The following is a 230,686-nucleotide window of genomic DNA, read 5'->3' on the forward strand; positions in this document are numbered from 1 at the left end:
GGGCGGTTGCCGGAGTACATGGTTCCGGCGGCGGTGCTGGAGCTGGAGTCGTTGCCGTTGACGGTGAACGGCAAGGTCGACCGCGCGGCGCTGCCTGCTCCGGACTTCGCGGGCCTGGCGGGCGGCAGAGCACCGGCCACTCCGGTGGAGGAGGTGCTGTGCGGTCTGTTCGCCGAAGTGCTCGGGCTCGACCGGGTCGGCGCGGACGACAACTTCTTCACCCTCGGCGGCGACTCGATCATGTCGATGCAGCTGGTGTCACGGGCGCGCCGCGCGGGGCTGGTGTTCACCGCCCGGCAGGTGTTCGAGCATCGCTCCCCGGCGGGGGTGGCGGCCGTGGCCGTCCCCGTAGCCGATGACGAAGGTGCCGCGAACGAGGTCGAGGCGACGGGACGGCTGCCGCTGCTGCCGGTGATGCGGGAGGCGATCGAACGGTCGAGCGGCGAGGCGTTCTACCAGTCGATGCTGCTGTCGGTCCCGGCCGGGCTCGACTTCGAGCGTCTTGCCCGCGCGGTCGGGACCGTCCTGGACCGCCATGACGTGCTGCGCGCCCGGCTCGACGGCACCGAGCTGGTCATTCCGGAACGCGAAGAGTCGGTGAACCCGCCGCTGCTTCGTGTGCCGGCTGCCGAGCCGGTGAACGAGCAACTCCGCGCGGCTGAGTCCCGGCTCGATCCGGCGGCCGGGGTGATGACCCAGCTCGTCTGGTTCGACGCGGGCCCCGACGCCGAAGGCACGCTTCTGTGGCTCGTCCATCACCTCGTGGTGGACGGCGTCTCGTGGCGGATTCTGTTGCCTGACCTCGCCGGCGCCTACGACGCGCCGGACGACGAGCTGGAACCGGTGCCGGTTCCGTTCAGGCGCTGGGCCCTCGAACTCGAAGCCCAGGCGACCGGCCCCGAACGCGTCGCTGAACTACCGGCCTGGAAGGCGGTGCTGGAAGGCCCCGACCCGCGGATCGGCAAGCGCCCGTTGGACCCGGCCCGCGACGTGGTGGCGCGGATGCGGCGGTTCGACGTGTCGGTGTCCTCCGAGGTGACCGAGGCGCTGCTCACCAGGGTTCCGGCGGCATTCCATGCGGGTGTGGACGATGTCCTGCTCGCCGGGCTGACGGCGGCTGTCGCCGACTGGCGGCGGCACAGCGGCGGCGTACTGATCGACGTCGAAGGCCACGGCCGCTCGTCGGAGACGCTCGACCTGTCGCGGACCGTCGGCTGGTTCACCGACGTCCATCCGGTCCGACTCGACCCCGGAACGATCGATCTCGCCGACGTGCGGGCCGGCGGCGCCGACGCGGGCCGGCTGCTCAAGCGGATCAAGGAACAACTGCGCGCGATCCCCTCCGACGGCCTCGGCTACGGACTGCTCCGCCACCTCAACCCGGACACCGCCGCCGAACTGGCGGCCCTGCCCACACCGCAGATCGCCTTCAACTACCTCGGCCGCTTCACCGCGACCGCCGACGCGCGGCAGCCCCGCCCGTGGCAGCCGCTCGGGGGACTGGACGGCGGAGTCGATCCCGGCATGGCCGCCACGCACACGCTGGAGATCTCGGGCGTCGTCCAGGACCTGGCGGACGGTCCCGTCCTCGCCCTGACCCTGTCCTGGCCGGAAGAACTGCTGGACGCCGAGGCGGTCGAGGAACTGGCCGGGACATGGGCGGCCATGCTGTCCGGACTGGTCGCGCACACCGACGGCGGCGACGCCGGAGGTCACACCCCGTCCGACTTCCCCCTGACGGATATCTCCCAGCACGAACTCGACGAATTCGAAATGACGGCGAAGAAGATGGCGCGGAAGGGGCCGAAGTGAGCGAGTCCATGTTGGAGGAAGTGTGGCCGCTGTCGCCCTTGCAGGAGGGGCTGCTGTTCCACGCCGTCTACGACGAGGACGCCCCGGACGTGTACGTCGGGCAGCGGGTGCTCGACCTTGACGGCCCCCTGGACACCGAGGTCCTCAGAAGGTCGTGGCAGGCGCTGCTCGACCGGCACGCGAGCCTGCGCGCCGGCTTCCGGCAGCGCGCCACGGGCGCGCCCGTCCAGGTGATCTTCCGGGGCGTGCGGGTTCCGTGGCGGGAGGTCGACCTGTCCGGCCGGGCGCCGGGCGCCGCGTCGGCGGAGGCCGTCCGCCTCGCCGCCGAGGAGCATCGCCGCCGCTTCGACCTCGCGGTCCCGCCCCTGCTCCGGCTGCTCCTGCTGAAACTGGCGCCGGAGCGGCACCGGCTGGTCATCACCACCCACCACATCGTCCTGGACGGCTGGTCCCTGCCGGTCCTGATGAACGAACTGTGGGCCGTCTACACCGCGGGAGGCGTCACCACCGGCCTGCCTCGGGCGACCTCCTACCGGGCATACCTCGCGTGGCTGGCCCGCCAGGACAAGGACCGCGCGCGGGCCGTCTGGCGCGAGGCTCTCGCCGGAGTCGAGGAGCCGACGCTCGTCGCCCCCGCGAGCGACGTCCCGGTGGCGCCGTCCAGCCTGACCGTCCAGGCGGGTGAACGACTCGCAGACGGTCTGCGCGACCTGGCCCGCGGTGTCGGGGTGACGCTGAACACGGTCGTGCAGGCGGGGTGGGCGTTGCTCGTCGGCAAGCTGACGGGGCGTCGTGACGTGGTGTTCGGCGCGACCGTCGCGGGCCGTCCACTGGATCTGCCCGGCGTGGAACAGATGCTCGGCCTGTTCATCAACACCGTCCCCGTGCGAGTGGCGCTGGAGCCTGGTGAGACGGTGGCGGCGCTGCTGGGGGGTGTGCAGGCGGAGCAGTCGGTGTTGCTCGACCACCAGTACCTGGGTCTGGCGGAGATCCAGCGGCTCGCGGGCTCCGGCGCCACCTTCGACACGCTGCTGGTGTTCGAGAACTACCCCATGGACCAGCAGGGCCCGCCGGACCTCGGCGGCCTGCGCTTCACCGGAGGCGACGTCCAGGAGACCACCCACTACCCGCTGTCGCTGGTGGTGGGGCCGGGGGACGGGCTCGAACTGAAGCTGGACTACCGCCCCGACGTGTTCGATGAGCCCTTGGCGCGGACGTTGGCCGAGCGGTTGGTGCGGCTGCTGGAGCAGATGGCGGCTGATCCCGGGCTGCTGGTGGGGCGTTTGGAGGCGTTGGGCGCTGACGAACGCAAGGTCGTGGTGTCGGGTTGGAACGACACCGCGCGTGGGGTGGCGTCGGCGTCGTTGGTGGAGTTGTTCGCCGACCAGGCGGCCCGGACGCCGGATGCGTTGGCAGTGGCGGACGAGCGGGTGCGTTGGTCCTATGCCGAGCTGGACGCGGCCAGTGATCGGGTGGCGGGGGAGTTGGCGGCACGTGGCGTCGGCCGGGGCGACCTGGTGGGGGTGGTGGTCGACCGCTCCGTCGAGCTGGAAGCGGTGCTGCTGGGCGTGCTGAAAGCGGGCGCCGGTTACGTGCCGGTCGACCCGGGCTATCCGGCGGCGCGAATCGAGTTCATGCTCGCCGACGCCCGTCCGGCCGTCGTCGTCTGCACGGACGCGACCCGCGACGCCGTGCCCGAGGGCTTCGACGTCTTCGTGGTGGACGCCCTGTCGGCTGCCAACACCCCGAAGCCTCCAGCGGTGCGACTTGGCGCGGACGACGTCGCGTATGTGATTTACACGTCGGGTTCGACGGGGCGTCCGAAGGGTGTGGCGGTCTCGCACGGGGCGATCGTGAATCGTCTGCTGTGGATGCAGGACCAGTACGGGCTGGCCGGCTCGGATCGGGTGCTGCAGAAGACGCCGTCGGGGTTCGATGTGTCGGTGTGGGAGTTCTTCTGGCCGCTCATCACGGGTGCCGGGTTGGTGATGGCGCGTCCGGGCGGTCACCAGGACCCGGCGTATCTGGTGGAGGTGATCGAGCGGGAGCAGATCACCACGGTGCATTTCGTGCCGTCGATGCTGGGTGCGTTCCTGCCTGAGGTGGCGCCGGGGCGGTGCGGGAGTCTGCGGCGGGTGGTGTGCAGCGGTGAGGCGCTGCCGGCCGAGCTGGTGGCCGAGTTCCACCGGCGGCTGCCGGTGGAGCTGCACAACCTGTACGGCCCGACAGAGACCGCCGTTGATGTGACGTTCCGGGCCTGCCCGCCCGACGAGGACGCGACCGTCATCCCGATCGGTCGTCCGGTGTGGAACACCCGGATGCTGGTACTCGATGACTTCCTGCAGCCGGTACCCGTCGGCGCCGCTGGAGAGCTGTACGTGGCCGGTGTGCAACTGGCCCGGGGTTATCTGGGGCGCCAAGGCTTGACCGCTGAGCGGTTCGTGGCCTGCCCGTTCGGCACCGGTGAGCGGATGTATCGAACCGGTGACCTGGCCCGATGGACCTCCGATGGTGAGCTGGAGTTCTTGGGCAGGGCCGATCACCAGGTGAAGATCCGCGGGTTCCGGATCGAGCTGGGCGAGATCGAGGCGGCGCTTGCCGCGCACGCGTCCGTGGGCCAGGTCGCGGTGGTGGTGCGCGAGGACCAGCCCGGCACCAAACGCCTCGTCGCCTACATCGTCCCGGCCGACGGTTCAGTCGACACCGGAGCGCTGCGAGAGCACGCGGCCGACCGGTTACCGGAGTACATGGTCCCGGCGGCGTTCGTGGTGCTGGAGGCGTTACCGACCACCCCGAACGGCAAGCTCGACCGGGCTGCCCTGCCCGCCCCGGACTTTGGTGGCCGGTCGGGCGGGCGTGGTCCGGCGAACGCGACCGAAGAGGTGTTGTGCGGCCTGTTCGCCGAAGTCCTCGGCCTCGACCAGGTGGGCGCGGAGCACTCCTTCTTCGAACTCGGCGGTGATTCCCTTCTCGCCATGCGGCTCGTCACTCGCCTGCGGGCGGTGTTCGAGGTCGAGGTCGGGATCAGGGCGTTGTTCGCCGAGCCCACGGTCGCCGGGGTCGCCAGGGCCGTCACCGCGAGCGCGAGCCAGGCCCGGCCGCCGTTGGAGGCCCGGCCCCGCCCGGACGTGGTGCCGCTGTCGTACGGGCAGCAGCGCATGTGGTTCCTCAACCGACTGGAGGAGGCCGGCGAGGGCGCGGCCTACACCCTGCCGCTGGTACTGCGGATCTCCGGCGAGCTGGACGTCGCCGCGCTGGAAGCGGCCCTCGCCGACGTCGCCGACCGGCACGAAAGCCTGCGCACGACCTTTCCTGAGATCGACGGGGAACCGCACCAGCGGGTGCTGACGGGTCGCGCCGGTCATCCCCGGCTGGAGGTCACCCGGCCCGACGAGGACGTTGACCGCAGTTTCGATCTCCGGAAGGACCTGCCCTGGCGGGCCCGGCTGGTGGAGCTGGGCCGGCACGAACACGTCCTGGAGATCGTGGCGCATCACATCGCCGTGGACGGCTGGTCGCTGGGGGTACTGGCACGTGATCTCGGTGTCGCGTACGCGGCTCGCCGGGAGGGGCGGGCGCCAGCCTGGGCGCCGCTGCCGGTCCAGTACGCCGACTACGCGGTGTGGCAACGCGAGGTGCTGGGCGATCCGGACGACCCGGACAGCGTGATCAGTGGCCAGCTCGGCTACTGGCGCGAAGCCCTGCGCGATCTGCCGGAGGAACTGACGCTCCCGACCGACCGGCCGAGGCCCGCCTCGCCGTCCTTCCGGGGCCGTTCCGTACCGGTGACCTTGGGACCGGATGCTCACGCGGGCCTGGTCCGGGTGGCGCAGCGGGGCGGCGCGACAGTGTTCATGGTGGTGCAGACGGCGCTGGCGGCGTTGCTGGCCCGGCTCGGGGCGGGCACCGACATCCCGCTCGGCACGCCTGTCGCGGGCCGGGGTGACGCCGCGCTGGACGGGCTGGCGGGGTTCTTCGTCAACACGCTGGTGTTGCGCACGGACGTGAGCGGGGATCCGTCGTTCCTGGAACTCCTGGCGCGCGTTCGCGAAACCGATCTGGCCGCCTATGCGCATCAGGATCTGCCCTTCGAACGGCTGGTGGACGAACTCAGTCCCACCCGGTCGCTGGATCGGCACCCGTTGTTCCAGGTGATGTTCACCCTCCAGAGCGCTACGGGCGACCGGCAGGGGCAGTGGGAGCTGCCGGGGCTCCGGGTGGAGCCGATGCCGCCCGGCGAGGAGGCCGAGACCGCCCGGTTCGACCTGTCGATCACCCTGTCGGAGCGCCGCGACGAGGACGGCGTCCCCGTGGGCATCGGCGGAGAGGTCCTCTACGCCACCGATCTGTTCGATACCGCGACCGCCCAGGCCCTGTCCGACCGCCTCGTCCGGGTCCTCGAACAGCTCGCCGCCGACCCGGAACTGCGCGTCAGCCAGGTCGAGGTTCTGGACGAGGCCGAGCGGCGTGCCGTGGTGGCGGACTGGAACGCCACGCAGGCGCCGGTCGCCGATGTCCTGATCCCCGAGCAGATCCGGGCGTGGGCGCAGCGCACGCCGGACGCGGTGGCGTTGCGGTGCGGTGATGCGGCGCTGACGTATGCCGAGCTTGAGGAGCGGTCGAACCGGCTGGCGCGGTATCTGCGGGATTCCGGGGTCGGCCGTGAGTCGGTCGTGGGTCTGTGCCTGCCGCGCGGGATCGATGTAGTGGTCGCCATGGTCGCCGTCTGGAAGGCGGGCGCCGCCTACGTGCCGCTCGACCCCGAATATCCCGGCGACCGGCTGGAGTTCATGCTCACCGACAGCGGCGCCTCCCTGCGGATCGACTCCCTCGATGACCTGATCGCCGAGCAGTCCGCCGAGCCGCTGGGGATCGAGGTGGACGCGGCGAGCTTGGCGTATGTCATCTACACGTCCGGCTCCACGGGTCGTCCCAAGGGTGTGATGGGGCACCACGGCGGCATGGTCAACCTGGTCGAATCGCTGAGGCCTGTGCTGGGCGCGGCACCAGGTAAGGCGATCCTGCAGTTCGCCTCGTTCAGCTTCGACGCCTCGGTGCTCGATATCGCTGTGGCGTTGTCGTCGGGGGCCACCCTCGTCATCGCGACCGCGCACGAGCGCGCCGAGTCGGCGGCGCTCACCCGAATGATCAATGAGCGGGGCGTTGATGCGGCGAGCATCGTGCCGTCCCTGCTGAGCGTGCTCGATCCGGCCCAGGTCGAGGGCGTGGATCGGTGGGTCTTGGGTGCCGAGCGGCTGTCGGCGGACCTGGCCGCGCGCTGGGCAGGCGGCGACCGGTTGTGGAACACCTATGGTCCGACGGAGACGACCGTCATGGCGACGGTCGGCATCGTCGATGCTCCGGGTACGCCACCGATCGGTCGTCCGATTGGCAACACCAAGGCGTTCGTGCTGGATGAGTTTCTCCAGCCGGTTCCGGCAGGGGTGACCGGCGAACTCTACGTCGCCGGCGCAGGCGTGACGCGCGGGTACGTCAACCGTCCGATGCTGACCGCTGAGCGGTTCGTGGCCTGCCCGTTCGCCGATGGGCGGATGTACCGCACCGGCGACCTGGCCCGCTGGACGAACGACGGCGAGCTGGAGTTCGTCGGGCGTGCCGACGAGCAGGTCAAGATTCGCGGGTTCCGCGTGGAGCCGGGCGAGGTCGAAGCCGTGCTGACGAAGCACGAGAGCATCGACCGCGCCGTGGTGACGGTGCACGACGGCCGCTTGGTCTCCTACGTCGTCCCGGCGAACGGTGCTGTGGACGCTGGCGCCTTACGTGAGCACCTGTCGGGAACCCTGCCCGAGTACATGGTTCCGGCCGCGTTCGTGCAGTTGGAGGCGCTGCCGCTGACCGTCAACGGCAAGCTCGACCGGGCGGCCCTCCCCGCGCCCGACTTCGCGGGTCGGTCGGTCAGCCGGGCGCCCGTCACCCAGACCGAGGAGATCCTCTGCGGCCTGTTCGCCGAGGTTCTCGGGTTGGAGCGGGTCGGAGCCGAAGACTCGTTCTTCGATCTGGGTGGGGACTCGCTGCTGGCCATGCGGCTGCTCGCCCGGATACGGGCGGTCTTCGACACCGAGATCGGCATCCGGGCCCTGTTCGCCGAACCGACCGTCGCGGCCGTGGCCAGGGCGGTCACGGAAGGCTCGGCCGTGGCCCGGCCGGCGTTGACTCCGCGCACTCGCCCGCACATCCTGCCGCTGTCCTACGGGCAGCAGCGCATGTGGTTCCTCAACCGGCTCGAAGAGGAAGGGTCCGGCGCCGCCTACAACGTGCCTCTGGCGCTGCGGCTCTCGGGGGAGCTGGACCCGGACGTCCTGGAGGCGGCCCTGGCGGACGTCGCCGACCGGCACGAGACCCTCCGCACCGTCTACCCGGAGACCGCGGCGCTGCCGCAGCAGAAGATCCTCACTGGTCCGGCCGCGCACCCGGCGCTGACCGTCACCCGCCTCACCGGGGCCGAGCAGTCCGAGCCGTCCGCGGTGATCGCCGAGGTGATCGGACGTGGCTTCGACGTCGGCGCCGAGCTGCCGTGGCGGGCCGAACTGCTCGTGCTCGGCGACGGGGAGTACATCCTCGTCGTGACCGCCCATCACATCGCGGTGGACGGCTGGTCGATGGGCGTCCTGGCCCGCGACCTGGGCGTCGCCTACGCCGCCCGGCTGGAAGGCCGGGAACCGGACTGGGAGCCGCTGCCCGTCCAGTACGCCGACTACGCGCTGTGGCAGCGGGATGTGCTCGGCGAGCTGGACGATCCGGACAGCGCGATCAGCTCCCAGCTCGGCTACTGGCGGGACGCGCTCGCCGGGCTGCCCGAAGAGCTGGCGCTGCCGACCGACCGGCCCCGCCCGCCCGTCCCGTCGTTCCGGGGAGCCGTGGTTCCCCTCGCGGTTCCGGCGGCCGCGCACGCCCGGCTGGTGGAGCTGGCGCAGCGCACCGGCTCGACGGTGTTCATGGTGGTGCAGTCGGCGCTGGCCGTCCTGCTCTCCCGGCTCGGCGCGGGCACCGACATCCCGGTGGGCACCACCGTGGCGGGGCGGGGTGACGCGGCGCTGGAAGACCTGGTGGGGTACTTCCTCAACACGCTGGTGCTGCGTACCGACGTCAGCGGGAACCCGACGTTCACCGAACTGGTCCGGCGCGTCCGGGAGACCGACCTGGCCGCCCTGGCCCACCAGGACGTGCCGTTCGAACGGCTCGTGGACGACCTCAGCCCGTCCCGCTCGCTGTCGCGTCACCCGCTGTTCCAGGTGACCCTGTCGATCGAGAACCTGCCGCCCGCCCGGTGGGAGCTGCCCGGGGTGAGCGTGCGGCCGGTGCGGCCGGACACCGAGGCCGCCCGGTTCGACCTGTCGGTCAGCCTCACCGAGAGCCGGGCCGCCGACGGGGCGCCGGCCGGGTTGCAGGGCGGGCTGCTGTACGCCACCGACCTGTTCGACGAGGCCACCGCCCGCCGGATCGCCGAACGGCTGGTCCGCGTGCTGGAACAGGTCGCCGCCGACCCGGACGTCGACGTGGCCGGCGTCGAGCTGCTGGACGACGCCGAGCGGCGGGCCACGCTCACCGACTGGAACAGCACCGCGCGGCCCGTCCCCGAGACGACGCTGCCGGAGATCATCAGCGGCTGGGCGGAGCGGACGCCCGACGCGGTCGCGCTGCGGTTCGGCGACGCCGCCCTCACCTACGCCGGGTTGGAGGAGCGGTCGAACCGGCTCGCCCGCCACCTGCTGGACGCCGGGATCGGCGGGGAGGCCGTGGTCGGCCTGCGCCTGCCGCGCGGGATCGACGCGGTGGTCGCGATGGTGGGGGTGTGGAAGGCGGGCGCGGCGTACGTTCCGCTCGACCCCGAATACCCCGCCGACCGGCTGGAGTTCATCCTCGCCGACAGCGGCGCGGCCCTGGTGATCGAGTCGCTGGACGAGCTGGTCGCGGGCCGGTCCGCGGAACCCGTCGGCACGCGGGCGCACCCGGACGGCCTGGCCTACGTCATCTACACGTCGGGCACGACGGGACGGCCGAAGGGCGTGCTGGCCCGGCACGGCGGGATGGTGAACCTCGCGGAGGCGTTCCGTCCCGTGCTGGGGGTGGCGCCCGGCGTGGCCATGCTGCAGTTCGCGTCGTTCAGCTTCGACGCGTCGGTGCTGGACGTGGCGGTGGCGCTGGCGTCGGGCGCGACGCTGGTGATCGCCTCGGACGAGGAGCGGGCCGACCCGGAGCTGCTGACCCGGATGGTGAACGAGCGGGGCGTCGGCGCGGTGAGCCTCGTTCCGTCCCTGGTGCGGGAGCTGGACCCGGACCGGTTCTGCGGCGTGGCCCGCTGGGTCGTGGGGTCCGAGCGGATGCCGGAGGAGCTGGCGCGGCGCTGGGGCCGGGGCGAGCGGCTGTGGAACGCCTACGGCCCGACCGAGATCACCGTCATCTGCACCACCGGACCCGTCGGGGAGGACGGCGGCGGCTGGGTCGGCGGGGTGCCGTCGATCGGGCGGCCGATCCTCAACACCCGGGTGTTCGTACTGGACGAGTACCTGCGGCCGGTGCCGCCGGGGGTGACCGGTGAGCTGTACGTGGCGGGCGCGGGACTGGCGCGCGGCTATCTGAACCGGCGCGGGCTGACGGCCGGACGGTTCGTGGCGTGCCCGTTCTGGCCGGGGCGGCGCATGTACCGGACCGGTGACCTCGCCGCATGGAGCCCCGACGGGCTGCTGGTGTTCGCGGGCCGCGCCGACGAGCAGGTGAAGATTCGCGGTTTCCGGATCGAGCCCGGCGAGGTCGAACACGTCCTGGCCGGGCACGACGCCGTGGAGCGGGTGGCGGTGGTCGCCCGGGACGACCGGCTCGTCGCCTACGTCGTCCCGGTCGCCGGCGGCTCGGTCGACACGGCCGCGCTCCAGGAGTTCGCGGCGGGCCTGCTGCCCGCCTACATGGTGCCGGGCGCGGTCGTCGAACTGGAGGCGCTGCCGCTGAACGCCAACGGCAAGCTGGACCGGGCCGCCCTGCCCGCCCCGGACTTCGCCGGCATGGTCGGCGGCCGCGCCCCCGCCACCCCGGCGGAGGAGACGCTGTGCGGGCTGTTCGCCGAGGTGCTCGGGCTGGAACAGGTCGGCGCGGACGACGGCTTCTTCACCCTGGGCGGCGACTCGATCCTGTCGATGCTCGTGGTGGCGGGCGCGCGCCGCGCCGGGCTGGCGATCACGGCGCGGCAGGTGTTCGAGCACCAGACCCCGGCGGGGCTGGCGGCGGTGGCGGTCCCCATCGAGGACGACGAGGACGGCGGCGTCGCGGCGACCGGCCCGGTCCCGTGGACGCCGGTGATCCACCTGGCCGCGGAACGGTCGGGGGATGCGGCCCTGACGGGCGGGTTCTACCAGTCGATGCTGCTGTCGGTGCCCGCCGGAGTGGACCACGACCGTCTCACCGGCGCGGTCCAGGCCGTGCTCGACCGGCACGAGCTGCTCAGCGCCCGGCTGGAGCCCGGCGAGCATCGGCTCGTGGTCCCCGAGCGGCCGGTCGCGGCCGCCGACGTGCTGCGCAGGCTGGAGGCCGGCGACGACCTGGAACGCGTCGTCGCCGAGCAGGCCCGCGAGGAGGCGTCGCGGCTGGACCCGGCGGCCGGGGTGATGACCCGGCTGGTGTGGTTCGACGCGGGCCCGGACGCGGACGGCCTGCTGCTGTGGCTGATCCACCATCTCGTGGTGGACGGGGTGTCCTGGCGGATCCTCCTGCCGGACCTCACCGCCGCCTACGAGGCGCCGGACGCGGAACTGGCGCCCGTGCCCGTCCCCTACCGGCAGTGGGCCCTGGACCTCGCCGAGCAGGCGACCGGCCCGGAGCGGACGGCCGAGCTGCCGGTCTGGAAGGCGATGCTGGACGGCCCCGACCCGCTGCTGGGCGCACGCCACCTCGACCCGTCCCGCGACCTGGTGAGCGCGATGCGCCGGGTGGACGCCTCCGTGCCCGCCGACGTCACCGACGCGCTGCTGACGCGGGTGCCCGCCGCGTTCCACGCGGGCGTCGACGACGTCCTGCTCGCGGCGCTGGCCGCCGCGCTCGTCGAGTGGCGGCGCGGCCACGGCGGCGGCACGGACGGCGGCGTGCTCATCGACGTCGAAGGCCACGGCCGCACGTCCGACACGCTGGACCTGTCGCGGACGGTCGGCTGGTTCACCAGCGTCCACCCCGTCCGCCTCGACCCCGGGACGCTGGACCTCGCGGACGTGCGGGCCGGCGGACCCGCCGTCGACCGCCTGGTGAAACGCGTCAAGGAACAGCTGCGCGCGGTGCCGTCCGACGGCCTCGGCTACGGGCTGCTGCGGCACCTCAACCCCGACACCGTCGCCGAGCTGGCGGCGCTGCCCGCGCCGCAGATCGCGTTCAACTACCTGGGGCGGTTCGCCGCGGCCGCCGACGACACGAACCGCCCGTGGCAGCCCGTCGGCCGCACCGGGCTGGGCGGCGGCGCCGATCCCCGCATGGCCGCCGGGCACGTGCTGGAGGTCTCCGGCGTCGTCCACGATCTGCCGGACGGCCCGGCCCTTGCCTTGACACTGGCCTGGCCCGAAGACTTGCTGCCCGAGGCGGCGGTCTCCGGTCTGGCCGCGGGGTGGGCGGCGATGCTGACGGGGCTGGCCGCGTACGCCGACCGCGCGGACGCGGGCGGCCACACCCCGTCCGACTTTCCGCTGGTGACGCTGGCGCAGGGCCAGATCGACGAGCTCGAATCCGAACTTGAAGGGGGCGCATGGTGACGCAGAGGCGAGTTGAGGACGTCTGGCCGCTGTCTCCGTTACAGGAGGGCCTGCTCTTCCACGCCCTCTTCGACGACGACGCCCTCGACGTCTATGTCGGCCAGGAGGTCGTCGACCTGGAAGGCCCCCTGGACGCCGCCGTGCTGCGCCGCTCGTGGGAGGCGCTGCTGGCCCGGCACGCGGGGCTGCGCGTGGGTTTCCGCCGCCCCGCCGGGGCCGAACAGCTCGTCCAGGTCGTGATGCGCAGCGTCGGCCTGCCGTGGCGCGAGGTCGACCTGTCCGGCCTGGACAGCGGCGCCGGCATGCAGGAGGCCGACCGGCTCGTCACCGAGGAGCGGCTGCGCAGGTTCGACCTGTCCGCCCCGCCGCTGTTCCGGCTGCTGCTGGTGAAGCTCGGACCCGGCCGCCACCGGCTGGTGATCACCCTGCACCACATCGTGCTGGACGGCTGGTCGCTGCCGATCCTGATGGGCGAGCTGTGGGCGGTCTACGGTGCGGGCGGCCGCGCCGGCGGCCTGCCGCCCGTCACCCCCTACCGCGAGTACCTGGCGTGGCTGGCCCGCCAGGACAAGGACCGGGCGCGCGCGGCGTGGGGCGCGGCGCTGGCGGGCCTGGACGAGCCGACGCTGGTCGCCCCCGCCGCGGGCAACGGCGTGCCGGTGCTGCCGGAGACCGTCGTCGCCCGGGCCGGGAGCCGCCTCACCGAGACGCTGCGCGAACTGGCCCGCGGCCGCGGCCTGACGCTGAACACCGTCACCCAGGCCGCCTGGGGGATCCTGCTGGGCGGCCTGGCCGGACGCGACGACGTGGTGTTCGGCGCGACCGTCGCGGGCCGTCCCGCCGAGATCCCCGGCGTGGAGCGCATGCTGGGACTGCTGCTCAACACCGTCCCCGTCCGGGTGCGTCTCGACCCGGCCCTGACCGTCGCCGACGTGCTCGCCCGCCTCCAGGAGCAGCAGTCCGCGCTGCTCGACCACCAGTACCTGGGCCTGGCCGAGATCCGGCGGGTCGCCGGGCCCGGCGCCGGCTTCGACACCCTCATGGCGTTCGAGAGCTACCCGGCCGGTGAGGGCCGCGCGCCCGACCTCGGCGGGCTGCGGCTCGCCATGACCGGCGGCCGGGACGCCGCCCACTACCCGCTGACCGTCGCCGTCGCCCCCGGCGACGACCTGGACTTCCGGATCAGCTACCGGCCCGACGTGTTCGCCGAACGGGACGTGCAGGCGCTCGCCGACCGGCTGGTGCGGATCCTCGGGCAGATCGCCGCCCACCCCGATCTTCCGCTCGGCAGGCTCGACCTGCTGGACCCCGCCGAACGCGACGCAGTCCTGGACACCTGGAACGACACGTCCGCCTCCGTCCCCGAGGCCACCGCGCCCGCCCTCATCCGGGCCCGCGCCGAGGCCGCCCCCGACGCCCTCGCCGTGCTGTGCGGGGAGGAGTCGCTGACCTACGCCGGGCTGGAGGAACGGTCGAACCGCCTGGCCCGGTACCTGCGCGACCGCGGCGCGGACGCCGAGACCGTCGTCGGGCTGTGCCTGCCGCGCGGCGTCGACCTGATCGTCGCGATGCTCGCGGTGTGGAAGGCGGGCGCGGCGTACGTGCCGCTCGACCCGGAGTACCCGGCGGACCGGCTCGGGTTCATGCTCGCCGACAGCGGCGCGTCCCTGCTGGTCACCACCGCCGGGACGGGCACGGACGTGCCCGCCGCCGGGGTCCGGCCCGTGCCGCTCGACGACCCCGGAGTGCGCGCGGCCGTGGCCGCCCGGTCCCCGGAACCGCCCGCGGCGGAGCCGCACCCGGCGGGCCTCGCCTACGTCATCTACACCTCCGGCTCCACCGGACGGCCCAAGGGCGTGATGGCCCAGCACGGCGGCCTGCGCAACCTGGCCGAGGCGTTACGTCCCGTGCTGGGCGCCGCGCCCGGCGTGACGGTCCTGCAGTTCGCGTCCTTCAGCTTCGACGCGTCCGTCCTGGACGTCGTGGTCACGCTGGCGTCCGGCGCGACCCTGGCGATCGCGACCGCCGGGGAACGCGCGGAACCGGCGGCCCTCACCCGCATGATGAACGAGCGGGGCGTCGGCGCCGCCAGCATCGTCCCGTCGCTGCTCGGCATGCTCGACCCGGCCGACCTCGGCGGCGTGGAACGCTGGGTGCTGGGCGCCGAACGGCTCCCCGCCGACCTGGCCGCCCGCTGGACCCGCGGCGAACGCCTGTGGAACACCTACGGGCCCACCGAGACCACGGTCATCGCCACCGCCGGGCCGGTCCACCCGCGGGGCCACGGCCGCGGATGGGCCGACGGCCTGCCCGCGATCGGCCGCCCCGTCGCCAACACCCGCGTGTACGTCCTCGACCGGTCCCTGCGGCCGGTGCCGCCCGGCGTCACCGGCGAGCTGTACCTGGCGGGCGCGGGCCTGACCCGCGGCTACCTCGGCCGCGCCGGGCTGACCGCGGAACGGTTCGTCGCCTGCCCGTTCGCCGCCGGCGAGCGGATGTACCGGACCGGCGACCTCGGCCGCTGGACGCCGGACGGCGAGCTGGCGTTCGTCGGCCGCGCCGACCAGCAGGTCAAGATCCGCGGCTTCCGGATCGAGCCCGGCGAGATCGAGCACGTCCTGGCCGGGCACGACGGCGTCGACCGGGTCGCGGTCGTGGCGCGCGAGGACCGCCCCGGCGACCGCCGCCTGGTCGCCTATGTCGTCCCGGCCGACGGCGCCGCGCTCGACGGCGCGGCGCTGCGCGAGTTCGCCGCGCGCCTGCTGCCCGAGCACATGGTGCCCTCCGCCGTGGTGCTCCTGGACGCGCTGCCGCTCACGGTGAACGGCAAGCTCGACCGCGCCGCGCTGCCCGCCCCCGACCTCGGCGGCGGCAGCGGGGGACGCGGCCCCGCCACCGTCACCGAGGAGGTCCTGTGCGGCCTGTTCACCGAGGTGCTGGGCGTGGCGCGGGTGGGCGCCGAGGACTCCTTCTTCGACCTCGGCGGCGACTCGCTGCTGGCGATGCGGCTGATCGCCCGGGTGCGGGCCGTCCTGGAGGCCGAGATCGGCATCCGGGACCTGTTCGCCGCGCCGTCCGTGGCGGGCCTGGCCCGCCTCATCGACGACCTCGGCGGCGAGGGCGTCCGCCCGGCGCTGACCGCCGGTCCCCGCCCCGAGACGCTGCCTTTGTCGTTCGGCCAGCAGCGGATGTGGTTCCTCAACCGGCTGGAGAAGTCGGGCGAGGGCGCCGGGTACAACGTGCCGATGGTGCTGAGCCTGTCCGGCGCGCTCGACACGGCGGCGCTGCGGGCGGCCGTCGCCGACGTCGCCGACCGGCACGAGAGCCTGCGGACGATCTTCCCCGAGACCGACGGCGCCCCCGGCCAGCGCATCCTCACCGCACACCCCGCCCTGGACGTCACCCCGGTGGACGCCGCCGACGTCGAAGCCGTGGTGCGCGAGGAGTCGGCCCGCGGCTTCGACGTCGAACGCGACCTGCCCTGGCGGGTCCGGCTGCTCCGCCTCGGCGCCGGCGAACACCTCCTGCTGGTCGTCGCCCACCACATCGCGGTGGACGGCTGGTCGATGGGCGTGCTCGCCCGCGACCTCGGCGCCGCCTACACCGCCAGGAAACGCGGCGAGGCGCCCGGCTGGGCGCCGCTGCCCGTCCAGTACGCCGACTACGCGCTGTGGCAGCGCCAGGTGCTCGGCGAACTCGACGACCCCGCCAGCGCGATCACCGCCCAGCTCGGCCACTGGCGCAAGGCCCTGGAGGGGCTGCCCGAGGAGCTGACACTGCCGGCGGACCGCCCCCGCCCCGCCACCCCGTCGTTCGCCGGCGGGTCGGTGCCGCTGCGCGTCCCGGCGGCGGCGCACGCCCGTCTCGTGCGGCTCGCCCAGCAGAAACGCGCGACGATGTTCATGGTCGTGCAGGCGTCGCTGGCCGCCCTGCTCGCCCGGCTCGGCGCGGGCACCGACATCCCGCTCGGCACCGCCGTGGCGGGCCGCGGCGACGCCGCCCTCGACGACCTCGCCGGATTCTTCGTCAACACCCTCGTGCTGCGCACCGACGTCGGCGGCGACCCCACGTTCGCCGACCTGGTCGCCCGCGTCCGCGAGGCCGACCTGGCCGCCTACGCCCACCAGGACCTGCCGTTCGAACGGCTCGTGGACGACCTCAGCCCGACCCGCTCGCTGTCCCGGCATCCGCTGTTCCAGGTCGCGATGAGCGTGCAGAGCATGCCGGAGCCCGACGCCGAGACCGGCGGCTGGGAGCAGTCCGGGCTGACGGTGCGGCAGGCGATGTCCCGCGCCGAAGCCGCCCGCTTCGACCTGTCCCTCAGCCTGTCCGAGCACCGCGACGCCGCGGGCGCCCCCGCCGGCATGGGCGGCGGCCTCCTCTACGCCGCCGACCTGTTCGACGAGACGACCGCGCGGACCCTCGCCGACCGGCTGGTGCGCGTGCTCGACCAGGTCGCCGCCGACCCCGGGCTGCGCGTCAGCCAGATCCAGGTGCTCGACCCGGCGGAACGGCACGTCCTGCTCGCCGAACGCAACGACACCGCCGCCGGGACGCCCGCGCCGACCCTGGTGGAACTGCTCGCCGCGCAGACCGCCCGCACTCCTGACGCGGTGGCCGTCGTCGGCGCCGGCCGCTCCTGGACCTACACCGACCTGGACCGGCACGCCGCCCGGATCGCCGCCGGCCTGGCCGCGCGCGGAGTCCGCCGCGGCGACCTGGTCGGCGTCGCGATGGAACGCTCACCCGACCTGCTCGCGGTCCTGCTCGGCATCCTCAGGTCCGGCGCCGCCTACGTGCCGGCGGACCCGTCGTGGCCCGCCGCCCGCACCCGCCACGTCCTCGCCGGACTCGACGTGGTCGTCGCCGACGGCGGGCTCGCCCGGCAGCTCGTCGCCGACGAGGTGATCGCCGCCGGGACGGTCGTCACCGTCGAGGACCTGCCGTCCGACGCGGCCCCGCCCGCCGTCGCCCTCGCACCGGCCGACCTCGCCTACGTCATGTACACGTCGGGGTCGACCGGCGTGCCGAAGGGCGTCACCGCCACCCACGGCGCGGTCGCCGCCCTCGCCACCGACCCGTGCTGGGGCCCCGGCGCCCGCGGCCGCGTCCTGCTGCACGCGCCGCACGCCTTCGACGCCTCCACCTTCGAGATCTGGGTTCCGCTCGCCCACGGCGGCGCCGTCGTCGTGGCACCGCCCGGCAAGGTGGACGCGGCGACGCTCACCCGCTTCGTCCGCGACCACGAGCTGACCGCCGTGCACCTGACCGCCGGCCTGTTCGGCGTGCTCGCCGAGGAATCCCCCGAAGCCCTCACCGGCGTCCAGGAGGTCCTGACCGGCGGCGACGTGGTCCCGCCCGGCGCCGCCGCGAAGATCATGGCGGCCTGCCCGGACGTCACCCTCCGGCACCTGTACGGGCCGACCGAGGTGACGCTGTGCGCCACCACCCACGAGGTCCTCTCCGACCCGCCCGCGGTGCTGCCGATCGGCCGCCCGCGCGGCAACACCCGCGTCTACGTGCTGGACGAGTTCCTCCAGCCCGTGCCCGACGGCGTCACCGGCGAACTGTACGTCGCGGGCGACGGCCTGGCCCGCGGCTATCTGGACCGGCCCACCCTCACCGCCGAACGGTTCACCGCCTGCCCGTTCGCCCCGGGCACCCGCATGTACCGCACCGGTGACCTCGCGCGCTGGCACGACGGCCGGCTGATGTTCGCAGGCCGCGCCGACGAGCAGGTGAAGATCCGCGGCTACCGGGTCGAGCCCGGCGAGATCGAGGCGCTGCTGGCCGCCTGCGACGACGTCGCGCGCGTCGCCGTCGTCGTCCGCGAGGACACCCGCGGCGACAAGCGCCTGGTCGCCTACGTCGTCCCCGCCGGCGACGACCGCGGCATCACCGCGCGGCTGCGCGACCTCGCCGCCGCCCGCCTGCCCGAGTACATGGTCCCGGCCGCGTTCACGGTGCTGGAGTCGCTGCCCCTGACGTCCAACGGCAAGCTCGACCGGCGCGCCCTGCCCGCACCGGACTTCGGCGGCCTCACCGGCGGACGCGCCCCGGCGACCCCCGTCGAGGAGCTGCTGTGCGGCCTGTACGCCGAGCTGCTCGGGCTGGACGAGGTCGGCGCGGACGACTCCTTCTTCGACCTCGGCGGCGACTCGCTGCTCGGCATGCGGCTGCTCGCCCGCATCCGCGCCGTCCTCGGCGCCGAGATCAGCATCGGCGACCTGTTCGCCGGCCCGTCCCCCGCCGACGTGGCCCGGCTGGTCGACACCACCGGCGGCACCGCCCGGCCCGCCCTGACGCCCCGGCCCCGGCCCGACGCGGTCCCGCTCTCCTACGGCCAGCAGCGCATGTGGTTCCTCAACCGGCTGGAGAAGGCGGGCGCCGGCGCGGGCTACAACGTCCCCCTGGCCGTCCGGCTGCGCGGCGAACTCGACACGGCGGCCCTGGAAGCGGCCCTCGCGGACGTCGCCGACCGGCACGAGACCCTCCGCACGATCTACCCCGACCAGGACGGCACCCCCCGCCAGGAGATCCTGACCGGCCCCGCCGGACACCCGCGCCTCACCGTCGGCAACCCCGGCGAGGATCTCGGCGACGTCCTGCGCGCCGAGGCGGTCCACCGCTTCGACGTCGCCCGCGACCTGCCCTGGCGGGTCCGGCTGGTGCCCCTCGGCGAGGACGAGCACGTGCTGAGCGTCGTCGCCCACCACATCGCCGTCGACGGCTGGTCCATGGGCGTCCTGCTGCGCGACCTCGCCGCCGCCTACACCGCGCGGCGCCAGGGCACCGCCCCCGCCTGGGCGCCGCCGCCCGTCCAGTACGCCGACTACGCGCTGTGGCAGCGCGAGGTGCTCGGCGAACTCGACGACCCCGCCAGCGCGATCAGTGCCCAGCTCCGCCATTGGCGCGAGGCGCTCGCCGGACTCCCCGAGGAACTGGCGCTGCCGGCGGACCGTCCCCGGCCGTCGATGCCCACGTTCCAGGGCGCGGCCGTGCCGGTGCACGTCCCCGCCGCCGTGCACGCCCGTCTCGTGCGGATCGCCCAGCAGAGCGGCGCGACCGTCTTCATGGTCGTCCAGGCCGGCCTGGCGGTGCTGCTGTCCCGGCTCGGCGCGGGCGACGACATCCCCCTCGGCACCGCCGTGGCGGGCCGCGGCGACGCCGCCCTCGACGACGTCACCGGCTTCTTCGTCAACACCCTGGTGCTGCGCACCGACGTCAGCGGAAACCCGTCGTTCGCCGACCTGGTCGCCCGCGTCCGCGAGGCCGACCTGGCCGCCTACGCCCACCAGGACATCCCGTTCGAACGGCTCGTGGACGACCTCAGCCCGTCCCGCTCCCTGTCCCGGCACCCGCTGTTCCAGGTCGAGTACACCCTGCAGAACCTGCCCCGCTGGCAGGAACGCACCGCCCTTCCCGGGCTGGCGTTCGAAGCGCTCCCGCCCGAGGACGGAACCCAGGCGGCACGCTTCGACCTGTCGGTGACGCTCGCCGAACACCGCGACGACGAGGGCACCCCGGGCGGCATCGGCGGCGTCATCCAGTACGCCACCGACCTGTTCGACGAACACACCGTCGCGGAAATGGCCGACCGTCTCGTCCGCGTCCTCGAACAGGTCGCCGCCGACCCGGCCGTCCGGGTGAACCGGGTGGAGGTCCTCGACTCCGCCGAACGCGACGTCGTGGTGTCGGGTTGGAACGACACCGGGCGTGGGGTGGCGTCGGGGTCGTTGGTGGGTTTGTTCGCTGAGCAGGTGGGGCGGACGCCGGGTGCGTTGGCGGTGGCGGATGAGCGGGTGCGTTGGTCGTATGCCGAGTTGGACGCGGCCAGTGATCGGGTGGCGGGGGAGTTGGTGGCGCGTGGTGTGGGTCGGGGTGACTTGGTGGGGGTGGTGGTCGACCGTTCTGTTGAGTTGGTGGCGGTGTTGGTGGGGGTGTTGAAGGCGGGTGCGGGTTATGTGCCGGTGGATTCGGGTTATCCGGCGGCGCGGATCGAGTTCATGCTCGCCGACGCCCGCCCGGCCGTCGTGGTGTGCGCGGAGGCGACCCGGGATGTCGTGCCCGAGGGCACTGACGTCCTCGTGGTGGACGACGGCCTGGTCGGCGGCGACGGTCCGACGCCCTCTGAGGTGCCGGTGGGCGGGGACGACGTCGCGTATGTGATTTACACGTCGGGTTCGACGGGGCGTCCGAAGGGTGTGGCGGTCTCGCACGGGGCGATTGTGAATCGTCTGTTGTGGATGCAGGACCAGTACGGGCTGGCCGGCTCGGATCGGGTGCTGCAGAAGACGCCGTCGGGGTTCGATGTGTCGGTGTGGGAGTTCTTCTGGCCCCTGATCACCGGTGCCGGTTTGGTGATGGCGCGTCCGGGGGGTCATCAGGATCCGGCGTATCTGGTGGAGGTGATCGAGCGGGAGCAGATCACCACGGTGCATTTCGTGCCGTCGATGCTGGGTGCGTTCCTGCCTGAGGTGGCGCCGGGGCGGTGCGGGAGTCTGCGGCGGGTGGTGTGCAGCGGTGAGGCGCTGCCGGCCGAGCTGGTGGCCGAGTTCCACCGGCGGCTGCCGGTGGAGCTGCACAACCTGTACGGCCCGACAGAGACCGCCGTTGATGTGACGTTCCGGGCCTGCCCGCCCGACGAGGACGCTTCGGTGATCCCGATCGGTCGTCCGGTGTGGAACACCCGCGCCTACGTCCTCGACTCGTCCCTGCGACCGGTCCCCGTGGGCGTCGCGGGGGAGTTGTATGTGGCCGGTGTGCAGTTGGCCCGGGGTTATCTGGGGCGCCATGGCTTGACGGCGGAGCGGTTCGTGGCGTGTCCGTTCGGGTCGGGTGAGCGGATGTATCGGACCGGTGACCTGGCCCGATGGTCCGCTGATGGTGAGCTGGTGTATCTGGGGCGGGTCGATGACCAGGTGAAGATCCGGGGGTTCCGGATCGAGCTGGGCGAGATCGAGGCGGCGCTTGCCGCGCACGCCTCCGTGGGCCAGGTCGCGGTGGTGGTGCGCGAGGATCAGCCCGGCACCAAGCGCCTCGTCGCCTACCTTGTTCCCGCCGAGGGTGCCGGGGTGGATGAGGCCGTGTTGCGGGAGTTCGCAGCCGAGCGGTTACCGGAGTACATGGTTCCGGCGGCGTTCGTGGTGTTGGAGGCGTTGCCGACCACGCCGAACGGGAAGCTGGACCGCGCTGCTTTGCCCGCCCCTGACTTTGGTGGTCGGTTGGGTGGGCGTGGTCCGGCGAACGCGACCGAAGAGGTGTTGTGCGGCCTGTTCGCCGAAGTCCTCGGCCTCGACCAAGTCGGCGCGGAGGACTCCTTCTTCGAACTCGGCGGTGACTCACTGCTGGCGATGCGGCTGATCGCCAGGATCCGGGCGGTGTTCGAGGTCGAGGTGGAGATCAGGGCGCTGTTCGCGACGCCGACCGTCGCGAGCGTCGCCCGGATCGTCTCGGCGGAGGGCCGGGGCACCACCCGCAGGGCGCTGACGGCCCGGCCCCGCCCGGACGTGGTGCCGCTGTCGTACGGGCAGCAGCGCATGTGGTTCCTCAACAGGCTCGAAGGAGAAGGGGTCGGCGCCGCCTACAACCTGCCGCTGGCCCTGCGCATCTCCGGCGAACTGGACGTGACCGCGCTGGAAACGGCCCTCGCGGATGTCGCCGACCGGCACGAAAGCCTGCGCACGATCTTCCCTGAGACGGGCGGCGTCCCACGCCAGCACATCCTGACGGGCCGCGCCGGTCACCCCCGGCTGAACGTCACGCCCGTCCAGGCGGCCGATGTGGACCGGGTGCTCGCCGAGGAGAGCGGGGCGGGCATCGACGTGGAGCGCGAACTGCCGTGGCGAGTCCGGTTGCTGGTTCTCGGGGACGATGAGCACATCCTGGTGATCACCGCGCATCACATCGCGGTGGACGGCTGGTCGCTCAGTGTTCTGGCCCGGGAGGTGGGCATCGCGTATGCCGCCCGGCTGGAGGGCTCGGCGCCGGACTGGGCGCCGCTGCCGGTCCAGTACGCCGACTACGCGCTGTGGCAGCGTGAGGTTCTCGGTGACCTGGACGATCCGGACAGCGTGATCAGTGGTCAGCTCGGCTACTGGCGTGAGGCTCTGCGTGACCTGCCGGAGGAGTTGGTCCTGCCGACGGACCGGCCGCGTCCCGCCGTCCCGTCGTTCGAGGGCGCGATGACGCCCATGGGCGTGTCCGCCGAGGTCCACGCGGGCCTGGCCGAGGTGGCGCAGCGGCAGGGCGCGAGCGTCTTCATGGTCGTGCAGGCCGCGCTGGCGGTGCTGCTGGCCCGGCTCGGGGCGGGCACCGACATCCCCCTCGGCACCGCGACGGCCGGCCGGGACGAGGCGGTGCTCGACGGCCTCGCCGGGTTCTTCGTCAACACCCTCGTGCTGCGCACCGATGTCGGCGGCGACCCGTCGTTCGCCGATCTGGTGAAGCGTGTCCGCGATGCCGACCTGGCGGCCTACGCCCACCAGGACCTGCCGTTCGAACGGCTGGTGGACGACCTCAACCCCGTCAGGTCGCTGTCGCGTCAGCCGCTGTTCCAGGTGATGTACTCGCTCCAGAGCGCCGCGGGCGACCGGCAGGGCCGGTGGGAACTGCCGGGGCTCCAGGTCGATCTGCTGCCGCCCCGCGAGGGTTCCGAGGCGGCCCGGTTCGATCTGTCGGTCAGCCTGTCGGAGCGGCGCGGCGAGGACGGTGCGCCGGCGGGAATCGGCGGCGGGATCCAGTACGCCACCGATCTGTTCGACGAGTCCACCGCTTGTTCCATCGCCGACCGCTTCGTGCGGGTGCTGGAGCAGGTCGCGGCCGACCCGGAGTTGAGGGTCAGCCAGATCGGGGTTCTGGAGGACGCCGAACGGCGCGCGGTGCTGGCGGACTGGAACGCCACCGCGCGGCCTGTCCCGGCGGTGACGGTGCCGGGCCTGGTCCAGGAGTGGGCGGAGCGCACGCCGGACGCGGTGGCGTTGCGGTGTGGCGCTGCGGCCCTGACGTATGCCGAGCTGGAGGAGCGGTCGAATCGGCTGGCCCGGTATCTGCTGGGCGCCGGGGTCGGTCGTGAGTCGGTAGTGGGTCTGTGCCTGCCGCGTGGTGTGGACGCTGTGGTGGCGATGGTCGGGGTTTGGAAGGCGGGTGCGGCTTACGTGCCGCTCGACCCGGAGTATCCGGCTGACCGGCTGGAGTTCATGCTGGCTGACAGTGGCGCGTCCCTGCGGATCGACTCGCTCGATGACCTGATCGCCGAGCAGTCCGCCGAGCCGTTGGGTATCGAGGTGGACGCGGCGGCCCTGGCGTATGTCATCTACACGTCCGGCTCCACGGGCCGTCCCAAGGGCGTGATGGGCCACCACGGCGGCATGGTCAACCTGGTGGAGTCCCTTCGTCCTGTGCTGGGTGCGGCGCCGGGTAAGGCGATCTTGCAGTTTGCGTCGTTCAGCTTCGACGCGTCGGTGCTGGATGTTGCGGTGGCCTTGTCGTCGGGTGCGACGCTCGCCATCGCCACTGCGCAGGAGCGCGCGGAACCGGCGGCGCTTACCCGGATGTTGAACGAGCAGGCGGTCAGTGCGGCGAGCATCGTGCCGTCGCTGCTGAGCGTGCTCGACCCGGCCCAGGTGGAGAGCGTGGATCGCTGGGTGCTGGGCGCCGAGCGGCTGTCGGCGGACTTGGCCGCACGCTGGGCAGGCGGAGACCGGCTGTGGAACACCTACGGCCCCACCGAGACGACCGTCATGGCCACAGTCGGCGTCGTGGACGGCCCGGGGACGCCGCCGATCGGCAGCCCGATCGGCAACACCAGCGTGTTCGTACTGGACGAGTTCCTGCAGCCGGTGCCGGTGGGAGTGACCGGCGAACTCTATGTCGCCGGCGCAGGCGTGACGCGCGGGTACGTCAACCGCCCCACCATGACCGCCGAACGGTTCGTGGCCTGCCCCTTCGCCGACGGGCGGATGTACCGGACCGGTGACCTGGTCCGCTGGGCGCCTGAAGGCGTGTTGGAGTTCGTCGGACGGGCCGACGAGCAAGTCAAGATTCGCGGATTCCGCGTGGAACCGGGCGAGGTCGAAGCCGTCCTGTCCGGGCACGAGAGCGTCGACCGCGCGGTGGTGCTGGTTCGGGATGACCGTCTCGTCGCCTACGTCGTCCCGGCGGACGGCGCCGTGGACGCCGCCGTTCTCCGTGAGCATCTGTCGGTGAGCCTGCCCGAGTACATGGTCCCGGCCGCGTTCGTGCAGTTGGAGGCGCTGCCGCTGACGGTCAACGGCAAGCTCGATCGGGCCGCGCTGCCCGCCCCTGACTTCGCGGGCCGGTCGGCGAGCCGGGGACCGGCCACCCAGACCGAGGAGATCGTGTGCGGTCTGTTCGCCGAGATCCTCGGGTTGGAGCGGGTCGGGGCGGAGGACTCGTTCTTCGAACTGGGCGGGGACTCGCTGCTGGCCATGCGGCTGCTCGCCCGCGTGCGGGCGGTCTTCGAGGCCGAGATCGGCATCCGGACGCTCTTCGCCGACCCCACCGTCGCCGGAGTCGCCAAGGCCGTCGTGGCGGGCACGGACCAGGCCCGTCCGCAACTGACGGCCCGCCCCCGCCCGGACAGGCTGCCGCTGTCGTACGGGCAGCAGCGCATGTGGTTCCTCAACCGGCTCGAAGGGGAGGGCTCCGGCGCCGCCTACAACGTCCCGCTGACGCTGCGGCTCTCCGGCGCCCTGGACGTGACGGTGTTGGAGGCCGCGCTCGCAGATGTCGCGGAACGCCACGAGACCCTGCGCACGATCTTCCCCGAGGTCGATGGCGCGCCCTCCCAGCGCATCCTGACCGGCGAGGCGGGACGTCCCCCGCTGACGATCAGCCAGGTCCCCGAGGCGGAACTCGCCGAGCTTGTCGAAGCCGAGGTGGCCCGGGGATTCGACGTCGGCACGGAGCCGCCGTGGCGGGTTCGGCTGGTGATCCTCGATGAGGACGAACACGCCCTGGTGGTCACCGCGCATCACATCGCGGTGGACGGCTGGTCGGTCGGCGTCCTGGCCCGCGACCTGGGCGTCGCCTACGCCGCCCGGCTGGAGGGCACGGAGCCGGACTGGGCGCCGCTGCCGGTCCAGTACGCCGACTACGCGCTGTGGCAGCGCGAGGTTCTCGGTGAACTGGACGATCCGGACAGCGTGATCAGTGACCAGCTCGACTACTGGCGTGAGGCTCTGCGCGATCTGCCGGAGGAACTGGTCCTGCCGACGGACCGGCCGCGTCCCGCCGTCCCCTCGTTCAGGGGCGCGTCCGTGCCGGTCGGGATCTCCGCCGAAGCCCACGGTCGGCTGGTGGAACTCGCCCAGCACAGCGGTTCGACGGTGTTCATGGTGGTGCAGGCAGGGCTCGCGGTGCTGCTGTCCCGGCTCGGCGCCGGAAGCGACATCCCGCTCGGCACCGTCACCGCCGGCCGGGGGGACACCGACCTCGACGGCCTCGTCGGGTTCTTCGTCAACACGCTGGTGCTGCGAACCGACGTCAGCGGCAACCCCTCGTTCGCCGACCTCGTGGAGCGTGTCCGCGAGACCGACCTGGCCGCCTACGCCCACCAGGACGTCCCGTTCGAACGGCTGGTGGACGAACTCAACCCCGTCAGGTCGCTGTCCCGCCAGCCGCTGTTCCAGGTTTCGTACGCCCTGCAGAGCGTGCCCGTCGCGCAGGGCCGGTGGGACCTGCCCGGCCTGCAGGTCGAGCCGATGCCGCCCGGCGACGAGGCCGAGACCGCCCGGTTCGACCTGTCGATCAGCCTCGCCGAGCACCGCGGCCGCGAAGGGGAGCCCGCCGGCATCGTCGGCGCGATCCAGTACGCCACCGACCTGTTCGACGAGCCCACCGCTGAGGCGTTGGCAACCCGGCTGCAGCGGGTTCTCGAACAGGTGGCGTTCGACCCCGGCCTCAAGGTCGGCCAGATCGAGGTTCTGGACGACGACGAACGGCACACGGCGCTGGCGGACTGGAACGCCACCGCGCGTTCCGTCCCGGCGGTGACGCTGCCGGGCCTGGTCCAGGAGTGGGCGGAGCGCACGCCGGACGCGGTGGCGTTGCGGTGCGGCGACGCCGCCCTGACCTACGCCGAACTGGAGGAGCGGTCGAACCGGCTGGCCCGGTATCTGCTGGGCGCCGGGGTCGGTCGTGAGTCGGTAGTGGGTCTGTGCCTGCCGCGTGGTGTGGACGCTGTGGTGGCGATGGTCGGGGTTTGGAAGGCGGGTGCGGCCTATGTGCCGCTCGACCCGGAGTATCCGGCTGACCGGCTGGAGTTCATGCTGGCTGACAGTGGCGCGTCCCTGCGGATCGACTCGCTCGATGACCTGATCGCCGAGCAGTCCGCCGAGCCGTTGGGTATCGAGGTGGACGCGGCGAGCTTGGCGTATGTCATCTACACGTCCGGATCCACGGGTCGTCCCAAGGGTGTGATGGGCCACCACGGCGGCATGGTCAACCTGGTCGAGTCCTTGCGCCCGGTCCTGGGTGCGGCACCAGGTAAGGCGATCCTGCAGTTCGCCTCGTTCAGCTTCGACGCCTCAGTGCTGGATGTTGCGGTGGCGTTGTCGTCGGGGGCGACGTTGGTGATCGCCACGCCGCAGGAGCGCGCGGAACCGGCGGCGCTCACTCGAATGCTCAACGCGCAGGGTGTTGACGCGGCGAGCATCGTGCCGTCCCTGCTGAGCGTGCTCGATCCGGCCCAGGTCGAAAGCGTGGATCGCTGGGTGCTGGGTGCCGAGCGGTTGTCGGCGGACCTGGCGGCCCGGTGGGCAGGCGGGGATCGGCTGTGGAACACCTACGGCCCGACCGAGACGACCGTCATGGCGACGGTCGGCGTGGTGGACCGCCCCGGAACACCGCCCATCGGCCGCCCAATCGGCAACACGCAAGCGTTCGTCCTGGACGAATTCCTCCAGCCTGTCCCGGCCGGAGTGACCGGCGAACTCTACGTCGCCGGCGCAGGTGTGACGCGCGGGTACGTCAACCGTCCGACGCTGACCGCTGAGCGGTTCGTGGCCTGCCCGTTCGCCGCCGGGCGGATGTATCGCACTGGTGACCTGGCCCGTTGGACGGACGACGGGGAGTTGGAGTTCGTCGGCCGGGCCGACGAGCAGGTGAAGATTCGCGGGTTCCGTGTGGAGCCGGGTGAGGTCGAAGCCGTGCTGGCGAAGCACGAGAGCGTCGACCGGGCAGTGGTGCTGGTCCGCGATGAACGCCTGGTCTCCTACGTCGTCCCATCAAACGGTGCCGTGGACGCCACCGTTCTCCGCGAGCATCTGTCGGTGAGCCTGCCCGAGTACATGGTCCCGGCGGCGTTCGTGCAGTTGGAGGCGCTTCCCCTCACCGTCAACGGCAAGCTCGACCGGGCGGCCCTCCCCGCGCTCGACTTCGCGGGCCGGTCGGTCAGCCGGGCACCCGCCACCCAGACCGAGGAGATCCTCTGCGGCCTGTTCGCCGAGCTAGTGGGGCTGGAGCGCGTCGGAGCCGAAGACACGTTCTTTGAACTGGGCGGGGACTCGCTGCTGGCCATGCGGCTGCTCGCCCGGGTGCGAGCGGTGTTCGGCGTGGAAATCGGGATCAGGGCGTTGTTCGCCGAACCCACGGTCGCCGGCGTCGCGAAGGCTGTCACGGCGGGCACGGACCAGGGCCGTCCACCGCTGACGGCCCGGCCCCGCCCGGAAAGGCTGCCTCTGTCGTACGGGCAGCAGCGCATGTGGTTCCTCAACCGGCTGGAAGAGGAGGGCTCCGGCGCCGCCTACAACCTGCCGCTCACTCTTGAGCTCTCCGGAGACCTGGACGTGGACGCCCTGGGGGCCGCGCTCACCGACCTCGCCGAGCGGCACGAAACCCTCCGCACGATCTTCCCCCAGATCGACGGCACGCCCTACCAGCAGATACTCACCGTCGCAGAGGCCGGTTCACCGCTGGAAGTGATCCAGGTGGAGGACGACGAGTTCGACCAGATCCTCGCCATTCAGGTCACCCAGGGATTCGACATCGAGCGGGAGGTCCCCTGGCGGGTTCGGCTGCTCGATCGCGGCGACGGCCGCTATGTGCTGGTCATCGTGGCGCACCACATCGCGGTGGACGGCTGGACCATGGGCCTGCTCGCACGTGACCTGCGCGCTGCCTACACGGCGCGGCGCCAGGGCGGCGCACCCGAGTGGGCCGCCCAACCCGTCCAGTACGCCGACTACGCGTTGTGGCAGCGGGAGGTGCTGGGCGACCCGGACGATCCGGACAGTGTGATCAGTGGTCAGCTCGGCTACTGGCGTGAGGCTCTGCGTGACCTGCCGGAGGAACTGGTTCTACCGACGGACCGGCCGCGTCCCGCCGTCCCCTCGTTCAGGGGCGCGTCCGTGCCGGTCGGGATCTCCGCCGAGGCACATGGCCGACTGGTCGAGTATGCCCAGCGCAGCGGGTCCACCGTGTTCATGGTGGCCCAGGCCGCCTTGGCGGTGCTGCTGTCGCGGCTCGGCGCCGGCACCGACATTCCCCTCGGCACCGCGATCGCCGGACGCGGGGATGTGGCGCTCGACGACGTCGCCGGATTCTTCGCCAACACCCTCGTGCTGCGCACCGACGTCGGCGGCGACCCCTCGTTCGCCGACCTGGTGAAGCGCGTCCGCGACACCGACCTGGCCGCCTACGGTCACCAGGACATCCCGTTCGAACGGCTCGTGGACGACATCAACCCTGCCAGGTCGCTGTCCCGCCAGCCGCTGTTCCAGGTGATGTTCGCCCTCCAGAACCTGCCCCAGGTCCGCGGTGGCTGGGACCTGCCCGGCCTACAGGTCGAGCCGTTACCACCGCAGGACGTCACCGAGGTCGCCCGGTTCGACCTGTCGGTCAGCCTGACGGAGCATCGGGACGAGAACGGCGCGCCGATGGGGATCGGCGGCGGGATCCAGTACGCCACCGATCTGTTCGATGAGTCCACCGCTCAGGCCCTTGCCGACCGTTTCGCACGGGTGCTGGAGCAAGTCGCGGCCGACCCGGAACTGCGCGTCAGCCAGGTCGAGGTTCTGGACGAGGCCGAGCGGCGTGCCGTGGTGGCGGACTGGAACGCCACGCGGGCGCCGGTCGCCGATGTCCTGATCCCCGAGCAGATCCGGGCGTGGGCGCAGCGCACACCGGACGCGGTGGCGTTGCGGTGCGGTGACGCGGCCCTGACCTATGCCGAGCTGGAGGAGCGGTCGAACCGGCTGGCGCGGTATCTGCGGGATTCCGGGGTCGGCCGTGAGTCGGTCGTGGGTCTGTGCCTGCCGCGCGGGATCGACGCTGTGGTCGCCATGGTCGCCGTCTGGAAGGCGGGCGCCGCCTACGTGCCGCTCGACCCCGAATATCCCGGCGACCGGCTGGAGTTCATGCTCACCGACAGCGGCGCCTCCCTGCGGATCGACTCCCTCGATGACCTGATCGCCGAGCAGTCCGCCGAGCCGCTGGGGATCGAGGTGGACGCGGCGGGCTTGGCGTATGTCATCTACACGTCCGGCTCCACGGGTCGTCCCAAGGGTGTGATGGGGCACCACGGCGGCATGGTCAACCTGGTCGAATCGCTGAGGCCTGTGCTGGGCGCGGCACCAGGTAAGGCGATCCTGCAGTTCGCCTCGTTTAGCTTCGACGCCTCGGTGCTCGATATCGCTGTGGCGTTGTCGTCGGGGGCCACCCTCGTCATCGCGACCGCGCACGAGCGCGCCGAGTCGGCGGCGCTCACCCGAATGATCAATGAGCGGGGCGTTGATGCGGCGAGCATCGTGCCGTCCCTGCTGAGCGTGCTCGATCCGGCCCAGGTCGAGGGCGTGGATCGGTGGGTCTTGGGTGCCGAGCGGTTGTCGGCGGACCTGGCCGCGCGCTGGGCAGGCGGCGACCGGTTGTGGAACACCTATGGTCCGACGGAGACGACCGTCATGGCGACGGTCGGCATCGTCGATGCTCCGGGTACGCCACCGATCGGTCGTCCGATTGGCAACACCAAGGCGTTCGTGCTGGATGAGTTTCTCCAGCCGGTTCCGGCAGGGGTGACCGGCGAACTGTACGTCGCCGGCGCAGGCGTGACGCGCGGGTATGTCAACCGTCCGATGCTGACCGCTGAGCGGTTCGTGGCCTGCCCGTTCGCCGATGGGCGGATGTACCGCACCGGCGACCTGGCCCGCTGGACGAACGATGGCGAGCTGGAGTTCGTCGGGCGTGCCGACGAGCAGGTCAAGATTCGCGGGTTCCGCGTGGAGCCGGGCGAGGTCGAAGCCGTGCTGACGAAGCACGAGAGCATCGACCGCGCCGTGGTGACGGTGCACGACGGCCGCTTGGTCTCCTACGTCGTCCCGGCGAACGGTGCTGTGGACGCTGGCGCCTTACGTGAGCACCTGTCGGGAACCCTGCCCGAGTACATGGTTCCGGCCGCGTTCGTGCAGTTGGAGGCGCTGCCGCTGACCGTCAACGGCAAGCTCGACCGGGCAGCCCTCCCCGCGCCCGACTTCGCGGGTCGGTCGGTCAGCCGGGCGCCCGTCACCCAGACCGAGGAGATCCTCTGCGGCCTGTTCGCCGAGGTTCTCGGGTTGGAGCGGGTCGGAGCCGAAGACTCGTTCTTCGAGCTGGGCGGAGATTCGCTGCTGGCGATGCGGCTGCTCGCCCGGATACGGGCGGTCTTCGACACCGAGATCGGCATCCGGGCCCTGTTCGCCGAACCCACCGCCGCGGCCGTCGCCAGGGCGGTCAGCGCGGCCGGGCCGGGCGGTGTCCGACCGGCGCTCACGTCCCGGCCACGGCCGCAGGTGCTGCCACTGTCCTATGGGCAGCAGCGCATGTGGTTCCTGAACCGGCTGGAAGAGGCCGGCGCGGGCGCCGGTTACGTCCTGCCGATGGCGCTGCGCCTTTCGGGTCGGCTGGACCCGGCCGTCCTGGAAGCGGCCCTGGGCGACCTCGCCGACCGGCACGAGACTCTCCGCACCATCTACCCCGAGACCGGCGGGACCCCCGTCCAGCGGATCCTGACCGGACCGGCCGGACGCCCGCCGCTGGTCGTCACCGAGGTCACGCAGGACGAGCTGGGCGAGGTGCTGGCGGCCGAGGCCGGCCGGGGCTTCGACGTCGGCAGGGAGCTGCCCTGGCGGATCCGGCTGATGGCGCTGGGAGACGACGAGTACCTGCTCCTGATCGTCGCCCATCACATCGCGGTGGACGGCTGGTCGATGGGCGTCCTGGCCCGCGACCTGGGTGTCGCCTACGCCGCCCGGCTGGAAGGCCGGGAACCGGACTGGAACCCGCTGCCCGTCCAGTACGCCGACTACGCGCTGTGGCAGCGCGAGGTTCTCGGCGACCTGGACGATCCGGGCAGCATGATCAGCTCCCAGCTCGGCTACTGGCGGGACGCGCTCGCAGGACTGCCCGAAGAGCTCGCGCTGCCCACCGACCGGCCGCGTCCCGCCGTCCCGTCGTTCGAGGGCGCGTCCGTGCCCCTCCGGCTCGACCCGGAGGTCCACGCCGGCCTCCTGGAGGTCGCCCGGCACGGCGGCGCGACCGTCTTCATGGTCGCGCAGGCCGCGCTGGCCGCCCTGCTCGCCCGGCTCGGCGCCGGTACCGACATCCCGTTCGGCACCGCCATCGCGGGACGGGGCGAGGCCGCACTGGAGGACCTGGCCGGGTTCTTCGTCAACACCCTCGTGCTGCGCACCGACGTCAGCGGCGACCCCACGTTCGGTGAGCTGCTCGACCGGGTCCGCGAGGCCGACCTGGCCGCCTACGCCCACCAGGATGTGCCGTTCGAACGGCTCGTGGACGACCTCAGCTCGTCCCGCTCGCTGTCCCGGCACCCGCTGTTCCAGGTGATGCTCGCCGTCCAGAACACTCCGCGCGCCGAGGGCGAGTGGGAGCTGCCGGGCCTGAGCGTGCAGCCGATGCCGCCGCTGGAGGGCACGGAGGCGGCCAGGTTCGACCTGTCGGTCACGCTGGTCGAACAGCGCGACCCCGACGGCGCGCCCGCCGGGATCGGGGGCGACATCCAGTACGCCACCGATCTGTTCGACGAGCCCACCGTCCGCCGGATCGCCGAACGGCTGGTCCACGTGCTGGCACAGGTCGCCGCCGACGCCGACACCCGCGTCAGCCGGATCGAGATCCTCGGCGAGGGGGAGCGCGACGCGCTGCTCACCGGCTGGAACGACACGGCCGCGGCGCTCCCCGAAACCACGATCCCCGACCGGATCCAGGAGTGGGCGGAACGCACGCCGGACGCCGACGCGCTGCGGTGCGGTGACGCCGCCCTGACCTACGCCGAACTGGAAGAACGGTCGAACCGGCTGGCCCGATACCTCCAAAACGCCGGAGTCGGCCCAGAGTCGATCGTGGGCCTGTGCCTGCCGCGCGGGATCGACGCTGTGGTGGCGATGGTCGGGGTTTGGAAGGCGGGCGCGGCTTACGTTCCGCTCGACCCCGAATATCCGGCTGACCGGCTGGAGTTCATGCTGGCCGACAGTGGCGCGACCCTACGGATCGACTCGCTCGATGACCTGATCACCGACCAGTCCGCCGAGCCGTTGGGTATCCAGGTGGACGCGGCGAGCCTGGCGTACGTCATCTACACCTCCGGCTCCACGGGGCGTCCCAAGGGCGTGATGGGCCACCACGGCGGCATGGTCAACCTGGTGGAGTCCTTGCGCCCGGTCCTGGGCGCGGCTCCGGGTAAGGCGATCCTGCAGTTCGCCTCGTTCAGCTTCGACGCGTCCGTCCTGGACATCGCGGTGGCGCTGTCGTCCGGTGCGACGCTGGTGATCGCCACGCCGCAGGAGCGAGCGGAACCGGCGGCGCTCACCCGAATGCTCAACGAGCAGGAGGTCAGTGCGGCGAGCATCGTGCCGTCGCTGCTGAGCGTGCTCGACCCGACCCAGGTCCAGGGCGTGAACCGGTGGGTGCTGGGTGCCGAGCGGCTGTCAGCCGAGCTGGCGGCCCGGTGGGCAAGCGACGACAGGCTGTGGAACACCTACGGCCCCACCGAGACGACCGTCATGGCCACAGTCGGCGTGGTGGACAGTCCCGGAACACCGCCCATCGGCCGCCCAATCGGCAACACGCAAATGTTCGTCCTGGATGAGTTCCTCCAGCCTGTCCCGGCTGGAGTGACCGGCGAACTGTACGTCGCCGGCGCAGGCGTCACACGCGGATACGTCAACCGCCCCAGCCTCACCGCCGAACGGTTCGTGGCCTGCCCGTTCACCACCGGACGCATGTACCGCACCGGCGACCTGGCCCGCTGGACGAACGACGGCGAGCTGGAGTTCGTCGGACGAGCCGACGAGCAGGTCAAGATCCGTGGATTCCGCGTGGAGCCGGGCGAGATCGAAGCCGTCCTGTCCGGTCACCGGAGCGTCGACCGGGTGGCGGTCGTCGCCCGTGAGGACCGGCCCGGGGACAGGCGCCTGGTCGCCTACGTCGTGCCCGCGACCAGCGGCACCGACGCCGCCGACCTGCGCGAGCACCTGGCGGCGGTCCTGCCCGACTACATGGTCCCGTCCGCGTTCCTGATGCTGGAGGCGCTGCCGCTGACGGTCAACGGCAAGCTCGACCGGGCCGCACTGCCCGCCCCCGGCGCCGTCGGCGCCGCCTCCGGTCGCGAGCCGGAGACGGCGGTGGAGGAGGTGCTGTGCGGCCTGTTCGCCGAGGTGCTCGGGCTGCCAAGGGTCGGCGCGGATGTCAGCTTCTTCGATCTCGGCGGTGACTCGCTGCTGGCCATGAAGCTCATCGCGCAGATCCGCGGCAGGCTCGACACGGAACTGAGCGTCCAGACGCTGTTCCTCACCCCGACCGTCGAGGCCCTGGCCGCGGCGCTGAACGAGGGGGGAGAGTCCTACGACTTCGACCCGGTGCTGCCGTTGCGGGCGGCCGAAGGCGACGAGCGGCCGGTGTTCTGCGTCCACGCGGGGCACGGGCTGAGCTGGTGCTACACCGAGCTCATCCGCCACCTGCCCGGCCGGTATCCGGTGTACGGGCTGCAGGCCCGCGGCCTGGACGGCGAGGAGCCGCTGCCGGAGACCGTGGAGGAGATGGCGGCGGACTACTTCCAGCGGATGCGGGCCATCCAGCCCGAAGGGCCGTACCGGGTGCTCGGCTGGTCGTTCGGCGGCCTGGTCGCGCACGCCCTCGCCACCCACATCCAGGAGTGCGGCGAGCAGGTGGAACTACTGGCGATCCTGGACTCCTACCCCTTCCAGGTGGTGGACCGCCGGGACGAGCTCCCCGGCACGGCCGAACCCGGCGAACAGGCCGGGGAGCAGGCCGGGGAGCAGGCCGGGGAACCGGTGACGGAGTGGTTCGACAACCGTCCGGAGCGGGACGCCGAGGAGGGGGCCGACGAGACGCTCGCGGCGATCGACCGGATCGACGCCAACAACGAGGCCCTGATGAAGGGGTTCACCCCGGCGGTCTTCCACGGCGACCTGCTGCTGTTCGTCGCGGCTCTCGATCGTCCGGAGTTCTCCCCGGCCGAGCAGGCCCCGGAGATCTGGACGCCGTACGTCCGGGGCGGCGTGGTGAGCCACCGGGTCGAGTCGGCTCACCGCGACATGGTCAAACCCCGGTCGATGGCCGAGGTCGGCCGGGTGGTGTCCGACTGGCTGGAGGCCTGATGGGGCGGCGGGAAGGTCACCGTGATGGCCAGCCCGCCCTCCGGGCGGGGCACGGCGTCGAGCGCGGCGCCGTGCGCCGTCACGATCGCCTGCACGATGGACAGGCCGAGCCCGAGGCCGCCGTCGCCGCGGCCGCCGCCCCGGCCGGTGCGTTCGGTGCGGTTGAGGCGCTGGAACGGCTGGAACAGCCGTTCCATGTCGCCGTCGGCGACGACCGGACCGGTGTTGGTCACGGACAGCACGGCCTGCCCGGCGCGGTACGCCACGGCGACGTCCACCATGCCGCCCGGGACGTTGTAGCGCAGCGCGTTGTCGACGAGGTTGACCGCGAGGCGTTCGACCAGGTCGGCCTTGCCCGCCGCCCGCGCCGGCGCCAGCCGCGCGCTCAGCCGGACGCCGCGGCTCTCGGCGTCGGCGTGCCGGGAGGCCACCACCTGCCGTACCACCTCGGCCAGGTCGAAGGGTTTGCGGACGTCCAGCCCGGCCTGGCCCCTGGCGAGGGTGAGCAGGGCGGCGATCAGCCGTTCCTGCTGCTCGCCGGAGACGAGCACCCGCTCGTGGGCGGCGCGCAAGGACTCGACCGTGGCGTCGGGATCCGACAGCGCGACCTGGACGATGACCCGCTGCCGGGCCAGCGGGGTGCGCAGCTCGTGCGAGGCGTTGGCGATGAACCGGCGCTGCGCCTGGAACGCCGACTCCAGCCGGGCCAGCAGGTCGTCGATGGTGTCGCCGAGTTCCTTCAGCTCGTCGACCGGGCCCTCCAGGGCGAGCCGTTCGTGCAGGTTGTTCGCCGAGATCTCGCGGGCGGTCGTGGTGATGGTGCGGACCCGGCGCAGCACTCGGCCCGCGACGATCCAGCCGAGCAGGATCGACAGGAAGGCCATGATGCACAGCGCGACGCCGGACTGCACGAGCAGCTCGCGCAGCTGGTCGGCGCGCTGCTGCTCGGCCTGCGCCTCCAGCAGCCGGGACTGCTCCATCAGCTGCTCCTGGGTGAGGCCCCGGGCGCTCACCACCACGTTCCCCGGTCCGGGTTCGAGGTGCTTGCCCTCGACCCTGGTGCTCGCGCCGCCCGGCGCGGTGTAGGTGTACCCGTGGTCGGTGGCGTTGCTGACCAGCACGTACGTGATGCCGAGCAGCGCCGCGCCGGAGAGCAGGAACAGCACCCCGTAGAGCAGCGTCAGCCGTAGCCGGACGGTCTGCCGGGGCAGCCGGAACTTTCCGGGCAGGCGAAGCGGCACGCGCATCATCGGTCCCTTCGGGGCGGCGGTCATGACCACATTTCCAGATCAAGGGTTTCCGTCTGGTTTCACCGTACATCGCCGCAATTGGCCGGGCGGTCCGGTGATACCCCCGCGAAACCGTGATTCCCATAGAACAGTGTCGAAGCAAGGTCCGTGCGAAGGAGAACGAAAATGCGCAAGAATGCCGGTGTCGTGATCGCCGCGGTGGCGGCCCTGCCGCTGTTCCTGGCGGCCTGCGGCGGCGGGGACGATTCCTCCGGAAGCGCCGCGCCGTCCAAGCCGGGCACGCAGGGCACCACGCCCGCCACGCCGGGCGGCCAGATGGTGACGCAGACCAACCAGCCGTCCGGGCCGCCGCAGAAGCCGGCGGGCAAGATCGACCGGGCGAAGGTGCTCGAGTACGCCAAGTGCATGCGCGCCAACGGCCTGAAGAACTTCCCCGACCCGGACGCGGCGGGCGCTCTTCAGATGAACGGCGACCTGGTCGACCCGGCCTCGCCGGAATTCCAGAAGGCGCAGCAGAAGTGCGGCAGCCTCATGCCCGGCGGCGGCGCCCCGACCTCGATCTCGACCCGCGGTCCGGAGAGCGGATCCTGACGGTCCGGCCGGGACGATACGGGCCCGAAACCATTACCCCGGTACCAATGTCTCAGGCAATCCCTCCAGAAGGAAATGAAATGAAGCAACGTCACGGCGGGTCCGCCGTCAAGGTGGCGGGCGGCCTGCTGCTCCTGCTGATGTTCACCGGGGCCTGTTCCGGCGACTCCGAGGGGCCCGGCGTCGCCAACGTGGGCACGCAGAGCAGCGCCTCCTCCGGAAACGGCGGCAAGGCGGGATCGGGCGACCCGGTCGCCTACGCCAAGTGCATGCGCTCGCACGGGCTGCCGAACTTCCCCGACCCCGACGCCAACGGCGCCATCCGCATCACCGGCGGTCCGGGCAACGAGCTGAGCCCCGACTCCGCCCAGTTCAAGGCGGCGCAGCAGGCGTGCAAGGCCTACCAGCCCACGGCGGGCGCCGGCGCCCCGAAGACCGACCGCAACGCCGCCGTCGAGTACGCCAAGTGCATGCGCGAGCAGGGCGTCACCAAGTTCCCCGACCCCGACCCGCAGGGCGGGATCAAGCTCAACGCCAACGAGGTCGACCAGAACTCGCCGCAGTTCAAGAAGGCGGCGGACGCCTGCGCCAAGCACCAGCCGGGCGGGCCCGGCGCCAACAGGTCCACCACCGGGAACGGAAATGCGGGAGGATGACGTGAGCACCACGCAGCCCGTGCACAGCGCACCTTCCGGCGACTCCGAGCCCACCCCCGGGCGCACCGCCGGCCTGGCCGCCGACCCGGCCGGGCAGGCCACCGAACCCCGGCTGAAGCCGCGTCGTCCGCGCCGCCGGCGCCGCCGCATCGTGGCCGCCGGTGCCGCGGTCGCCGTCGTGGGGGCGGCGGGGATCGGCTACGCGGTCTCCACGTCCGGCTCGTCCGGCGAGAAGAACAAGAACTGGACCAACACCTCGCCGACCGCGTTGGCCGCGGTCACCCAGGGCCGCCTGTCGTCGCGCATCCCGGTCAGCGGCACGCTCGGCTACGCCGGCAGCTACAAGATCGTCAACAAGGCGAGCGGCACCTTCACCAAGCTGCCCAGGGTCGGCCAGACGATCAAGTCGGGCCAGGTCATGTACCGGGTGGACGGCAAGCCGGTCATCTTCCTCAAGGGCGGCACGCCGGTCTACCGTGACCTCAAGCGCGGCCTCAAGGGCGCCGACGTGCGGGCGCTCAACACCGCGCTGGTCGCCCTCGGCTACGCCGACCGCAGCGACCTCAACCCCAAGTCCACGTACTACGGCTGGGCAACCGAGGACGCCGTCGAGGAGCTCCAGGACAAGCTGGGGCTCGACGAGACCGGCGAGGTCGGCACCGACCTGGTCGTGTTCCTGCCCCGCGACCAGCTGCGGGTCACCGAGGTCAGCGCCACCAACGGCACCAAGGCCGGCAGCGACATGACCGTGTTCTCCGCCAGCTCCACCGACCGGCAGATCTCGGTCGACCTGGAGGCCAGCAACCAGGGCCAGGTCAAGCCCGGCGACAAGGTGACCATCACGCTGCCCAACCTCAAGACCACCCAGGGCGTCGTGACGGCCGTGGGCGCCGTCGCCAAGAAGTCCGACGAGGGCACGCTCACCGTCGGTGTCACGATCCGGCCGCTCGACAAGAAGGCGACCGGCACCCTCGACAAGGCACCGGTGCAGGTCTCCATCGTCACCGAGACCGAGAACAGCGTCCTGTCGGTGCCGGTGAACTCGCTGCTGGCCCTCGCGGGCGGCGGCTACGCCGTCGAGGTCGTCGGCACCGGTGGCGCGCGCACCCTGGTGCCCGTCACCCTCGGGATCTTCGACAACGAGGCGGGCAAGGTCGCGGTCACCGGCAACGGCCTGACCGCCGGGCAGAAAGTCGTGGTGCCCGCGTCATGACCGGTGACTTCGCGGCGCCGGGAACCGCCGTGGCGCTCCAGGAGGGCCGCGGCGGCCTCCCGGTCCTCCAACTGGACGAGGTGAGCAAGGTCTACCCGGGTGAGTCGCCGGTGCTCGCGCTCGACCAGGTCAGTTTCACCGTCCGGCAGGGCGAGCTGCTGGCGATCGTCGGGCCGTCCGGGTCGGGCAAGTCGACCCTGCTGCACCTGATGGGCACCCTCGACCGTCCCACCACCGGCACGATCCGGCTGCTCGGCGAGGACGTGGCCGAGCTCAGCGACGGAGAGCTCGCCGGACTGCGGGCCACCACCATCGGGTTCGTGTTCCAGCAGTTCTTCCTCGCCGAGTACTCCTCGGTGCTGGAGAACGTCGCCGACGGGCTGCTCTACGCGGGCGTGCCGCGCGGCAAGCGGCGCGCCCTGGCCGCCGAGGCGCTGGAACGGGTGGGCCTGTCGCACCGCGCGTCGTTCAAGCCCGGCAAGCTGTCGGGCGGCGAGCGCCAGCGCGTGGCCATCGCGCGGGCCCTCGTCGGCCGCCCGGCGATCCTGCTGGCCGACGAGCCCACCGGCAACCTCGACAGCAACACCGGCAACGACATCTTCCAGCTGCTCAAGGACCTGCACGCCGAGGGCGCCACCATCGCGATCATCACGCACGACCGCGATCTGGCGAACCGGCTGCCGCGCCGCATCGAGGTCCTCGACGGCCACATCATCGCCGACACCACCGAGGAAGGGCGGCTGTCATGAGCGTCGCCGCGCCAATGCGGATGCAGCCCGCCGACCTCACCAGGACGGCCAGCGTCGGACTGCGCACCAGGAAGCTGCGCGCCGCGCTGTCGGCGCTCGGCATCGCGATCGGCGTGGCGTCGATCGTGGCCGTCCTGGGGCTGTCGGCGTCCTCCCAGGCGGGCCTGCTCGCGCAGATCGACCAGCTCGGCACCAACCTGCTGACCGTCACCAACGGCAAGGACCTGGCGGGCGAGGAGACCAAGCTGCCCAAGGAGGCGCCCGGGATGATCCGCCGGATCGGTCCCGTGCAGCAGGTGCAGTACACCGGCGTCATCGACGCCAAGGTGTACCGCAGCCCGCTGATCCCGAAGGTGAACACCAACGCGATCACGGTGGCCGCCACCAGCCTGGGCCTGCCGGACGCGGTCCGCACCTCGGTCGCCCAGGGCCGCTTCCTCAACGCGGCCACGGCCGAGCAGGCCGTCGCCGTGCTCGGCTCCACCGCCGCCAAGCGGCTCGGCATCGACCGCATCAACCAGGGGCAGCGGATCTCGGTGGGCGGCGAGTGGTTCTACATCGCCGGCATCCTGAAGTCCGCGACGCTGGCACCGGAGGTCGACTCCTCGATCCTCATCGGGTTCCCCGCGGCGCAGCGGTTCCTCGGCTTCGACGGCCACCCGTCCACCATCTACGTCCGCTCCGCCACCGACCAGGTGGAGAACGTCCACGGGGTGCTGGCCGCCACGGCGAACCCGCAGAACCCGACCCAGGTCGAGGTCAGCCGCCCGTCGGCCGCGCTGGTCGCCAGGGCGGCGGCCAAGTCCGCGCTGAACGGGCTGTTCCTGGCCCTCGGCGCGGTGGGACTGCTGGTCGGCGGTGTCGGCGTCGCCAACACGATGATCATCTCGGTGCTGGAGCGCCGCTCCGAGATCGGGCTGCGCCGGGCGCTCGGCGCCACCCGGGGCCATATCCGGACCCAGTTCCTGTCGGAGGCGATCCTGCTGACCATGCTCGGCGGTGTCATCGGCGTGGTCGCCGGGGCGGCGGCGGTCGCGGTCTACGCCGTCGTCCAGGACTGGGAGATCGTCATCCCGCCGCTGGCCTGGGGCGGCGGCCTGGGGGCGGCGGTGGCGATCGGGGCGGTGGCGGGCCTGCTCCCGGCGATCCGGGCGGCCCGGATGTCCCCGACGGAGGCGCTGCGCACGGTGTGACCACCCCGCTCCTGGACGCTTCCCGAGCATGCACCGCCCCGCGATACTGAGGCGGAAGTGCGCGGAGATCACGTCTCCGAAAGGGAGCGGAAATGAGATCAGTAAAAATGCGGCGGCCGTTCTTGGCGACGGCCGCCGCATTGGTCACGGGGGGCGTCACCGTCCTTTCGGGCCCGGCCGGCGCGCTGGCGGCCCCCGCCGACGTGCAGAGCCTGGACGGCAGCGGCAACAACCTGAGACACCCCCGCTGGGGCGTCGCGGGCTCGAACTATTCGCGGCTGGCTCCCGCCCGGTACGGCGACGGCCTCAACGCGATGTGGAACGGGCCGAACAGCCGTTACGTCTCCAACCGGTTATTCAGCGACCAGGGCCGCGACGCCGACGGCAGGCTCAACTCCGTGAACATCTTCTCGGAGAACCAGGTCTCCCAATGGGGCTGGGTCTGGGGCCAGTTCATCGACCACACCATCGGCCTGGCCCTGGGACGGCAACAAGGCGACCCGCATGGCGAGAAGGCGAACATCCCCCTCAATCCCGAGGACCCGCTGGAGAACATGAAGTTCCCCGCCGAGGTCCCGTTCACCCGCTCCGCGCCCGCCACCGGCACCGGTGTCACCTCACCGCGCCAGCAGGTCAACACGGCGAGTTCCTACATCGACGCGTTCAACGTGTACGGGGGGACCAAACAGCGGCTCGACTGGATGCGTGAGGGCACCGTCGACGGCGATCCCGCCAACAACGACGCGAGGCTGCTGCTGCCGGACGGCTTCCTGCCGCGCCGCGACGCCAGGGGCGACGCCGCGAACGCCCCGGCGATGGAACTGGGCGGCAGGCTCCTGTCCGACCCCGCGAGCGCCGTCGTGGCGGGCGACATGCGGGCCAACGAGAACATCCTGATCACCGCGGTGCAGACCCTTTTCGCGCGCGAGCACAACCGGATCGTGGGGCTGCTGCCGAAGTCGATGCCGGCCGAGCAGAAGTTCCAGATCGCCCGCCGCGTCGTCATCGCGGAGATGCAGTACATCACCTACAACGAGTTCCTCCCCGCCATGGGCGTCCGCCTGGCCCCCTACACCGGGTACGACCCGCGGATCGACGCCACCCTCAGCACCGAGTTCGCCACCGTCGGGTTCCGCGTGCACAGCATGATCCACGGTGACGTCGTCCTGGAGACCGACGTGAGCCGCTACAGCCAGGCCGACCTCGACGCGTTCCGCGACGAGGGGCTCATGCCGACCCCGAGCGCCGACGGCAAGAGGATCACGCTGACCGTCGTGCTCAACCGGGCGATGCACAACCCCGCGCTGATGAAGCGGCTCCAGCTCGGCCCGATGCTGCAGGGGATCGGCGGCAAGCCGCAGTACCGCAACGACGAGCTGGTCGAGGAGCTGGTCCGCAACGTGGTGTGCGCCGACCCGCCCACCTGCGTGTCCGACCTCGCCGCCACCGACCTGTCCCGGTCCCGCGACCACGGCATCCCCGGCTACAACCAGCTGCGCAAGGCCTACGGGCTGGCGCCGAAGACGTCGTTCAAGGCGATCACCGGCGAGTCCTCCGACGCGTTCCCCGCCGATCCGAAGCTCACCCCCGGCGACGAGATCAACGATCCCGACAGCATCGACTTCACCCGCCTGACCAACCTGTTCGGCACCGACCTGGACATGCGGGAGGAGGCGGCGCTGACCGACCCGGTCGCCTTCACCCGCCGCACCCCGCTGGCCGCGCGCATGAAGGCCGTCTACGGTTCGGTCGACAACGTCGAGGCGTACTCGGGCATGCTCGCCGAACCGCACGCTCCCGGACAGGAGCTCGGCGAGCTGGAGAAGGCGATCTGGACCAAGGAGTTCCAGCGGCTGCGCGACGGCGACCGGTTCTTCTACGGCAACCAGACCCGCACGCTGGCCGCCATCAAGAAGGCCTACGGCATCGACTTCCGCAAGAACCTCGGCGACCTCATCGCCGACAACACCGACCTGGAGCGGTCCGAGCTGCCCGGCAACGTCTTCTACGTCGGCGGCCAGATCCCGCCCGAACGCTGCCACGCCGCCTACCGGGTCACCGGGCAGGAGGGCACCGGCTCCGGCACCTTCACCGCCCGAGTGAAGATCACCAACACCGGGCGGCGCCCCATCGGCGAATGGGCGCTGCGCTTCCGCTACCTGAACGGGCAGAAGGTCACGGGGGCGCGGGGCGGCACCGCCGCGCAGAAGGGCACCGACGTCACCGTCACCGGCATCACCGGCACCGCGATCCCGCCCGGCCGCAGCCGCGAGGTCGGCATCACGGCCACCTGGAACGGCCGCAACCCGGCCCCGGACCGGTTCACCCTCAACACCACCACCTGCTCATGACGGCGTGACGCTGTGACGCTGTGACGGCGTGAACGGCGAGGCCCGGCCGCGGAGGTGATCCGCGGCCGGGCCTCGCCGCCGCAAGCGGCCGTCCCGGGGTGCGCGTCAGATGCGGTAGCCGCGCCTGGCGACCGTCTCGATGATCGGCGGATCGCCGAGCTTGGCGCGCAGCCTGCTGATCGTCACCTTCACCGCGTGGGTGAACGGGTCGGCGGTCTCGTCCCACACCCGTTCCAGCAGCTCCTCGGCCGACACCGCCCGGCCCTTGGAGGCCAGCAGCAGCTCCAGCACCCCGAACTCCTTGGGCGTCAGGTCGAGCCGGCGGTCGCCCCGGCTGGCGTTGCGCCGCGCGGTGTCCACCACCAGGTCGCCGTGCCGCAGCACCGGCGGCACCACCGGATGGGCCCGGCGGGCCAGCGCCGTGATCCGCGCCACCAGCACCGGGAAGTCGAACGGCTTGGGCAGGTAGTCGTCGGCGCCCAGGCCCAGCCCGTCCACCAGGTCGTCCGTGGACGACGCCGCGGTGAGCATGAGGATCCGGCCGCGGGTCTCCGACGACACCAGCGCGCCGCACACCTCGTCGCCGTGGGTGCCGGGCAGGTCCCGGTCGAGGACGATGACGTCGTAGTCGTTGGTCAGCGCGCGTTCCAGGCCGTCGGTGCCGTCGAACGCGACGTCGACGGCCATCCGCATGCGACGCAACCCCGAGGCCACCGCGTTGGCCATCTCCTCGTCGTCCTCGACCACCAGAACGCGCATCCACGCCCCCAGAAACCGGTGTCCAACCTCACCCTTGCGACTCCTCAGAATGCCCCACGGCCGGTTTCGGCGCGGTATCCCCGCGCGCCACAGGCGCGTGTCCAACCGCCCGGGTCTCCCGGTTGGACGGCCGCCCGCGCACCCTTGTTGGGGGCGTCGGCGCCGTTCACGTTCGGACGCCCCGGACAGCCCACCCGTCGTGCGGTCCCGTCCCGCACCGGTCGTCTGAGAGAGGACAGGGAACATGCCAGCCGAGCACATCAAGCCGCTGCTGCGGAGCAAGCCGCGCAGATGGGGGTGGATCTACCGATGACGATCAGCCTGGAAGCCCCGCACGAGTTACCCGCGGTCCCGGCCGTCGCGCTGCCGGAGCTGACGCGGGTCGCGGGCGTGGGCACCGCGGTGTCGGGCGAGCCCGTCACCCAGCCCGAACTGCTCGACCTGCTCGACATCGCCGACCCCCGCATCCGTTCGGTGTTCCTCAACAGCGCGATCCACCGCCGCCACCTCAGCCTTCCCGAACCCGACGAGCACGGCAGGCGGGCCAGCGAACCCCAGGGCGACCTGCTGGACAAGCACAAGCGGCTGGCCGTGGAGATGGGCGCCAGGGCCCTGGAGGCCTGCCTGAAGGACGCCGGGGCGACCCTCGCCGACCTGCGGCACCTGTGCTGCGTCACCTCCACCGGGTTCCTCACCCCCGGCCTCAGCGCCCTCATCATCCGCGAACTGGGCATCGACCCCCACTGCAGCCGCTCCGACATCGTCGGCATGGGCTGCAACGCCGGGCTGAACGCGCTCAACCTCGTCGCCGGCTGGTCCGCCGCGCACCCCGGCGAACTGGCCGTCGTGCTGTGCACCGAGGCGTGCTCGGCGGCCTACGCGCTGGACGGCACGATGCGCACGGCCGTGGTCAACAGCCTCTTCGGCGACGGCGCCGCCGCCCTCGCCCTCGTCGCGGGCGCCGCCGACGAGCCCGTCACCGAGCCGACGCGCCCGCGCGTGCTGAAGTTCTCCAGCTTCATCATCACCGACGCGATCGAGGCGATGCGCTACGACTGGGACCGGGACCAGGACCGGTTCAGCTTCTTCCTCGACCCGCAGATCCCCTACGTGGTCGGCGCGCACGCCGAGATCGCGGTGGGCCGCCTGCTCGCCGGGACGGGCCTGCGCCGCAGCGACATCGACCACTGGCTGGTGCACTCGGGCGGCAAGAAGGTCATCGACGCCGTCGTGGTCAACCTCGGGCTGAGCCGCCACGACGTCCGGCACACCATCAGCGTGCTGCGCGACTACGGGAACGTCTCCAGCGGATCGTTCCTGTTCTCCTACGAGCGCCTCCAGGAGGAGAACGTGGCGCGACCCGGCGAGTACGGCGTGCTCATGACCATGGGGCCCGGCTCCACCATCGAGACGGCGCTGGTCCAGTGGTGACGGCGATGGGCGACGAACTCGTGCTCCAGGTCGACGGCTCCCGGCCCGTCACGGCGGCGTCCGTCGACGCGGTCCAGGCGCTGTGCGACGCCGCCGAGGACCACACCGGCCCCGGCGTCGTGACCCTGCACGTCTCGGGCGTCCCCGAGGGCGACTGGACCGCCGGCCTCGCCGTGGGCCTGGTCTCCAAGTGGGAACGCGCCGTGCGCCGGCTCGAACGGCTCGGCAGGCTGACGGTCGCGGTGGCGTCCGGGGACGTCGGCGGCACCGCCCTCGACGTGCTGCTGGCCGCCGACCTGCGGATCGCCGACCCCGGCACGCGGCTGCTGGTCGCGCGGGACGGCGAGGCGACCTGGCCCGGCATGGCCCTGTACCGGCTCGTCCAGCAGGCGGGCACGGCCCGCGTCCGCCGGGCCGCGCTGCTGGGCGCGCCGATCGGCGCGGGCGAGGCGCTGACGCTCGGCCTGATCGACGAACTGGCCGGCGACCCGCCGGCCGCCCTCGCCGAGATCGCCGAGCAGGCGGCCGGGCTGTCCGGCGGCGAACTGGCGATCCGGCGGCAGCTGATGTTCGAGGCCGCCGCGATCGGCTTCGAGGACGCGCTCGGCGCGCACCTGGCCGCCTGCGACCGCGCCCTGCGCCGCGCGGCGCACTGACCGAACGGGCGGGCCCGGGGAGGCGCCCGCCGCACCGAACCGCCGAGAACGGCGCCGGGCCGCGAGTGCGCGCCCGGCGCCGTCCGGCGTCGAAAAAAGCGCGGGTTTCCGGGCCGCCGTCATTACCGATATCCGAGCGGCCGGCCCGAGTTCCGGGCCGGCCGAGAACCGCCGGACACCGATGATTCTGGGTTGGACAACATCTCGTCCGTTCCTGGATCTGTGAGGATGGGCGTACACCGCTCGGCCGGCGTTCAGAAAGGGCGCCGACGCGCACCAACGGAGGTTTGGCGGTATGAAAATCGACTCGATCGACCACATCGAGTTATACGTCGAGGACGCCGAGGGAACCGCGGGACGCCTGTGCGATTCCTTCGGGTTCGCGGTGGCCGGACGCGGCGGCCCCGACACCGGCCTGCACGGCTGCCGGACGATCCTGCTGCGGCAGCGGGAGATCACCCTCCTGGTGACCGAGGCGCTCGACCCCGCGCACCGGGCGGCCGCGTACGTGCGGCGGCACGGCGACGGCGTGGCGGTGATCGGCCTGGCCGTCGACGACGCCCGCGCCGCCTTCGCCACGGCGCTGGAGCGGGGCGCCGAGCCCGTCAGCCCCCCGGAGGAGTCCGGCCCGGAAGGCGCGCGGGTCACGTTCGCGTCGGTGACGGGCTTCGGCGACGTCGAGCACCGCTTCGCCTCCCGTGAGGCGTCCTACGCGCCGTTCGCCCCCGGCATCATCGACGAGACCGGCTACACCGGCGACGCGGCCACGCTGCTGCAGGCCGTCGACCACGTCGCCGTGTGCGTGCCCGCCGGCGAGCTGGCCGAGACCATCCGCCGCTACCAGCAGGTCTTCGGCTTCGACCAGATCTTCGAGGAGCGGATCGTGGTCGGCTCCCAGGCGATGGACTCCAAGGTCGTGCAGAGCTCGTCCGGCAACGTCACCTTCACCATCCTGGAGCCCGACACCACCCGCGCCCCGGGGCAGATCGACGAGTTCGTGCGCTCCCACGACGGCGCCGGGGTCCAGCACCTGGCGTTCCTCACCGCGGACATCACGGCCGCGGTGCGGACCTGCGCCGAGCGGGGCGTGCGCTTCCTGACCACGCCGGCCGCCTACTACGACGCCCTGCCCGGCCGTCTCGGCGGCGCCGACCTGCCCGTGGACACGCTGCGCGAGCTCAACGTGCTGGCGGACCGGGACCCCTTCGGCGAGATGCTGCAGATCTTCACCGAGTCGACGCACCCGCGCCGGACCCTGTTCTGGGAGCTGATCGAGCGACGCGGCGCCCAGACCTTCGGCAGCAACAACATCAAGGCCCTCTACGAGGCCGTCGAGCGGCGCCAGGCCGTCGACCAGCCCGCCGGCCCCTGAATCGGCGCGGTGGCCGGGGCGAGCGCGCTCCCGGTCCCGCCGGCAGCGGCTCGCCGCCGCCATCACCGGTCTCACCGGCCCCCGTCGGCGATGGCGGCGGCGAGCGCCACGGGCGGCGGCGGGCCCGGCCCCCCAAAGGCCGGCATGGCCTCTCCGGGGTATTTCCCGCCGCGAATCCCCTCGGCCGTCAATGGCCGCCGATCAACGAATCGATCCTTTGATGGCGTCCGCCGCCACCGGCGTCCGGACGGGTAATGCATGCCGCCGCTTTTCCGCCCGCCGTTCTCATATGGGCTGGACGGCCGGCGCGGTGGGATACTGCTTCGGCAAAACGCCGGTGACGTGAATGCGGCCACGCCCGCGTGCCATTCATGTTTCCCGGCGACGTCGCACAGGAGATGCCGAGTGATTCGCAGCATGGCCGTCATCGGCACCGGCTTGATCGGTACCTCGGTCGCCCTCGCGGCGAGCCGCCGCGGGCTGACCGTGTACCTGGCGGACCGCGACGAGTCGGCGGCCGCGGCCGCGGCGGCACGGGGCGCGGGACGGGCCGAGCCCCCGCCCGGACCGGTCGACCTGGCGGTCCTGGCCGTACCGCCGAGCCAGGTCGGCCCCGTGCTCGCCGACCGGCAGGCGAAGGGGCTGGCGCTCAGCTACACCGACGTCGCCAGCGTGAAGTCCGAACCCGAACGCCAGGTCCTGGACCGCGCTCCCGAACCGTCGACGTTCGTGGGCGGCCATCCCCTCGCCGGAGGGGAACGCTCGGGGCCGCTGGCGGCGAGCGCCGACCTGTTCGCCGGCCGCGCCTGGGTGCTCACCCCGTCGCCGCTGACCTCCGAGCCCGCCCTGGAGCGGGGGCTGGAGCTGGTCGACCTGTGCGGCGCTGTGCCGCTGGTGATGCCGAGCCGGGCCCACGACGAGGTCGTCGCCCTCACCTCCCACCTGCCGCACGTCGTCGCCAGCCTGCTGGCGGCGCGCCTGCTGGACGGCCCCGAGGAGACGCCGCTGCTGGCCGGCCGGGGGCTGGACGACGTCACCCGGATCGCGGGCGGGAGTTCGCTGCTGTGGAGCGACATCCTGCGGGCCAACGCGGCCCCGGTCGCCCGGATCCTCAACGACCTGCAGGCGGACATCACCGGTCTGCTGGCCGCGCTCGACGACCTGGCCCTGACGGGGGACCGCAGCGGCGCGCAGAGCATGCGCACGGTCATGGACCTGCTGGACCGGGGCATCGCCGGCCGGGCCAGGATCCGCGCCGGCGAAGACGAGCCGCACGGCCCCGGGACGGCCGCCGCGCACAAGACGGCGCAGGGGCCGGCGCACAAGACGGCGCATGAGACCGCGCACGACGCCGCCGACGGCGTGCGGCACGAGCCACAGCAGCAGGAGGTGATGCCATGACCGTGCGGGCCATCCGCGGCGCCACCCAGGTCGAGGCCGACACCCGGGAGCACATCCTGGAGGCGACGACCGAACTCGTCGTCGAGGTGATGAAACGCAACGAGCTGGAACCCGACGACGTCATCAGCGTGCTCTTCACCGCCACCCCGGACCTGAGCGCCGCGTTCCCCGCGCTCGCCGCGCGCCGGCTCGGCCTGGACGAGGTGCCGCTGCTGTGCGCCAGCGAGATCGACGTCCCCGGGGCGCTGCCGCGGGTGGTGCGGCTCATGGCGCACGCCCACACCGATCTGCCGGCCGCCGAGGTGGGGCACGTCTATCTGCGCGGAGCCGCCGCGTTGCGTCCCGACCTCGCGCGGTGACCCCGCCGCCGGCGCGCCGGGACGCACGCACACACCAGGAGGAGGCGGCATGGAGATGCCCGCGTTGACGCTGCAGGACTACCGGCGGCTGGCCCAGGAGCGGATGGAGCCCCCGGTCTGGGACTTCTTCGAGGGAGGCGCGGGCGAGGAGCACACCCTCGCGGCCAACGTGCGGGCGTTCGACCGGATACGGCTCCGTCCCACCGTGCTGCGGCCCGCCGTGAGCCCGGACACCACCTGCAAGATCCTCGGCCGTACGTGGGCGGCGCCGATCGGGATCACTCCGATGGCCTTCCACACCCTGGCCCACCCCGAGGGGGAACTGGCCACCGTCCGGGCCGCCGCCGCCCGGGGGATACCCGTCATCATCGGCACGTTCGCCGGGCGCACCTGCGAGGAGCTGGCGGCGGCCGCCACCGGGGCGCCGCTGTGGCTCCAGGTGTACTGCTTCCGCGACCGCTCGGTGACCCGGCGGCTGGTCGAACGCGCCGAGCGCGCGGGCGTGGAGGCGCTGGTCCTCACGGTCGACGCCCCGCGGCTCGGGCGGCGCCTGCGCGACGTGCGCAACGACTTCCGGCTGCCGCCGGACGTCGTCCCGGCCAACCTCGACGGCGGCGGGTTCTCCTCGCCCGCCGCGCACGCCCGCGCTGAACTCGACCCGTCGCTGGACTGGTCCGCGGTGTCCTGGCTGCGCTCGGTCAGCTCGCTGCCGATCCTGGTGAAGGGCATCCTGACGGCGTCGGACGCGCTGCGGGCGGTGGAGTCCGGCGTGGACGGCATCGTCGTCTCCAACCACGGCGGCCGACAGCTCGACGGCGTCCCCGCGACGCTGGAGGCGCTGCCCGAGATCACGGCGGCGGTGCGGGGCGCCTGCCCCGTCCTCATCGACGGCGGCGTCCGCCGCGGCCGCGACGTGCTCGCCTGCCTCGCCCTCGGCGCCGACGCGGCGCTGGTCGGCCGCCCCGTCCTGCACGGCCTGGCGGCCGACGGCGAGGACGGGGTCGGCGGGGTCCTCGACATCCTCGTCGAGGAACTCCAGGACGCCATGACCCTCACCGGCACCCGCTCGCTGGCCGACATCCTGCCCGACCTGGTACAAACCCGCGCGCCGTGGTGACCCGCCGCCGGACGCGGGGCCGAGGCGGGGGAGGGAGCCGGGGCCGAGCCCCCGGCACCGGCGCCGTGCCGGGGGAAGGCGCGGCGGTGGCGCCCGCTCTCAACCGCGTGCGCCGCCGGTCAGGTCCACCAGGAGATCGTTGAGACGGGTGACGACGTCGGACGGGTCGTCGACACGCGCGCCGAAGGTGAGGACGGCCTGGGTGAACAGGACGTGGGCCCAGTCGGCCAGGCGCGGGTCGTCCTGCTCGCGGTTGAGCCGCTCGCCTCGTCCGCCAGGTCGCCGAAGTCCGGGACGCCCTGCGCGACCGACTGCAGCCGCTTGCCGCCGAACTCCTGCAGCAGGCCGGTCACCACCCAGTTGTCCACGGCCTCGCTCAGCAGCAGCACCTCGATGCCCTTGGCGCGGAACGCCTCCAGGTGCGGGCTGGCGGTGGCGGCGGCCGGGGCGGGGCGAGCAGGTAGTAGATCTTGTCCTGGCCGTCCTTCATCCGGTCCACGTAGTCGTGGAGCGACACGTCCTGCTCCTGCGTGGCGGAGCGGGTGGTGGTGAAGCGCAACAGCTCGGCGATGTCCTCCCGGTTGGCCGGGTCAGGTCACCGGTCACCTCACCGTTTCGTCGCAATGGCCGGCAGGCGGCGTTCCCCGCGGCGATGACCCCGGAAATCAGTCAGCCGGGCGGCGCCAGCCAGTGATCGCGGAAAGAATTCTAGATTTGCGGGTTTTACGGGTCAACGGAGCCGCGGAGGCCCCCGTCCGCGCGCGTTCCGAGACGCAGAGTTCGGCGCTCGTATAAGGGGACGGTTAACGTCGGCGGTCACCTCGCGGGAACCTCTCGCCGGACACCCTGAACGCGTGAACGAGATCTGGCTCGCCGTGGCGGCCCGCGAATGCGAGGGCGTCCGCGCGTACGGAACCGGAAGGGGGACGGGCAACCGCGCCGCTCATCGGTGCGCCGCGCCCTTGACCGCCAATGAATGAACATGAGGAATCGGTTGTACGGCTCGATTCGGTGCGCAAGGTCTACGGCGACGTGGCCGCGCTGGACGGGGTGTCCCTGCGGATCCGGCCGGGTGAGGCCGTCGCGGTGATGGGCCCCTCGGGCAGCGGGAAGTCCACGCTGCTCAACATGGTGGCCGGCCTGGACCGGCCGACCTCCGGCTCGGTGGTGGTGAACGGCGAGGACCTCGGCCGGATGGGCGAGTCGGCGCTGGCGCGGTTCCGGCGCCGCCACATCGGGATGGTCTTCCAGTTCTTCAACCTGCTCGACGACCTGCCGGCGCTGGACAACGTGGCGCTGGCCGGCCGGCTGGTCGGCGTCCCGGCGCGCAAGGCGCGGGCCCGGGCGCTGGAACTGCTGGACGAGCTCGGCATCGCCGGCCGCCGCGACGCCTACCCGGCGGTGCTGAGCGGCGGCGAGCGGCAGCGGGTCGGGGTGGCCCGCGCGCTGATGAACCGGCCGGCGCTGCTGCTGGCCGACGCCGACCGGGGCCGTCGACAGCGCGACCGGCGAGCAGGTCGGCGACCTGCTGCTCGACCTCAACCGCAGGGGCCAGACGCTGCTGCTGGTGACCCACGACCAGCGGCTGGCCACCCGGTGCGCGACCCGGCTGGTCGACTTCATGGACGGCCGGATCGTCCGGGAGACCGAACCGGAGAGGCGCGAGCCGTGGACCGTCCGCTGAGCGCCGTCCGGGCGGCGTCGCGGGCGGGGGTGCGGCGGCGCATCACGCAGACGGCCGGCATCGGCGTCGTCGTCGCGCTGTCCACGGCGACCCTCGTGTTCGGGTTCGGCCTGCTGGCCGCCTCGAACTCCCTGTTCGACGACGCCTTCCAACAGGCGCGCGGGGCGCACGCGACCGCCTCCTTCGACATCGCCAGGGTGACCGCCCACCAGGCCGCCGCGACCGCGCGAGCGAACGGCGTCACCGCCGCCGCGGGCCCGTTCCAGACGGCCACACTCCGGCAGGCGCGGTCGGCCGACGGCATGCCGGTCAGGCACGACGGCCTCGTCGTTGCCGGACGGGCCGACCCCGGCGGCCCGGTCGACAGGCTCACCGTCACGTCGGGACGGTGGGCCCGCGCGCCTGGTGAAATCGTGCTGCGCGGCGGGGCGGCCGGCCCCTTCAGGCTGGGCGCCACCGTGACCGCACCGGGACTCCCTTCGCTCACCGTCGTGGGCTTCGCCACGTCGGTGACGGGCGGGGCCGACGGCTGGGTGACGCCCGGCCAGATCGGCGCGCTCAAGCCGGACGGCCTGCTGATGCTGTACCGGTTCGCCCACGCGGCCGACTCGCCCCAGGTGCAGCGGAGCCTCGCCACGGCGACCGGCGGGCTGCCGACGCTCGGCAACGAGTCCTACGTGACCGCCAGGCAGTCGTTTCAGGAGAAGTTCAAGCAGCTGATCCCGTTCGTCACGGTCTTCGGGCTGCTCGCCACGACCGTGTCGGTGTTCATCATCGGCAACGTGGTCGGCGGCGCGGTCGTCTCCGGCTACCGGAACATCGGCGTGATGAAGGCGCTCGGCTACACCCCGGCGCAGGTGACCGCCGTGTACGTGCTGATGGCCGCGTTCCCCGCGCTGCTCGGGTGCGCGGCGGGCATGCTGGCCGGGCACCTGCTCGCCACGGGCACGGCGGAGAACCTGGCGCGCGGCTTCGAACTGCCGTCGGCCGGTGGATCCCTCCTCCTGCTGGACGCGGCGGCGGGCGTCTGCGTCATGGCCGTGGTGGTGCTGGCCGCCCTGGTCCCCGCGCTGCGGGCCGGGCGGTTGCCGGCGGTGCAGGCGATCAGCGCCGGGATCGTCTCGCGGCGGGGCCGCGGCCGGCGCGCGCAGCGGTGGCTGGTCCGCACCCGGCTGCCCGCTTCGGTCGGGTTGGGGCTGAGCCTGCCCGTCGCCCGGCCCGCCAGGACGGCGCTCACGCTGGCCGGGCTCTGCCTGGGCGTGACGGCCGTGACCATGGGATTCGGCCTGCACCAGACGGTGTCGAAGATCGCCACGGCGGACCCTGAGGGGCGCACCTCCGTCAGCGTGGGCGTCCCGCCGCCCAACCGGGGCCGGACGGGCTTGTCCGAGCAGGGTGTGTTCGCGCTGCTGCGGTCCCAGCCGGGCACCGCGCACGCGATGTCGCACGGCCCGGTGTCCGTGCGGATCCCCGGCATCCCCTCCACGGTGACGGCCGAGACCTACAGCGGGGACTACCGCCCGTTCCTCGGCGACAACCTCATCCGCGGCCGCTGGTTCGCGGGACGGGGCGAGGCGGTGCCGACCGAAGGGTTCCTCCGGCTCCACGACCTGGACGTGGGCGACACCCTCACCCTGCGGGCGGACGGGGCGCCGGACGCCACGGTCCGGATCGTCGGCTCGTTCGCGCACGCGGACACCGACCGGCTGATGCTCGACGCCGCGAGCCTGCCCGACGCCGGCGACGGCCCGCGGAACCGGCCGTTCTCGGTGATCGTGACACCGGGGACCGACCCGGCCGACTACGCCGCCCGCCTCACCAGGGCCGCGCCGGGCGAGCTGTTCGCCGAGGTCACCGAGCCCGACCTGGCGGGCAACGCCGTGTTCAACGGCCTGTTCCTGCTGTTCTCGCTGATCATCTGTGCGGCGGCGGGCCTCGGGGTGCTCAACAGCGTGGTGCTCGGCGCCCGGGAGCGCAGCCGCGACCTGGGCGTGCTCAAGGCCATCGGAATGGCCCCACGGCAGGTCGTCCTGATGATGGTGGCGTCGATGGCCGCCCTGGGCGTCGTCGGCGGCGCGGTCGGGGTCCCGCTCGGCGTCCTGGCCCACCACGGCGTCGTGGAGCTCACCGGAGACCTGCTCGGCAGCGGGATGGCCGCGTCGTGGATCCACGTCTACACCTGGTCGCTGCTGGCGCCGCTCGGGTGCGCCGGACTGGTGATCGCGGTGCTGGGCGCCTGGCCGCCCGCCGGCTGGGCCGCCGCCACCCGTACCGCGTCCGTGCTGCGCAGCGAATGACCGAGGAACCCCTCCGGCGGCGGACGGCGCGGCGGGCCCGCGCCGTCCGCCGTTCCCGTTCGACCGCGCCACTTGACCAGTTGAACCGCGCCACCTGCACGGCATGGGGGCGCGGAGTCTCGGCTGTGAGGCTGTGCCCGCCACGACGGCGCGCGCTTGGAGGCGGCGACCACCGAAGAGCCCCATGTGCCGGTCGGTGGTGCGCCGGATCACCTTGAGGCTTCGGCAAGGGACTCAACGGCCGGGACCGGGGGCAGCGCCGGGAGGGCCACGGTCACGGTGAGCCCGCCGTCCGGGTTCGCCGTGGCGCGCACGGTGCCGTCGTGGGCGCGGGCGACGGCCGCGACGATGGACAGGCCGAGCCCCGCGCCGTCGCCCGAGCCGGTCCGGTCCGGGTGCAGTCTCCGGAAGGGCTCGAACAGGGCACCGACCTGGTCGGGCGGGACTCGCGGACCGGTGTTGCGGACCACCAGCCCGGTGCCGGGGGACACCTCCACCAGGACGTGCCCGCCGGGGTGGTTGTGCCGGATCGCGTTCTGCACCAGGTTGGCGACCAGCCGCGTCAGCAGCACCTCGTCGCCGGGGACGGTGACCGGGCGCGCGGCGAAGCCGGCCTCGACGGTGACGGCGCCGCGTTCGGCGAGCGGGCGATGGTCCTTGACGACCTGCTCCACCACGACCGTGAGATCCACCGGGGCGCGGGCGTCGAGGCCGCGTTCGCCCTGGGCCAGGACGAGCAGGCCCTCGATGAGCCGTTCGGACCGCTGGGTGTTGCGCAGCAGCTCGGCCCGGATCCTCGCGACCTTCGCGGGGGAGGGGTCGGCCAGGCCGACTTCGATGGCGGTCCGCTGGACGGCGAGCGGCGTGCGCAGCTCGTGGGAGGCGTTGGCGACGAAGCGGCGCTGGCTGGCCACCGCCTGTTCCAGCCGGTCCAGCATCGCGTCGAAGGTGTCGGCGAGTTCCTTCAGCTCGTCCTGCGGCCCGGTGAGCGCGATGCGTTCGTGGAGGGTGGACAGCGACAGCCGGCGGGCGGTGGCGGTGACGCGGTGCAGCGGCCGCAGCAGCCGCCCGGTGAGCCACCAGCACACCGCGAACGCCAGCACCGTGATCACCGCGATGGTGATCAGGGTGATGAGCCGCTGCGAACTCACCAGGCTGTGCTGCAGTTCGGTCCTGCCGTCGTTCAGCTCGTCCGCACCTGGCACACCGTCCCGCGGCGCCTCGTAGGGGACGACCGAGCACGGCGCGTCGGCCGGCCGCGCGTGACACGGGACCGTGCTGGCCACCCGTTTGGGGAAGTCCTGCACCCGCCGCCCCACGACGACCTGCTCCACCTGCTGCGCGGCCACCAGCACGCCGCCGGTGATGACCGTGAACACGCCGCTGTAGAGCAGCGTCATCCGCGTCCGTATCGACCCCCGGATGTCCGACCAGACGGCCCGCACCGGACTCACAGCCGGTACCCGCTTCCCGGGACGGTGACGATGACGGGCGGGTCGCCGAGCTTGGCCCGCAGCTTGCTCATCGTCACCTTCACGACGGTGGTGAACGGGTCGGTGTGCTCGTCCCAGGCCCGTTCGAGGAGTTCCTCGGTACTGACGACCATGCCCCGCGCCTGCATCAGCACCTCCAGCACCGCGTACTCCTTGCGCGACAACGGCAGGAAGCGGCCGTCTCGGACGGCCTGCCGCCGCGCGGTGTCCAGGGTGATGCCGGCGCGTTCCAGCACCGGAGGCAGCGGCGGGCCGGTCCGCCGGCCCAGCGCGCGGATCCGCGCCACCAGCTCGTCGAACGCGAACGGCTTCGCCAGATAGTCGTCCGCTCCCAGATTGAGCCCGGTGACCCGTTCATGCACCGCGCCGGAGGCGGTCAGCATCAGGATGCGCACCGTCTCGCCGCGCTGGGCCAGCTCGCGGCAGATCTCGTCGCCGTGCATCTGGGGCAGGTCGCGGTCCAGCACGAGCACGTCGTACTCGTTGACCGACAGGCGTTCCCACGCGGCCGCCCCGTCATAGGCGACGTCGACCGCCATCGCCTGCTCGCGCAACCCCTCGGCGACCAGGTCGGCAAGGAAACACTCGTCTTCGGCCACCAGTATCCGCATGCTCCCATTGCCCCAGAGACGCGATAAGGCGGCGGTTAACACACCCGCTGACCTCGGGTGGTACCCCCAGGTCGGCGCGGTGCCGCGAGCTACCGCCGCCCGAGCACCGCGCCGACGCGACCGGCCCGGCTCAGCTCAACCGGGTGGGTGCGCTGGTGGCCTCGGAGCTGGCGAGACCGTTCGTCGCGATCACCTTGAAGATGAGCTCGCCGCGCGCGGCCGGACCGGCCGCCGCGGGCTGCGGCAGGTGGAAGGGCGGCTGCTCCAGGGACACCCCCACGGTCTCCCAGGTGGCGCCGCCGTCCCGGCTTACCTGCAGCGCGAACGTGTGGCCCGCCTCGGCCGGCCGGTCGAGATCGACCGCGATCCGCACCCCGTCCTGCACCGGCAGCACCCGGACCGAACCGATCCGCGGCGGCGGGCCGCCCAGCCGGAAGCTGTCCACCACCTGGTCGCCGACGAGCAGCTCGATCGCCGAGGCTCCGGCCGGGACGGTGACGACGGCGTCGACGATCCCGGTGCGGGCGTCGCCGCTGCCCAGTTCCGAGTTCAGCTTGACGGGGACCGGATGATCGACGAGAGACCTCCCGTCCTGGTCGACCACCCGCACTACGGCTTCGGCTCCTTCCTGCCGCGGGGACGGCTCCAGGTTCGGCACCGCGTTGACGTGGGAGATGGTCCCGCGCCGCCGGGTCAGGTCGACCTGGGCGACGACACTGGCGGTCGCCTCCTCCGGTTCCGGCCCGGCCGGCTCCTCCGCCCGCGGCCCGGCCGCGGGGACGACCCCGGGGAAGCGCCGCTGGTCGGGACGGCCGCCACCGCCCGCGGCGGCGACCTGCGGGATCCGGGCCCGTCCGGCCCGCGCGGCCGCGGAGGGCAGGGCGTCCTCCTGCCGCAGGCGCTCCTTGATCCCCAGGTAGGTGTAGACCGACAGCCACTGGCGATCGCAGTAGGTCATGCAGTCGTGCCACTGGGTGCCCGGCAGCGCCCGCAACGGCAGGGCGTTGGCGGGGTCACCGACGTCGAACCCGGCGAACCCGTCACCGGTCGCCGACAGCTGCCCCGCGGGGAACGGGTAGTTGTTCAGGTCGTCCTGCGACTCCCCGCAGAACCCCGGATGCAGCCTGCCCAGCGTGTGCCCGATCTCGTGCCCTCCGTACCAGTCGCCGTACGACCCGTCGAGGTCCCAGCCCCAGCTGTTCGGCCCGGTCGGCCCGCTGGCCACGGTCCCGGGGTCGGGCGCGCCCGTCGGAATGCCGGCCGCGCATCCCCGCATGAAGAAGCCCGCGTCGCTGACCAGCCCGTAGTAGTGGGTGCGCGCGTCGGTGCCCGCGTTGACGTCCACGGCGCGGATCGCGGCCAGCTGGGCGTTGATGTCACCGCAGCCGAACGGCGGAACCGCCGTCGCCGCGACGCTGCCCTGGGTGCTCTGGACCTCCGCCACCGGGTACGCCCGCCCCAGCCAGGACAGCAGCAGGCGCATGTCGCGGTCGGTCGGCGCCACCGTGCTCGGCGGCGTGCCCCACTGGTAGGTGAAGGCGAGCACCCGCACCCGAAGCGGCGCGCCCTCGTGGAAGTAGAGGATCGGCCGCCGTTCGCCGCCGACGGACAGGCTCGCCCCGGTCAGCGCGTCGGTCACCCGGTTGACCCGCAGTGTCAGCGGGCCGGGCGGAATGTCCGCGCCGGACAGGACGAAGTTCAGTGTCCGGGACGCGTCCGAGCGGGCGAGCGCGACGTTGCCGGCGTCCGCGGGGTTCAGCGTCACCGTGTTCTCGGACAGCAGGATCTCCTCCGGGCCGCCGGCCGAGTGCCGCGCCGTCAGCTCACCCGAGACCGTGACCGGCGTGGTGCCGTGGTAGCTCAGGTAGACGCGCACGACCGTGCGTTTCCGCGCGATGAGCGGCACGGAGTGGGACAGATCCTGGATCGCCTGGGTCACCTCCATCGCGTCCATCTGCAGCGGCTGCGCGACGACGTCGGGTGCCGGCAGCTCCACCCCCGTGATCTTGGAGGAGTCGTCCGCATGGAGCACCTTGACCTGCCAGCCCCCCAGGATCGCGTCGACCAGCGCGTCACCCATCCCGCTGTCGCCGGACTCCGGAGGTTCCAGGGTCAGCAGCTCGGCGTGCGCGTCGTCGACGCCGATCCACGTGCAGGCCATCGGTCCCGACAGCCAGGTGAACCGTTGGACGAAGCCCTGCGTCTCGGCCATGGCCTTCTCCTTCGGCTACACCGGATCGATCTCGAGTGTGAGGATCTTGGCGTCGTCGCTGGCGTGCGAGGCCCGGACCTCCCGGTAGTTGGTGGCCGCGCCGGACAGCATCTGGGTGAGGCTGGCGGCCAGCGCGATGTCGGGCGCCGTGCCGTCGTTGGTCACGGTGAGCAGCTCGACGTTGGCGGGCGTGGGCCCGATCCATGCGCAGGTGAACGCGGAGGACGCGGCGACCCGCTGGACCAGGCCGACCGTCTCGACCGTGTCGGCCATGACAGTGTTCCTTTCGTGCGGCTTACAGCGGGTGCTTGAGCAGCCCGAGTTCGAGGGCGACGTCACTGAGGTAGCGAAGGTCGCCGCGTACCCGCAGGCCCCCCTGCAGGAAGCGTTCGCGGGCGTCGATCTCGCCGTCCAGGATCGCCCGGACGGTCTCGGCGTCTCCCATCACCTCGACCACCGGCGGTTCGCCGGAGCGGACGGCCCCGGCCTCGCTCCTGGATACCGCCGCCTCGCCGCGCTGGGTGGAGAGCACGTACGTCCCCCCGCCCGCACCGGACAGGTGCAGCAGGGCGTGACCGTCGCGCAGCCCCCGCGTCTTCTCGAGCCTGCTCGCCAGGTTCTCCAGCGACCGCTGGACGGTCTCTTGCCCACCGGCGCCGGAGGCGGGTGTCGCGTTCATCTTCGTCCCCCCGTCGATTCGCGTCGACCTGAAGAAATTTACAGCTATTCCGACTTGTCTGTAGAGACATCGTAAGCATGGCTTCGGCGGCCCAAATAGACGCATTGACTACTCTTTGCGGTCAAATGGTGGTCTGATCGTTTGGTAACGGTTTGGTGCAAGCTTCAATAATTGTCAGGACGTACGTCCTTTCCACCGAGACCGCCACGACGCCCCCCGGAGACCTGGCCCAGAACAATGGCCCCCGGCCACCCGCCCCCTCGCCTCCCGAACGACCGAAGCCCTGACCCCCAACTCCTTCACGGAGACACCGCCCACAGGCCACGACGCCCCCCGACCAGCCGGTCATAGGCAGGCTGCAGGCACCTCACGTCGGCCGTGCGCGGGGCCGGTCGTGCTACTGGGCGACAAGGGCTACTCCGCCCGCCGTATCCGGGCACATCTGCCCCCTGCGAGACCCCCGCGGTGACTCCCGAACGCCGTGACCAGCTCGCCAACCGGGCCCGCAAGGACAACCGGGACGGCAAGGACAACCGGGACGGCATGCACCGCTTTTTGACACCGCAACGTGGTCGAACACTGCTTCGGCAACCTCATCCGGGCTCGCCCCGGTCGCCGTCGGGCGTGCTCGGCGACCCGACCGCCGCCACCCCCGCCGAGGGCGAACAGAAGGCGCGGGCGTCGTCCAGGTCGGCGGGCGTGACTTCGCCGGCGACTGTCCACCACACCGGGAACTGGCCCCACGACGGCGGGACTGGGGTCGAATTCGTCACCCGGTGGGAGGTCGGCGAGGTCATGGCTGACCACGAGCAGCGTGCCGCCGGGGGCGACCGCGTCCAGCAGGCCGCGCAGTGCCGCGTTTACCGTTGGGCCGCCGGCCTCATGTTCTGGCTCCGCCACCACGAATTGTCAGACCCTGGTCGAGCGCGACGGGCAGGTGTGCCCAGGCGCGGGTGAACATTGACCGCACTCGCGGCAGGTCGGCGGTGGCCAGGCTCAGATGCGGGTAGCCGGTGAAGAGTCGCTCCAGGGCGATGCGGGCTTCGAGGTCGGCCAGGTCGCACAAGGCCGCATACGACAGAGAGTCCCTGATCGGCGTTCGCTGGTCAGGGACTCTCTGGTGCTGGTCACCCGTGTGCCCCCGGCAGGATTCGAACCTGCGACACCCGCTTTAGGAGGGTGATCCCCTTCGCGAGGGGGTGGTTGGAGAAGATCGGTCTACCGAGGTTTGCGCAGCTCAGGGCCCAGGCTTCGTGTGGTCTGGTACGGCCTGGTGAAGTGCGCCGAGCGGCCGATGGTGCCATCAGGGTGCCAGCAAAGTCGGGGCTCGGCCTGCTCTGAGTGAGTGAAGGGCCCGCCCGGTGTTGCTGCGCCGGGCGGGCCCTTGTGTTGACTATCCCGTGATGGTGCTCATGGCAGCACCCCTAGGCGTCGCGCCATCTCCCGAAGCTCGTCAGGGATACGGCGTCCGGCGAGTTGCACAAGGTCTCGAACAGTCTCCCGCGGCAGTGGGTGGGCCTGGAAGTGTTCCGGTGCGATCTCATCCGCCTGAGCGAGCCTGTGTATAGCGTCGCCGATGTGGCGCCGTTGAGTCTCCGCGCGTGCGACATCCAGGTGAAGCCGGAACTGCCGTTCGGGTGAGAGGGCGGATGCGTCGAGATCCCCGGCTAGTTCCACCGCCTCGCCGGCATCGCCGAGGTCTACGGCAACGGAGATGGCGTGAATGGCCACGTTGGTCGGCCCGAACTCGGTACCGAAGTCGTTACGGTCCTCTCCGATCCGCTCGGCCGTGCGGCGTGCCTCGCGGAGATACTGGCGGGCCGATTGCCGGTCGCTGTCCCGCGCCGCGATGACCGCTAGGACCAGGTTCATCGCGCCGTACAGGGACAGCAGTTCGCGAGGGGCATCCTCCTCTTGTGCCCGGGGCCGGAGGACTGACGCAGCACCATGGGCTACGTGGTGGGCCTCTTGGAGCTGGCGAAGCCCCAGGAAGGCGTGCGCCATGCGGAACAGGCCGGCCACGACCGACAAGGGCTCGCTCGTCTGCTCTGCCGTTCGCACCGCCCTGTCGGCTGCAATCCACGCAGCGTCGCTCTCACCGAGACGCGCGAGCATGGACGCAGCAGCCTGGTAGGTCTTGGCCAGCAACTCATACGCTCTGGTGCTTGTCTCGTTCCCCGCCTGTCTGGTGGCCTGCTCAAGGGCAGGGATGAGTCGGGCTAGTAGAGGCTCTAGCTCGTCATAGCGCGACTGGTGCAACAGGGGCCATACCGGCTCTGCTGTCGCTTCGAGCTGAGAGACGTCGATGGCCTCGGTTGCCGGTTGCTCTCCGAGCACGCTCGCCAACGCCGGATGTCCCGTCAGGGTGAGCCGTAGCTCCTGTACGTCGCTGCGTCGCTCCTGGGGGCCGGCCTCGGCCCGCAGTTCTGCGAGTGGGATCCCGAGGACGTCGGCCAGGTGCTGCAGCACCGATAGGCGATCGACTGACCGGGCGCCTCGCTCAACCTGCGAGACCCAGCTTTCGGACCTCCCGATCTCGCTGGCGAACTCCTTCTGAGAGAGTCCCCGGCGACGGCGGTGGAACGCGATCCGCTCGCCAAGTGTCAGGTCGTCTCCCATGTCAGCCGACCTTTCCGGGGATGCCCTTGCCGGTGTGGATGCTGAGGAAGTCGACCTCGGTGGACGCGATGTACTGCGCTCGTTCGGCGAGGAAGCGGATGACGTGTGGCTGCGCTTCGTGTGCGTCGAACGCGGCCCGGTCGGCGTACAGCTCGTAGAAGATCCTCTGGTCAGGTTGTCCGTCTACACGGTGACAGGTGTAGATCAGGGTGCCCGGCTCGCTGGTCTTGATCTGCTCTGCTGTCGTTTCGACGAGCCGGTCGAAGCTGGCGCCGGCGCCAGGTTTCAGCGTGAACCTGACGACGAGGCCGAAGAGTTCACTCACTGTCGCTGTCTCCTCACAGTGCGGTTGACCTGGGGAATCGTGTCGCACCCATGCTGTCAGTCCGCACACCACGGTACTACTCGCATTTTTAGTACTAGACAACACTCGATGTGCGGGCTACCGTCCATGACGTACACGCTCAGCGGTGATGGCACCCGATGTGACGCGATGTCCGTGCCCTGAACGTGAAAGCGGCCCCAGTGGGTGAGAGCACTGGAGCCGCGTGGATTGCCTCGATTCCCCAGGACAGAGGAGCGCAACCCGTGGAATCCATGATGACCGAAGACGGCCCCGGGATGGAACGCCTCTTCACCAGCGCCGAGGTCGCCAAGATGGCGCGTGTCAGCCCCCGCACGGTGTCCCGCTGGGCCCGTAGCGGGCTGCTGGAGTACGTGCCGATGCCCGGCGGTCGCCGTTTCCGCGAGTCGGTGGTCAAGGCCCTGCTCACCGAGGGGGCCGTCAAGTGATCATCTACGTCAACGACAAGCCGGCGACCGACGGCAAGTCGTCCACATGGCCGCAGGGCGAGCCGCAGTCGGTGCGGGACGCCTACGACGCGCAGCAGAAGGGCGGCCGGAAGTGAGCGCCCCCGACCTGGTGGCGCTGGCCGCCGCTATCCGTGCCCTGCTCGACGTGCCGTCGGCGGCGCCCGGGGCGTGGCCGGAGCGGTGCGAGCTCATCGCCAACCGCGCCGCCCAGCTGCGGGGCGTGCTGCACAGCCTCGCCGAGATGGCCGACGCCGACAACGTGGACCCGCGGGAGGTGGCCCTGCACGCGCGCGCCGCGGTGCGGGCGATCGCCCAGACGGCCGCGGACCTGCCGGTGACGTACCCGACCGCCACGGCGCCGCGCCTGCCGCGGTGCCTGCGCTGCGACGGCACCGGCGCCGACGACGGCGAGACCTGCCCCTCGTGCCACGGCGACGGCTACTACCAGCCGCCGTGGGACTGGACCCCGCCCAATCGCGAGGAGGAGGGCCAGTGACCGCCACCGTGATCGACATGCGGACCCGCGCCGTCATCTCCCCCGGCGCCCCGGCCGAGTTCGACGCCGTCGCGTCGTCGGCGGCCGTGCCGTTCCGGTTCCAGCAGGCGCTGGCGGTCGGGCCGGACAGCTTCACCCAGATCATGCGGGGCGTCCCGGTGACGGTCACCCTGGCCGACATCGGCACGCGGTCCCCGCGGGCGGTGTTCGCCGCGTGGGTGGGTGTGCTGGCCGCGCGAGACCTGGCCGCCGAGCAGGTGCGTGCCGAGGCCGACACGCCGCTGTTCGCGACGCAGATGGCGCTGCCCGCGCCGGTGAAGCGGCTGATGTGGCAGCAGGACGGCGTCACCGTCGTCGTGCTCGCCATGGCCCGCCGGCGCCTGGCGCGGCCCGTGCCGGTCCGGGGGTGGGCGTCGTGATCCGTCCGATCTGGCAGCGACGCCCGTGCCCGCCGTGGTGCGTCGTGAAGCACCGGGACACCGACCACCCCGAGAACCGGCAGTGCGAGAACCGGCCGAACGGTGTCCCGCTGTCCCTCGGCCCGGTGTACCCCGGCGGTGAGAACCACGGTCCGGAGATGGCGATGGTCAACGCGTCGCTCGAGTGGGCCCCGCGGGAGATCAGCCCCCGCGTGGTGGTGTCCATGCCGAGCAACATCGAGGACCTGACGATCGAGGAGGCGGAGGCGTTCGCGCAGCTGTTGGCCCTGCAGATCGACCTCGCCCGCCGCGCGGCCGAGAAGGAGGTAGAGCGGTGAATGCATCTCCGGCGGTGTTCGCGGCGGTGTTCGTCGCCCTGTACGTGGCGCACGAGGTCGGTGACCACTGGGTCCAGTCCAGCGGCCAGGCCCTCGGTAAGGGTGCGGCCGGGTGGCCGGGCCGGTGGGCCTGCCTGCGGCACGTCGCCACGCTGACCGCGACCAAGCTCATCACGCTCGGCCTGGCCCTGGCGGTGCTGGACCTGGCCCTGTCCCCGTGGGCGGTCGCGGCCGGCCTGACGGTCGACGCCGCCTCGCACTACTGGGCGGACCGCCGGACGACCCTGCGGGCCCTGGCCGAGAAAGTCGGCAAGGGCGAGTTCGCCGACCTCGGCGACGGCGTGGCGGCCCCGGCCGGGACCGGCGCCTACGCGCTCGACCAGTCCTGGCACATCGGATGGCTGTTCATCGCGGCCCTGATCTCGTGCATCGGAGGTGCGGCATGACCACGGCGGAGATGCTGCGGGACGCGGGCGCCCTGGCGGTGCTTGCCGTGCTGGGCCTGGCCCTGGCGGTGCTGCTGCTGCGGCTGGTGGCGCTGCCGCTGGCCGGTACGGCGCTCCTGCTCGACTGGCTCGCCGAGGTGGCGGCGCGTCCGCTGCACGCGGCGGCCGGCGGCCCGGCCGGGACGGGGGTGCCGCGATGAACACGCAGATCCCCGCGGCGGGCGGGCCGGACCCCGACGACATCGAGCAGGGCATCGCCGCCCTGGAGCGGCACCTGGCCGAGGTCGGCGACGCCACCACCGCCCAGCCCGTCACCGACGCCGAGCTGCAGGACGCGCAGTCCGGGGAAACCCGGCGGGTGCGGCGCCTGCGGGCCGAGGTCGCCGAGTCGCACCGCCTCGCCGAGCTGCAGGACGACGACACGCCCCTCACCCTGGACACGCCCAAGGTCCGCAAGCGGCGCAAGAAGGCGCACGAGGCCGCCCGGCTGCACCGGCTCGGCCAGGACCCCGCCATGCGCGCGTGGCAGGCCGCGCGGATGCGGCGCGTGCTGGTGGCCGCGGCGATGCTGGCGCTCGCGCTGGCGCTGGCCTGGAGCACGGCCGGTGTCCAGAAGTTCGCCGCCGGCGACGCCGAGTCGTGGTCACCGGAGTGGCTGTTCGCCTGGTGCGTCGAGCCGTTCATGTCGCTGGCGCTGCTGGTGGTGGTGGGCGCCAAGTCCTACATGGGTGTTCGCGGGCAGCCGATCGAGTCCCGCACGCTCAACCAGATCGAATGGCTGTTCCTGGGGTTGACGGTCGGGATGAACGCCTGGCCGTACCTGCCCGGGGTGGCCGAGACGTTCACCGTGTCGGATCTGGTGCTGCACATCCTCGGACCGGTTGTGGCGGTCGCGATCGTCACCGCGCTGCCGATCATCCTCGCCGCGTTCACGCGGTTGGACCACGGCCCTACCGGCGGCCTTACTGCCCCTACGTACAGGGACAACGCACCCGCCGACCGGCCCGGTGGTAACCCGCCCGTACGGGTCGACGTGGCCGAGCTGACCGCGCGGGCCCGCGGCCTCATCGCGGCTGGGGAGCTGCCCGCCGAGCCGTCGGCGAACGCGCTGCGGCAGGCGCTGCGGTGCGGGATGGACACCGCCCGCGCCGTCCGCGACGCGCTGCGCGGGGGTGTGCGGTGAAGTCCCAGCCCTACCAGTGCCCCCACTGCTGGCAGATGCATTACGGAGGCAGCCGCCGCTGCCCTGTCTGCAACCTGCGCGGCGAGCAGATCAAGCTGTGCCGCCGCCACTTCACCGGCTACTCGCCCAACTGCGGCGAGTGTGCCAAGCGGACCAAGTGACCACCTGACCGGCACCAACACGAAGGAGATCACCCATGGCCAGCACCACCACGACACTGCCCCGCTACCGGGGCCTGTGCGGCGCGATCGTGACCATCCGCGAGCACACCACCCGCTACGCCTACGACTCCGAGTCCGAGTTCGGCTCCGAGCGCTACGGCCACGCCTGGGAGTGCGAGTGCGGCGTGTCCGGCAGCAGCGTCGAGATGATGCCCCACGACCGGCCCCGGACGCTGCAGCGGGTCCGCGAGGCCGCCAACGAGCACGCCGCCCAGTGCCGGGCGCTGCCCCCCACCGCCACCAAGTAGCCACCGACCCCCGGGCGGGGACGGCCCCGCCCGGCCAACCCACGAAGGAGATCAGCCATGGCCAGCAGCGACAGCAAGTGCGGCGCCAAGTTCACCAGCCGCGACGGCGAGGAGACGGTGACCTGCGACCGCGACGGGCGGCACGTGGTGCACCGCGACGCCGACGGGACCAAGGCCGTCCGGGTGCCGGGCGGCGCCGTCATCAGCAAGCCCAGCAAGTAGACCCCATGCCCGGCCGGGGCCCCATGCGACGGTCCGCCCCGGCCGGGCCCCTCACAGAGGAGATACCAGCATGGCATTCCCCGACGACCACACGGCCGAGGTGGTGTCGCTGGACAAGCGCCGGCGCGCCGCGGCCGACGCCGACACCCCGGGCGGGGAAGTGGTGCCCGCCGACTCCGCCGAGGTTGAGAACGTCGTCTACGAGGGCGAGATCGTTGACGACGGGCAGGACCAGGCCCCCGGCGGCGAGGTGGCCGAGCGTCCGTCGCGGCCGCTCGTGCCGTGGGCGGACCGGCCTGCCGACGACGTGGCGTGGGCGGTGACGCAGACGGCGCTGCGGGCCGGATGGACGGTCGGCCGTGGGCACGCCGTGTGGGTCCGCCGCCTGGTCGGCGCCGCCACCTACTCGACCTATCGCGAGCAGATCCGCGCGGCCCGCGCCGCCGGCGACCCCGAGCGCCTCGCCGAGTGGGTGGACAAGTACCGGCAGGCCAAGTCCGACAGGTGGGACCGGATCGGATCGGCGCCCCGCACCGTCATCGCGGCACTGCAGGTCGTCGGCCTGGTCCTGGCGATCGTGCTCGCCGTGCTGGTCGTCGTGGGTGTCGCGGTGGCGATGCGCGACGGTGGGTGGACGTGGGGCACCTGGTGGGGCTTCGTGGGTGACATGCTCGCCGCGGTCGGCGTGCTCGCCCAGGTCGTCCTGGTGGGCGCCGTCATCGTCGCGCCGATGGCGTGGCTGGTGGCCGCCTACCGCGCCGGGAAGGGCGAGACGCTGCCCCAGTGGCTGGCCGCGCCCGGCGACGCCGACAACGAGGCCGCAGGGATGGTCGTCACCGCCGACAGCATCGTGCTCGCGCTGCAGCATTTGAAGATCCCCGAGTTGAAGAAGGCGTTCAAGGACGGCTGGGTCCCGGCGTTCTCCCAGCCGCCGGTGCGCGACGGCCGCGGCTACCACGCCGTTGTCGCCCTCCCGCTGGGCGTCACGGCGAGCATGGTCGCCGACCAGCGCGAGGTTCTGGCCCGCAACCTGCACCGCGCCGAGGTGGAGGTGTGGCCCGCCGACGCGGAGAAGGCCGGCACCGGCCGGGCCGGGGAGCTGGACCTGTGGGTCGCCGACTCCGGTGCGCTGTCCAAGGCCGCCCCCGAGTACCCGCTGCTGCACGAGGGCACCGCCGACGTGTTCACCGGTGTCCCCGCCGGGGTGTCGCCCCGCGGTGACGTCCTCACCGTGCCCATCGTGGCGAACAACTTCGTGGTGGGCGGGCAGATGGGCCAGGGCAAGAGCAACGCCTGCCGCGTGGTGATGCTCGGCGCGGCGCTGGACCCGCTGGCCGAGCTGTGGGTACACGTCTTCGCAGGTAACGGCGACTTCGACGCCTACCGGCCCCGCCTGGCCCGCTACCACCGCGGCGCCACCGACGACGTGGCCGCCGCTGGCCTGCAGTCCCTGCACGACCTGTACGCCGAGGTCGGGCGGCGGGAGGCGCGCCTGGCCGAGCTGGGCGCCAAGAAGGTCACCCGGCAACTGGCGACCGAGCACGCCGACCTGCGGCCGATCCTCGCCCTGTTCTCCGAATGCCATGAGTTGTTCGGGCACGCCGAGTACGGCGAGGAGGCCGCCGAGGTCGCCACCCAGACCCTGCGCAGGGCCCGCAAGACGGCCATCTGGCTCGGGTTCGACACCCAGTCGTCCCGCAAGGACGCCATCCCCCCGAAGGTCGTCGAGCTGGTCAGCGTCAACGCCGCGTTCTACGTCAAGACCTGGCGCAGCAACGACGGGTTCCTCGGCGACGGCAGCTTCCAGGCCGGTATCCGCGCGACCGAACTGCGGCCCGGCCGGGACCGCGGAACCTCGCTCATCACCGGCGTGTCCGAAGCGATGTTCGAGCTACTGCGCTGGTACTTCATCGCCGTTGACGACGACACCGGATTCGACGCCGCCGCCGACGTCATCGCCCGCGCCGTCGCCCAGGTCGACCCGCGGACCCGCGTGCAGGCCAACACCGAGCCGCCCAAGGTCGAGCAGCGGGACCTGCTCGACGACCTTGACGAGGTACTCGGCGCCGAGCGGGTGCGGCTGGCCGACGTGCCGTCGCTGCTGCGGGACCTGGCGCCGGCCTGGGGCCCCTACCGCAAGCTCAACGGCAAGCAGCTCGGCGAGCGCCTCGAGGAACTGGGCGTGAAGGTGCCGCGGCCCGGCAACGTGCCCCAGGTCGACCCCGCCGAGGTCCGCCGCGTCATCGCTCAGCGCTCCACCGCCGACCTGGACCGCGAGGAGTGAAGCCCGCGGACCCAGAACGGAGCCCCAGCGGCACCCACAACGGACATGGCCCGGATGACCGCGTGTTCTCGTAGCAACTGAACCGCCCACACCAACACCAAGGAGGGGACCGATGTCCCGTCTCCCCAACCGGCCGGCCGCCCTGCAGGCCTACAAGGAACTCGCCGCCAAGTTCCCGCCCGGTGCGACCGTAGGGCACCGCGCGCACCCGTCGTGGCGCGGCACGGTCAGCGCCGAGGGCCGCCGCTCGATCCGTCTCGACCGCGCGCCGTCGGGCGGATACCAGCTGTGGGTCTTCGTCGCCTGGGATCACATGGAGGCGATGTGGGTGTACGCCGCGGACCTGACGGCCGTCGCCCAGCCCGCGGACGACGCGGACGGCCGGGAGTGAGGTAGATGGCCCCGCACCCGCTCAGACGCGCCTACAGGGCCGCTCAGAGGGCCCCGCCTCACCGGCCTAACCCGGCTAACACACCTAACTTTCCGCAGGTCACACGCAAGATGAGCCCCCGCCGGGCGTGGGGTGAGAAACCTAACCCGCCGCCCGGCACCTAACCCGAAAGGAAACCCACCATGGGACTGTTCAGCAACCGCAACGCCGACCGCCAGGCCGAGCGCGAGCGCCGAGAGGGCAAGGCCCGCGAGTACGGCGAGAAGGCCCGCAAGGCCCGCAAGGAGGCCGACAAGTACCGGCGCATGCTGGCCAACGGAGAGAGCGACCCCGCCGCCCTGCGCGCGGCCCTGAAGGACGCCGAGGTCGACGCGCGTATCTGGGAACAGAACGCGCGCGACTACCGCCGCTGACCCGCACCCGGCCGGGCCTCCACCACCAGGGGCCCGGCCACCTCACGGACCGGCGAGACAGCCCACGCTCGAACACCCCCCACAGGAGGAGCCATGAAGACCGAGGTTTCCCCATGCCGCAACTGCGACGGCCGCGGCTACACCTACAAGTACTCGACCGTCTCGGGCTCGAAGGTGTGCGAAAAGGTCACCTGCAAGCCCTGCATGGGGACCGGCATGCAGTAGAACCGGAACGCGTACGCTGGTGAGCACACCCCGAGGGGCGGCGACCACAACCTTGCCAAGGCTGTCGGTCCCGCCCCTCAGCATCTTCGTAACCCAGGGCTATGCGGCGCGGACGAAAAACGACCATGCTCGGATGGGTGTCTTTTGCCGGAACCGGCCGCCGCCGATGACTGCAGCCCGCCCGCCCAGAGCGTCTCATTAACACCCCCGGTTCACACCTGGAGACGCGAGATGCCCAAGACCATGCTCACCGTCGTCATCCTCGCCTGCGCAGTCCTGGCCGGCTGCACCAACGGCGAGAGAGCCGCGCCCGCCCCGTTCACCTCGACGCCGACCACACCGCCCGTGGACGGTGGGTACTTCACCGAGCCGCGGGAGATCGTCGCCAAGTCGATGGGGACGCTGCCCTGCCAAGACCTAACCGAGACGCGGCAGCTGATCGGGGCCCGTGCTCAGGTCACCTGCTCGGACGGCGACATCGTGGTCCGCGTCCACGAGAACCATCAGGGCGTGGACGCCCAAGTGCGGTTGTTGAAGTTCACGGGCGGGGACTTGCTGATGGGGCAGAACTGGACGGTGAACGCAAGCCCGGACGTCCTCAGCGCCGCTCAGAAGCATCTCGGTGGCCGGATCCAGCACATCCCTTGTGAGGAGCCGGACTGCGCCCTGGCCGACTCCTGAAGACCACGCAGCGACGGCCTGGCAGGGGGCGAACGGGACGCCTCGCGACTCGTGAGCCGCGCCAAGCCACGATCGGCGCTCTATGGCGCTCTGAGGCGCGCGGCGAGGTCACTTCACGGCGAACGGCATCCGTCCTTGTCTGCGGAGTCGGTCGAGACTGCCGGTCAACCAGTTGTCCATCTCGATCTGCGACCCGATCACGCCGTTGTTGTGAACGTGAAGATGCACGTCGCCTCCGGCCGCGGACCGTCCGGCCACACCTCCGCCACCGGCTGAGACCGCGGCGGATGCGGGGATGGTCGGCCGGATCATGGCCTGTCCGATGCGACCGTCGTTGATGGCCTCGACGAGGTCGGGGGATCTGGCCGCCGCCGCCCGGTTGATCATGTATTCGCCGTCGGTCGCTGCGATCAACGCCCTGTCCCGGCCCGCCGGCCCGCGCACCCACCCACCCGACGCGTACCCGGGGATGCCCAGACCACCAGGGTCCCCGGCGATCTCCAGGGCCTTGGCTTCGACGACAATGGCGCCACCGGACGCGTCGAGGAAGCGGCGGCCGATCCTGCGGTCGACCTCCGTGATCGGGCCGCCCTCCGCGCGCCTGGCGGCGCCCTTGGGCCAGCGCCACTGGTACCCGCGGCTCGACTGGACCTCCCGCACCCGCGCGCCGGTGTAGGGGGCCTCGATGATGTACCCGGGCCTGTTGCTGGCGAGCACGACGTGGCCCATGTGGGGGAACCCCAACGCGCCCGGCCGTCGGGACGTGGGTGTCGAGTTGGGGTACTGGGAGTACGTTGTGCCGCCGATGTCGACCCGGCGGCCACGCCACCAGGCGTATTCGGTGAGCCCCGAGCAGTCGAAGCCCACGGTGCCGGCACCCCTGCCGATGCCGTACGAGGGGCCGCCCTTGCCGCCGCCACCCCACGAGTACGGGACACCAATCTGGGAACGCGCCGCGGCGACGACTCCGCCGCCGGACATCATCCGCTTCCACGCGGCGGCGAACACCTTGGCGATGTCCGCGGCCATCCCGGTGATGCCGGAGAAGATCGGATACGTCACGTCCCCCACCACGGCGCTGTCCTTGCGCTTGTCGCGGGCGAAACTCACGCGGCCGCCGCGGGCGTAGCCCTGCAGCTCCCCACGCCGCGCGGCCGCACGCAGCCGATACATCGCCCCATGCCCGCCGACCGCGTCGACCTCCTCAGGTGTCCAGACGTGTTCGTCGACGCGCAGCAGGGCGGGGACGGAGTCGTACTGGCGTGAGCCGCCCGGGACGTCGGGGATCGGGCCGCCCTTGGCGCGGGGGTAGAACTCGTCCAGGCCGCGGAGCTTGGCGAACCGGCCCGAGGCGGTGACGTCGACCTCGGCCTTGCGGTCCTTGATCTTGTTGAGCTCTTTCCACAACCGCTCGGCGCGGCCCCGGGCGACGCCCATCGCTTCGGCCGCGCGCATGAACGCGTCACGCGATGTCCGAGTGATCCCAACCGTGTTGCCCGTGCTCCGCGCCAACGCGTCCACTTGGGCACGAGCGTCCCTGTTGCGGCCGGCCAGCGCATACAGGACCGGCAACATTCGGCCCACTTCGCCGCGGGCCTTCGACTCCGAGCCGGTCAGCCGCAGCGTCGCCGACCACAGCTGATTGACGCTCTGCAGCTGCTGGGCGAACTGGCCTTGCAGCCGCAGCGACGCCGACGAGTTCCCGTCGATCTGGCCCTTGTTCGCCGACAGCGCCGACACCAGCTCACGCATGCCCTGCTTGAGCTGCGTTGTCGCCTGGTAGGCCGCGATGGACGGGTTGAAGAACGCCTCCATCGCCTGCGTCGCGGCGTTCATGCGGTCCTTCATGGACAGCGCGTTGTTCGCCACGTCCTCCAACGCCAGCGACACCTGCCGCGTCGGGTCGCGTGCCAGGTCGACCGCAACGCGGTATTGGTCGATCTTCGCGGCGGCCTGGTTGCTCAACCGGCCGTTTCTGTCCATGGCGGTGGACAGGTCGACCCCCGCCGCCGTCGCCAAGCTGAGCGCCTGATCACGAGTGATCGAGTACTTGTTGGCGAGGAAGGTCGCGCCGTCCGATACGCGTTGGAAGGTCTGCCGCTGCCTCTCCAGTTCGGCGTTGTTCTCCTTGTACTGCTGCTGGAGTTCGGAGATGACCCGCGACTGTTCGCGCATCGGGTCGGCGGACTTGCGGACCGCGTCAGACATGCCGTTGTGCGCCTGGACGATCCGCTGCTCGATCGTGCGGGCATTGACCTCGAGCTGCCGCGTGTAGTTGCGGTGACCCTCGAGGTTGTTGCCGAACGCCCGGTTTTCGATCTTGAGTGCCTCGTTGAACTTTTCGGTGGCGCTCTTGGCGTTCATCGCACGAATGGCCAGGAACGCCAGCCCGACACCCGCAGCGACGTACAGGTTGGGGCCCGCCCGGGTGATCAGGTGCAGCGCCTTCTGCGACGCCGACAGGCCCCGCGTGGCCGCGGCGCCTTGCTGCAGGCCGCGGGTCATGTTGCCGACCCCGGCGACAACACCAGTGATGGGGCCGCGCAGCAGCAGCCCCGTGACCGCCAGTTGCGCGAACGCCGGGTTGACGTGAGCCAGGCCGTTGACCAGGCCGAGAGCGCCGTTGGCGACGGTGAGGAGGCTCATGCCGACCGGGGTGAGGTCGGTCGCGAGACGCAGCGCGAGACTGCCCGTGGTGGTTGCGGCCTGCCCGAGCTGGTTCAACGCCTGCGGCGCGTTCGCCGCGGCGAAGTTCATGAACTGTTCGACCTCGGGCCCGGTGGCGAACGCCCCGACCCGGTTGATCAATCCTTGGACGCTGCCGGACGTGGCCGCGACAACGGTGTCCAGCTGCGGCAGCAGGCTTCGACTGGTGGCGACCACGGAGTTGAACGCGCTGAGCGCCTGCGGTTCGTACGACCGGGCGAGCGCCTTGTACTCGTCGACGAGGTCGTCGACCAGGCCGGCCGACACCCGCTGGTGGCCGCTGAGCGAATCCCAACTCTCGGCGAGATTCTCCTGCGCTGACACGACCTTGACGATTGAGGGGACCGCGAGGCCGGCGAACGCACTGAACGCCACGCCGGCGGCGCTCGCTGCCGCCCCGGCCGCGACCGCACCACCGATGAGCGACTCCAAGGCCGAGCCCTGAGCGGTCATGCTCCGCGTCGCCTGCTCGGTGCTGCGGCGCTGCCGCTCCTGCGACTGCCGGTTCCGCTCGTTCTCCTGCGAGCTTCTCCGCGTCTCATCGCTGCTGCGGCGGGTCTCCTCCGACTGCCGCCGCGCCTCCTCGGCCTGCCGCCGCTGAGCCTCCACCAGGCGGCGCAGCGACTCCTCCAGCCGTTCGGACGTGCTGCGCTGCGCCTCGAACGCCTGCGAGGAACGCCGCCCAACACGCTCCGCCTCGTCACCGAGGTTGCGGGTCGCCTGCGCGGCCGCGCGCATGTCAGCGATGTAGCCGGAGACGTCAGCGCGCAACCTCGCCGATACGGTGCGGTCAGGCATCGTCGACCCCCCACGCTTCCGCCAGCGCCCCCAAAGCCACGCTCAGCGCCGACAGTGCAGCGACCGCATCATCAGCCGCCCGCGCCGCCGAACGCAGCGCAGCGCGCTTGTCAGCCGTCCCCCGGCCGAGGTCCACGTGTTGGCCGTCCAACCGCCCCACACTCGCGGTGAACGCCTGCAGCCGCTCCGCCCACGAATCGGCCCCCTCACGGAGGTGCAGCGCCGCTTCCCGTATCGTCGGCGCCGACGCTTCGTTCACAGCAATCAGCGCCTCTTGGCGGCGGCCGACGCGCGCAGCGCGCGGGCGGTCAACACCAGGTTGCGCTTGCGGGCCACCTCCGACAGGTGCCCCCACTCGCCTCTCACCTTGTCCTGGTAGTAGCGGCGGGCGTCCTCCATGGTCAGCCACGTCGCCCACGCGGTGAACGCCTGCGCCGCTGCCTCGATCGCCTGCGTCAGCGTCAGCTTCTCCGCAACGGCGTTGATCTCGGCCTCGTTGAACCGCCAGCGCGCCTGGCGTTCACTGCCGTCCCGGCCGATCGCAGCGGCCCGCGCCTCCGACTCGCTCAGCCCGATCGTCTGGAACATCTGCGTCATGGCGTCGAAGCCGTCCTGTTCGGGCAGGCCGCTCAGCCCGGAACGCCGTACTTCGTCGAGCGCCCGCGGCTCCGAGAGACCGACGCCTCGCCATGCCTCGTATACCTCGCGGGCCTCGCCGGTCAGATCCTCGGGTCTCATGCGGCGCTCCTCAGGTCGCGGTAGTCGTCGACCAGCGCCCGGTTCAGCAGCCACACCCGGCCGACTTTGCGGCCGAGGCCCGCCGCGGCCAGCCGGCGGGCATGCCGGGGGGGGGATCCCCAGCAGCGCTGCCGCCTGGTCGACGCCGATCTCCCCCGAGGGTGGCGTCATGTCCGCATCCGGCATGTCCGCAATGTCCGTGTGCGGACGTGCGAGGTAGGCGTCGGCGGCGCGGCGCACCGCGTCCCGGTAGGCGATCAGCTCGGCGCGTTGCTCAGGGCTCATGCCACCCAGCAGCGGAGGGAGGTAGCGGGCGAGGAGCCGGTCGACAACGTGGGCGGGGAAGCCCGCGGTGACGGCGGCGTGCTCCACGTAGGGCGGCCTGGTCATGGCTCGTCATTCGGGCCCAGCATGCGATCAAGGTCGCGGAGCGCTTGCCGGGCGTGCTCGGAGAGCGCAGCGTCATCGCTGGTGAGATCCCGCTCGAACTCTTCAACCATCGCCATGATCTCCGCGCCAAGCTGTTCGGCTTCTGCACGGCGGGCTTCCTGGCGGGCGAGCCGAGTTCGGAAGTCACGCCCCGACGTCACTCTCCCTCCCTGGCGGCGACCTTCCGGAGTTCCCGGGCGATCGCGCGGATCAACCGGGTGCGTTGCGCCTCAGGTAGGCCGAGTGCGTCTGCGGCGTTGGCGACGGCTTCCTGTACGAGGTCGGCTTGACGGTGTGTGATGACGGTCTGCCGAGCGAGTTCACGGGCTTCGGCGTCGGCGAGGCGGGCACTCAGGTTGCGGCCGGTCATGATGCGGTCCTCTCTGAGGTGGCGTCTTCAAGGGCGGTGAGCCGGGCTTCGAGGTCGAAGTGCGCGGCGATGCTGGGCAGGGCGCCGAGGAGTGTGCCAGCGGCGCGCACGCGGATCGTGGCGCTGTCGTCCTCGAGCGCAGCGTGCAGGGTGGTGATGGCGTCTCGGCAGGCCACCTTGAGCGCGTTGACGGCCTCGCCGAGCAGTTGCCCACTGATGCGGTGGACCTCCTGCTGAAAGGCGGGGTCCTGGCGCCAGCGGCGGACCGTTGACCCGTTGACCCCGAGTTCCGCGCCGACTGCGTCAGTGCTCATGCCGCGTGCCAGCAGAAGCGCCGCCTGACTTTTCCTGTCCAGGGGGATTTCGTGCATCAACGTGCACCTTTCGGGGCGGATCTGTGGGGACAGAGCGGCTGACTAAACCGCTCTGTGACTGCGATTCCGGCATCATTGACCTGCGGCGATGTCAGGTGATGGCACTCGTATGGCACCTTTGCCGTGGGCGCGGACACGGCTTGCGGCCCGGTTCTGCGTGGTGCGGTCACTGACCGTCCTTCGGTTGCTGTGGGGACGCTGGTCACTCGGTGCCCTCCTTCCGGGCCAGCCTGGCGGCGTGCCGGGCGGCGAGGCCGTGCCGGCGACGCTTGGACAGTTCGGCCAGGCGTCGGCGGCGCCCATCCCTACGCCACGCCGCGTCGGCGAGGCGCTGGGCCAGTCGCTCGTCTGCGGCCTGGCGGATGTCGTCATCAAGGCTCATGCGGCGGCCCTCCGGTCCCGGTCTCTCAGCGCCACCAGGCGGCGCCACACCTCCGCCTCCACACACGCTTTGTGGGCCGGGCGTCCGTCGTCGATGAAGTGGGCGGTGTGGCCGCACAGCGCGCACGGGTCGGGGCGACCTCGGTTCCATGCGGGGCCGCAGCCGTGGCAGTTGGGGATGTGACGTCCTTCGTCGTCACGGATGTCGCAGCACATCAGACACCCGCCCGCGTGTCGCAGGATGGGCCGGTCGTGCCAGTCCAGCACCACGCGGCCGAGCCGTAGCCAAGTGGCGAGTTGCTTCCGATGCTGGACAACGGCGCGTGCGGTCGTCTCAGCAGTCCGGGGGCCAGCGACTCGGAGTGTGCCTGTCTCGTCGGTGTAGACGCGGAGCCCTTCCCGGAGTGCGGAGTCAAGAAGATCGATCACCACACGGCCTCCTCGGTTCCGGTGTCGCCGAGCGTTCCAGGACCAAGAAGGTCGGTGCCGTTCTGCGAGAGAGACCGCATTTCAGCGTCACCACCATCACCAGCGTCACCGGACACCCGTTGTGCCTGGTCAGACGGTGTCCGGGCAGGTGACGCTACGAAGGTCTCAGCGTCACCCGTAGCGTCACCAGCGTCACCCGGGCCGCCAACACCGGGGAGGGGTGACGCTGCGGTGACGCTGCTAGCGTCACCCCTGTTTCCGCTGGTCATCCCGGCTGTAGACCCCTCCGGGTGACGCTGGTGACGGTCGTTCGCACCTTCTATCTCGCGCCCCTTCCCCTGCCTCTTCCGGCGTTCGTCGGTCGCGGTGAGGGTCCAGAACCGGCCGTGCTTGTTCCGCGACTCGGTGACCTCCACGCCGATGGTGCGCAGCGCCGGAGCGAGGCGCTTGAGTTGCCCGCCCGCCCGGGTGGCGTCCTTGGGCCACTTCTTAGGCAGCCGGTCAGGCGTGTCGACCAGTTCGAGGATCTGCTGAGCGGTCGCCGTCACCCCGTCCTCCCCGGCCTGGTCGACCAGCTTGACCACGGCCTGGGCGAACGGCTCGCCCTCCAGGACGTCGGCGACGGCGTTGCGGGCGCCGTCCTTGTAGTGCTTCAACGTCTCCCAACCGGTGATGTGGTCGACAGCGGCCAGGACGCGGGCGAAGTCGGCCATGCGGGGACGCTCGGTCAGCCGCACGTCCGGCAGGACTTTGAGTACCTGGGCGAGCAGGTCGAACAGGGACGCGAGGATGGCGGCGTGCGCGTCGGCGAACGCACGGTCGAGTTCGGCCTCTTCCCGCCGCTCGGTGTCCTTGATCAGCGACAGTTCGATCGTCAGCAGCCGCTCGGCCAGGTCGCCGGCCAGCGCCCCGGCATCGATCGTGGTGAGCGCCAGCACCCGGCGGAACTCCAGCACCACGACGTCATCATCGGTGTACAGGGCCCGGTCTACGATGCCGTCTCCGGTCACCGCCCGGCACAGCGCGTCCGACAACCAGTCCGGGATGTACGACACGTTGTCCAGGCACAGGCCCCAGGAGTTGAACGCCTGCGTGGCCCACGACTTCACGTCGCGGGGCGCGGTGCGCTTGGGAGCGCCGGACGGGTCGATGATCCCGATGACCATCTGCGCGGACTTGGACTTGCCGGTGCCCTGCTCGCCGCGGAACGCCAGGATGGGGTGCGGCAGGTCCGGGATGAACGCCGCGGCCAGCCACGCCACCAGCAACCGGAAGCTGTCGGTGTCAACGTTGAGCAGCTCGCCGAGCCTGGCCAGCCCGTCACCGTCGCTCACCGGGTCGGGCAGCGACTTCATCGCGCCGGACCGGCGGAACAGCACCGGGGATCGCGGGCACCGTTCCCACCCGTCCGGGCCGACGACGACGCACCGGCCGTCCGTGGTGCCCAGGTCTACGACGACGCGCTCACCGTCACGCGCGACCCGCAGATGCGGGGTGCGTGGCTCAGCCGCCTGCGCGACGCCCTCCAGCACGGTCATCGCGTCTGTCAGCGCGGACTGTGCAGGCACCGCGCCGCCTTGCTCATCGGCGTAGATCTTGGCCAGCAGCGCCCGCAACCCGGCCTTGCCTCGCAGCGGACGGGCGATGTTCGGGCCGTCCTTGGCGACCGCGTACGGACGCCCGTCATCGGACATGAACAGGTCGAACCGGTCCCGGGCGATCTTCACCAGGATGGCCGCCTGCGACGGGCCGCGGCCTTTGTCGGACGTGCCGTCGGTGTCGGCCACGTCCGCCGGACGGTCGGCGGCGGGTCGCGTGTCGCCGGCGTCCAGGTCGACCGGCACCAGCTCGGCCAGGTCATGCCCGGCGGCCAGATGGTCGGACACATCGGCCTTCTCGCGCTCGATAGCGGCCCGCACCACGGACACGCTCTTGGCGACCGGCGCGAGCAGGTCACGGACGTGCCGAGCGTGCTTGCGGCCAGCGTCGTCATTGTCCGCGACGATCACCACGTCGGCGCCGCGGAACCACTCGGCGAACTCGGCCGGCCAGGGGTTGCCGGTTCCTCCGCTGTTGCACGTGGCGACCTCGCCGAGCTGGGCGAGCCGGTCGGCGTCCTTTTCGCCCTCCACCACCCACACGCGGCGCCCGGCCTGGACGGCGGCGAGCACGTCGGGCAGCCGGTACAGCACCCGCCGGACGCCCTTAATGCCCTTGCGGCCGTCCGGCCGGTACTGCGCGAAGCTCTTGGGCTTGCCGTCGAACCCGGGTTCGTACCGCTTCACCACGTACAGCGGCTCCCCGGACTCGTCCCGGTAGGTGTACTCGGCGACGACGCGCGGCTTCTCGGGGCGCTCCTGGGGCGTGCACACGTTCGCCCACGTGAGACCGACCGCGGCGAGGATGTCGACGGGCTCGCACTGCGCGGAACGGCACCGCAGGACGAACGGCTGCGACCGGCCGGGGTCGATGCTGAGCGACGGGTCGTGGTCGTCGTGCGCCGGGCACAGCGCCACGTACCCGGCGCCGACGCGCCGCACCTGCTCAAGGCGCGGCAGAAGCGTGTCGTGCAAAGGGTCGCTCACTGGGCGCCCTCCGGCCGGTAGACGCGGGCGACGACGACCCACACGCGCCGACCACACGGGGTGCGCCGGACACCGCCCGCGGCGGCCTCGCTGGGGACGCGCCCGAAGTGGCCGGCCCGGCAGTGCGGGCAGTGCAGCGTCAGCCACCACATGCGACGCCGACCGGCGGGGGCGTAGAGGCTGGCGTACACGGCGGGGTAACGCCGTATGCTGGGGTTGGTCTTAGGTGTGACCTCTTGTGGGCGGCTCTCCGTGTCAGGCGGAGGGCCGCTTCGTGTTGTCGACGGCGTCACGCTGCCTCATCTCCACCGCTGCCGGACGGGCCGTACAGCAGCCTGATCAGGTCATTGGTTGGGATCTTGATCCGGCGGCCGATCCGGAGGACCCGTGTCAGCGTCCATTCATCGCGGCGAATCCGCTCGTAGATCGTCCACTCACTCACGTCGAGCACCTGGGCTGCGACGGGCACCTCTGTGACCGGGCCGAGTGCTTCAAGGGCCTGGCGGTTCCACTTGGCCGACATCAGTTCGCGGCCCGCTCTGCGATCCAGGCGAGCACGTCGCCGCGCCTGTAGCGAATCCGCCCACCGCGTCCGGGCGAGAGCTTGATGAACGGCGGTCCCGTGCCCTTCCAACGCCGGTCCTTCAGCGTGGAGACGCTCAGCTTTGTCAGCCTGGCGACCTCGAGGGGCGCCAGCAGTTCGTCGGGATCCGGCGCGTTCGCTGCGCTGACCAACGACCTCACCTCCAAAATCGCAGCGCTTCCTGCGATAGGTGAGACTGTACGGGAGTGGCTTGAACTCGGCAATCTGCGCATGGGATGCTGCGAAAATGACAGCGAACGGATCTCCGAAGGACTCTGGTCAGACCGTCTGGGATCAGACGGTCGCCACGAACCTCAAGCGGCTCCGCACCATGCGAGGGCTGTCGACGACGCGCCTGTCCGCGCTGCTCAAGGACAGGGGGCAGTCCATCCCGCCCACCGGCATCACCAGGATCGAGAAGGGGCAGCGCCGAGTAAGCGCAGGGGAGCTAGCCTCGCTGGCCGTCGTGCTGCGCGTGTCCCCGCTGACCCTGCTCCTGCCCTGGACCGAACGCCCGGAGGAGCAGGTGGGGCTGCCGGGGATCGGTGCGGTGACTACTGATCAGCTGTGGCTGTGGGCTGACGGGGTGCTCCCGCTGGATGTCTCGGACGCTGACCCCCAGGGTGACCAGCAACGATTCAAGCTCGACTCCCGTCCCCCGTGGGCCAGGGACTGGGCCCGGTACCTGACGTTCATCGAGGCGCTGAAGGTCGGCGACGAGGCAGGCAAGCTGTTCGACCAGGCGCAAGGCGAGGGGCTCACCCCTCGTGAGGTGCTCGAGAAGTGGCAAACCTCGTGGCGTCACCCCCGGGAGGAAAGGCCGTCATGAGGCCGTACAAGGCGTGTTCGTGCCGCGACCCCGAGACCGGCAGGCTTCTCGGGAAGAAGTGCCCCGACCTGGCCAAACGGCGACACGGCAAGTGGTACGCGCGGTACGAGGCACCCAAGGTGAACGGGAAGCGCCGTCAGCCGCGCATCGGCCCGTTCGACACGGAGACGGAGTGCAAGGCCGCGCTCATCGAGGTCCTTGGCCAGTCGGGGAAGGCCGGCAGGGAGTACGACCGGAAGATCACCCTCGGCGAGTACCTCGAGAAGCGGCACGCCTGGCGCGTCGCCGAGGCCGAGACCGGCGATGGGCTCAAGCGCTCCACCCTGGCGACCGACCGCGAGATCATCGACCTGTACCTGAAGCCGGGCCTCGGGCACCTGAAGATGGTTGACCAGCTCGGCCAGGACCAGATCCGCGAGTTGTACACCGCCATTCGGCAGATCAACCGCGACCCCGAGGGCAAGCGGCCGTCCGAGATGCTGCGTCGCCTGCTCGAGGCTCGCGCGTCGCGCGACGGGGAGCGGTACTCCAAGCGGCCGGTGTCGGAATCGCGGATCAAGCGCGTGCACATCGTGTTGAACGCCGCGCTGAACGACGCGGTGAAGGTGTCGAAGATCATCCCCGAGAACCCTGCCGCGGGCATCTTCCGGAGCAAGGGCGGGGCCGGCCGGAAGGGGCGCGCCAAGCCTCTGCTGTGGACGGATGAGCGCGTCGCCGAGTGGGAGCGGACGGGCAAGATCCCCGCGAAGGTCATGGTGTGGACGGCCGCGCAGTGCGGCGCGTTCCTGGACTTCGCCGAAGGGGACCGGCTGTACCCGCTGTGGCACCTGGCCGCGTACTGGGGGATGCGCCGCGGGGAACTGGTCGGCCTGGACTGGCCGGACCTCAGCCTCGAGCGCCGGCGGCTGCACGTCCGCCAGTCGCAACCCGATGACGAGCTGGACGACGTGAAGACTGAGGACTCCGACCGCATCGTCATCTTTGACGAGCCGACCGGCGAAGTCCTGCGTGCGTGGCGCAAACGTCAGCTCGAGGAGCGTGTCGCGTGGGGCGAGGCATGGACGGACACCGGCCGCGTGTTCACCCGTGAGGACGGCCAGGCGCTGCGCCCCGAGTCGGTGTCGCAGCACTTCGCCCGCCTCGTGCGCCGGTACGCCAGCATCCGGCGCCATCACGCGAAGGGGTGGACACCCGAGATGATCGTGAATCGGGCGCGCGTCAGCATGCACGAGGTGACGATGGCGCTCGCCGGGCCGCCGCTCCCGCCCGTCCGGCTGCACGACCTTCGGCACGGCTCGGCGACGATGCTGCTCGCGGCCGGGGTGCCGATGAAGGTCGTGAGCGAGGTACTCGGCCACGCATCCGAGTCATTCACGTCCGATGTGTACGCGGTCGTCGCCGAGGAACTCGCCGAGGACGCCGCGGCCAGGATCGCGGCGTTCGTGCCGCGCCGGAACCGCGGGTAGGCCGGTGGTGCCAGCAATGTGCCAACACGGGCCCGTGACGATCTCTCCAGACGGACAACGCGCCGACCGGCCGTCACGTATTGCCTGGTCAGCGCGTTGCGCTTTCGGTGCCCCCGGCAGGATTCGAACCTGCGACACCCGCTTTAGGAGAGCGGTGCTCTATCCCCTGAGCTACGGAGGCCTGTCTCGCTAGAGCCTAGCGGACAGCACATACAGGGTAGGGGAAGCGGCGAGCGATCGCGCCCCCCTAAACGGTGTCCTCTAGGCCGGATCCGGCGCTGCCGGTACGCTTCGGTGCCGTGACGGGACGGCATCGTGGTGGACCAATGGCGGAGGGCGCCGAGGGGCGGCGACCACGTAGAGGACTTCTCGTCGGTGGTGGGGTCGTCGCGGTCGTCGTGGTGATCGGAGTCGTGGGGGTGCGCCGGGACGCGCCTCCGGCCGAGCCGCAGACCGCCGCTACGGCGCAGGCGCGGGTGGCGCCGTCGCCGGTTCCCATTGATCCGACGATCGGGGAGTACGTGCCGCCGCGGCCGACGCCGACGTCGCGTTCGACGCCGCCGCGGAAGGCCGCCGCGTCGCCGCGGAGCCGGCCGACCGTCTCACCGACGCAGCGGGAGCGGCGGCGCCAGCGGGAGCGGCCACGGATGTGCCCTCCGCGCTGGTCAGAGCACCCGTTCCTTCGCGAATGGTGTCAAAGGAATGGTTACCGCACTCGATGACCTCGGTTACGCCCAGTTCATGGTGAAGCTGTAGTAGCGTTCCTGCCGCTGTTCCCCGCTTCAGGCATCAGGAGGAATCCGACGTGCCAGTTCCTCGGTCGGCGGCGCTGACCGCGGTCTTCCTGGTGATATTCGCCGTGGTCGGCGCGCCGCACACGGGCGCCGCCGCGCGCCAGCGCGACACCGTGGACTCGCTGCGCCGTGAGGCGGACAAGGCGCGCACGGAACTGCAGAAGGCCACCCGCCAGATGGAGGACCGTAAGAAGGAGCTGGCCGGCTCGCAGTCCAAGCTGCGGGACACCCTCAAGGACCTGGCGGCGGCCGAGGCCGAGCTCAACCGGATCCGCCAGCCGGTGGCCCGGCTGGCCAACGCCTCCTACCAGCAGCCGGGGGCCGGAGGCGCGATGTCGATCTTCTCTGGGGAGGCCGGCGCGGGGCTGCGGTCGACGGCGGACATGGCCTACATCGCCGGAGGGCGGCAGGCGCTGGTGCGACAGGCCGACGACCTGCAGCAGCGGCGGCAGCGGCTGGCCTCGACGGCGCAGGAGCTGCAGTCGCGCAACGCCGTGGCGCAGACCAAGCTGGAGCAGCAGGTCCAGGGCCTGCGGGACAGGTCGGAACAGCTCACCAAGCAGCTCACCGCGATGCTCGACCGGATGCGCGCAGACCGCGACAAGCGCCTGCAGGCGATGTGTCCCAAGTACCTGGCCGCGGGCGCCCGCAGGTTCCCCAACGGACTGATCCCCTCCCGTTACCTGTGCCCGCTGCCGCAGCGGGGCGAGCAGTTGCGGGCGGACGCGGCGTTGGGCTTCTACAAGCTCAACGACGCCTACAAGCGGCGGTTCGGACGCGACATTTGCGTGACCGACTCCTACCGCAGCCTGTCGGAGCAGCATCGGGTGTACGCGGAGCGACCCGGGTTCGCGGCCGTCCCCGGCACCAGCAACCACGGCCGCGGTCAGGCCGTCGACCTCTGCGGCGGCGTGCAGATCGCGGGCTCTGTGCAGTTCCGCTGGATGGAGGCCAACTCCAAGAAGTACGGCTGGTTCCACCCCGCCTGGGCCTACAGCAACCCCTTCGAGCCGTGGCACTGGGAATTCGGCTCCGAAGGCGACGACTGAGCGCCCCCTCGCAGCTAAGCCCCCTCCATCTGTGTGGTGACGGCCCTCACCGGTCGAGGTGCTCACGCAGGCTGCGTGCACTGCCCGCGACGCTGGACGGCCGACGCACCAGGCTCGCCCACGCGTGACGGTACGGCTGCGTAGCCACGCGACGCCAAGTGCCCCGCAGCGCCGCCAACTGCCGCGTCAGCTACCTGACCAGACCAGGCCACCGTGGCGAATTTCCGAAGGCTTTGGGTGGCGTGCTGCCGGTGGTCAGGCGCTCATGCGGGGGAGTCCGATCGGGGCGGACTGCTGCCAGTGTCCGCGTCGTGGGCTTTTCGAATGCGTTGCGTGGCTGGGGTGCGTCTGGTTGGCCGGAGTGTCTGGGCGGGGGTTTGGGGGGCCGGGATGGTGTGGCTCGTGGCTTAGGCGGGGGTCAGTTCGGCGGTGCAGAACCTGCAGCGGGTGGCCATCAGGGGGATGTCGCTGAGGCAGTGCGGGCACTGCTGCTCGGTGGCCTCTTCGGCCTTGACCAGGCGCTCCAGGAGCTTGCTGGTGGGGAGGACGACCAGGAAGTAGACGACCGCGGCGACGATCAGGAAGGAGACGGCGGCGGTGAGGAAGACGCCGTAGGGGAACCTGGTGCCGTTGATCGTGAAGGCCAGGCTGTTGAAGTTGGGCTGGCCGCCGACCAGGGCGATCAGCGGCCCGCTGAACGCGTTCACGAAGGCGGTCACCAGGCCGGTGAAAGCCGCGCCGATGACGACCGCGACCGCCAGTTCGATGAGGTTGCCGCGCAGCAGGAACTTCTTGAAGCCGCCCATGAGGATCCCTCTCGTGACGTTCTGTGATCGCGAGGTCGCGGACCGGAGAATATCAACTTTCGGTTTCGCCGGTATAGGGGGCCATCCGGTTCACCAGCGGCTGTCGTCCTGCGGCGGGTCGGCCGGCGCGCCGGAGATCGTCACGGACAGGGAGGAGCCCGCCGCGGCCAGAGCGGCGGCCTGGGGGCGGTCTGTGGCCAGGACGATCAGGGCTCCCTGGTCGGAGCGGGGCCTGGGTACAGCCACCACCGGGGCCGAGGAGACCACCGTGCGGGAGAACGGGGTGTCGGGTGACGGCGTGGTGAGCACGTCTATTCGGTCGCCGGGGCGGAGGAGGCGTGCCACCCCCGCGTCCGCGATGCGGATGGGGGTGGCGACCGTGTTGGCGCCGTAGCCGCGCAGGAGGCCACTGGTCAGCAGGCGGGCGTCGGTGAGCGGCTCGCCCCGGCGCATGGGGCCCGCGAGAGTGCGGCCGACGGCGTTCGCGCGTAACGCCCCGGCGGGGACGGCGTCGGGCGGCAGCGACAGCGGGCGCAGGTCGCGGGGGCTCAGGACGGTCCCGGACGGCAGGTCGCGGGCGGCGGCCAGCACCCTGTCGCTGGCGACCGGGGACGGGCGCAGGGCCAGCACGGCCAGGCCGGTGGCGAGCGCGGCTGACAGCGCCGCCAGGGGCCGTCGGAGACGGGGCGCCCTCACGGCAGTTCCAGGGGCAGTTTCATGCCGTCCAGGACGTTCGGGCAGGCGCAGTCGCGGGTGGCGGGCAGGGACTGGACCAGCTCGGCGACCAGGACGCGCAGCCTGTCGATGTTGGCGGCGAAGACGCGCAGGACCTCCTCCATCGTCACGCCCTCGCCCTCCTCGATCCCGGCGTCCAGGTCGGTGACCAGGCACAGCGGCGTGTAGCACAGCGCCAGCTCGCGGGCCAGGACGGCCTCGGGGTGACCGGTCATGCCCACCAGCGTCCAGCCCTGCGCCGCGTACCACCGCGACTCGGCGCGGGTGGAGAACCGAGGGCCTTCGATGACGACGAGGGTGCCGCCGTCGACCGGCTCCCAGCCGGAGTCGCGGGCGGACGCGACGGCGACGCGGCGGCCCGCCGGGCAGTATGGGTCGGCGAACGACAGGTGGATGGCGGCACCCTCGTCGTAGAACGTCTGCGTGCGCCCGGACGTGCGGTCGACGAGCTGGTCGGGGACGACGAGCGTGCCGGGGCCGTGCTCGGCGACCAGCGAGCCGACCGCGCTGGGGGCCACCACCTGGCGCACGCCGAGGGACCGCAGCGCCCACATGTTGGCCCGGTAGGGGATGCGGTGCGGCGGGAAGCGGTGGTCGCGGCCGTGCCGGGGGATGAAGGCGACCCGGCGGCCGCCCAGCACCCCGAGGGCGATGCGGTCGCTGGGCGGCCCGTACGGGGTGTCGACGTCGACCTCCTCGACGTCGTCGAGGAAGGAGTAGAAGCCGGAGCCGCCGATGACCCCGATCTCGGCGGCGGGCTCGGAGGGGGAGGGCTGCGAAACGAATGTGGACATGGCGCCGACACTAGCCATCCGCGACATCCGGCCGGGAGCCTCGTCTCCGATTGTGGATAACCGGCCTGGTGATCTTCGTCGCGGGTGCGGGACGGGCCCGACGCGAAGGGGCCCGGCGTGGCGCCGGGCCCCTTCAGGGTGAGGGTCAGCTCACCGGGGTCAGGAGTTCGGCCGAGTCCGGCTCGGTGGACGAGCGGCGCCGTCCCAGCGAGCCGGGGAGCCAGATGCGGCGTCCGAGGTCGTGCGACAGGGCGGGCAGCAGGAGCGACCGGACGATCAGCGTGTCGAGCAGCACGCCGAAGGCGACGACGAAGCCCATCTCGACCATGCCGACCAGCGGCAGGGTCGTCAGGGCGGCGAAGGTGGCCGCCAGCACCAGCCCGGCCGAGGTGATGACGCCGCCGGTGACGGTGAGGCCGCGCAGTACCCCGCGGCGCGTGCCGAGGGCCTGCGACTCCTCCCGGACGCGGTGCATCAGGAAGATGTTGTAGTCCACGCCCAGCGCCACCAGGAAGATGAACGCCAGCAGAGGGAATCCGGCGTCCGCCCCCTCGAAGCCGAACACGTGCCGGAAGGCCAGTGCGCTGGCGCCCAGGGAGGCCAGGAACGACAGCACCACTGTGGCCATCATCAGCAGGGGGGCGACCAGGGCCCGCAGCAGCGCGACCAGGATGAGCAGGACCACCGCCAGGACGATCGGGATGATCACGAGGTTGTCGCGGTCGGCGGCGCGGTTGGTGTCGAGGGAGGTGGCGGTGGCGCCGCCGACCTTGGCGTCGGCGCCGGGCACCGCGTGCACCGCGTCACGCAGGCGATCGACGGTGCGCTGGGCGGCCTTGCTGTCGGCGGGGTCGCGCAGCGTCGCCTCGTACTGCACCAGGCCCGCGGCGGTGACCGGACGGCTCAGCTCGGCCACCCCGGGCGTGCCGGAGACGGCGGCGGCGACCTGCCGGGACGCGGAGGCCTTGGCGATGACGACGGCGGGAACGCCCGAGCCCGCCGGGAAGTGCCGGGCGACGGCCTCCGCGCCGGCCACCGAGTCGGGCTTGTCGACGAACTGGCCGGCGTCCGACAACCCCTGCGCCCGCAGCGAGCCCAGCCCGAAGACCAGCGCGACCAGGCCGATCGACGTGACGGCCCAGATCACCCGGGAGCGGCGGCCGACCAGCCCGGCCACGCGGCTCCAGACGCCGTGCTCGGCCTCGTACGCCTCGGGCGCCAGGTACCTGGCGTCGTAGCGGGGCACCAGCGGCCAGAACAGCCACCGTCCGCAGATCACCAGCAGGGCGGGCAGCAGGGTGGTGATGGACGCCAGTGCGGTGATCACGCCGGCGGCGGCGACCGGGCCGAGACCCGCGGTGGAGTTCATCTCCGCGGCCAGCAGGCACAGCAGGCCGGCCGCGACGGTGGCGGCGGAGGCGATGATCGCGGGGGCGGCGCGGCGCAGCGCGAACGCCATGGCCTCGTGCCGGTCGGCGTGCCGGTGCAGCTCCTCGCGGTAGCGGGCGACCAGCAGCAGCGCGTAGTCGGTGGCGACGCCGAACACCAGGACGGTCAGGATGCCCGCGCTCTGCCCGTTGACGGTCAGGTCGGCGTACCGGGCCAGCAGGTACACCACCGACTGGGCCAGGCCGAGCGCGACCAGGGCGCTCAGCACGGGGACGATCCACAGCAGCGGGCTGCGGTAGATGAACAGCAGCAGGACGATCACGACGAGCCCGGCGGCCATGAGCAGGAAGCCGTCGATGGTCTCGAAGACCTTGAACATGTCGGCGCCGCCGCCCGCGGGCCCGGTGACGTGCGCCGCCAGCCCGGGCGGGCCGCGCTCGGCCAGGTCGCGGGCGTCGTCGACGGCCTTGACGACGTCGACGTCGGTGAGCGGCACGAGGGTCTGCAGGGCCTTGCCGTCCTGGCTGGGGAACGGCCCCTGGGGGCGCTGCGCGCCCGGCAGCCCGGCGAACGCCGCGGCGTCGGACCGGGCCTTGGCCTGGTCGGCGGCGGTGATGCCGGACGGCCGCTCGTAGACGATCACGGCGAGCATCGTCTCGTCGTCGCGGAACCGTTCCTGCAGCTTGACGACCTGTGTGGACTCGGCGCCGCCGGGCAGCCAGGAGGCGGCGTCGTTCTCCTCGACGTCACCGAGCCGGCCGGCGAGCGGACCGAGGGCGGCCAGCAGCACGACCCAGAAGGCCAGCACGACCCACTTGGCGCGCCGCCCGGCGATGATCCCGGCGAGGCGGCGGGCGGGTCCGGGGCCGGGGCCGCCGGGTTCGGGGGGACGAGCGTCGGGGGGTGCGCTCATGGTTTCTCCTGGAAGAGTCGAGATATGTCGCGTCAGCGGATCACGGTCAGAATGTCTCGCGTTTGGAGAGTTGTCAAGTACTATCGCGAGTTCTCGGCCGAGGGGCGGACGGGCGGACGTCCCGGGTGCCGGCCGGGCGCTGCGTCGGACGGTTCTCCGCTGGACCTGGCCATCGTCCGCAGTGGAAACGAAGGCGGTCGTCCCGCGCTGGATGGGAGTGGCGCTACCTCCGCAGAAGCACGCCTCCGCCCCGTCCTACTTCGCCAGACGTAGGGGACGGGGGCGGAGGGTGCCGTCGCCCACGCATGAGGATGCGGGCAGGGGACGGCGGCACTGCGCAGAGGAGGAGGAAAGACGTGCCTAGAGCCCATGCTGCTCTGCCACCGTGACCAGCGTGGCCGGCACGGCGGGACGGGGCGTCAGGTGGGTGGGGAGAAACGCCGCCGCACGTGGGGGCGGCTCAACGCGGCTACGCCTCGCGGATGAGGCCGCATCCGTCCGCTGTACGAGGCGTCGTCAAACGTGACGAGCGCCTGGGGACGGGCAGGCGATGACGCCGGCGACAGGCCGCTTCCGGTCAGAAGCCGGAGGGCGCGCCGGCGGGAGAGAAAAGGAAAGCGAGGACGTCCGAAGGACCATGGGCGGCGGGTGCGGCTCCTGGGAACCGGCCATGATCCTTCGGATCGGGTACGTCCGCGGACCGGTCAGGCGACCTTGCTCGACGACGAGGAGGACGAGGACGAGCTCGACGACGAGCTCGACGAAGAGGACGAGCCGTTCGAGCCCGACGACTCGGACGTGCTCGAGGGGGAGCTCTTCGAGCCGTTCGACCCCGAGCCGTTGGAGGAGCTGCGGGTCGAGGACGAGCCGGAGCCGCGGCTGTCGGTCCGGTAGAAGCCGGAGCCCTTGAAGATGATGCCCGCGGCGGAGAAGACCTTGCGAAGCCTGCCGTCGCACGCCGGGCAGTCCGTCAGCGCGGCGTCGCTGAACTTCTGCACGACCTCCAGAGGCTCGCCGCACTCGGTGCAAACGTACTGATACGTCGGCACGGTTCCTCCTCGCTGACTCAGCCCGGTTGCGCGGGCTGGCACTCACCTAGAACGACTGCTAATGGTACCCATGCGTAGAACACGATTTGCGCGCGGCCTGTTCCCACAGGTCGCGAGCCCCGGTGGCCAGGGGGAGCCGGCTATGTCCCCGTCTCGCCGAACCAACCGGCCAGCTTGCCGCGGCGGCTGACGGCCCGCAGACGGCGCTCCGTGGCCTCCCGTACGGCCGCGGTCGTGACCACAAGCATCGTGTCGCCCGCCTGCAGCGCCGTCGTCGGCTCGGGGACGAAGCTGGCCCCATCCCGCACGATCAGCGTGATGGAGGCGCCCTGCGGCAGCCGCAGCTCGAAGATCTCCACGCCGTTCAGCAGCGAGTCGTGGGGGACCCGGACCTCCAGCAGGTCGGCGTGCAGTTCCTCCAGCGGGGCGGCCTCGACGTCCAGCTCGCGGGCCTGTTCGTCGCTCTTCAGACGGCACAGGCGGGCCGCCAGCGGCAGCGTCGGCCCCTGCAGCAGGGTGAACACCACGACGATGGTGAAGACGATGGAGAAGAGCCGGTCGGCGCCCGCCACGTCCTCCACCATCGGGATGGTCGCCAGCACGATCGGCACGGCGCCGCGTAGGCCCGCCCAGGAGGCGAACGTCTTCTCGCCCAGCGACAGCCCGAATCCCGCCGTCGACAGCAGCACCGACACGGGGCGGGCCACCAGCAGCAGGACGAATCCGGCCACCAGAGCGGGAACGATCTGCGCGGGCAGTTCCTCGGGGGAGGCCAGCAGCCCCAGCATCACGAACAGGCCGATCTGGGCCAGCCAGGCGATTCCCTCGGCGAACCCCCGGGTGGCGGGACGGTGCGGAAGGCGTGCGTTGCCCAGCACCAACGCGCTGACGTACACGGCCATGAAGCCGCTGGCGTGCAGAAGGGTCGCGGCCCCGTAGGAACCGATCGACAACGACAACACCGCGATGGGGTAAAGACCGGATGCGGGCAGGGCGACCCGGCGAAGCGCGTACGCCCCCAGCCAGCCGATGACGCATCCCATGACGGCGCCCGCGGTCAGCTCGTACACCATGATGCCGCCCAGTTCCGCCGGGTTGGGCGCGCCGGTGTGGGTGCTGAGCCAGACGACGACGATGACGACGGGTGCGTCGTTGAATCCGGACTCGGCCTCCAGCAGTCCGGCGAGCCGGGACGGTAGCGGCAGACGGCGCAGCACGGAGAACACCGCGGCGGCGTCCGTGGGGCCCAGTACGGCCCCCAGCAGGAACGCCAGGCGCCAGTCCATGTCCAGGAGCCAGTGCGCGGCGACCGCCACGATGATCACGCTGATGAGGGTGCCGAGCGTGGAGACGGCCAGCGCGGCGGGTACGGACGGCCGTACGTTGCGCCAGTTGGTGGTGATGCCGCCCTCGGCCAGGATCAGGACCAGCGCGGCCAGCCCCAGCACCTCCGCCAGTTCGGCGTTGTCGAAGCGCAGGCCGATGGGCCCGGACTCGCCGAGGAACAGGCCGATGCCCATGTACGCCAGGAGGGTCGGCAAGCCCGCCCGGTGGGACAGCCGGACCGCGAGGATCGCTATGAGTACAAGTGTCGCGCCGAAGAGTAGCCAGAGGTCGAGCCGCACATCCCTCCCCTGCGGGGTCGCGAAGTTGAGATCGTTCGCGATCCTACCGATTTATGTGCTTCACACACACATTCGTTTTGGGGCGGCCCAGAAGCCGGGGGCCGGGACGTGCCCCAACCGGCCTGTGTACTGCCCTGGAGGCCGTCTCTTAACCGGCTCTTGGGACGATCCGTCCCGGGACGTGAACCAGGCCATCAGCGCCGCCAACGCCGTCAGCCGTGAGCGACGTCAGCGTCAGCGCCGTCTGACCAGCGGCTCCACGGCGTTCACGACGTTCGCCACGGGGCGTCCGGCCAGGACGGCGGCGAGGTTCTCCTGCACCACCGACACGATGGCCAGCTGCGCGTCCAGCGTCGCACCGGCCGAATGCGGGGACAGCAGTACGTTCTCGTGCCTGCGCAGGGGGCTGTCGGCGGGCGGCGGCTCCTCGTCGAACACGTCCAACGCGGCGGCCCCCAGCCGCCCCGACTCCAGCGCCGCCAGCACCGCCTCGTCCGGGGCGATGCCCCCGCGCGCGGCATTGACCAGCAGGGCCCCCTGGGGGAGACGGGCGAGGCGGTCGGCGCCCAGCAGGCCGCGCGTCTCGTCCGTGAGCGGCAGCGTCACCACGAGGATGTCCGAGTTGGCGAGCAGGTCGTCCAGCTCGCGGTAGGTGGCCGAGGCGTCGGCGCGTCGCCGCCGCGACCAGTACGACACCGCGCACCCCAGCGCCTGGAACAGCCGGGCGGTCTCGGACCCGATCGCCCCGTACCCCAGGATCCCGACACGCTGGGCCCGTAGCTCCCGGGCGCCTCGCCCCAGCATCTCCAGTTGCGGCCATCCGCCCTCGCGGACACGCCGGTCGCTCCACGCCAGGTGGCGGCAGAGCGCGAACGCGGCGCCGACCGCCCATTCGGCCACCGAACGGGCGTTGGTCCCCGCCGCGTTGGCCACGGGCACGCCCGCGGCCGTGAGCGCGTCCAGGTCGAGACTGTCCGTTCCCACCGCGGGCATCTGCACGAACGCCAGCCGCGGTGCCGCCGCCACGGCTTCGGCGTCCAGCGCCAAACGTCCGCTGAAGTCGGCCAGCACCAGTTCGGCGTCGGCCAGCGCGTCCAGTAGCGCGCCACGTTCCCGCTCCGCCGGGAGGACGATCTCCGCCGCGTCGCCCACCACCGGATCGAGCATGCCGCGAATCAAGGACGGGTCCAGCGGGGGCAGGGCGAGGATCCGCCACGGCTTCGTCATCTGGAGACCTCCCTGGCGGCGGCACGCCACCGCGGGGGAGCGGTCGGCGCACGGCGGGCTGGACGATCCGGAACTGTACGCGCAGTGATCCGTCCGTCTATGCCCGCCCCGGCCCCGCCTCGCACCATACGCCGCGACGCGCCCACCCCCTGGCCGCCGAAGGCCACACCTCTAGCGCGGGAAGCGGACAAGGCCCTCTGACGGGGTCACGGCGGCTCGCACCCGCTGGTCGTACGGTTCGGCGGGCAGGGCGTCGACCAACTCCCCGTCGTAGAGCAGGGCCACGGTGAGGATGGCGGGGCCCACGCGCGCCAGTGCACGGTCGTACGAACCGCCGCCCCGGCCCAGGCGCATCCCCGTACGGTCCACGGCGACTGCTGGGACGAGCACCACATCCGCACTCGCCACAGCGTCCGGCCCACGGGACGGCTCGGTGGGCTCCAGCAGGCCGCGCGGCCCCGGAGCCAGCGACTCGGGCCCCTCGTAGGAGGCCCAGTCCAGGTCGGCGTCCGGCAGGAGACGGGGCAGCAGCACGTACGCGCCCCGCTTCCACAAGGCGAACAGCAGCCCCCGGGTGTCGGGCTCGGCGCCGATCGACACGTACGCCGCGATGGTCCCCGCCATCTCCACCTCGGGGGTGGACAACAGGGTGTCCCGCAGCGAACGGGCCGCGGCGGCGCGCGCGCCCGAGTCCATGGCGGTGCGCCTGGCCAGCAGTTCGGCGCGGCGCGAGAGTTTGGAATCGATCTGGTGCACGCTGTGGTCCTCGTGGATGACTAGGGTCTCTCTATGGCCGACTTCGTACCTGTGCAGAAGGCGGTGGTCCCGGCGGCGGGCCTCGGTACCCGATTCTTGCCCGCCACCAAGGCGACCCCCAAGGAGATGCTCCCGGTTGTCGACAAGCCCGCGATCCAGTACGTCGTCGAGGAGGCCGTCGACGCCGGCCTCACCGACGTGCTGATGATCACCGGGCGCAGCAAGCGGTCGATCGAGGACCACTTCGACCGCGCCTACGAGCTGGAGGAGGCGCTGCGCGCCAAGGGCGACGAGGAGCGCCTGGCCGCCGTCCGCGAGTCCAGCGACCTGGCGATCATGCACTACGTCCGGCAGGGCGAGCCGCGCGGCCTCGGGCACGCGGTGCACTGCGCCCGCCAGCACGTGGGCGACGAGCCGTTCGCCGTGCTGCTCGGCGACGACATGATCGACTCCCGGGACCGGCTGCTCAGCCGCATGATCGAGGTGCGCCAGCAGCGCGGCGGCAGCGTCGTGGCGCTGATGGAGGTGCCGCCGGACCAGGTCTCGGCCTACGGCTGCGCCGCCATCGAGGGCACCGACGAGGACGACGTGGTGCGCATCACCGACCTGGTGGAGAAGCCCGCCGCGGAGGAGGCGCCCAGCAACTGGATCATCATCGGCCGGTACGTGTGCGACCCGGCCGTGTTCGACGTGCTGGAGAAGACCCCGCCCGGACGCGGCGGCGAGATCCAGCTCACCGACGCGCTGCGCACCCTCGCCGAGATGCCCCGGGAGCAGGGCGGCACCGTGTACGGGGTGAAGTTCCGCGGCCGCCGCTACGACACCGGCAACAAGCTGGAGTACCTGCGCACCGTGGTGCAGTTCGCCTCGGAGCGTCCCGACCTGGCTCCCGAGTTCATCCCGTGGCTGCGCGAATTCGTGAAGCGGCACGACGCCGCCGACGGCGTGGAGGGCTCGTAGCCGCCGTGTCCTCGCGTCACACTGGGGGACCGTGGGCATGAGAACCGTCGACGAACACCTGGCGGAGATCCTCGGCACCGTCCGGGAGCTTCCGCCGCTGGACCTGGCACTGCTGGAGGCGCACGGCACCGTGCTGGCCGAGCCGGTGTCGGCGCCCGTGCCGCTGCCACCGTTCGACAACTCCGCCATGGACGGGTACGCGGTGGTGGCGGCGGACGTCGCGGGGGCGTCGGAGACCGATCCGGTGGTGCTCCCGGTCGTCGGCGACATCGCCGCGGGGGACCCGGGCGTGTCGGCCATACGCCCGGGACTGACCGCGCGCATCATGACCGGCGCGCCCATCCCCGCAGGGGCCGACGCGGTCATCCCGGTGGAGTGGACCGACGGCGGTACCGCCTCGGTGCGCATCACCCGGTCCGCGCCCCCCGGCAACTCCATCAGGAGGGCCGGTGAGGACGTCACGGAGGGCCAGGTCGTGGCCGAGCCCGGCACCCGCCTGGGCGCGGCACAGATCGGCATGCTCGCCGCGGTGGGCCGTTCGCGCGTCACCGTACGGCCGAGGCCGCGCGTCGTGGTGCTGTCCACGGGCACCGAACTGCGCGAGCCCGGCGAACGGCTCGCCCCCGGGGAGATCTGGGACTCCAACAGCTTCATGCTCACCCTCGCGGTGGCCGAGGCGGGGGGAGTCGGCTACCGGCAGGCCACCGTGGGGGACGAGCCTGAGAAGGTCATGGACGCCCTGGAGGACCAGCTCACCCGCGCCGACGCGATCGTCACCTCCGGGGGCGTGTCGATGGGCGCGCGTGACGTGGTCAAGGAGGTGCTCGCGGGCACGGGCACGGTCGGGTTCCACAAGGTCGCGATGCGTCCTGGCAAGCCCCAGGGGTTCGGGCTCCTGCAGGGCACGCCCGTGTTCACCCTTCCGGGCAACCCCGTCAGCGCCTACGTGTCGTTCCAGGTGTTCGTACGGCCCGCCCTCCAGGTCATGCAGGGCCTGCCCCCCGAGCGCCTCCCCGTGGTGCGGGCGGTGCTCACCGAGGACGTCACCTCCCCGGCAGGCATGCGCCATTTCCTGCGGGGGAAGCTGAGCTCGTCCGGGGGCGAACCGCTCTCCGTGGCACCGGTCGAAGCGCAGGGCTCCCACCAGCTGGCCTCCCTGGCGTCGGCCGACGGTCTGATCGTCGTGCCGGAGGACGCCGACAGGCTGCCCGCCGGATCGCAGGTAGAGGTCATGAGGTTGCCGTCATGAGCATGGGCTCGGAGTTCACCCATCTGGACGCCACCGGCGCCGCCCGGATGGTGGACGTCTCGCAGAAGAACGTGACGCCCCGTTCGGCCGTCGCCACGGGGTTCGTCCGGTTGTCGGAAGCGTGCGTCAAGGCGTTGCGCGCCGGCGACGTGCCCAAGGGGGACGCCCTCGCGGTGGCGCGCATCGCCGGGATCATGGCCGCCAAGCGCACCCCCGACCTGGTGCCGCTGTGCCACCCCATCGCCCTGCACGGCGTCGAGGTCACCCTGGACGTCCGCGACGACGGGGTCGCCATCGCCGCGACCGTCCGCACCGCCGACCGCACCGGCGTCGAGATGGAGGCGCTGACGTCCGTCACGGTCGCGGCGCTCTCCCTCATCGACATGGTCAAGGCCATCGACCCCGCCGCGGTGATCACGGACGTCCGCGTCGAGGAGAAGACCGGCGGCAAGACCGGCCGCTGGCACCGCTGACCAGGGCCGCCGCCGTCCCGGCCGGCGGGCGGCGGGCATGATGGGCGCGACCATGCCGTACGACGGCGTCGAGGGGGAGCAGGAATGATCCGGGCGATGGCGGTCACGGTGTCGAACCGGGCGGCGGCGGGCGTGTACGCCGACAAGTCCGGGCCCGTGCTGGTGGAACTGCTGGAGGACCTCGGCTGCCAGGTGCACGGACCCGTCGTCGTCCCGGACGGCGAACCCGTCGCCGAGGTGCTGAACAACGCGGTGGCCGAAGGCTACGACGTGGTCGTGACCTCAGGCGGAACCGGTCTCACCCCCACCGACCAGACCCCGGAGATGACCCGGCGCGTCATCGAACGCGAGATTCCCGGCATCGCGGACGCGATCCGGCTGGCGAACCGCGACCAGGTGCCCACGGCGGTCCTGTCGCGCGGCCTGGCGGGCGTCGCCGGCCGCACCCTCATCGTCAACCTGCCCGGCTCGACCGGCGGCGTCCGCGACGGCATGGCGGTCTTGGGGCCGGTGCTCGCGCACGCCGTCGACCAGATCGGCGGCGGCGACCACCCGCGACCGGCCGACTGATCACCGGGGCGTTGGAAACGCCGCCGAACGGGTAAGAGGCACCGCGCTTTGCCGGACGCGGGCCCGGGACGACCGACCGGAGTCAGGCCTGCGCGGAGCGGGAGGTCGGACATGTCGCATCAGCACGCCGGGCGCGAGATCATCACGCCATGACGACGCTGGTCAACGCGCGGCTGGTCCTTCCCGGCGAGGTACGGCACGGCTGGCTCCGCACGGCGGGCGACCGGATCGCCGAACTCGCTCCCCCGGGGGAGGCCCCTGGGCAGGCCCCGTCCACGGGCGAGGTCGTCGACGTGGCCGGACGGTACGTCGTCCCCGGGTTCGTGGACGTCCACGTGCATGGGGCGGCAGGCGTGTCGTACCAGAGCGGCCTGGCCGACGAGGCGGCACGTGCGGCGCGCTTCCACCGCGAGCACGGCACGACCACCACCATGGCCAGCCTGGTCACCGGAAGCCCGCAGGAACTGGCCAAGGCGGTCTCGGGCCTCGCCGAAGCGGCCGCGAACGGCGTCATCGCCGGCATCCACCTCGAAGGCCCGTACCTGTCGGCCGCCCGCTGCGGCGCACACGACCCGGCATGGCTGCGGCCGCCCGACCCCGCCGAGTTCCGCGACCTCGTGCAGGCCGGACGCGGCCACCTCCGCATGATCACCCTGGCGCCCGAGCTGCCCGGCGCGCTGGAACTCGTCCGGACGGCCGTGCCCGAGGGAGTGATCGCCGCCGTCGGCCACACCGACGCCACCGCCGCGCGGACCCGGGAGGCGATCGAGGCCGGGGCCCGCGTGGCCACGCACCTGTTCAACGCCATGCGCCCCGTGCACCACCGCGACGGCGGCCCCGTCGTCGCGACGCTGAACGACCCCCGCGTCACCGTCGAGCTGATCAACGACGGGGTGCACGTGGACGCCGACGTGGCCCGGCTGGTCTTCGCCGCCGCCGGCGCCGGACGCGTCGCCCTGATCACCGACGCCATGGCCGCGACCGGCATGGGCGACGGCGACTACCGCCTCGGCGGCATGGACGTCCGCGTCCGCGACGGCCGCGCCCTGCTGGCGGACGGAACGTCCATCGCCGGCAGCACCATCACCATGGCCGACGCCTTCCGCCGCGCCGTCATCGACGTCGGCCTGCCCGTCGAACAGGCCGCCCGGGCCGCCGCCCTCACCCCCGCGGGCATGCTCGGCCTCGCCGACGACATCGGCTCCCTGGAACCCGGCAAACGCGCCGACCTCCTCGTCCTCGACGACGACCTCACCGTCACCCGGGTGATGAAGAACGGCCGCTGGCTATGACCGAGGCACCGCCCCCCACCACGGCACCTCGCCGTATCGCCGACCGGCACCCTGTGCCGCGCTTCCGTGTCCTGCCGGACGCCGCCGGAACGCCCTGTCCACCGCCGGTCCTCAAGGGCGCGCGCGGGCCCCACCGCCGGATTGTGGGTGACAATTGATGGCGTCCGAGCCCGCCACCGGGGAATCATGGAGCCGTGGAACGAATGCGGGGATGGCCGACCAGCTTGTCCGAGGGCCCGGTCGGGCTGCGCCCCCTCCGGCACCGCGACGCCGCCACCTGGCGGGAACTACGGGTCCGCAACGCCGACTGGCTGCGTCCCTGGGAGCCCACCAACCCCGAGACGCCGCTGTTCCGCAGCGGCCTCGGCCCCTACCTCAGCATGGTCCACACGATGCGCCGCGAGGCCCGGCAGGGGCTGGCCCTGCCCTGGGTGGTGACCTACGAGGGCCGCTTCGCCGGCCAGCTCACCATCGGCGCGATCGTGTGGGGCTCGGCGCGCTCCGCGCAGATCGGTTACTGGATCGACCGGCAGGTGGCCGGCCGCGGCGTGATTCCCACCGCCGTCGCACTGGCCGTCGACCACTGTTTCTTCACCGTCGGTTTGCACCGGCTGGAGGCGAATATCCGTCCCGAGAACACCGCCAGCCGCCGCGTGGTGGAAAAACTCGGATTTCGCGAAGAGGGAATTCGGCGCCGCCATCTGCACATCGACGGAGCGTGGCGGGACCACATCTGCTATGCGCTGACCGTGGAGGACGTGCCCGGCGGTCTGCGCAGCCGCTGGCTGTCCACGCTCCGCCAGGAATTTCCCCGGTCCTCTTCGTCCTCGTGACCCTTGGCGGCGCGCCGACAATCGTCCGCGCCCGCCACGTAAGAATCCTGCGATCGAGAAGACTTGGCAAACGAAGAGTAACCGCGGGATCGATCTCGCGACACACCGCCCCTTATGCTCGTCAACGTCTGACACCGGCTCGTACCGTGCGGGGCGTGGCCCTGCTCCCAATGCACGTGCGCGTGCCGAAAGACGGCGCGCGCGTCCGGCGTGCCTTGCGGCGTCTTCGCCGGGCTCCGGTGGTGAGCCGGTGAGCAGCGCAGTACTCTACCTGGCCATCGTCGCGGTGTGGGCGGTCGTCCTGGTCCCCATGTGGCTGCGGCGCGACACCTCACGCCCCAAGAAGACAGACGAGATCACGGAGGAGACCCCCGTCGAGGAGGAAGAGGAGGCCCCTCCACCCGCCCCGCGCCGCAGCGGCCGCGCCGCCGTCATCGCCCGGCGCCGCCGCCGCACGTTCGGCCTGACGGTCCTCGTCCTGGCCACCACCGTCGTCGCCGCCACCGGCCTGGCGCCCTGGTGGACCATCCTGCCCGCCGCCGTCCTGTTCGCGGCACACCTCGCCCTGCTCCGCGTCGCCGTCCGCATAGACGCCGCCCGCCGCCGCGAACGCGCCGTCGTGGCCGCCGCCGCAGCCCGAGCCCGCGCCGAACGCGCCGCCGCGGAACGCGCCGCCGCCCAGCAGAACGCCGACGTCATCGAGCTGGACCCCCGCCCCCAGGACGAGGTCTTCGACCAGTACGCAGACGACCGCCGCGTCGTCGGCGAGTGACGCGCCGCGTCCCGATGCGCGAACACCCCTGGAAGTTTGCTAGCCTTATCGCGTCCTTGGGGCTGTAGCGCAGTCCGGTAGCGCACCTCGTTCGCATCGAGGGGGTCAGGGGTTCAAATCCCCTCAGCTCCACCCAGGTCAAAGGCCGGTCCCCGTTGGGAACCGGCCTTTTTGATCTCCGTACAGCAGCGAAGTACAGCTACGGCACCTGCCTTACCCGAGCTGCTTGCCCAGCTTCCGTAGGGCCTTCCGCGTGGCCGCCGTCGAGACCTCGCTGTAGATGTCCATGGTGACGGCGATCTGGCTGTGCCGAAGGATCTGCATCACCACGCGCGGATGGACGTCCAGGGCCACCAGGAGCGAGGCGCAGGTCTTCCGGGTGACGTGGACGGGTACGCGGCGCACGCCCGCCCGGTCACATGCCGTCGCGAAGCTGCGGTTGAAGTTCCGCGGCTCGATGGGATGCCCCGTGCGGGTCGTGAACACGAGATCGGAGGGTGCCCACTCGGCCGCCGCGTCGCGCGCCGCCTCTTGATCCTTCTGGCGCTCCCGCAGCGCGGTGGTGCAGATGCCGACGAGGGGAAGTGCCGCGTCGGAGGCTTCCGTCTTCGTCTCGCGGTGGAGAAGCTGCCCCTTGATCCGCTGGAGCTGCCAGCCGATGCGGATCTCTTCGGCGTCCAGGTCGACATCGGCCCACCGCAGGCCCAGCACCTCACCGCGCCGCAGCCCGAGAGCCAGGATGAGCACGTACGCGGCGTACATCGGGTCTCGCCGATCACGAGCCGAGACCAGGAACTTCCGGGCCTCCTCCACGCTCCAGGGCTTCACGCGCCGCTTGCGAGGCTTGGAGACGCGCAGCAGGGCCGCCACGTTGCGGGGCAGGATCTCCTCCCGTACGGCGTTGCCCAGCGCGGCCCGCAGCGTCGTCCAGGCGTCCCGGCACGTCCGCTCAGAAGCGAACTGCTCGCAGCAGCGACCGACGGCGCAGCACCGCCGGCTCTTCTCGTCTCGCCGTGCGTCTTTGCCCTGTGCGCAGCACTGGCAGGTGTCCCGAAGCTTGTTCAGCCAGGTTCGCACGTCGGCCACGGTGAGCTTGTCGAGCCGCTTCTTGCCCAGCGTCGGGACGATGTAGAGCCGGACGAACATCTCGTAATTAGCCGCCGTCGCGGGGGCAAGCTCAGGCTTTACTACCTCGTTCAGCCAGCGTTCGAGGTAGGCCGCCAAGGTGGGGGAGTCGGTTGCCACCGGTCCTTTCTTGGCAGACTCATGCAGCTTGAGCCACTTGTTGTGAGTTTCGTCACGAGTCTTGCCGTAAGCCCACTTGCGCGTGCGTTTGCCATCTGGAGTGGTCACCCAGACGTATGCGGCGTAGCCGTTGCGGTAGGGGAAGATCGACCCTTCGCCGTTGGCCCGGCCACGGCCCCGCCGCTTGCGCTTGCCGAGGTTTCCCTGCTCGTCTGGTTCCTCAGGGGTGGCAAGTGCGTTCTTGGGCATCAGGCAGCAACCTCCGTGAGCTGGTCCAGGAATTCGGTCAGCGCGTCGACCGGGACGAGGCGACGACGGCCGATCTTGACGGTGCGGAGCTGGTTGGAGCGGATGAGGTTGTAGAGCGTCCAGCGGCTCACACGGAGCCGTTCGGCTGCCTCGTCGACGGTCAGGACCAGTTCGGGCAATCAGGTCTCCTCGTGCGTTGTGGCGAACGGGTTGAGCGGGGGTAGGGGTGTGCCGGTCAGGGCAGCGGTGAGCAGTGCTTCGCCGGGGGTGAGGCCCTGGCCGAGGTAGCGCCAGTGGGAGACGACGAGGACCTGGTCCTCGTCGGTGAGCGGCAGGCGTCCGGTGGTGATGTCGTGTTGGTGCTGGTTGTGGTCGATGCGTGCTTGTCGCAGTGCGCCGAGGGTGGTGGAGTAGCGGCGGGATTTGGTGGAGAAGTGGCCGCGGAAGCCGAGCATGTGCGCCCACTCGGCAAGCCGAAGCTCTGCCATCTCTTCCATGCGCCCCAGCCGCAGGCACTCGGCGATCAGCCGCCGGGCGTGCGCCGAGACCGGTAGTGCGTCGAGGTCATCGGTGGCGCGTATGCGCCGGTCGAGGGTGCCGGTGCATTCGGCGGCCTTGGTGGCGTACTTGGCGATGTAGCCCGCCACGGCCGTATCCGTCAGGTCCCCCGTGGTCGTGATGGGGCGGACGTCGAGTTGCGCCCCCCAAGCCAGAGACCGGGAAGGCACGCCGGGCGCGGCAGGGGTGGTCACGGTGACGGCGTGTGCGGCCTGGTCGACGGCATCGGCGAGCAGGTCGTAGGAGGCCCAGCCAGGCGGAGGTGTCGACGGGCCGTCGGGGCCGTCGAGGCGGACGACGGCGTGGAAGTGCACGACGCCGCGTCGCTGGTATTCGGCCACTTTGGCGAAGGAGACGGTCGCGGCCTCGCTCAGTTCCCGCAGCGTCAGCCCCGCGGCTTTGGCGATCCTTCGCCGCAGGGCCATCGTGAACCGCCGCCACAGTTCCGGCGCGAGTGCGTTGAACAGCACCGAGCCCGTGTAGTCGTAACACTCAGGGCACAGCGGTGCACCCAGACGTGGATCATCGGCCGCATGCCGGACAGTGCACGACAGCGACCGTCCGTGCGGGCATTGCCCGGCGTCGCGTCGAGGGTGGCATGCCGCCACCGTCCCGCCGGGCGTCTCTCGTCGCGCGTGCACGGGTCCGAAGGAGGGGGCGGTCAGGGTGACGAACGCGGCCGGATGCTGCGCCACAGTGTCGGGGACGCCTTTGCCGCCGGCCAGGCCCGCCCGGACGAGTTGGTAGGTGTCGGCCCGGTAGATCTCGGCGCAGGCCGGGCAGCGGGAGGCGCGGCGGGTCTTGCAGGCCACCCGCAGCACCCCGCCCGGCTCACGGGCGGTGCTGTAGCGATGCAGCAGGTCACCGGTGAGGCCGTCGCGGTACTCGACCGAGCCCCGCAGGTGGATCGGCTGTGCACACCCGCCGGTCGCTCGGGTGCGGGCGGCCCACCGGCGGAAGTCGGGCCGGGCCAGCTTGGCCGCCATGTCGCGGACGGCCAGCGGAGTCAGCCACGCGGAACCGGGAGTGTCGGGCACGATGGAGCGCGTCTCCTATCGGTTGTAGACCGGATGAGGGGATGGCCCCCGACGTGGCGCGTGTGCTTGGCGGCTGTGCGGCCACGCCGGGGGCGGCCGGGGGGTTCAGAGCGCCGAGACGACCCCGGCGACCGCGTCGGCGAGCACGGCCAGGGCGTGAGCGATGGCGCCGGTTGCGTCGGCGGCCTGGCGCGGGTGGCGGATCACGAACAGCACCAGGACCAGCCAGCAGGCGACGAAGGCGCAGCGGCGAAGGAACACGGCAGGGTTTCTCCTGTCAGCAGTGGCCGGAGCCGTCGCAGTTGGGGCAGGTGTCGCCATCGCCGGTCATGCCGGTGCCGCCGCAGTGGCAGCACTGCCACCGCTGCACCGGCGGCACCAGGGGCGCACGGTCGTCACCGTCGCGGGTCGCGTCCGAGGGCATCAGGCCACCCGTCGGCCGTCACGGTCGGCCTGGTCACGGTCGGCCTGGTCACAGTCGGCCTGGTCGTCGGTGACGGTGATGTTGTCGCGGTAGCTGTTGCGCGCCTGGTGTTCGGCCGCCGCGCGGGCCGGGATGTGCACGAAGCGGTAGGTGACCCATCCGGCGGCGAGGCTCTTGCATGCCTCGTAGTGGCCGCCCCAGGGCCGATCGTCGTCCACGGTGACGCCGAGGCGCTCGGCCACCTGGTCGACCACGGCAATGGCCGCCGCGTCGTGCATGCCGGGCGGAGGGAAGGACAGGAACTCGTATCCGTGCCTGCCCACCGGAAGCGCCGGGTCGGCCTCCAGCAGATCGGCCAGCGCCCGCAGGCCATCGATGATCTGCTGCCGCACGGACGGTTGCAGGTGGGACGGGCCCGGGTTGGTCGGGTTGGTCATGGTGGTTTCCTCCATGCGGGTCACGCGGCGTTCTGGTTGTGGTTGTGGTTGCGGATCTGGCGGAGCAGGTCCGAGGCGAGTTGGTTGGACACGCCCAGCCGGGCGCGCAGCGCGTCACGGGTGATCGGCCGCCCGTGCGTGGCCTGGTGTTCGGCCGCCACCCGCCGGGCGAACTCCAGCAGCGGCCCCGCCGCAGCCGACGACCCGCCGGAACGGTCGGCAGCGGGAACGGGTAGCGCGGTCTGGTCGCCGTCCTCGTCGCTCTGGTCGTCGTCGCGATCGGGACGAGGCGCGTCGACGACCGCCAGCCCCGGACGGGCAGCGTCGTCCCCCGTCGAGTCCAAGGACGGCGGGGACGCCACCGGCGACGCCGAGGACGACGGGGCGGACGGTTCCGAGGACGCGCCGGACGAGGACGCGCCGGACGAGGACGCGCCGGACGAGGACGGCGCGGAGGAGGACGGACGGCCGAAGGACGGCGGGGCGGACAGGACGGCCGGGGCCGCCGACCGAGCCCGCGCGTCGGCCCCGGCCGCGCGGCGTTCCAGCATGGACACCGCCACCAGGAAGGCACCGGCCGGAATGGCAGCCGTGATCCACCCCCAGGCGGACGGTTCAGCCTGCGCCAGGTTCGCCGCCAGGCTCAGCAGGATCCCGCCGACCAGCACCAGCGTCGGCCACGACAGCCGCCCCGTAGCGCGGCCGGTGCGCTTGTCCCGCTGCCGCTCACGCGCGGCCATGACGCAGGTGAGATCGATGCACACCGCGACCGCCCAGGCCATCCACCCGCCTTGCCCGTGCTCGACGGCCGTGTCGCGGATGTGGGTGAACGACCCGGCCGCCGCGATGCCTGCGAGCACCACCACCGGCCCCGAGTCCGCCACCGCACCCAGCAGCCGACTCACGCCGCCCGCCCGCCGGAGACAGCGGCCAGCAGCGCCGCAAGTTCCGCGTCACACCGATGCGTCGCGGCCCAGTCCTCCACCAGGTCGACGTGGGACGAGGAGAAGCAGTCGGCGCACCGAGCGCACCGCGCGACGTGCAGGCCCCGGACGGCGTCCCACTCGACCGTCACCGGCACCCAGGACGAGGCGGACGACCGGGAGGACGACCGGGAGAACGGCCGGGACGAGGACGACGAGCCAGGACGGACAGCCGGACGAGGACGAACCGACAGGATGGACCGGGGACGAAGGACGACCGGGCGCGTGGTCATCGGGGCAGCCTCCACAGGGTTCGGGCATGGATCGGGTAGGGACCTGGCGTGATCAGGGCTCACGCCGAGCCACAACGGGGAGAGAAAGGGGCCGGGCGGTTAGGCCGCGTCCGGCACGTCCGGGCGAAGCACCGCGACCGAGGAGCCGGTCACCTCGGCCCACGCCGGAGTCAGGTGGGAGTGATCACGTGCGGCCTGTTCGGCTTCTGCCTCGCTCACGTACACCGACCGGGCACGGTGCCATGAGCCGTCCTGACCGGCCGTCACGCACACGCCGGGAGTTTCGGCCGGGATCGCTCGGGCCGCGTCCAACGCCGCCGGGTCCATGTCGCCGAGCGTCATGGTCGCCGTCTCCGGATCGTTCACCCGATGGCACACCCGCCCGGACAACTGCGCGCGCAGCGCTGTCACACCAGGGCCCAGGTCGGAGCCGATGCGCTGACCGCAGATGATCAGGTGGACGGCGAAGGCCCGGCCGAGCTGTGCCACCCGCAGCAACGCCGTCGCGGTCTTGGCGACCTCGTCCTTTTCGCTCTTGTCGGCCATCAGGAACAGTTCGGCCACCTCGTCCACCAGCAGCACGACCGGCACCGGCCGCAGACGCTCGGGAAGCGCCCACACGTTGCGCGCCCCGTGCTCGCGGCACACCGCCATGCGTCGCTCCAGTTCGGCCACCAGGTCACCCAGCAGCGCGACACATTCGGCGCGGGTGGTCGCCAGCGCCGACAGCCGCGGCCCGTACGGCGTGAACTCCACCCCGCCCTTGAGATCGAAGCCGACCAGGGCCAACGGTTGCGGCGCGAGGCCCTTGATGACCACGTTCGCCAGGTTGGACTTGCCCGACTGCGTGGCGCCCGCGATGAGCCAGTGCGGGACGGTGCGGAAGTCGATCACCCAGTCGGCGCCGTTCTCCAGCTTGCCCGGCCGCACCGTCAACAACTCTCCGGTCTCGGGGGTGACAGTGACCTCGGTCAGAGGATCACGCATGGTGGCCCACAGCGTCACCACACCCGGCCCCACGTCCACCACGCGCACGGAGTGCACCCGCCAGGCGTGCGCGATCCCCTCCGCCGCACGCTCATAGTCCGCCGGCACCTGACCGTCATGCAGACGGACCCGCATCCGCCACCCCAGCCGGGTCGGCCGCAGCACACCCAGACGAGGCGCCCGCTCGACGTCCACTCGGCGCATGCGCCGCTTCTGCTCGACCACCGTCGCAGCACCACGCGCGGCCGAGCCGACGACGGGGACGGCGTCCAGGGACCAGCGCCAGCGCCGTCGATGCCGGGTCAGCCCGCACCCCGACGCGACGTGACGCCACGTCAGATAGACCAGCGCCGCGCGCATCGGGAAGCCGACGCCGTACCAAAACGAGGCGGGATGCCAGCGACGCCAGGCCCAGAGCCCGGCCGCCGCAACGGCCGAGGCCCCGAGCACCATGAACAGCGTGTCGTTCACCGCGGCCTACCTCAGGCCACCGCAGCCGGGGCGTTGCCCGCCTCGTCGGTCGCGGGGACGGCCGCCAGGGCGGCAGGGACAATCTGAGCCGCGCGGTAGGCGATGCCCCACCGAAGCCGCCCGTTGATCTGCTGCTCCCACGGGAACCCCACCAGCCCGACCGGCCGGACCACCTGACCCACCGTGATCTCCGGATCGCCGGACACCGCCACGTTCAGCAGCTCGACCCGCCCGGACTCGTCGGCCGCCGACAGGCCCACCGTGAACACGGTGACGCCGTTACGGTCCACCTTCACCTCACCCGTGTCCTGGCTGACCAGCTTGGGACGCGGCGGGGAGACGCACACGAACGTCAGTGCCGACACGTCTACCGGGATGTTCCGCATGAAGCCCTCCGACTGTCGATCCCCCTAGACAGTGCCGTCGGCCGCCCTGCAGACCGACTGTCTAGGGGGGTGCACAGTCAAAGGTAACCGGCGTCACTCTGACTGTCTAGGGGGGTTTACAGATTCGCGGTGCTATCCCCGAAGCGCCCAGTAGACGGCGCTGGCGTCGTCGGATGCCTTGCCTCGTGGCCAGCGTGCGCCGTCCGGGTCGGAGGCTTCCGCCTCACGGGTCCGGGCGATCAACTCGGCCGGCCCCTCCTTGCGGAGAACGGCCAGCAGGTCACGCCAGCTCATCAGGCCGAAGCGGTCGACAAGCCGAGTGGCGCCGTCACTGAGCACGGCGACCGCGTCCAGGTCATCCAGCGGCACCGTCCCCACAAGCGCCTCGTCGGCCGCCTCAGGCTTGGTGCTGGCGACCCAGAAGCCGCCGGGTTGGTTGCGATACGCGGCCAGCCGTTCCACCCGGTTGCGCATGTCGGCCGCGTGTTCCTGCGTCCCCAGCGGCGGCCGTTCCCCGGCATCGTTCACTTTCCGGTAGACCTCGCCCAACCGATCATCAGAGATGACCACCGGCTCCCCGTCGGCCTGGTCGAGGACGAGGACCGAGTCCGACAGCACCAGGTACTCAAGGCGGTCGGCGTGCGCCCGAGCCAGGGCCACGGTCGCCGAGGGAGAGCCAGGATGCCGAAGGTCGCACGCGTCCCCATGCAGCGCGTTGACGCGTTCGATGCTCACCGCCAACGCCTCAGCCAGGGTGACGCTCGGATCTACAGCCGTGCCCACCAGCAGGCCGCCGAGGTTGTGCGCGTACCAGGACACCGAGTGCGAACACCCCGAGGCGAGCCCGGCCGGAGCGCCCGCACCGTCCACGACGCTCACAAGGCCCGGTGCCGCCGCCGCGAAGTCTTCGTTGTCCCGCTCCGGGTTTCCTGGCTCGCTGGCGAGCAGCACACGCATACGGCCTCCTGTCAACTGTCCTCGTCATGCCGATAGATCGGCGTCAGCAACTCCGTCCGCACGGGCTCATGGGTGTCCGGGTCGTACTCAGTACCGATCACGACCGAGAACCGGTCAGCGCCCACCTGCCCCCACAGGCTGCCGATATCGGTCGTCAGCAGATGGACCACGCCTAGCGAGCCCTCCGGGTGGATACCCGCGATCGCCAGAATGCTGCCCTTGCCATCCGGCCGAGGCAGACGGCCCAGATACCCCACGTCGTACGGACGCCGCGGATCCTCCTCCTGACCCGACCGGTACTCGGCCCCGCTGCGGGTGTCGCGCAGCAGCCAACCTTTCTCGTCGCGGTCCCAGGCGATCACAGGGTCTTTGCCGTAGGCGTCCCGCATCGCAGGCGACATCCGAGGACCGCAGATCACCAACATCCCCGGCCGGTTCAGGTCGATCTCGCCGTCAAGCGTCACATGGTCATAGCTGACCGACAGATCGAACGTCCGGGCCAGCTCTTCCAGCCGCTTGCCCGTCGTCAGGTCGTCCAGCGCGACATATGTCCGGTCACTCGCCGGGTCCGGGCGCAACGGGGTGACCACGATGACCTCACCCGAACCGAGGAACGCTCCCTCAGGCGCCGGCCCTGTGTGCCGGATCTGATGGATACGCCCCCGGCTCAGTCCGGCGGCCTGTGCGATCTGCGCGTACGACATGCCCTGTGCATGCAGATCCTGGATCAGCCGCCGCCGCAGCCGGGCAAGCTCGGTGACTTCCTGCTGAGCCTCCGCCAGGCGCTCAGTCGCGGCACGCAGCAGCTCGTAGGGGTCCTTGATCTGCGCGATTCGCTCCAACTCGCCTGGCATGACGCCTCCTCCGGTGCCTCCGAGCGAGTCTAGGACCCTAGACACCGTGCCGAAAAGCTCACGACCGGTCGAGGAGCTCACAGTACGCAGGCGCCGCCGACGACGCGGAATCGGCGGCCCGCTCACACCGATGCCCCGGCGACGTCCGCCCACACCCGACGCCCGACTCTCACCACCTGCGAGCCCCATGCCTTCGAGACGGCGTCGACGATGAACAGCCCACGGCCGTTCACCGCCTCCAGGTCCGCACCTTCGAGGGACAGCTTCGGCAGCGAAGGCGCTCCCATGTCGACGACGCTCACTCGCAAGTGTTCGGGGAACACCTCCAACTCCAGGACGAACTTGCCGCCCACTTCTCCGCTGGCCGTGTGCTCCACGGCGTTGGTGCACAGTTCGCTCACGACCAGTGCCACCTGGTCGGCCAACTCGTCAGGGACCCGGCCGACCATGAACGCCCAGGCGAATGCCCGAGCCTCGCTGATTGATTCCGGTCGGCCCTCGAACAGGCGAGACAGACGCCTCACATCGACCACCGCCCATGCGTCTAGGGGGCTATACGGCACGCGAACACGCAGCGTATGCCAGACCGCATGGTCTATTCAACGAGTTCACTGAATAGATTCGATGATCTCCGCAATCTCACGCGCGGCCCGCTCCACAAAACCGCGCGCCTCATCCCCGAACACCGCTACCCGCTCGTACCGCTCGAAGATCTCCGAATACCGGCGCACCTCGGCCGCATCAGTCAAGGTCAGCTCACGCGTGAACGTCTCCACCGTCACCGCCGCATCCCCGAACACCGTGAAGCCATGCAACGGCACCCGCGACCACCCACCCGCCAAGCCCGGCACAACCCCCAACCGCACGTTCGGCCGCTCCGCCACCGCCAGCACATGCGCGAACTGGCCGGCCATACACGCCCCCGACCCCGGCCACGTTCGCAACACCGCCTCAGCCAGCACAAACGTAAACCGCCGACCCTCATCACCCAACACCGCCGCCCAGTCCACCGCGCCATCCCCAGCAGGCAACTCGGACTCGGCCGCATACTCCGCCGTCCGCAACGGCCCCGGCATGACCAACGCCCCAAACGCCCGCACCACCGCCACATCCCGCGCCAGCTCCACCGCAGCCCCAGGCCGGAAGGACACCCCTGCATCCACCCGCCGAGCCGCCGTCTCCACATACGCGTCCCGCACCAAGGCAGCCAGCCGCTCAGCCTCCGCAGCCTCCAAGCCCAACGCCGCAAACAGCCGCAACACCACCTCAGGATCAGAGACCCGCCGCCCCGTCTCCACCCGAGACACCGTCGGCTGAGGAACACCAGCCCGCGATGCCAGCCCAACCCCCGACAGCCCCGCCGCCGTTCGCAGCCGCCGCAACTCCCGGCCGATCTCCCGCAACCGCTCCTCACCCATAACCGAGCGTTCTACCACCCACGCCCACACCACCGCGCAGGCTCCAGTGCCAACCATTGCCGGAGTGCCCACCAAGTCCCGAGACACGGCGCCAGGCCGCCAACCAGGCCATACGTAGCCGGATGAGAAGTTTCTCTACGTCTTCAAGGGCGCCCGCTACGCGGCCGCCGCCGGTCGGTCCGGGCCGGGCATGCGGCCTCTCCGGGCCGGTCCCGCCCCGGCCGACCGGCAAGGCTCAAAGCCCTGCCCCAAGCGGTGCGGCCGCAAACTGGCATGTTGCGGACACGGTGATCACTGATTCTCGTCCTTCTCTGCCCTTAGAGTGAAGCCCGATCGGTTATTGGGGCCGACGAGTTTCCGGGTCATGAGGGGAGCGTGTCTGAGGTGCTAGACCCAGCGACGATGGCGATCATTACTGGCGCGGCGGCAAACCTGGTTGCCTACATGCTCAATGGTCAGGTAGACGCCGTGCGTTCGTGGGTAGGGCGCATCTTCCGAGCGGGAAGCGAGGAAGAGCAATCTACTTCACTCCGCACTGTCGAGGACGACACTGTTGCCCTCGCCCGAGGAACGGTGTCAGAGGCCGATGTGAAAGCCCGGTGGGGTCTACTCCTGGCCGCCTATCTGGCCGAGCATCCCGAGATCCAAGCCGACATCGAGGCCGTAGCAAATTCCACGCCCACAGCGACAGAGACAACAAACATCGGCCAGCAACACAATCATGGTTCTGGCACCTTTATTGGTCGCGACAACTACGGTGGCATTGCAGCACCAAGGAACCCTAATGACTGATCATTCAGGCGACGAACCGTCTCGCTTTGAACAGCATAACCATGGCTCCGGGGCGTTCATCGGCCGGGACAACTATGGCACTATCAATGCTATTGACAAGACGACGCAAGCGATACTTGAGAAACTGTCAAAGGAAGCGCCAGCGCTTGCAAGGCTTTTGCGAAAAGCCTTGCAGGATGGGGTGGTATCGCCCGACGTCGTTCATGCACTTGAAGTCGCTGCTCGAAACATCAACGAAGACGTTGCTCATGCCCTTTGGACTGCAGGTCGAAACATAAATGAGGATGTTGCTATCACGCTTCTTCAAGCTGGAACCAAAATAAGTGAGGCGGGAAATCTTGATAGGATCGCCACCCGAATGGAGTCTGCACTAGAGCGATTCGAAGCAGTTTCTGTCGCCCTCAATAGTATGAGCCGACCTCAGGGGCGGAATAGCCTGATGGGGCAACTGGAAGATACCGTCGATAGCATCAGGCTCCACGCCGATCGGATCGAGGGCGTAGTTACGCCGCCGCCAGCACAGGTAGTGGTCGCCTGGAAACCGACCTTTTATGCATTTATATTCGGGCTTGTGGCTGGCATGATTTTGCTTGCCCTTATAGTGAATCGTTAGCTATAGGCAGATGAAAATGGATGCTGTTTTGTTGTGCCTTGCAGCGGAAAGCCAGTGAGGGAGCCCGCGAAGGCTACTGATATCTTGGTCCTAGCCGATCAGGATCCTGCTCGCTTCAAACCAGGTATGACCAAGAGTGCCAACCTGAAGACGGAAAAACTTCGGGAGAGCGGGAATAATATCGAGATCATCACTGGCCTCGATTTTATCGAGCCTCTTGCATCAGGCAATTAGTGACTCTCCTCTCGTAGTTGAGTGAGAAGCGAAGCGGCTTCTTAACCCGCCGAACCCGCACGGAGGCTCACACGCTGGTTGAGCGTGCGCGAAGCGGGGGTCTCGCGACCCCCAGCCCCCCGCGGGCCGGAGGGCACGCCCGCGCGAAACTGTCTGTCACAGCGTCTCGCCGTTCGCGCGGGCGCACCCTCCGGGACGGTCGGTGTGCTAACGCGAGTGCTAACAACGGTGCTGGATGACCTTGGACGGTGGTGGACGTGCGGGAGGAGTACGGCCAGGTCAGGGGATGACTTTGGACGGCTGTGGACATTGCTGATCTTGCTACGGATCAGATGGTCACAACCTCGGCCGCTACGATCGCTGTACGTGGCTGGGCGCCGTTGCGGCTGGGGGATCGGCTGACGCGCCGCTTCCAGTGCTCGGGCCGTGGCCGGCCCTGCGCTCCGGGTCGGCTTGTTCTCGGATTGCTCGGGTGCTGTCGCAGGTCAAGCGGGACTGCTGTACAGCAGAAAAGTACAGCAACGGCGCCACACGGCGGCTCACGTGATCTGCCAACGGCACACTTCACGACCTCGGCAGAGCGGCGAAGGCCCATGATCGCCGGTAGTTCGCATCGAGGGGGTCAGGGGTCAAATCCCCTCTGCTCCACTTCGGACCTGGGACCAGTGTGGTCGTGGTTGAAGGCCGCTTCCATCTGGTCCTTTGTCATGTCTATCGGGGGGCGCCCCCCGAACAGAACCCCCCACTGCCGAAGGCCGCTCCCTGGGGGGAACCGGCCTTCGTGATCTCCGTACGACGGCGAAGTGCAGCTACGGCGCCTTCCTATCCGAGCTGCTTGCCCAGCGTGCGCGTGGCCAGCCGTACTCACCTCGGCTGTAGATGTTCATCGTGATGGCGAGCTGTCTGTGCCGAATGACCGCATCACCACGCAGGGGTGGACGTCCCCACCAGGAAGGAGGCGTAGGTCTTCTGCGTGACGTGGACGGGGACGCGGTGTACGTCCTCCCCATCGCGAGCCGTCACGAGGATGCGATTGCAGTTCTGCGGCTCGGCGGGCTGGAGTGGTCAACACCACATCTGAGGAGGTCCACTGGCCGCCGCCTCCTCATCCCTGGCGTTCGCGCAGCCGGGCCGGGGCGGATGCCTTCGTCTTGGTCTCGTGGTGCGGGAGCTGACCGTTGATCCGCTGGGGCTGCCAGGCGATGCTCCAGGCTTACAGCGGGCCGCCGCAAGGCCGGTGCCTCGCCACGCCGCAGCCTTACAGCCAGGGGCGTACGTGGCGTGCATCGAGTCTCATCGATCAGGAGGCGCTTCCGGGCCTCCTGCAGGCTCCGGGGCTTCACCTGCCGTTTCCGAGGCTTGGAGACGCGGAGCAGGGCCGCCACGTTGTGGGGCAGGATTCCTCGCGGACGGCGTTGCTCAGCGCGGCCAGGAGGGTCGTCCAGGCGTCTCGACAGGTCCGCTGAGAGTGGACTGCGCGGATGCTGTCTCCTTCTTGAGCTTTGCCTCTTGCTGCGACTGGGGCGCTGGCGCGGGACTGTCAGGTGTGTTCGGAGACGAGTAGGGCCTGGGTTGACGGTTCCAGGGCTTCGAAGAGGTGCGGCAGGTCGCCCGGATAGGAGATGTAGTCGCCGGGGCCTAGCTCGACCGGGTCGTCGGCGAGGCCGACCAGGGCGCGGCCGGTGGCCAGGAGGACGTGTTCCGTCACGCCGGGGTTGTGCGGGTCGGAGGCGCGCGCCGTGCCCGGCTCGGCCTCGACGCGGTAGATGTCGCGGCGGGCGCCGGGCGGGCTCGGTGCGAGCAGGACGGCCCGGTAGTCGGCGCGCGCCGAGGCCACCGCGACGCCCTCCCCGGATCTGACGACCTGGACGCGTGGCCGCGGCGGGTCCAGGAGCTGGGAGAACGGCACCTCCAGGGCCACAGACAGCGCCCACATGGTCTCCAGGCTCGGGTTGCCGCTGCCCGACTCCAGCTGGGAGAGGGTGGATTTGGCGATGCCCGCCCGGACGGCGACCTCGGTCAGGGACAGGCCCGCCCTGCGCCGCTCACGTCGTAGAGCGGCCGCGATGGATCCCATGGGGACCTTGGTCGATGCTTTCTCCGCCACACGTTCAATGTAGCGGACCATCGTTCGATTTGACGAACAGTCGACGGGTGTTCATTATGTCGGTCATGCATTCGGTATGGCGAACGCTGGATCGCGGGGTCCTGCGGGACATCGCGCTGGTGTGCCTGGCGGTCGGGGTCATCGGCGCGTCCTACGGCGCGATCGCCGTCACCTCGGGGTTCCCGTTGTGGTTGCCGCTGGTGACGGGCCTGCTGGTGCTGGCCGCCTCCGCGGAGTTCCTGTTTATCGGAATCATCGCCGCCGGGGGCGGTCCCGTCGCGGCGGTCGTGGCGGGGCTGGTGGTCAACGCCCGTCATGTGCCGTTCGGACTGGTGTTGCCCGACGTCCTCGGCCGCGGCGCGCGGCGGCTTCTCGGCGTGCACCTGATGAACGACGAGACCGTCGCCTTCGCGCTCGCCCAGGACGACATCGCCCGCAAACGCGCCGCCTACTGGGCCTGCGGCCTGGGCATTCTGGTCTGCTGGCCGTTGGGCGCGCTGGCCGGCGGTCTCGCTGGCACCGTCATCGACGACACCGGCGCGTTGGGGCTGGACGCGATGTTCCCGTCCGTTCTGCTGGCCCTGACGCTCCCGGCCCTCCGCGACCGCGACACGCGCCGCGCGGCCCTCGCCGGTGCCGCGATCGCCCTCGCCGCCACACCCTTCCTGCCCGCCGGGCTGCCCGTCCTGCTCGCCCTGGCCGGGCTGACGCTCCTCGCCGTCCCCCGCAAGGCGTCCCGGTGAACGACCCTGGCTCCTTGACCGCGGCTGCACTGCTCCTTGCGGCGGGCACGTTCGCGTTCCGGCTCGTCGGCCCGCTTCTGCGCAGCCGGCTCGTGTTCCCCGCGGCTGCTGAGAAGGTGATGCAGTACGCCGCCGTCGTTCTGCTCACCGCCCTCGTGGCCACCACCACGCTCACCGAGGAAGGCGGCTGGGCCGGAATCGCGCGGCCGGCCGGAGTCCTGACCGCCGGAGTGCTGGCCTGGTGCAAGGTCCCGTTCCTGGCGGACGTCCTGGCCGCCGCCACCGTCACCGCCGTCCTGCGCCTGCTCGGCATTCCCTGACGGGGATCCCCCGACAGCGCCTAGTAGGAGCGGAGGGGGCCCCTACCCGGCAGCCCGGCCAGCGTGTACAAGGTGGGGCTTCTCCACCTGCGAAAACTGTTACACCGCCTCCGGCGAGGGCGTTCTGCTGGATTTGCGCAACGAGTTGTTCCGGCAGCTTGTCGAGCAGGAGGGGTACCGGTGGATCGCGATTTCGTTGACCTTCGTGGCCAGCTCGTCGCGCTCTGCGGTGGCCTGCCGGGCGCGAGCGCGGCCACCGACCGGCACCTTCCCCGCGGCAAAGATCACATGAGCGGACAACGACCGTATCGGCTGACACCGGACGGCTCTCGGAGGGCGGCCGGGTGGCTGGAACCGGTGCTCTGCCCACAACGCTGGAGGAGAACCAGAGACTGGCCGATCTGCTGGACGTCTCGGTGACGTTCGAACGCGAGGACAGGCAGATCTGCCGCTCGTACAAGGTCCGGGGAGCCTTCAACCTGATGCCCTCGCTGACCGAATCCGAGCGGCGGCGCGGGGTGGTCTGCGCCGGTGTCGGCGACCACGGTCAGGGCGTCGCCTTCTCCTGTCGTCGGCTCGGCATCCGCGCGCGGGTGTTCGTCCCTGCCGAGCCCCTCCGCCAGAAGCGTGAACGCATCGTGGCCCTGTAAGCTCCGGCAGCGCCGCCGCCAACGCCACACCCGCTGCCAGCCCCACTGACGTCTCCACCCGCTGTCGATGGTGCCCTGTTCCTTGGCGCTGGTGTCCTGCTCAACCGTCAGCCCGGGCGTGGTCGGTTACGTGCCTCGGTCGGCTTGCTTGGCGACGCGCTCCAGGCGGTTTCGGTAGTCCTGCCACCACGCTGAATCGCCTGGCGCCATGTTGCCGCCTCCGTCTCGCTGGCCCACGGCCCCGTCGATGAGTTCCCGGACGACGTCGGCGTGCCCGGCATGGCGATGAGTCTCGCCGATCATGTGGACGAGGATCCGGTGGAGTGTCAGCTCACGCCCGTCTCCGCCGGGCACGCGGCCGACCGCGTCCAGGGGCAGCGACTCGATCGTCGCGTCCGAGTGGGCCCAGGCCCGTCGGTACAGGTCGACGATCTGCTCGCGCGTCTCGTCGGCGGTCGCCCACATGTCCGCGTTCGGCTCGGCTTCCCCGGCGATCCACAGTGGCGGCCCGTCGAAGGGACGTCCGAAGGTCGCGCCGAAATATGCCGCCTCGGCGCCCGCCAGATGCTTGACCAGCCCCAGCAGGTTGGTGCCGGTCGGAGTCATGGGGCGGCGGACGTCGTACTCCGACAGCTCCTCCAGCTTCCACAACAGGACCTCGCGCGCGTCCTGCAAGCAGCGGTGAAGGTCTGCTTTGGGGTCGAAGCCAGCCATCGGGGCAGTTTGGCACATGACGCCGGACACCCGCAGGGAGCGGCTTGCCCCTGCACAGGGCGCGCCATGGCGCAGCGCCGCGAGGGCATCGGCGGACGCCATCGGTGGATGTCCGGGAACGGAAGCAACCTTTTCCGGTGACGCCGGACACCCGCAGGGAGCGGCCCACGTGCCAACAGGGCCGCGAGGGCATTGGCGGTCCGTTCCGGCGGACGGCACCCGTGGGCGTCTGGGAACGGAAGCAACCTTTTCCGGGTTCGTTGGTTCTCAGGGCATGAGGTTGCACAGTGGACTGGCCGCGGCGGTGGGCGGTGCGAGCCGCGACGGCGGTGGAGCGTCCGAGGGCCCTGACGGAGACGTGGGCTTGGAGGAGGCTGAGGAGGCCGGGGGATCCGGCGTGGGCGCCGCTGCGGCTGACGCGGGCGCCGCCGCGGCCGATGACGTGCTGACGAGGCTGTTTCGGGTTCATCACGTGTCGCTGGTACGGCTCGCGGTGCTGCTTGTGGGGGATCTGGGCAGTGCGGAGGACGTCGTCCAGGACGTGTACGCCCGGCTGCAGCGGCGTCAGGAGAGGCGTGGCCGGGGGAACGGGCTGCCCGCCGCGCCGCCAGAGCTGCTCGCGTACACCCGGGCCGCCGTGCTGAACGCCTGCCGGACGCTGTTGCGTCGCCGGGCCCTGACGAACCGGCTGTTCCAGCCCCCGGAGCCGGTGTGGTCGGCGGAGAACGACGCGCTGCTCGCCGATGACCGCCGGCGCGTGCTCCGAGCCCTCACCCGGCTGCCCGCCCGGCAGCGGGAGGCGATCGTCCTGCGCTACTACCTCGGCCTCTCCGAGGCGGAGATCGCCGCCGCCATGGGCGTGCGGCCCGGCACCGTCAAGTCGACCATCTCCCGGGGCCTGGACGCGCTCCGCGACCGTTACGAGGAAGAACGATGACCAGAGTCTCCGACGAACTGCTACGGGCGGCCCTGGCCGACGCCGCCGACACCGTCCGCCCAGAGGCACTGCAGCCGCTGCCCGCCCGGCCCCGGCGCCGCCGCCTGCGTCCGGTGCCGCTCGGCGGCTTGGCCGTGGCGGCCGCCGCGACCATCGCGGTCGTCCTCCTGGTCGCGCCGTGGTCGCAGCACCGGCGGGACGGCGCGTCCCCGGCCTTCTCCCTGGCCGCCTACATGGGCATCGACTACGTGCTCGACGGGCCGTGGCCGACGGGCGGTCAGTGGGTGAGGGTGCGAAAGGCCGACACCGGCCAGCAGATCGCGACGCTCCCCGCGCCCAGGGGGTCGTCGGGCTTCCGTGACTCCGCCGACTCGGGGGACAACAGGACGTTCGTCCTCACCACCGCCGACCCGCAGGCCTGCAGTGTCCGCTTCTACCGGCTGATCCTGGGAGCGGACGGCCGACCGAAGGAGGGGCTGACCGAGTTGCGCCGCGCCACCCTGCGGCAGCAGATGGGGGAGGGGCCGGACCAACTGGCCGTGTCCCGGGGGACGCGCCGTATCGCGTTCGCGGGCAAGGAATGCGGAGGCGCCTCCGCCAGGGGCGTCATCATGGTCGTCGACCCCGCCACCGGCGAGCAACGCGTCACGCGCCTTCCGCCCCGTGCGCTGGCCGGCTCTTTGCGATGGGCGCCGAACGGCCGGGAACTGGTCTTCGAGACCATGGGCGACTACCTGGAGCGCACCCTGCAGACGCTGGACACGGCGACGGGCCGGATCAGCCCGGTCCCGCTGGGGATCGGTGACGGGATGCTGTGCGGCGCCGCGTTCGACAAGGACGGCACGCACATCGTGGCGCTGGTGCGCAACGGCAGGCAGAACCGCGTGGTGTGGTACTCGACGGTCACCAAGACGATCACGCGTCAGGTGCCGCTGCCGCCGAGCGCTCCCGATGCGGCGACGATGTTCGAGGTGCCCGGCGACCGGATCGTCGCCGTGATCGGCGACCGTGTCCATGTCGTCAGCGGGACGAAGGTCACCACTGGACGCGTCGGCGAAGACAGCATGCCGATGCCCTGACCGCCTCAGCCGTCGAGGGGATGAACTGGCCGGCGGGTAGTCACGCGCCGTGGTCTCCTGGACTGTCGCGGGCTGCCCGTCCGAGCATCCGGCGGGCCTCGTCGCCGAACAGCGCGGCGCGTTCGTACTCCCGGAAGATCTCCGCGTACCTGCGCACCTCGGCCGCGTCGGTCAGGGTCAGCTCGCGTGTGAACGTCTCCACCGTCACGGCCAGGGTGCCGAACACCGTGAAGCCGTGCAGCGGCAGCCGCGGCCAGCCATCCGCCGAGCCCGGCACGACGCCCAGCCGCACATTGGGGCGTTCCGCCACCGCCAGCAGATGCGCCAGCTGTCCCGCAAAGCTCGCCCCCGAGCCCGGCCGCGTCCGCAGCGCTGCCTCGGCCAGCACGAACGTGAACCGCCGACCTTCGTCCGCCAACACCACGGCCCAGTCCACCCCGCCGCCCCCGATGGGCAGCGCGGACTGGGCCACGTACTCCGCCGTCCGCAGCGGCCCGGGAACGACGAACGCCCCGAACCCCCACACCGCCGTCGCCCTCTCGCCCAGATCCACCGCGGCGCCGGGCCGGAAGGACACGCCCGCCTCCATCCGTCGAGGCGCCGTCTCCGCATAGGCGTCCTGCACCAGGGCGGCCAGCCGTCCGGCCTCCGCGGCCTCCATGTCCAGCACCGCGAACAGCCGCAGCACCGCCTCGGGGTCGGAGACCCGCCGACCCGTCTCCACCCGCGACACCGTCGGTTCAGGCACACCGGCCTGCGATGCGATTTCGGCGTCCGTCAGCCCCGCGGCCGCCCGCCGCCACCGCAGTTCCCGCCCGATTTCCCGCAGCCGCTCCTCGCCCATAACCGAGCGTTCTACCACCCCGGCACCCACTGGATTAGGCAGAACGTCCAGGCTCAGCCGGTAAAGCACACAGAATCACGCCCGACGTGTCGAGTAGATGGGTAAGTGGCGCAATATGTCCCTCCGGGCAGGACCTCAATGCGGGACGAAACAGAATTGGCTTTCTCGGCGCCGTGACGAGTCTTGTGGCTCAGGTGAAGATGTGGCCCTGGGCGGCGCCTTCCACTGCGCTGGCGTAGAGGCGGGCCACGTCGGCCGCTGGAGTGCCCTGTTGTGGATCCATGTCCAGGTTCTGGAGGGTTTCCCGGACCCACCCTGGGCTGACGACGTTCAGGCGCAGACCGCGTGGCAACTCTGTGGCCGCCGCGCGGACGAACGCCTCCAGGCCGGCGTTCACCAGGTGGCCGAGCGAGGTGCCCGGCACCGGCTCGGCGAACCGGCCGCTGGTGAGGGTGATCGATCCGCCGTCGCGGACATGGGGGACCGCCTGCCGCACCAGGTTCACCTGCCCGAGAAGCTTGCCGTCCAGGCCGGTCCAGTAGTCCGGGTCGTCCAGGCGCGCCATGGGCGCGTTGGCGGCGCAGCACACCACCGCGTCCACCCGGCCGGTCTCGGCGAACATCGCGTCGATGCTCGCCGGGTCTGTCAGGTCCGCGCGCAGGGGGCCGCGGCGTGAGACGGGCACCACCTCGTGGTGCCCGCCCAGCAGGTCGCCGACCGCGCGGCCGATGGTGCCCGTCGTGCCGATCACAAGAACGCGCATGCAAGTTCCTCCGCTCGTGTCCGTCGGGGATCAGCGTGCGGGAGGTGTCAGGGACCGGCCATCCCTCTGCTGTGCCTACACCTGTCAGGTGCAGGCACGGCGGGGTGAGCATGCACGACAATGGCCGGCATGCGCGTTCAGGCGGAGCTGGGGGAGTTTCTGCGGTCGCGGCGGGCGCGTGTGCGGCCCGAGGACGCCGGCCTTCCCCTGTACGGGGGGCGTCGTCGAGTGCCCGGCCTGCGCCGTGAGGAACTGGCCCAGCTCGCCGGGGTGAGCGCCGGCTACTACACCCGTCTCGAACAGGGGCAGAGCCCGAACGCCTCTGACGCCGTCCTCGACGCGGTCGCCCGGGTCCTGCGGCTGGACGAGGCCGAACGCGCTCACCTGTACACGCTGGCCCGGCCCAGGACGCATGCGCGCAGGCACGCGGCCGCGCCCGAGCGGGTGCGGCCGGGCGTCCGCCGAATGATCCTCTCGTTCGGAGACGTGCCGGCCCTGGTCCTGGGACGCTTCACCGACGTGCTCGCGTGGAACCCGATGGCACACGCCCTGTTGGCCGGGCACCTGGACTTCGACGCGCCCGCCGACCCCACCGGTCGTCCCAACATCGCGCGCCTGCTCTTCCTCGACCCGCACATGCGGGCGCTGTACGCCGACTGGCCGCGGAAGGCCCGCTCCACCGTCGCCGACCTGCGCCTGATCGCCGGCCGGTATCCGGACGCCCCGGAACTGGCCGCACTGGTCGGCGAGCTGAGCATGGCGAGCAGGGAGTTCGCGGAACTGTGGTCCTCGCACCCGGTGGCCGACTGCGAGACCGGCCCGCGTGCCTACCACCATCCGCTGGTGGGCGGCATGATGCTGACGGCCGAGTTCATGACGCTGCCGAACGACGACGGGCAGCGGGTGGCCGTCTTCAACGCCGAGCCGGGATCACCGTCCGAGGCCGCCCTGCGCCTGCTGGCCGGCCTGACCGCCGCCGCGCCAAGGTGAGCACTCGGGCGTCTTGTTCGCGCAGCGATACCGCGATTTCGGGCAAGGAATGCGAACGTTGCCAGGGGGCGTTCTTGCGGTTCGTCAGTTGATCAGTAGCGGTGTCGGGTTTTCTCGGTTGAGCCGGTGGGTGCGACCTAATATCGGGGACCGTGACGACATCTGCGGGATGCCTGATATGTGACGAGAATGCGCGCCTCGGTTCACTGCCGCCCCGGGAACACCTGGCGTCCGATCAGTACTGGCGGGTGGCCCACGCGTTCGGCACCGGTCTGCGCGGCTGGCTGGTCCTGGTCCCTCTCCGGCACGTGACCGCCATCGCCGAGCTGACCGACGCCGAAGCCGCAGGTCTGGGGCAGTGGCAGGTGCGGTTGTCTCGCGCTCTGCACGCCGCGACCGGCTGCGCCAAGACCTATGTCGCTCAGTTCGCGGAGGCCGAGGGCTTCTCCCACGTCCATTTCCACATCGTCCCGCGCATGCGGGACTTGGCGGCGGAGCTGCGGGGGCCGAAAGTGTTCGCGTTGCTCAGCCAGTCCGAAGGGCGGGTCCTGAGCGAAAGTCAGCGTGACGAGATCGCCGCCGACATTCGGCGGTATCTGGAGTCTCCGGGGACGATGTCCACGCCGTGAACGGCAGGACGGACGAAACTGCTGTGATCCCGGCGACCGGCGAGTGGCGCGTCCGCAGGGCGTGAGATGGCTGCTGTTGCTGGACGGCGAAGCGGGAAACTGCCGGTGAGGGGCCCGTATCGTTCAGCTGCCCTGGAGGGGATGAGCGGGCCGTCGTGGTGGTGTCCGGGATTCCGCCCGCGCGGTGACGTTGCGGCGCCCGTCCCCGGCAGCGGACCGCGACCCGCCGATCCTCGCGTCGCGGAAAGGAGCGAGGCCGGGGTCAGTGGAGGGCGCCGGTTTGGTGGAGGTGGGTGAAGATGAGCTGGTTGACGGGGGACACGCGGGTGCGGTCGGCGTAGGTGAGCCAGGCGATCTCGGCGATCTCGCCGCTGGGGGTGAGGGTGCCGTGGTGGTCGGCTGTGTAGCAGGTCATGCGGACGGTGACGTCGCCGGTCCGGCCGTGGGCCTGGGCTTCGAAGGTGCCCAGGTGGCGGGCGGTGGCCGGGTCGATGGTGACGGCGAGTTCCTCGTCGATCTCGCGGACGAGGGTGTCGAGGGCGGACTCGCCGGGTTCGGGTTTGCCGCCCGGAAGGTAGTAGACGTCCTTGCCGCGGGAGCGGGCTCCGAGGATCCTGCCGTCGTCGAGGTGGATCCAGGCGACCTTGTCGATGGTCTTCATCGTCACCGATGGTAGGGGGCGGGCCGGGTGGCCGGAGGAGCCGGGCCCCGCCGCCGAGAGCCGTCCATGGGGATGACCGGAGGATCAATAGGGGTGGGGGCGTCAATGTCAGAAATGGCGGGGCGTGAATAGCTTCGCCGCATGAATCACATTGGGCGCCGCCTTTTGCGGAGGTGCGTCGCGGTCGCCGTCGCCGTGTTGGCGGCGGGGACTGCCGGTGTCGCCGACGCGGACACGGGCGAAGACGGGCTCGGGCGTTTCTACCAGCAGCGTCTGCACTGGAAGAACTGCACGCTGGGCCCGGACGACGAGGTGGGCAGGCAACTGGACGCGGCGGGGGCGCGCTGCGCGGACGTCACCGTGCCGCTGGACTACGCGCGGCCGGATGGACGCACCATCAAGATCGCGATCTCGCGGCTGCGGGCGAGCGACCCCCGCCACCGGATCGGCACGATGATCCTCAACGGGGGCGGGCCCGGACCGGCGATCGACATGCCGCCGTACATGCGGGACCTGATGAAGGAGGCGGGGCCCCGGTTCGACCTGGTGGGGATGGACCCGCGGTCGATCGGCCGCAGCGCGCCGGTGGACTGCGGCTGGCCGGCCAGTACGTGGATCCGGTCGTCCGGGCTCGACCGGCGTTCGTTCGACCGGGGCGTCGCGTTCGCCCGGGATCTGGCGCGGCGGTGCGCCCGCGCGCATCCGGACACGCTGCCGCACATCAGCACCCGCAACATCGCCCGGGACATGGACGTGGTGCGCGGCGCCCTGGGCGAACGGAAGGTCTCCTACAACGGCGGGTCCTACGGCACGTACCTGGGAGCCGTCTACGCCGCGATGTTCCCCGGCCGCCTCGACCGGGTGCTCCTGGACAGCGCCGTGGACCCGGAACGCTGGAGCCCCCGCCTCATCCACGGCACCGAGCCCGCCAACGAGGCGGCACTGCGCGACTGGGCGGACTGGGCGGCGCGCCGCGACGACACCTATCACCTCGGCGCGACCCAGGACGAGGTGCTCGGCGCCGTGCGGCGGATCATCGAGTCCGCGGCCGAACGGCCGCTGCCGATCGTGGGACTGCCCGGGGTGGACGACACGATCGTCCCGGTCACCCTGTTCGACCTGATCGACAGGGACCGGGACGAGGACCGCGCCGAGTTCACCGACGCGGTCGTCCAGCTGAAGAAGGCCGCCGGCGGCACCCCGGTGGAGGCGACCGGGGCGCTCAAGGACGACCTGGTGTTCCAGCTGAGAGGCGACGAGTCTCGGTACGGCAGCGCGCAGAGCGCGATCATCTGCGGTGACGCGGCGGCGCCGCGCGACCCGCAGGTCTACTGGCGGGACGTCCGCAAGGACCTCAAGCGCCACCCCGTGTTCGGCGGGCTGGGCGCCAACACCAACCCCTGCGCGTTCTGGGCGTGGGCCCCGCGCGAGCCGCTGACCGAGGTGGCGGTCGAGCTCCCCGCGCTGCTCGTCGGCGCCACCGGCGACACCCGGACGATCTATCGCGACACCGTCAGCCTGCACGAGGCGCTCAACGGCTCGCGGCTGATCACGTTGAAGGCCAACGTCCACGCGCCCTACCAGTCGGGTTACGGCGACCGCTGCGTCGACGAGAAGGTGAACGACTACCTGCTCACCGGCCGGTTGCCCGGCCGCGACGTCGTCTGCGGGACGGGTGACTGACGCCCAAACGTCTTGCGCGGCGCCGGGGCCCGCTGGCACCATCGGGCGCATGATCGAAAGAAAGGCGGGCTCCGCCGCCGCCCTATGACGGGCCGGACCACCCCGCGCGCAACGAAGATCGCCAGCGAGCGGTTGCGCCGGGCCATCGAGATCCGAGACGAGTGGCTGAGGCACGGGCTGTCCGTGGACCCGGCCGACAGGGCCGCCGCCGAGGCGGCCATCACCGAGCTGTACCGGCTGGCCGGCCAGCGTCCGCCCCGTTTCGTCTGGGTGGACTCGCCGCGTGCCGCCCTCGCCCGGCTACCCGACGACCAGCGCCGGCCCCTGCGGCTGCAGGGTGTGTCGGCGCCCTCGCGGGGTGCGGACTGGCCGTTCTTCTCCCGGCTGGCCACCGAGATGTCCGCGCTCCGGCACCTGGGGCGACGGATCGACAGGCTGATGTGGGCCCCAGGCATGGGGTGGACTCCTGCGGCGATGACGCCACAGGAGGCCCTGGAGGCGGGGTGGCCGCTGGCCCGCGTGCTCGACGAGGTCGTGGAGAAGTCGCTCGGGTACACCCTGCGGGACCAGCTCGCGACACCGTTGCGCACCGAACTGGACGCCCCTGACATCGCCGGGCGCACCTGGTACGGGCAGCATGACGCGCACTGGATCGCCGACGTCGACGCGCGGCTGCGCGTGGGGGCGCTGCGCGTGGGGGCCGAGCAGGAACGGCAGCTCGACGTGTGGGCCGCCGTCGCGCGGTCGTGCGGCTGGTGGTGGTCGGGCGAGGACGTGTGCGTGGTGTCCGAACGGCCCGCCACCGTGCGCACCGAGCCGCTGCCCGGAGGTCTCCACGGGCAGCGGCGGCTGCACTGCGAGGACGGCCCGGCCGTGCGGTTCCGCGACGGATGGGGCGTGTACTCCTGGCACGGCACGCTCGTCCCGTCCTGGGTCATCACCGACCCGACCGTCGAGCGCATCCACCGGGAGAACAACGTCGAGGTGCGCCGCAGCGCCATCGAGCACATCGGCTGGGACGCCTACATCGAACAGGCCGGGCTGCGCCTGGTCGCCGAGACCACCGACCCCGGCAACCCGGGCTGCGACCTCCAGCTCTACGACGTGCCCTGGAGCCTCGGCGGGACGACGCGGGTGCTGCTCGCCGTCAACGGCTCGGTCGAACGCGACGGGCACCGCCGCCGGTACGGGCTGAGCGTCCCGGCCGGAATCGACGACCCGGTCGCGGCGGCCGGCTGGTCCTACGGCCTGACGGGGGCGCAGTACGCCCAGCTGGCCCGCCGCACCTGAACCCGACCCCTCACCTCAGGAAGTGATCCGCATGAACTCTGCCATGACCCATGCCACCACCCTCGCCGACCTGACGCGGCGCACCGGGCTGGACGTTCTCGACCATCTGGAGCGGGAGGTGACGATCCCGGTCATCGACGGGCTGCAGGCCCAGGGGGACCTGATCGTCGTTCCGCTGGCGATGCTGCCGCAGGTGACGATCCGGGCGTCCGCCGAGTGGCGGTGGGTGCCCGAGGCCGGGGTGGAAATCGTCCGCGGCGTGGCGGGCGGCAACCCGCACACGCTCGTTGCCGACCCCCGCACCTGCCAGTGGACCACCCAGCTCACCGACGGTGACCGGCTCGCCGTCGGCGCGTTGCGGGCGACCGCCCCGGTGTATCTCATCCATCCCGAGCACGGCGGCAGCGGCATCGCGCCGGGCACCTACGTGATCCGCCGGCAGCGCGAGCGGCGGGGGCCCGGCGCCGACACCGTGCGCGGCGTCGGTTTCGCACCGGCCCGGGACGTGTTCGTGGCCGACTGACCGGGCTTCACCACGGGCCGGTGAGGACGTCCAGCATGCCGGTGACGGTGGCCGACCAGGGGTAGGACTCGGCGCGGGCACGGGCCGCCTTGCGACGCTGGTCGGCGGGCAGGCGTGCCAGCTCCAGGACGGCGTCGGCGAAGGCGGCGGGCGTGGACGCGGCCGTGACACCGGCGCCCGGGGCCAGCAGCTCGTGCGCGGCGCCCCTGTCGGCCGCCACCACGGACGTGCCGCAGGCAAGGGATTCCAGCACGGCCAACCCGAAGGATTCCACTGGGCAGGGGGCGAGCGACACGTCCGCCTGGGCAAGCAGGCGCGCGACGTCGGCTCGCCCCCGCACCTGCCCATGGAACGTGACAGGCAGCCCCCGGCGCGTCGCGTATTCACGCAGCGCGGCGTACATCGGGCCGCTGCCCACCACGTCGAGATGGACGTGGACGCCCCGGCGCCGCAACTCGGCCAACGCCCGCAACGAGACGTCCGGTCGTTTCTCCTTGGAGAGACGGCCGAGATGCACCAGCCGTAGGGAGCCGCCGGGCGTCGCCACGGCAGGGCGGAACGTCTCCAGGTCGACGCCCAGCGGCACGCGGTGCAGGCGGGACGCTCCCACCCGGGCGAACTCCGCCGCCGCGTACGCGGAGGTGATCACCACGGCGTCGAACGCGGTCGCCAGGTGGCGGTTCCACCGGTCCGTCAGCGTTTCCAAGGGGAACCAGGCGGGGATACGGGCGCGCAGGATCGCGTCCAAGCGTTCGTGGGAGAACAGCACGGTACGGACGTCGTTGCGTCGCGCCCACCGCGCCGCCACGGTGAGCGTCGCCTTGTCGGACACCTCGATGACGTCCGGGCGCAGGGTGCCCAGCACGCGCAGCACCGGACGCGGATCCAGGACGAGCCGGTACCCGGGGGCGACCGACGGCCCCGGCACCGTGACGACCAGCCCCGCCTCCGTCTCCCGCCGCGTGTACGTACGGCCCGGGACGACGAGCGCACGCTCGTGCCCCGCCGCGACGTACCCGCTCCCCAGCATGTCGACGGCCGTGCGCAGGCCACCGGACACCGGGCTGTAGAGGTTGGCCAGTTGCACGATCCTCACGCGGTCACCAGCGTCTCGTAGGTGACGGCACGGCCACCTGCGGCGAGTGCCGTGTCGATGGCGTCGAGTGCGGCCTCCCGTAGGCCCGGCCTGGGCAGGTCCGCTGGATGCAGGGCGATGCGGAACGGCATGCGTACCCGGGCGAAGGCACGTGCGGCCCTCGTCATCAGGCGCGCACCTGCCTGCTCGCCCGCCCCGCCGGGGCGATGGGACAGCGCGGGCATGCGCCGTGAGGGTCCGCCCGGGAGGCAGTGCACGCCCAGATGGCTCGTCCAGTAGGTGAACCCCAGGGCGGCCAGTGCGCGCCGTGTGCCAGGGGAGGCCAGCCAACCGGGCGGGGTGAACCCGACCACTCCGATGTCGGCGTCGGTGAGGATGTCCAGCCCCGTACGCAGCCGGGCACGCGCCTGTGCCTCTGACAGGGACCAGAACTCGCCCGCGCCTCTGGCCAGCACCCGGTTCACGGTTCGACGCCAAGGCGGCCCTCCGGGCACGTCCCGGTGTTCCAGTCCGTGCAGGGACAGCTCGTGTCCGTGCACGGCCGCCTTGTGCAGGAACCGCACCAGGTCGGGCGCGTCCGGTAGGGCGGGGCCGCCGCCGTAGGGGCCCGGTATGACGAGCACGGTGGACGGCACGCCGCGCTCGTCCAGGTCGTCCAGCCATTGCTGGACGGCCTCCGCCGTCACGGGCGCCGCGTCGTGTACCGAGACGACGAAGGGGAACGTGGCCTCGCCCATCACACGGCGTCCTCTGTCTGCCGCGCCCTTGCGTCCTGACGGCCCGGTGGCGTGTCGGGGGCGGCGATCCCCGCGATCTCGCGGTAGTGGCGGATCAGCTCGTCGCACACCGACTCCCAGTCGCGACCCCGCACGGACTCCACGGCACGCTCGCTCATCCAGTGCCGCAACGTGGCGTGCTCCACCAGAGCGGACACCGAAGCGCGCAACTGCCCCGCGTCGCCGGGTGCGTACAGGAGCCCGTTGACACCGGGCCGGACGAGATCGACGGGACCGCCCGACGCGGGCGCCACCACCGGCACACCCGACGCCAGCGCTTCCTGGATCGCCTGGCAGAAGGTCTCGTCCGCACCGGTGTGGACGAACACGTCCAGGGAGGCGACCAGCTCCGACAGTTCCGTCCCGGTGCGGAATCCGGTGAACGTGGCGTCGGGCAGCAGGCGCTCCAGGCGTTCCCGTTCGGGACCGTCCCCGACGACCACCAGTCTCATTCCGGGCAGGTCGGCGATCCGTGCCAGGAGAGCGGGACGTTTCTCCATCGCCAGGCGTCCCACGTACCCGACGACGACCTCGCCGCCTGGGGCGAGCCGGGCGCGCAGTTGCGGCGACCGGTGGCCGGGGTGGAAACGGCGCCGGTCCACGCCCCGTCCCCAGAACGCCAGCCGCGGCACCCCACGGCGCTCCAGTTCGGCCAGCACCGGAGTGGACGGCGCGAGCGTACGGTCCGCCCGGCGGTGCAGGCGGCGCAGCCACCACCAGATGAGCGGATCGGCGCCGCGCACCCCGTAGCAGCGGGCGAACCCGGCGACGTCGGTCTGGAACACCGCGACGGCCGGGATGCCGAGGCGGCGCGCGGCGGCCAGCCCGGACAGGCCCAGCACCAGCGGCGAGGCGAGATGGACCACGTCGGGCCGGAAATCGCGCAAGGCGGCGGTGACGCGGCGGGTGGGCAACCCCACGTGGAACGACCGGTAGAACGGCAGGGACACGCCGTGCACCAGCTCGACCGGCACCCCGCCGGGGCCGCTCGGCCCGAGCCCCACGGCGTCCCCGGGACCGCCCGGCGCGATCACGAGAACATCATGGCCGCGGGCGGTGAGCTGCTCGACGACACGGACGACCGAGTTGGCCACCCCGTCGACCCGGGGCGGGAACGACTCCGTCACGATGGCGACCTTCACGGCGGAGAGGGTGTCCACCGCGCCCGACGCGGCGGTCGCCGTCCGACACCGGCAGGGCGAACATCACGGAAACGGCGGGGACCAGGGTCAGGCGCGGCTGCGTCCCACGTAGACGTCGCGGGCCCGATACTCGCGCCACGCGCCCGGATTCGAGCCCAACGCAGGCCGGCTACTCCGCCCCGCTCACGACGTGTCCCGTCCCTTACCAGAACACGCCGCACAGGGCACTTCGGCCATCACTCTCGCCGGTCGTTCGGACCCCAAACTGATCACCACGCCCCGTCCCAAACAGAACGGGCACCCCGGCAGAGCATCCGCCCCTACCTGTCCCCAGACAGGCGACGGCGGCCCCCGGCGGATGCTCCTCCGCAGGCTCATTGTCGTCCCCGACATATCCGGCCCCGCAGCAGAACTCGCACTGCATCACCAGTGCACCGATACGCGCCTCACCCGTTCCCCCGCAGTCAGGACATTCGAGCCTGTCTGTCATGACCTCAAGTCTGCCCGGTCCCATTGCAGCGCGACGGCGGGGCGTCGGGGGTCACCGCAGACCAGTGGCCGGGGGCTTCGCGGGTGCCCCCGGCCACTGGCGGGTTCTCGGCCGATCACCGGCCGGGACATGTCAGGCTGTGTCGCGTCGCGTGCGGCCCGCGCGGCGAACGCGGGCCGGGACGTCAGGCCGCCCTCCGCCGGGTGCTCCGGCGGCCCACCGAGGCCGGACGCCCCCGCGAGGGCGTCAGCAGCCGCGCGATGACCCTGAACGGCAGCGTGATGACGTTGATGACCGTGGCGATGATGGCCTGAAGTGCGGCACTGATGCGTCGCATCTGTCCTTTTCCTTCCTTGGGGTCTGGCTTTACCCCTACCCGAAGGGCGAGTTCTACACATGCGATCGCCATTCGGGCCCGGGCGCATCGAGCCCCGTCCACGGTCAGGCGAGAGCCGGCATTGCCGGGACGCCGTCAGCGGTGCGCGTTGCTCGGGATGGGCGGCAAGTGCGGAGGGCGTCGTCGCTCGCGCCTGGTCGGTGCGGGCGACGACGCCCTGTCGCTGGATGGGTGCGGTTATGGGCTGCGGGGCCGGGGCGGGGCGGCGGTCACGTTCGCTCGTTCACCGGCCGGCCCCCGGAGGCCGTTCGGGGGACGCGCAGGAACGTCAGCATGACGGCGCAGATCAGCAGGCAGGCGATCGGGAAGTAGAGGCCGATCGTGACGTTGTCCGTGGTGGCGTTCTTGCCGATCACGTACGGGCCGAAGAACCCGCCGAGCGCCGCGATGGAGTTGATGGCCGCGAGCCCGACCGCGGTGTGCTCGCGGGACAGCAGCCGGGCCGCCATCGCCCAGTACGGCGCCATGTAGCCGAGCACCCCGATCGCGACCATCGACAGGCAGGTCAGGGCGAGCACCGGGGAGTGCCGGAACTGGATCGTCCCGAACAGGCCCAGCGCGGCCAGCAGCATCAGCGCGATGACGTGCCCGCGCCGTTCCCCCGTCCGGTCGGAGTTGCGCGCCACCAGCAGCATGCCGACGGCGCCGACCAGGAACGGGATCGCGCCGAGGAAGCCGATGTTGGTCGCCGAGTACGACGGGTCCATCTGCTTGACGATCTGCGGCAGGAAGAAGGTGAACCCGTACAGCCCGCAGGCGGCGAAGAAGTTGGCCACCGCCAGGTAGAGCACCTTCGGGTCGCGGACGACGCGCAGCTCCTCCAGCGGCCCGGTCTTGCCCTCGGGGACGTACTCCTTGGCGATCTCGTCGTCCAGCCACTTCTTCTCGGCGGGGCTGAGGAAGCGGGCGCGGGACGGCACGTCCGGCAGGTAGAACAGCACGATCACGCCCAGGACCACCGCGGGCAGGCCCTGCAGGATGAACACCCAGCGCCAGCTGCTCATGTCGAACCAGTGGACGTGGTCCAGGATCAGGCCGCCGGTGAGGCTGCCGAGGATCATCGCGATCGGCTGGGCCAGGGCGAGCGCGGCGATCGCCCGGCCCCGCTCCCCGGAGCGGAACCACAGCGTCATGTAGAGCAGCAGGCCCGGGAACAGTCCCGCCTCGGCGACGCCCAGCAGGATCCTGGCGATGTAGAGCTGGGTGACGTCGTGCACGAACCCGGTCACGACGGTGACCAGGCCCCAGCTGATCGCGATGCGGGCCAGCCACAGCCGGGCGCCGACCCGCTTCATGATCATGTTGCTGGGGATCTCGAACACCACGTACGCCAGGAAGAAGATCGCCGCCGCGGTGCCGAAGACGGCCGCCGTGATGGCCAGCTCGTGCTCCATGCCGAGCTGGGCGTAGCTGATGTTGGCACGGTCCATGTAGTTGAACACGTACAGCAGCCCGACGATCGGCAGGATGCGCGCCGACACCCGGCGGACGGTGCGCGCGCCGATGTCGGCGTCGGCGGGGGCGGTGGTCGGATGGGCCATGGTTCGTTCTCCTCGAACTCTCGGGGTGGGAGCCCGTGTCGGATCCGCCCGGGCGGGCGGCGGTGGAAGCGGGGAGCGGTGCTACGCGGCGGCGGACGCTCCGGCGGTCCGGGCGGCGTCGAGGCCCGCGATGCGGCCCATCGTCAGCGCGTTGGCGACGGCGTTGCCACCGCCGACGTAGCGCGGTCCCAGCACGCCCGCGCCCGCCTCGCCCGCCGCGTACAGGCCGGGGACGACGTCGCCGCGGGCGTCCAGGACCTGGGCGGACGCGTTGATCTCCAGGCCCGCGTGGGTGCACACCAGCTCGGCGGGCAGCGTGCGGACGGCGTAGAACGGCGGCTCGCCGATCGGGTCGAGCGGGCCGTCGGCGCCCTTGGCCGCCAGCGTGCGGTGCCGCAGGAAGTCGTCGTCGCGGCCGTGGGGGAGCTGGGCGTTCCACCGCTCGACGGTCGCGACCAGGGCGTCGGCCGGGACGCCGATCGTCTCGGCCAGCTCCGGCAGGGTGGCGGCGCGCGCGGTGCGGTCCGCCTCCGCCTCGGCCAGCACGTGCTCCGGCGTCCAGTGCGCGTACCCGGGCGGCAGGCCGCGCCGGGCCCGCTCGTCGAAGATCGCCCACACCGGGCCGTCCTGGGCCTCGATGATCCCGCCCGAGACGGCGTAGGAGGCGTCCTCGTCCATGAACCGGCGGCCGTGCCCGTTGACGTACACCCGCGAGCGCGGCGGGAAGCCGGACTGCCAGTGGTGCAGCCGCTGGAAGTAGGCGGTCGGCAGCATCAGCCCCCACTCGTGGCCGGTCACCGCCGCGCCGACCTGCTCGCCGAACCGCAGGTGGTCGCCGCGGCTGCCGGGCGCCGCCACCACGAACAGCGCGTCGCCGGCGCGTCCGGCGGACGGGTAGTAGCGGTCCAGCAGCTCGGGGTCGCGCGCGAAACCGCCGCTGGCCACCACCACCGCGCCCGCCCGCACCTCCACGTCGTCGGCCACCGCTCCGACGACCCGGCCGTCCTCGTGCAGCAGCCGGTCCACGCGCGTGCCGAGAACGATCTCGACGCCGCCCGTCCGGCACGCCCTGGCCAGCACCTGGACGAGCCCGAGCCCCTGGTCCTTGGGGACGTGCCCGCGCCAGACGTCCTCGACCCCGGCCTGGCACAGCCCCGGCATGTGCGCGTTGTGCGACACGACGGCCGGGATCTCCACGCCCAGCCCGAGCAGCCATTCCAGCGTCGGCCCGGCCTGCTCGCAGAACGCCCTGACCAGCCCCGGCTTCAGCATCCACTGGTTGAGGTCCATGTAGTGCTGGAAGAAGCGCTCGGGCGAGTCGTCGACGCCGAGCGCGGCCTGCACGCTGGTCCCCGCGGCGGTGAACATCCCGGCCGACAGCTGCGTGGAGCCGCCGAGTTCCAGCTCGGACTCCAGCAGCAGCACCGACGCGCCGCTCTCGGCGGCCGAGGCCGCCGCGGCGAGCCCCGCGCCGCCGCCCCCGATGACGATCACATCCCAGTTCATGCCCGGGCACCTCCCGACTCGGCGACGATGCGGTGGTAGAGGCCGTTGGACGTCAGGCCGCCGTCCACCGTGACCTCGCTGCCGGTCAGGTAGGTGGAACGGTCCGACAGCAGGTGCAGCACGACGTCGGTGACCTCCTCGGGACGGGCCGTCCGCCCCGCGGGGACGCTGGCGACGGCGGAGGCGACGAACGCGTCCGCGCCGTCCAGCAGCGGCGTGTCGACCAGCCCCGGGTGGACGGAGTTCACGCGGATGCCCCACGTGGCGAAGGCTCCGGCCGCCGACTTCGACAGCCCGGTCAGGCCCCATTTGCTGGAGGAGTACGCGGGTGAGAAGTAGCCGATCTGCCCGGCGATGGACGAGATGTTGACGATCGAGCCCCCGCCCGAGTCGCGCATCAGCCCCGCCACGGCCTTCATCCCGTAGAACGGGCCGAACAGGTTGACCCGCATGACCCGCTCCCACACCTCGTCGGAGGTGTCGAGGAACTCCAGCCGCCGTGAGATCCCGGCGTTGTTGACCAGGCCGCCCAGCTCGCCGCGCGCGTCGCGGATCTCCGCCACGACCCGCGCCCACGCGCCGGGGTCGGAGACGTCCAGCGTGTGGCCGCTCGCCGAACCGCCCTCCGCGCGGATCCGCGCGACGACCGGAGCGGTGTCGGCCACGTCGGCGACGCACACGTGCACGCCCCGCGCCGCCAGCGCCCGGGCGTGCCCGGCGCCCATGCCGCCCGCCGCGCCGGTGACCAGCACGACCGCCGGGTAGCGCACGGTCTCGGTGGACGCCGCGTCAGACATGGCGGGAGCCGCCGTCCACCGCGAGGCTGTGGCCGGTCACGTAGCGGGCGCTGTCGGACAGCAGGAACAGCAGCGGCCCGACGACCTCCTCGGGGGAGCCCAGCCGGTGCAGCGGCACCGAGTCCAGCGCGTGCCGCAGCGCGGCCGGGTCCTCCTTCACCCAGCGGGTCATGTCGGTGTCGATGTAGCCCGGCGCGATCGCGTTGACACGGATGCCCTTGTCGCCGAACTCCACGGCCAGGGACTCGGTCAGGTGCGCCACCGCCGCCTTGGACGCGCAGTACGCGGCGCGGCCCCGCCGCACCCGCACCGCCGACACCGACGACATGTTGACGATCGCGCCGCCGGGGGACATGTGCCGCGCCGCGGCCTGCGCGCCGTACAGGACGCCCTCGACGTTGACCGACAGCGTCGCGCCGATCTGCTCGGACGGGATCTCCTCGGCCACCGCGTACGGGAAGACGCCCGCGTTGTTGACCCAGAAGTCCAGGCGGCCGAAACGTTCCACGGCCAGCCGGGCCACGGTCTCGTGGTCCTCGGGCCTGGTCACGTCGATCCGCGCGGCGACGACCCGGCCGGGCTCCGGCTCCCCGGCGATCTCCTTGCCGATCAGCTCGGCGGTCGCCGCCATCGCCGCCTCGTCGATGTCGGCGCCGACGACGTGCACCCCGCGCGCCGCGAGCCCGGCGGCGAACCGCGCCCCCATCCCGCGGGCGGCGCCGGTGATCACGGCCACCTTGCCCGGGAACTCGGGGTACCGCGCGGTCATCGGGGCGGTCTGGACCCGGCCTACCGGCTCGGTCATGCGTTCTCCTCGTGCTCGTGCTCGTCGTGCTGTCGCCGGCCGGGACCACCGCGCGGTGCGCCGCCCGCGTCTTCGCTAGGGGCATCGTCGCGGTGGACGGTGCGGCGCCGGACCAGCCATCGGCCGCCGTGCCGCACCAGGTCGTCGGTGACGACGGTCATCCGCTCCAGCCGGGACGGGCCGCCCGCCGGGGTGCTGACGATCTGCAGGTAGGCGCGGACCCTGGCGCGGTGGTCGTCGGCCGACTCGACCCACAGGTTCGTGAGGACATGGCGGGTCACCAGTCCCGCGGCGCGGGCGGAGGCGTGGAAGCGTTCGGCGAAGGCCGTCAGCTCCCGCGCGCCGGCCGCCGGCTCCGGATAGGACGGCGAGCGGAACTCGCCGTCGGCGGTGAACGTCGCCGCCCACTCCGCCGCCCTGCCCTCGTCGATCAGATGGCTCTGCGCCCCGTACAGCCGCTGGATGCCCAGCAGCGTGTCGGTGGCGATGTCATCCGGCGACATACCCTGACCCTCCCGGCCGCCCCTGGTGTCGCGGCGCCCCGTCCGGTAATGTGTGCGATTATCGCACGCGTTGTGCGATGTGCGGACACGGTAAGTGACCCCCTTCACAGCCGTCAAGAGGAGTGCCATGTCAGCGGTCGATTCCGGGATGTCCAAGACGCTGCACAACGGGCTGCAGATCCTGGAACTGCTCGCCGACCATCCCCGCGGGCTGACCCTCACCGAGATCGCCGAGGCCGTCGGCGTCCACCGCACCGTGGCGCACCGGCTCGTCCGGACCCTGGAGGCCCACCACCTGTGCCGCCGCGACCGGTTCAAGCGCATCTCGCTCGGCGCCGGCCTGGTCCGCCTGGCCGAGCCGGTCGAGCAGGACCTGCGCACCCTCGCCCGCCCCGTGCTGGAGGAGCTGACCGACGCCACCGGCGCGACCGCCCACCTGGTCGTGCGGGAGAGCGACGACCGGGTGCGGATGCTGATGATCGTGGAACCGCGCCGTGCCCGGATGCACGTCGCGTTCCGGCCCGGCCAGGTCGACCCGATCGACCGCGGCTCGGCCGGGCTGGCGATCCTGGCCGCGCGTCCGCCCGTCCCCGGCGAACGCGAGGAGGTCGCCCTGGCCCGCCGCCGCGGCTTCGCCGTCTCCTACGGCGAGATCGCCGCGTCCATCATCGGGATCTCCGCCGTCGTCCCCGGCGCCAACCCGCAGACCAGCATCGGCCTGTCCCTGTTCGAGGCCCCCGACGAGGACGCCGTGGGCCGCCTGGTAGTCGACACCGCCACCCGCCTGGGCACCCTCCTACACTGACCGGCCCCACTCCCGTCCCGTCTTGGAGGCGGGAAGCGGCCGTGCTCAGGAGGCGGACCCGCAGGAGCCAGGGGATGTCTCCAGGCACGCTGTCGGCGATGATCTTGTCGGGCGGCGTGCATGAACTGAACCGCTGATCAGGAACGGAGATGCAGGTCGCGATAGGTGCGTCGGCCATCCGCGCCTAGCAGAGCCGGGTCTTGTCGATCTTGCGCGTTGCGGTCGGCTTCCGGCTCCGTGGCGCCCGCACCGGGGGCGCCGCTAGGCCGGATGAACCGTAATCCATCCGGCGTGGCGCGCCGTGAATCAGCATCGAAAGGCACGTTGCAGTGCAGAAGACCTGATTCATCTTACGGCTAGATAAGTGCGTCAGCGTGAATGTCGTCACCCAGTGCGAATTCCGGTCGACCGGCGGCACCGGCGGCGCCGTGTATGCCGCCGCCGGTTGTCCGCGCGTATGCTTCTTCGTCGGCTCTTTGCCCGTGATAAGTGCTGCCGATGAGGACGGGCAAAGCCGCGGAGAGCGCGAGAGGCAATGTGCGTTCGTGCTCGCGACCGCCGGTGCGGGTACGGCTGACACCGCGCGGGTTCCTTGACGGTCACGGCGGTGGTCGGCCGCATGGGAGCCGTGCAGGCCATACTGCCGGTCACGTGCCTTGACCTGGGGCCTTGGGGAATGAGTCGCCGCAGCGGAAGCTCTGCGGACGGTCCGGATCGCCGCCCTGGTAGACCTGCACCTGCGGGTACGGGCACAGTGCCCGCTCGCGGACCACCGCACCGGCGCCGTCGGTGCGCGCGGCGGGCAGCGTCCGCGGCGCGATGCCGCGCTCGACCCACGCGACCAGGGCGCCGAACGGGTCCGTGGGCCCCGGGCCGGTGCCTCCGCCGCAGTGGTCGACACCCGGCGCCAGGAACAGCCGGAAGAAGTCGGCCGTCCGCTCGCCGGACCTGTTCGACCTCCTTGTAGTAGTGCACGGACTGGTCGGCGGGGAACGCCCCGTCGGCGAGCCCGTGCCACATCAGCAGCTTGCCGCCCCGGTTCGCGAACGGCAGCAGCACCGGATCCGAGCCGGACAGGATGTCCAGCCGGCTCCGGAACATGGGGCCGAAGACGTTGATCAGTTCGTCGGTGCTCGACGTCCGCCAGTCGTGTGGCGGCCGCGGCGTTGCCGCGTTTCGGCGGGGGAGATGTCGCGGTCGGTTTTCTCAGGTCGGCTGAGGCCGGCATTAAGCGCCCTTTCATGACCGGTGGCGATCCTGTATGAGGATGGCGACCGGGGGACGACAAAAAGGGGGCGTTATGCCGCGGAAATGGAGTGACGGGGACGGATCGGTCACGTTGGTCGTCGGTGAGCCGAGCCTGCTGGTGCCCGCGCGGGAGGCGGCGCTGCGGGTGCTGGACGCGGTCGACGCCGCGTGCGGCCCCCACCGGCCCGGCTCCGAGCTGGCCAGGGTGAACGACGCGCGCGGCAGGACGGTGCACGTCACGTCGATGTTCCTGGAGATCCTGCTGGCGGCGCGGCGCGTGGCCGAGCTGACCGGCGGCCTGGTGGACCCGACCCGCACGGGCGGCTGGCGTGCCGTCCGCGTCGACCGGCAGGCTCACACGGTCCGGATGCCCGGCGGCGTCACGCTGGACCTGGACGGTGTCGCCAGGGCGTTCGCCGCCGACCGCGCCGCCCGGGCCGCCGCCGCGACCGGCGCGGGAGTGCTGGTCGCCCTCGGGGACGACATCGCCATGGCGGGGCCCGCCCCGGACGGCGGCTGGCAGGTTCGGGTGCCCGACCGGCCGGGCGCCGCGTCGCCGGGGCAGGACGTCACCGTCGTCGGCGGCGGGCTGTCGACCTGCGGTCCGCCGGCGACGCCCACCCGGACCCTGCCGAACGGCGTCACCGTCGCGCACATCGGCGGGCCCGCGCGGCGCCGCCCGTGGCGCACCGTGTCCGTCGCCGCCGCCACCTGCGTGGACGCGAACGCCGCCGCAGCCGCCGCGCTCGCCCGCGGCGTGGACGCCGCCCGCTGGCTGACCGCGGTCGGCCTGCCCGCCCGCCTGGTGCACGCCGACCGCTGGGTGCTGCCCGTGGCGGGCTGGCCCGCCGAGCACACCGACGTCAAGGTCGCCGGCTGACGGGCCTCAGCGCGTCGCGACCCGCTCGGCCAGCTCGTCCAGCGCGGCCTCGGACGGGCTGCCCGCCGCGGCGGTGTAGGTGACGAGTTGCTGGTCGACGGTGCCCGGCAGCAGCATGCCGACGTAGTCCAGGGACAGCCGTCCGAGCTGCGGATGCTGGAACTCCTTGCGTCCGATGCTCGGTCCCTTCACGTCCTGCCGGTCCCACCAGCGGCGGAACTCAGGGCTGCGCTCGGTCAGCTCCTCGACGAGGGCGCGGGTGGCGGCGTTGCCGGGGTCCAGGCCCGTCGCGGCGCGCAACTGGGCGATGCCGTGCCGCGCCATCAGCTCCCACTCGACGTAGAACGAGCGGGCCCGCGGGTCGCAGAACGCGAACCAGATCAGGTTGCGCCGGGGCATCGCCGCGAAGTCGGTGACCAGCGCGGCGGACATGGCGTTCCAGGCCAGCACGTCGAGACGTCCGTTGAGCACGTACGCCGGGACGCGGTCGAGCCGCTCCAGCAGCCGCAGGACGCCCGGGTCGACCCGTTCGTCCTCGTGCCGGCGCAGCGGGGCGGGCTCGGACCTCGCCAGCCGGTAGAGGTGGTCGCGTTCGTCGGGATTCAGCAGCAGCGCCCGCGCCAGCGCGTCCAGCACCGACGGCGAGGGACGCACCGACCGGCCCTGTTCCAGGCGCATGTAGTAGTCCGGGCTGATGCCCGCCAGCTGGGCGACCTCGGCGCGGCGCAGTCCGGGCGCCCTCCTGCGGCCGCCGGCGGGCAGGCCCACGGTCTCCGGGCGGATCCGGTCACGCCGCGAGCGCAGGAACTCGGCCATCTCACGCGTCGGCATCCGTCCAGGCTAGTCCTGCCGGTACTGGTCTCCGGTGGACACTGGCCGGCCGGACGCGCGGCGGCGAGGCTGGAGACACCGGACGACGCAGAGAGAGGTGAATCCGGCGTGCGCTATCGCACCCTGGGAGAACGAGGCCCGAAGGTGTCGGTCATCGGCTTCGGGGCCATGACGCTGGCCCCGGGCATCTACGCGGACGTGACCGAGGACCAGGCCGCCGCGACGCTGGCCGCCGCCGTGGACGCGGGCGTCACGTTCATCGACACCGCCGACATCTACGGCGACGGGCACAGCGAGCGCCTCATCGGACGGGTGCTCGCCGGCCGCCGTGACGAGATCGTGCTCGCCACCAAGTTCGGCGGGAACCAGGACGAGCGGGGCGTCCTGGTGCGCGGCCTGGGCCGTCCCGGCCACGTCCGCACGGCCCTGGAGGCGAGCCTGACCCGGCTCGGCACCGACCACGTCGACCTGTACTACCTGCACCGGCTGGACCCCACGACGCCGATCGAGGACACCGTGGGCGCGCTGGCCGAGCAGGTCGCGGCCGGGAAGATCGGGCACATCGGCCTGTCGGAGGTGTCGGCGCGCACGCTGCGCCGCGCGCACGCGGTGCACCCGATCACCGCCGTGCAGACCGAGTACTCGCTGTTCAGCCGGGATCCGGAGGACGAGATCCTGGCGGTCTGCGCCGAGCTGGGCGTCGGCTTCGTCGCCTACAGCCCGCTGGGGCGCGGGCTGATCGGCGGCGCGGTCCGCTCGGCCGCCGACTTCGGCGGCGCCGACTGGCGGCGCGGCAATCCGCGTTTCCAGGGCGGCAACCTCGGCCGCAACGTGTCCCTCGCCGACGCGGTCGCGACCCTGGCCGACCAGTACGGCGTGACGTCCGCCCAGCTCGCGCTGGCCTGGCTGCTGCGCCGGGGTGCCTTCCCGATCCCGGGCACGCGCCGCGTCGCCAACGTGCGGGCCAACGCGGCCGCCGCCGATCTGGACCTGCCCGACGCGGTGTTCGAGCGTCTGGAGATCCTCGTGCCTCGGGGCGCCGTCGCGGGAGCGCAGGCGGACGAGACCTACATGGCCAACATCGACCGCTGACGCTCGCGGGGCGCGGCCGTGGTGGCACCGGACGCCGTGCCGTTCGCGATCGGGGCCCGTCCGCGCTCCGCGGGCGGGCCCCTGGTCCACCGCGGCCCGCGCCGTTCAGCCGCCCGGCGTCGACAGCGACTGCTCGATCTCCAGGAGCAGTTCGAGCGTCGGCTCGTCGTCGGTCCGCTCGAAGGCCGCGTGCACGGCGCGCAGTGCCGGGCCTTCGGTGAACCACGCGATGGCCTGGCGATGCGGCCGGCCGCCGGTGTCCCAGTGCGCGTTGCGCAACCGCACCCACTTGCCGCGCCGCCGGATCAGTCCCTCGGTGGCGAAGTCGCGCAGATGCCGGATGGCCGCGCCGGTGTCGAGCCGCTCCCACTCGTCCAGGTAGGGGGTGACGTCGCAGACGGCCAGGGACAGCGCGCACAACGCCGTACCGGCGTCCGGATGGGCCGGATGGCGCGTCAACGTCCGCGACCAGAACGCGGCCAGGAAACGTTCGAGGGCCTCACGCTGCGGCCACTGCGGCCACGGGACCATGCCGAGCTTGCCGAAGACGATCTCCACGCTGGGCCAGCCGAAGGCGTCGTCGGCGGCCAGTTCGAGCAGACGGGGCGCGAAGTAGCGGAAATCCTCGTCCGTCCCCCAGGTGGTCATCGCCTTGGCGGCGTACCTGCCCAGATCGTCGACGCCGAGCTCCCGCAACGGCCGTGCGAGCAGCGCTCCGTCCTCGTCCGGCTCGACGCAACACGGACACCCCGCCACGACCCTCGGCCGCGGCACGTCCTCGAAGGCCGCGTACAGACCCTCAACCGCTCGCTCATCCATCCCGTCCCATGATCCGCCCCCGAGCGGACACCGCGCCAAGTCGTGGCGGGGGCATTCCGGCTGTTCGTCTCCACCACCACGCTCGGCTTCACCGCCGAGGCGTTCCGGATGGGCTGGTACGGCGGTGCGCAGGCGCGCATGGTGTGGCGGTCCGGGCGCAACCCGGGCGTGCGGCAGGCGCCCGCCCAGGTCGACGCGACCACGCGGACGGTGACGGCGCCGTGGCGGCCGTCGCTGACCGTCTCCACCGCCGGATGGCCCGAGGGCAGCTACCTGATCAGGCCGCGACCGGGGCGTCAACATCGCCTTCCTCGGCGCCAACGCCGTCAACCGGCACATCCGGTTCGCCCCGACGCGGCTGGGCGCCGACCGCATGGTGGTCTGCTACAAGGACGCCGCGGCCGATCCGGTGTCGGCGCTGGGTCTGCGCCATGCGCGGCCCCGCCTGCGGACACGGGATCACCGAGGAGGGGCGCCGGTTCGTCACCCGGGTCACCGAGACGCTCGTCCGCGCGATGGCCGCCGGACCGCTGGCCCTCGCGCACCCGGCCCGGCCCAACTACAGGACCTTCGTCCAGGCCGCGCCATGAGCACCCGGCGAAAGACCGTTGCGAGTGATCACCGGACCACCTTCTCGATGAACGCGTCCAGGTTGGCCTGGACGCGTGCCAACTTCTCGTCCAGGGTGAGCGACTCGCTGAGCCCCCCGCCCGCGACGGACTCCTTCTTGCCGCGGACATAGAGCGAGCAGTCGAGGTCGCCGCACAGGTACTGCCCGACCGAGTTGCCCTGGCGGCCGGCGTCGCCGGTGCGGCGCGCCGTCATCAGCGCCACCCCGCCGGCGGTACGGGTGGTCAGGCACACCGAGCACATGCTGCGCGAGGTGAACCCGCGCGACGAGCTGGAGGTCACGCGCAGGGAGATCCCCAGGAGGCGGCCGTTCCGCGGGGCGACCAGGTAGGCGCGTTCGGGTGCGCCCGGATCTCGCCACCCCAGGAAGTCAAGGTCGTCCCAGGGCAGGTCGGCGAAGTCCTTGGGCAGGCCCAGGCGCTTGGCCTCCCCCTTGGAGCAGTTGACGAACGACGTGCGGATGTCGTGTTCGGTGAGTGGTTCCATGGGCGGCGAGGCTAGTTTGCCTAATAGGCTTAGGCAAACGATTTAATTCCATAGGAAGGCAGGATGGGGCCTATGGCTCGTGCCGGGGTGACCGTGGAGCGCCTGGCTCGCGCGGGGGCGGACCTGGCCGACGAGGTCGGCTTCGAGAACGTGACCGTCGCGGCGCTGGCGCGCCGGTTCGGCGTCAAGGAGGCCAGCCTCTACTCGCACATCAAGAACGCCCACGACCTGAGGACACAGGTGGCACTGCTGGCGTTGGCCGAGCTCGCCGACCTGGTCGCCGCCGCGCTGGCGGGACGTGCGGGCAAGGACGCGCTGGTGGCCTTCGCCGGCGCGTACCGCGACTACGCCAAACGGCATCCGGGCAGGTACGCCGCGGCGCAGATGAAGCTGGACCCCGAGACCGCGGCCAGGAGCGCGGCGGGACGCCACGCGCAGATGACGCGGGCGATCCTGCGCGGCTACGGGCTGTCGGAGCCGGACCAGACCGACGCGGTGCGGATGCTGGGCGGCATGTTCCACGGCTATGTGAGCCTGGAGACCGCGGGCGGGTTCCGGCACCACGCACGGGACGTGGAGGCCTCCTGGTCCAGGATCCTGGACGCCCTCGACAGCGTGCTCCGCAACTGGCCGCCGGCCTGACGGCGAGGAGCACCGCGGCACCGGCCGGGCCCGGAGGCGCCCACGGCGGACGGTCAGGACGTGGACGTGTCACCGACGCGCCGGGCCGCGTCGGTGGCCTGGCGCAGGGCGGACTCGATCTCCGAGGCGTCCTCGGCCAGCTCCTCGATCCGTTCGGCCGCCAGCTCGTGCGCGACGGTGCGGGCGTGGAGTTCCTCGTAGGCCTCGTTGCGCCGTTCCAGTTCGAGGATCTCCGCGCTGTTGTCGGGCGGCGGCAGCGTCCGGCGCCGCTGTCTCCGGTAGACGGCGTCGGCCGCCGCCGTACGCGCGGCGTACTCCTCCAGGGCCTCGATCCGCTCGGTCACCGCCGCCACGGAACGGCGCAGGGCGTCGCGCTGCGGGGCGAACCGGGACTTCTCCAGCGGCGTCAGATCGGACGCGCGGAGCCGCCGCTGTTCCTCCCGCATGCGGGAGTGGGTCATGAGCGTCTGGGCGATCTCCCACTCCTCGGCGGGAAGGGTGAGCGCGTTGTCCATGCCGTCGAGCAGCCCGGCCTTGTTCACCTCGGATTCCAGCACCGTGTCGATCGCCTCCTGCGCCCTGCACAGCAGGATCTTCGCGTCCGGATCGAGGTCGGCCGCCACGATGTAGCGGCCGTGGAGCCTGCGGACGAGACGGACGACGGGACCGCCGGTCAGCACGTGCAACCGGCCGGGCATGGGGCTCGTGGCCGGTGTCAGCAGGTCCTGGTTCTCGCGCAGCGCCCGCCGGTCCTCGGCGGGGACGGCCGGGTCGACGGCCACCCGCGGATGCGCCGAGTCGGGCAGATGCGACAGGGACATACGGCAAAGGATGTCAGAAACCGGTACGGCTTACGGCCTGCCGGCGCCGGGGGCGGGGGCCGGGAACACGACGACCTGCCCCGTCGGTCCCGCGGCCTCGCCCTCACCGAACCGCTGGCCGACGACGTACAGCCGCGGGTCGCCGCCACGGCTGAGCGCGCAGGCGAACGCACCGCGATCCAGCTCGACCGTCCCGAGGACCTCGCCGCCCTCCCGCACCCGCACGCAGTGGCGGTTGCCCACGTCGGCGTACCAGACGGCGCCCTCGGCGTCGAGGCAGATCCCGTCGGGATGGTCGTCCGCGACGTCCGCCCACACCCGCCGGCCGCCCAGGGAGCCGTCCTGGCCGATGTCGAAGGCGGTGAGCCGGTTGCCGTGGGACTCGGCGACGATCAGCGTGGCTCCGTCCGCCGTGATCGCCATGCCGTTGGGGAACGCGAGGCCGTCCGCGACCACCCTTGCGGTCCCCTCCGGCGTGACGAGCGCGACGACGCCCGGTGCGGGCGCACCGGCGGGGAAGTCGAAGCCGATGTTGTTGACGTAGGCGTTGCCGCGCGGGTCCACCACGATGTCGTTCCACGGCTTGTCGGAGATGGCGGACAGGTCGGCATGGGCGACCATCGAGCCGTCGGGCTCCCGGCGCAGCAGCCGCAGCTCCGCCGCGTCCACCACCAGCAGGCGCCCGTCGGGCAGGAAGTCGATGCACATCGGGAACGACGGGACGCTCACCACGACCTCGTGGCCGCCTGCGGGGTCGAGCGCGATGACCTGGTGGGCGCCCCAGTCGGAGAACCACAGCCGTCCGTCGTGCCAGCGCGGTGACTCGCCGAACGCGATCCCTTCCATCAGCACTGTCATGTGAAGGCAGACTCCCCGCACGGCCGGGACTCATCGGCCCGTCGTCACAGGGTGCACAGGAAGTCGTCGAGGATCTCGTTGAACACGTCCGGCCGCGGAGGGCAGGGCGCCGGGGGCTCACGGGTGGTCAGGTGAGGGCCGGGTTTTTGGGGGCTGGGGCGGGTTTGCGGCGGCGGGTCAGGGTGCGCAGGGTCGGTGGGGCCAGGATGAGGACGACGATCGCGCCGAGCAGGGTGGCGGCGATGGGTTCGGTGAGGAAGCCGGTGAGGTCGCCCTCGAAGGTGCGCAGCGCGCGGCGGAAGGCCGGTTCCAGGATGCCGCCGAGGACGAACGCCAGCACCAGGGGGCCGGGTTCGAAGCCGACCTTCTTCATCAGGTAGCCCAGCACGCCGAGGCCCGTCACCAGGAACATGTCGAACACGTTGTTGCGGACGGTGTAGACGCCCAGCATCGTGATCAGGACCGTCACCGGGGCCAGGATCGCCGCACGTACCCGGAGGATCCGCACGAAGATCCCGATGAGCGGCAGGCTCATCGCCAGCAGCAGCAGGTTGCCGACGTACATGGAGTTGACGACGCCCCACACCAGGTCGGGTCGTTCGTCCACCAGCAGCGGTCCCGGCGTGATGCCCTGCAGCATGAGCGCGCCGAACATGACGGCCATCGTGGCGTTCGCCGGGATGCCCAGCGACAGCAGCGGGATGAACGAGGACGTGGCGGCGGCGTTGTTGGCGGTCTCCGGCCCGGCGACGCCCTGGATGGCGCCCTTGCCGAACTCCTCAGGGCGCCGGGCGGCCTTCTTCTCCACCGCGTACGCCGCCATCGACGACATCGTCGCCCCGCCGCCGGGCAGGATGCCCAGGACGAACCCGATGACCGAGCCGCGGGAGATGGCGCCCCGGGACGCGCGCAGGTCCGCGCGCGACGGGTACACCGACCCGACCTTCGCGGCGGGCGGACCCGGACGGCGCAGCGACTCCAGGTTGTAGAGCAGCTCGCCGACCCCGAACAGGCCCATGGCGACGATCACGAAGTCGATGCCGTCGAGCAGCCCGTCGCTGCCGAACGTCAGGCGGGCGGTGCCGACCAGCGGGTCCTGGCCGACGGTCGCCAGCAGCAGGCCCAGCGCGGCCATCAGCAGGCTGCGCGGCACGGACCCGCTGCCCAGGGTCGTCACCATGAGGATGCCGAGCAGCGCCAGCATGGTGTACTCGGCGGGGCCGAAGTCCACCGCGAACCGGGCCACCAGCGGCGTGACGAGGGTCAGCGCGACGATCGCGATCGTCCCGCCGACGAAGGACCCGATCGCCGAGATGCCCAGCGCCGCCCCGGCGCGGCCGCGCCGGGCCATCTCGTGGCCGTCGATCGCGGTGACCACGCTGGACGCCTCGCCGGGCAGCCGCAGCAGCACCGAGGTGATCGTCCCGCCGTACTGCGCGCCGTAGAAGATCCCGGCCAGCATGATGATCGCCGCGGTGGGCTCGATGCCGTAGGTGACGGGCAGCAGCACGGCGATCGTGGCGGCCGGGCCCAGGCCGGGCAGCACGCCGATGACCATGCCGAGGGTGACGCCCAGCAGGCAGTAGAGCAGGTTCGCGGGCTGGAAGACGACCCCGAAGCCGTCGAGCACGGGGGAGAAGTAGTCCATGGTGGGCGTCCTCTACATGTGCACCAGGTGGGGCAGCGACACCCCGAGCGCCGTGATGAACAGCAGGTAGGCGGCCGCGGTGGTGGCGAGCGAGACGGCGACGGTGATCCGCCACGACTCGCGTCCGAGCACCCGCAGCCACAGCACCAGCAGCGCGACGGTGGGGATCTCGAAGCCGACCCGTTCGAACAGCAGCGCGTAGCCGGCGAGCGAGGCCGCGCCGGCGGCGACCAGCGCCGCGTCGCCGGTGAACCGCTCCTCCGCGCCGGTCGGCCGCGACCGCAGAACCAGCGCCGCGGCGAGCACCACCAGGGCCACGCTGACGATCAGCGGCCAGAGCCCGGGGCCGGGGTCGGCCAGGTCGCCGACCCCGAGGCGCCAGGACAGCACCGCCATGACCAGCCCGAACACCAGCGGCACCAGTGCCGCGACGATGTTCTGCCGCCGCGCGTACGACGCGCTCACCGGCGCCGCCCCGTCCCCGTCCACTGCCGTGTCCGGCGCGCTCGGCGAGGACGGGGCGGTGGCCGGGCCTCCGGCGGGCGGCCGGCCGTGCGTGCTCATCTCTGGCCCGTGAGGTCGATGCCGAGGGTCTTGGTCATCGCGGCGAAGTCGTCGCGGCTCTTGGTGAGCTGCCTGCCGACCTCGTCGCCGCCCGCGTCCCAGCGGCCGATGTGGTTGCGCTGCAGGACCTGGCCGTACTCGGGGGAGGCCACGGCCTTGTCGATCGCCTCGGCCAGCTTGTCGCGCACGGCGGCGGGCAGCCCGGCGGGGGCGGCGACGAACCGGCGCTGGTCGACGACGATCTTGTAACCGGACTCGGTGGCGGTGGGCACGTCCGGCAGCGCCTGCGAGCGCCGGCTCCCGAACACCGCCAGCGGCCGCAGGTTGCCCGCCTCGATGTGCTTGACGGCGTCGGCGGGGTGCAGCGCTCCGGCGTCCACCTTGCGTCCCAGCAGCGCGGACGCCAGCGGGGCGCCGCCGTCGAACGGCACCGCGGTGGCGCGCACCTTGGCCAGGCCGAACAGCAGGGCCTGCGCGAGCTGGCTGCCCGTTCCGGCGCCCGTGGTGCCGTAGCGGACGTCGCCCGACTCCACCAGGTCCTTGAGGGTCCTGGCCTTGGAGTCCTTGGGCACGACCAGGACGAAGTCCTCGACGGTCAGGCCCTTGACGAAGGTCATGTCCTCCAGCTTCACCGCGTCGGGGTCCTTGACCATCAGCGGGCCGATCGCGAACAGCGACTGCGGCATCACCGCGACCCGGTAGCCGTCGGGCTTGCCGGAGAAGACGTCCTTGCCGGCGATCTTGCCGTTGGCGCCGGGCTTGTTGACCACGACGGCCTGCGCGCCGAGCGGCTTCTCGATGCTCTTGGCCAGCGCCCGCGTGATCGTGTCGGTGCTGCCGCCGGGCTCGGTCGGCACGGTGAACTCCACCGCGCGGCTGGGGTAGTCCCCGCCGTCGCCGCCGGACGATCCGCCGCCCTCCACCGAGCAGGCGGGCAGCGCGGTCACGGCCAGGGCCAGCGCGGCCCCGGCGGCGAGGAAGCGGCGGCGGGGGAGGACGGTCGGGGCGGTCGCGACGCGGCCGCGTGGTCTCCTCGTCGACATGTTCATCTCCGATTCCTGGTTCACCAGCGGGGCAGGGGTGGCTGGGACCACGAGGGGTCGGCCCGGCGCATCGCGGCCACGTCGTCGCGGTCGCGGAACTCCGGCAGCCGCAGCCAGCGCTCGTGCAGCGCGGCCAGCGCGTCGCGGTCCAGCTCGACGCCGAGGCCGGGGGCGTCGGGGACGGTCAGCGCGCCGCCGGTGAAGACGTGCGGCTCGGTGATCACGTCCTCGGTCTGCCAGGGGCGGTGGCTGTCGCAGGCGTAGGTGAGGTTCGGCACCACGGCGGCGACGTGCGTCATCGCGGCCAGGCTGATGCCGAGATGGGTGTTGGAGTGCATGGACAGGGCGACGTCGTGGACCCGGCACACGGCCGCCAGCTCGCGGGTGGCGTGCAGGCCGCCCCAGTAGTGGTGGTCGGACAGCACCACCTGGACGGCGTTCCTGGCGAACGCCTCGCGGATCTCGCCGAACGTGGTGACGCACATGTTCGTCGCCATCAGCGCCCCGGTGCGGGCGTGGACGGCGGCCATGCCGTCGACGCCGGTCGTGGGGTCCTCCATGTACTCCAGCAGGTCGCCCAGTTCCTCGGCGACGCGCACACTGGTGTCGACCGACCAGCCGCCGTTGGGGTCCAGGCGCAGCGGGTGCCCGGGGAACGCCTTGGCCAGCGCCCTGATCGCCTCGATCTCCTGGGCGGGCTCGAACACGCCGCCCTTGAGCTTGAACGAGCGGAACCCGTACCGGTCGGCGAAGCGCCGCGCCTGGCGGACGATGCCGTCCGGGTCGAGGGCGGCGCCCCAGTCGTCGCGCGGAAGGCCGGCGGCCGGGGCGTCCGCCGCCGGGTGCTCGGCCCAGCGGTAGAACAGGTAGCCGCTGTAGTCGACGCGGTCGCGGACCTTGCCGCCGAGCAGGGCGTGCACCGGCAGGCCGACGGTCTTGCCGAGCGCGTCCAGGCTCGCCACCTCGAACGCCGACACGACGCTGCGCATCAGCTTCTCGTTGGTGCGGCGGCCGCGCAGCCCGGCGGGGTCGAACTCCGCGCCCGTCTCGGGGGTGTCGCCGGTCAGCCCGGCCGCCTCGTAGGCCAGGTCGAGCAGGCCGTTGAGGGCGGTGAGCGGCCGACCGGTCACGGCGGCGGCCAGGGAGCGGGCCGCGGCGAGATAGCCGGTGTCACCGTAGGTCTCGCCGACACCGGTGACACCGGTGTCGGTCTCCAGCTCGACGACGCACCGCGGGGTGTACGGCTGGTGCACGCCGAGCACGTTCAGCAGGGGCGGATCGGAGATCAGGATCGGGGTGACCGTCGCCCTGACGATCTTCGGCACCGGGCGGGACATCGCGGTCTCCTTCGCGGGTTTCCTCGGCGGGGGTGGGAAGGGAGCGGCTCAGCGGGTGGCGCCCACGAGGTCCAGGCCCCTGTCCAGCAGCGCGTCCAGCGCCTCCAGATGCGCGGGTTCGGGGTCGGCGAGCGGCGCCCGCACCGGCCCGACGTCGATGCCGCGCAGCCGGGCCGCGGCCTTGACCAGGGAGACGGCGTACCCGGTGCCCCGGTCGCGCAGCTCGACGAACGGCAGGTAGAACTCCCGCAGCAGCTCCTCCACCCGCGTCCGGTCGTCGGCGCGCAGCGCGGCGAAGAACGTCTGCGAGATCTCGGGGGCGAAGGCGTGGACGGCCGAGGAGTAGGCCGGTACGCCGATCGCGCGGTACGCCCGCGCCTGCATCTCGGCGGTGGCGGCGCCGTTGAAGAACAGCCATTCCGGCGGTGCGACGAGCCGTACCCGCTGCAGCCGGTCCAGGTCGCAGTGGCCGTCCTTGAGGCCGATCACGTTCGGGATCGCGGCCAGGTCCGGGACGCTGGACGCCGCGATCCGCACCTGCGCGCGCTGGTACACGATGATCGGCAGGTCGGTGCTCGCGGCGACGCGCCGGACGTGCTCGACGATCCCGTGCTGCGGCGCCTCGGTCAGGTACGGCGGCATCAGCAGCAGGGCGTCGGCGCCGGCGCGTTCGGCGTGGGCGGCGAAGCGGGCGGCCTGCGCCCAGCCGTACCCGGCGCCCGCCACCACCGGCAGCGCGCCGTCCGCCTCCTCGACGGCGATCGCGACGCACGTCTCGTACTCCGGCTCGGACAGGGAGAAGAACTCGCCGGTGCCGCAGCAGGGGAACAGCGCGCCGGGACGCGCCGCCACCTGGCCGCGCACGTAGGCGCGGTAGGCGTCCGGGGCGAGCCGGCCGTCGGCGTCGAACGCGGTGAGCGGAAACGACAGGACCGCCGTGTCCATGCCGCGGCGCAGCCGCTCCACGACCGTGGCGACCCGTTCCGTCCGCTGCGCCTCGTCCATATACGTTTCAGTCAAGCCGTCTCCATATGTAGACGAACGAACGCGTGGCGAACACTTTGGCTCCCCTTCTGGTATGTTGTCAATGATCAATCGGATCTTTCCGCCAGCGGACGTGAACGGGGTGTGATGAGCCGACCCTCCTCCGACGGACCGGCCTTCTCCGGCGGAAGCGGCGACGCGGCCGACGGCGCGACCGCCAAGGCGGCGCAGACCGGCGGCGTGCGGGGCGTGAAGTCCGCGGCGCGCACCGTCGAGCTGCTGGAGCTGCTGGCGTCGCGGCAGAACCGCCCGGCCCGCCTGCGCGAGCTGAGCGAGGCGCTCGGCGCGCCGCGCAGCAGCGTGTACGCGCTGATCCGCACGCTGGTCGAGCACGGCTGGGTGCGCAGCGACCCGTCCGGGACGCTCTACAGCATCGGCATCCGCGCGCTGCTGGCCGGCACCACCTACCTGGACACCGACCCCTACCTGCGGATCGTCCAGCCGCACATCACCGACCTGAGCGCCGAGCTGGACGAGACGATCCACTTCGGCCGGCTCGACCGCACCGACATCGTCTACCTGGCGACCAGGGAGTCGCACCGCTACATCCGCCCGTTCAGCCGGGTCGGCCGCCGCCTGCCCGCCTACAGCACCGCGATGGGCAAGGCCCTGCTGGCCGAACGTCTCGACGCCACCGCCCCCGGCGCCGGGGTGGACCCGCACGTCCCCCGCGAGCTCACCCCGCTCACCCCCCACACGCTGACCGACCACGACGCGCTGCTGCGCGACCTGGAACTGACCCGGCGGCGCGGGCACGCGATCGACAACGAGGAGAACTACGCCGGGATCACCTGCTTCGGCCTCGCGCTGCGCTACACCAGCCCGGCCACCGACGCGATCAGCTGCTCGGTGCCGATCGCCGGGCTCGACGAGGACCGCAGGCGGGAGATCCTGGCCGCGATGGAGCGCACCCGGCTGGCCATCGAGCGGATGGCCCCGGTCGACCCGTCCGCCGCCGACCTGGCCGCCGGCATCTGAGGCGGGGACGGAGGCGGTGGGGGCCGGCGCCACGGCGTTGCTGCTGCTCGCCGGCGTCGCGTCCGGCCTGGCCGGGTCGGTCGCGGGCCTGGCGTCGCTGTTCAGCTACCCCGCGCTGCTCGCCGTCGGGCTGCCGCCGGTGGCGGCCAACGTCACCAACACCGTGGCGCTGTTCTCCACCACGGTCGGCGCGGCCGCCGGGTCGCGCGCCGAACTGCGCGGCCAGCGGCGCCGCACCGTCAGACTGGTCGCGCTCGCCGCCGTGGGCGGAACCCTCGGCGCCGCGCTGCTGCTGAGCACGCCGGAAGGCGTCTTCGAACTCGTCGTGCCCTGGCTGATCGCCCTCGGCTCGGTGCTGCTGCTGGCCCGCGACCGGCTGCGCGCACTCGCCGACCGGCGCGCCATGGCCGCCGGCACCGCCCCGCGCGGCGCGCCGCTGACGGTGGCCGTCGTGCTGATCGGCCTGTACGCCGGGTACTTCGGCGCCGCGGCGGGCGTGCTGATGCTGGCCGTGCTGTCGGTGTCGGCGACCGAGCCGCTCGCGGTGACCAACGCGGTGAAGAACCTCGCCACCGGCGGCGCCAACCTCGTCGCGGCGATCGGCTACGCCTTCTGGGCCCCGGTCGACTGGACCGCCGCCGCCGTGCTCGCCTGCGGCGCGCTGGCCGGCAGCTGGACCGGTCCCGCGCTCGTCCGGCGGCTGCCGGAGCGGCCGCTGCGCGTCGCGATCGCCCTCGCCGGCCTCGGCCTGGCCGCGCACCTGTGGCTGACGGCCGTGCACTAGACCCCCGGAGTCGACCACCCCGACAAGGAGCTGCGATGACGACGACCGACCGCATCGTCCGGGTCCGCCTGTCCTCGGTCCTGCTGCCGCTGGACACCCCTATCAGCGACGCCAAGGTGCTGACCGGACGGCAGAAGCCGATGACGGAGGTGGCCCTGCTGTTCGCAGAGATCGACACCGCGGACGGGCTGCACGGGCTCGGCTTCGGCTACTCCAAGCGGGCCGGCGGCCGCGGCCAGTACGCGCACGCCGGGGAGATCGCCGCCGAGCTGCTCGGCGAGGACCCCAGCGACATCGCCCGGCTGTGGGAGAAGCTGGTCTGGGCCGGCGCGTCGGTCGGGCGCAGCGGACTGTCCACCCAGGCGATCGCCGCCCTGGACATCGCGCTGTGGGACCTGAAGGCCAGGCGCGCCGGGCTGCCGCTGGCCAAGCTGCTGGGCGCCTACCGCGACTCGGTGCGCTGCTACAACACCTCCGGCGGGTTCCTGCACGCCCCGCTGGACGAGGTCCTCGCCAACGCGACCGCCGCGGTCGGACGCGGCATCGGCGGCATCAAGATCAAGGTCGGTCATCCCGACGCCCGGGTGGACCTGGCCCGGGTGAAGGCCGTCCGCGACAGGCTCGGCGAGGACGTCCCGCTCATGGTGGACGCCAACCAGCAGTGGGACCGGCCCACCGCGCAGCGCCTCGGCCGGGCCCTGGAGGAGTACGCGCTGACCTGGATCGAGGAGCCGCTGGACGCCTACGACCACGCCGGTCACGCCGCGCTCGCCGCGTCCCTGGACACCCCGATCGCCACCGGCGAGATGCTCACCAGCGTCGCCGAGCACGCCGAGCTGATCCGCGCCGGCGCCGCCGACATCATCCAGCCCGACGCGCCCCGCATCGGCGGCATCACCCCGTTCCTGCGCCTGGCCGCGCTGGCCGACCACCACCGCCTGCAGCTCGCCCCGCACTTCGCGATGGAGATCCACCTGCACCTGGCCGCCACCTACCCGCAGGAGCCGTGGGTCGAGCACTTCGAATGGCTGGAACCGCTGTTCAACGAACGGCTGGAGATCCGTGACGGCCGCATGATCGTGCCGGACCGCCCCGGCCTCGGCCTCACCCTCAGCGACCGCGTCCCCGGCTGGACCGCCGACTCCTGCGAATTCGCCTCCTGAACCCGACCTCCGGGCCGTGCCCGTCCGGCCGTCGGACCGGAATTCGGGCTGATCGGTGCGCGCCGGAGGGAAGGCCATATCCGGCCCGCGATGACCGCGCTCCGCGAAATGCGGCGCGGTCTCGCGGGCCGTCGCGCGAAGTGTGCGGCCGACTGTCGTCCCCGGGTACCCGGATGATCACCAAAATGACCTGTCGGAGTGGCGCGTGAACACATCCGCGTGCCGGGCCGGCGGGCGGCAACGGCAGATCATGCAGTGGTGTTCACGGGTTTGTTGGCGAGCATTGCCCGGCGCCGTTCTGGTGCAATGAGAAAACGTCGCGTCACGCGGGAACGGCGATTCCTGTTCGGTCGAGTCATTCCCCCGGACCGGTGCCCGAGCCTGCGGAGAAACCGGTCCGTGCGCGACCGCCGGGACGACAGGAAGGAGGCTCAATGCGCCGGATTCGCGCGCTCGTCGCCGGGCTGACACTGCTGGCGGGATTCGTCGTCGCCCAGCCGGCACAGCCGGCGCTCGCGGCGCCCAACTTCAAGGCCCCGTTCCCCTGCGGGCAGACCTGGACCTACAGCCACCATTCGGCGGAGGTCAGGCAGGCCCTCGACTTCGTCCGCTCCGGCGGCACCACGGCGGGCACGCCGGTACTGGCCTCGGCCGCGGGCACCGCCTACAACTACTACCAGGCCAATGGCGCGGGGAATTACGTCGTCATCGACCACGGCGGCGGCTGGAAGACGTATTACTTCCATCTCGCGTCCTACGGAGTGGCCAACGGAACCTACGTCTCGCAGGGCCAGTCGATCGGCACCACCGGCTCGACCGGCAACAGCAGCGGCGCGCACATCCACTACGAGCAGCTCTACAACGGGGCGGGCCAGGTCATCAGCATCAACGGCGTGTCGCTGGCGCCCTACCCGGGCTCGTACAACCAGAAGTACCTGACCAGTGACAACGGTTGCGGCGGAGGCGGCAAGTACTGGGTCGACACGTTCGCCAACGCGACCGGGTACCGGGACGCCTTCATGAACGACCCGCAGGGCCTGCTGTACGCGGGCACCAACTACGTGTACTGCAAGGTCTGGGGCGCCGAGGTCCGCGTCGGCGACCAGTACAACCACTGGTGGCTGAAGACCGACCTCGACGAGGTCTACGCCGGAAAGAACGGCCGGGGCGCCTACGTTTCCGCCTATTACCTGAAGCGGTGGGGCAATGACGAGGCCAGGGACAACAACGGCACCGTGATACCCAACTGCTGACCACCGGCGCCCGGAGAGGACGCCCGGAGAGGACGCCCGGAGAGGACGCCCGGAGAAGACACGCGGAGCACGCAGGAGAAAGCGCCCGGCTCGTCCCCCGTCGAGCCGGGCGCTTTCGGCTCGGTCACCCGAAGACGCCGCCGAGTCCGTCGCGGAGCAGGGTGAAGGCGTGCCGGGCGGCGGCGACGGCGGCGGGGTGCCGCTCGTCGGCCGACGTCCCGGCCACCAGGTGGGCGTTGTTGTCGTTCGCCAGGACGCGCTGGACGGCGGTGATCTGCGACGCCGTCAGCCGCGCGGTGAACGCGGCGTCCGGCCCGGCACCGGCCGCCGCACCGGCCGCCTCCGCCAGGGCCTCGGCGAGCGCCGCCTCGCTGCGCGCGTGATACCGCAGCAGCCCGGTCGCCAGCGCGGGCGTGTCGCGGATCATCCGGTAGAGGGCGAGCGTCTCGGGGCGGTCGCACAGCCCGGTCACCGGGTCCCTGCGGTCGAGCCCGTCGAGGAAGTGGTCGCGCAGCGCGGCCAGCGGAGGCACCTCGGGCGGGCGCCCGCGGACGACCTGGGCGTGCTCGCTCTCGTGGTCGGCGACGCGCTCCAGGACCAGGTCCTCCTTGCTGGGGAAGTACGCGAACAGCGCACGCCGCGAGACCTCCGCCGCCTCGGCGATCTGCGCCAGCGACACCGGCTCGTAGCCGTGCTCCAGGAACAGCCCGATGGCGGTGTCGGCGATCTTCTTGCGGGTGCGCCGCTTCTTGCGCTCGCGCAGCCCGACGGTCCCGTCGTCCACCCCGCGAGCGTAGCAGCGACGGACTCCGGTGCAAAGTTGCACCCGACTTCGCTTTGTGTCAGTGTCGGCGGCGCCGAGCGAAGGAGGCACGCATGATCGAGGCGCAGTCCGGCGGTCGCGGGGACACGCCGCTGGTGTTCGTCCACGGCGGGTCGGCGTCGTGGCGAATGGGGAAGGACTTCCTGGACGCGCTGCCTGACCGCGTCCGGTGGTGGGCCGTCGACCTGCCCGGTCACGGGGCGTCTCCGTGGACGCCCGGACGCTACGACCTGCGCGGCGTCGGCGCGGCGCTCGCCGAATGGGCGGCCGGGCACCTGGACCGTCCGGCGTGGTGGTACGGCCACTCCTACGGCGGGCAGGCCGCGCTCGCGGCGGCGGGCGTGCGCCCGGACGCGTTCGCCGGGCTGGTCATCGGGGACGCGCCGCTGGCGCCCGCCCGGATGTACCGGCTGCTCGACCGCATGTCCGGCACCTTGCGGCGGTGGCAGGGGTGGTGCGGCCGTCCGGAGGAGGAACTGTTGCGGCTGCTCGGCGCCGAGGACGCCGGCGGCGGCCGCACACGCGCCGAGGTCCTCGGCGCCGCCCATCCCTACCTGGTCGGCCAGGCCGCCGCCCTGCACCGGCACGATCCGGCATTCATCGAGGCGCTGCTCACCGAGTCCCAGCAGGTGTACGGACATCTCGGCCAGGCGGGCGAGTGGATCGCCGGAGTGCCGGGGCCGGTGCTGCTGCTGCGGGCCGACCCCGCCGTCATGTCGCTGTCAAGCGCCGATGACGAGGCACTGGTCCGGGCGGCCGCACGACACCCCGCCGTCACCACCGTCAGCGGTGTCGGCCACGGCCTTCACCAGTTCGCCCCCGCCGAGGTGGCCGCGACGATCAGCGCCCTCATCCCGTGAACGCACGGGTTCCCGCCGACACCGCTCCAGCCGCGAGATGGCGACCCCTCCGGCGCCGCCCTCGTCGCACCGACCTCGGCCCCGGGGCCCAGCACGCCGGCTGGGAGCAACCGGCCGGTCTCAGGCGGAGCGGAGGGCCGCGGCGACGTCCTTGCGCAGGCGCGGCAGCGTCGGGGCGAACTCGTACCCGCAGCAGTCGGTGTCGTTGAACTTCATGTGCGGGACGATCGCCTTCTTCGGGTCGAGGTCGTACTGGCCGCACAGCCAGGCGAGCAGCTCGGTGAGCGAGTCCAGGAGGCGGCGGGGCGGCATGACCGAGTTGTAGGTGCCCTCGCACTCGATGCCGACGGTGTAGCCGTTGGCTCCGGCGACGTGCGTGCCGATCACCATCCGGCCCCTGCGGGCGGCGGCGAGACTGCCCTTGCGGCCCTCCATGATGTGACCGCCCCGGCTGATGGTGAAGTGCTGGCCGGTGTCACCCCATCCCTGTCCCATGTGCGCGCCCTGGATCGAACGCGCGATCCGGTAGCCCTGCCGCAGCGAGTAGTCGGTGACGTTGGGGGTGAACGTGTGGTGCACCACGATGTACTCGGGCGCGCGGGACAGCACGGTCGCCCGCCGGTAGGGCGTGCGCGCTCCCCAGTCGTCGGTCGAGTGGATCAGCGGGGCGCCGCCACCCGACCTACGCGATCTTCGGGACGGCCGGGACTCGCCGTCCCGGGCGGCCTGCGTCCGCTCGGTGTCGTCGATGGTGTTCGCCGCGTTCGCCACCTCGTGTTCGGCCGACGGGCCCAGCGCCGCGGCGACGCCGAGGGCCGCGCTCCCCAGCAGGACTCCACCGCCCAGCAGCACCGAGCGACGCGGCATCTCGGCGGGCCAGGGGTCGGTGCGACGGTGCTTGCCGTTCGGATTCATGGGGGAGTTTTCCTTCCAGGGAACTGGTCTGACGGAATGCGGGCAGCGGAAAAAGAGCAGGCGGCGAAGAACGAGTGGGAAAAGGGGATGAGGCTGCGCCGGGAACGTCGAGCCGCGCAGAAAACGGCTCTGTTCGCCAGTGGCGAGGAAGTGTCGGTGACCCGGTGCCGGCGGCGGAGACGCCGCCGCGAGGGGCGCGGGCGCGCAGCGCGGACGAGGAGAACGCGCGGGCGTGCGAGCTAGGGCGGAACCGCCCCGTCTATCAGGGCGTTCGCGTCTTCATGAGGTGGCTGCGCCGTCGGGCGGGGGTGGCGGGCCTGCCGAGCCGCGGGGGCTCCTTCATGTCCTCTCCTCTCCTTGACTGCCGACCGGGTTAGCTGACGGGTTCGGACCAAGGAGCGGCCCTACCGCGGTTGTGCCGCGGATTCACCCCGAAGAACTGATGGGTCCCCGGTTCCCAGACGTCCAGCGCCATGGGATTAGGCGTTCCGCCGGACGGTTCCCGTCGCGGTGGGCCGGACGGCGGAGTACCACGGACCATAGGAGATGAGGCAAAGAGCTCGCAAACCGCCAAAGGTAAAATCTAAAAAACGATCTTTCGCCGCCGTGCCGGAGCCGCCGACCACTCCGATCACACGAATCACAGGGGGAGCAGACATGGCGAGAAATCACTGAGGAAGCGTCTGAAGGGCGGCAGTTTCCACTGTGGACAGGCGCCCCCGCCATGACGTAGATCCAGAATTGTGACCTACGACACCACGCCCCCAGCCGCCGGCACGCCCAGCCGCCGCGTCTTCCTGTCCGTCTCCGCGGCGGCCGCCGCGGCCACCGCGGGAGTCACGCTCGACGGCCGTCCCGCCGAGGCGGACTCCGGACGTCCGAACGGCCCCGGCAGGCCCGTCACCGCCCAGCACCCCGACGCCGAGCTGCGCGCCCTGCTGCGCGAGATCGACCACCGCCGCATCGAGGCGACGGTGCGCAGGCTCGTCGGGTTCGGCACCCGGCACACGCTCTCGACCCAGGACGACCCCGCACGCGGCATCGGCGCCGCCCGGGACTGGATCTTCGCCGAGATGAAGAAGCACGCCGCGGCGTCCGGCGGCCGGATGACCGTCGAGCTGCAGTCCTACGTGCAGGAACCGGCCAGCCGGATCCCCGTCGCCACCCGCATCACCAACGTCGTCGCCACCCTGCGCGGCAGCACCTCCCCGGACCGCGTGTACGTGGTGTCCGGGCACTACGACTCCCGTGTCAGCGACGTCATGAACGCCACCGCCGACGCGCCCGGCGCCGACGACGACGCCTCCGGCGTGGCCGTCGTCATGGAACTCGCCCGCGTCATGGCCACCCGCCGTCCCCGGGCCACGATCGTCTTCGCCGCCGTCGCGGGGGAGGAGCAGGGGCTGTACGGCGCGCGCCACATGGCCACGCGGTACAAGGCCGCCGGGACGGACGTGCAGGCCATGTTCACCAACGACATCGTCGGCAGCAGCACCGCCGACGACGGCACCCGCGACCCGCGTACCGTCCGGCTGTTCGCCGAGGGGGTGCCCACCGCGGAGACGCCCGCCGAGGCGAACATCCGCCGCTCGGTCGGCGGCGAGAACGACTCGCCCTCCCGCCAGCTCGCCCGTTTCGTGACCAGCGTCGCCGAGAACGACGCCACCGGCATGAACGTCCGGGTCATCTACCGCCGCGACCGCTACCTGCGCGGCGGCGACCACATCCCCTTCCTCGAACAGGGCTATCCCGCCGCCCGCTTCACCGAGCCCCACGAGAACTTCGACCACCAGCACCAGGACGTGCGCGTCGAGGACGGCAGGCAGTACGGCGACCTGCCCGAGTTCTGCGACTTCCCGTACATCGCCCGTGTCGCCCGGGTCAACGCCGCCGCCCTCTGGTCGCTGGCCCAGGCGCCCGGCACGCCGAAGAACGCCAGGATCCGCACCGACCGGCTCACCAACGACACCGACCTGGTCTGGACCCGCGGCACCGAACCCGACCTGGCCGGGTACGAGATCGTCTGGCGCGAGACCACCAGCCCCGACTGGACCCACGTCATCCCGGTCGGCGACGTCACCGAGGTGCGCGTCGACCTGTCCAAGGACAACGTGTTCTTCGGCGTGCGCGCCGTCGGCAGGGCCGGCCACCGCAGCCCCGTCAGCTTCCCCCTGCCCTCCTGACCCCGTGACCGGGGAGGGCCACTTCCGGTGCCCTCCCCCGGTCACGGGCGGGGGATGTTGCGCAGGTTCGAACGGGCGAGCTGGATCATGCGGCCGACGCCGCCGGTGAGGACGAGCTTGCTGGTGGTCGTGGCGAAGCCCGCCAGCTGCCGCCCGGTGATGCGGGGCGGCAGCGACAGCGCGTTGGGGTCGGTGACCAGGTCGACCAGCGCCGGGCCGTCGTGGTCCAGCGTCTCGCGGAGGGCGTCGCGCACGTCCTTGGGGTCCTCGACGCGCACGCCGTGGGCCCCGGCCGCGCGGGCGATCGCCGCGTAGTCGGTGGGGGGATAGGTCGTGCCGTGCGGCGGGAAGCCCGCGACCATCATCTCCAGGTCGACCATGCCGAGCGAGGAGTTGTCGAACAGCACCACCTTCACCGGCAGGTCGTACTGCGTCAGCGTCAGGAAGTCGCCCATCAGCATGGAGAACCCGCCGTCGCCGGACAGCGAGATCACCTGCCGGTCCCGGTGGGTCAGCTGCGCGCCGATCGCCTGCGGCATCGCGTTGGCCATCGACCCGTGGTTGAACGACCCGATCACCCGGCGCCGCCCGTTCGGCGACAGGTAACGCGCCGCCCACACGTTGCACATCCCGGTGTCCACGGTGAAGATCGCGTCGTCGGCGGCCTCCTCGTCCAGGACCGCCGCGACGTACTCGGGATGGATCGGCCGGTGCCGTTCCACGTCGCGCGTGTACGCCGCGACCGCGCCCTCCAGCGCCTCGGCGTGCCTGCCGAGCATCCGGTCGAGGAACCGGCGGTCGGTCTTCTCCCGCACCCGCGGGATCAGCGCCCGCAGGGTCTCCCGGACGTCGCCCCAGACCGCCAGGTCCAGCGTGCAGCGGCGGCCCAGGTGCTCGGGCCGGATGTCGACCTGGACGATGCGCACGTCGTCCGGCAGGAACGCGGTGTAGGGGAAGTCGGTCCCCAGCAGGATGAGCAGGTCGGCCTGGTGCATCGCGTCGTAGGCGGCGCCGTAGCCCAGCAGCCCGGACATGCCGACGTCGAACGGGTTGTCGTACTGGATCCACTCCTTGCCGCGCAGCGCGTGCCCCACCGGCGCCTTGACGCGGTCGGCGAACGCCATCACCTCGTCGTGGGCGCCTGCGGTCCCGCTGCCGCAGAACAGCGTGATCGCCTCCGCCTCGTCCACCAACCGGACCAGCGCGTCGATCTCGGCGTCGGCGGGCCGCACCGCCGGACGCCGTACGACCAGCGCCGACTCGCCCGCCTGCGGCGGCGCGTCCCGTCCGGCGGTGTCGCCCGACATGCTCACCACGGCCACACCGGACAGGCCCACCGCGTGCTGGACGGCGGTCTGCAGGATCCGCGGCATCTGCGCCGGATCGGAGATCAGCTCCGAGTAGTGGCTGCACTCGGCGAACAGCCGGTCCGGGTGGGTCTCCTGGAAGTAGGCGGTGCCGATCTCGGCGCTGGGGATGTGCGCGGCCAGCGCCAGCACCGGCGCCATGCTGCGATGCGCGTCGAACAACCCGTTGATCAGATGCAGGTGGCCCGGACCGCAGCTGCCCGCGCACGCCGCCAGCCGCCCGGTGAGCTGCGCCTCGGCGCCCGCCGCGAACGCCGCGACCTCCTCGTGCCGCACCTGCACCCACTCGATGGCGCCGTTGCGGCGCACGGCGTCGGTGACGGGATTGAGACTGTCCCCGACCACGCCGTACAGCCGCTTCACCCCGGCCTGCACGAGGATGTCGACGAACTGCTGTGCGACGCTCTGCCTGGCCATCTGCGCACCCTCCGTCCGGCGGCGGCCCGCCGGTCGGGTCACCTACCCCCTCAGGGGCCGCGCACACGGCCGCACTCGCGCCGCCCGCCGGGCCGCCCGATCAGGAAACCCCAGGCCACACCGGGTGCGGCGGCCGGACGCCGGAGCGAACTCGGGCGAGTGAACCCGCCGCTTCCGGTGATGAAAGAGGGGCACGAATCGGAGCGGTTCCGCCGGGGGAGGATCGCATGGAAGTGCTGGCGGCCGGCGCCGCGACGCCGGCCGATCTGGTGGCGGCACGTACGCAGATGGGGATATCCCTCGGCTGGCACATCATCCTCGCCTGCTTCGGCGTGGGCATGCCGGCGCTGACGGTATTCGCGCAGTGGCGCGGCATCCGGACCGGCGACAAGGCGTACGAGCGGATCGCGCACCGCTGGGCCAAGGCGATGGGCGTGCTGTTCGCCGTGGGCGCGGTGTCGGGGACGATCCTGTCGTTCGAGATGGGCCTGCTGTGGCCCGGGCTGATGGCGACCTACGGGCAGGTGCTCGGGCTCCCGTTCGCGCTCGAAGGGTTCGCCTTCTTCATCGAGGCCATCTTCCTGGGCATCTACCTGTACGCCTGGGACCGGCTGCCGCCCCGCCTGCACCTGCTGACCGGGCTGCCGGTGTGCGTGGCCGGGGTCGCATCGGCGTTCTTCGTCGTGAGCGCCAACGCCTGGATGAACCAGCCGCGCGGATTCGACCTGGAGAACGGCAGGGTCACCGGCGTGCGCCCCTGGGCGGCGATGTTCAACCCGGCCACCCCCTGGCAGACCATCCACATGATCCTGGCCGCGTTCATGGTCACCGGCTTCGGCATCGCCGCCGTGTACGCCGCGGGAATGCTGCGCGGCCGCCGCGACCGCTACCACCGCATCGGGCTCCTGCTGCCGTTCACCGTGGCGGCGGTCATCACGCCGTTCCAGATCTTCGTCGGGGACGTCCTGGCCCGGTTCCTCGCCGACCGCCAGCCCCCCAAGCTCGCCGCCATCGAAGGGCTCAACCAGACCGGCTCGCACGTCCCCCTGTCCGTGGGCGGCCTCTACCTGGACGGGGAGATGCGGTACGCCATCCGCATCCCGAACGCGCTGTCGATCCTGGTCGGCTACCGGCCTTCCACGGTCGTCCAGGGCCTGGACAAGGTGCCGGTCGCCGACCGTCCGCCGGTCAACCCGGTGCACCTGAGCTTCCAGCTGATGGTGGCGATCGGGTTCGCCCTGCTGCTGCTCGGCATCTGGCTGGCGATCGTGTGGTGGCGCCGCCGCGACCTGCCCCGCACCCGCTGGTTCCTGTGGCTGACCGTGCTGTCCGGCCCGGCCGCGGTGCTCGCGCTCGAAACCGGCTGGATCACCACCGAGGTCGGCCGCCAGCCCTGGGTCGTCTGGCAGCACCAGCGCACCGCGGACGCGGTCAACCCGGCGCCCGGCCTGTGGGTGGGGCTGATCGTGGTGCTCGCCGTGTACGTCGTGCTCACCGTGACCACCGTCTACGTCCTCAACCGGCTGCGCAGCCAGCGCGTCACCGCGCCCCAGGAGGGCTGGGCGGAGGAGTACGCGCCGTGACCGCCGCGCAGTGGCTGCTGATCCTCGCGTGGGCGGGCCTCACCCTGTACGCGCTGTTCGGCGGGGCCGACTTCGGCGGCGGGTTCTGGGACGCGCTGGCCGGCGGCGCCCGGCGCGGCTACGCCCAGCGCAAGCTGATCGAGCACTCCATCGGCCCCGTCTGGGAGGCCAACCACGTCTGGCTGATCTTCGTCCTGGTGATGTTCTGGACCTGCTTCCCCGGAATCTTCGCCTCGGTGGCCTCCACCCTCTACATTCCGCTGACCCTCGTGGCGATCGGGATCATCGCGCGCGGGGCCGCGTTCGCCTTCCGCAAGGCCAGCACCGAACTGTGGCAGCTGCGGCTGTTCGGCGGCGCGTTCGCGCTGTCCTCGGTGCTGACCCCGTTCTTCCTCGGCACCATCGCGGGCGGCGTCGCGTCCGGACGCGTCCCCTACGGGCTCGCCGCCGGCGACATTGTGACGAGCTGGTGGAACGCCACCTCGCTGATGGCCGGCGCGCTGGCGGTCGGCACCACCGCCTACCTGGCGGCCGTCTACCTCACCGGCGACGCGCGCCGCGGCGGCGACCCGAAGCTGGCCGACGTGTTCCGCCTGCGCGGCCTCCTCACCGCCGTGATCACCGGCGTCATCGCGATCCTGGGCATCTTCGTCGTGCGCGCGGACGCGCCGTCGCTGTACGCCGGGCTGACCGGCCGCGCCCTGCCCCTCGTCGTCGTCTCGGGCGTCGCCGGGCTCGCCTCCATGGTCACGCTCGCCTTCCGCAGATACGCCCTGGCCAGGATCACCGCCGCGCTGGCCGTCGCGGCGGTCCTGTGGGGCTGGGCCGTCGCGCAGTACCCGGTGATGCTCCCGCCGAACGTGACGGTGCCCGAGGCCGCCGCCCACCCCGCCGTCCTCCACGCCACCCTGGGCACGGTCATCGCGGGGATGGTCCTGCTCGTCCCGTCCCTGCTGTGGCTCTTCGCCCTCTTCCAGCGCCCCACGCCCAGCCCCCCGCCCAAAACCACCGACCGATAACGACCTCGGGTGCGGCTCTCAACAGCACGCCCGGCCGGCGCGGAAGAGCAACAGGTGGGCCGGTCGCCGGTCAAGGGAAGGTGGGGCGGACGGGGACGCCCAGGCCCTCGTGGGGTTGCCAGAGGCGCAGGGCCAGCAGATAGGCGCCGAAGATGATGACCGGCGTGAGGTGTGCGCACAGGGGCGAGCGCCTGCCGAACCACAGCAGGAACGCCGCTACGGGAGTCGCCGATACGGCGGACACGACGCCCAGTGTCTCAAGGGCCGAGCCCGGCCGGTTGACGCATTCGAATGTGCCCGCGCCGCCCGAGCCGCCGCAGACCTGGCCCGCGATGTTGGAAATGAAGTTGTACGGCACGATCAATTCGTAGAGGAAGAGATCGACCAGGCCGCCGAAAAGCCACGCGACCACGCCCAGCGCCAGGCCGCCCACAGCGAGGTCGTCGCGCCCTTGGGCGACATCCTTCGCCGCCAGGACCGCGAGCGTCGCGACCGTCGCCATGACGGCCAGGGTCACCAAGGCCCACGCCGCACTCGACGCGGTGAAGGGGGGCTCGTCGGCTGGTGCGGACGGCCAGGTCATGAGGGTCGTGACGAACAGGAATGTGATCGCCGTCCAGCCTCCGGCGAGGATCACGCGTCGGTCCGTTTCCATGCGGTCAGACATTACTTCCGATCACCAGTTGATGATCAGCTGTCATGGCACCTCCCCCCGTGGGGGCGGTGTGTGTGGGGGGCGGCGCACGGAGGCCGCGTGTTCACGTGCGCCGCCAGAACGAGAGCACGCACCGCGAGCGCGGCGCGCGGTGCGTGCGGGCGGCGGTCGGCAGGTCCCGGAGCTGCGGGTCGGTCCGGGGGGCCGCCTTTGCGGGTGGGTGCTAGTCCTCCCTGATGAAGCAGTCGGAGACGTAGCCCTCCACCTTGGTCCTGTTGTTGATCACGTAGGTCCAGTGGTCCTTGACCTCGCCGTTCGGGCAGGTCACCGGGTCGGCGAAGCTCTGGCCGCCGTTCCAGGTGAAGCCGTCGCCGGGGTTGCCGTGCCCGCGGACGTGGCCGTTGAGCCGGGGAACCGCGCGGATCTTGACGCCGTGAGCGGTGAAGTCACCGCCACGGCCGTCGGCGGCCTGTGCCGCGGGGACCGGAGACAGCAGTCCGGCGACCAGTGACGCGATTCCCATGAGGATCGTTCTCGATGCCTTCAACATTTCCTCCGTGAAGGTGGTCGTCCGCACCGGGACTCAGCCGCAGCTCTGCCTCAGCCCGGCGTCCGGCTCGAAGTTGTCGCCGCCCGCGAAGTAGATCTCCGGCACCCAGCCGAGCTTGCCGTTGTCGGCCTTCGTGGCGGCCCACCAGTCGTTCGCCAGGTTGCCCAGACGGACGGTCCCGCCCCGGCACTGGTAGCCGAAGAACCAGTTGGCGCTGCCTCCCTTGCGGAGATGGCCGATGATCCCCGACCCCTGGTCGTGGTTGGCGTAGACGGGGACGTTGCCGCGGCTCAGCGGGCAGTACTGCACCTTCTCGTACTCGGGGTGCGGTACGGGGGGCGCGCACGGTCGGTCATCGGCGGCCAGCGCCGGACCGGGCGCGAAGAAGCCCGCCGCGACCAGCACGCCGAGCGCGACGTGACTCCCCGTCACTCTGTGGAGAAAGGCCCCTGACGGTGTGATCGCCTCCATGGCCGATCTTCCCCTTTCTCTGTGATCTGATGGTGACATTCTGTAATCGTTGCTGCTGAACAGGTATCCGGGAAACCTCGTACATCGGCCTTGCGGCGGTTCCCGCCGCGGTCGCCCGGCGTCGGCCGTCGGGTGTCACTCCAGGTCGAGATCCTTGGGCACGTCCGTGGGGCGCAGGTCACCGCGGACGTCCTGCAGGCGGGCCAGGTGGCGCCAGCGGCCGTGGCTGGTGGCGATGTCGACGGCGACCTCCACGACCAGGGTGGGAGTGACGCGGGTGTAGGGGGTCGGCGGCCGGGCGGTGGGCAGGCCGCCGAACCAGCTCGCTGGCAGTTCGGCGGGCCAGGGATGGTCTTCGGCGGCGGGCGTGCGGCGGAAGTCGTCGACGGCGGTCGCGAGCATCGGCGTGAAGGGACAGCGGACAGGCATGACGCTGCGCCCCCCAAAGCCAGCCGAGATCGCCCGCCGCTAGCCCTTCATTTCCCGGATGAGCTGCGCAAACCCTTCTCAGAGCGGTGCGGGCGCGGCGGACGCGGGGGCCTGCGCGGGTGCGATGACGGCCGTGGAGGCGTTGGGCGGGACGAGCGGCGACAGGGGCGCGGTGAGCGGCATCCCCTCCCGGCGGCGAGGGACGCGGGGTACGAGTCATCATCCCTCGGGCTGATCTTTCACAGCCGCATAACAGCCCAATTGGTGGATCACTGGATTAGCCCCGAAATGACACACTCAACGGGCCAAAATGCTCAAGCCGGGTCGCCGTCGCCGGACCACGCGGCGACCGGGCCGCGAGCGCGCCCACCCCCCGGGGCGGAACACAACACAGCGCCGCACGCGCGGCGTGACGCACAGGTGCTTCCGGGTGCCCGGGGGAGGCGGCGAACGGCTCTTCCGGCGTCCGCGTGGCGTCCGGAAGGGGCCACAACCCCCCACAGGAAGGACCTGCATGCGTTTGAGACCCAGGATCCTCACGGTCGTGACGGCGGGCGCCGTGCTCGTACCGGCCGTGCCCGCAGTCGCCCTCGCCGCACCCGACAGCCGGCTCGCCCCGGCCGGGGACACGACGAGCGGCATCGAGAAGAAGCGCGTTGACAGCGTGCCGACCCCCAAGCTCGGCTGGTACAAGTGCTTCGACATCGCCGAGTGCGCGACGCTCCGTCTTCCGCTGGACTACGACAAGCCCAAGGGCGCCACCACCGAGATCGCGGTGCTGCGGGTCAAGGCCCGCAACCCCAAGAAGCGGATGGGCAGCCTGTTCGTCAACCCGGGCGGTCCGGGCGGTCAGGGCACCGCGATGGCGTTCCAGGCGGCACAGTTCCTCGGTGACGACGTGCTGGACCGCTTCGACATCGTGGGCTTCGACCCGCGCGGCATCGGCTTCAGCGACAACGTCAAGTGCTTCCGGAACGTCAAGGACCAGACCAAGGCGTTCGCCGGGCTGAACGTCGCGTTCCCCATGGGCGGCAAGGAGGAGCGGGCGTTCGTCGCGTCGGCGAAGGCGCTCGGCAAGGGCTGCTCCACCACCGGCAAGTCGCTGGCGGGCGCGATGTCCACCGCGGAGGCCGCCCGGGACATGGACGTGCTGCGCCGTGCGGTAGGCGACAAGAAGCTGACCTACCTGGGCTTCAGCTACGGCACGGCGCTCGGCCAGTACTACGCCAACATGTTCCCCGACCGGACGCGGGCCGTGGTGGCGGACGGCGTCATCAACCCGATCTCCTGGGTCGGCACGTCGAAGACCGCCGGGCAGATCCTCGACGACCGGCTGCGTTCGGCCGACGGCGCGTACAAGGCGCTGCGGGAGATCCTGGCCCGCTGCGGCAAGGCCGGCGCGACCAAATGCGAGTTCGCCCAGTACGGCGACCCGGTCAAGAACTTCGACACGCTGGCCAAGCGGCTGAAGGCCAAGCCCGCCGACCTCGACGGCTACACCGTCACCTATGCCGACCTCGTCGGCGGCATGCTCGGCATGCTGTACGACCCGCAGGGATACCAGGGCATCGACTCCTCGCTCACCGAACTGTGGGCGGCCACGTCCGGCACGGGCACGGCGCGGGCCAAGGCCGCGAAGAAGGCCCTGGCCGACCGCATCGCGGCGCGCCGCGCCCAGGTCGAGCGCGAGAAGAACGCCGCCGGCAGGGTCTCCGTCCAGGACTTCCCCTACGACAACAGCCTGGAGGCGTTCAGCGGTGTCACCTGCACCGACGGACGCCACCCCAAGGACGCCGGGAGCTGGCCCGCGCTGACCGCCAAGTCCGACAAGCGCGCGCCCTACTTCGGCCGCGCGTGGGGCTGGAGCAGCGCCCAGTGCGCCGGCAGGACGTGGACGGTCCGTGACGAGGACGCCTACACCGGTCCGTTCAACCGCCGCACCAGCGCACCCGTCCTGTTCGTCGGCAACTACTACGACCCGGCGACCAACTACATCGAGTCCGTCTCCTCCAACAAGCTGCTGCCGGGCAGCCGCCTGCTGTCCAGCGACAGCTGGGGGCACACGGCCTACGGCACCTCGGCCTGCGTGACGAACGCCGTCGACCGCTACCTCGTCCACGGCACGCTTCCCGCCAAGGGCACGGTCTGCGTCGGCGACATCCAGCCGTTCGCCGCCGACCCCGCCACGGCCCGCAAGGACCGGGGCGCGGCGGACGCCTCCGCCATGGCCGCGCAGGTCAAGGCCGGCGGCGCCGCCAAGCAGCTGCCGCCGGTGGCCACGCCGGTGCCGCCGTCCGTGCTGCTCGGCACCCGGTGACCTAGAGAAGACACGACGCCGGGCGGATCGCTTGACAAGCGATCCGCCCGGCACGTGCGCGGCGGCCCGTCAGAACGGGCAGGTCGACCTGTACTCCTGGACGGCCGAGCTGTTTCCGGGCGGGCCCGGGCACAGGATCTCGTTGTAGCGGGTGTCGTTGTCGACCCACCGCTTCATCCAGGCGATCGTGTATTCGGCGATGGTCTCGTTCTCGACGGTGAAGCAGAAGTGCCCGCAGTTCTCCAGTTCCAGATAGGCCTTCTCGGCGTTTCTGATCGACTCGTAGAACGGCTCGGCGTGCGCGCCGGTGCCGGCGATGAAGTCGTTGTCGGCTCCGATGAGGAACGTCGGGACGCTGATGTCGCCGAAGTCCACGCCCACGTCCCAGGGCGCCAGCGGGACGGCGGCCTTGAGGGCGGGCATCTGCCGGGCCGCGCGCAGGGTGCCGCCGCCGCCCATCGACCAGCCCATGACGGCGAGCCGGGACGGGTCGAGACGGTCCCTGACCGTGGTGTCCTTCTTCAGATAATCCAGCGCGGCCAGCAGTTGCGCCGCGCGCGCCTCGGGCAGGTCCAGCCCGGTGGTCGTCTCCAGGGTCATGACGACGAAGCCCTCGGACGCCAGCCGCGGCCCGTACCAGCTGACGGTCAGTTCCGGAGAGACGAATCCGGGAATGACGGCGATTCCGCCGAAGGGCCCCTGGGCGGTGTCGGTGGGATAGTAGATCGTGCCTTCGCGGATGCCCGGATGGCTGAACGCCGACACCTTCTTCTGGGCGACCTGGAAGGGGCCGCGTTCGGCCTTCAAGCTCGCCTCGGTCGGCGCGGGGCCGCGCTGGTACGGATTCGCCGCGCTGCTCACCGCGGACTGTGCGGCGGGTGCGTACATGGCTCCCGTGACAAGCGCCGCGATCACTGCGATCGCTCTCAGCGATTTCCTCATTGGCCACCTTTCTCCAGGCCGTACGCCGCTGGGAAAGGGCCGTGAACGACCGTCCGTCAAAACGGTCGGCATGCGCGTTCCTGGGCGGCCGGCTCGGTGCGGTGCCGATGATTCTGAGTCACTTCCGCGGCATTGACTTCGCAGCCGCCGACAACGTTTCTCGAGGCTCTTGTCAGTCGGCTGTGGCGGTGCCGGAGCGTGGTCGAACACCTGTGAACCGGGCCCGCACGTGAATCAGGCCCGCACGGCACAAGGCAGCCCGTGGAGCCGGCGGCGGCAGGTGCCGGGCCGCCGGCTTCACGGGCTGCCTGGTCGGATGCCCCCGGACGCCGCACGCGTCCGGGCGAGGGCCTACTCGGTGCGGAGACGCTCCGGGGCGGCGGCGCGGGAGAGGAGACGACCGGACGCGGCGGTGACGGCGGCGGCGGCCGCCACGGCGAGCACGACCATGAGCAGGGCCCGGCCGACCGTCCAGGCGATCATCGGCAGGCTCGTTGCCGAGATGGTCGGCGTCATGCCGACGAGCGTGGCCAGGGCCGCGGCCGCGCACACCGGAGTCGCGGCGATGAGCGTCTGGCGCACGGCCGCCCGCCGCAGGGACGCCACCGGCGCCCCGACCGCGGCCAGCGCCGCCATGGAGCGACCGCTCTCCAGCAGCGATTCGGCCCGGTGGACCACCAGCGCGGTGACCGCCACGAGCAGGGCGAACAGCAGCGCCAGATAGGTCAGTCCGAAGCTGACCAGCCAGAACCGCTCGATCGGCTCGCCCGTCGAGGAGGCGTTGTAGATCACGTCCCACTCGATGGCGCCGGCGCCCGTGCCGAAGACGACCACCAGGCCGACGACCGCCATGGTGCGGCCCGCGGCGCGGGGGTCGGCCTCCAGGGCCCGCGCCGCCAGGAGCGTCTCCGGGCGCCGGGCCCGGCGCCCGGCCAGGCGGGCCCCCTCCAGGACCAGACGGCTGGCGCCCACCACGACGCCGAGGAGGGTGGCGACGGCGCCGAGGACGAACAGCGGCGCCCCGACCTTGTCGATCGAATTGGTGAGCGCGCCCACGACCATGAGCAGCATGCCGATGGGCAGCGGGATCATCGTGGCGCGGGCCGGATGGGGACGGGCGCCGCGCCGGGCGACGCGCAGCGGCGAGGTGACGACGTGGCGGGACACCAGCAGGCTGACGGCCGCCGCTGCCGCCACCACCAGGACGAGAACGACCGGAACCACCCAGGGTGCGATCGCGTACCGCCCCGTGTCGCGCACCCCCAGGGCGGCCATCGCCGCCCGCTGCGCGCACACGTAGGCGATGCCCCCGATGACCGCCCCCGCCGTGCCGATGCGGGCCGCCTCGACCGCCGCCAGCCGCCTGACGTCCCTCGGTGTGGCGCCGGCCAGCCGCAGCGCCGCCAGCCGCCGCTCCTGGGTGGCCTGGGCGACCCGTCCGCTCTGGTGCAGCAGCGCCAGCACCGGGACGACGAGCAGCGCCAGCGCCAGCGCGGTGCCCGGCCGCAGCCCCGCCTCGCTGACCAGCCCCGCCCACGCGGTGTAGGTGGTGCCCCGGATCAGCAGCAGGTTCACCGCGCCGAGCAGGAAGAACGTGGCCAGGGCGGCGCAGCAGGTCAGCAGCCGGCGCCGCCGCCGTTCGGCGCGGGAGGTGCCGCGCGCCAGCATCGCGGCGACGTCGAACAGCATGCGCCTCCCGCCCCGGGTCATCGGGTCACCGCCGGGACCTCGGTCACCACGCCGTCGCGCACCACGACCTCGCGGTCGGCGAACGCGGCGATCCGGTTGTCGTGGGTGACCAGGACGACGGTGGCGCCGCGCTCGCGGGCCACCCCGAGCAGCAGGCCGAGCACCTCCTCGCCCGCGACGCTGTCGAGCGCGCCGGTGGGCTCGTCGGCGAAGACGACCGCGGGCTCGGTGGCCAGCGCCCGGGCCAGGGCGACCCGCTGCGCCTGGCCGCCCGACAGCTCACCGGGCCGCAGCGACGCGCAGTCGCCCACGCCGACGCGGTCCAGCCATTCCCGCGCGGTCTCGGACGCCTCCGCGCGGCCGGCCCCGCCGAACATCAGCGACACCGCCACGTTCTCCTCGGCGGTCAGCTCCGGCACCAGCCCGCCGAACTGGAACACGATGCCGAACGCCTCGCGCCGCAGGCGGGTGCGGGCGTCCTCGTCCAGCTCGTCCAGGCGGGTCTCGCCGTAGTGGATCTCGCCCTCGTCGGGGGCGACGATTCCGGCCAGGCAGTGCAGCAGGGTGCTCTTGCCCGAGCCGCTCGGACCGGAGATCGCCACGACCTCCCCGGCCTCGATCGTCAGGGACGCGCCGCGCAGCGCCTGGGTGCGGCCGAACGTCTTGGTGACGTCGCGGGCGTGCAGAAGCGGACTCATCGGCTGATCTCCTTGGTCAGGTCGGCCAGGCGGTGCACGGCCAGTTCCATCCACCGCAGGTCGGCGTCCAGGTGCAGCAGGGCGTAGTCGGCGGCCAGCACCTCGGCGGCGGACGCGCCGGGGGCCGTCTTGGCGCGGGTCAGCTCGCGCATCCGCTCAAGGTGGGCGGCGCGCTGCCGGTCCAGCCCGGCGCGCGCGTCGCCGCCCGCCACCAGTGCCATGACGACCCGGCTGAACAGGGCGCCGCCGACGTAGGGGAGGGGCGGTTCGGTCTCGGCGAGCCAGGCCCGCATCCGCTCGGTGCCCTTCGCCGTCAGCTCGTAGACAGTGCGCTCGGGCCCGCCCTCCTGGACGACCTCGGCGACGGCCACGAACCCGTCCCGCTCCAGCCGCTGCAGCGTCGAATAGACCTGGCCGTACGGCAGTGGCTTGGCTCCCGGCAACCGCTCGTCGTGTTCCCGCTTGAGTTCGTATCCGTGCTTGGGGCGCTCGGCGAGCAGCGCCAGCAGGATCTGCGGTGTCGACATGCCCGCGACTATACACCCGAGGTATACACCGAGTGAATAGCAGTGCTGGCCAGACGTTTCCCCTGCTCACGTGCCTTCGGGAACTGGGGCTAGAAAATAATCGAGCGCCTGATTATTTTATGAAGCGTTGGACCACACAGGCGTGGAGGACGTCATGGCAGAGCGGGACACGGGAACCGGGACGAGAGCGGAGACAGGAGGTGGCGCCGGGGGATCGCACGGGGCGCACGACCGGAGGAGGCCGATCGCCGTCATCGTGGTGACGACGCTGATCGGGATGTTGTTCGCCTGGTCGTTCCTGGGCGCGCTGCACCGTCCGGAACCGCGCGACGTGCCGGTCGCGGTCGTCGTCCAGGGCGACGCCGCCGCGGTCGCGAAGGCGATGCGGCAGCGCACGGAGGGCGCGTTCGAGCCGAAGACCTACCGCGACGAGGGGGCGGCGCGGCAGGCGCTGCTGGAGCGCGAGGTGGACGCGGTGTTCGTCCCCGGGCCCGGCGGCAACAGGCTGCTCATCGCGTCCGCGTCCGGGCGGATGTCCAGCTCCATCCTCACCCAGGGCTTCCAGGCCGTCAGCCAGGCGAGCGGGCGGCGGCTCACGGTGGAGGACCTGCGGCCGTTGCCGCGTGACGACGGCAACGGCATCTCCTCGATGTTCTTCGTCATCACGCTCACCATCCCCGCCATCGCGCTGGCGATCCTGCTGGCGGTGGCCGCGCCCTGGCTGCCCGCGTGGCCGCGGCTGGCGGCGGTCACCGCCGGGGCAGTGGTGCTGGGCGGCGCCAACGCCTGGGTGGCGGCCGGGCTGACCGGCTCGCTCACCGGCGCCCCCTGGGAGCTGTGGGGGATCGGCGCGGTGCTGGCGTTCGTGATCAGCAGTGTCACGGCGGGCGCGCTGCGCCTGATCGGCCCGCCCGGAGCGGCGCTGACGGCACTGCTGTTCGTGCCGATCGGGGTCCCGGCCGGCGGCGGGCCGATCGGCCCGCACTTCGTCCCCGAGTGGTACGGGGCGATCGGGCGGTTGCTCCCGGCCGCGGCGGGCATCGACATCACCCGCAACACCGTCTACTTCGACGGCAACGCGGTCGGCGGTCCGTACCTGGTGCTGGCGGTGTGGGGGCTGCTGGGCATCGTGCTCCTCGCGGTCCCGGCCGCGCGGCGGCGAGGTTTGGGCGCGGCGGCGTCCCCGGCGTTGAGCCACTGACGCTCCCTGGACGGACGGCCGCCCGGCGCCGCGTCACCGGCCGCGGCCGCCGGGCCCGTCACCGCACGGCCGGCGCCGGGCGCGTGCTTGGATACGGGGGGAGGTTACGGAACTGTGGCGACGATGAGCGGACCGGCCCGCCGCGGGCCGGGACGTCCCCCCAAGTCCGAGGCCGGGGACACCAAGGCGGCGCTGGTGGAGGCGGCGCTGCGGCTGTTCGCGCAGAAGGGGTTCGCGGGCACCTCGATCCGGGCGATCGCCCGCGAGGTGGGGCTGAGCGAGAGCGTGCTCTACGCGCACTTCCCCAGCAAGCGGGCCATCTTCGAGGCCGCCCTCGGCCGGCTGGGGCCGCAGGGGGTGGCCGGCGTGCTGGCCGACATCGACCCCGCGCTGGCCGACCGGGACCCGCCCGGGTTCGTCCGCGAACTGGTCCGGCGGGTCGTGGACAGGTGGGACACCCCTGACGGCCGCCTGCTGACCAGCCTGATGGTCCGTGACGGGCTGGTGCACGACCCGGCGATGGCCGCGAACCTCGACGACGCGATGGAGCGGGTGGCCGCCTTCTTCACCCGGTGGATCCGCGCCGGGGCCGTCTCCGCCGACCTCGGCGCCCCGTTCGACCTGGCGTACGCGCTGCTCGCCCCGGTCGGGCAGGCCCGGGTCCTGTGGCTGCACGCCGACGCCACGTCCGAGCAGCGCGCGACGGCCAGGGAACGCGCCGCCCGGCACACCGAACTGTTCGTCCGCGCCGTCTTCGGCCGCCCCGATCCGCACTGACCAGGCCGACGGCCCGGTAAGGCCGGGGCGCGGAGCGCACCCGGCCTCACCGCGAGGATCTCACCTGCCGGTTCCGTGCGTCGGCCGCCAGGGACGCAGCCGCGGCCACCACGCCGGGACGGCGCGCTTGTAGGCGTCGTACTGAGCACCGAACCGGCGGGCCAGACTCGGTTCTTCGTACCAGCGAACGAACGCCGCGGGCACGGCCCAGACCAGTACGGCGTAGGCGAGCAGCACGGGCCGCCACAGGAGCAGGGACTGCCCCAGGATGATGGCCAGGATCGCCACGTACATGGGGTTCCGGACGTACCTGTAGAGCCCGGTCAACCGTCCACCTTCTCCATCTCGGCGTGCCGTACGGGGTCGGGCGTGCCGGCGGGGACCTCTTCCGGGCCCTCGGGTTCCGCGGCGGGGGTGAGCTGTCCGGAGAGGACCTTCCGGGCGCGGTCCAGGTCCAGGGCGTTGCTCCACTTGGCGACGAAGAGGGTGGCGACCGCGTTGCCGTAGAAGTTGACCAGGGCGCGGCACTCGGACATGAACTTGTCGATGCCGAAGATGAGCATGATCCCGGCGGCCGGGACGGTGCCGACGGTGGAGAGGGTCGCGGTGAGGGCGATGAACCCGCCGCCCGCGACGCCGGCCGCTCCCTTGGAGGTCAGCAGCATCACCGCGAGCAGCCCGAGCTGCTGGCCGACGGTCAGGGGCGTGTCGGTGGCCTGGGCGATGTACAGGGTGGCCAGGGACAGGTAGATGGCGGCGCCGTCGAGGTTGAAGCTGTAGCCGGTCGGCACCACCAGGCCCACGGTCGTGCGGTCGGCGCCCATGAACGTCAGCTTGCGCATGAGGCCGGGCAGGGCGGGCTCGGCGGTGGAGGTGCCCAGGATGAGGAAGAACTCCTCCTTGAGGTAGCGGAAGAGCTGGAAGATGTTCAGCCGGACGTACGCCGCGAGCACGCCGCCCAGCACGATGACGACGAACAGGATCGAGGTCGCGTAGAACAGCGCGATCAGTGAGCCGAGGCTGGTGAGGGTGGACAGGCCGAACTTGCCGATGGCGTAGGCCATGGCGCCGAAGGCGCCCAGCGGGGCGGCCTTCATCACCAGGCCCAGGACCTTGAACACGACCTCGGTCAGCCGCCTGACCCCGTCGATGATGGGCTCGCCCACCGGGCCGACGGACTTCAGGGCGATGCCGAACAGCACGGCGAGGAAGATGACCTGGAGGATGTCGCCCTCGACGAACGCGCCGAAGAAGCTGTCGGGGACCAGGCCGGTGAGGAACTCCCACCAGTGCTGGGACTCGCCCGTCCTGATGTACTGCTGTGCCGTCTCGGTGGTGGTGATCTTCGCGGGGTCGGCGTGCACGCCCTCCCCGAGCCGGAAGATGTTGATCGCCACGAGCCCGGTGAGCAGGGCGATGATGGTGCCCACCTGGAAGTAGCCGAGCGCCTTGAGCCCGGTCACGCCGACCTTCTTCAGGTCCGCCACGCCGCCGATGCCACCGATGATCGTCAGGAAGACGATGGGGCCGATGAGCATCTTCATCGCGGTGATGAAGGTCGTCCCGATCGGTTCCATGGCCTGGCCGAGGTCCGGCCACCGCCAGCCGAGCACGATGCCGATGACGATCGCGATCAGGACGTGCACGTACAGCTGCCGGTACCAGGGCCCGGACGTGCGGCGCGGCACGTGGGCGGCGTTCTCGGGCTGGCTCATCAGACCTCCTGGAGGGGGTGGCGACCGGGACGAATACCGTTCGGTCCGAGCAGGGGGTGGACGGTGCGCCCACGGTGACCGCTGTCACAGCCATTCGTCAAAGACCGGCTTCCTACGCCCCCTATAGGTTGCGCCTATGAGTCGCCCGCTCCGAGGAGGCACGATGGACGCTCGACAGCTCGAATACTTCCTGGCCATCGTCGACCACGGCGGGTTCGGCCGCGCCGCCGAGCACCTGCTGATCGCGCAGCCCTCGCTGTCGCAGGCCATCGCGCAGCTGGAGCGCGAGCTCGGCGTCCTGCTGTTCCACCGGACCGGCCGCGGGGTCGTGGTCAGCGACGCCGGGCGCGAGCTGGCCGGCCACGCCCGCCAGGTGATGCGGGACCTCAGCACCGCCCGCGCCGCGATGGAGTCGATGAAGGGGCTGCGGCGGGGCCGGGTCGAGCTGGTGACCATGCCGTCGCCCGGCATCGAGCCGCTGGGCGCGCTGACCCGCGCGTTCAGCGAACGCCATCCGGGCATCACCCTGAGCGCCGAGGCGGCCTTCACCCCCGACGAGGTCGCGCAGAAGGTGCGCGACGGCTCCTGCGAGCTCGGGCTCGTCGGGTCGGCCGAGTGGACGGCGCCGCCCGGGCTGGACGTGCTGCCGCTCGGGGACCAGGCGTTCATCCTGGTGGGCGCGGCCGGCGGGCCCTTCCCGGCCGGTGATCCCGTGCCGCGGACGGCGCTGGCGGGCGCGCGGATGATCGTGTCGCCGCGCGGCAGCCGCATGCGTCAGATCGTCGACGAGATCATGGCCTCCGGCACCGACCTGCACATCGTCGCCGAGGTCGCCCACCGCACCTCGATCCTGCCGCTGGTGCTGCGCGAGGTGGGCCTGGCGGTGCTGCCCGCCGCCTGGGCGCCGCTCGCGCGCAGCGCCGGAGCGCGCGTGGCCACGCTGGACCCGCCGGCGTTCCTGCGGATCTCCCTGCTCAGCCGCTCCGCGCCGCTGAGCCCGGCGGCTGCGGCCTTCCTCGGCACCGCCCGCGCGTACACGCCGCCGGACGCCGGCCTATTGCCCGAGCTTGAGGCATAGGCAACGCCTATCGGCGGCATCGGCAGCCGGTCTTGGACGGGTACGGCCGCGCCGCGTTTCACTCGACGCGTCCCTTTCCGCGTCGGCGCGAGCCCGACGATCCCCCTTCGAGGAGTGCCAGTGACGTCCCAGCACACGTTCCGGATCGCCGCCATCCCCGCCGACGGTGTGGGCGCCGAGGTCGTCGCCGCGGGCCGCGCCGTCCTGGACGCGCTCGCCGCCGCCTCGCACGGCGCGTTCGCCTTCGAGTGGACCGAGTTCCCCTGGGGATGCGACCACTACGCACGCACCGGCCGGATGATGGACGAGGACGGCCTGGAGACCCTGAAGGACTTCGACGCGATCTACTTCGGCGCCGTCGGCTGGCCGAGCGTGCCCGACCACATCAGCCTGTGGGGCCTGCGGCTGAAGATCTGCCAGGGCTTCGACCAGTGGGCCAACGTGCGTCCGGTCCACTTCCTCCCCGGCGTGGTCAGCCCGCTGCGCAAGGCCGACCACACCGAACTCGACTGGGTGGTCGTCCGCGAGAACAGCGAGGGCGAGTACTCCGGCCTCGGTGGCCGGAACCTGTCCGCCCGCGGCCCGGGCAGCGAGGTGGCGGTCCAGTCGGCGTTGTTCACCGAGGCCGGGTGCGAGCGCATCATCCGGTTCGCCTTCGACCTCGCCCGCACCCGCGCCCGCCGCAAGGTCTCCAGCGTCACCAAGAGCAACGCCCAGCAGTACGGGATGGTGCTGTGGGACGAGGTGTTCGCCCGGGTCGCGGTCGACTACCCGGACGTCGAGACCGAGAGCGTGCTGGTCGACGCGATGTCCGCCAAGTTCGTCCTGCGCCCCGAGGACCTGTCGGTGGTCGTGGCGTCCAACCTGCACGCCGACATCCTGTCCGACCTGGGCAGCGCCATGGCCGGCAGCCTCGGCCTCGCCACCAGCGCCAACCTCAACCCCGAGCGCCGCTTCCCCAGCATGTTCGAGCCGGTGCACGGATCCGCCCCCGACATCGCCGGTCAGGGCGTGGCCAACCCCATCGGGGCCATCGGCAGCGCCGCCCTCATGCTCGACCACCTGGGCCTCCCGGACGAGGCGGCCCGTCTCAACAGGGCGATCGAGGCCACCACCGCGGCGGGCGTCCTCACCCCCGACCTGGGCGGCGGCGCCAAGACCGCCGAGGTCACCGCGGCGGTCATCGACCACCTCTCGTAGGGGCGTCCTGCCCAGCCGCCGCCCGAGCGCGCGACCGGGCCTACCGGTTGATGGCGCCCAGATCGACGCGCAACTGGCTGCCGGTGATGTACTTGCCCTCGTCGGAGGCCAGGAAGGCGACCATGTTGGCGATGTCCTCCGGTTCGACCGCCTCGTAGGGCAGCGTCGACATGTAGATGGGGCCGAGGTTGGGGGACGCGTCCAGGAGCCCCTGCATGGACCCGTCGTTCATGCCGGTCCGCACGCCGTGCGGGTGGATCGTGTTGACCCTGATGTCGTGCTCGCCCAGCTCGTTGGCGAGGACCTTGGCCAGGCCGACGACGCCGTGCTTGGAGCTGGCGTAGTGGGCGAGGAACGGCAGCCCCTTCAGGCCGGCCACCGAGCTGGTGATGATGATCGAGCCGCCCTGGCCCTGTTCGATGAGCGTCGGCACCGTGGCCTTGACCGTCTTCCACACCCCCGTGAGGTTGATGTCGACGACGTCGTCCCACTGCTCTTCGGTCAGCTCCCAGGTGCGGCCGTAGTTCACGATGCCGGCGTTGGCCACCACGATGTCGAGCCGGCCGAGCTGGGCGACGCCCTCGGAGATCGCCGCCTGCAGTTCGTCCAGCCTGCGCACGTCCGCCTTGCGGGCCACGATCCGCCGCCCCTGCTCCCGCACGAGCTTGACGGTCTCGTCCAGGTCGGCCTGCGTCGCCGGGGAGTACGAGACGTGCGGGCTGGGCGTGTCGAGGAGGTCGATCGCGATGATGTCCGCGCCCTCGGCGGCGAGCCGGACGGCCTCCGCGCGGCCCTGGCCCCGTGCGGCGCCGGTGATGAAAGCGACCTTGCCCGTCAAACGTCCCATGGATGCCTCCACGTTGGCCGGAGCTGTCCGGACCGGCGATCCAGGGCGGACGTCCGCGGGGGACAGAAGACTCCCCTGGAACGTCGGACCGATGATGATCAACACTCTAATGGCACTGGGTGTCAAAAAACCAGGTCGGGTTCACCGGGATATTCGGGCGAGCCCCGTGCGCGTTCGACGCGCCTCGGGCGGGCCGCCGCCGCGGGTCACGCCTCGGCGCGCGGCCCGAGCAGGGCGATCGAGGACTGGACCGCGACCTCGGTGAAGTCGCGGACGCGGCCGCCGTCCTCGACGGTGGTCGCGGTCAGCTCGCGCAGGCCGCCGAGCAGCATGATGACGACCTGCCGCGACACCGGGCCGACGCCCGCGGCGCGCCACTCCTCGGTGTCGCAGAACGTCTGGATCACCGAGACGAACGCCTCCATCACCTCGCGTTGCAGGCGGCGCGCGGCGTCGCCGAGGGACGGCACGTCCCGGATCCAGCTCAGCATGATCGCCGGTTCCGACTCGACGCAGGCGATCCAGGCCTCGATCGCCTGCCGGACCTGGGTCGTCCAGGGGGCGGTCTGGTCGACGGCGGCGGAGACGCGGCGGATCATCTCGGCGTTGGCGGCGGTGAGGAGCACGATGAAGCACTCCTCCTTGCTCGTGAAGTGCTCGTAGAAGGTGCGCCGCGAGGTGCGCGCGCGGCGCACGATGTCGGCGACCGTGGTGCCGCGGTAGCCCTTCTCCGCGATGGACGCGGCGAGCCCGTCGAGCAGCCGCTGCCGGAACCCGCCGGTGTCGTCGGCGGCGGCCGGCACCGCCTCTCGATCATGCAGGGACCGCACAGTCGTCACGCTATACCTCCCGTCGCTGCTCGCCTTGAAGGAGATGGTACGTCGGCGTACCGTGCCTGGTACGGTCTCGTACCACGCCGAGAGGGGTGCTCCTCCATGACGACCGTGACGCTTCCCCCGGGCCCTCCGACCCCGCGCTTCCTGCAGGGCGCGTTCGCGCTGACCAGCCGGGCGCGGGCGATGCGCAGGCTGCACGCCCGCTACGGGGACGCCTTCACCGTCAACGTGCCCATCTTCGGCCGGGCCGTGGTCATCAGCGACGCCGCCGAGATCAAGCAGCTGTTCACGGCCGGTCCCGACCTCGTCGAGAACCTGGAGCCCAATCTCGGCCGGGTGCTCGGCCCCGGCTCGCTGTTCGCCCTGACGGGGGAGGAGCACCACCGGCAGCGCAAGCTGCTCGTCCCGCCCTTCCACGGCCGCCGGCTCGCGGCCTACGAGAAGATCATCGAAGAGGAGACCGTGCGGGAGCTGGCGTCCTGGCCGCAGGCCCGGCCGTTCGCCACGCTGCCGTCGATGATGCGGATCACGCTGAACGCCATCCTGCGCGCGGTGTTCGGCGCCGAGGGCGCCGAGCTGGCCGAACTGCGCGCGCTGCTGCCGCCGTGGGTCGCCTACGGCTCCCGGCTGGCCGTGCTGCCGGTCCCGCGGACCGACCTCGGGCGGTGGAGCCCGTGGGGCCGGTTCCTGATCGCCCGCCGCCGGTACGACGCGATCGTCGACCGGCTGATCGACAAGGCGGCGGCGGAGGACCTCGACGGACGCGACGACGTCCTGGCGCTGCTGCTGCGCAGCCGCTACGACGACGGCTCGCCGATGAGCCGCGGCCAGATCGCCGACCAGCTGCTCACCCTGCTCACCGCCGGGCACGAGACGACCGCGACGACCCTCGCCTGGGCGGTCGAACGGCTCCGCCGCCACCCCGAGGTGCTGCGCGACCTCGTCGCGGAGGTGGACGCGGGCGGCGGCGCGCTGCGCGAGGCGACGATCACCGAGGTGCAGCGCACCCGTCCCGTCATCGACGTCGTGGGACGCAAGGTGCTGGCCGACGGCTTCCGGCTCGGACGGTGGACGCTGCCGAAGGGCTACACGGTGCTGGTCGGCATCTCCCTGATCCACGAGGACGAGTCGCTGTTCCCCGACGCCCGCGCCTTCGACCCGTCCCGCTTCCTGGACGCCCGGCCGGACCTGTACGAGTGGATCCCGTTCGGCGGCGGCAGGCGGCGCTGCATCGGCGCGGCGTTCGCGACCATGGAGATGAACGTCGTCCTGCGCACCATGCTGCGCGACTTCACCCTGATACCGACGGTCGCGCCGGACGAGCGACGGCACTCGCGGGGAATCGCCAACGCCCCGGCCAAGGGCGGCCAGGCGGTCGTACGCCGGCGCGGGCCCCGGACGGTGCCGTCGACCACGGCCACCGCCACCGGCGGAGCGCGGTGAAGACCGAGCACGTCGACGACGGCACGATCCGCTTCTCCCACCGCCCCCAACGTCCCGGGGCATGGGGGGCGCGATGGCCGCCCGGGTGGAGATCGGCGACACTCGACTGGTCGGCGCCGTCCCGGCGGCGCCACCGCCTGGATGAGAGGTGCCCGTGAGCGACGCGTCACCGCTGTGGAACCCCCTCCACCTGGAACGACTGGACGGCGATCTGTTCGTCGCCGCCCCGCGCGGCCCCGGACGAAGGCGGCTCTTCGGCGGCCAGGTCGTGGCGCAGGCCCTCCGCGTGGCGGGCCTCACCATCGACGGCCCCAGGCCCGTGCACTCCCTGCACGCCTACTTCATCCGGCCCGGCCTCCCGGCGGAGCCCGTGCGGTTCGAGGTGACCAGGACACGGGACGGACGCGCGTTCTCCACCCGGAGCGTGACCGCCCGCCAGGAAGGCAAGCCGATCTTCGAAATGATCGCCTCCTTCCACGACCCCGAACCCGGCGAGGACTGGCAGGCGCCCACCCCGCCGTCCGTGCCGCCCCCGCGCGACCTGCGCCCGGTGCGGTTGCCCCTGCTGTTCGGCGACGACCAGCCGGTCGACATCCGCCCGGTCACCGCGCCGCGCCCCGGCGTTTTCCCGGTGTCGCATCCCTTCTGGATGCGGGTGACCATGCCGGTCGGCCCGGACACCGCGTCGCACGCGTGCCTGCTCGCGTACCTGTCGGACATCGCCGTCGTACGCGCGGCCCGCGCCCCCGGCCCGGAGACGCGCCACGGCCTGCGGGTCAGCCTCGACCACTCGATCTGGTTCCACCGCCCGCCACGCGTCGACCAGTGGCTCCTGTACTCGATGCGCCCCGTCGCCCACGTCGGCAGCCGCGGCCTGGCCCAGGGCTCGATACGGACCGTCGACGGCACGGTCGTCGCCTCCGTCGCCCAGGAGGCCCTGCTACGCCCCGCTTCCGGGCCTCCGTGACCTCCGCGCGGCGGGTTGGGCGAGGAAGCCGAGCAGCGCGGTGTTGACTTCGGCGGGGCTTCCCTGCTGCGTCCAGTGGCCGCAGCCGGGCAACGTCACCTGGGCGTACAGCGGGAGCGCGGGGCATGCCCGCGGGGAAGTATCGGCGGGACGCTCAGCCCGGCCACCCGGCGACGTGCAACCGAACCTCGGTTCGGGGCACCGCCGACCGTTCGGACTCCTCGCGAGCCCCGACGTCCGCGGCGTTCCCGGCGGCCCTTCGGACATTCTTGACATGTCGCTCTATCTACGCGACTCTCGCCGCCACGGGCCATGTGGAGGAGAGTGAGCGACGGTGGAGTGGACCGGGGCGCGGTACGCGGACAGGCCGACCGTCGAGGCGGACACATGGGTCGACGCCCCGCCCGAGCGGGTCTGGACCTTCGTGTCGGACGTCGAGCTGATGCCGAGCATGAGCACCGAACTGCAGTCGGTGCGCTGGCTGGACGACGCCTCGGGCCCCGCCCTCGGCGCCCGCTTCGTCGGCCGCAACAGGCACGAGGCCGTCGGTGAATGGGAGACCACCTCGCACATCGTGGAGTTCGAGCCGCCTCGGGTGTTCGCCTGGGCGGTGGAGAACCCGGAGCATCCGGTCGCGACCTGGCGGTTCACCCTCCGGCCGCAGGCCGGCGGTACGCAGTTGAGCCAGTGGATGCAGTTGGGCCCCGCCCGCTCCAACCTGTCCGTGCTGATCGACCGGATGCCCGAGCAGGAACAGCAGATCGTCCTCGTCCGGATGCGCCAGCTCAAGGAGAGCATCACCGCCACCCTGGCCGAGATCAAACAACGCGCCGAGACCCCCGGCCGGACGGAAGCCTGACCCCACCCACCTCACCGCCCGCGGCTGCGTCGGAAAGCCCTCCATAGCGGCGTATCGCTCGCCGCCGGGACATCGTCCGGCGACCACGGCCGCTGCCGCGACCCCCTCGGCACCGTCGTGGATGGGCCCTGTGGCCTGCGCCATGCCGTGGAGCGTGCTGCTCACCAGCTCCAGCCGGGCATCGGCGTCGGCGGCGTCCAGCCGATCCACGAAGTCGGCCGCGTAGTCGCTGTCGAACGGCCCCGTGCCCCACGTGCCCACCGTTGTTCCTCTCTCATGGGGGACGTGCGCGGAAGTATCGCACCCGCGGCCAGGGGGCAGGCCCACCGCGCCGTCGCCGATCACGACCCCCGTGCCGTCGGCGCCGTACCGGGAAGTCGCTCGTCTGGTGACGCTCCTGGTTCTCGTTGACGGTGTCCCCGTCGTTCGGGGGGAACGGCAGTACCTCCCAGGTCACGATCGCCGCGCATAACGTGGTCGGTATGGATGTCCGAGCCGAGATACGCGAGTTCCTCAGCTCCCGCCGGGCGCGCATCACCCCGGAGCAGGCGGGCCTGGCCGTCTACGGCGGCGTCCGCCGCGTCAAGGGGCTGCGCCGGGAGGAGACCGCGATGCTCGCCGGAGTCAGCGTCGACTACTACGTGCGCATGGAGCGCGGAAACCTCACCGGGGTGTCCGACAGCGTGCTCGAAGGCGTCGCCCGCGCCCTCCAGCTCGACGAGGCCGAGCGGGACCACCTGTACGCGCTCGCCCGCAAGGCGAACGCGAGCCCCGTCTCCCGCCGCCGACGTCCGGCCGCGCCGCGCGTACGTCCCCCCATGCGGCGCATCCTCGACGCGATCACCGACGCTCCCGCCTGGGTGCGCAACGGCCGTTACGATCTCCTGGCCGCGAACCGGATGGCCCGCGCCCTGTACGCCCCCATGTTCGCCGACCCCCGGCGGCCGGCGAACAGCGCGCGGTTCGTCTACCTCGACCCGGCGTCCAGGGACTTCTTCGTCGACTGGGACCGCTCGGCCGACGACATCGCCGCCGTCCTGCGCCTGGAGGCGGGCAGGAACCCGCACGACAAGGCCCTCATGGAGCTGATCGGCGAGCTGTCCACCCGCAGCGAGGTGTTCCGGCAGCGCTGGGCGACGCACAACGTCCGCTTCCACCGCACCGGCAGCAAGAGGCTGCACCACCCCGTCGTCGGCGACCTGGAGCTGGACTTCGAGGCCATGGAGTTCCCCTCCGACCCCGGCCTCACCCTGATCGTCTACACCGCCGCCCCCGAGTCACCGACCGCGGACGGCCTGCGCCTGCTGGCGAGCTGGGCGGCGACCCAGGACGACCTCGCCCCCGAACGGGCGAGCGCCGAGCCGAACCCCGACTGACGCGATCGGCCCAGGCCCCGCCCGGCCCGGCTCGGCTCGGCCGCGTGCCGTCCCAAGCCCGCCGCCCAGTGGTCGCACCAGTTCAGAGCCCTACTGATGGGTGCCGCCGTGCCCGTTGCGATCGGGAACCGGGTGACCGTCGGCAGTCACGAACTCGATGAGCACGGGAGCGATCCTCTTGGGGGCCATGACCACGGCACCGTGGTTGAGGCCCGGCAGGGTGCGGTGCCGGCAGTCGGTCAGGATCCCGGCCAGGGCCCGTGCGGCGTCGTGGAACCCGGCCGGGCTCTTGCCGCCGGTCAGGACGAGCGTCGGCGCGGTCACCCTCGACCACGGTTCGGCGTCCAGCGGCTCACCCCGCTGCGTGTCGCCCATCACCGCGATGTCGTAGGGCAGCGTGTGCGCCATGGCCTTGAGCTTCGACCACGGCCCCGGGACGAGCCGCATCATGGTCACCATGAACGCGGGCATGCCCTGGGCCTCGGTCATGAAGTACTTGACCGCCTCACCCCGGCGCCCCCTGGCGAGCAGGGAGGTGACGTTCCGGGCGAAGTCCGCGGGCGGCCCGAAGCCGTCGTGGCCGACCACGAAGGGCGGCTCGTACAGCGCCAGCCGCTCGACGTTCACACCCGCGGCCGCGGCGCGCAGCGCCAGGACGGCCCCGGACGAACTGCCGAAGAGCGACGCCGAACCGCCCGCGTGGTCGATCAGTGCGGCGATGTCCTCGATCTCTCGCTCGACCGCGTAGTCCGCCGCGTCGCCGCTGGCGCCCCGGCCCCGCCGGTCGTAGTTGATCACGGTGAAGTGCGGCGCGAGGAGCCGGGCCAGCTTGGCGGTGTCGGACCGGTCGGCCAGTGCCGACGCCACGAGGATGATCGCGGGCCCGGTGCCCGAGCGCTCGAAGGCGATGGCGGTGCCGTCCCGGGAGATGACCGTCGCCTGCCGGCTGTTCATTGTCATGAGAGCTGCTCCGTGTCAGGTGTTCTGTCGCGTTCCTGACCATGTGACGGAGCCTCCGCGGAAAAGGAATCGGTCGCGCGGCGAGAGATCGCGATCAGTGCGGCCCCCGCGGCCCGGCGTTACGCAGGGAACGCAACGGCAGGCCGACCACGGCACAGCACCGCGCTCGCCCCGTGCCAGGCGGCCGGCTCGTAGACCCGGTCCTCGCCGACGGCCAGGACGACCACGCGCCACCGGAGCTGCACGGTCATGACAGGACCAGCGACAGGCCGAACGCGGCGAAGTGGCGTGGTGCGAACGAGGTGATCGCGGTGATCCGGCCGTCGTCGACACGGAGCACGTCCAGTACCTGCGCGCGGTACGCCCCGGCCAGGCTCCTGGTCTCCTCCGCCGTGGGGTGCTGGACGTAATGCGCCACGGCGGGCTGGAGGTTGGCGCGGGTGACCACACCGCGCCAGCCCCCGTGGTACCACTCCGACGCCTGGTCGAAGACCTGTGCGGTGAGGGTGAGCAACGGGTCCCGCCCGACCAGCCAGGCTGGATACGGCGGCATCGTCACCTGCACGTCCTCGGCCAGCAGCCCGGCCAGGGCGTCGAGATCGGCCTGCTGGTGGGCCTGGACGTAGCGTCGCAGCAGCGCCTGCTCCCGCGCGTCCGGCTCCCTCGCCCTGGACCAGTCGTCCCGGCGCGGCGGCAGATGGTCCTTGAGCGTCGCCCGTGCCCGCTGCAGGGCGCTCTTGACCGACGCCACGCTCGTCCCCAGCAGGGCGGCCGTCTCCCCGGCCGGCCAGCCCAGCACGTCCCTGGTGATCAGCACGGCCCGCTGCCGGGCGGGCAGCCGCTGGATCGCCACCAGGAAGGCGAGCTCGATCGTCTCCCGCGCGACCGCCGCGGCCGCCGGATCCTCCGCGGTGTCCGGGGCCAGCACGTGATCGGGGACGGGCTCCAGCCAGGCCACCTCGAACGGGGGCTCCGCCTCCGGCCCGACCAGCGGCGGCACCTGATAGGGCCGCGCCCGCCGCCCGTCGCGGTCGATGAGATCGAGGCACGCATTCGTCGCGATCTTGTACAACCAGGCCCTGAACGTCGACCGGCCCGCGAAGGTCTCCCGCCGCCGCCACGCCTTCAGGAAGGTCTCCTGGACGATGTCGTCGGCGTCGTCGTAGGAGCCCAGCATGCGATAGCAGTGCACGCGCAGCTCCCACCGATGCCGTTCGGCCAGCTCCCCGAACGCCCGCTCGTCACCGGCCAGCGCCGCCGACAGCCCGCTGTCCTCGACCATCGCCCTCCCCGCCCGTCGCCGCCGCTCCGTCCGTACAGACTGCCGAACCGGCGCAAACGTATCGGGCGACCGCCGCCACGCCGAACCGGTTCGCCGTCTGAACCCGGCTCGAACCGAGTGTCGGACTGTATAGCCCTTCGGCCTCGCCGCCTCCGGCACGGGGCCGCACCCCGCGTCACAGGGAGGAGAGCCAGCCGATCAGAATCTCATTGACCTCCGTGGGGCGCTCCTGCTGGATCCAGTGGCCGCAGCCGTTGAGTATGTGCGAGGAGACCAGGCCCGGCAGGGTGGTGGGGTAGGCCGCGATGGCGTCGGCCATCCAGGTGGTGGAGGCGTCCAGCGCGCCGCCGATGAACAGGGACGGCTGGGTGACGGGGGCACCGTCGAAGTCGGCGAGGTCCGCCCAGTCCCGGTCCATGTTCCGGTAACGGTTCAGCGCCCCGGTCATGCCGGTCCGTTCGAACTCCGCGGCGTAGACGTCGAGGCCATCCTCGCCGAGCCAGGCCGGCAGCGGACCGGCCGGGAAACGGTCCCGCAACGTCCCGCCCTTGGAGACGAAGTGCGGGTCCGGGGCGTCGGCGGGCGGCATGGTGTCGGCCGACAGGGCGGCGTAGAAGCCGGCGAGCCAGCCGCGGACGTCCGGTTCGATCTCGGCCTCGGCCCGGCCGGGCTCCTGGAAGTAGCTGACGTAGAACTCGTCCTCACCGCCCATCCGCGCGAAGATCTCGCTGGGCCGCGGCCCGCCGCGCGGGGCGTAGGGCACGCTCAGCAGCCCCACCGCGCGGAAGACGTCGGGCCTCACTAGCGCGGAGTTCGCGGCGATGGTCGCGCCCCAGTCGTGACCCACGATCACCGCCGTCCGCTCGCCCAGGGAGCGCACCACGGCCACGTTGTCCTCGACCAGTTCCAGCATCCGGTAGGCGGCCACGTCCTCGGGCTTGGACGACCGGCCGTACCCACGGACGTCGACGGCGACGGCCCGGTAACCGGCAGCGGCCAGCACCGGCAACTGGTGGCGCCACGAGTACCACGACTCAGGGAACCCGTGCACCAGCAGCACCAGCGGCCCGGAGCCCTGCTCCACCAGGTGGACACGACCAGCAGAAGACGACACCAGGCGATGCGTGACCGCCATGGCAGGACCAGACTGAGACATCAATCCCCCCAACTCCCGATCCGCGTGCGCCCAGTGCAGCCACGTCCGGATGGGCCGTACCGCCGATCATCCGCCGCCCACCAAGGCCACCGCCAACCCCGTTGCCAATCCTGCAAAACCCGATCGGCGACGCGCCCATGACCTGGCCGTATGCCTGCCCTCAACACGCCGACCCCCGGAGTTCAGCCGCCCGCTCTACCCGGAAAACACCGCCATAACGGCACGCCGCTGCGGGGCCGGCGGCCACATGACCGATGACAACCGGAACATGCGCGTGCGAGGGCGCGCCCACGGCGACCGACGGCGACCGACCACTCCCCATGCCAGGCGTCGTCTGCCGCGCGTCGCCAGCGCGGGTCACCGCCGGTTCAACCGGTCGAAGGGCGTCCTCCTGGCTGCCGTCCGTCACTTCTCCGCCGAGTGCTTCAACCCCGCCGCCAGACCCCGCCGAGGCGCAAGCGTCGCAAGCCGACCCCACGCGAGCTGATCGCCCCGCAGGCCACGGACGGACAGGGGGCCATCGAGCGACAACGTTGCTTCTGGGGCGACGCGGAAGTCCAGAATGATCCCGGCCAAGAGCACCACCAGGAGCCACAGCAAATCCCAGTACCGCGGTCCCGATTTGGGTAGCGGAGCGACCATATCCCGTGCACGCTTCTGGCGGGGTGACCGCTTCCTTATCAGTTCGATCCGCCCCAAGGTCATCGTGACGCAAACCGGCTCCGACCTGCCGCTGAACGCTGATCACGTTCGGCGTCGATCTGGTCTCAGGGCGGCGGCGTGGGGTTTTGTGGGATCGTGGTCGCGAGGGCGGAGGCCGCGAGTGCGGCAGGTCGGGGCTTGGGGAGGCGAGGACCGCGCTGGATCAGCACCGCGAGTGTCACGATCCAGATCGCCAGCAGCACCAGCACAGCGATCGGCCACCAGGAACGGGGACGGGGGATTCCGCTCACGTTCTCGCCCTACAGCCAGCCGCTCTTGCGGAGCTTGACGTACACGATGACGCAGGCGACGACCATCACGGCCAGGACGATCGGGTAGCCGAACAACCAGCGCAGCTCGGGCATGTAGTCGAAGTTCATCCCGTAGAACCCGGCGATCATCGTGGGTATCGCGATGATCGCCGCCCATGAGGAGATCTTGCGGACGTCCTCGTTCTGCCGCTTGCCCAGCAGCGCCAGATGGGCGGTCAGCACGCTGGTGAGCAGCTCGTTGTGGGCGTCGACCTGCCCGTCGACCCGCAGCAGGTGGTCCAGGACGTCGCGGAAGTACTCCCGGGCCCCGCCGACCAGCTCGACCCGGCCTTTGGTGATCTCCTCCAGCACCGGGATCAGCGGGCCCTCGGCGTTGCGGAACTCCAGCACCTCCCGCTTGAGGAGGTAGATGTCCTCGGTGACGTCCCTGGCCTGGGGGTTGAAGACGGCGCGCTCCAGCTCGATGATGTCGTTCTCGACCTCTTGGGCGATGACGCCGTAGCGGTCGACGACCTCGTCGCACACCGCGTACAGCACCGCCGCCGGACCCGTCCCCAGCAGCTCGGGGTCGGCCTCGATGCGCCTGCGCACCGGCGCCAGGGGGTTGGCCGCGCCGTGCCGGACGCTGACCACGAAGTCCCCGCCGAGGAAGAGCATGATCTCTCCGACCTCGATGTCGGAGGTGGCGTCGCGGTAGTCCAGCGTCTTGAGCACCACGAAGACCGTGTCGTCGTAGCGCTCCAGCTTGGGCCGCTGATGGGCGTTGACCGCGTCCTCCACCGCCAGGGGGTGGAGTTTCAGCTCCTCCTCGATGAGGCCGAACTCCTCGGCCGTCGGCTCGTGCAGCCCGATCCACACGAAGCAGTCACGGTCGTCCGCACGGGCCTCGTCGAAGGCGTCGCTGATGTCGCCATCGATGTCCCGCCGCCGCCCGGCGTGGTAGATGGCCTTGTCCACAATCACGGGATGACATTGTGGTCGATCGACCCGATCCGTGCCTCACCTTGACCGATCCGCCCTCCGAAGGGGGTGCGCCCCTGCCGTCACCGCTCGACGGCGAGTCACAGCCAGTCACGGCGTTTGAAGATCAGGTAGAGGGTCGCGCAGGTCCCCGCCATCAGCGCCAACGCCAACGGGTATCCGATGGTCCAGTGCAGCTCGGGGATGTGCTGGAAGTTCATCCCGTACACCGTCCCGATCAGGGTGGGCGCGAACAGGATCGCCGCCCAGGCCGAGATCTTCTTGATCTCCTCGTTCTGGGCGTAGCTGGCCTGGGTGAGGTGTTTCATCTCCTCGTTCTGGGCCTGGGAGACCAGGGTGGCGTTGACCGTCAGGATGTCGCCCAGCATCTGCCGGAACCCGGTGACCCGCTCCACCACCGTGGTGGCGTGGTCGGCCACGTCCCGCAGATACCGCTGCAGTTCCTCGTCGGTGCCGTACTTGTCGAACCCGGCCATCAGCCCCTCCAGCATCCCCAGCAGCGGGCGGGTGGCGCGCTGGAACTCGATCACCTCGCGCGACAGCTCGTAGATGCGGCGTGACACCTTCGGGTCGCCGCGGAAGACCTCGGTCTCGATCTCGTCGATGTCGTTCTGCAGCCCGGCCACCACGGGTGCGTATCCGTCGACCACCGCGTCCAGGATCGCGTACAGGACCGCCTCGGTGCCGCGTTTGAGCAGTTCCGGATCGTCCTCCACACGCTGCCGCACCACGGCCAGGTCGGGCGCCTCGCTGTGCCGGACGGTGAGCACGAAATTGGGGCCAAGGAAGACGTGCAGCTCGCCGAAGTCGACTTCCTCGGACTCGTCCAGGTACCGGGCCGAGCGCAGCACCACGAACAGGGTGTCCCCGTAGCGTTCCAGCTTGGGACGCTGGTGGGCGACGATGGCGTCCTCCAAGGCCAGCTCGTGCAGCCCGAACTCCTCGGCCAGCGACCGCAGCTGCGACTCGGCCGGGCGGTACAGCCCGATCCACGCCATGGCTCCGTCGGTGTCGCGCAGCCGCTTGAGCGTGTCGGCCAGCGAAGGGGGAGTGTCGATGCGCCGCCCGTCGCGGTAGATGGCGTTGTCGATGACGCGGCTGTCCATCGCCGTCTCGGGCGAGGCGCCCCGGGGGTCCATCGACCGCTCCGGCGCCACCATCTGATCGCCATCCGGCCCGCGCCCGTAGGACTGGCCGCGCTTGTGCGGACGCAACGGACGCAACCGCCGCTCAGCCATCGCCAAGACCTCCACACCATCTGCCCGAGAACGAATCACAGGCCGGTGCCAGACCGAAGAAGGCCACGAAGCTGCCCATACTCGGCGAAGAACACCACGGGGTCCCAGCCTGTCGCTCCGGCCCATCCCAATCCGGGCATTCAGCCGGTCCTTGGAGCACGCTATCCCAAACCCGCTCCTAACCCTCAACTCCTGGGCGTCGTCACCGTAAAGGCTTCATGTCGCCCACGGACGTCGTGGCAGGGGGCGCTGGAGAAGATCAACGCTTCCTGCGAATGCGACCCGACCGGCGAGCGCTCAGCGCCGCTGCATGTGGAACAAGACCTGGTCGCGGTCGGAGGCGATGACCGAACCAGGCGGCGCCGGCCGGCGCGGAACGAGCAGTGCCGGTCGTCGTGTGACTGCTCGGCGGTCCGTGGCATGACCTGGGCGGGCTCGGGCAGGGGAGAGGCATCAGGAGAGGAACCGGGGGATATGGCGGTTTTCGGGCTGCCGACACCTGCTCCCGTGTCCGGTGCGGTCGGGTTGGTCACGGGCGTGGCCGGCCGCCTGTCGGGTGGGGGGCGGGACGTGTGGGAGCGTCCAGGACGGCTGCACATCGAGACCCACGGGGTGCACGGTGCGGGTGGCGACCGGGTCGCTCGCCGGGTGGAGCGCGTTCTGGAGCGGCATCCGGGGGTGGTGTGGGCGCGGGTGAACGCGGCGGCGTGCCGGGTGGTGGTGGCGGTCGCAGACCCGCCACCGCCGCGCCGCGAGCTGGTGGCTCTGGTGCAGCGGGCGGAGTCCGCGCCGGTGAGCGTGGAGGAGGAAGTCGCCGAGGAGGAGTTTCACCACCCGGCCGAGGGCGTGCGGGGCACCCGCGTGCTGTCGAACCTGGCCGTCGACGCGGCCGCATTGGGCCTGGCCGGCCTGATTCGGGTGGCACCGTGGGCACCGCTGCCGGCAGAGCTGGCCGGCTTGGTCTCCGCCGTTTCGCTGCACCCGCGTCTGCGTGAGCTGACCGCCAGGCACCTGCACGGGCGGGAGCAAGCCGAATCGCGGGTCGCCATGGCCATCGGCCTGGCGCACGCTCTGGCCGGGGGCGGAGCCGGCGCGGTGCTGGACGTCGCCCAGCGGGTCGGTCAGTGGCAGGAGGCCCGCGCCGATCAGCGAGCGTGGCGGGAGGCCGAGCCGCGGCTGATCCGCGGCCCGCAGGACGCCGACGCCGATCCCGTGGCCGTTGAGCGGCCGTGTGGGCTGCCGGACGGGCCGGTGGAGCGTTACCAGCGGCGGGTGCTGGCCGCGGGGGCGGCCGCGGTCCCCGCGATCGCACCCCTGGCCGGGTGGCGGCGAGCGGCAGCCGCGGGGCTGGCCACGCTGCCCAAGGCGACCGAGGTAGGCCGGGCCGCGTTCGCGTCCCATCTGGGGCAGGTGCTGGCACGCGACGGCGCGCTGGTGATGGATCGGGCGGTGTTGCGCCTGCTGGGCCGGCTCGACACGCTCGTGCTGGACGATGCCGCTCTGCGCACGGGCCGCTGGGAGCTGACCGACCTCGTCCCGCTGGCCGGGGTGGACGCCGGGGACGTGGCAGAGGCCGGTTTCGCTCTGTTCTCGCCCGAGGACGCGCAAGCCGTACGTCGTGCCGGCGAGTGGGTCCTGGGACCGGTCGAGAAGCTGGAGCTGCGTGGCCGCACCGGGGTCCGGCAGCGTCGGCGGCTGGCCGAGACCGGGGCCGACCTTGTGCTGGGCCTGGCCCGTGGGAGACGGCTGGAGGCCGTGCTTGCGGCCGAGCGCGAAACCGCGCCCGGCCTGGACGCGGTCATCGCCGCGGCCCGCCGCGCCCACCTCAAGATCGTGCTGACCACGGACGAGCAACGCCCGCGGGCCGGCTACGCCGACGCCGTGGTGCGGCCTCACCGTGGTCTGGCCGCCGCGGTGCGGGAGATCCAGGCGGCGGGCGGGGCGGTGATGCTGATCTCCGGCGACCGCCGGGCGCTGGGCGCCGCCGACTGCGGGTTGGGCGTGCACAGGGACGGCTCGCCGCCCCCCTGGGGCGCGCACGTGCTGGTCGGGTCCGACCTCGCCGCGGCGGTCCTGCTGGTGGAGGCCGTGGCGGCGGCGCGTTACGTGGACCGCGACTGCATCGTGCTGTCCCAGGCGGCCACCGGGATCGGCGCGGTCTCCGCGCTGGAGGGCGGGTCGGCACGGCCGTCCGCGCGCAGTGTCGGGGCGGTCAACGGCGGTGCGGCGCTGGCCTTCGCCGACGGGGTCTGGCATGCCCACGACCTGCACACTCGTGCGCCCGCACGCGCCGCCGCCCGTCCGCCCTGGCACCTGATGCCGGCGGAGGCCGTGCTGCGCCGCCTGGACACCGGCGAAGGCGGCCTGACCAGCAGCGAGGCGAAACGACGGTGGCGGGCGGGAAGGCGCCCGGAACCGCTGGGCACCAGCCTGGGCGCGGCGTTCATGGAGGAGCTTGCCAACCCGCTGACGCCCATCCTGGCCGGCGGGGCCGCGCTGAGCGCGGTCGTCGGCTCGCTGGTGGACGCCGGTCTGGTCGCCGGGATCAGCGGGATCTCCGCGCTGACCGGCGCCGTGCAGCGGGTGCGCACCGACCGGGCGCTGACCGAGCTGCTGGCCCGCTCCGCGATCGGCGCGAGAGTCCGCCGCGACGGCGTCGAGCAGGTCGTCACGGCCGAGGGGCTCGTTCCGGGCGACCTGGTCACGCTCGGCCCCGGCGACGTCGTCCCGGCCGACTGCCGGCTGGTCCGGGCCGAGGGAGCGGAGGCCGACGAGTCGTCACTGACCGGCGAGTCGCTGCCGGTGGCCAAGGACGTCGTCCCTGTGATCGCCGCGGAACTCGCCGAGCGTCGCTCCATGCTGTACGAGGGCACGACCCTGGCGGCCGGCCGGGCCGTTGCGGTCGTCGTGGCGACCGGCGCCGACACCGAGGTCGGCCGCAGCATGGCGGCCGCCCGGCAGCGCGCCCCCGCCACGGGCGTACAGACCCACCTGAGCCGCTTCACCCGCCACAGCCTGCCGGTGGCACTGGGCTCGGCGGCCGCGGTCACCGGCGCGGGGCTGCTGCACGGCGTGTCCGCCCGGCGCAACCTGGGCGCGGCGGTGAACCTGGCGATCGCCTCGGTGCCCGAAGGCCTGCCGTTCCTGGTCAACGCCGCACAACTGGCGGCCGCCCGCCGCCTGGCCGACCTCGGCGCGCTGGTGCGCAACCCGCGCACCATCGAGGCCCTGGGCCGGGTGGACGTGCTGTGCTTCGACAAGACCGGCACCCTGACCGAGGGCCGGCCGGCGGTGCGCGAGGTCCACGACGGTGCCCACAGCCGCCCGCCCCAGGCGCTGGACGGCCCCTGCCGCACGGTGGTGGCGGCCGCGCTGCGGGCCAGCCCGGCCGCCCGGCACCCCCAGGACCTGGCTCACCAGACCGACCGCGCCGTGGTGGAGTGCGCCCGCCGCGCCAGGATCCGGCCGGGAACCGGCCAACGGGGCTGGCGCAGGATCCTGGCCCTGCCGTTCGAACCGTCCCGCGGTTTCCACGCCACCCTCGGCCGGACCGGCACGCAACGGATCCTCAGCGTCAAGGGCGCCCCCGAGGTCGTGCTGTCGCGCTGCCGATGGCGCCGGACGGACGGCCGCGAGACCGCCATGACCGCCCACGACCACGCCGCCCTCACCGACCTGGCCGAACGCCTCGCCGGAGCCGGCCACCGAGTGCTCGCCGTGGCCGAGCGCCGCCTCCCCGGCAACGCGCGCCCGCCGTCGACCGCGCGTCGGCCCGACGATGTGCTCGAGGCCGGGCAGATCGACGACGACGCGGTGCGCGACCTGGTGTTCCTCGGCTTGCTCGCCCTCGCCGACCCGGTGCGCACCAGCGCCGCCCCGGCCGCCGCGCGCCTGCGCGACGCCGGCGTCCAGACCGTCATGATCTCCGGAGACCACCCCGCGACGGCCGACGCGATCGCGGCCACCGTGCACCCGGACGCCGCACCCAACCACGTCATCACCGGCGCGCAACTCGACCGGCTCGACGACAGCGCCCTGGACCGGCGGCTTCCCCACATCAACGTCATCGCCCGCTGCAGCCCGGCCCAGAAGGTCCGCATCATCCAGGCGTACCGGCGACTGGGCAAGGTCGTCGCGATGACCGGCGACGGAGCCAACGACGCCCCGGCCATCAGACTGGCCGACGTCGGCATCGCGCTGGGCCGCCGCGGCACCCCCGCCGCGCAGGCCGCCGCCGATCTCGTGGTCTCCGACGACCGGCTGGAGACGATCATCGCGGCGCTGATCGAGGGACGGGCGATGTGGTCCTCGGTACGGCACGCGCTGGGCATCCTGCTCGGCGGCAACCTCGGCGAGATCGCCTTCACCGTGCTCGGTGCCGCCCTGACCGGCCGATCCCCGCTCAACACCCGTCAACTGCTGCTGGTCAACCTGCTCACCGACCTGGCGCCCGCGCTGGCGATCGCGCTGCGCCCGCCGAGCAGGTACGACATCGCCCACCTGCTGCGCGAAGGCCCGGACGTCTCCTTCGGCAAGCCCCTCACCCAGGAGATGACGATCCGGGCGCTGGCCACCACCGCCGGCGCGGCCGGCGCCTGGCTCGCCGCCCGCCTCACCGGCCGCCACCGCCGCGCCGCCACCGTCGCACTCGCGGCCCTGGTCGGCACCCAGCTCGGACAGACCCTGCTGATCGGAGGCGCGGACCGCAACGTCCTGGCAGCCGGCCTGGGCTCCGCCGCCCTGCTCGCCGCCGTCATCCAAACACCGATCGTCAGCGGCTTCTTCGGCTGCACCCCACTCGGCCCAGTCGGCTGGAGCATCGCCCTCGGCAGCGCTACGGCCGGCAGCATCTTCGGCGCCGTCCTCACACACTGGCCCCCGTACCCCACCCGCAACCCGCTCCCTTGATCAGCACGGCCCCAGAGACAGACCGTCCAAAGCCGACACGGGACAGACCGTGCTCGCTGCGCACGCCCGTTCAGACACCTCTGGCAACTCTCCGAAAAGAAAAGCACCGCTGACGCACGGCCAGATATTCGCCCGACACCCTGACGAGCGCGCACACCAACAGCCGAGCAAAGGCCGCACCAGACCGACAACATCGACCACGGAGAACAAACCCCAGCCAACCTCAGCCGACTCCGAAGAGTGAGAGGACCAACAAGCAAGGCCCCACATTGCGCGTGCTGCCACCACCGATCCGCCCACGGCTCCCTACGTGCCTCCGTGGTGAACCAACCTTCGGCCCAGCCATGACCCCCCTAGGAGATCGCAGCGGCGCCGCGCCGGCCGGTCAAAGCGTCCGTGCCCGTGTCGGCACTGGAACAGCCGAAAATGATCAGAAAGCCGCTGGCGCCTGCGCGACCAACCTGAACGGCAACCCGTCCAAGTCGCAGCACTACCGACGTCGTCGGCGCGCTTTCTACGGGGCGCTGAAATACGCCGTTCGGAAAAATAACTTCGGCAAATCCACTCGACGGCACCGACGACGTCGACTGGAAGCCTCCCGAGGTCCCGGCAGGTCGCGCTGCTCGTGGACGCGGTCCGTCAGGTCGGCAGACGCAGGGGCCGCGCCTGGTGGCGCTGTTCGGGTGCATGTACTACCGGGATGCTGCGGCCGTCAGAGGCGGTGAACCTACGCAAAGACAACCTTGTCGACCTACCCGGGGTCCGCTGGAGATCGAGGAAGTGAAGTCCGCGGCGGGCAGGCAGCGGACGGACGACGGGAAGGTTCACCAGGCGGACGGTCTGAGGGGCCGGCCACAGGGCATCCGGCGGCCGGTGCCCATCCCTCCGGAACTGGTCACGCGCTGCGCCGGCACGTCGACACGTACGGGATCGGCCCGGATGGGCGGCTGTTCCGCACCTACAAGGGCGGGGTCTATCAGCCTCCACGCTGTGACAGGTCCCGGACAAGGCGCGGACGAAGGCGCTGCTTGCGCGCAAGCCCTATGACTTCCGTCACGCGGAGGTCCCGTGGCGGCTGAACGCGGGTGCTCCGGCGGTGTACGCGGCCGGGCAGGCGGGGCACAACGTGGAGGTGCTGCCAAGGATCTACGCACACTGCCTGGACGGCGACGACCGGCACTGGCTCGAACCGGAAGGACGCCGCTCTTGGCCGGTAGCGCGAGACGGGCACCGGTTCCGTACCCGACCCTTTTGCTCGGGTGACCTGGGCGGATGCGCTCCGGCCCGTTCCGCGTATGTTCCGGGGACCGCGACAAACGGCGGCTTCCGGTGGCACATGGCTGCATACGCGCGAAACCCCGGTGACAGGCGTTGTGCCTGGTCGACCGGGGTTTTGGCTGGTCGCCTTGGGTGCCCCCTGCAGGATTCGAACCTGCGCACACGGCTCCGGAGGCCGTTGCTCTATCCCCTGAGCTAAGGGGGCGGGCGTTCGGTGCGAGAAAAGGCTACCAGGGTTGGCGGGCTGACGCGCACCTCGGCGTTCGCCGTGCGTGGACGGGCGGGGTCGACTACCTTCGTGGCCGTGACCGAGCCACTGGGACGCGTGCTGGTCGTGGACGACGATGAGGTGATCCGCCAGCTCATCGCCGTGAACCTGCAGTTGGAGGGGTTCGAGGTCGCGACGGCCGTGGACGGGCAGGACTGCCTGGACAAGGTGCGCGAGGTCGGGCCGGATGTGATCACGCTGGACGTGATGATGCCGCGGCTGGACGGATGGGTGACCGCGGTGCGGCTGCGGCAGGATCCGGCGACGAGCCACATCAAGGTCGTGATGATCACGGCGCGGGCGCAGGAGCACGACGTGCGGCGGGGGGAGGAGATCGGCGTGGACGCCTACGTGACCAAGCCGTTCGACCCCAACCAGCTGATCCAGACCGTGCGGAAGCTGGCGGCCGTGTCCAAATAGTGGTCGGATAGTCTCACGAGGGTGACTCCAGCCGATGTCTGCGGTGCCCTCGCGGCTGCCGCCGGGGCCGACCCCGGTGAGGTGGCGCTCAGGTGCGTGGGGCCGGGGCTGTACGCCAGCCCGGTGGCCCTGCGCAGGGGCATGTCGGCGCAGGTCGTCGCTGAGAGGGTGGCGGCGTCCGCCGGGGTCGCCGAGGTTCGGGTTGACGGGGGATTTCTCACGGTCCGGGTCGAGCGGCCCGGGGATCTGCTGACCTGGCTTGTGGAAGCGGGCCCTGAGCCGGCCCCTCTGGAGAGGGCCTCCGACGCGCCTGTGTGGCCGGAGTGGCCTCGGACGTTTGAGAATCCTGGGTTCTGTGTGCGGTACGCCTACGCGCGTGCGGCGGGTGTGCGGAGGCAGGCCAGGGATCTGGGGGTGGACGCGGGGGAACCCGTGGGGTTGGACGCTGAGGAGGAGCTCCGGCTGATCGGGGTGCTGGGCGAGTTTCCCGCGCGTGTGCGGCAAGGATCTCGGCCCCTGAGGCGTTATCTGGAACGGCTGGCCGGGGCGTACCACGACGTCCACGAGCGGTGTCCGGCGCTGCCGAAGGGCGAGGAGAAACCCGGGGCGGTGCACGCGGCCCGGGTCACGTTGGCGGAGGCCACGCGCATCGCCCTCGGCAGTTGCCTGAACACGATCGGTGAAACCCCTAGAGAGCGAATATGAGCAGAGTGCACCCCGCGGGACCGAGGCACGCCGACGTCCTGCCCGAAGAGAACCCGCTGCCCCCGGCAGAGGACCTGAACGCGCTGGAGCCCCAGATCTGGCCGCGCAGCGCCAAGCGTGAGGACGGCGTGCTGCACGTGGGCGGTGTGGACGTACGGGAGCTGGCCGAAAGGTTCGGGACGCCCCTGTTCGTCTACGACGAGGAGGACGTGCGGGCGCGCGCGCGGGAGTACGCGGCGGCCTTCCATGACGGGGACGTGCACTACGCGGGCAAGGCGTTCCTGTGCACGGCCGTCGCGCGCTGGCTCAACGAGGAGGGCCTCGGGCTGGACGTGTGCACCGGGGGCGAGCTGGCCGTTGCGCTGGCGGCGGACTTCCCTGTGGAACGCATCACCTTCCACGGCAGCAACAAGTCCCTGGCGGAGCTCGAGAAGGCCCTGGACGCGGGGGTCGGGCGCATCGTCGTCGACTCGTTCGAGGAGATCGCGCGGCTCGGGTACCTCGCCAAGGAACGCGGCGTACGGCCCAAGGTGATGGTGAGGGTCACCACAGGCGTCGAGGCGCACACCCATGAGTTCATCGCCACGGCCCATGACGACCAGAAGTTCGGGTTCTCCCGTAACACGGGGGCCGCGCTGGAGGCCGTCCGCAGGGTCCTGGCGCTGAGCCAGCTCGAACTGGTGGGGCTGCACTCCCATATCGGGTCGCAAATCTTTGACACGGACGGCTTTGAGGTGGCCGCGCACCGGCTGGCCGAGCTGCTGGTGCAGATCCGTGACGAGCACGGCCTGGAGCTGCCCGAGCTGGACCTGGGGGGCGGCTACGGGATCGCCTACGTCACGGGGGACGAGCCGCACGACCCCAAGGCGATCGCCGATTCGCTCAGGACCATCGTGGCACGCGAGTGCCGGGCGTATGGCCTGGCCATGCCGCACCTCACCGTGGAGCCCGGCCGGGCGATCGTGGGTCCGGGCGGGGTTACCCTGTACCAGGTCGGCACCGTCAAGGACGTGGAGGGCCTGCGCACCTACGTCTCGGTGGACGGGGGGATGAGCGACAACCTCCGCACCGCCCTGTACGGCGCCGAGTACACATGTACGCTGGCCAGCCGCTCGTCCGATGCGGCCCCGATGCTCAGCAGACTTGTCGGCAAGCACTGCGAGAGCGGCGACATCGTCGTGCGAGACCTGTGGCTGCCCGAAGATCTTTCGGCGGGCGACCTGGTGGCGGTCGCGGCCACCGGTGCGTACTGTCGATCAATGGCCAGTAACTACAACCACGTTCCCCGGCCCGCCGTGGTGGCGGTGCGCGACGGGGAGGCGCGGGTCATCGTCCGCCGGGAGACCGACGAGGACCTGCTGCGGCTGGATGCGGAGGTAGGAGTGTGAAACCTGGGCGGGGGACGCCTCGGCGGCTGAGGGTGGCGCTGCTCGGCTGCGGCGTCGTCGGCACCGAGGTGGTGCGGCTGCTGCGCGACCAGGCCGACGACCTGGCCGCGCGGGTCGGCGCGCCGCTGGAGCTGGCCGGGATCGCGGTGCGGCGGCCGGACCGGGTCCGCCAGGGCGTGGACCCCGCGCTGCTCACCACCGACGCCCACGCCCTGGTCACCCGGGACGACGTGGACATCGTCATCGAGGTGATCGGCGGCATCGAGCCCGCCCGCACGCTGCTGCTGGAGGCGATGAAGTCCGGCAAGTCGGTGATCACCGCGAACAAGGCGCTGCTGGCCGAGGACGGCGCGACGCTGTTCGCCGCCGCCCGCGAGTACGGGGCCGACCTGTACTACGAGGCGTCGGTGGCCGGGGCGATCCCGCTGCTGCGTCCGCTGCGCGAGTCGCTGGTGGGCGACCACGTGCACCGGGTGCTGGGCATCGTCAACGGCACCACCAACTACATCCTCGACCAGATGGACACGCACGGCGCCGGGTTCAACGAGGCGCTGCAGGAGGCGCAGGCGCTCGGGTACGCCGAGGCCGACCCGACCGCCGACGTCGAGGGGTTCGACGCGGCGGCCAAGGCGGCGATCCTGGCGCAGCTGGCCTTCCACACCCCGGTGACCGCCGCCGACGTGCACCGCGAGGGCATCACGGAGGTCACCAGCGCAGACGTGGCGGGGGCCAAGGCGATGGACAGCGTGGTCAAGCTGCTGGCCATCTGCGAGCGGATCCCCTCGGACGACGGGCGCAACGGACGCGGCGTGTCGGTGCGGGTGTACCCGGCGATGATCCCCCGGTCGCATCCGCTGGCCAGCGTCCGCGAGGCCTACAACGCGGTGTTCGTCGAGGCGGAGTCGGCCGGATCGCTGATGTTCTACGGGGCCGGCGCGGGCGGCGCGCCCACCGCCTCGGCGGTGCTCGGCGACCTGGTGGCGGTGGCCCGCAACCTGGTGGGCGGCGCGTCCGGCCCGGTCGAGGTGACCTACGCCAGGCTGCCGGTGCTGCCAATGGGCGAGACCGTCACCCGCTACTACATCCAGCTGGACGTGGCCGACCAGGCGGGCGTGCTCGCCACGGTCGCCGAGGAGTTCGCCCGGCACGGAGTGTCGATCCAGGCGGTGCGGCAGGTCGGGTTCGGCGACGACGCCCAGCTCGTCGTGGTGACGCACCGCGCGCCGGACGCCGCGCTGTCGGCGACGGTGCGGGGGCTGCGCGGCCTCGACATCGTCCGCGAGGTCTCCAGCGTCATGCGCGTCGAGGCCGACGAGTAGACCCGGCCCGGCACGCCGCCCCGGCCCGCCCGGGGCTCTAGAATCTGCGCAACACCGCAGGTCATCCAAGGAGCGACAGTGAACGCGACCGCCCGCGCGTGGCGCGGCTTGATCGAGGAGTACCGCGACCGGCTCCCGGTGTCGGACCGGACCCCGGTGGTCACCCTGCGGGAGGGGGGCACGCCGCTGCTGCCCGCCCCGCGGATCTCCCAGCTGACCGGCTGCGAGGTCCACCTGAAGGTGGAGGGCGCCAACCCGACCGGGTCGTTCAAGGACCGCGGCATGACGGTGGCGATCAGCAAGGCCGCCGAGGAGGGCGCCAAGGCGGTGATCTGCGCGTCCACCGGCAACACCTCCGCGTCCGCGGCCGCCTACGCGGTGCGCGCGGGGATGACGTGCGCGGTGCTCGTCCCGCAGGGCAAGATCGCCATGGGCAAGCTGGCGCAGGCGCTGGTGCACGGCGCGCGGCTGCTGCAGGTGGACGGCAACTTCGACGACTGCCTGGAACTGGCCCGCAAGCTCGCCGTGGACTACCCGGTGGCGCTGGTCAACTCGGTCAACCCCTACCGCCTGCAGGGCCAGAAGACCGCCGCGTTCGAGATCGTGGACGCGCTCGGCGACGCGCCCGACGTGCACTGCCTGCCGGTCGGCAACGCCGGCAACATCTCCGCCTACTGGATGGGCTACAAGGAGTACGCGGCCGACGGCGTCGCGTCGCGGACCCCGCGCATGCTGGGCTTCCAGGCCAGCGGGGCCGCGCCTTTCGTGCGGGGCGAGCCGGTGCCCAAGCCGTCGACGATCGCCACCGCGATCCGCATCGGCAACCCCGCGTCGTGGGACCTGGCGATCGCGGCGCGCGACGAGTCGGGCGGCGCGATCGACGCCGTCACCGACCGCCAGATCCTGGCCGCCTACCGGCTGCTGGCCCGCGAGGAGGGCGTGTTCGTCGAGCCCGCGTCGGCGGCGAGCGTGGCCGGTGTGCTGCAGGCCGCCGAGCAGGGGGTCGTGCCGCGCGGGTCCCGGGTGGTGTGCACGGTGACCGGTAACGGCCTCAAGGACCCCGACTGGGCCATCTCCGGGGCGCCCGCCCCCACCACGGTCAAGGTGGACGCCCACGCCGCCGCGTCCGCGCTGGGCCTGGCGTGAGCCGCCCCGGGGGCGGCGCGAACCTGCCGGGCCCGGTACGGGTACGGGTGCCCGCCACCAGCGCCAACCTCGGCCCGGGGTTCGACTCGCTCGGTCTGGCCCTGACGCTGTACGACGACGTCGAGGTGGACCTCGACGTCGACGGCGCCCGCTTCACCGGCCTGTCCATCGAGGTGGACGGCGAGGGCGCCGAGGTCGCCGAACGGGGCGACCGGCACCTGATCGTCACCACGCTGCGCCGGGCGTTCGAGGCCATCGACGCGCTCGCGCCCGCCGCCGTCGGGACCGGCTGGGCCGGGCTGCGGCTGCGCTGCGTCAACCGCATCCCGCACAGCCGCGGCCTGGGCTCGTCGTCCGCCGCGATCGTCGCGGGCATCGTCGCGGCGCGTCACCTGCACCCGCACGGAGAGGTGCTCGACGACGACGCGGCGCTGCGGCTGGCCACCGAGATCGAGGGGCACCCCGACAACGTCGCGCCGTGCCTGGCGGGCGGCCTGACGGTCGCGTGGACGACCCCGCAGGGGCCTCGCCTGGTACGGCTCGACCCGAAGGTCCGGCAGGTCGTGGCGTTCGTCCCGGAGACTCGGCTGGCCACCGAGCGCGCGCGGGGGCTGCTGCCGGAGACCGTCCCGCACGCCGACGCCGCCGCCAACGCGGCCCGTGCCGCCCTGCTCGTCGCCGCGCTCACCCGCGGGCTCGGCCCCGAGGTGCTGCTGGACGCGACCGAGGACCGTCTGCACCAGCGGTACCGGGCCCCCGCCATGCCGGAATCGGCCGCGTTGGTGGAAAGGCTGCGCGCCAAGGGCGTGCCCGCGGTGATTTCCGGGGCAGGACCTACTGTCCTGGCCTTCACAACCGCATCACAAGTTGATTCGATGGGCCCGGAAGTGGGTAATGGGTGGCACATACACCCGCTGGACGTTGCCCCCCATGGCGCCTGCGTTCAGCCCGATGGTTCCGACGGTCCCGGTATCCGGTCCTGAGCGCAGGGCCTGGGTGAACCCGGATCCCGACGTCCGGACGGCCGTGACGCCGCGCGCAGGGGGAAGGGGGATGGCGCGGCGCTCCAGCCGGGTGCAACGATCCGCCTAGGTAAAATGCGAAGACATCGACCTCTGGGGAATAGCAGTGTGCCCTGGTGATGTTAGGCTGATTGCCGCACCAGATGCCCCGTTCGGGGCCGTGTGCTTGTCAGCCACGCGTCACCTGTTCGGCCCTTCGGTCGTGTCGGTCCCGCGTACTAGGCTTCCCGACACCGTGACATCCCGTTGTCAGCCGTTCCAGCGATACTACGGACGTGGCGGTACCGGGGACGACGCGCGAACCGCCCCGACCATCATCTGGCTGTGCCCAGAAAACGCAGATCGCGGCCCCATCGTGATCCGCGGAGCCCGACTCGGCGCCCCCGCCGGGCCGCACCACCGGGTTGCCTGGCCGACCGCCGGCCTACACCCGCTCCCTGGGAAGGACCCTTAGTGAGCGAATCCAGCGAACTCCTTACGGACGCAACGAGCAAGGCACCTGCCGCCGAGGCCGCCGAGGCCCCCGAGCAGCGTGCCACCCCCCGGCGTCGCCGGTCCGGCACCGGCCTCTCGGCCATGGTGCTGCCCGAGCTGAAGGCGCTCGCGTCCAGCCTCGGCATCACCGGCACCACCGGGATGCGCAAGAGCCAGCTCATCGCCGCCATCCAGGAGAAGCAGGGCGGCGCCCAGGCGGAGGGCTCGGCCGGGGGCGAGCAGGGAGCCGCTGCCACCAAGACCGAGCGTCCGCGCCGCACCCGTTCGGCGGCCAAGCGCGACGCCGCCGAGGGTCAGGTGACCATCGAGGCCGTCCCGGCCGCCGACAAGGCCGCCGACGACGGCAAGACCACCGACAAGGCCGACAAGGCCGCCGAGAAGGCCGAGCGCACCCCGGCCAAGGGCGACGGCAAGGCCGACCGCGGTGAGCGCGACGCCGAGCGGCCCGCCGCGGCGCAGGGCGGCAAGTCCGACGGCGCCAAGGCCGAGGGCGACGCCCGCGCCGAGGACGGCGAGGCCCAGGGCGGACGCGAAGGGGGCCGGGACGGCGCCCGCGACGGCGGCCGTCAGCGCGGCCGCAACGGACGCGACCGCGACGGTCGCGACCGTGACGGCCGTGACCGCGACGGGCGTGACCGTGACGGGCGCGACCAGCAGGGACGCCAGCGCGGCGGCCAGGGCTCGGGGCAGTCCTCCGACGACGACGGCGACGGCGGCGGCCGCGGCCGGCGGGGCCGCCGGTTCCGCGAGCGCAACCGCGGCCGTGGCCGCGGCGACCGCTACGAGGAGCCGGTGATCAACGAGGACGACGTCCTCATCCCCGTCGCCGGGATCCTGGACATCCTCGACAACTACGCCTTCATCCGCACCACCGGCTACCTGGCCGGGCCCAACGACGTGTACGTCTCCCTGGCCCAGGTCCGCAAGAACGGCATGCGCAAGGGCGACGTCATCACCGGCGCCGTGCGCCAGCCGCGCGAGGGCGAGCGGCGCGAGAAGTTCAACGCGCTGGTCCGGGTCGACACCATCAACGGGATGGAGCCCGAGCAGGCCAAGAACCGCGTCGAGTTCTCCAAGCTGACGCCGCTGTACCCGCAGGACCGGCTGCGCCTGGAGACCGAGCCCGGGGTGCTGACCACGCGGATCATCGACCTGGTGTCGCCGATCGGCAAGGGCCAGCGCGGCCTGATCGTCTCGCCGCCCAAGGCCGGTAAGACGATGGTGCTGCAGGCGATCGCCAACGCGATCACCAAGAACAACCCCGAGTGCCACCTGATGGTGGTGCTGGTGGACGAGCGGCCGGAAGAGGTCACCGACATGCAGCGGTCGGTGAAGGGCGAGGTCATCCACTCGACCTTCGACCGTCCCGCCGAGGACCACACCACGGTCGCCGAGCTGGCCATCGAACGTGCCAAGCGGCTGGTGGAGCTGGGCCACGACGTGGTCGTGCTGCTCGACTCGATCACCCGCCTGGGCCGCGCGTACAACCTGGCCGCGCCCGCCTCGGGCCGCATCCTGTCCGGTGGTGTGGACTCCACCGCGTTGTACCCGCCCAAGCGGTTCTTCGGCGCGGCCCGCAACATCGAGAACGGCGGCTCGCTGACCATCCTCGCCACCGCGCTGGTGGAGACCGGGTCCCGCATGGACGAGGTCATCTTCGAGGAGTTCAAGGGCACCGGCAACATGGAGCTCAAGCTCAACCGGCAGCTCGCCGACAAGCGGATCTTCCCCGCGGTGGACGTGGACGCGTCCGGCACCCGCAAGGAGGAGATCCTCATGGCGCCGGAGGAGCTGCGCGTGGTCTGGCAGCTGCGCCGCGTGCTGCACGCCCTGGACACCCAGCAGGCGCTGGAGCTCCTCATCGAGAAGATGAAGGAGACCAAGTCCAACGCCGAGTTCCTGCTCCAGGTCCAGAAGACCACGGTCGCCGACGACCGCTGACCTTCCCGGGGCGTCCGGCGCGGAACCACCGACCCGTGCGTGACGGGGGTCGTCGCGACGCGCGCGCGACGACCGCCCGCCCGTTGATCGTCCGCCGGCGGGTTCCGGACGCCCGCTCATCGGCATGACGGCCAAGCCCCCATCCCGGCAGGGGTGGGGATAGCCCCACCCTGGACGCGGCGGTGGGCTCCATGGTCCCGTGGAGGCGGCACCGGCAGGCTGGGCTCGTACGGCGTACCCGGCACGGAGGTCGATGTGGGCGAGTTGAGGGGCGGCGGGGCCTCGATCGTTGAGCTGCCATGGCGGCCGGTGGCCATGGCGCGGTCCTGGCTGGTCTGGCGGTCGGCGGCGTACCAGGCGGTCAGCCTCGGGTTCGGGCTCGTCTGGCTGATCGGGCTGACGGTCGGGCTGGCGCTGTCGTCCGCACTGGTGATCCTCTGGGTGGGCATCCCGATGCTGGCCACGATGGTGGTGCTGTGGCGGCTGGCGGCGGTGCTGGAGCGGACGCTGGCGCGACTGGCGTTCGGCGTGGACGTCCCCACCCCCTACCGGCCCCTGCCCCCGGGCCGCAACCCCCTGACCAAGCTCAAGGTCATGGCCGCCGACCCGGCGACCTGGAAGGACCTGCTCTACCTGTACTTGCGCTTCCCCCTGTCGCTGGTGGAGTCCGCCGCCGCCATCGCGATGTGGGCGGCGACCGGCACGTTCCTGTTCCTGCCGCTGATCGTGGGGTTCACGCGCGAGGGGGCGGAGATCAGCCTGGGACTGGTGTCGTTCTGGGTGGACAACCCGCTCGGCGCGCTGCCCGCCGTGCCGGTGGGCCTGGCGCTGCTCGTCCTCAGCCTCTACGTGACGCGCGCCATCGCGACCGGGCACGCGCTGCTGGCCCGGGTGCTGCTCGGCCCCAGCGCCTCGCAGGCCGAGAACCGCGAACTGCGGGCCCGCACCGAACGGCTGCAGGCCAGCCGGGCCCGCGGGGTGGACGCCGCCGAGTTCGAACGCCGCCGCATCGAGCGCGACCTGCACGACGGCGCGCAGCAGCGGCTGCTGGCGGTCGCCATGGACATCGGCCGGGCCCGCGCCAAGCTCGACGCTGACCCCGAGGGGGCGCGGGCGCTGATCGAGCAGGCGCATGCGGGCACCAAGGAGGCCATCACCGAGCTGCGCGACCTGGCCCGCGGCATCTACCCGGCGATCCTGACCGACCGCGGCCTGGACGCGGCGATCTCCGGGCTGGCCGGACGCGCGTCCGTGCCCGTCGAGGTGACCGTCGACCTGCCCGAACGTCCGCCCGCCGCGGTGGAGAGCATCGCCTACTTCATCGTCGCCGAGTGCCTGGCCAACATCGCCAAGTACGCCCGGGCGACCCGCGCCACGGTCCGGGTCGCCCGCGAGGACGCCTGGGTGGTCGTGGAGGTCACCGACAACGGTGTCGGCGGGGCGGCGGCGCACCCGGGCGGCGGGCTGGCCGGCCTGGCCGACCGCGCCGCCACCATCGACGGAATGCTGATCGTCGACAGCCCGCCCGGCGGCCCCACCGTCGTCCGCGCGGACCTGCCCTGCACCTGGTAGGGATCCGGCGCGTGGACGAGGACGAGGACCGGGCCGCGATAATCGAGGGCATGCGGGTGGTGATCGCCGAGGATTCGGTGCTGCTGCGGGAGGGGCTCGTCCGGCTGCTGGACGACGCCGGGATCGAGACGGCGGCCACGGTGGGGGACGGGCCGGGCCTGCTCGACGCGGTGGACGAGCACGAACCCGACCTGGCCATCGTGGACGTGCGGATGCCGCCGTCCTTCACCGACGAGGGCCTGCGCGCCGCGCTGGCGGTCCGCGAACGCCGGCCCGGCACGCCCATCCTGGTGCTGTCGCAGTACGTGGAGGAGCGCTACGCCACCGAGCTGATCGGCGGCGGCGCCGAGGGCGTGGGCTACCTGCTCAAGGAGCGGGTGTCCGACGTGGCCGACTTCATCGACGCGGTACGCCGCATCGCCGTCGGCGGCACCGTCATCGACCCCGAGGTGATCGGCCAGCTGCTCGGCCGCCGCCGCACCGGCGACCCGCTGGCCGCCCTCACCCCGCGCGAGCACGAGGTGCTGGCGCTGATGGCCCAGGGCCGCTCCAACGGGGCGATCGCCAGGGACCTCGTCGTCACCGAGGGCGCCGTGGAGAAGCACATCTCCAACATCTTCATGAAGCTGGGCCTGCAGCCCGCCCAGGGCGGCCACCGCCGCGTCATGGCCGTCCTCACCTACCTCGGCCGCAATAGTTGATCCTGTGGGGGGCGCCCCCCTACACCCCCCGTCAGTCGGCCGGGCGATCCTCACTCCGCTAGCGCTCCGTTGCGGGCGCCCGGCCTCCGCGGGGAATGCCGGGTGACCTCGGCACGTTCGGGTATCTGGCACACTTGGAGTGCGACCGCTGCGGTACCGGTTCACGCCTCCCCCGCGCGCTCCTCACCCTGGTGGGAACGCAGGCAGGAGATGGGAAGCGCCCGGCGACCGCCCTTAGGCGAGGAGAACCATGAAGCCCGACATTCACCCGAACTACGTCGTCACGACCGTGACGTGCACGTGCGGCAACACGTTCGAGACCCGCAGCACCGCCGAGAACGGCGTGATCCACGCCGACGTGTGCTCCAACTGCCACCCGTTCTACACGGGCAAGCAGAAGATCCTGGACACCGGCGGCCGCGTCGCGCGCTTCGAGCAGCGGTTCGGCAAGAAGGCGGGCCGCAAGTAGGGGTGAGCGGAGCGACCCAGATCGGCCCGGGGACGACGCGCGTCCTCGGGCCGTTCGGAGTCCGCCGCCGGCGCCCCGCCGCGCCACAAGACCGACCCCGGCCGGACCTGCGGCCGGAACCGACCCATCCATCCCGGCCGACCTCCCGGCCCCGATCGACGTTCCGGCCCCGGCCGTACCGCGGGCCCCGCCGGTCCGCCGGCCCGAAGGCCGCCACCAGGCCGGAGACGACGACACCGTGAAGATCGACGATCTCATCCGCGAATACGCCGACATCGAGGGCAGGCTCTCCGACCCGGGCGTGCACGCCGACCAGGCGCTGGCACGCCGGCTGGGCCGCCGCTACGCCGAGCTCCGGCCGGTCGTCGAGACCCAGCGGGAGATCACCGCGATCGAGGACGACCTGAGCGCCGCCCGCGAGCTGGCCGGCGAGGACCCCGCGTTCGCCGCCGAGGCCGAGGAGCTGGAGCAGCGGCGGGACGAGCTGGCCGAGCGGCTGCGCCGCCTGCTGCTGCCGCGCGACCCCAACGACGGCAAGGACGTCATCCTGGAGATCAAGGCGGGCGAGGGCGGCGAGGAGTCGGCCCTGTTCGCCGGGGACCTGCTGCGGATGTACCTGCGCTACGCCGAGCGGGTCGGCTGGAAGACCGAGATCATCGACGCCCACCCCTCCGATCTGGGCGGCTACAAGGACGTGACCGTCGCGGTGAAGTCGCGTCCCGGCCAGGAGGAGGGCGTGTGGACGCGCCTGAAGTACGAGGGCGGCGTGCACCGCGTGCAGCGGGTGCCGGTCACCGAGTCGCAGGGCCGCATCCACACCAGCGCCGTCGGCGTGCTCGTCACGCCGGAGGCCGAGGAGGTCGAGGTCGACATCGACCCCAACGACCTGCGGATCGACGTGTACCGCTCGTCCGGGCCGGGCGGGCAGAGCGTCAACACCACCGACTCGGCCGTGCGCATCACCCACCTGCCGACCGGCGTGGTGGTCTCCTGCCAGAACGAGAAGAGCCAGCTGCAGAACAAGGAGCAGGCGATGCGGATCCTGCGCTCGCGGCTGCTGGCGATGGCGCAGGAGGAGGCGGACGCGGCGGCGGCGGCCGAGCGCAAGAGCCAGGTCCGCACCGTCGACCGGTCCGAACGGGTGCGCACCTACAACTATCCGGAGAACCGGATCTCCGACCACCGGGTCGGATACAAGGCGTACAACCTCGACCAGGTGCTGGACGGCGACCTGCACAACGTCACGCAGGCGCTGGTGGACGCCGACACCGCACGCAGGCTGGCCGAGGCCGGACAGGCGCAAGAGGCGCAACCGACGTCATGAACCTGCTGCTCGACGAGGTCGCACGGGCGACCGCGCGGCTGGCCGACGCCGGGGCCGCCTCGCCCCGCGCCGACGCCGAGGAGCTGGCCGCCGCCGTGCACGGGGTGCCGCGCGGCGAGCTGCACACCGTGCCCGACGCCGCGTTCGACGCCCGCTTCTGGGAGTACGTGGCGCGGCGCGAGGCGGGCGAGCCGCTGCAGCACATCACCGGACGGGCGTTCTTCCGTTACCTGGAGCTGAAGGTCGGGCCGGGGGTGTTCATCCCGCGTCCGGAGACCGAGGTGATGGTCGGCTGGGCGCTGGAGACGCTGCGCGACATGGACGTGCGGGACCCCCTGGTGGTCGACCTGGGCACCGGATCGGGCGCGATCGCGCTGTCCATCGCCCGGGAGGCGCCGCGGGCGCGCGTGCACGCCGTGGAGAAGGACCCCACCGCGTTCGTCCACGCCACCCGCAACGTCGAGGAGCTGGACGAGCGGGGCCGGGTGCGGCTGCACCTGGACGACTTCGGCACCGCGCTGGCCGAGCTGAACGGCACCGTCGACCTGGTGGTCAGCAACCCCCCGTACATCCCGATGACCGAGTGGGAGTACGTGCCCAAGGACGTGCGCGACCACGACCCGGCGGCGGCGCTGTGGGGCGGCGGCGACGACGGCCTGGACGCGATCCGCGTGGTGGAGCGTACGGCGCGGCGGCTGCTGCGGCCCGGCGGGTACGTGGCGGTCGAGCACAGCGACCTGCAGGGCAACGCGGTCTACTGGGTCTTCGCCGAGGAGAACGGCTGGCGGGACGTGCGCAACCGCCGCGACCTGACCAACCGCGACCGCTTCGTGACCGCCCGCCTGGGAACGGACTGAGGCCGTGCCGGCGCCCGCCGGGGCGGGGCCGGGACACGGCGCGGACATGGAAGGATGGCACCGTGAGCCGACGTTATGACTGCGCCGCCGACCCCATGGAGCGCACCCGGGGGATCGCCGAGGCGGTCTCGGCGGTACGGCGCGGAGAGCTGATCGTGCTGCCCACCGACACCGTGTACGGCATCGGCGCCGACGCCTTCACCCCGGCCGCCGTGACCGCCCTGCTGGACGCCAAGGGCCGCGGCAGGGACATGCCCCCGCCGGTGCTGGTGGGCTCCGTACGGGCCGCCACGGCCCTCGTGGAGGACCTCGGGACCTACGGGCAGGACCTCATCGACGAGTTCTGGCCGGGCGCCCTGACGATCGTCTGCCGCGCCAACCGGAATCTGGTGTGGGACCTGGGCGACACCAAGGGCACCGTCGCGGTGCGGATGCCGATGCACGACCTGGCGGTTGAGCTGCTCAAGGAGACCGGCCCGCTGGCCGTCAGCAGCGCCAACCTCAGCGGCCGTCCGGCGGCCCGCTCGGCCGACGAGGCCGAGAAGATGCTCGGCGACGCGGTGTCGGTGTACCTGGACGGCGGCCCGGCGGGCCTGGGCGAGGCGTCCACGATCATCGACCTCACCGGTTCGATACCGCGGCTGCTGCGCGCCGGGGCGATCTCCGAGGACAAGATCCGCTCCGTGGTGGGCGTCCTGCTGACCGACGAGGACGAGCAGGAGGACGTTCCGGAGGAGTCCGCCGACGCTCCCGTCTCGCTGGACAAGCCGGCGACGGCCGGGGAAAAGCCCGCCGAATCCGCGTCCGCCGACGCCGCGGAATCCGCGGAATCCGCCGCGAAGAAGCCCGCGGAAGAGGCGGACGACTCGGCCGGACCGTCCCTCAAAAAGGACGGCGCCAAGTAATTCTCCGCGCCCCGGGAAAGGCCCGGGAATCGGTCCGGTGAAACGTCCGGTCAGAAGATCTTCTGCCAGTTCCCGCACTTCGCGGCGCGCTTGCGGTCGGGTGTGACGCCGCATTCCCGCGCGTACAGGTGATCGGTGAAGTCGGAGCTGAAGAACCGGCCGTAACGCTGGCGGTAAGGCAGGTCGGCGGGATTGTCGCCGGTCAGGAAGAAGTACACGGCGCTGGTGTGCCGCCAGTCGCCCTCGGTGGCGCGGAACTGTACCGCGGCGGCCCGGCCGTTGGTCTTGCGGTCCCGCAGCCAGCCGTTCACGGTGACGCGCCCGGCGTTTCTGGTGTATGTTCCGCCGGCGTCCACGGCCGCGTAGCCGCCTCTGGTCGTCCACGAACCGGTGGCGGCGGCCTGCGCCCCCGCGGCGGCGGAGCCGAGGCCGCCCAGCAGCAGCCCGGTGCAGACGGTGATCGTGGCGGCGCGTCGCGGTCCGGACGGGGGCACGGCACCTCCTGGCTCGGCGGGGAAATTCAACGCTAGCGCAGGCCGTGGGCGTGCGCCAGGAATGGCCGCCCGCCATTCCCCGAATTGCCGCGTTGAAACCTTCTGGTTCGTCACAGGGCGCCTGCCGGCCATGCGACCGTGTCGTGCTCGTGATGGTCACCGCATCGCCCATGACACGTAACCTGAACGGGACGGAACCGGAGACTTCGGAGAGTAATAGCCTCGTTACGACGATGATGTCGGCCGAGTGGTGAAATCATGCCTGACGTGCGTGGCCGGGTCCGGGCGCGGACGGTCGCCCTCGGTGCCCTTCCGGCGATCGTCGTCCTCCTGCTGCTCGCGCTCGTGCCGATCACGCCCGCCCCGGCCGCCGCGCGGGCGGAGGAGGGCGGTGGCGCCGGGGACGTGGGGCCCGAGGAGTTCGAGAGCATTCCGGCCTATGACGTCGTCCTGGCGATCGCCGCCAACGGTGATCTGCACGTGCGGGAGACCATCACCTACGACTTCGCCCGGGGCGGCGAGCACGGGATCGTCCGGCGGCTGCCGTACCGGCGGGGCGACCGGCTGTTCGATATCCGCGACGTGCGGACCAGTTCGTCCACCGGGGCCCCGGCGCGGGCGCGCACCCGCAGGCTGTGGCACGACCTGCTGATCAGCGTCGGGGACGACGACCGCACCGTCCGGGGGCGGCAGGCGTACGTGATCGAGTACACGGTCTCGGGGGCGTTCACGCCGGGGGCCGTTCACGATGAGCTGAACTGGGACGCCCTCGGCACGTCCTGGGATGTGCCGATCCGGGAGGCCGCCGTGCGCGTGGAGGCGCCGGTGGTGCTGCGGAAGGTTCGGTGCCGGTCCGGGACGAGCGAGTCCGCCACCGGCTGCCTGCGGGACCGCGACGGCCCGTACGCCATCGACTTCACCCAGAGCGGGCTGCGCCCGCACGAGAGCATGCACGTCACGGTGCTGTTGCCCAAGGACGCGATCTCGGTGCCGTCGCCCCGCCGCGCACGGCCGCACTGGGCGGTCACCTGGGCCGGCTCGGGGCTGCTCCTGCTTGCGCTCGCCGGAGTGGCGGGGGTCGCCCGGGGCGGGCGGACGGTGCCGGGGGACAGGGGCCTTGTGCCAGCGGGCAGGGGCCGTTTGCTGGTCGCCCTCGGCGGCCTGCTGGTGGCCGCCGACGTGTCGCACGAGGTCGCCCGGCACGGCGTGTGGGCGGTCTCGGTGGGGGACGCGAGCATGGGCGGTGTCGCGTTGACCGTGGTCGGAACCGCTATCGTCTCCCTTCACCGGTTCCCGATACGGATCACGCAACGGGGGCCGGGCAAGGGGAATAGAGTTGGCGATGAACCGCCGGTGCGAACCGATCGCGTCCGGCGGCCGTCTGTTTTGTTGGTCAGGTCCGGCCGCATCGCCGCCGACGACGTCACGCGTGGATCCGAACCCGGGCGGCGTGCGCGACGTACCGCGGAGCGGTGGCCAGGGGGCCGGTGAGGGGAGGCGTGCGGCGTGCGGGAATACCTGCTGACGATCCTGATCGCCGCACTCGCGACCTACCTGCTCACCCCCGTCGTCCGCCGGTTCGCGGTGTGGTTCGGGGCGCAGGCGGCCCCCCGGGACCGGGACGTGCACGTCATCCCGACGCCCCGGCTGGGCGGGCTGGCGATGTTCGGCGGGATGGTCGCCGCGCTGGTGGCGGCCGGGGGGCTGCCCGCGATGCGCCGGGTGCTGGAGGACGGCGACGTCAGCGTGCACCGGGCGCTGCTGCTGTCGGGCGGGCTGATCGTGCTGGTCGGGATCTTCGACGACCGGTGGGGCGTGGACGCGCTGACCAAGTTCGCCGGGCAGGTCGCGGCCGCCGGGATCTTCATCATGCAGGGCATCCAGCTGTACGTGATCCCGCTGCCCAACGGCACGTCGCTGTCGCTGCCCCCGGCCTACGGGGTGCCGCTGACGGTGTTCCTGGTCGTCGCGACGATCAACGCGGTGAACTTCATCGACGGCCTGGACGGACTGGCCGCCGGGGTGGTGGGGATCGCCGCGCTGGCGCTGTTCTCCTACGCCTACCTGGTGGCGATCGACTTCAAGCTGATCACGCTGAGCGCGGCCACGCTGACCGCGGCGGTGCTGGTGGGCATGTGCGCGGGCTTCCTGCCGCACAACTTCAACCCGGCCCGGATCTTCATGGGCGACACCGGGTCGATGCTGATCGGGCTGCTGCTCAGCGCGTCCACGATCATGCTGACCGGCAACTTCGACCCGGCGGTCATCGGAACCTACCGGCTGTTCCCCTTCTACGTGCCGATCCTGCTGATCCCGGCGGTGGCGGCGGTGCCGTTCATCGACATGCTGCTGGCGGTGTGGCGGCGTACCAACCAGGGCAAGTCGCCCTTCGCCCCGGACAAGCAGCACCTGCACCACCGGCTGCTGGAGCTGGGCCACTCGCACCGCCGGGCCGTGCTGATCATGTACTTCTGGGTGGGGCTGCTGGCCTCCAGCCTGGTGACGCTGTCGTTCACCAACTCCGTGCCGCTGGTGGTGTCGGTGACCGGAGTCGTGGCGGTCGCCGGCGTGGTGGTGATGATCGGGGTGCCGCGGATGGTGCAGCGCAAGCAGGCGCGGCACGCGCCCGGCGACGCCGCCCCGGCCCGCCCCCGCCAGCCCGCCTGACACCGTCCCGACTGACGCCGCGTCCCGCCTGACCTCGCGTCCCCGCCGACCCCGCGTCCCGTCTGACCTGGAGCGGTCCCATCGACTGGCCCGGAGCGGCCGCGCGGCGCGCATCGCGCAGGTCGGACCCCGTCGGCGTGTTGAACATCGGGGGGCGCGCGGTCGTTTCTGGACGTTCCAGTGCGAGACGTGGGCTACAGTCCGTGGTGCGTCGCGACCTCAGTGTGTGATCGCACGCGACGTCGTGTCGTTACGTTAAGGGTAATTGTGGACGTTCCGGACGCTTGTGATACCTTTCACGAACAAGGGACGAACACATTACGTGACCAGCCGGAGCCCTCATGCAGTCTTCCGACGCCCGGATCCTCCGCGGCGCCGCGATCCCGTCCGGCCTCGCCGGCCTCGCCGTCATCGCGGCGGCCGTGCCGCTGGCCGGGACCAAGGGGGCGCTGGGCGCCGCGCTCGGCACCGTCGTCGTGCTCGCCTTCTTCACCATCAGCGTGATCGCGGTCGGGTACGCCGCCCGCATCTCGCCGCAGATGATGTTCGCCGCCGCCATCTTCAGCTACCTGGGCAAGGTGCTGGCGATGCTGGTCCTGGTGGCCGTGCTGGACGGCGTCACGCTGTGGAACACCAAGGCGTTCGCCTGGTCGGTGATCGTGCTGACCCTCGTGTGGGTCGTCGCCGAGGCGCGCGCCACCATGAAGAACAAGACGCTGTCCCTGGACCCCGCCGGGGCCCCCGGCGTCGCCCGTGACCGGAGCCCATGATGCGCATGCGGGCGATCTTGGCGGTACGGGACTACTCCAATATGACCATCCGGGGGGTCGCCTGCTATGGTCCGTGCTGCGATGAGCAAGGAGGGGCGACGGCCCGATCCGGAGTCCGAAATGGACCACCGAGCCTTCACCAACGCCGCCTGGTCCATCCCCAGCTACCTGCTGAGCGGGATGGCGGTCTACGGCGGACTGGGCTGGCTGCTGGATCGCTGGCTGGGCACCTCGGCGCTGCTCCCCATCGGCGTCCTGGTGGGCCTTGCTCTAGCGCTCTACCTGGTCTACCACCGCTACGGTCGCTGACGGCGCCCACGGCGGAGTCGACCGCCGCCGACTGTGGACCTGCCGACCGTGGACCGGCCGACCGCGGCCACGTCCACCACGGGCATGGCACCGTCCTCGGGCACGCACGTGTAGTACTGACCGACCTGCGAGTCACTGACGAAGGGACTGCCGCGTGATCGCGCGACAACTCCTCGCCGCCGAGGGCGGAAACGAATTCCAGGCCCCGGGCACCGAGATCTTCGACTGGGGTCCCCTCTGGCACGGTGCCCCGTCGTGGCTGACCAAGCCGACGCTGATCGTGGCCCTGTCCGTGGTCATCGTCTGCGGTTTCTTCTGGGCGGCGTTCAACAAGCCCAAGCTCGTGCCCCGCGGCGTGCAGAACATCGGCGAGGTCGGCTACCTGTTCGTGCGCGACCAGGTCGCCCGGCCGATGATCGGCAAGGACGGCGACAAGTGGATGCCGTTCCTGCTGTCGACGTTCTTCTTCATCCTGGTGATGAACCTGATGGGCGTCATCCCGGTGATGCAGCTGCCCGCCCCGTCGCACATCGCGTTCGCGATCGTGCCGGCCGCGGTGGTGTACGTGCTGATGGTCTTCCTGAGCATCCGGCACCAGGGCCTCGGCGGCTGGTTCAAGAACATGATGTTCCCGCCCGGCCTGCCCAAGTGGCTGTACATCATCCTGTCGCCGATCGAGCTGCTGTCGACCGTGATCCTGCGGCCCTTCACGCACGCGGTCCGGCTCTTCGCCAACATGTTCGCCGGCCACCTGCTGATCGCGTTCTTCGCCTCGGTCGCCTACTGGTTCCTGATCGAGAAGCTCACCCCGCTCGGCGCCGGCCTCGGCGTGCTCGGGTTCGTGATGAGCCTCGTCATGACCGGCTTCGAGATCTTCGTGCAGGCGCTGCAGGCGTTCATCTTCACGCTGCTGGCCGCCTCCTACATCGGTGGCGCGCTGCACCCCGACCACTGACGCGGCCCGCCGCGGCGGGCACCGACGACCCCCGACAACACCGCACAGACTTCGCAACCGCAACCGGCAAGAGCTCCGGTGGGGAGCCCCACCGGCCGACTGAAAAGGGAAAAAGAATGGGCGTTCTCGCCGAAGTGTCCGGCAACGTTGGCTCCGTCGCGTACGGTCTGGCCGCCATCGGCCCGGGTATCGGCGTGGGCATCATCTTCGGCCAGGGTGTGCAGGCCATCGCCCGCCAGCCGGAGCTGTACAACACCATCCGCCAGAACATGCTGCTGGGCTTCGCCCTCACCGAGGCGCTGGCCCTCATCGGTTTCGTCGTGCCGTTCGTGCACCGCTGAAGCCTCCTGACCCGTACTGACAGGAAGGCGGAACCCTCATGAGCAACCTGCTGGCGGCCGCCGCCGTGGCGGCCGAGGAGGGCGGGCACGGCAACCCGCTGCTGCCGCACGCCTCCGAGCTGGTGTTCGGCTCGATCTCCTTCGCGATCGTGCTGATCCTCGTCGGCTGGAAGCTGGTCCCGCAGATCCAGAAGACCCTCGAGGAGCGCACCGACGCGATCGAGGGCGGCCTCAAGCGCGCCGAGGAGGTGCAGCAGGAGGCCAAGGAGACGCTGGAGGCCTACAAGCGCCAGCTCGCCGAGGCGCGGCACGACGCGTCGCGGCTCCGCGAGGAGGCCAAGGAGCAGGGCGCGCAGATCATCGCCGAGATGCGCGAGGAGGCCCAGGCCGAGGCGCGCCGGATCGTCGAGGCGGCGCACGCCCAGATCGAGGCCGACCGGCAGCAGGCGCTTCAGCAGCTGCGGGCCGAGATCGGGGCGCTGTCGGTCGAGCTGGCCGGCCGTGTGGTGGGCGAGTCCCTTGAGGACAGCGCCCGGCAGAGCCGCGTGGTCGACCGGTTCCTCGAGGAGCTGGAGGAGCGCGCCCGCACCCAGGAGCGGATCTCGTCATGACCATCACGGGAGCGGTGAGCAGGGCCTCGCTGGCCGAGGTGCGCGAGCGGCTGGAGGCGACCATCCCCTCCGCGGACCTCACGGCGCTGGGCGGCGACCTGTTCGCCGTGCTGCAGCTGATCGACCGCGAGCACGGGCTGCGCCGGGCGCTCTCCGACCCGGCGCGCGACGGGGCCGACAAGGCCCAGCTCATGCACGTGCTGCTGGAGGGCAAGGTCTCGCCGGCCGCGCTGGACCTGGTGGCCGACACCGTGCGGCTGCGCTGGTCCACCCCCTCGGAGCTGTCGGACGCCATCGAGGTCCTGGCGGTCACCGCCGAGGCCGCGCGCGCCGAGGCCGAGGGGAGCCTGGACGACCTGGAGGACGAGCTGTTCCGGTTCTCCCGGGTCCTCGAGGGCGAGCCAGAGCTGCGCGCCGCGCTCTCCGGTCCCGCGCTGCCCGACGACCGCAAGCAGGGGCTGGTCGCCTCGCTGCTGGAAGGCAAGGTGACGGCGGCCACGCTGGCGCTGGTCACCGAGCTGGTGCTGCGCCCGCGAGGCCGTAGCCTGGAAGGCGGGCTGGCCGAGTACGGCCGGCTCGTCGCCCAGCGGCGGCAACGCCTGGTGGCGCTGGTGCGCACTCCGGTGGAGCTGTCGGAGGACCAGCGGACCCGGCTCGCCGCGGTTCTGGCCGCGGCGTACGGGCACGAGGTACATCTGAACATCGTGATCGACCCGGACACGATCGGCGGCCTGTCGATCCAGATCGGGGACGAGATCATCGACGGCACGATCGCCGGGCGTCTGGACGACGTGCGCCGGCGGCTCGCGAGCTGAGCTGACCACCCCACCAAAGGGAGCAAGAGAGGAATCATGGCGGAGCTGACGATCCGTCCGGACGAGATCCGGGACGCGCTGGAGCGCTTCGTCCAGTCGTACGAGCCCGAGGCAGCCGCGCGCGAAGAGGTCGGCACCGTGGTCGATTCCGGCGACGGTATCGCCCACGTCGAGGGGCTGCCTTCGACCATGGCGAACGAGCTCCTGGAGTTCGAGGACGGGACGCGCGGGCTGGCGCTGAACCTGGACGTGCGCGAGATCGGAGCGGTCGTCCTGGGCGACTTCTCCAAGATCGAGGAAGGCCAGAAGGTCCGGCGCACCGGTGAGGTGCTGTCGGTGCCGGTGGGCGACGCGTTCCTGGGCCGCGTGGTGGACGCGCTGGGCAACCCGATCGACGGCAAGGGCCCGATCGAGACGTCCGAGCGTCGCGCCCTGGAGCTGCAGGCCCCCTCGGTGGTGCAGCGGCAGTCGGTGAAGGAGCCGCTGCAGACCGGCATCAAGACGATCGACGCGATGACGCCGATCGGCCGGGGCCAGCGGCAGCTGATCATTGGTGACCGGCAGACCGGCAAGACCACGATCGGCATCGACACCATCCTGAACCAGAAGGCCAACTGGGCGTCCGGCGACGAGAAGAAGCAGGTGCGCTGCATCTACGTCGCCGTCGGCCAGAAGGGCTCCACGATCGCCAACGTGCGCCGCACCCTCGAAGAGGCCGGCGCCATGGAGTACACCACGATCGTGGCCGCCCCGGCGTCCGAGCCGTCCGGCTACAAGTACATCGCCCCCTACACCGGGTCGGCGATCGGGCAGCACTGGATGTACCAGGGCAAGCACGTCCTGATCATCTTCGACGACCTGTCCAAGCAGGCCGAGGCGTACCGCGCCATCTCCCTGCTGCTGCGCCGTCCGCCGGGCCGTGAGGCCTACCCGGGCGACGTGTTCTACCTGCACTCGCGGCTGCTGGAGCGGTGCGCCAAGCTGTCGGACGACCTCGGCGGCGGCTCGATGACCGGGTTCCCGGTCATCGAGACCAAGGGCAACGACGTGTCGGCCTACATCCCGACGAACGTCATCTCCATCACCGACGGGCAGTGCTTCCTGGAGACCGACCTGTTCAACCAGGGCGTCCGCCCGGCCATGAACCCCGGTATCTCGGTGTCGCGAGTCGGCGGCTCGGCGCAGATCAAGGCGATGCGCAAGGTCGCCGGTACGCTGCGGCTGGCGCTGTCGCAGTACCGCGACCTGGAGGCGTTCGCCGCGTTCGCCTCCGACCTGGACGCGGCCTCCCGCGCCCAGCTGGCCCGCGGCGCCCGCCTGATGGAGCTGCTCAAGCAGCCGCAGGGCGCCCCGCTGCCGGTGGAGAAGCAGGTCGTGTCGGTCTGGGCGGGCACCTCCGGCGAGCTGGACGACGTGCCGGTGGAGGACGTCCGCCGCTTCGAGGCCGAGTTCCTGGAGTACGTCGCGCGCGAGCACGGCGGGCTGCTGACCGGTATCCGCGAGACCGGGGAGCTGTCCGACGACGCGCTGACCGCCCTCAAGGACGCCATCACCGAGTTCAAGAAGGGCTTCCAGACCAGTGCGGGCGCGCTGCTGGGCGAGGAGGAGCCGGTGGAGGCGATCGACGAGGAGAGCGTGGAGCAGGAGACCATCGAGCGCGTCAGCACCGCCAAGAAGGACTGACGCACCGATGGCTGTACAGCTTCGCCAACTGCGGCAGCGGATCAGGTCGGTCAAGTCGATCGGCAAGATCACGCGTGCCCAGGAGATGATCGCGACCTCGCGGATCGTCAAGGCCCAGCAGGCGGTGGAGGCGTCCAAGCCGTACGCCGACCAGATCACCCGGGCGCTGTCCGCGCTGATCAGCCACAACGTGGGGATCAGCCACCCGCTGCTGGTCGAGCAGCCGGAGGACAAGCGTTCGGCGGTGCTGGTGATCACCAGCGACCGCGGGTTCGCCGGCGGTTACAACGCCAACGCGCTGCGTGGGGCGGAGGAGCTGATCACGGCCCTGCGCGAGCAGGGCCGTGAGCCCGTGCCCTACGTGGTCGGCAGCAAGGGGATCACCTGGTACCGCTTCCGCGACCGGGAGATGGCGGCCGAGTGGCAGGGCGTCAGCGACCGCCCCGAGTTCGCCAACGCCGAGCGGATCGGACGGCGGCTGACCGAGGACTTCCTCAAGACCGACGCCGAGGGCGGGGTCGGGGAGATCCACGTGGTCTACACCGAGTTCCTCTCGATGCTCACCCAGCGGGTCCAGGTGCGCCGCCTGCTCCCGGTGGAGGTGACCGAGAGCAGGGAGAGCACCGCGGTGCCGCCGGCCTACGAGTTCGAGCCGTCCGCCGAGGCCGCGCTGGACCTGCTGCTGCCGAACTACATCGAGAGCCGCATCTACCACATGCAGCTCCAGTCGGCGGCGTCCTACTGGGCGGCGGTGCGCCGGGCGATGAAGTCGGCCACCGACAACGCCAACGAACTGCTCGGGGTCTACACGCGCCAGATGAACCAGGCGCGGCAGGCCGCGATCACCCAGGAAATCAGCGAGATCGTCGGTGGCGCTGACGCGCTGGCCGATTCTGGCGGGGAGTGAGAATGACTGCACAGGTAGAGACGGCGACCGCGACCGGGCGCGTCGCCCGCGTCATCGGTCCGGTCGTCGACGTGGAGTTTCCCGCCGACGCCCTCCCGGAGATCTACAACGCCCTGCACGTGGACGTCACGATGGGCGACGAGACCAAGACGCTGACCCTCGAGGTCGCCCAGCACCTGGGCGACAACATGGTCCGCGCGATCTCCATGCAGCCGACCGACGGCCTGGTGCGCGGGGTGGCGGTGACCGACACCGGCGACTCGATCAGCGTGCCGGTGGGCGACGTCACCAAGGGCCACGTGTGGAACGCGCTCGGCGAGTCCCTGGACGTGCCGACCGCGTCGCTGCAGGTCACCGAGCGGTGGGGGATCCACCGCAAGCCTCCGGCGTTCGACCAGCTGGAGTCCAAGACCGAGATGCTGGAGACCGGCATCAAGGTCATCGACCTGCTCACCCCGTACGTGCGCGGAGGGAAGATCGGTCTGTTCGGCGGCGCGGGCGTGGGCAAGACCGTGCTGATCCAGGAGATGATCACCCGTGTCGCGCGGAACTTCAGCGGCACCTCGGTGTTCGCGGGCGTGGGCGAGCGCACCCGCGAGGGCAACGACCTGTGGGTCGAGATGGACGAGGCGGGCGTCCTGAAGGACACCGCTCTGGTGTTCGGCCAGATGGACGAGCCGCCGGGCACCCGGCTCCGGGTCGCGCTGTCCGGCCTGACCATGGCCGAGTACTTCCGGGACGTCCAGAAGCAGGACGTGCTGCTGTTCATCGACAACATCTTCCGGTTCACCCAGGCCGGCTCGGAGGTGTCGACCCTGCTCGGCCGCATGCCGTCGGCGGTGGGCTACCAGCCGACGCTGGCCGACGAGATGGGCGTGCTGCAGGAGCGGATCACCTCGACCCGGGGTCACTCGATCACCTCGATGCAGGCGATCTACGTGCCCGCCGACGACATCACCGACCCGGCGCCGCACACCACGTTCGCCCACCTGGACGCCCAGACGGTGCTGTCGCGGGCCATCACCGAGAAGGGGATCTACCCCGCGGTGGACCCGCTGGACTCCAACTCGCGGATCATGGACCCGCAGATCCTGGGGCAGCAGCACTACGAGGTGGCCCAGGAGGTCAAGCGGATCCTGCAGAAGTACAAGGAGCTGCAGGACATCATCGCCATCCTCGGCATCGACGAGCTGTCGGAGGAGGACAAGGTCACCGTCAACCGGGCGCGGCGCATCGAGCGTTTCCTGTCGCACCCGATGTACGTGGCCGAGCAGTTCACCGGCCAGCCGGGTGTGACGGTGCCGCTGTCGGAGACGATCGAGTCGTTCAAGGGGATCGCCGAGGGCAAGTACGACCACCTGCCCGAGCAGGCGTTCTTCATGTGCGGCGGGATCGAGGACGCCGAGCGCAACGCCAAGGAGCTGGCCAAGTAGCCGGTCCCCGGCGCGGGGCCGCTCGACGCGGAGGATGAACACGTGGCGACATTGAAGGTCGGGCTCGTCTCGCCGGAGCGCGAGGTGTGGGCCGGCGAGGCCAAGATGGTGGTCGCGCAGACCATCGAGGGCCAGCTCGGCATCCTGCCCGGGCACGCCCCGGTGCTCGGCGTGCTGCTCGACGGCAGCGTGGTGAAGGTCCAGCCCGCCGACGACGGCGAGTGGGTCACCGCCATGGTGGGCAGCGGCTTCTTCTCCATCGCGAACGACGAGGTCTCGATCCTCGCCGAGCAGGCCGAGCTGGGCGCCGAGGTGAACGTGGCGGCCGCCCGGCAGGCGCTGGAGGAGGCGCTGGCCGCCGAGGGCGGCGCCGACGCCACGGCCGAGCGGCGGGCCCGGGCGCGGCTGCGCGCCGCGGGGCAGGACGCCTAGCGACGGGACGAGAGCCGGGCGGCGCACGGACGACCGGGACGGACACGGAAACGGCGGGGGTAGTTGGGCGGGCAGCTGGCAGTGGATGCGGGCGTGGCGCTCGCCGCGGTCGTGCTGCTGGTCGCGCTGGTGTTCGTCGTGGTGTCCGTGCGCCGCTGGCTGTTCGTGCGCGGCGGCGGCACGGTGGAGTGCAGCCTGCGGGTGATTCCCGGGGAGGGCGCTCCCGGCCCGTGGCGGCTGGGCATCGGCCGTTACCGCGGGGACGTGCTGCACTGGCACCGCGTCTTCGGATTCAGGACCAGGCCCCGGCAGGTGATTCACCGCCGGGGCCTTGTCGTGTCCAACCGGCGCGAGCCCGAGGCGGGGGAGGCCGACGGGCTGCTGCCGGACGCCAGCATCATCGAGGTGCGCGACGGGGACCTCACCGTGGAGCTGGCGATGAGCGCTTCGGCGCTGACGGGGTTCCTGGCCTGGCTCGAGGCCGCGCCGCCGGGTTTTCCGGTGGACATCCACCAGTCCGAGTGACCCGCGGGGGGCGTTCGGGCCGCATCGAGTGACACGTGTTCGGGGGGACACATGCGCAAGCTCGCCGCGTCGGGGGCCGTCGGGGGGACGGTGGCGCTGGCAGTGGCCGCGACGGGACTCTCGGGGACGGCCGCGGCCGTCTCCGCGGATCCGGCCGGTCCGGCGGATCCGGTGGCGATCGGGGACGTGCGCCGTCACCTGGCCGAGTTCCAGCGGATCGCCGAGCGCAGCGGAGGCAACCGGGCGGCGCAGACCCCCGGGGAGGAGCGTTCGGTGGCGTACGTGGCCGGCAGGCTGCGGCGGGCCGGGTACGCGCCACGGGTGCAGCGCTTCGCCTACGTCCGGTTCGAGGAGACGAAACCGGCGGAGTTCGCGCAGGTCGAGCCGGAGCGGGCGGCGTTCACGGCGAACGCCGACTTCCAGACGATGCTGTACTCGGGGGCGGGGGACGTCACGGCGCGGGCCGTCGCAGTCGACGTGCCGCCCGAGGGCACGACCGCCACGAGCGGGTGCGAACGGGGCGACTTCCAGCGCTTCCCCAGGGGCGCGATCGCGTTGCTGCAGCGCGGCACGTGCCGGTTCACGGAGAAGGCGGCCAACGCGCAGGCGGCGGGTGCGTCGGCCGTGGTCATCTTCGACGTCCCCGGGAGCAAGGAGGCTCTGGCAGGGTCGCTGGGACGGCCGTTCACGCTGCCGGTGCTGGGGGCGTCCCACGCGGTCGGGGCACGGCTGGTCAAGGCGGCGGCGGGCGGGCGGCTGCGGCTGCGGATCGCCGCCCACGCCGTCAACACCGAGCGGCGGTCGGCCAACATCGTCGCCGACACGCCGGGGGGCGACGCCCGCCGGGTCGTGGTGGTCGGGGCGCATCTGGACAGCGTCCGCACGGGGCCGGGGATCAACGACAACGCCACGGGGGCGGCCGCGGTGCTCGCTGTGGCCGAACGCTTCGGCGCGCTGTCCGGCAGGGCGTCGCGCAACCGGGTGCGGTTCGCGTGGTGGGGCGCCGAGGAGGACGGGCTGCGCGGTTCCGACCACTACGTCCGGACGCTGGCCGCCGCCGACCGCGACCGGATCGCCGCCGCCCTGAACTTCGACATGCTCGGCTCGACCAACGGCGTGCGCGGGGTGTACGACGGGGACGCCTCCGGCGGCACGCCGGTCAGGGAGTTCGCGCCGCCGCAGGGGTCGGCGGAGATCGAGAAGCTGTTCCGCGGGTACTTCGCGGCGCGGCGGCTGCCGACGGCCGAGCAGGCGTTCGACGGGCGTTCCGACTACGGGTCGTTCGTCGTGCGCGGCATCCCGGCGGGCGGCGTGGCCACCGGCGCCGGTGAGGTCAAGACGGCCGCGGAGGCCGCGACGTTCGGCGGCACCGCGGGCAAGCCGTACGACCCCTGCTACCACGCCGCCTGCGACACCGGCGAGAACGTCGACCTCCGGCTGCTGGACACCAACGTCGACGGCGCCGCGTACGTCACGCAGCGGCTGGCGGCCGGGCCACTGCCGGCGAAGGGGCCCGGCCGGCGGCTGGTCTCCGGGCGCGCCGCCGCGTCCGTGACGTGGGGGCCGGACGGCGACGTGCGGTGGACGCGCTGACGCCCGTCCTGCGCTGAGGCCCGTCCTGCGCTGACGAGCTGTGCGTCCCGGTGCCTTACGCGGCGGCGACGGTGATGGAGCCGTCGCCGGTCCTCAGGTTCACCTGGCGGGACGAGCGGTTGTCGTTGTGCACGCCGGGTTCGATCCGGCGCGCGCCGGTGTCGCTGTCCATCGTGATCGCGTAGGACTGCTCGGCGGGCAGGGTGAGCCTGATCGGGCCGGTGTCGGTGCGGGCCCGCACGCTGTCGGGCGGTGCGGTCAGGGTGATCCGCATGCCGCCGTCGGCGGTGCGCGCGTCCAGCCGCCGCGATCGCAGCTCGGCGGCGTCGATCCTGCCGGTGTCGGTGGTGAGGTCGGCGGTGTCGGCGTGACCGGTGAGCCGGATGCCGCCGTCGGCGGTGCGCGCGGTGAGGCGTCCGGCGCGCAGCGCGGTGGCGCTGATCCCGCCGGTGTCGGTGGTGAGGTCGGCCGTGTCGGCCCGGCCGCTGATCCGGATGGAGCCGTCCTCGGTGCGCGCCGACAGGGCGGGGGCGCGCAGGTCGCGGGCGGTGATCGAGCCGGTGTCGGTGCGCAGGGTCAGGCGTCCGCCGAGGCCGGTCGTCTCGATGGCCCCGTCCTCGGTGGTCACCTGCACGGCCAGGCCGCGCGGCACCCGCAGCCGGTAGGTGATCTGGCAGGCGCTGGGGCCGAGCACCGTGTGGCCGCAGGAGGCGCCGAGCGTCAGCGTGCCGCCCGCGACCGAGTGCCGGGGGGCGGGCTTGTTCCGCGAGTTCGACCAGCGCAGCCGTTCCTGCACGTGGACGCCGGGGGAGTCGGAGCCGACGATCTCGACGCGGCCGTTGCTGGAGGACAGCTTGACGGTGGTGACGGCGTCGCGGACGTCGTAGGCCCGGGTCTCCCGGTGGGTGCCGAAGTCCACCGAGCAGCCGGTCAGTGCGAGCGCGGCGGCCGCGGCGGCCCCTGTCGCCAGCGCCACGGTCGTGAGGGTGTTCACTCGTCGTCTCCCGCCCGTCGGTGGTCGAATCCCCGTCGGCCCAGCTTCGCCCTGGGGAAGGGGCCGGTACCAGGAGGCGGCCCGGCGTTCCCATGGTGGGGCTAACCCCACCCCCGGCGTGCCCGGCGGGAGGCTAGCGTTCGCCGCCGGGCTTCCACAGGACGTCGCCGTGCTCGGCGTTGGCGACGCGGCAGAGGATGAACAGCAGGTCCGACAGGCGGTTGAGGTAGCGCGCCGTCAACGGGTTGACGCCGCCTTCCACCGCGTCGGCGCCGGCGGTGTCCGCGTCGGAGGCGGTGTCGGCGGGGGCGGCGGTGTCCGCGTCGGAGGCGGTGTCGGCGGGGGCGGCGGTGTCGGTGCCGGCGGGGGCGGCGCCGTGCGCCTCGATCGCCGCCCACGCCGAACGCTCGGCGCGCCGCGTCACCGTGCGGGCGACGTGCAGCAGCGCCCCGCCGGGCGTCCCTCCGGGGAGGATGAAGCTGCGCAGTGGCGGCAGTTCGGCGTTGTGCTCGTCGCAGGCGGCCTCCAGGCGGTCGATGTAGGTGGAGTCCACCCGCAGCGGCGGGTACGGCGGATTCGGCGTCACAGGGGCGCACAGGTCGGCGCCGACGTCGAACAGGTCGTTCTGCACCCGGGTCAGCAGCGCCTTGATCGGCTCGGGGAGGTCGCCCATCGCCAGCGCCACGCCGATGGCCGCGTTGGCCTCCTCCACGTCGGCGTAGGCCGCCAGCCGCGGGTCGGTCTTGCCGGTGCGCGACCCGTCGCCGAGCCCGGTGGTGCCGTCGTCCCCCGTCCGGGTGTAGATCCGGGACAGCACGACGGGGGTCTCCCTGTTCTTCGCCATGACCCTCACACTAAGCCGTCGATGAACGCTCGGTAGGGTGCGAGGTGTCTCAGGGGGACGCCCCCGCCGAGACCCCCCGCAGTACCGGAGGCGCCAGTGGTGTACGACTACATCATCGTGGGCGCGGGCAGCGCGGGATGCGTGCTCGCCGCCCGGCTCACCGAGGACCCCGGCACCCGGGTGCTGCTGCTGGAGGCGGGGCCGCCCGACGACGCCCCGGAGATCCACATCCCGGCGGCGGTGGCGACCATGGCCCGGGGGCCCTACGACTGGGACTACGGGACCGTCCCCCAGGAGCACGCCGCCGGACGCAGCGTGTACTGGCCGCGTGGACGCACCCTGGGCGGCAGCTCGTCCACCAACGCGATGATCTACATTCGCGGCCACCGGCACGACTACGACACCTGGCGCGACTCCTACGGCTGCGCGGGCTGGGGGTACGCCGACCTGCTGCCGTACTTCCTGCGGGCCGAGGACCAGCAGCGCGGGCAGTCCCCCTACCACGGGGTGGGCGGGCCCCTGCGCGTGGAGGACCTGCGGTACAAGCATCCGCTCACCACGGCGTGGGTGCAGTCGGCCAAGGCGTACGGGCTGGCCGCCAACAGCGACTTCAACGGGCCCGAGCAGGACGGCGTCGGCTTCTACCAGGTCACCCACAAGCGGGGACGGCGCTGGTCCACCGCCGACGCGTACCTGCGTCCCGCCATGGCGCGTCCCAACCTCACCGTGGTGACGGACGCACTGGCACACCGGATCCTCATCGAGAACGGACGCGCCGTGGGGGTGCGGTACGAACGGCGTGGGGAGAGTGTCGACGTCCGGGCCGAGGCGGAGGTCGTGCTGTCGGGCGGCTCGGTCAACAGCCCGCAGCTGCTGATGCTGTCCGGTGTGGGCCCGGCCGACCATCTGCGTGACCACGGCATCGACGTGGTGGCCGACTCCCCGGTCGGGCAGGGGCTCCAGGACCACCCGTACGTGAACGTCATGTTCGCCGCGCCCCGCAAGAAGGCGCTGTGGGAGCTGGCAGGGGCCGGCAACCTCGCGCTATGGCAGGCGTTGGGACGCGGCCCGTACGCCTCCAACGTCGCCGAGGCGGGCGGTTTCGTCCGTACGGTCGAGGGGTTGCCCGCCCCCGACCTGCAGTACCACGTGCTGCCCACGCCCCTGGTCGACCAGGGGCTGACGGAGGCCCGGCAGCGGGTGATGTCGGTGCTGGTCACCGCGATCGCGGTGGGCAGCCGGGGCGCGCTGCGGCTGCGGTCGGCCAGCCCGTACGCCAAGCCGCTCATCGACCCGGCCTACCTGGCCGACAAGGCCGACCTGGACGTGCTGGTGGCGGGGATCCGCCAGGCCCGGGAGATCGCCGCGACCGGGCCGCTGGCCGCGCTGGTCGGCGGCGAGTTCGCCCCGGGCGAGCAGGCGTCCGGCGACGCGGCGCTGGCCGAGTTCGCGCGGCGCCAGGTCGCCACGCTGTTCCATCCGACGAGCACGTGCGCCATGGGCGGCGACGGCACCGTCTGCGACACCGAACTGCGGGTGCGCGGCGTGGAGGGCCTGCGGGTCGTGGACGCCTCCGTCATGCCGTCGGTGCCGCGCGGCAACACCAACGCCCCCACCATCGCCATCGCCGAACGCGCCGCCGACCTCATCCGGGGCCGCGCCCCCCTGGACCCCGTCACGCCCTGAGACGCGAGAACGCCCCCGCCGTGGTCCTCGGTGGACCGGGCGGGGGCGTCGGCCGGAGCGGCAGCCGTCAGGGGGTGACGGCCGCGCCTGCCTACGGCTCACCGCTTGCGGGCCTTGGCGGCCCGGCGGGCGGCCTTCGCCTCGGCCTGCAGACGCCGTACGCGCTCGGCGGCGATGGCCCTGGCCACGTCGTGGTGCAGCATTCGCGCTCTCCTCGGTTCCGCGGGTCGGCCTTCCCGGCCCGACATGTTCAAGGTTCGCGCTAAGGCCGTACGCCCCACATCGGGACGACGCCTTATCTGCGTGGCCTGCCACCGCCTTAGCCGCGCCTAGGACGTCTTACGCGTCCCGCGGCGCCTTATGAGACGGCCTAGGCGACGCCCACGGGCGGCCTACTGCTCCCAGATGAGGGCCTTGGCGGACCCGGCGGTGATCTGGGCGGTCTGCGTGCCGTAGTGGATGACCTGGAACCGCACCCGGAAACCGTCGTTGACCGTGTCGGCCGGCAGCGAGTAGTGCAGGAACGTGTCCCCGTTCGTGGCGATGTACTCGGCGATGGGGCCGGCCTCGACCTTCCCGTCCGACTCGCGCCGCTCGATGGCGCGGGCCTGCAGCTCCGTTCCCGCGGGCAGGCCCTCGATGCGGACGTTGGCGGTCAGGGAGTAACGGGCCGGGCCGTGCACGAGGCTGGGGCCGCCCTGGTTCCAGTGGTGGTGCGCGGAGTCGGCGAACTCCTTCGGCCAGTCGACCGTCGTCCAGGTGTTGGGCGGCAGGTCCTGGGCGTCGGTCACGCCGACGGACACGTACTCGGGCATGTCGTCCTCCTGGATGGATCCGGCGGGCATCCCGGCCCGCACCCACGCGTACAGCTGGTCCCCCGGGCACGTGGTCGCGTACACGTCGCGGTGCCCCAGCTTCTTCAGCGACCGGTCCGCGCGTCGGCCCGCCTCGTCGTACAGCCACCGGATCGCGTTCTTGGCGGCGGGGGTGGCGTCCCCGTTGCGGCCGATCATGCACACGCCGATGCCCGAGGTGTTGTGGTCGGGGGCGTGCGCGCCCACGACCAGCCAGCCGCGCCCCTCGTAGATCCGCCCCTGGACGTCGACCAGGAAGTTGTAGCCGATGTCGGCCCACCCGTTGGAGTCCATGTGGAAGTCCTGGATCTGGCGGGGGGTCTGGGTGGTGGGGCCTTCGGAGTAGTGCACGATGAACTCGGTCCGCCGCGACCACGTGGTGGTGGTACGGGAGCGCGGGGCGCGGGCGCCCCATTCCGCGCGGCTGATGATGTCCACGGAGCCTCCCTGTGGTGAGCGGGTACCAGCGGCGCCGTCAGCGACGCTAGCGGCCCGCTCACCACCTGGTGGGGTGTCCGGGGAAATGCGCCCTATGCCACACCTGCCGGGGCCGGGTGGGGGATCAGCGCCGGTAGTTCCGGCCGTGGAGGAGCGTGACCAGCTGCAGGACGCGGGCCATGTCCTTGTCGGTCCGGGTGAAGGAGGTCAGGTTCGTCGGCAGGGCGAAGCGCTGGCGGGTGATGGCCTTGGGACGGGCGAACTCGCGCAGCCCGTCGGCGCCGTGGATGCGCCCGAACCCCGACTCGCCGACGCCGCCGAACGGCAGCGCCGCCACGGTGGCGAACGCGGCGAAGGCGTTGATGGAGGTCATGCCCGAGCGCATGCGGCGGGCCAGCTCCATGGCGCGGCCCCGGTTCCGGGAGAAGATCGTCCCGGCCAGGCCGTAGCCGGTGCGGTTGGCCTTGTCCAGGGCCTCCTCCAGGTCCGCGACCCGGTGCACGGTGATCGTCGGGCCGAACGTCTCCTCGCAGACGGCGGCCGAGTCGTCCGGCACGTCGGTGAGGACGACCGGCTCCACGTACGGCTTGCGCACCGACTCGGGCCCGCCGACGACGGCCCGGCCGCCCTTGTCGAGGGCGTCCTTGATGTGGCGTTCGATGATGTCGAGCTGGGCGGGCATGGTGATCGGGCCGTAGGCGGCCTCGCGGTCGAACCCGGGGCGCAGGTCGCGGGCCTTCTCGGTGAGCTTGGCCAGGAACGCGTCGTAGGCGCCGTCCACGACGTAGATGCGCTCGACGCCGATGCAGGTCTGGCCCGCGTTGGACATCGCGCCCCACAGCGCGGCGTCGGCGGCGGCGTCCAGGTCGGCGTCGGCGTCGACGATGCAGGCGTCCTTGCCGCCGCACTCGGCCACGATGGGCGTGAGGTTCTCCGCGCAGGCCGCCATCACCTTCTTGGCGGTGCGGGCGGACCCGGTGAAGGCGATCTTGTCGACGCCGGGGGAGGAGGCCAGCGCGGCGCCCGTCTCGCCCAGCCCGGTGACGACCTGCAGCACCGGCTGCTCGGGGATCACCGCGGCGACCAGCTCGGCCAGCAGCACGCCCACGCCCGGGGTGAACTCCGACGGCTTGAACACCACGGCGTTGCCCGCGGCCAGGGCGTAGGCGATCGAGCCCATCGGGGTGAAGATCGGGTAGTTCCACGGGCCGATCACGCCGACCACGCCCAGCGGCTGGTACTCCAGGACGCACTTGTGGTTCAGCGCGATCATGCCGGGGAACACGGTGCGCGGCCCGAGCACCTTGTCGGCGTTGCGGGCGGCCCAGTCCAGATGCGTGATCGCCATGATCGTCTCGAGCTGGGCGTCCTGCAGCGGCTTGCCGGTCTCGTTGTGGATCAGCTCGGCCATCCGGTTCAGGTTGCGGGTGAGCGAGCCCTTGACGTTCAGCAGCCGCACCCGGCGCTCGCGGCGGCCCAGCGCCGCCCACCACCCGGCCGCCTCCCGGGCCCGGCGCACCGCCTCCTCGACCGCGTCGCGGTCGTGGACGGGATGTTCGGCGACGACCTCGCCGGTCGCCGGGTTCAGCGAGGCGAACGTCGCGCTGCTCTGCGTGTCCACGGACATCGGAACCTCCCGGGGGCTCGGCCGCGGTAGTAAGCGGTCGCTTTCGTTACCGACTAGTCAACCACTGGACCGACGATACGGCTCCGGCGGGATCGCACGTGGCGAGAAACGCGCGAACCGCCGGACGGGTATACGACTACCAGCCGGGCGCCCCCCCACCTCCAGGGCGCCTCGTGCCGCAACTCCCCGCAACTCCTCGGAAGGGGGCGCCCCGTGCTCGCGCCTGTGCTGACCGGCAAGTGGCCCGCCGTCCGGGCGGCGGTCGAGAACGTCGGCGACCAGTTCGCCGACCTGCTGCTGTCCGTACCGCCCGGGGCGATGGCCACCGCCGACTGGACCGTCGCCGACACCGCCGCGCACGTCGTCGGGATCTCCGGCAAGTACGCGGCGATGCTGCGTTCGCCCGCCGGCCCCGGCTTCGACCCCGAGTTCACCGCCGTGCTCGACGCCACGACGGTCGACACCGTGGTCGACTTCAACGAGGTCCTGCTGACCCACGTCGCCGAACGCGACCCCCGCGCCCTGGCCGGGCGGCTGCGCGACGACATCGCCGAGATGCTGCGCGTCAGCGACGCCATGGACCCGGGCGAGCCGATCGACTGGCTCGGCGCCTCCCGCGTCCCCGCC

General features: G+C 71.8%; 200 protein-coding genes, 3 tRNA genes, 5 pseudogenes and 1 riboswitch (1 of these 209 cut by a window edge). Of the genes and pseudogenes, 108 read left to right on the forward strand and 100 right to left on the reverse strand.

Annotation, left to right across the window (positions count from 1 at the left end; genetic code table 11):
* The 3 genes from ABZ801_RS15770 to ABZ801_RS15780 all read left to right on the forward strand — a co-directional run.
* A partial coding sequence (locus tag ABZ801_RS15770) for a condensation domain-containing protein (protein ID WP_360698203.1) occupies positions 1-1,812 on the forward strand: 1,812 nt, incomplete at its 5' end.
* A complete protein-coding gene (locus ABZ801_RS15775; protein WP_360698205.1) occupies positions 1,809-12,560 on the forward strand; it encodes an amino acid adenylation domain-containing protein in 10,752 nt (3,583 codons plus the stop codon). The genes ABZ801_RS15770 and ABZ801_RS15775, both read left to right, overlap by 4 nt.
* Entirely contained in the window at positions 12,554-35,191 is a 22,638-nt protein-coding gene (locus tag ABZ801_RS15780) for a non-ribosomal peptide synthase/polyketide synthase (protein WP_360698207.1), read from the forward strand. The genes ABZ801_RS15775 and ABZ801_RS15780 overlap by 7 nt, the downstream gene beginning before the upstream one ends.
* Here ABZ801_RS15780 and ABZ801_RS15785 read toward each other — a convergent pair.
* Complete coding sequence (locus ABZ801_RS15785; RefSeq protein ID WP_360698209.1) at positions 35,119-36,465, reverse strand: ATP-binding protein; 1,347 nt, start codon at positions 36,463-36,465, stop codon at positions 35,119-35,121. The genes ABZ801_RS15780 and ABZ801_RS15785 overlap by 73 nt on opposite strands.
* Positions 36,466-36,606: 141 nt before the next feature.
* On the opposite strand from ABZ801_RS15785, the gene ABZ801_RS15790 reads away from it, so the two are divergent.
* From ABZ801_RS15790 to ABZ801_RS15815, 6 genes are all read left to right on the forward strand, one after another.
* Positions 36,607-37,032, forward strand: coding sequence for a hypothetical protein (locus ABZ801_RS15790; RefSeq protein WP_360698211.1), 426 nt, complete (start codon positions 36,607-36,609; stop codon positions 37,030-37,032).
* Between the two features lie 80 nt (positions 37,033-37,112).
* Positions 37,113-37,688 (forward strand): hypothetical protein, encoded by a 576-nt coding sequence (locus ABZ801_RS15795; protein ID WP_360698213.1) that lies wholly within the window; start codon positions 37,113-37,115, stop codon positions 37,686-37,688.
* Between the two features lies 1 nt (position 37,689).
* The gene (locus ABZ801_RS15800) at positions 37,690-38,901 is read left to right on the forward strand and encodes a peptidoglycan-binding domain-containing protein (RefSeq protein WP_360698215.1); all 1,212 of its coding nucleotides are present in this window, start codon (positions 37,690-37,692) and stop codon (positions 38,899-38,901) included.
* Positions 38,898-39,650: an ABC transporter ATP-binding protein gene (locus ABZ801_RS15805; RefSeq protein WP_344943195.1), complete on the forward strand. Its 753-nt coding sequence runs from the start codon at positions 38,898-38,900 to the stop codon at positions 39,648-39,650. Before ABZ801_RS15800 ends, ABZ801_RS15805 begins: the two co-directional genes overlap by 4 nt.
* Positions 39,647-40,843, forward strand: a complete 1,197-nt coding sequence (locus ABZ801_RS15810) for an ABC transporter permease (protein ID WP_344943198.1) — start codon at positions 39,647-39,649, stop codon at positions 40,841-40,843. The genes ABZ801_RS15805 and ABZ801_RS15810 overlap by 4 nt, the downstream gene beginning before the upstream one ends.
* A gap of 92 nt (positions 40,844-40,935) precedes the next feature.
* Positions 40,936-43,194, forward strand: a complete 2,259-nt coding sequence (locus tag ABZ801_RS15815; RefSeq protein ID WP_360698218.1) for a peroxidase family protein — start codon at positions 40,936-40,938, stop codon at positions 43,192-43,194.
* Between the two features lie 105 nt (positions 43,195-43,299).
* Here ABZ801_RS15815 and ABZ801_RS15820 read toward each other — a convergent pair whose 3' ends face one another.
* Positions 43,300-43,953, reverse strand: a complete 654-nt coding sequence (locus ABZ801_RS15820) for a response regulator transcription factor (protein ID WP_360698220.1) — start codon at positions 43,951-43,953, stop codon at positions 43,300-43,302.
* Positions 43,954-44,262: 309 nt separating this feature from the next.
* Between ABZ801_RS15820 and dpgA the strand changes: the two genes are divergently transcribed.
* The 6 genes from dpgA (at position 44,263) to ABZ801_RS15850 (ending at position 50,289) form a co-directional block, all read left to right on the forward strand.
* On the forward strand, positions 44,263-45,384 hold the full coding sequence (dpgA, locus tag ABZ801_RS15825) for a 3,5-dihydroxyphenylacetyl-CoA synthase DpgA (protein WP_360698222.1): 1,122 nt from the start codon (positions 44,263-44,265) through the stop codon (positions 45,382-45,384).
* A 5-nt stretch (positions 45,385-45,389) separates the two neighbouring features.
* On the forward strand, positions 45,390-46,040 hold the full coding sequence (gene dpgB, locus ABZ801_RS15830) for an enoyl-CoA-hydratase DpgB (RefSeq protein ID WP_360698224.1): 651 nt from the start codon (positions 45,390-45,392) through the stop codon (positions 46,038-46,040).
* A 295-nt stretch (positions 46,041-46,335) separates the two neighbouring features.
* On the forward strand, positions 46,336-47,412 hold the full coding sequence (gene hppD, locus ABZ801_RS15835; protein ID WP_360698226.1) for a 4-hydroxyphenylpyruvate dioxygenase: 1,077 nt from the start codon (positions 46,336-46,338) through the stop codon (positions 47,410-47,412).
* 405 nt (positions 47,413-47,817) lie between these two features.
* Entirely contained in the window at positions 47,818-48,813 is a 996-nt protein-coding gene (locus ABZ801_RS15840) for a prephenate dehydrogenase (RefSeq protein WP_360698228.1), read from the forward strand.
* The gene (gene aroH / locus ABZ801_RS15845) at positions 48,810-49,172 is read left to right on the forward strand and encodes a chorismate mutase (RefSeq protein WP_360698230.1); all 363 of its coding nucleotides are present in this window, start codon (positions 48,810-48,812) and stop codon (positions 49,170-49,172) included. Before ABZ801_RS15840 ends, aroH begins: the two co-directional genes overlap by 4 nt.
* Positions 49,173-49,221: 49 nt before the next feature.
* Positions 49,222-50,289, forward strand: coding sequence for an alpha-hydroxy acid oxidase (locus tag ABZ801_RS15850; RefSeq protein WP_360698232.1), 1,068 nt, complete (start codon positions 49,222-49,224; stop codon positions 50,287-50,289).
* 119 nt (positions 50,290-50,408) lie between these two features.
* Here ABZ801_RS15850 and ABZ801_RS15855 read toward each other — a convergent pair whose 3' ends face one another.
* Together ABZ801_RS15855 and ABZ801_RS15860 are read right to left on the reverse strand one after the other, a co-directional pair.
* The gene (locus ABZ801_RS15855; RefSeq protein WP_360698234.1) at positions 50,409-50,678 is read right to left on the reverse strand and encodes a hypothetical protein; all 270 of its coding nucleotides are present in this window, start codon (positions 50,676-50,678) and stop codon (positions 50,409-50,411) included.
* Positions 50,666-50,869 (reverse strand): annotated as a pseudogene (locus ABZ801_RS15860) (hypothetical protein); the annotation flags it as partial. The gene ABZ801_RS15855 and the pseudogene ABZ801_RS15860, both read right to left, overlap by 13 nt.
* 431 nt (positions 50,870-51,300) lie before the next feature.
* Between ABZ801_RS15860 and ABZ801_RS15865 the strand changes: the two are divergent.
* Positions 51,301-54,270: an ATP-binding cassette domain-containing protein gene (locus tag ABZ801_RS15865; RefSeq protein WP_360698236.1), complete on the forward strand. Its 2,970-nt coding sequence runs from the start codon at positions 51,301-51,303 to the stop codon at positions 54,268-54,270.
* Positions 54,271-54,479: 209 nt separating this feature from the next.
* On the opposite strand, the gene ABZ801_RS15870 is transcribed toward ABZ801_RS15865, so the two are convergent.
* The 8 genes from ABZ801_RS15870 to ABZ801_RS15905 all read right to left on the reverse strand — a co-directional run bounded on the left by ABZ801_RS15870 (position 54,480) and on the right by ABZ801_RS15905 (position 62,209).
* Positions 54,480-55,670, reverse strand: coding sequence for a HAMP domain-containing sensor histidine kinase (locus tag ABZ801_RS15870; protein WP_360698238.1), 1,191 nt, complete (start codon positions 55,668-55,670; stop codon positions 54,480-54,482).
* Positions 55,671-55,720: 50 nt separating this feature from the next.
* The gene (locus ABZ801_RS15875) at positions 55,721-56,374 is read right to left on the reverse strand and encodes a response regulator transcription factor (RefSeq protein WP_360698240.1); all 654 of its coding nucleotides are present in this window, start codon (positions 56,372-56,374) and stop codon (positions 55,721-55,723) included.
* Between the two features lie 130 nt (positions 56,375-56,504).
* The gene (locus ABZ801_RS15880) at positions 56,505-58,586 is read right to left on the reverse strand and encodes a hypothetical protein (protein ID WP_360698242.1); all 2,082 of its coding nucleotides are present in this window, start codon (positions 58,584-58,586) and stop codon (positions 56,505-56,507) included.
* A gap of 15 nt (positions 58,587-58,601) precedes the next feature.
* Positions 58,602-58,859 carry a hypothetical protein gene (locus ABZ801_RS15885; RefSeq protein WP_360698244.1) on the reverse strand — a complete coding sequence of 86 codons (258 nt, stop codon included), beginning with the start codon at positions 58,857-58,859 and terminating at the stop codon, positions 58,602-58,604.
* 22 nt (positions 58,860-58,881) lie between these two features.
* Complete coding sequence (locus ABZ801_RS15890) at positions 58,882-59,265, reverse strand: SCP2 sterol-binding domain-containing protein (protein ID WP_360698246.1); 384 nt, start codon at positions 59,263-59,265, stop codon at positions 58,882-58,884.
* An 880-nt stretch (positions 59,266-60,145) separates the two neighbouring features.
* Complete coding sequence (locus tag ABZ801_RS15895) at positions 60,146-60,331, reverse strand: hypothetical protein (protein ID WP_360698248.1); 186 nt, start codon at positions 60,329-60,331, stop codon at positions 60,146-60,148.
* A 344-nt stretch (positions 60,332-60,675) separates the two neighbouring features.
* The gene (locus tag ABZ801_RS15900; RefSeq protein WP_360698250.1) at positions 60,676-61,884 is read right to left on the reverse strand and encodes a helix-turn-helix transcriptional regulator; all 1,209 of its coding nucleotides are present in this window, start codon (positions 61,882-61,884) and stop codon (positions 60,676-60,678) included.
* 1 nt (position 61,885) lies between these two features.
* Positions 61,886-62,209 carry an antibiotic biosynthesis monooxygenase gene (locus ABZ801_RS15905; protein ID WP_360698252.1) on the reverse strand — a complete coding sequence of 108 codons (324 nt, stop codon included), beginning with the start codon at positions 62,207-62,209 and terminating at the stop codon, positions 61,886-61,888.
* Between the two features lie 272 nt (positions 62,210-62,481).
* On the opposite strand from ABZ801_RS15905, the gene ABZ801_RS15910 reads away from it, so the two are divergent.
* From ABZ801_RS15910 to ABZ801_RS15980, 15 genes are all read left to right on the forward strand, one after another.
* A complete protein-coding gene (locus ABZ801_RS15910; protein WP_360698886.1) occupies positions 62,482-62,676 on the forward strand; it encodes a helix-turn-helix domain-containing protein in 195 nt (64 codons plus the stop codon).
* 112 nt (positions 62,677-62,788) lie between these two features.
* A complete protein-coding gene (locus tag ABZ801_RS15915; protein WP_360698254.1) occupies positions 62,789-63,193 on the forward strand; it encodes a hypothetical protein in 405 nt (134 codons plus the stop codon).
* Positions 63,190-63,612: a hypothetical protein gene (locus ABZ801_RS15920; RefSeq protein ID WP_360698256.1), complete on the forward strand. Its 423-nt coding sequence runs from the start codon at positions 63,190-63,192 to the stop codon at positions 63,610-63,612. Before ABZ801_RS15915 ends, ABZ801_RS15920 begins: the two co-directional genes overlap by 4 nt.
* Positions 63,613-63,656: 44 nt before the next feature.
* Entirely contained in the window at positions 63,657-63,950 is a 294-nt protein-coding gene (locus tag ABZ801_RS15925) for a hypothetical protein (RefSeq protein ID WP_360698258.1), read from the forward strand.
* Positions 63,947-64,396: a transcriptional regulator gene (locus tag ABZ801_RS15930; RefSeq protein WP_360698260.1), complete on the forward strand. Its 450-nt coding sequence runs from the start codon at positions 63,947-63,949 to the stop codon at positions 64,394-64,396. The genes ABZ801_RS15925 and ABZ801_RS15930 overlap by 4 nt, the downstream gene beginning before the upstream one ends.
* Positions 64,393-64,596: a hypothetical protein gene (locus tag ABZ801_RS15935; RefSeq protein WP_360698262.1), complete on the forward strand. Its 204-nt coding sequence runs from the start codon at positions 64,393-64,395 to the stop codon at positions 64,594-64,596. The genes ABZ801_RS15930 and ABZ801_RS15935 overlap by 4 nt, the downstream gene beginning before the upstream one ends.
* A complete protein-coding gene (locus ABZ801_RS15940; RefSeq protein WP_360698263.1) occupies positions 64,593-65,579 on the forward strand; it encodes a hypothetical protein in 987 nt (328 codons plus the stop codon). The genes ABZ801_RS15935 and ABZ801_RS15940 overlap by 4 nt, the downstream gene beginning before the upstream one ends.
* Positions 65,576-65,740, forward strand: a complete 165-nt coding sequence (locus ABZ801_RS15945; RefSeq protein ID WP_344956927.1) for a hypothetical protein — start codon at positions 65,576-65,578, stop codon at positions 65,738-65,740. The genes ABZ801_RS15940 and ABZ801_RS15945 overlap by 4 nt, the downstream gene beginning before the upstream one ends.
* Before the next feature lie 35 nt (positions 65,741-65,775).
* Complete coding sequence (locus tag ABZ801_RS15950) at positions 65,776-66,048, forward strand: hypothetical protein (RefSeq protein ID WP_344956929.1); 273 nt, start codon at positions 65,776-65,778, stop codon at positions 66,046-66,048.
* A 57-nt stretch (positions 66,049-66,105) separates the two neighbouring features.
* The gene (locus ABZ801_RS15955) at positions 66,106-66,270 is read left to right on the forward strand and encodes a hypothetical protein (protein ID WP_344956931.1); all 165 of its coding nucleotides are present in this window, start codon (positions 66,106-66,108) and stop codon (positions 66,268-66,270) included.
* 70 nt (positions 66,271-66,340) lie between these two features.
* Entirely contained in the window at positions 66,341-68,554 is a 2,214-nt protein-coding gene (locus ABZ801_RS15960; protein WP_360698267.1) for a hypothetical protein, read from the forward strand.
* 112 nt (positions 68,555-68,666) lie between these two features.
* Positions 68,667-68,945: a hypothetical protein gene (locus tag ABZ801_RS15965; RefSeq protein ID WP_344956935.1), complete on the forward strand. Its 279-nt coding sequence runs from the start codon at positions 68,667-68,669 to the stop codon at positions 68,943-68,945.
* A 182-nt stretch (positions 68,946-69,127) separates the two neighbouring features.
* On the forward strand, positions 69,128-69,358 hold the full coding sequence (locus ABZ801_RS15970) for a hypothetical protein (RefSeq protein WP_360698269.1): 231 nt from the start codon (positions 69,128-69,130) through the stop codon (positions 69,356-69,358).
* Positions 69,359-69,451: 93 nt separating this feature from the next.
* On the forward strand, positions 69,452-69,583 hold the full coding sequence (locus ABZ801_RS15975; protein ID WP_360698271.1) for a hypothetical protein: 132 nt from the start codon (positions 69,452-69,454) through the stop codon (positions 69,581-69,583).
* Positions 69,584-69,814: 231 nt separating this feature from the next.
* On the forward strand, positions 69,815-70,264 hold the full coding sequence (locus ABZ801_RS15980) for a hypothetical protein (RefSeq protein WP_360698273.1): 450 nt from the start codon (positions 69,815-69,817) through the stop codon (positions 70,262-70,264).
* A 108-nt stretch (positions 70,265-70,372) separates the two neighbouring features.
* Here ABZ801_RS15980 and ABZ801_RS15985 read toward each other — a convergent pair whose 3' ends face one another.
* From ABZ801_RS15985 to ABZ801_RS16035, 11 genes are all read right to left on the reverse strand, one after another.
* Positions 70,373-73,768, reverse strand: a complete 3,396-nt coding sequence (locus ABZ801_RS15985) for a hypothetical protein (protein WP_360698274.1) — start codon at positions 73,766-73,768, stop codon at positions 70,373-70,375.
* Positions 73,761-74,027 (reverse strand): hypothetical protein, encoded by a 267-nt coding sequence (locus ABZ801_RS15990; RefSeq protein WP_360698276.1) that lies wholly within the window; start codon positions 74,025-74,027, stop codon positions 73,761-73,763. Before ABZ801_RS15990 ends, ABZ801_RS15985 begins: the two co-directional genes overlap by 8 nt.
* Positions 74,028-74,032: 5 nt before the next feature.
* On the reverse strand, positions 74,033-74,506 hold the full coding sequence (locus ABZ801_RS15995; protein ID WP_360698278.1) for a hypothetical protein: 474 nt from the start codon (positions 74,504-74,506) through the stop codon (positions 74,033-74,035).
* Between the two features lie 386 nt (positions 74,507-74,892).
* Positions 74,893-75,096 carry a hypothetical protein gene (locus tag ABZ801_RS16000; protein ID WP_360698280.1) on the reverse strand — a complete coding sequence of 68 codons (204 nt, stop codon included), beginning with the start codon at positions 75,094-75,096 and terminating at the stop codon, positions 74,893-74,895.
* Positions 75,093-75,305, reverse strand: coding sequence for a hypothetical protein (locus tag ABZ801_RS16005; protein ID WP_360698282.1), 213 nt, complete (start codon positions 75,303-75,305; stop codon positions 75,093-75,095). The genes ABZ801_RS16000 and ABZ801_RS16005 overlap by 4 nt, the downstream gene beginning before the upstream one ends.
* A complete protein-coding gene (locus ABZ801_RS16010) occupies positions 75,302-75,676 on the reverse strand; it encodes a helix-turn-helix domain-containing protein (protein WP_360698284.1) in 375 nt (124 codons plus the stop codon). The genes ABZ801_RS16005 and ABZ801_RS16010 overlap by 4 nt, the downstream gene beginning before the upstream one ends.
* Before the next feature lie 205 nt (positions 75,677-75,881).
* On the reverse strand, positions 75,882-76,061 hold the full coding sequence (locus tag ABZ801_RS16015) for a hypothetical protein (RefSeq protein WP_360698286.1): 180 nt from the start codon (positions 76,059-76,061) through the stop codon (positions 75,882-75,884).
* 424 nt (positions 76,062-76,485) lie between these two features.
* The gene (locus tag ABZ801_RS16020) at positions 76,486-79,062 is read right to left on the reverse strand and encodes a hypothetical protein (protein WP_360698288.1); all 2,577 of its coding nucleotides are present in this window, start codon (positions 79,060-79,062) and stop codon (positions 76,486-76,488) included.
* A gap of 8 nt (positions 79,063-79,070) precedes the next feature.
* On the reverse strand, positions 79,071-79,226 hold the full coding sequence (locus tag ABZ801_RS16025; RefSeq protein WP_360698289.1) for a hypothetical protein: 156 nt from the start codon (positions 79,224-79,226) through the stop codon (positions 79,071-79,073).
* Positions 79,227-79,363: 137 nt separating this feature from the next.
* Positions 79,364-79,597 carry a hypothetical protein gene (locus tag ABZ801_RS16030; RefSeq protein WP_360698291.1) on the reverse strand — a complete coding sequence of 78 codons (234 nt, stop codon included), beginning with the start codon at positions 79,595-79,597 and terminating at the stop codon, positions 79,364-79,366.
* The gene (locus ABZ801_RS16035) at positions 79,597-79,809 is read right to left on the reverse strand and encodes a helix-turn-helix domain-containing protein (RefSeq protein WP_360698292.1); all 213 of its coding nucleotides are present in this window, start codon (positions 79,807-79,809) and stop codon (positions 79,597-79,599) included. The genes ABZ801_RS16030 and ABZ801_RS16035 overlap by 1 nt, the downstream gene beginning before the upstream one ends.
* 95 nt (positions 79,810-79,904) lie before the next feature.
* Between ABZ801_RS16035 and ABZ801_RS16040 the strand changes: the two genes are divergently transcribed.
* Positions 79,905-80,486, forward strand: coding sequence for a helix-turn-helix transcriptional regulator (locus ABZ801_RS16040; RefSeq protein ID WP_360698294.1), 582 nt, complete (start codon positions 79,905-79,907; stop codon positions 80,484-80,486).
* Positions 80,483-81,952, forward strand: a complete 1,470-nt coding sequence (locus ABZ801_RS16045; RefSeq protein WP_360698296.1) for a site-specific integrase — start codon at positions 80,483-80,485, stop codon at positions 81,950-81,952. The genes ABZ801_RS16040 and ABZ801_RS16045 overlap by 4 nt, the downstream gene beginning before the upstream one ends.
* 108 nt (positions 81,953-82,060) lie before the next feature.
* Here the strand turns inward: ABZ801_RS16045 and ABZ801_RS16050 are convergent.
* A tRNA-Arg gene (locus tag ABZ801_RS16050) sits at positions 82,061-82,133 on the reverse strand.
* 624 nt (positions 82,134-82,757) lie between these two features.
* Between ABZ801_RS16050 and ABZ801_RS16055 the strand changes: the two genes are divergently transcribed.
* On the forward strand, positions 82,758-83,795 hold the full coding sequence (locus ABZ801_RS16055; RefSeq protein ID WP_360698298.1) for a D-alanyl-D-alanine carboxypeptidase family protein: 1,038 nt from the start codon (positions 82,758-82,760) through the stop codon (positions 83,793-83,795).
* Between the two features lie 407 nt (positions 83,796-84,202).
* On the opposite strand, the gene mscL is transcribed toward ABZ801_RS16055, so the two are convergent.
* From mscL to ABZ801_RS16095, 8 genes are all read right to left on the reverse strand, one after another.
* A complete protein-coding gene (gene mscL, locus ABZ801_RS16060; RefSeq protein WP_360698300.1) occupies positions 84,203-84,601 on the reverse strand; it encodes a large conductance mechanosensitive channel protein MscL in 399 nt (132 codons plus the stop codon).
* Between the two features lie 90 nt (positions 84,602-84,691).
* Positions 84,692-85,297 carry an SAF domain-containing protein gene (locus ABZ801_RS16065; RefSeq protein WP_360698302.1) on the reverse strand — a complete coding sequence of 202 codons (606 nt, stop codon included), beginning with the start codon at positions 85,295-85,297 and terminating at the stop codon, positions 84,692-84,694.
* Positions 85,294-86,130, reverse strand: a complete 837-nt coding sequence (locus ABZ801_RS16070; RefSeq protein ID WP_360698304.1) for an S-methyl-5'-thioadenosine phosphorylase — start codon at positions 86,128-86,130, stop codon at positions 85,294-85,296. Before ABZ801_RS16070 ends, ABZ801_RS16065 begins: the two co-directional genes overlap by 4 nt.
* 145 nt (positions 86,131-86,275) lie before the next feature.
* Positions 86,276-88,432 carry an MMPL family transporter gene (locus ABZ801_RS16075; protein ID WP_360698306.1) on the reverse strand — a complete coding sequence of 719 codons (2,157 nt, stop codon included), beginning with the start codon at positions 88,430-88,432 and terminating at the stop codon, positions 86,276-86,278.
* A 704-nt stretch (positions 88,433-89,136) separates the two neighbouring features.
* The gene (locus tag ABZ801_RS16080; RefSeq protein ID WP_360698308.1) at positions 89,137-89,481 is read right to left on the reverse strand and encodes an FmdB family zinc ribbon protein; all 345 of its coding nucleotides are present in this window, start codon (positions 89,479-89,481) and stop codon (positions 89,137-89,139) included.
* Positions 89,482-89,621: 140 nt separating this feature from the next.
* Positions 89,622-91,106 carry a potassium/proton antiporter gene (locus ABZ801_RS16085; protein WP_360698310.1) on the reverse strand — a complete coding sequence of 495 codons (1,485 nt, stop codon included), beginning with the start codon at positions 91,104-91,106 and terminating at the stop codon, positions 89,622-89,624.
* A 234-nt stretch (positions 91,107-91,340) separates the two neighbouring features.
* Complete coding sequence (locus ABZ801_RS16090) at positions 91,341-92,333, reverse strand: 2-hydroxyacid dehydrogenase (RefSeq protein WP_360698312.1); 993 nt, start codon at positions 92,331-92,333, stop codon at positions 91,341-91,343.
* Positions 92,334-92,504: 171 nt separating this feature from the next.
* The gene (locus ABZ801_RS16095; RefSeq protein WP_360698314.1) at positions 92,505-93,089 is read right to left on the reverse strand and encodes a 5-formyltetrahydrofolate cyclo-ligase; all 585 of its coding nucleotides are present in this window, start codon (positions 93,087-93,089) and stop codon (positions 92,505-92,507) included.
* A 33-nt stretch (positions 93,090-93,122) separates the two neighbouring features.
* Between ABZ801_RS16095 and galU the strand changes: the two genes are divergently transcribed.
* The 8 genes from galU to ABZ801_RS16135 all read left to right on the forward strand — a co-directional run bounded on the left by galU (position 93,123) and on the right by ABZ801_RS16135 (position 99,370).
* On the forward strand, positions 93,123-94,049 hold the full coding sequence (gene galU / locus ABZ801_RS16100; RefSeq protein ID WP_360698316.1) for a UTP--glucose-1-phosphate uridylyltransferase GalU: 927 nt from the start codon (positions 93,123-93,125) through the stop codon (positions 94,047-94,049).
* A gap of 37 nt (positions 94,050-94,086) precedes the next feature.
* The gene (glp, locus tag ABZ801_RS16105; RefSeq protein ID WP_360698318.1) at positions 94,087-95,298 is read left to right on the forward strand and encodes a gephyrin-like molybdotransferase Glp; all 1,212 of its coding nucleotides are present in this window, start codon (positions 94,087-94,089) and stop codon (positions 95,296-95,298) included.
* Positions 95,295-95,771 (forward strand): cyclic pyranopterin monophosphate synthase MoaC, encoded by a 477-nt coding sequence (gene moaC, locus ABZ801_RS16110; RefSeq protein ID WP_360698320.1) that lies wholly within the window; start codon positions 95,295-95,297, stop codon positions 95,769-95,771. The genes glp and moaC overlap by 4 nt, the downstream gene beginning before the upstream one ends.
* 84 nt (positions 95,772-95,855) lie before the next feature.
* Positions 95,856-96,341 carry a MogA/MoaB family molybdenum cofactor biosynthesis protein gene (locus tag ABZ801_RS16115; RefSeq protein ID WP_360698322.1) on the forward strand — a complete coding sequence of 162 codons (486 nt, stop codon included), beginning with the start codon at positions 95,856-95,858 and terminating at the stop codon, positions 96,339-96,341.
* 149 nt (positions 96,342-96,490) lie between these two features.
* Positions 96,491-97,633: an N-acetylglucosamine-6-phosphate deacetylase gene (gene nagA / locus ABZ801_RS16120; RefSeq protein ID WP_360698324.1), complete on the forward strand. Its 1,143-nt coding sequence runs from the start codon at positions 96,491-96,493 to the stop codon at positions 97,631-97,633.
* A gap of 203 nt (positions 97,634-97,836) precedes the next feature.
* A complete protein-coding gene (locus ABZ801_RS16125; RefSeq protein ID WP_344943545.1) occupies positions 97,837-98,466 on the forward strand; it encodes a GNAT family protein in 630 nt (209 codons plus the stop codon).
* Positions 98,467-98,716: 250 nt separating this feature from the next.
* The gene (locus ABZ801_RS16130) at positions 98,717-99,238 is read left to right on the forward strand and encodes a hypothetical protein (RefSeq protein WP_360698326.1); all 522 of its coding nucleotides are present in this window, start codon (positions 98,717-98,719) and stop codon (positions 99,236-99,238) included.
* 58 nt (positions 99,239-99,296) lie between these two features.
* Positions 99,297-99,370: transfer RNA gene (locus ABZ801_RS16135), tRNA-Ala, on the forward strand.
* An 81-nt stretch (positions 99,371-99,451) separates the two neighbouring features.
* Here the strand turns inward: ABZ801_RS16135 and ABZ801_RS16140 are convergent.
* From ABZ801_RS16140 to ABZ801_RS16205, 14 genes are all read right to left on the reverse strand, one after another.
* Positions 99,452-100,732 (reverse strand): site-specific integrase, encoded by a 1,281-nt coding sequence (locus ABZ801_RS16140; RefSeq protein ID WP_360698328.1) that lies wholly within the window; start codon positions 100,730-100,732, stop codon positions 99,452-99,454.
* The gene (locus tag ABZ801_RS16145; RefSeq protein WP_360698330.1) at positions 100,732-100,911 is read right to left on the reverse strand and encodes a helix-turn-helix domain-containing protein; all 180 of its coding nucleotides are present in this window, start codon (positions 100,909-100,911) and stop codon (positions 100,732-100,734) included. The genes ABZ801_RS16140 and ABZ801_RS16145 overlap by 1 nt, the downstream gene beginning before the upstream one ends.
* A complete protein-coding gene (locus ABZ801_RS16150; protein WP_360698332.1) occupies positions 100,912-102,327 on the reverse strand; it encodes a replication initiator in 1,416 nt (471 codons plus the stop codon).
* Between the two features lie 105 nt (positions 102,328-102,432).
* On the reverse strand, positions 102,433-102,588 hold the full coding sequence (locus ABZ801_RS16155) for a hypothetical protein (RefSeq protein WP_344949784.1): 156 nt from the start codon (positions 102,586-102,588) through the stop codon (positions 102,433-102,435).
* 16 nt (positions 102,589-102,604) lie between these two features.
* Positions 102,605-102,751, reverse strand: a complete 147-nt coding sequence (locus ABZ801_RS16160) for a hypothetical protein (RefSeq protein WP_360698334.1) — start codon at positions 102,749-102,751, stop codon at positions 102,605-102,607.
* Entirely contained in the window at positions 102,751-103,188 is a 438-nt protein-coding gene (locus ABZ801_RS16165; protein WP_360698336.1) for a hypothetical protein, read from the reverse strand. Before ABZ801_RS16165 ends, ABZ801_RS16160 begins: the two co-directional genes overlap by 1 nt.
* 20 nt (positions 103,189-103,208) lie before the next feature.
* Complete coding sequence (locus ABZ801_RS16170) at positions 103,209-104,093, reverse strand: DUF2637 domain-containing protein (protein WP_360698338.1); 885 nt, start codon at positions 104,091-104,093, stop codon at positions 103,209-103,211.
* Positions 104,090-104,263 (reverse strand): hypothetical protein, encoded by a 174-nt coding sequence (locus ABZ801_RS16175; protein ID WP_360698340.1) that lies wholly within the window; start codon positions 104,261-104,263, stop codon positions 104,090-104,092. The genes ABZ801_RS16170 and ABZ801_RS16175 overlap by 4 nt, the downstream gene beginning before the upstream one ends.
* Before the next feature lie 240 nt (positions 104,264-104,503).
* Complete coding sequence (locus ABZ801_RS16180) at positions 104,504-105,862, reverse strand: FtsK/SpoIIIE domain-containing protein (RefSeq protein WP_360698342.1); 1,359 nt, start codon at positions 105,860-105,862, stop codon at positions 104,504-104,506.
* Between the two features lie 11 nt (positions 105,863-105,873).
* Positions 105,874-106,248: a hypothetical protein gene (locus ABZ801_RS16185; protein ID WP_360698344.1), complete on the reverse strand. Its 375-nt coding sequence runs from the start codon at positions 106,246-106,248 to the stop codon at positions 105,874-105,876.
* A gap of 132 nt (positions 106,249-106,380) precedes the next feature.
* A complete protein-coding gene (locus ABZ801_RS16190) occupies positions 106,381-107,205 on the reverse strand; it encodes a protein phosphatase 2C domain-containing protein (RefSeq protein ID WP_360698346.1) in 825 nt (274 codons plus the stop codon).
* Positions 107,206-107,216: 11 nt separating this feature from the next.
* Positions 107,217-108,059, reverse strand: a complete 843-nt coding sequence (locus tag ABZ801_RS16195; RefSeq protein ID WP_360698348.1) for a sigma-70 family RNA polymerase sigma factor — start codon at positions 108,057-108,059, stop codon at positions 107,217-107,219.
* A gap of 122 nt (positions 108,060-108,181) precedes the next feature.
* Positions 108,182-108,592, reverse strand: a complete 411-nt coding sequence (locus ABZ801_RS16200) for an ATP-binding protein (protein ID WP_360698350.1) — start codon at positions 108,590-108,592, stop codon at positions 108,182-108,184.
* A 75-nt stretch (positions 108,593-108,667) separates the two neighbouring features.
* The gene (locus ABZ801_RS16205) at positions 108,668-109,534 is read right to left on the reverse strand and encodes a helix-turn-helix transcriptional regulator (protein ID WP_360698352.1); all 867 of its coding nucleotides are present in this window, start codon (positions 109,532-109,534) and stop codon (positions 108,668-108,670) included.
* A gap of 345 nt (positions 109,535-109,879) precedes the next feature.
* On the opposite strand from ABZ801_RS16205, the gene ABZ801_RS16210 reads away from it, so the two are divergent.
* The gene (locus ABZ801_RS16210; protein ID WP_360698354.1) at positions 109,880-110,269 is read left to right on the forward strand and encodes a hypothetical protein; all 390 of its coding nucleotides are present in this window, start codon (positions 109,880-109,882) and stop codon (positions 110,267-110,269) included.
* On the forward strand, positions 110,262-110,882 hold the full coding sequence (locus tag ABZ801_RS16215; RefSeq protein ID WP_360698356.1) for a hypothetical protein: 621 nt from the start codon (positions 110,262-110,264) through the stop codon (positions 110,880-110,882). Before ABZ801_RS16210 ends, ABZ801_RS16215 begins: the two co-directional genes overlap by 8 nt.
* Before the next feature lie 1,774 nt (positions 110,883-112,656).
* On the opposite strand, the gene ABZ801_RS16220 is transcribed toward ABZ801_RS16215, so the two are convergent.
* Positions 112,657-113,193 (reverse strand): XRE family transcriptional regulator, encoded by a 537-nt coding sequence (locus ABZ801_RS16220; RefSeq protein WP_360698358.1) that lies wholly within the window; start codon positions 113,191-113,193, stop codon positions 112,657-112,659.
* 95 nt (positions 113,194-113,288) lie between these two features.
* Here ABZ801_RS16220 and ABZ801_RS16225 point away from each other — a divergent pair, with 95 nt between their 5' ends.
* The 3 genes from ABZ801_RS16225 (at position 113,289) to ABZ801_RS16235 (ending at position 114,936) form a co-directional block, all read left to right on the forward strand.
* Positions 113,289-113,966 carry an AzlC family ABC transporter permease gene (locus ABZ801_RS16225; protein WP_360698361.1) on the forward strand — a complete coding sequence of 226 codons (678 nt, stop codon included), beginning with the start codon at positions 113,289-113,291 and terminating at the stop codon, positions 113,964-113,966.
* Positions 113,967-113,980: 14 nt separating this feature from the next.
* A complete protein-coding gene (locus ABZ801_RS16230; protein WP_360698363.1) occupies positions 113,981-114,286 on the forward strand; it encodes an AzlD domain-containing protein in 306 nt (101 codons plus the stop codon).
* A gap of 344 nt (positions 114,287-114,630) precedes the next feature.
* The gene (locus tag ABZ801_RS16235; RefSeq protein ID WP_360698365.1) at positions 114,631-114,936 is read left to right on the forward strand and encodes a pyridoxal-phosphate dependent enzyme; all 306 of its coding nucleotides are present in this window, start codon (positions 114,631-114,633) and stop codon (positions 114,934-114,936) included.
* A 126-nt stretch (positions 114,937-115,062) separates the two neighbouring features.
* Here the strand turns inward: ABZ801_RS16235 and ABZ801_RS16240 are convergent, their stop codons facing one another.
* The gene (locus ABZ801_RS16240; protein WP_360698367.1) at positions 115,063-115,752 is read right to left on the reverse strand and encodes a DinB family protein; all 690 of its coding nucleotides are present in this window, start codon (positions 115,750-115,752) and stop codon (positions 115,063-115,065) included.
* Between the two features lie 340 nt (positions 115,753-116,092).
* On the opposite strand from ABZ801_RS16240, the gene ABZ801_RS16245 reads away from it, so the two are divergent.
* A complete protein-coding gene (locus ABZ801_RS16245) occupies positions 116,093-116,587 on the forward strand; it encodes a sigma-70 family RNA polymerase sigma factor (RefSeq protein WP_360698889.1) in 495 nt (164 codons plus the stop codon).
* Positions 116,584-117,666, forward strand: a complete 1,083-nt coding sequence (locus ABZ801_RS16250) for a hypothetical protein (protein WP_360698369.1) — start codon at positions 116,584-116,586, stop codon at positions 117,664-117,666. The genes ABZ801_RS16245 and ABZ801_RS16250 overlap by 4 nt, the downstream gene beginning before the upstream one ends.
* 40 nt (positions 117,667-117,706) lie before the next feature.
* Here ABZ801_RS16250 and ABZ801_RS16255 read toward each other — a convergent pair whose 3' ends face one another.
* Complete coding sequence (locus ABZ801_RS16255) at positions 117,707-118,510, reverse strand: helix-turn-helix transcriptional regulator (RefSeq protein ID WP_360698371.1); 804 nt, start codon at positions 118,508-118,510, stop codon at positions 117,707-117,709.
* A gap of 190 nt (positions 118,511-118,700) precedes the next feature.
* Positions 118,701-119,273, reverse strand: a complete 573-nt coding sequence (locus ABZ801_RS16260; RefSeq protein ID WP_360698373.1) for a short chain dehydrogenase — start codon at positions 119,271-119,273, stop codon at positions 118,701-118,703.
* A gap of 129 nt (positions 119,274-119,402) precedes the next feature.
* On the opposite strand from ABZ801_RS16260, the gene ABZ801_RS16265 reads away from it, so the two are divergent.
* Together ABZ801_RS16265 and ABZ801_RS16270 are read left to right on the forward strand one after the other, a co-directional pair.
* Entirely contained in the window at positions 119,403-120,263 is an 861-nt protein-coding gene (locus ABZ801_RS16265) for a helix-turn-helix transcriptional regulator (protein WP_360698375.1), read from the forward strand.
* A 152-nt stretch (positions 120,264-120,415) separates the two neighbouring features.
* Positions 120,416-120,892, forward strand: a complete 477-nt coding sequence (locus tag ABZ801_RS16270) for an HIT family protein (RefSeq protein WP_360698377.1) — start codon at positions 120,416-120,418, stop codon at positions 120,890-120,892.
* 262 nt (positions 120,893-121,154) lie between these two features.
* On the opposite strand, the gene ABZ801_RS16275 is transcribed toward ABZ801_RS16270, so the two are convergent.
* Positions 121,155-121,553, reverse strand: a complete 399-nt coding sequence (locus ABZ801_RS16275; RefSeq protein WP_360698379.1) for an NUDIX domain-containing protein — start codon at positions 121,551-121,553, stop codon at positions 121,155-121,157.
* A 198-nt stretch (positions 121,554-121,751) separates the two neighbouring features.
* Between ABZ801_RS16275 and ABZ801_RS16280 the strand changes: the two genes are divergently transcribed.
* From ABZ801_RS16280 to ABZ801_RS16290, 3 genes are all read left to right on the forward strand, one after another.
* Positions 121,752-123,236: an alpha/beta hydrolase gene (locus ABZ801_RS16280; RefSeq protein WP_360698381.1), complete on the forward strand. Its 1,485-nt coding sequence runs from the start codon at positions 121,752-121,754 to the stop codon at positions 123,234-123,236.
* Positions 123,237-123,320: 84 nt separating this feature from the next.
* Positions 123,321-124,526: a DUF6745 domain-containing protein gene (locus tag ABZ801_RS16285; protein ID WP_360698383.1), complete on the forward strand. Its 1,206-nt coding sequence runs from the start codon at positions 123,321-123,323 to the stop codon at positions 124,524-124,526.
* A 31-nt stretch (positions 124,527-124,557) separates the two neighbouring features.
* The gene (locus ABZ801_RS16290; protein ID WP_360698385.1) at positions 124,558-125,049 is read left to right on the forward strand and encodes a hypothetical protein; all 492 of its coding nucleotides are present in this window, start codon (positions 124,558-124,560) and stop codon (positions 125,047-125,049) included.
* 7 nt (positions 125,050-125,056) lie between these two features.
* Here the strand turns inward: ABZ801_RS16290 and ABZ801_RS16295 are convergent, their stop codons facing one another.
* From ABZ801_RS16295 to ABZ801_RS16335, 9 genes are all read right to left on the reverse strand, one after another.
* Positions 125,057-126,145: a glycosyltransferase gene (locus ABZ801_RS16295; RefSeq protein WP_360698387.1), complete on the reverse strand. Its 1,089-nt coding sequence runs from the start codon at positions 126,143-126,145 to the stop codon at positions 125,057-125,059.
* On the reverse strand, positions 126,142-126,882 hold the full coding sequence (locus ABZ801_RS16300) for a polysaccharide deacetylase family protein (protein WP_360698389.1): 741 nt from the start codon (positions 126,880-126,882) through the stop codon (positions 126,142-126,144). Before ABZ801_RS16300 ends, ABZ801_RS16295 begins: the two co-directional genes overlap by 4 nt.
* Positions 126,882-128,063 (reverse strand): glycosyltransferase family 1 protein, encoded by a 1,182-nt coding sequence (locus tag ABZ801_RS16305; protein ID WP_360698391.1) that lies wholly within the window; start codon positions 128,061-128,063, stop codon positions 126,882-126,884. Before ABZ801_RS16305 ends, ABZ801_RS16300 begins: the two co-directional genes overlap by 1 nt.
* 674 nt (positions 128,064-128,737) lie before the next feature.
* Entirely contained in the window at positions 128,738-128,890 is a 153-nt protein-coding gene (locus ABZ801_RS16310) for an LPFR motif small protein (RefSeq protein ID WP_360698393.1), read from the reverse strand.
* A 269-nt stretch (positions 128,891-129,159) separates the two neighbouring features.
* A complete protein-coding gene (locus tag ABZ801_RS16315) occupies positions 129,160-130,491 on the reverse strand; it encodes an MFS transporter (protein WP_360698395.1) in 1,332 nt (443 codons plus the stop codon).
* Between the two features lie 81 nt (positions 130,492-130,572).
* On the reverse strand, positions 130,573-131,997 hold the full coding sequence (locus tag ABZ801_RS16320) for an FAD-dependent oxidoreductase (protein ID WP_360698397.1): 1,425 nt from the start codon (positions 131,995-131,997) through the stop codon (positions 130,573-130,575).
* The gene (locus ABZ801_RS16325) at positions 131,994-132,794 is read right to left on the reverse strand and encodes an SDR family oxidoreductase (RefSeq protein ID WP_360698399.1); all 801 of its coding nucleotides are present in this window, start codon (positions 132,792-132,794) and stop codon (positions 131,994-131,996) included. The genes ABZ801_RS16320 and ABZ801_RS16325 overlap by 4 nt, the downstream gene beginning before the upstream one ends.
* Positions 132,787-133,599 carry a glucose 1-dehydrogenase gene (locus ABZ801_RS16330; protein ID WP_344943384.1) on the reverse strand — a complete coding sequence of 271 codons (813 nt, stop codon included), beginning with the start codon at positions 133,597-133,599 and terminating at the stop codon, positions 132,787-132,789. Before ABZ801_RS16330 ends, ABZ801_RS16325 begins: the two co-directional genes overlap by 8 nt.
* Entirely contained in the window at positions 133,596-134,102 is a 507-nt protein-coding gene (locus ABZ801_RS16335; RefSeq protein WP_360698402.1) for a nuclear transport factor 2 family protein, read from the reverse strand. The genes ABZ801_RS16330 and ABZ801_RS16335 overlap by 4 nt, the downstream gene beginning before the upstream one ends.
* 127 nt (positions 134,103-134,229) lie before the next feature.
* On the opposite strand from ABZ801_RS16335, the gene ABZ801_RS16340 reads away from it, so the two are divergent.
* The gene (locus ABZ801_RS16340; protein ID WP_360698404.1) at positions 134,230-134,907 is read left to right on the forward strand and encodes a helix-turn-helix domain-containing protein; all 678 of its coding nucleotides are present in this window, start codon (positions 134,230-134,232) and stop codon (positions 134,905-134,907) included.
* Between the two features lie 647 nt (positions 134,908-135,554).
* On the opposite strand, the pseudogene ABZ801_RS16345 reads toward ABZ801_RS16340, so the two are convergent.
* A pseudogene (locus ABZ801_RS16345) lies at positions 135,555-136,008 on the reverse strand (tannase/feruloyl esterase family alpha/beta hydrolase).
* A gap of 238 nt (positions 136,009-136,246) precedes the next feature.
* Here ABZ801_RS16345 and ABZ801_RS16350 point away from each other — a divergent pair.
* Positions 136,247-137,035 carry an FAD:protein FMN transferase gene (locus tag ABZ801_RS16350; protein WP_360698406.1) on the forward strand — a complete coding sequence of 263 codons (789 nt, stop codon included), beginning with the start codon at positions 136,247-136,249 and terminating at the stop codon, positions 137,033-137,035.
* A gap of 6 nt (positions 137,036-137,041) precedes the next feature.
* Here ABZ801_RS16350 and ABZ801_RS16355 read toward each other — a convergent pair whose 3' ends face one another.
* Positions 137,042-137,866 carry a helix-turn-helix transcriptional regulator gene (locus ABZ801_RS16355; RefSeq protein WP_360698408.1) on the reverse strand — a complete coding sequence of 275 codons (825 nt, stop codon included), beginning with the start codon at positions 137,864-137,866 and terminating at the stop codon, positions 137,042-137,044.
* Between the two features lie 108 nt (positions 137,867-137,974).
* Between ABZ801_RS16355 and ABZ801_RS16360 the strand changes: the two genes are divergently transcribed.
* Complete coding sequence (locus tag ABZ801_RS16360; protein ID WP_360698410.1) at positions 137,975-138,958, forward strand: aldo/keto reductase; 984 nt, start codon at positions 137,975-137,977, stop codon at positions 138,956-138,958.
* A 105-nt stretch (positions 138,959-139,063) separates the two neighbouring features.
* Here the strand turns inward: ABZ801_RS16360 and ABZ801_RS16365 are convergent, their stop codons facing one another.
* Positions 139,064-139,777 (reverse strand): hypothetical protein, encoded by a 714-nt coding sequence (locus ABZ801_RS16365; protein WP_360698412.1) that lies wholly within the window; start codon positions 139,775-139,777, stop codon positions 139,064-139,066.
* A 42-nt stretch (positions 139,778-139,819) separates the two neighbouring features.
* Between ABZ801_RS16365 and ABZ801_RS16370 the strand changes: the two are divergent.
* The 3 genes and pseudogenes from ABZ801_RS16370 to ABZ801_RS16380 form a co-directional block, all read left to right on the forward strand.
* A pseudogene (locus tag ABZ801_RS16370) lies at positions 139,820-140,048 on the forward strand (N,N-dimethylformamidase beta subunit family domain-containing protein); the annotation flags it as partial.
* Between the two features lie 24 nt (positions 140,049-140,072).
* Positions 140,073-140,180, forward strand: a pseudogene (locus ABZ801_RS16375) (hypothetical protein); the annotation flags it as partial.
* A 28-nt stretch (positions 140,181-140,208) separates the two neighbouring features.
* On the forward strand, positions 140,209-140,367 hold the full coding sequence (locus tag ABZ801_RS16380) for a hypothetical protein (protein WP_360698905.1): 159 nt from the start codon (positions 140,209-140,211) through the stop codon (positions 140,365-140,367).
* A 28-nt stretch (positions 140,368-140,395) separates the two neighbouring features.
* Here the strand turns inward: ABZ801_RS16380 and ABZ801_RS16385 are convergent, their stop codons facing one another.
* The gene (locus tag ABZ801_RS16385) at positions 140,396-140,893 is read right to left on the reverse strand and encodes an FBP domain-containing protein (protein ID WP_360698414.1); all 498 of its coding nucleotides are present in this window, start codon (positions 140,891-140,893) and stop codon (positions 140,396-140,398) included.
* A gap of 72 nt (positions 140,894-140,965) precedes the next feature.
* On the opposite strand from ABZ801_RS16385, the gene ABZ801_RS16390 reads away from it, so the two are divergent.
* Positions 140,966-141,535: a WHG domain-containing protein gene (locus ABZ801_RS16390; RefSeq protein WP_344943413.1), complete on the forward strand. Its 570-nt coding sequence runs from the start codon at positions 140,966-140,968 to the stop codon at positions 141,533-141,535.
* A gap of 53 nt (positions 141,536-141,588) precedes the next feature.
* Here ABZ801_RS16390 and ABZ801_RS16395 read toward each other — a convergent pair whose 3' ends face one another.
* The 7 genes from ABZ801_RS16395 to ABZ801_RS16425 form a co-directional block, all read right to left on the reverse strand.
* A complete protein-coding gene (locus tag ABZ801_RS16395; RefSeq protein ID WP_360698416.1) occupies positions 141,589-142,356 on the reverse strand; it encodes a hypothetical protein in 768 nt (255 codons plus the stop codon).
* A gap of 30 nt (positions 142,357-142,386) precedes the next feature.
* Complete coding sequence (locus ABZ801_RS16400) at positions 142,387-143,214, reverse strand: SMP-30/gluconolactonase/LRE family protein (RefSeq protein ID WP_360698418.1); 828 nt, start codon at positions 143,212-143,214, stop codon at positions 142,387-142,389.
* A 127-nt stretch (positions 143,215-143,341) separates the two neighbouring features.
* Positions 143,342-144,862 (reverse strand): tripartite tricarboxylate transporter permease, encoded by a 1,521-nt coding sequence (locus ABZ801_RS16405; protein WP_344943422.1) that lies wholly within the window; start codon positions 144,860-144,862, stop codon positions 143,342-143,344.
* Between the two features lie 12 nt (positions 144,863-144,874).
* Positions 144,875-145,426: a tripartite tricarboxylate transporter TctB family protein gene (locus ABZ801_RS16410; protein WP_360698420.1), complete on the reverse strand. Its 552-nt coding sequence runs from the start codon at positions 145,424-145,426 to the stop codon at positions 144,875-144,877.
* Positions 145,423-146,475 (reverse strand): tripartite tricarboxylate transporter substrate binding protein, encoded by a 1,053-nt coding sequence (locus ABZ801_RS16415; RefSeq protein WP_360698422.1) that lies wholly within the window; start codon positions 146,473-146,475, stop codon positions 145,423-145,425. Before ABZ801_RS16415 ends, ABZ801_RS16410 begins: the two co-directional genes overlap by 4 nt.
* 14 nt (positions 146,476-146,489) lie before the next feature.
* The gene (locus ABZ801_RS16420; RefSeq protein WP_360698424.1) at positions 146,490-147,806 is read right to left on the reverse strand and encodes a glucarate dehydratase family protein; all 1,317 of its coding nucleotides are present in this window, start codon (positions 147,804-147,806) and stop codon (positions 146,490-146,492) included.
* A gap of 48 nt (positions 147,807-147,854) precedes the next feature.
* A complete protein-coding gene (locus ABZ801_RS16425) occupies positions 147,855-148,826 on the reverse strand; it encodes a 5-dehydro-4-deoxyglucarate dehydratase (protein WP_360698426.1) in 972 nt (323 codons plus the stop codon).
* Positions 148,827-148,937: 111 nt separating this feature from the next.
* Between ABZ801_RS16425 and ABZ801_RS16430 the strand changes: the two genes are divergently transcribed.
* The 4 genes from ABZ801_RS16430 to ABZ801_RS16445 all read left to right on the forward strand — a co-directional run bounded on the left by ABZ801_RS16430 (position 148,938) and on the right by ABZ801_RS16445 (position 153,028).
* Positions 148,938-149,828, forward strand: a complete 891-nt coding sequence (locus tag ABZ801_RS16430) for an IclR family transcriptional regulator (RefSeq protein WP_360698428.1) — start codon at positions 148,938-148,940, stop codon at positions 149,826-149,828.
* Positions 149,829-149,844: 16 nt separating this feature from the next.
* Entirely contained in the window at positions 149,845-150,612 is a 768-nt protein-coding gene (locus ABZ801_RS16435) for a sulfite exporter TauE/SafE family protein (protein ID WP_360698430.1), read from the forward strand.
* A 35-nt stretch (positions 150,613-150,647) separates the two neighbouring features.
* The gene (locus ABZ801_RS16440) at positions 150,648-151,775 is read left to right on the forward strand and encodes a mandelate racemase/muconate lactonizing enzyme family protein (protein ID WP_360698432.1); all 1,128 of its coding nucleotides are present in this window, start codon (positions 150,648-150,650) and stop codon (positions 151,773-151,775) included.
* Between the two features lie 434 nt (positions 151,776-152,209).
* Entirely contained in the window at positions 152,210-153,028 is an 819-nt protein-coding gene (locus ABZ801_RS16445; protein WP_344943442.1) for a M23 family metallopeptidase, read from the forward strand.
* A gap of 124 nt (positions 153,029-153,152) precedes the next feature.
* Here ABZ801_RS16445 and ABZ801_RS16450 read toward each other — a convergent pair whose 3' ends face one another.
* Positions 153,153-153,812: a helix-turn-helix domain-containing protein gene (locus ABZ801_RS16450; RefSeq protein ID WP_360698434.1), complete on the reverse strand. Its 660-nt coding sequence runs from the start codon at positions 153,810-153,812 to the stop codon at positions 153,153-153,155.
* A 92-nt stretch (positions 153,813-153,904) separates the two neighbouring features.
* Here ABZ801_RS16450 and ABZ801_RS16455 point away from each other — a divergent pair, with 92 nt between their 5' ends.
* A complete protein-coding gene (locus ABZ801_RS16455; protein WP_360698436.1) occupies positions 153,905-154,711 on the forward strand; it encodes an alpha/beta hydrolase in 807 nt (268 codons plus the stop codon).
* Between the two features lie 120 nt (positions 154,712-154,831).
* Here the strand turns inward: ABZ801_RS16455 and ABZ801_RS16460 are convergent, their stop codons facing one another.
* Entirely contained in the window at positions 154,832-155,626 is a 795-nt protein-coding gene (locus ABZ801_RS16460; RefSeq protein WP_360698438.1) for a peptidoglycan recognition family protein, read from the reverse strand.
* A 346-nt stretch (positions 155,627-155,972) separates the two neighbouring features.
* Positions 155,973-156,122: riboswitch (cyclic di-AMP (ydaO/yuaA leader) on the reverse strand.
* 247 nt (positions 156,123-156,369) lie between these two features.
* Here ABZ801_RS16460 and ABZ801_RS16465 point away from each other — a divergent pair.
* Positions 156,370-157,809, forward strand: a complete 1,440-nt coding sequence (locus tag ABZ801_RS16465) for a M20/M25/M40 family metallo-hydrolase (protein WP_360698440.1) — start codon at positions 156,370-156,372, stop codon at positions 157,807-157,809.
* Positions 157,810-157,850: 41 nt separating this feature from the next.
* Here the strand turns inward: ABZ801_RS16465 and ABZ801_RS16470 are convergent, their stop codons facing one another.
* Entirely contained in the window at positions 157,851-159,593 is a 1,743-nt protein-coding gene (locus ABZ801_RS16470; RefSeq protein ID WP_360698442.1) for a pyruvate dehydrogenase, read from the reverse strand.
* Positions 159,594-159,820: 227 nt separating this feature from the next.
* Between ABZ801_RS16470 and ABZ801_RS16475 the strand changes: the two genes are divergently transcribed.
* Positions 159,821-161,176, forward strand: a complete 1,356-nt coding sequence (locus ABZ801_RS16475) for a cytochrome ubiquinol oxidase subunit I (RefSeq protein ID WP_360698444.1) — start codon at positions 159,821-159,823, stop codon at positions 161,174-161,176.
* Complete coding sequence (locus ABZ801_RS16480) at positions 161,173-162,195, forward strand: cytochrome d ubiquinol oxidase subunit II (protein WP_344943462.1); 1,023 nt, start codon at positions 161,173-161,175, stop codon at positions 162,193-162,195. The genes ABZ801_RS16475 and ABZ801_RS16480 overlap by 4 nt, the downstream gene beginning before the upstream one ends.
* Positions 162,196-162,265: 70 nt before the next feature.
* Here ABZ801_RS16480 and ABZ801_RS16485 read toward each other — a convergent pair whose 3' ends face one another.
* The 4 genes from ABZ801_RS16485 to ABZ801_RS16500 form a co-directional block, all read right to left on the reverse strand.
* The gene (locus tag ABZ801_RS16485; protein ID WP_360698447.1) at positions 162,266-162,850 is read right to left on the reverse strand and encodes a hypothetical protein; all 585 of its coding nucleotides are present in this window, start codon (positions 162,848-162,850) and stop codon (positions 162,266-162,268) included.
* A 223-nt stretch (positions 162,851-163,073) separates the two neighbouring features.
* Positions 163,074-163,373 carry a hypothetical protein gene (locus ABZ801_RS16490; protein WP_360698449.1) on the reverse strand — a complete coding sequence of 100 codons (300 nt, stop codon included), beginning with the start codon at positions 163,371-163,373 and terminating at the stop codon, positions 163,074-163,076.
* A 60-nt stretch (positions 163,374-163,433) separates the two neighbouring features.
* The gene (locus ABZ801_RS16495; protein WP_360698451.1) at positions 163,434-163,832 is read right to left on the reverse strand and encodes a hypothetical protein; all 399 of its coding nucleotides are present in this window, start codon (positions 163,830-163,832) and stop codon (positions 163,434-163,436) included.
* A gap of 174 nt (positions 163,833-164,006) precedes the next feature.
* On the reverse strand, positions 164,007-164,273 hold the full coding sequence (locus tag ABZ801_RS16500; protein WP_360698453.1) for a hypothetical protein: 267 nt from the start codon (positions 164,271-164,273) through the stop codon (positions 164,007-164,009).
* A gap of 541 nt (positions 164,274-164,814) precedes the next feature.
* Here ABZ801_RS16500 and ABZ801_RS16505 point away from each other — a divergent pair.
* Complete coding sequence (locus ABZ801_RS16505) at positions 164,815-166,617, forward strand: alpha/beta hydrolase (RefSeq protein WP_360698455.1); 1,803 nt, start codon at positions 164,815-164,817, stop codon at positions 166,615-166,617.
* A 69-nt stretch (positions 166,618-166,686) separates the two neighbouring features.
* Here the strand turns inward: ABZ801_RS16505 and ABZ801_RS16510 are convergent, their stop codons facing one another.
* The 4 genes from ABZ801_RS16510 to ABZ801_RS16525 all read right to left on the reverse strand — a co-directional run bounded on the left by ABZ801_RS16510 (position 166,687) and on the right by ABZ801_RS16525 (position 170,473).
* Complete coding sequence (locus tag ABZ801_RS16510; RefSeq protein ID WP_360698457.1) at positions 166,687-167,478, reverse strand: alpha/beta hydrolase; 792 nt, start codon at positions 167,476-167,478, stop codon at positions 166,687-166,689.
* A 432-nt stretch (positions 167,479-167,910) separates the two neighbouring features.
* Positions 167,911-169,248, reverse strand: a complete 1,338-nt coding sequence (locus ABZ801_RS16515) for an FtsX-like permease family protein (protein WP_360698459.1) — start codon at positions 169,246-169,248, stop codon at positions 167,911-167,913.
* Positions 169,249-169,265: 17 nt separating this feature from the next.
* The gene (locus ABZ801_RS16520) at positions 169,266-169,946 is read right to left on the reverse strand and encodes an ABC transporter ATP-binding protein (RefSeq protein ID WP_360698461.1); all 681 of its coding nucleotides are present in this window, start codon (positions 169,944-169,946) and stop codon (positions 169,266-169,268) included.
* Complete coding sequence (locus tag ABZ801_RS16525) at positions 169,943-170,473, reverse strand: PadR family transcriptional regulator (protein ID WP_344943490.1); 531 nt, start codon at positions 170,471-170,473, stop codon at positions 169,943-169,945. The genes ABZ801_RS16520 and ABZ801_RS16525 overlap by 4 nt, the downstream gene beginning before the upstream one ends.
* Before the next feature lie 154 nt (positions 170,474-170,627).
* Between ABZ801_RS16525 and ABZ801_RS16530 the strand changes: the two genes are divergently transcribed.
* Together ABZ801_RS16530 and ABZ801_RS16535 are read left to right on the forward strand one after the other, a co-directional pair.
* Complete coding sequence (locus ABZ801_RS16530; RefSeq protein WP_360698463.1) at positions 170,628-171,674, forward strand: hypothetical protein; 1,047 nt, start codon at positions 170,628-170,630, stop codon at positions 171,672-171,674.
* Positions 171,675-171,797: 123 nt separating this feature from the next.
* Entirely contained in the window at positions 171,798-172,451 is a 654-nt protein-coding gene (locus ABZ801_RS16535; protein ID WP_360698465.1) for a helix-turn-helix domain-containing protein, read from the forward strand.
* A 60-nt stretch (positions 172,452-172,511) separates the two neighbouring features.
* Here ABZ801_RS16535 and ABZ801_RS16540 read toward each other — a convergent pair whose 3' ends face one another.
* Both ABZ801_RS16540 and dctA read right to left on the reverse strand, forming a co-directional pair.
* Positions 172,512-172,778, reverse strand: a complete 267-nt coding sequence (locus ABZ801_RS16540) for an isoprenylcysteine carboxylmethyltransferase family protein (protein ID WP_360698467.1) — start codon at positions 172,776-172,778, stop codon at positions 172,512-172,514.
* The gene (gene dctA / locus ABZ801_RS16545; protein ID WP_360698469.1) at positions 172,775-174,166 is read right to left on the reverse strand and encodes a C4-dicarboxylate transporter DctA; all 1,392 of its coding nucleotides are present in this window, start codon (positions 174,164-174,166) and stop codon (positions 172,775-172,777) included. The genes ABZ801_RS16540 and dctA overlap by 4 nt, the downstream gene beginning before the upstream one ends.
* Positions 174,167-174,329: 163 nt before the next feature.
* Between dctA and ABZ801_RS16550 the strand changes: the two genes are divergently transcribed.
* The gene (locus tag ABZ801_RS16550; RefSeq protein ID WP_360698471.1) at positions 174,330-175,244 is read left to right on the forward strand and encodes a LysR substrate-binding domain-containing protein; all 915 of its coding nucleotides are present in this window, start codon (positions 174,330-174,332) and stop codon (positions 175,242-175,244) included.
* Positions 175,245-175,364: 120 nt separating this feature from the next.
* On the forward strand, positions 175,365-176,444 hold the full coding sequence (locus ABZ801_RS16555) for a tartrate dehydrogenase (RefSeq protein ID WP_360698473.1): 1,080 nt from the start codon (positions 175,365-175,367) through the stop codon (positions 176,442-176,444).
* A gap of 40 nt (positions 176,445-176,484) precedes the next feature.
* On the opposite strand, the gene ABZ801_RS16560 is transcribed toward ABZ801_RS16555, so the two are convergent.
* Both ABZ801_RS16560 and ABZ801_RS16565 read right to left on the reverse strand, forming a co-directional pair.
* A complete protein-coding gene (locus tag ABZ801_RS16560; RefSeq protein WP_360698475.1) occupies positions 176,485-177,291 on the reverse strand; it encodes a mycofactocin-coupled SDR family oxidoreductase in 807 nt (268 codons plus the stop codon).
* A gap of 206 nt (positions 177,292-177,497) precedes the next feature.
* Entirely contained in the window at positions 177,498-178,130 is a 633-nt protein-coding gene (locus ABZ801_RS16565; protein ID WP_360698477.1) for a TetR/AcrR family transcriptional regulator, read from the reverse strand.
* Positions 178,131-178,226: 96 nt separating this feature from the next.
* On the opposite strand from ABZ801_RS16565, the gene ABZ801_RS16570 reads away from it, so the two are divergent.
* The 3 genes from ABZ801_RS16570 to ABZ801_RS16580 all read left to right on the forward strand — a co-directional run bounded on the left by ABZ801_RS16570 (position 178,227) and on the right by ABZ801_RS16580 (position 181,396).
* Complete coding sequence (locus tag ABZ801_RS16570) at positions 178,227-179,570, forward strand: cytochrome P450 (protein ID WP_360698479.1); 1,344 nt, start codon at positions 178,227-178,229, stop codon at positions 179,568-179,570.
* Positions 179,571-179,724: 154 nt separating this feature from the next.
* Entirely contained in the window at positions 179,725-180,537 is an 813-nt protein-coding gene (locus ABZ801_RS16575; protein ID WP_360698481.1) for an acyl-CoA thioesterase domain-containing protein, read from the forward strand.
* Between the two features lie 334 nt (positions 180,538-180,871).
* Positions 180,872-181,396: an SRPBCC family protein gene (locus ABZ801_RS16580; protein ID WP_360698483.1), complete on the forward strand. Its 525-nt coding sequence runs from the start codon at positions 180,872-180,874 to the stop codon at positions 181,394-181,396.
* Positions 181,397-181,453: 57 nt separating this feature from the next.
* Here ABZ801_RS16580 and ABZ801_RS16585 read toward each other — a convergent pair.
* A pseudogene (locus ABZ801_RS16585) lies at positions 181,454-181,741 on the reverse strand (DUF4259 domain-containing protein); the annotation flags it as partial.
* Positions 181,742-181,878: 137 nt separating this feature from the next.
* Between ABZ801_RS16585 and ABZ801_RS16590 the strand changes: the two are divergent.
* A complete protein-coding gene (locus ABZ801_RS16590; protein ID WP_360698485.1) occupies positions 181,879-182,772 on the forward strand; it encodes a helix-turn-helix transcriptional regulator in 894 nt (297 codons plus the stop codon).
* A 90-nt stretch (positions 182,773-182,862) separates the two neighbouring features.
* On the opposite strand, the gene ABZ801_RS16595 is transcribed toward ABZ801_RS16590, so the two are convergent.
* The 7 genes from ABZ801_RS16595 to ABZ801_RS16625 all read right to left on the reverse strand — a co-directional run bounded on the left by ABZ801_RS16595 (position 182,863) and on the right by ABZ801_RS16625 (position 189,363).
* Positions 182,863-183,732 (reverse strand): alpha/beta hydrolase, encoded by an 870-nt coding sequence (locus ABZ801_RS16595; RefSeq protein WP_360698487.1) that lies wholly within the window; start codon positions 183,730-183,732, stop codon positions 182,863-182,865.
* 119 nt (positions 183,733-183,851) lie between these two features.
* On the reverse strand, positions 183,852-183,983 hold the full coding sequence (locus ABZ801_RS16600) for a hypothetical protein (RefSeq protein ID WP_360698489.1): 132 nt from the start codon (positions 183,981-183,983) through the stop codon (positions 183,852-183,854).
* Entirely contained in the window at positions 183,980-185,014 is a 1,035-nt protein-coding gene (locus ABZ801_RS16605; protein ID WP_360698491.1) for an RNA polymerase subunit sigma-70, read from the reverse strand. The genes ABZ801_RS16600 and ABZ801_RS16605 overlap by 4 nt, the downstream gene beginning before the upstream one ends.
* A 175-nt stretch (positions 185,015-185,189) precedes the next feature.
* The gene (locus ABZ801_RS16610; RefSeq protein ID WP_360698493.1) at positions 185,190-186,149 is read right to left on the reverse strand and encodes an alpha/beta hydrolase; all 960 of its coding nucleotides are present in this window, start codon (positions 186,147-186,149) and stop codon (positions 185,190-185,192) included.
* Between the two features lie 788 nt (positions 186,150-186,937).
* Positions 186,938-187,123, reverse strand: a complete 186-nt coding sequence (locus tag ABZ801_RS16615; protein ID WP_360698495.1) for a hypothetical protein — start codon at positions 187,121-187,123, stop codon at positions 186,938-186,940.
* 9 nt (positions 187,124-187,132) lie between these two features.
* The gene (gene corA, locus ABZ801_RS16620; protein ID WP_344949015.1) at positions 187,133-188,107 is read right to left on the reverse strand and encodes a magnesium/cobalt transporter CorA; all 975 of its coding nucleotides are present in this window, start codon (positions 188,105-188,107) and stop codon (positions 187,133-187,135) included.
* 98 nt (positions 188,108-188,205) lie between these two features.
* Positions 188,206-189,363: a magnesium and cobalt transport protein CorA gene (locus tag ABZ801_RS16625; protein WP_344949016.1), complete on the reverse strand. Its 1,158-nt coding sequence runs from the start codon at positions 189,361-189,363 to the stop codon at positions 188,206-188,208.
* 570 nt (positions 189,364-189,933) lie between these two features.
* Here ABZ801_RS16625 and ABZ801_RS16630 point away from each other — a divergent pair.
* Positions 189,934-194,271 carry an HAD-IC family P-type ATPase gene (locus ABZ801_RS16630; protein ID WP_360698498.1) on the forward strand — a complete coding sequence of 1,446 codons (4,338 nt, stop codon included), beginning with the start codon at positions 189,934-189,936 and terminating at the stop codon, positions 194,269-194,271.
* Positions 194,272-195,682: 1,411 nt separating this feature from the next.
* Here the strand turns inward: ABZ801_RS16630 and ABZ801_RS16635 are convergent.
* A tRNA-Arg gene (locus tag ABZ801_RS16635) sits at positions 195,683-195,754 on the reverse strand.
* Between the two features lie 120 nt (positions 195,755-195,874).
* Between ABZ801_RS16635 and ABZ801_RS16640 the strand changes: the two genes are divergently transcribed.
* From ABZ801_RS16640 to ABZ801_RS16700, 13 genes are all read left to right on the forward strand, one after another.
* Complete coding sequence (locus ABZ801_RS16640) at positions 195,875-196,237, forward strand: response regulator (RefSeq protein WP_344957769.1); 363 nt, start codon at positions 195,875-195,877, stop codon at positions 196,235-196,237.
* A gap of 21 nt (positions 196,238-196,258) precedes the next feature.
* Positions 196,259-196,942, forward strand: a complete 684-nt coding sequence (locus ABZ801_RS16645) for a DALR anticodon-binding domain-containing protein (protein ID WP_360698500.1) — start codon at positions 196,259-196,261, stop codon at positions 196,940-196,942.
* The gene (lysA, locus tag ABZ801_RS16650) at positions 196,939-198,330 is read left to right on the forward strand and encodes a diaminopimelate decarboxylase (protein ID WP_360698502.1); all 1,392 of its coding nucleotides are present in this window, start codon (positions 196,939-196,941) and stop codon (positions 198,328-198,330) included. The genes ABZ801_RS16645 and lysA overlap by 4 nt, the downstream gene beginning before the upstream one ends.
* Positions 198,331-198,362: 32 nt before the next feature.
* Entirely contained in the window at positions 198,363-199,649 is a 1,287-nt protein-coding gene (locus tag ABZ801_RS16655; protein WP_360698891.1) for a homoserine dehydrogenase, read from the forward strand.
* A 78-nt stretch (positions 199,650-199,727) separates the two neighbouring features.
* Positions 199,728-200,795 (forward strand): threonine synthase, encoded by a 1,068-nt coding sequence (thrC, locus tag ABZ801_RS16660; protein WP_360698504.1) that lies wholly within the window; start codon positions 199,728-199,730, stop codon positions 200,793-200,795.
* Positions 200,792-201,778 carry a homoserine kinase gene (gene thrB / locus ABZ801_RS16665; RefSeq protein ID WP_360698506.1) on the forward strand — a complete coding sequence of 329 codons (987 nt, stop codon included), beginning with the start codon at positions 200,792-200,794 and terminating at the stop codon, positions 201,776-201,778. The genes thrC and thrB overlap by 4 nt, the downstream gene beginning before the upstream one ends.
* Before the next feature lie 492 nt (positions 201,779-202,270).
* Positions 202,271-204,253: a transcription termination factor Rho gene (rho, locus tag ABZ801_RS16670; RefSeq protein WP_360698508.1), complete on the forward strand. Its 1,983-nt coding sequence runs from the start codon at positions 202,271-202,273 to the stop codon at positions 204,251-204,253.
* 255 nt (positions 204,254-204,508) lie between these two features.
* Positions 204,509-205,825, forward strand: a complete 1,317-nt coding sequence (locus ABZ801_RS16675; RefSeq protein ID WP_360698510.1) for a sensor domain-containing protein — start codon at positions 204,509-204,511, stop codon at positions 205,823-205,825.
* 50 nt (positions 205,826-205,875) lie between these two features.
* Entirely contained in the window at positions 205,876-206,526 is a 651-nt protein-coding gene (locus tag ABZ801_RS16680) for a response regulator transcription factor (protein ID WP_344957766.1), read from the forward strand.
* A gap of 250 nt (positions 206,527-206,776) precedes the next feature.
* The gene (rpmE, locus tag ABZ801_RS16685; protein WP_344957591.1) at positions 206,777-206,995 is read left to right on the forward strand and encodes a 50S ribosomal protein L31; all 219 of its coding nucleotides are present in this window, start codon (positions 206,777-206,779) and stop codon (positions 206,993-206,995) included.
* A gap of 238 nt (positions 206,996-207,233) precedes the next feature.
* A complete protein-coding gene (gene prfA / locus ABZ801_RS16690; RefSeq protein ID WP_360698513.1) occupies positions 207,234-208,319 on the forward strand; it encodes a peptide chain release factor 1 in 1,086 nt (361 codons plus the stop codon).
* Entirely contained in the window at positions 208,316-209,176 is an 861-nt protein-coding gene (gene prmC, locus ABZ801_RS16695; RefSeq protein ID WP_360698515.1) for a peptide chain release factor N(5)-glutamine methyltransferase, read from the forward strand. Before prfA ends, prmC begins: the two co-directional genes overlap by 4 nt.
* A gap of 62 nt (positions 209,177-209,238) precedes the next feature.
* The gene (locus tag ABZ801_RS16700; protein WP_344957585.1) at positions 209,239-210,081 is read left to right on the forward strand and encodes an L-threonylcarbamoyladenylate synthase; all 843 of its coding nucleotides are present in this window, start codon (positions 209,239-209,241) and stop codon (positions 210,079-210,081) included.
* A 50-nt stretch (positions 210,082-210,131) separates the two neighbouring features.
* Here ABZ801_RS16700 and ABZ801_RS16705 read toward each other — a convergent pair whose 3' ends face one another.
* Positions 210,132-210,575: a hypothetical protein gene (locus tag ABZ801_RS16705; protein WP_360698517.1), complete on the reverse strand. Its 444-nt coding sequence runs from the start codon at positions 210,573-210,575 to the stop codon at positions 210,132-210,134.
* 258 nt (positions 210,576-210,833) lie between these two features.
* Here ABZ801_RS16705 and ABZ801_RS16710 point away from each other — a divergent pair, with 258 nt between their 5' ends.
* The 14 genes from ABZ801_RS16710 to ABZ801_RS16775 all read left to right on the forward strand — a co-directional run bounded on the left by ABZ801_RS16710 (position 210,834) and on the right by ABZ801_RS16775 (position 223,616).
* Complete coding sequence (locus ABZ801_RS16710) at positions 210,834-212,066, forward strand: DUF2207 domain-containing protein (protein ID WP_360698519.1); 1,233 nt, start codon at positions 210,834-210,836, stop codon at positions 212,064-212,066.
* Positions 212,067-212,081: 15 nt separating this feature from the next.
* Positions 212,082-213,242 carry an MraY family glycosyltransferase gene (locus tag ABZ801_RS16715; protein ID WP_344957579.1) on the forward strand — a complete coding sequence of 387 codons (1,161 nt, stop codon included), beginning with the start codon at positions 212,082-212,084 and terminating at the stop codon, positions 213,240-213,242.
* Between the two features lie 341 nt (positions 213,243-213,583).
* Positions 213,584-214,012 (forward strand): hypothetical protein, encoded by a 429-nt coding sequence (locus ABZ801_RS16720; protein ID WP_360698522.1) that lies wholly within the window; start codon positions 213,584-213,586, stop codon positions 214,010-214,012.
* Between the two features lie 120 nt (positions 214,013-214,132).
* Positions 214,133-214,321 (forward strand): AtpZ/AtpI family protein, encoded by a 189-nt coding sequence (locus ABZ801_RS16725; RefSeq protein WP_344957575.1) that lies wholly within the window; start codon positions 214,133-214,135, stop codon positions 214,319-214,321.
* Positions 214,322-214,475: 154 nt separating this feature from the next.
* Positions 214,476-215,276, forward strand: a complete 801-nt coding sequence (atpB, locus tag ABZ801_RS16730; RefSeq protein ID WP_360698524.1) for a F0F1 ATP synthase subunit A — start codon at positions 214,476-214,478, stop codon at positions 215,274-215,276.
* Positions 215,277-215,392: 116 nt separating this feature from the next.
* Positions 215,393-215,617 carry an ATP synthase F0 subunit C gene (gene atpE, locus ABZ801_RS16735; protein ID WP_344957570.1) on the forward strand — a complete coding sequence of 75 codons (225 nt, stop codon included), beginning with the start codon at positions 215,393-215,395 and terminating at the stop codon, positions 215,615-215,617.
* Between the two features lie 38 nt (positions 215,618-215,655).
* Complete coding sequence (locus ABZ801_RS16740; protein ID WP_344957568.1) at positions 215,656-216,228, forward strand: F0F1 ATP synthase subunit B; 573 nt, start codon at positions 215,656-215,658, stop codon at positions 216,226-216,228.
* Positions 216,225-217,043, forward strand: coding sequence for a F0F1 ATP synthase subunit delta (locus ABZ801_RS16745; RefSeq protein WP_344957566.1), 819 nt, complete (start codon positions 216,225-216,227; stop codon positions 217,041-217,043). The genes ABZ801_RS16740 and ABZ801_RS16745 overlap by 4 nt, the downstream gene beginning before the upstream one ends.
* A 36-nt stretch (positions 217,044-217,079) precedes the next feature.
* Complete coding sequence (atpA, locus tag ABZ801_RS16750) at positions 217,080-218,726, forward strand: F0F1 ATP synthase subunit alpha (RefSeq protein ID WP_344957564.1); 1,647 nt, start codon at positions 217,080-217,082, stop codon at positions 218,724-218,726.
* Between the two features lie 7 nt (positions 218,727-218,733).
* On the forward strand, positions 218,734-219,633 hold the full coding sequence (locus ABZ801_RS16755; protein WP_360698528.1) for a F0F1 ATP synthase subunit gamma: 900 nt from the start codon (positions 218,734-218,736) through the stop codon (positions 219,631-219,633).
* 2 nt (positions 219,634-219,635) lie between these two features.
* Positions 219,636-221,066, forward strand: coding sequence for a F0F1 ATP synthase subunit beta (gene atpD / locus ABZ801_RS16760; RefSeq protein WP_360698530.1), 1,431 nt, complete (start codon positions 219,636-219,638; stop codon positions 221,064-221,066).
* 42 nt (positions 221,067-221,108) lie between these two features.
* Positions 221,109-221,498 (forward strand): F0F1 ATP synthase subunit epsilon, encoded by a 390-nt coding sequence (locus tag ABZ801_RS16765; RefSeq protein WP_360698532.1) that lies wholly within the window; start codon positions 221,109-221,111, stop codon positions 221,496-221,498.
* Positions 221,499-221,591: 93 nt separating this feature from the next.
* Complete coding sequence (locus tag ABZ801_RS16770) at positions 221,592-222,023, forward strand: DUF2550 domain-containing protein (RefSeq protein ID WP_344957556.1); 432 nt, start codon at positions 221,592-221,594, stop codon at positions 222,021-222,023.
* Between the two features lie 51 nt (positions 222,024-222,074).
* Positions 222,075-223,616 carry a M28 family peptidase gene (locus tag ABZ801_RS16775; protein WP_360698535.1) on the forward strand — a complete coding sequence of 514 codons (1,542 nt, stop codon included), beginning with the start codon at positions 222,075-222,077 and terminating at the stop codon, positions 223,614-223,616.
* A 55-nt stretch (positions 223,617-223,671) separates the two neighbouring features.
* Here ABZ801_RS16775 and ABZ801_RS16780 read toward each other — a convergent pair whose 3' ends face one another.
* Positions 223,672-224,610, reverse strand: a complete 939-nt coding sequence (locus ABZ801_RS16780) for a DUF4097 family beta strand repeat-containing protein (RefSeq protein ID WP_360698537.1) — start codon at positions 224,608-224,610, stop codon at positions 223,672-223,674.
* A gap of 133 nt (positions 224,611-224,743) precedes the next feature.
* Positions 224,744-225,454, reverse strand: a complete 711-nt coding sequence (locus ABZ801_RS16785) for a cob(I)yrinic acid a,c-diamide adenosyltransferase (RefSeq protein WP_360698539.1) — start codon at positions 225,452-225,454, stop codon at positions 224,744-224,746.
* Positions 225,455-225,550: 96 nt separating this feature from the next.
* On the opposite strand from ABZ801_RS16785, the gene ABZ801_RS16790 reads away from it, so the two are divergent.
* On the forward strand, positions 225,551-227,140 hold the full coding sequence (locus tag ABZ801_RS16790; protein ID WP_360698541.1) for a GMC family oxidoreductase N-terminal domain-containing protein: 1,590 nt from the start codon (positions 225,551-225,553) through the stop codon (positions 227,138-227,140).
* Between the two features lie 392 nt (positions 227,141-227,532).
* Here ABZ801_RS16790 and ABZ801_RS16795 read toward each other — a convergent pair whose 3' ends face one another.
* Both ABZ801_RS16795 and ABZ801_RS16800 read right to left on the reverse strand, forming a co-directional pair.
* Positions 227,533-228,432, reverse strand: coding sequence for an N-acetylmuramoyl-L-alanine amidase (locus ABZ801_RS16795; protein WP_344957546.1), 900 nt, complete (start codon positions 228,430-228,432; stop codon positions 227,533-227,535).
* Between the two features lie 124 nt (positions 228,433-228,556).
* Positions 228,557-230,059 carry an aldehyde dehydrogenase family protein gene (locus ABZ801_RS16800; protein WP_360698544.1) on the reverse strand — a complete coding sequence of 501 codons (1,503 nt, stop codon included), beginning with the start codon at positions 230,057-230,059 and terminating at the stop codon, positions 228,557-228,559.
* 213 nt (positions 230,060-230,272) lie between these two features.
* On the opposite strand from ABZ801_RS16800, the gene ABZ801_RS16805 reads away from it, so the two are divergent.
* A protein-coding gene (locus tag ABZ801_RS16805; RefSeq protein ID WP_360698546.1) for a maleylpyruvate isomerase N-terminal domain-containing protein crosses the window boundary here: on the forward strand, positions 230,273-230,686 show its 5' end (the start). 444 nt of this gene lie beyond the right edge of the window; 414 of the gene's 858 nt are visible here — the first part of the coding sequence; its start codon is at positions 230,273-230,275; its stop codon lies beyond the right edge, outside the window.

This window comes from Actinomadura sp. NPDC047616, assembly GCF_040642915.1.
GTDB lineage: Bacteria > Actinomycetota > Actinomycetes > Streptosporangiales > Streptosporangiaceae > Spirillospora > Spirillospora miaoliensis.

What these genes read in the sequence shown, in the direction of transcription:
- ABZ801_RS15780 (WP_360698207.1), top strand. Translation starts at nt 12,554, where the DNA reads ATGGTGACGCAGAGGCGAGTTGAGGACGTCTGGCCGCTGTCTCCGTTA.
- ABZ801_RS15785 (WP_360698209.1), bottom strand. Translation starts at nt 36,465, where the DNA reads ATGACCGCCGCCCCGAAGGGACCGATGATGCGCGTGCCGCTTCGCCTG.
- ABZ801_RS15790 (WP_360698211.1), top strand. Translation starts at nt 36,607, where the DNA reads ATGCGCAAGAATGCCGGTGTCGTGATCGCCGCGGTGGCGGCCCTGCCG.
- ABZ801_RS15795 (WP_360698213.1), top strand. Translation starts at nt 37,113, where the DNA reads ATGAAGCAACGTCACGGCGGGTCCGCCGTCAAGGTGGCGGGCGGCCTG.
- ABZ801_RS15805 (WP_344943195.1), top strand. Translation starts at nt 38,898, where the DNA reads ATGACCGGTGACTTCGCGGCGCCGGGAACCGCCGTGGCGCTCCAGGAG.
- ABZ801_RS15810 (WP_344943198.1), top strand. Translation starts at nt 39,647, where the DNA reads ATGAGCGTCGCCGCGCCAATGCGGATGCAGCCCGCCGACCTCACCAGG.
- ABZ801_RS15815 (WP_360698218.1), top strand. Translation starts at nt 40,936, where the DNA reads ATGAGATCAGTAAAAATGCGGCGGCCGTTCTTGGCGACGGCCGCCGCA.
- ABZ801_RS15820 (WP_360698220.1), bottom strand. Translation starts at nt 43,953, where the DNA reads ATGCGCGTTCTGGTGGTCGAGGACGACGAGGAGATGGCCAACGCGGTG.
- dpgA (WP_360698222.1), top strand. Translation starts at nt 44,263, where the DNA reads ATGACGATCAGCCTGGAAGCCCCGCACGAGTTACCCGCGGTCCCGGCC.
- dpgB (WP_360698224.1), top strand. Translation starts at nt 45,390, where the DNA reads ATGGGCGACGAACTCGTGCTCCAGGTCGACGGCTCCCGGCCCGTCACG.
- hppD (WP_360698226.1), top strand. Translation starts at nt 46,336, where the DNA reads ATGAAAATCGACTCGATCGACCACATCGAGTTATACGTCGAGGACGCC.
- aroH (WP_360698230.1), top strand. Translation starts at nt 48,810, where the DNA reads ATGACCGTGCGGGCCATCCGCGGCGCCACCCAGGTCGAGGCCGACACC.
- ABZ801_RS15850 (WP_360698232.1), top strand. Translation starts at nt 49,222, where the DNA reads ATGGAGATGCCCGCGTTGACGCTGCAGGACTACCGGCGGCTGGCCCAG.
- ABZ801_RS15870 (WP_360698238.1), bottom strand. Translation starts at nt 55,670, where the DNA reads ATGACGCTGCTCTACAGCGGCGTGTTCACGGTCATCACCGGCGGCGTG.
- ABZ801_RS15875 (WP_360698240.1), bottom strand. Translation starts at nt 56,374, where the DNA reads ATGCGGATACTGGTGGCCGAAGACGAGTGTTTCCTTGCCGACCTGGTC.
- ABZ801_RS15880 (WP_360698242.1), bottom strand. Translation starts at nt 58,586, where the DNA reads ATGGCCGAGACGCAGGGCTTCGTCCAACGGTTCACCTGGCTGTCGGGA.
- ABZ801_RS15885 (WP_360698244.1), bottom strand. Translation starts at nt 58,859, where the DNA reads ATGGCCGACACGGTCGAGACGGTCGGCCTGGTCCAGCGGGTCGCCGCG.
- ABZ801_RS15890 (WP_360698246.1), bottom strand. Translation starts at nt 59,265, where the DNA reads ATGAACGCGACACCCGCCTCCGGCGCCGGTGGGCAAGAGACCGTCCAG.
- ABZ801_RS15900 (WP_360698250.1), bottom strand. Translation starts at nt 61,884, where the DNA reads ATGGGAGACGACCTGACACTTGGCGAGCGGATCGCGTTCCACCGCCGT.
- ABZ801_RS15910 (WP_360698886.1), top strand. Translation starts at nt 62,482, where the DNA reads ATGATGACCGAAGACGGCCCCGGGATGGAACGCCTCTTCACCAGCGCC.
- ABZ801_RS15935 (WP_360698262.1), top strand. Translation starts at nt 64,393, where the DNA reads ATGACCACGGCGGAGATGCTGCGGGACGCGGGCGCCCTGGCGGTGCTT.
- ABZ801_RS15940 (WP_360698263.1), top strand. Translation starts at nt 64,593, where the DNA reads ATGAACACGCAGATCCCCGCGGCGGGCGGGCCGGACCCCGACGACATC.
- ABZ801_RS15950 (WP_344956929.1), top strand. Translation starts at nt 65,776, where the DNA reads ATGGCCAGCACCACCACGACACTGCCCCGCTACCGGGGCCTGTGCGGC.
- ABZ801_RS15955 (WP_344956931.1), top strand. Translation starts at nt 66,106, where the DNA reads ATGGCCAGCAGCGACAGCAAGTGCGGCGCCAAGTTCACCAGCCGCGAC.
- ABZ801_RS15960 (WP_360698267.1), top strand. Translation starts at nt 66,341, where the DNA reads ATGGCATTCCCCGACGACCACACGGCCGAGGTGGTGTCGCTGGACAAG.
- ABZ801_RS15965 (WP_344956935.1), top strand. Translation starts at nt 68,667, where the DNA reads ATGTCCCGTCTCCCCAACCGGCCGGCCGCCCTGCAGGCCTACAAGGAA.
- ABZ801_RS15970 (WP_360698269.1), top strand. Translation starts at nt 69,128, where the DNA reads ATGGGACTGTTCAGCAACCGCAACGCCGACCGCCAGGCCGAGCGCGAG.
- ABZ801_RS15975 (WP_360698271.1), top strand. Translation starts at nt 69,452, where the DNA reads ATGAAGACCGAGGTTTCCCCATGCCGCAACTGCGACGGCCGCGGCTAC.
- ABZ801_RS15980 (WP_360698273.1), top strand. Translation starts at nt 69,815, where the DNA reads ATGCCCAAGACCATGCTCACCGTCGTCATCCTCGCCTGCGCAGTCCTG.
- ABZ801_RS15985 (WP_360698274.1), bottom strand. Translation starts at nt 73,768, where the DNA reads ATGCCTGACCGCACCGTATCGGCGAGGTTGCGCGCTGACGTCTCCGGC.
- ABZ801_RS15995 (WP_360698278.1), bottom strand. Translation starts at nt 74,506, where the DNA reads ATGAGACCCGAGGATCTGACCGGCGAGGCCCGCGAGGTATACGAGGCA.
- ABZ801_RS16005 (WP_360698282.1), bottom strand. Translation starts at nt 75,305, where the DNA reads ATGACCGGCCGCAACCTGAGTGCCCGCCTCGCCGACGCCGAAGCCCGT.
- ABZ801_RS16010 (WP_360698284.1), bottom strand. Translation starts at nt 75,676, where the DNA reads ATGCACGAAATCCCCCTGGACAGGAAAAGTCAGGCGGCGCTTCTGCTG.
- ABZ801_RS16015 (WP_360698286.1), bottom strand. Translation starts at nt 76,061, where the DNA reads ATGAGCCTTGATGACGACATCCGCCAGGCCGCAGACGAGCGACTGGCC.
- ABZ801_RS16025 (WP_360698289.1), bottom strand. Translation starts at nt 79,226, where the DNA reads ATGTGGTGGCTGACGCTGCACTGCCCGCACTGCCGGGCCGGCCACTTC.
- ABZ801_RS16030 (WP_360698291.1), bottom strand. Translation starts at nt 79,597, where the DNA reads ATGTCGGCCAAGTGGAACCGCCAGGCCCTTGAAGCACTCGGCCCGGTC.
- ABZ801_RS16040 (WP_360698294.1), top strand. Translation starts at nt 79,905, where the DNA reads ATGACAGCGAACGGATCTCCGAAGGACTCTGGTCAGACCGTCTGGGAT.
- ABZ801_RS16045 (WP_360698296.1), top strand. Translation starts at nt 80,483, where the DNA reads ATGAGGCCGTACAAGGCGTGTTCGTGCCGCGACCCCGAGACCGGCAGG.
- mscL (WP_360698300.1), bottom strand. Translation starts at nt 84,601, where the DNA reads ATGGGCGGCTTCAAGAAGTTCCTGCTGCGCGGCAACCTCATCGAACTG.
- ABZ801_RS16070 (WP_360698304.1), bottom strand. Translation starts at nt 86,130, where the DNA reads ATGTCCACATTCGTTTCGCAGCCCTCCCCCTCCGAGCCCGCCGCCGAG.
- ABZ801_RS16075 (WP_360698306.1), bottom strand. Translation starts at nt 88,432, where the DNA reads ATGAGCGCACCCCCCGACGCTCGTCCCCCCGAACCCGGCGGCCCCGGC.
- ABZ801_RS16090 (WP_360698312.1), bottom strand. Translation starts at nt 92,333, where the DNA reads ATGACGAAGCCGTGGCGGATCCTCGCCCTGCCCCCGCTGGACCCGTCC.
- galU (WP_360698316.1), top strand. Translation starts at nt 93,123, where the DNA reads ATGGCCGACTTCGTACCTGTGCAGAAGGCGGTGGTCCCGGCGGCGGGC.
- glp (WP_360698318.1), top strand. Translation starts at nt 94,087, where the DNA reads ATGAGAACCGTCGACGAACACCTGGCGGAGATCCTCGGCACCGTCCGG.
- moaC (WP_360698320.1), top strand. Translation starts at nt 95,295, where the DNA reads ATGAGCATGGGCTCGGAGTTCACCCATCTGGACGCCACCGGCGCCGCC.
- ABZ801_RS16115 (WP_360698322.1), top strand. Translation starts at nt 95,856, where the DNA reads ATGATCCGGGCGATGGCGGTCACGGTGTCGAACCGGGCGGCGGCGGGC.
- nagA (WP_360698324.1), top strand. Translation starts at nt 96,491, where the DNA reads ATGACGACGCTGGTCAACGCGCGGCTGGTCCTTCCCGGCGAGGTACGG.
- ABZ801_RS16125 (WP_344943545.1), top strand. Translation starts at nt 97,837, where the DNA reads ATGCGGGGATGGCCGACCAGCTTGTCCGAGGGCCCGGTCGGGCTGCGC.
- ABZ801_RS16140 (WP_360698328.1), bottom strand. Translation starts at nt 100,732, where the DNA reads ATGCCCAAGAACGCACTTGCCACCCCTGAGGAACCAGACGAGCAGGGA.
- ABZ801_RS16160 (WP_360698334.1), bottom strand. Translation starts at nt 102,751, where the DNA reads ATGCCCTCGGACGCGACCCGCGACGGTGACGACCGTGCGCCCCTGGTG.
- ABZ801_RS16165 (WP_360698336.1), bottom strand. Translation starts at nt 103,188, where the DNA reads ATGACCAACCCGACCAACCCGGGCCCGTCCCACCTGCAACCGTCCGTG.
- ABZ801_RS16185 (WP_360698344.1), bottom strand. Translation starts at nt 106,248, where the DNA reads ATGCGGAACATCCCGGTAGACGTGTCGGCACTGACGTTCGTGTGCGTC.
- ABZ801_RS16190 (WP_360698346.1), bottom strand. Translation starts at nt 107,205, where the DNA reads ATGCGTGTGCTGCTCGCCAGCGAGCCAGGAAACCCGGAGCGGGACAAC.
- ABZ801_RS16195 (WP_360698348.1), bottom strand. Translation starts at nt 108,059, where the DNA reads ATGCCAGGCGAGTTGGAGCGAATCGCGCAGATCAAGGACCCCTACGAG.
- ABZ801_RS16205 (WP_360698352.1), bottom strand. Translation starts at nt 109,534, where the DNA reads ATGGTTGGCACTGGAGCCTGCGCGGTGGTGTGGGCGTGGGTGGTAGAA.
- ABZ801_RS16210 (WP_360698354.1), top strand. Translation starts at nt 109,880, where the DNA reads ATGGCGATCATTACTGGCGCGGCGGCAAACCTGGTTGCCTACATGCTC.
- ABZ801_RS16215 (WP_360698356.1), top strand. Translation starts at nt 110,262, where the DNA reads ATGACTGATCATTCAGGCGACGAACCGTCTCGCTTTGAACAGCATAAC.
- ABZ801_RS16220 (WP_360698358.1), bottom strand. Translation starts at nt 113,193, where the DNA reads ATGGGATCCATCGCGGCCGCTCTACGACGTGAGCGGCGCAGGGCGGGC.
- ABZ801_RS16225 (WP_360698361.1), top strand. Translation starts at nt 113,289, where the DNA reads ATGCATTCGGTATGGCGAACGCTGGATCGCGGGGTCCTGCGGGACATC.
- ABZ801_RS16240 (WP_360698367.1), bottom strand. Translation starts at nt 115,752, where the DNA reads ATGGCGTCCGCCGATGCCCTCGCGGCGCTGCGCCATGGCGCGCCCTGT.
- ABZ801_RS16250 (WP_360698369.1), top strand. Translation starts at nt 116,584, where the DNA reads ATGACCAGAGTCTCCGACGAACTGCTACGGGCGGCCCTGGCCGACGCC.
- ABZ801_RS16255 (WP_360698371.1), bottom strand. Translation starts at nt 118,510, where the DNA reads ATGGGCGAGGAGCGGCTGCGGGAAATCGGGCGGGAACTGCGGTGGCGG.
- ABZ801_RS16260 (WP_360698373.1), bottom strand. Translation starts at nt 119,273, where the DNA reads ATGCGCGTTCTTGTGATCGGCACGACGGGCACCATCGGCCGCGCGGTC.
- ABZ801_RS16265 (WP_360698375.1), top strand. Translation starts at nt 119,403, where the DNA reads ATGCGCGTTCAGGCGGAGCTGGGGGAGTTTCTGCGGTCGCGGCGGGCG.
- ABZ801_RS16275 (WP_360698379.1), bottom strand. Translation starts at nt 121,553, where the DNA reads ATGAAGACCATCGACAAGGTCGCCTGGATCCACCTCGACGACGGCAGG.
- ABZ801_RS16285 (WP_360698383.1), top strand. Translation starts at nt 123,321, where the DNA reads ATGACGGGCCGGACCACCCCGCGCGCAACGAAGATCGCCAGCGAGCGG.
- ABZ801_RS16290 (WP_360698385.1), top strand. Translation starts at nt 124,558, where the DNA reads ATGAACTCTGCCATGACCCATGCCACCACCCTCGCCGACCTGACGCGG.
- ABZ801_RS16300 (WP_360698389.1), bottom strand. Translation starts at nt 126,882, where the DNA reads ATGGGCGAGGCCACGTTCCCCTTCGTCGTCTCGGTACACGACGCGGCG.
- ABZ801_RS16310 (WP_360698393.1), bottom strand. Translation starts at nt 128,890, where the DNA reads ATGCGACGCATCAGTGCCGCACTTCAGGCCATCATCGCCACGGTCATC.
- ABZ801_RS16315 (WP_360698395.1), bottom strand. Translation starts at nt 130,491, where the DNA reads ATGGCCCATCCGACCACCGCCCCCGCCGACGCCGACATCGGCGCGCGC.
- ABZ801_RS16320 (WP_360698397.1), bottom strand. Translation starts at nt 131,997, where the DNA reads ATGAACTGGGATGTGATCGTCATCGGGGGCGGCGGCGCGGGGCTCGCC.
- ABZ801_RS16325 (WP_360698399.1), bottom strand. Translation starts at nt 132,794, where the DNA reads ATGTCTGACGCGGCGTCCACCGAGACCGTGCGCTACCCGGCGGTCGTG.
- ABZ801_RS16330 (WP_344943384.1), bottom strand. Translation starts at nt 133,599, where the DNA reads ATGACCGAGCCGGTAGGCCGGGTCCAGACCGCCCCGATGACCGCGCGG.
- ABZ801_RS16335 (WP_360698402.1), bottom strand. Translation starts at nt 134,102, where the DNA reads ATGTCGCCGGATGACATCGCCACCGACACGCTGCTGGGCATCCAGCGG.
- ABZ801_RS16340 (WP_360698404.1), top strand. Translation starts at nt 134,230, where the DNA reads ATGTCAGCGGTCGATTCCGGGATGTCCAAGACGCTGCACAACGGGCTG.
- ABZ801_RS16355 (WP_360698408.1), bottom strand. Translation starts at nt 137,866, where the DNA reads ATGCCGACGCGTGAGATGGCCGAGTTCCTGCGCTCGCGGCGTGACCGG.
- ABZ801_RS16365 (WP_360698412.1), bottom strand. Translation starts at nt 139,777, where the DNA reads ATGGATGAGCGAGCGGTTGAGGGTCTGTACGCGGCCTTCGAGGACGTG.
- ABZ801_RS16380 (WP_360698905.1), top strand. Translation starts at nt 140,209, where the DNA reads ATGCGCGGCCCCGCCTGCGGACACGGGATCACCGAGGAGGGGCGCCGG.
- ABZ801_RS16385 (WP_360698414.1), bottom strand. Translation starts at nt 140,893, where the DNA reads ATGGAACCACTCACCGAACACGACATCCGCACGTCGTTCGTCAACTGC.
- ABZ801_RS16390 (WP_344943413.1), top strand. Translation starts at nt 140,966, where the DNA reads ATGGCTCGTGCCGGGGTGACCGTGGAGCGCCTGGCTCGCGCGGGGGCG.
- ABZ801_RS16395 (WP_360698416.1), bottom strand. Translation starts at nt 142,356, where the DNA reads ATGTCCCTGTCGCATCTGCCCGACTCGGCGCATCCGCGGGTGGCCGTC.
- ABZ801_RS16400 (WP_360698418.1), bottom strand. Translation starts at nt 143,214, where the DNA reads ATGACAGTGCTGATGGAAGGGATCGCGTTCGGCGAGTCACCGCGCTGG.
- ABZ801_RS16405 (WP_344943422.1), bottom strand. Translation starts at nt 144,862, where the DNA reads ATGGACTACTTCTCCCCCGTGCTCGACGGCTTCGGGGTCGTCTTCCAG.
- ABZ801_RS16410 (WP_360698420.1), bottom strand. Translation starts at nt 145,426, where the DNA reads ATGAGCACGCACGGCCGGCCGCCCGCCGGAGGCCCGGCCACCGCCCCG.
- ABZ801_RS16415 (WP_360698422.1), bottom strand. Translation starts at nt 146,475, where the DNA reads ATGAACATGTCGACGAGGAGACCACGCGGCCGCGTCGCGACCGCCCCG.
- ABZ801_RS16420 (WP_360698424.1), bottom strand. Translation starts at nt 147,806, where the DNA reads ATGTCCCGCCCGGTGCCGAAGATCGTCAGGGCGACGGTCACCCCGATC.
- ABZ801_RS16430 (WP_360698428.1), top strand. Translation starts at nt 148,938, where the DNA reads ATGAGCCGACCCTCCTCCGACGGACCGGCCTTCTCCGGCGGAAGCGGC.
- ABZ801_RS16440 (WP_360698432.1), top strand. Translation starts at nt 150,648, where the DNA reads ATGACGACGACCGACCGCATCGTCCGGGTCCGCCTGTCCTCGGTCCTG.
- ABZ801_RS16445 (WP_344943442.1), top strand. Translation starts at nt 152,210, where the DNA reads ATGCGCCGGATTCGCGCGCTCGTCGCCGGGCTGACACTGCTGGCGGGA.
- ABZ801_RS16455 (WP_360698436.1), top strand. Translation starts at nt 153,905, where the DNA reads ATGATCGAGGCGCAGTCCGGCGGTCGCGGGGACACGCCGCTGGTGTTC.
- ABZ801_RS16460 (WP_360698438.1), bottom strand. Translation starts at nt 155,626, where the DNA reads ATGAATCCGAACGGCAAGCACCGTCGCACCGACCCCTGGCCCGCCGAG.
- ABZ801_RS16470 (WP_360698442.1), bottom strand. Translation starts at nt 159,593, where the DNA reads ATGGCCAGGCAGAGCGTCGCACAGCAGTTCGTCGACATCCTCGTGCAG.
- ABZ801_RS16475 (WP_360698444.1), top strand. Translation starts at nt 159,821, where the DNA reads ATGGAAGTGCTGGCGGCCGGCGCCGCGACGCCGGCCGATCTGGTGGCG.
- ABZ801_RS16485 (WP_360698447.1), bottom strand. Translation starts at nt 162,850, where the DNA reads ATGGAAACGGACCGACGCGTGATCCTCGCCGGAGGCTGGACGGCGATC.
- ABZ801_RS16490 (WP_360698449.1), bottom strand. Translation starts at nt 163,373, where the DNA reads ATGGGAATCGCGTCACTGGTCGCCGGACTGCTGTCTCCGGTCCCCGCG.
- ABZ801_RS16500 (WP_360698453.1), bottom strand. Translation starts at nt 164,273, where the DNA reads ATGCTCGCGACCGCCGTCGACGACTTCCGCCGCACGCCCGCCGCCGAA.
- ABZ801_RS16505 (WP_360698455.1), top strand. Translation starts at nt 164,815, where the DNA reads ATGCGTTTGAGACCCAGGATCCTCACGGTCGTGACGGCGGGCGCCGTG.
- ABZ801_RS16515 (WP_360698459.1), bottom strand. Translation starts at nt 169,248, where the DNA reads ATGCTGTTCGACGTCGCCGCGATGCTGGCGCGCGGCACCTCCCGCGCC.
- ABZ801_RS16520 (WP_360698461.1), bottom strand. Translation starts at nt 169,946, where the DNA reads ATGAGTCCGCTTCTGCACGCCCGCGACGTCACCAAGACGTTCGGCCGC.
- ABZ801_RS16525 (WP_344943490.1), bottom strand. Translation starts at nt 170,473, where the DNA reads ATGTCGACACCGCAGATCCTGCTGGCGCTGCTCGCCGAGCGCCCCAAG.
- ABZ801_RS16530 (WP_360698463.1), top strand. Translation starts at nt 170,628, where the DNA reads ATGGCAGAGCGGGACACGGGAACCGGGACGAGAGCGGAGACAGGAGGT.
- ABZ801_RS16535 (WP_360698465.1), top strand. Translation starts at nt 171,798, where the DNA reads ATGAGCGGACCGGCCCGCCGCGGGCCGGGACGTCCCCCCAAGTCCGAG.
- dctA (WP_360698469.1), bottom strand. Translation starts at nt 174,166, where the DNA reads ATGAGCCAGCCCGAGAACGCCGCCCACGTGCCGCGCCGCACGTCCGGG.
- ABZ801_RS16550 (WP_360698471.1), top strand. Translation starts at nt 174,330, where the DNA reads ATGGACGCTCGACAGCTCGAATACTTCCTGGCCATCGTCGACCACGGC.
- ABZ801_RS16560 (WP_360698475.1), bottom strand. Translation starts at nt 177,291, where the DNA reads ATGGGACGTTTGACGGGCAAGGTCGCTTTCATCACCGGCGCCGCACGG.
- ABZ801_RS16570 (WP_360698479.1), top strand. Translation starts at nt 178,227, where the DNA reads ATGACGACCGTGACGCTTCCCCCGGGCCCTCCGACCCCGCGCTTCCTG.
- ABZ801_RS16590 (WP_360698485.1), top strand. Translation starts at nt 181,879, where the DNA reads ATGGATGTCCGAGCCGAGATACGCGAGTTCCTCAGCTCCCGCCGGGCG.
- ABZ801_RS16595 (WP_360698487.1), bottom strand. Translation starts at nt 183,732, where the DNA reads ATGACAATGAACAGCCGGCAGGCGACGGTCATCTCCCGGGACGGCACC.
- ABZ801_RS16600 (WP_360698489.1), bottom strand. Translation starts at nt 183,983, where the DNA reads ATGACCGTGCAGCTCCGGTGGCGCGTGGTCGTCCTGGCCGTCGGCGAG.
- ABZ801_RS16605 (WP_360698491.1), bottom strand. Translation starts at nt 185,014, where the DNA reads ATGGTCGAGGACAGCGGGCTGTCGGCGGCGCTGGCCGGTGACGAGCGG.
- ABZ801_RS16610 (WP_360698493.1), bottom strand. Translation starts at nt 186,149, where the DNA reads ATGGCGGTCACGCATCGCCTGGTGTCGTCTTCTGCTGGTCGTGTCCAC.
- ABZ801_RS16625 (WP_344949016.1), bottom strand. Translation starts at nt 189,363, where the DNA reads ATGGCTGAGCGGCGGTTGCGTCCGTTGCGTCCGCACAAGCGCGGCCAG.
- lysA (WP_360698502.1), top strand. Translation starts at nt 196,939, where the DNA reads ATGAGCAGAGTGCACCCCGCGGGACCGAGGCACGCCGACGTCCTGCCC.
- ABZ801_RS16680 (WP_344957766.1), top strand. Translation starts at nt 205,876, where the DNA reads ATGCGGGTGGTGATCGCCGAGGATTCGGTGCTGCTGCGGGAGGGGCTC.
- rpmE (WP_344957591.1), top strand. Translation starts at nt 206,777, where the DNA reads ATGAAGCCCGACATTCACCCGAACTACGTCGTCACGACCGTGACGTGC.
- prmC (WP_360698515.1), top strand. Translation starts at nt 208,316, where the DNA reads ATGAACCTGCTGCTCGACGAGGTCGCACGGGCGACCGCGCGGCTGGCC.
- ABZ801_RS16710 (WP_360698519.1), top strand. Translation starts at nt 210,834, where the DNA reads ATGCCTGACGTGCGTGGCCGGGTCCGGGCGCGGACGGTCGCCCTCGGT.
- ABZ801_RS16720 (WP_360698522.1), top strand. Translation starts at nt 213,584, where the DNA reads ATGCAGTCTTCCGACGCCCGGATCCTCCGCGGCGCCGCGATCCCGTCC.
- ABZ801_RS16725 (WP_344957575.1), top strand. Translation starts at nt 214,133, where the DNA reads ATGGACCACCGAGCCTTCACCAACGCCGCCTGGTCCATCCCCAGCTAC.
- atpE (WP_344957570.1), top strand. Translation starts at nt 215,393, where the DNA reads ATGGGCGTTCTCGCCGAAGTGTCCGGCAACGTTGGCTCCGTCGCGTAC.
- ABZ801_RS16740 (WP_344957568.1), top strand. Translation starts at nt 215,656, where the DNA reads ATGAGCAACCTGCTGGCGGCCGCCGCCGTGGCGGCCGAGGAGGGCGGG.
- ABZ801_RS16745 (WP_344957566.1), top strand. Translation starts at nt 216,225, where the DNA reads ATGACCATCACGGGAGCGGTGAGCAGGGCCTCGCTGGCCGAGGTGCGC.
- atpA (WP_344957564.1), top strand. Translation starts at nt 217,080, where the DNA reads ATGGCGGAGCTGACGATCCGTCCGGACGAGATCCGGGACGCGCTGGAG.
- ABZ801_RS16755 (WP_360698528.1), top strand. Translation starts at nt 218,734, where the DNA reads ATGGCTGTACAGCTTCGCCAACTGCGGCAGCGGATCAGGTCGGTCAAG.
- atpD (WP_360698530.1), top strand. Translation starts at nt 219,636, where the DNA reads ATGACTGCACAGGTAGAGACGGCGACCGCGACCGGGCGCGTCGCCCGC.
- ABZ801_RS16775 (WP_360698535.1), top strand. Translation starts at nt 222,075, where the DNA reads ATGCGCAAGCTCGCCGCGTCGGGGGCCGTCGGGGGGACGGTGGCGCTG.
- ABZ801_RS16785 (WP_360698539.1), bottom strand. Translation starts at nt 225,454, where the DNA reads ATGGCGAAGAACAGGGAGACCCCCGTCGTGCTGTCCCGGATCTACACC.
- ABZ801_RS16800 (WP_360698544.1), bottom strand. Translation starts at nt 230,059, where the DNA reads ATGTCCGTGGACACGCAGAGCAGCGCGACGTTCGCCTCGCTGAACCCG.